The sequence below is a fragment of the Pseudomonas sp. FW305-70 genome, from assembly GCF_058783925.1.
The window spans coordinates 1-172,934 of the sequence record NZ_JBYSYZ010000010.1 but is presented as its reverse complement, the minus strand read 5'-3'; the positions used below and the strand labels follow the sequence as shown (position 1 = coordinate 172,934).

General features: G+C 57.2%; 137 protein-coding genes and 11 pseudogenes. 85 read left to right on the top strand and 63 right to left on the bottom strand.

The annotated features are described in order from the left end of the window. Positions 1-133: 133 nt before the first annotated feature. Positions 134-1,072 carry a citrulline utilization hydrolase CtlX gene (gene ctlX / locus AC3WN7_RS10710; protein ID WP_102675004.1) on the top strand — a complete coding sequence of 313 codons (939 nt, stop codon included), beginning with the start codon at positions 134-136 and terminating at the stop codon, positions 1,070-1,072. Positions 1,073-1,251: 179 nt separating this feature from the next. Here ctlX (AC3WN7_RS10710) and AC3WN7_RS10705 read toward each other — a convergent pair whose 3' ends face one another. Beyond that, positions 1,252-2,910 carry an arylsulfatase gene (locus tag AC3WN7_RS10705; protein ID WP_095966080.1) on the bottom strand — a complete coding sequence of 553 codons (1,659 nt, stop codon included), beginning with the start codon at positions 2,908-2,910 and terminating at the stop codon, positions 1,252-1,254. A 224-nt stretch (positions 2,911-3,134) separates the two neighbouring features. Then, entirely contained in the window at positions 3,135-4,214 is a 1,080-nt protein-coding gene (locus AC3WN7_RS10700; protein WP_095966081.1) for an HAD family hydrolase, read from the bottom strand. Positions 4,215-4,479: 265 nt separating this feature from the next. Here AC3WN7_RS10700 and AC3WN7_RS10695 point away from each other — a divergent pair, with 265 nt between their 5' ends. Then, positions 4,480-4,926 (top strand): hypothetical protein, encoded by a 447-nt coding sequence (locus AC3WN7_RS10695; RefSeq protein WP_095966082.1) that lies wholly within the window; start codon positions 4,480-4,482, stop codon positions 4,924-4,926. Positions 4,927-5,014: 88 nt separating this feature from the next. Here AC3WN7_RS10695 and menE read toward each other — a convergent pair whose 3' ends face one another. Both menE and AC3WN7_RS10685 read right to left on the bottom strand, forming a co-directional pair. Then, entirely contained in the window at positions 5,015-6,517 is a 1,503-nt protein-coding gene (gene menE, locus AC3WN7_RS10690; protein WP_102675003.1) for an o-succinylbenzoate--CoA ligase, read from the bottom strand. Between the two features lie 41 nt (positions 6,518-6,558). Further along, entirely contained in the window at positions 6,559-8,223 is a 1,665-nt protein-coding gene (locus tag AC3WN7_RS10685) for an isovaleryl-CoA dehydrogenase (protein ID WP_102675002.1), read from the bottom strand. Between the two features lie 128 nt (positions 8,224-8,351). On the opposite strand from AC3WN7_RS10685, the gene AC3WN7_RS10680 reads away from it, so the two are divergent. From AC3WN7_RS10680 to AC3WN7_RS10615, 14 genes and pseudogenes are all read left to right on the top strand, one after another. Next, the gene (locus tag AC3WN7_RS10680) at positions 8,352-9,167 is read left to right on the top strand and encodes a PaaX family transcriptional regulator C-terminal domain-containing protein (RefSeq protein ID WP_256358924.1); all 816 of its coding nucleotides are present in this window, start codon (positions 8,352-8,354) and stop codon (positions 9,165-9,167) included. A gap of 244 nt (positions 9,168-9,411) precedes the next feature. Next, positions 9,412-9,900 carry an Lrp/AsnC family transcriptional regulator gene (locus AC3WN7_RS10675; RefSeq protein ID WP_102675000.1) on the top strand — a complete coding sequence of 163 codons (489 nt, stop codon included), beginning with the start codon at positions 9,412-9,414 and terminating at the stop codon, positions 9,898-9,900. A 135-nt stretch (positions 9,901-10,035) separates the two neighbouring features. Continuing rightward, positions 10,036-10,575, top strand: a complete 540-nt coding sequence (locus tag AC3WN7_RS10670; RefSeq protein ID WP_102674999.1) for a peptidylprolyl isomerase — start codon at positions 10,036-10,038, stop codon at positions 10,573-10,575. Continuing rightward, entirely contained in the window at positions 10,575-12,347 is a 1,773-nt protein-coding gene (locus AC3WN7_RS10665; protein ID WP_102674998.1) for an aminopeptidase P family protein, read from the top strand. The genes AC3WN7_RS10670 and AC3WN7_RS10665 overlap by 1 nt, the downstream gene beginning before the upstream one ends. A gap of 160 nt (positions 12,348-12,507) precedes the next feature. Continuing rightward, the gene (locus AC3WN7_RS10660) at positions 12,508-13,797 is read left to right on the top strand and encodes a purine-cytosine permease family protein (protein WP_102674997.1); all 1,290 of its coding nucleotides are present in this window, start codon (positions 12,508-12,510) and stop codon (positions 13,795-13,797) included. A gap of 171 nt (positions 13,798-13,968) precedes the next feature. After that, a complete protein-coding gene (locus AC3WN7_RS10655; RefSeq protein WP_102674996.1) occupies positions 13,969-14,682 on the top strand; it encodes a TorF family putative porin in 714 nt (237 codons plus the stop codon). A gap of 56 nt (positions 14,683-14,738) precedes the next feature. Then, on the top strand, positions 14,739-16,790 hold the full coding sequence (locus AC3WN7_RS10650; RefSeq protein WP_173862124.1) for a hydantoinase/oxoprolinase family protein: 2,052 nt from the start codon (positions 14,739-14,741) through the stop codon (positions 16,788-16,790). Next, positions 16,787-18,469: a hydantoinase B/oxoprolinase family protein gene (locus tag AC3WN7_RS10645; RefSeq protein ID WP_102674995.1), complete on the top strand. Its 1,683-nt coding sequence runs from the start codon at positions 16,787-16,789 to the stop codon at positions 18,467-18,469. Before AC3WN7_RS10650 ends, AC3WN7_RS10645 begins: the two co-directional genes overlap by 4 nt. Positions 18,470-18,706: 237 nt before the next feature. Beyond that, on the top strand, positions 18,707-19,924 hold the full coding sequence (locus tag AC3WN7_RS10640) for a DUF3422 domain-containing protein (RefSeq protein ID WP_102674994.1): 1,218 nt from the start codon (positions 18,707-18,709) through the stop codon (positions 19,922-19,924). A gap of 655 nt (positions 19,925-20,579) precedes the next feature. After that, positions 20,580-21,020 (top strand): CBS domain-containing protein, encoded by a 441-nt coding sequence (locus AC3WN7_RS10635; protein WP_007971558.1) that lies wholly within the window; start codon positions 20,580-20,582, stop codon positions 21,018-21,020. Between the two features lie 94 nt (positions 21,021-21,114). Then, positions 21,115-21,642, top strand: a pseudogene (locus AC3WN7_RS10630) (MCP four helix bundle domain-containing protein); the annotation flags it as partial. Positions 21,643-21,861: 219 nt separating this feature from the next. Then, positions 21,862-22,734, top strand: a pseudogene (locus tag AC3WN7_RS10625) (methyl-accepting chemotaxis protein); the annotation flags it as partial. 324 nt (positions 22,735-23,058) lie between these two features. Next, positions 23,059-24,780, top strand: coding sequence for a type I secretion system permease/ATPase (locus tag AC3WN7_RS10620; RefSeq protein WP_102674992.1), 1,722 nt, complete (start codon positions 23,059-23,061; stop codon positions 24,778-24,780). Next, entirely contained in the window at positions 24,773-26,143 is a 1,371-nt protein-coding gene (locus AC3WN7_RS10615) for an HlyD family type I secretion periplasmic adaptor subunit (RefSeq protein WP_102674991.1), read from the top strand. Before AC3WN7_RS10620 ends, AC3WN7_RS10615 begins: the two co-directional genes overlap by 8 nt. Positions 26,144-26,390: 247 nt before the next feature. Here AC3WN7_RS10615 and AC3WN7_RS10610 read toward each other — a convergent pair whose 3' ends face one another. Beyond that, on the bottom strand, positions 26,391-32,006 hold the full coding sequence (locus AC3WN7_RS10610) for a putative Ig domain-containing protein (RefSeq protein ID WP_102674990.1): 5,616 nt from the start codon (positions 32,004-32,006) through the stop codon (positions 26,391-26,393). A gap of 183 nt (positions 32,007-32,189) precedes the next feature. On the opposite strand from AC3WN7_RS10610, the gene AC3WN7_RS10605 reads away from it, so the two are divergent. The 25 genes and pseudogenes from AC3WN7_RS10605 (at position 32,190) to AC3WN7_RS10485 (ending at position 58,495) form a co-directional block, all read left to right on the top strand. Further along, a complete protein-coding gene (locus AC3WN7_RS10605) occupies positions 32,190-32,798 on the top strand; it encodes a UvrD-helicase domain-containing protein (RefSeq protein ID WP_158247847.1) in 609 nt (202 codons plus the stop codon). Continuing rightward, positions 32,762-33,490 (top strand): 3'-5' exonuclease, encoded by a 729-nt coding sequence (locus tag AC3WN7_RS10600; protein ID WP_158247846.1) that lies wholly within the window; start codon positions 32,762-32,764, stop codon positions 33,488-33,490. Before AC3WN7_RS10605 ends, AC3WN7_RS10600 begins: the two co-directional genes overlap by 37 nt. A gap of 131 nt (positions 33,491-33,621) precedes the next feature. Continuing rightward, positions 33,622-37,470, top strand: a complete 3,849-nt coding sequence (locus AC3WN7_RS10595) for a YobI family P-loop NTPase (RefSeq protein ID WP_102674987.1) — start codon at positions 33,622-33,624, stop codon at positions 37,468-37,470. A 929-nt stretch (positions 37,471-38,399) separates the two neighbouring features. After that, the gene (locus AC3WN7_RS10590) at positions 38,400-39,317 is read left to right on the top strand and encodes an NAD(P)-dependent oxidoreductase (protein ID WP_102674986.1); all 918 of its coding nucleotides are present in this window, start codon (positions 38,400-38,402) and stop codon (positions 39,315-39,317) included. Next, positions 39,311-39,625, top strand: a complete 315-nt coding sequence (locus tag AC3WN7_RS10585) for an NIPSNAP family protein (protein ID WP_102674985.1) — start codon at positions 39,311-39,313, stop codon at positions 39,623-39,625. The genes AC3WN7_RS10590 and AC3WN7_RS10585 overlap by 7 nt, the downstream gene beginning before the upstream one ends. A gap of 15 nt (positions 39,626-39,640) precedes the next feature. Continuing rightward, positions 39,641-40,573, top strand: a complete 933-nt coding sequence (locus tag AC3WN7_RS10580; protein WP_007971576.1) for a VOC family protein — start codon at positions 39,641-39,643, stop codon at positions 40,571-40,573. Continuing rightward, positions 40,566-40,943 carry a YciI family protein gene (locus AC3WN7_RS10575; protein WP_007971577.1) on the top strand — a complete coding sequence of 126 codons (378 nt, stop codon included), beginning with the start codon at positions 40,566-40,568 and terminating at the stop codon, positions 40,941-40,943. The genes AC3WN7_RS10580 and AC3WN7_RS10575 overlap by 8 nt, the downstream gene beginning before the upstream one ends. Positions 40,944-40,953: 10 nt before the next feature. Next, entirely contained in the window at positions 40,954-41,907 is a 954-nt protein-coding gene (locus tag AC3WN7_RS10570) for a fumarylacetoacetate hydrolase family protein (RefSeq protein WP_102674984.1), read from the top strand. A 184-nt stretch (positions 41,908-42,091) separates the two neighbouring features. Beyond that, complete coding sequence (locus tag AC3WN7_RS10565) at positions 42,092-43,039, top strand: SphA family protein (RefSeq protein WP_095966096.1); 948 nt, start codon at positions 42,092-42,094, stop codon at positions 43,037-43,039. An 86-nt stretch (positions 43,040-43,125) separates the two neighbouring features. Then, the gene (locus AC3WN7_RS10560) at positions 43,126-44,361 is read left to right on the top strand and encodes an MFS transporter (protein ID WP_102674983.1); all 1,236 of its coding nucleotides are present in this window, start codon (positions 43,126-43,128) and stop codon (positions 44,359-44,361) included. A 189-nt stretch (positions 44,362-44,550) separates the two neighbouring features. After that, the gene (locus tag AC3WN7_RS10555; RefSeq protein ID WP_007971585.1) at positions 44,551-45,414 is read left to right on the top strand and encodes a VOC family protein; all 864 of its coding nucleotides are present in this window, start codon (positions 44,551-44,553) and stop codon (positions 45,412-45,414) included. Continuing rightward, on the top strand, positions 45,411-46,115 hold the full coding sequence (locus tag AC3WN7_RS10550; RefSeq protein ID WP_173862122.1) for a class II aldolase/adducin family protein: 705 nt from the start codon (positions 45,411-45,413) through the stop codon (positions 46,113-46,115). The genes AC3WN7_RS10555 and AC3WN7_RS10550 overlap by 4 nt, the downstream gene beginning before the upstream one ends. Positions 46,116-46,133: 18 nt before the next feature. Continuing rightward, positions 46,134-47,594 carry a 2-hydroxymuconic semialdehyde dehydrogenase gene (locus AC3WN7_RS10545; protein WP_102674982.1) on the top strand — a complete coding sequence of 487 codons (1,461 nt, stop codon included), beginning with the start codon at positions 46,134-46,136 and terminating at the stop codon, positions 47,592-47,594. A 10-nt stretch (positions 47,595-47,604) separates the two neighbouring features. Further along, entirely contained in the window at positions 47,605-48,387 is a 783-nt protein-coding gene (dmpE, locus tag AC3WN7_RS10540; protein WP_007971588.1) for a 2-oxopent-4-enoate hydratase, read from the top strand. A gap of 11 nt (positions 48,388-48,398) precedes the next feature. Beyond that, on the top strand, positions 48,399-49,202 hold the full coding sequence (dmpH, locus tag AC3WN7_RS10535) for a 2-oxo-3-hexenedioate decarboxylase (protein ID WP_008045458.1): 804 nt from the start codon (positions 48,399-48,401) through the stop codon (positions 49,200-49,202). A gap of 16 nt (positions 49,203-49,218) precedes the next feature. Next, positions 49,219-49,419, top strand: coding sequence for a 2-hydroxymuconate tautomerase family protein (locus AC3WN7_RS10530; protein ID WP_007971593.1), 201 nt, complete (start codon positions 49,219-49,221; stop codon positions 49,417-49,419). Between the two features lie 35 nt (positions 49,420-49,454). Continuing rightward, positions 49,455-50,393, top strand: coding sequence for an acetaldehyde dehydrogenase (acetylating) (locus tag AC3WN7_RS10525; protein WP_095966100.1), 939 nt, complete (start codon positions 49,455-49,457; stop codon positions 50,391-50,393). A 10-nt stretch (positions 50,394-50,403) separates the two neighbouring features. Next, the gene (dmpG, locus tag AC3WN7_RS10520) at positions 50,404-51,423 is read left to right on the top strand and encodes a 4-hydroxy-2-oxovalerate aldolase (RefSeq protein ID WP_095966101.1); all 1,020 of its coding nucleotides are present in this window, start codon (positions 50,404-50,406) and stop codon (positions 51,421-51,423) included. Between the two features lie 483 nt (positions 51,424-51,906). After that, positions 51,907-53,550, top strand: coding sequence for an acetolactate synthase large subunit (locus AC3WN7_RS10515; protein WP_008001982.1), 1,644 nt, complete (start codon positions 51,907-51,909; stop codon positions 53,548-53,550). 39 nt (positions 53,551-53,589) lie between these two features. After that, positions 53,590-55,032 (top strand): annotated as a pseudogene (gene gabD, locus AC3WN7_RS10510) (NADP-dependent succinate-semialdehyde dehydrogenase). Between the two features lie 159 nt (positions 55,033-55,191). Next, positions 55,192-55,633, top strand: a pseudogene (locus AC3WN7_RS10505) (hydroxymethylglutaryl-CoA lyase-like TIM-barrel protein); the annotation flags it as partial. A gap of 98 nt (positions 55,634-55,731) precedes the next feature. Continuing rightward, on the top strand, positions 55,732-56,496 hold the full coding sequence (locus AC3WN7_RS10500) for an SDR family NAD(P)-dependent oxidoreductase (protein ID WP_102674075.1): 765 nt from the start codon (positions 55,732-55,734) through the stop codon (positions 56,494-56,496). 75 nt (positions 56,497-56,571) lie between these two features. Next, complete coding sequence (locus tag AC3WN7_RS10495; RefSeq protein ID WP_102674076.1) at positions 56,572-57,036, top strand: SRPBCC family protein; 465 nt, start codon at positions 56,572-56,574, stop codon at positions 57,034-57,036. Positions 57,037-57,090: 54 nt separating this feature from the next. Beyond that, on the top strand, positions 57,091-57,483 hold the full coding sequence (locus AC3WN7_RS10490; RefSeq protein WP_102674077.1) for a nuclear transport factor 2 family protein: 393 nt from the start codon (positions 57,091-57,093) through the stop codon (positions 57,481-57,483). A 103-nt stretch (positions 57,484-57,586) separates the two neighbouring features. After that, positions 57,587-58,495: a LysR family transcriptional regulator gene (locus AC3WN7_RS10485; RefSeq protein WP_102674078.1), complete on the top strand. Its 909-nt coding sequence runs from the start codon at positions 57,587-57,589 to the stop codon at positions 58,493-58,495. Positions 58,496-58,566: 71 nt separating this feature from the next. Here the strand turns inward: AC3WN7_RS10485 and AC3WN7_RS10480 are convergent, their stop codons facing one another. Then, positions 58,567-59,505: a LysR family transcriptional regulator gene (locus AC3WN7_RS10480; protein ID WP_102674079.1), complete on the bottom strand. Its 939-nt coding sequence runs from the start codon at positions 59,503-59,505 to the stop codon at positions 58,567-58,569. A 135-nt stretch (positions 59,506-59,640) separates the two neighbouring features. On the opposite strand from AC3WN7_RS10480, the gene AC3WN7_RS10475 reads away from it, so the two are divergent. Further along, positions 59,641-60,516 (top strand): LysR family transcriptional regulator, encoded by an 876-nt coding sequence (locus AC3WN7_RS10475; RefSeq protein ID WP_102674080.1) that lies wholly within the window; start codon positions 59,641-59,643, stop codon positions 60,514-60,516. Here the strand turns inward: AC3WN7_RS10475 and AC3WN7_RS10470 are convergent. Beyond that, the gene (locus AC3WN7_RS10470) at positions 60,479-61,840 is read right to left on the bottom strand and encodes an MFS transporter (protein WP_102674081.1); all 1,362 of its coding nucleotides are present in this window, start codon (positions 61,838-61,840) and stop codon (positions 60,479-60,481) included. The genes AC3WN7_RS10475 and AC3WN7_RS10470 overlap by 38 nt on opposite strands. A gap of 103 nt (positions 61,841-61,943) precedes the next feature. Here AC3WN7_RS10470 and AC3WN7_RS10465 point away from each other — a divergent pair, with 103 nt between their 5' ends. Beyond that, positions 61,944-62,840, top strand: a complete 897-nt coding sequence (locus AC3WN7_RS10465; RefSeq protein WP_102674082.1) for a LysR family transcriptional regulator — start codon at positions 61,944-61,946, stop codon at positions 62,838-62,840. A 54-nt stretch (positions 62,841-62,894) separates the two neighbouring features. Here the strand turns inward: AC3WN7_RS10465 and salA are convergent, their stop codons facing one another. Beyond that, positions 62,895-64,157 carry a salicylate 1-monooxygenase gene (gene salA, locus AC3WN7_RS10460; RefSeq protein WP_102674083.1) on the bottom strand — a complete coding sequence of 421 codons (1,263 nt, stop codon included), beginning with the start codon at positions 64,155-64,157 and terminating at the stop codon, positions 62,895-62,897. A 131-nt stretch (positions 64,158-64,288) separates the two neighbouring features. Between salA and AC3WN7_RS10455 the strand changes: the two genes are divergently transcribed. From AC3WN7_RS10455 to AC3WN7_RS10430, 6 genes are all read left to right on the top strand, one after another. Then, the gene (locus AC3WN7_RS10455) at positions 64,289-65,218 is read left to right on the top strand and encodes a LysR family transcriptional regulator (protein ID WP_007970782.1); all 930 of its coding nucleotides are present in this window, start codon (positions 64,289-64,291) and stop codon (positions 65,216-65,218) included. A gap of 194 nt (positions 65,219-65,412) precedes the next feature. Next, positions 65,413-66,177 carry an SDR family NAD(P)-dependent oxidoreductase gene (locus AC3WN7_RS10450; RefSeq protein WP_102674084.1) on the top strand — a complete coding sequence of 255 codons (765 nt, stop codon included), beginning with the start codon at positions 65,413-65,415 and terminating at the stop codon, positions 66,175-66,177. A gap of 172 nt (positions 66,178-66,349) precedes the next feature. After that, positions 66,350-67,297 (top strand): SphA family protein, encoded by a 948-nt coding sequence (locus tag AC3WN7_RS10445; RefSeq protein ID WP_095966113.1) that lies wholly within the window; start codon positions 66,350-66,352, stop codon positions 67,295-67,297. A 162-nt stretch (positions 67,298-67,459) separates the two neighbouring features. Next, positions 67,460-68,404, top strand: a complete 945-nt coding sequence (locus AC3WN7_RS10440) for an alpha/beta fold hydrolase (protein ID WP_102674085.1) — start codon at positions 67,460-67,462, stop codon at positions 68,402-68,404. An 83-nt stretch (positions 68,405-68,487) separates the two neighbouring features. Then, the gene (locus tag AC3WN7_RS10435; RefSeq protein ID WP_102674086.1) at positions 68,488-69,222 is read left to right on the top strand and encodes a pirin family protein; all 735 of its coding nucleotides are present in this window, start codon (positions 68,488-68,490) and stop codon (positions 69,220-69,222) included. A gap of 25 nt (positions 69,223-69,247) precedes the next feature. Further along, positions 69,248-69,853, top strand: a complete 606-nt coding sequence (locus AC3WN7_RS10430) for an isochorismatase family protein (protein WP_007970788.1) — start codon at positions 69,248-69,250, stop codon at positions 69,851-69,853. Positions 69,854-69,916: 63 nt separating this feature from the next. On the opposite strand, the gene AC3WN7_RS10425 is transcribed toward AC3WN7_RS10430, so the two are convergent. The 6 genes from AC3WN7_RS10425 to AC3WN7_RS10400 are packed head-to-tail and all read right to left on the bottom strand — an operon-like array spanning position 69,917 to position 76,326. After that, a complete protein-coding gene (locus AC3WN7_RS10425; RefSeq protein WP_102674087.1) occupies positions 69,917-71,035 on the bottom strand; it encodes an FAD-dependent monooxygenase in 1,119 nt (372 codons plus the stop codon). Positions 71,036-71,081: 46 nt separating this feature from the next. Continuing rightward, entirely contained in the window at positions 71,082-72,602 is a 1,521-nt protein-coding gene (locus AC3WN7_RS10420) for an MFS transporter (RefSeq protein WP_095966219.1), read from the bottom strand. Between the two features lie 11 nt (positions 72,603-72,613). Further along, on the bottom strand, positions 72,614-73,804 hold the full coding sequence (locus AC3WN7_RS10415; RefSeq protein WP_095966118.1) for an HlyD family secretion protein: 1,191 nt from the start codon (positions 73,802-73,804) through the stop codon (positions 72,614-72,616). Positions 73,805-73,852: 48 nt separating this feature from the next. Further along, positions 73,853-74,689, bottom strand: coding sequence for a pirin family protein (locus AC3WN7_RS10410; RefSeq protein WP_095966119.1), 837 nt, complete (start codon positions 74,687-74,689; stop codon positions 73,853-73,855). An 11-nt stretch (positions 74,690-74,700) separates the two neighbouring features. Then, positions 74,701-75,771: an alkene reductase gene (locus AC3WN7_RS10405; RefSeq protein ID WP_095966120.1), complete on the bottom strand. Its 1,071-nt coding sequence runs from the start codon at positions 75,769-75,771 to the stop codon at positions 74,701-74,703. A 36-nt stretch (positions 75,772-75,807) separates the two neighbouring features. Then, complete coding sequence (locus AC3WN7_RS10400) at positions 75,808-76,326, bottom strand: antitoxin Xre-like helix-turn-helix domain-containing protein (RefSeq protein ID WP_146022376.1); 519 nt, start codon at positions 76,324-76,326, stop codon at positions 75,808-75,810. 461 nt (positions 76,327-76,787) lie between these two features. Between AC3WN7_RS10400 and AC3WN7_RS10395 the strand changes: the two are divergent. Then, positions 76,788-77,205: pseudogene (locus tag AC3WN7_RS10395) on the top strand (inositol monophosphatase family protein); the annotation flags it as partial. Between the two features lie 331 nt (positions 77,206-77,536). Here AC3WN7_RS10395 and AC3WN7_RS10390 read toward each other — a convergent pair. The 3 genes from AC3WN7_RS10390 to AC3WN7_RS10380 form a co-directional block, all read right to left on the bottom strand. Continuing rightward, complete coding sequence (locus AC3WN7_RS10390; protein ID WP_256589849.1) at positions 77,537-77,659, bottom strand: hypothetical protein; 123 nt, start codon at positions 77,657-77,659, stop codon at positions 77,537-77,539. Positions 77,660-77,765: 106 nt separating this feature from the next. Continuing rightward, the gene (locus tag AC3WN7_RS10385; protein ID WP_064680710.1) at positions 77,766-78,176 is read right to left on the bottom strand and encodes a phosphate-starvation-inducible PsiE family protein; all 411 of its coding nucleotides are present in this window, start codon (positions 78,174-78,176) and stop codon (positions 77,766-77,768) included. A 192-nt stretch (positions 78,177-78,368) separates the two neighbouring features. Continuing rightward, positions 78,369-81,134, bottom strand: a complete 2,766-nt coding sequence (locus AC3WN7_RS10380; protein ID WP_409077326.1) for an ATP-dependent Clp protease ATP-binding subunit — start codon at positions 81,132-81,134, stop codon at positions 78,369-78,371. 729 nt (positions 81,135-81,863) lie between these two features. Between AC3WN7_RS10380 and AC3WN7_RS10375 the strand changes: the two genes are divergently transcribed. From AC3WN7_RS10375 to AC3WN7_RS10365, 3 genes are all read left to right on the top strand, one after another. Then, on the top strand, positions 81,864-82,406 hold the full coding sequence (locus tag AC3WN7_RS10375) for a redoxin domain-containing protein (protein WP_095966124.1): 543 nt from the start codon (positions 81,864-81,866) through the stop codon (positions 82,404-82,406). A gap of 11 nt (positions 82,407-82,417) precedes the next feature. After that, entirely contained in the window at positions 82,418-82,945 is a 528-nt protein-coding gene (locus AC3WN7_RS10370) for a DsbA family protein (RefSeq protein WP_102674089.1), read from the top strand. A gap of 518 nt (positions 82,946-83,463) precedes the next feature. Beyond that, a complete protein-coding gene (locus AC3WN7_RS10365) occupies positions 83,464-84,564 on the top strand; it encodes a low temperature requirement protein A (protein WP_095966126.1) in 1,101 nt (366 codons plus the stop codon). Between the two features lie 229 nt (positions 84,565-84,793). Here the strand turns inward: AC3WN7_RS10365 and AC3WN7_RS10360 are convergent, their stop codons facing one another. Further along, positions 84,794-85,609, bottom strand: a complete 816-nt coding sequence (locus AC3WN7_RS10360; RefSeq protein ID WP_095966127.1) for a CmcJ/NvfI family oxidoreductase — start codon at positions 85,607-85,609, stop codon at positions 84,794-84,796. A 319-nt stretch (positions 85,610-85,928) separates the two neighbouring features. Next, on the bottom strand, positions 85,929-87,236 hold the full coding sequence (locus AC3WN7_RS10355; protein WP_095966128.1) for an OprD family porin: 1,308 nt from the start codon (positions 87,234-87,236) through the stop codon (positions 85,929-85,931). Between the two features lie 753 nt (positions 87,237-87,989). On the opposite strand from AC3WN7_RS10355, the gene AC3WN7_RS10350 reads away from it, so the two are divergent. Then, a complete protein-coding gene (locus AC3WN7_RS10350; protein ID WP_015095116.1) occupies positions 87,990-88,973 on the top strand; it encodes an LLM class oxidoreductase in 984 nt (327 codons plus the stop codon). Between the two features lie 51 nt (positions 88,974-89,024). Here the strand turns inward: AC3WN7_RS10350 and AC3WN7_RS10345 are convergent, their stop codons facing one another. After that, complete coding sequence (locus AC3WN7_RS10345; protein WP_015095117.1) at positions 89,025-89,336, bottom strand: putative quinol monooxygenase; 312 nt, start codon at positions 89,334-89,336, stop codon at positions 89,025-89,027. An 83-nt stretch (positions 89,337-89,419) separates the two neighbouring features. Next, positions 89,420-90,427 carry a zinc-binding alcohol dehydrogenase family protein gene (locus AC3WN7_RS10340; RefSeq protein WP_015095118.1) on the bottom strand — a complete coding sequence of 336 codons (1,008 nt, stop codon included), beginning with the start codon at positions 90,425-90,427 and terminating at the stop codon, positions 89,420-89,422. Positions 90,428-90,536: 109 nt separating this feature from the next. On the opposite strand from AC3WN7_RS10340, the gene AC3WN7_RS10335 reads away from it, so the two are divergent. The 3 genes from AC3WN7_RS10335 (at position 90,537) to AC3WN7_RS10325 (ending at position 93,085) form a co-directional block, all read left to right on the top strand. Beyond that, complete coding sequence (locus tag AC3WN7_RS10335; RefSeq protein WP_095966129.1) at positions 90,537-91,427, top strand: LysR family transcriptional regulator; 891 nt, start codon at positions 90,537-90,539, stop codon at positions 91,425-91,427. A 553-nt stretch (positions 91,428-91,980) separates the two neighbouring features. Then, positions 91,981-92,724, top strand: a complete 744-nt coding sequence (locus AC3WN7_RS10330; RefSeq protein ID WP_102674090.1) for an SPOR domain-containing protein — start codon at positions 91,981-91,983, stop codon at positions 92,722-92,724. A gap of 70 nt (positions 92,725-92,794) precedes the next feature. Beyond that, a complete protein-coding gene (locus tag AC3WN7_RS10325) occupies positions 92,795-93,085 on the top strand; it encodes a DUF6388 family protein (RefSeq protein ID WP_015095121.1) in 291 nt (96 codons plus the stop codon). A gap of 104 nt (positions 93,086-93,189) precedes the next feature. Here AC3WN7_RS10325 and AC3WN7_RS10320 read toward each other — a convergent pair whose 3' ends face one another. Together AC3WN7_RS10320 and AC3WN7_RS10315 are read right to left on the bottom strand one after the other, a co-directional pair. Continuing rightward, positions 93,190-94,044: a helix-turn-helix transcriptional regulator gene (locus tag AC3WN7_RS10320; RefSeq protein WP_015095122.1), complete on the bottom strand. Its 855-nt coding sequence runs from the start codon at positions 94,042-94,044 to the stop codon at positions 93,190-93,192. Positions 94,045-94,232: 188 nt separating this feature from the next. Continuing rightward, positions 94,233-95,204 (bottom strand): XdhC family protein, encoded by a 972-nt coding sequence (locus AC3WN7_RS10315; protein WP_015095123.1) that lies wholly within the window; start codon positions 95,202-95,204, stop codon positions 94,233-94,235. 90 nt (positions 95,205-95,294) lie between these two features. Between AC3WN7_RS10315 and AC3WN7_RS10310 the strand changes: the two genes are divergently transcribed. Further along, complete coding sequence (locus tag AC3WN7_RS10310; protein ID WP_015095124.1) at positions 95,295-96,080, top strand: alpha/beta fold hydrolase; 786 nt, start codon at positions 95,295-95,297, stop codon at positions 96,078-96,080. Here the strand turns inward: AC3WN7_RS10310 and AC3WN7_RS10305 are convergent. The 12 genes and pseudogenes from AC3WN7_RS10305 to AC3WN7_RS10250 form a co-directional block, all read right to left on the bottom strand. Then, positions 96,073-97,425: an MFS transporter gene (locus AC3WN7_RS10305; protein WP_102674091.1), complete on the bottom strand. Its 1,353-nt coding sequence runs from the start codon at positions 97,423-97,425 to the stop codon at positions 96,073-96,075. The genes AC3WN7_RS10310 and AC3WN7_RS10305 overlap by 8 nt on opposite strands. Before the next feature lie 101 nt (positions 97,426-97,526). Beyond that, complete coding sequence (locus tag AC3WN7_RS10300; protein ID WP_015095126.1) at positions 97,527-98,330, bottom strand: enoyl-CoA hydratase/isomerase family protein; 804 nt, start codon at positions 98,328-98,330, stop codon at positions 97,527-97,529. A 19-nt stretch (positions 98,331-98,349) separates the two neighbouring features. After that, positions 98,350-99,888 (bottom strand): AMP-binding protein, encoded by a 1,539-nt coding sequence (locus tag AC3WN7_RS10295; protein ID WP_015095127.1) that lies wholly within the window; start codon positions 99,886-99,888, stop codon positions 98,350-98,352. Positions 99,889-99,893: 5 nt separating this feature from the next. After that, positions 99,894-100,394, bottom strand: coding sequence for a (2Fe-2S)-binding protein (locus tag AC3WN7_RS10290; protein WP_015095128.1), 501 nt, complete (start codon positions 100,392-100,394; stop codon positions 99,894-99,896). A 2-nt stretch (positions 100,395-100,396) separates the two neighbouring features. Continuing rightward, on the bottom strand, positions 100,397-101,203 hold the full coding sequence (locus AC3WN7_RS10285; RefSeq protein ID WP_015095129.1) for an FAD binding domain-containing protein: 807 nt from the start codon (positions 101,201-101,203) through the stop codon (positions 100,397-100,399). Continuing rightward, positions 101,200-104,199, bottom strand: coding sequence for a xanthine dehydrogenase family protein molybdopterin-binding subunit (locus AC3WN7_RS10280; RefSeq protein ID WP_095966133.1), 3,000 nt, complete (start codon positions 104,197-104,199; stop codon positions 101,200-101,202). The genes AC3WN7_RS10285 and AC3WN7_RS10280 overlap by 4 nt, the downstream gene beginning before the upstream one ends. A gap of 132 nt (positions 104,200-104,331) precedes the next feature. Then, a complete protein-coding gene (locus tag AC3WN7_RS10275) occupies positions 104,332-106,572 on the bottom strand; it encodes a putative bifunctional diguanylate cyclase/phosphodiesterase (RefSeq protein ID WP_095966134.1) in 2,241 nt (746 codons plus the stop codon). A gap of 589 nt (positions 106,573-107,161) precedes the next feature. Next, on the bottom strand, positions 107,162-109,825 hold the full coding sequence (locus tag AC3WN7_RS10270; RefSeq protein WP_102674092.1) for an excinuclease ABC subunit UvrA: 2,664 nt from the start codon (positions 109,823-109,825) through the stop codon (positions 107,162-107,164). 390 nt (positions 109,826-110,215) lie between these two features. Continuing rightward, positions 110,216-110,575: an avidin-fold protein gene (locus AC3WN7_RS10265; protein ID WP_095966136.1), complete on the bottom strand. Its 360-nt coding sequence runs from the start codon at positions 110,573-110,575 to the stop codon at positions 110,216-110,218. 459 nt (positions 110,576-111,034) lie between these two features. Beyond that, complete coding sequence (locus AC3WN7_RS10260) at positions 111,035-111,337, bottom strand: putative quinol monooxygenase (RefSeq protein ID WP_095966138.1); 303 nt, start codon at positions 111,335-111,337, stop codon at positions 111,035-111,037. A 242-nt stretch (positions 111,338-111,579) separates the two neighbouring features. Beyond that, positions 111,580-112,166, bottom strand: a pseudogene (locus AC3WN7_RS10255) (transposase); the annotation flags it as partial. Between the two features lie 194 nt (positions 112,167-112,360). Then, positions 112,361-113,233: a DNA-binding protein gene (locus tag AC3WN7_RS10250; protein ID WP_095966139.1), complete on the bottom strand. Its 873-nt coding sequence runs from the start codon at positions 113,231-113,233 to the stop codon at positions 112,361-112,363. Between the two features lie 78 nt (positions 113,234-113,311). Between AC3WN7_RS10250 and AC3WN7_RS10245 the strand changes: the two genes are divergently transcribed. After that, on the top strand, positions 113,312-114,451 hold the full coding sequence (locus AC3WN7_RS10245) for a site-specific integrase (protein WP_102674093.1): 1,140 nt from the start codon (positions 113,312-113,314) through the stop codon (positions 114,449-114,451). A gap of 688 nt (positions 114,452-115,139) precedes the next feature. Beyond that, on the top strand, positions 115,140-115,406 hold the full coding sequence (locus AC3WN7_RS10240) for a helix-turn-helix domain-containing protein (protein ID WP_095966142.1): 267 nt from the start codon (positions 115,140-115,142) through the stop codon (positions 115,404-115,406). Between the two features lie 47 nt (positions 115,407-115,453). Here AC3WN7_RS10240 and AC3WN7_RS10235 read toward each other — a convergent pair whose 3' ends face one another. From AC3WN7_RS10235 to AC3WN7_RS10220, 4 genes are all read right to left on the bottom strand, one after another. Then, the gene (locus tag AC3WN7_RS10235; protein WP_102674095.1) at positions 115,454-116,491 is read right to left on the bottom strand and encodes a TniQ family protein; all 1,038 of its coding nucleotides are present in this window, start codon (positions 116,489-116,491) and stop codon (positions 115,454-115,456) included. 81 nt (positions 116,492-116,572) lie between these two features. Then, complete coding sequence (locus AC3WN7_RS10230; protein WP_146022378.1) at positions 116,573-117,655, bottom strand: hypothetical protein; 1,083 nt, start codon at positions 117,653-117,655, stop codon at positions 116,573-116,575. A gap of 20 nt (positions 117,656-117,675) precedes the next feature. Beyond that, positions 117,676-118,530 (bottom strand): TniB family NTP-binding protein, encoded by an 855-nt coding sequence (locus AC3WN7_RS10225; RefSeq protein ID WP_102674096.1) that lies wholly within the window; start codon positions 118,528-118,530, stop codon positions 117,676-117,678. Further along, positions 118,531-120,369 (bottom strand): TnsB C-terminal domain-containing protein, encoded by a 1,839-nt coding sequence (locus tag AC3WN7_RS10220; RefSeq protein ID WP_095966145.1) that lies wholly within the window; start codon positions 120,367-120,369, stop codon positions 118,531-118,533. Positions 120,370-121,623: 1,254 nt separating this feature from the next. Here AC3WN7_RS10220 and AC3WN7_RS10215 point away from each other — a divergent pair. Both AC3WN7_RS10215 and AC3WN7_RS10210 read left to right on the top strand, forming a co-directional pair. Further along, on the top strand, positions 121,624-122,229 hold the full coding sequence (locus AC3WN7_RS10215; protein ID WP_095966147.1) for a class I SAM-dependent DNA methyltransferase: 606 nt from the start codon (positions 121,624-121,626) through the stop codon (positions 122,227-122,229). A gap of 138 nt (positions 122,230-122,367) precedes the next feature. Next, positions 122,368-123,080: pseudogene (locus tag AC3WN7_RS10210) on the top strand (site-specific integrase); the annotation flags it as partial. A gap of 129 nt (positions 123,081-123,209) precedes the next feature. On the opposite strand, the gene AC3WN7_RS10205 reads toward AC3WN7_RS10210, so the two are convergent. The 8 genes from AC3WN7_RS10205 to AC3WN7_RS10170 form a co-directional block, all read right to left on the bottom strand. Next, on the bottom strand, positions 123,210-124,121 hold the full coding sequence (locus tag AC3WN7_RS10205) for a LysR family transcriptional regulator (RefSeq protein ID WP_095966148.1): 912 nt from the start codon (positions 124,119-124,121) through the stop codon (positions 123,210-123,212). Positions 124,122-124,157: 36 nt separating this feature from the next. Continuing rightward, the gene (locus tag AC3WN7_RS10200) at positions 124,158-124,883 is read right to left on the bottom strand and encodes an SDR family NAD(P)-dependent oxidoreductase (protein WP_102674097.1); all 726 of its coding nucleotides are present in this window, start codon (positions 124,881-124,883) and stop codon (positions 124,158-124,160) included. 23 nt (positions 124,884-124,906) lie between these two features. Continuing rightward, complete coding sequence (locus AC3WN7_RS10195) at positions 124,907-125,830, bottom strand: NAD-dependent epimerase/dehydratase family protein (RefSeq protein ID WP_102674098.1); 924 nt, start codon at positions 125,828-125,830, stop codon at positions 124,907-124,909. Positions 125,831-125,839: 9 nt separating this feature from the next. Continuing rightward, on the bottom strand, positions 125,840-126,670 hold the full coding sequence (locus AC3WN7_RS10190; RefSeq protein WP_095966151.1) for a polysaccharide deacetylase family protein: 831 nt from the start codon (positions 126,668-126,670) through the stop codon (positions 125,840-125,842). A 14-nt stretch (positions 126,671-126,684) separates the two neighbouring features. Beyond that, positions 126,685-127,641, bottom strand: coding sequence for an agmatinase (gene speB, locus AC3WN7_RS10185; RefSeq protein WP_095966152.1), 957 nt, complete (start codon positions 127,639-127,641; stop codon positions 126,685-126,687). Between the two features lie 61 nt (positions 127,642-127,702). Next, positions 127,703-129,127 carry an APC family permease gene (locus AC3WN7_RS10180; RefSeq protein ID WP_095966153.1) on the bottom strand — a complete coding sequence of 475 codons (1,425 nt, stop codon included), beginning with the start codon at positions 129,125-129,127 and terminating at the stop codon, positions 127,703-127,705. A 256-nt stretch (positions 129,128-129,383) separates the two neighbouring features. Further along, positions 129,384-130,751 (bottom strand): MFS transporter, encoded by a 1,368-nt coding sequence (locus tag AC3WN7_RS10175; protein WP_256585658.1) that lies wholly within the window; start codon positions 130,749-130,751, stop codon positions 129,384-129,386. Between the two features lie 67 nt (positions 130,752-130,818). Then, entirely contained in the window at positions 130,819-132,015 is a 1,197-nt protein-coding gene (locus AC3WN7_RS10170; RefSeq protein ID WP_102674099.1) for a fumarylacetoacetate hydrolase family protein, read from the bottom strand. Positions 132,016-132,135: 120 nt separating this feature from the next. Between AC3WN7_RS10170 and AC3WN7_RS10165 the strand changes: the two genes are divergently transcribed. The 3 genes from AC3WN7_RS10165 to AC3WN7_RS10155 all read left to right on the top strand — a co-directional run bounded on the left by AC3WN7_RS10165 (position 132,136) and on the right by AC3WN7_RS10155 (position 136,462). Further along, positions 132,136-133,095 carry a LysR family transcriptional regulator gene (locus AC3WN7_RS10165; RefSeq protein WP_095966155.1) on the top strand — a complete coding sequence of 320 codons (960 nt, stop codon included), beginning with the start codon at positions 132,136-132,138 and terminating at the stop codon, positions 133,093-133,095. A 165-nt stretch (positions 133,096-133,260) separates the two neighbouring features. After that, positions 133,261-134,808, top strand: a complete 1,548-nt coding sequence (locus AC3WN7_RS10160) for a UxaA family hydrolase (protein WP_095966156.1) — start codon at positions 133,261-133,263, stop codon at positions 134,806-134,808. 73 nt (positions 134,809-134,881) lie between these two features. Next, on the top strand, positions 134,882-136,462 hold the full coding sequence (locus AC3WN7_RS10155) for an aldehyde dehydrogenase (NADP(+)) (RefSeq protein WP_102674100.1): 1,581 nt from the start codon (positions 134,882-134,884) through the stop codon (positions 136,460-136,462). Positions 136,463-136,707: 245 nt separating this feature from the next. Here AC3WN7_RS10155 and AC3WN7_RS10150 read toward each other — a convergent pair whose 3' ends face one another. Beyond that, positions 136,708-137,055, bottom strand: coding sequence for a LysR substrate-binding domain-containing protein (locus AC3WN7_RS10150; RefSeq protein WP_256585659.1), 348 nt, complete (start codon positions 137,053-137,055; stop codon positions 136,708-136,710). 43 nt (positions 137,056-137,098) lie between these two features. Between AC3WN7_RS10150 and AC3WN7_RS10145 the strand changes: the two are divergent. After that, positions 137,099-137,405: pseudogene (locus AC3WN7_RS10145) on the top strand (LysR substrate-binding domain-containing protein); the annotation flags it as partial. A gap of 4 nt (positions 137,406-137,409) precedes the next feature. Here AC3WN7_RS10145 and AC3WN7_RS10140 read toward each other — a convergent pair. Both AC3WN7_RS10140 and AC3WN7_RS10135 read right to left on the bottom strand, forming a co-directional pair. Beyond that, complete coding sequence (locus AC3WN7_RS10140) at positions 137,410-139,299, bottom strand: methyl-accepting chemotaxis protein (protein WP_102674102.1); 1,890 nt, start codon at positions 139,297-139,299, stop codon at positions 137,410-137,412. Between the two features lie 14 nt (positions 139,300-139,313). Then, positions 139,314-139,595, bottom strand: a pseudogene (locus tag AC3WN7_RS10135) (arginine deiminase-related protein); the annotation flags it as partial. A 374-nt stretch (positions 139,596-139,969) separates the two neighbouring features. Here AC3WN7_RS10135 and alr point away from each other — a divergent pair. Next, positions 139,970-141,208 carry an alanine racemase gene (gene alr / locus AC3WN7_RS10130; RefSeq protein ID WP_102674103.1) on the top strand — a complete coding sequence of 413 codons (1,239 nt, stop codon included), beginning with the start codon at positions 139,970-139,972 and terminating at the stop codon, positions 141,206-141,208. A 162-nt stretch (positions 141,209-141,370) separates the two neighbouring features. Here the strand turns inward: alr and AC3WN7_RS10125 are convergent, their stop codons facing one another. After that, positions 141,371-142,060, bottom strand: a complete 690-nt coding sequence (locus AC3WN7_RS10125) for a GntR family transcriptional regulator (protein WP_095966161.1) — start codon at positions 142,058-142,060, stop codon at positions 141,371-141,373. A gap of 323 nt (positions 142,061-142,383) precedes the next feature. Here AC3WN7_RS10125 and AC3WN7_RS10120 point away from each other — a divergent pair, with 323 nt between their 5' ends. After that, entirely contained in the window at positions 142,384-143,118 is a 735-nt protein-coding gene (locus AC3WN7_RS10120; protein WP_007994108.1) for an amino acid ABC transporter ATP-binding protein, read from the top strand. A 24-nt stretch (positions 143,119-143,142) separates the two neighbouring features. Here AC3WN7_RS10120 and AC3WN7_RS10115 read toward each other — a convergent pair whose 3' ends face one another. From AC3WN7_RS10115 to AC3WN7_RS10085, 7 genes are all read right to left on the bottom strand, one after another. Further along, on the bottom strand, positions 143,143-144,255 hold the full coding sequence (locus AC3WN7_RS10115; protein WP_102674104.1) for a CapA family protein: 1,113 nt from the start codon (positions 144,253-144,255) through the stop codon (positions 143,143-143,145). Between the two features lie 89 nt (positions 144,256-144,344). Further along, positions 144,345-145,301 carry an ornithine cyclodeaminase family protein gene (locus AC3WN7_RS10110; RefSeq protein WP_095966163.1) on the bottom strand — a complete coding sequence of 319 codons (957 nt, stop codon included), beginning with the start codon at positions 145,299-145,301 and terminating at the stop codon, positions 144,345-144,347. Between the two features lie 160 nt (positions 145,302-145,461). Next, complete coding sequence (locus tag AC3WN7_RS10105; protein WP_007991048.1) at positions 145,462-145,851, bottom strand: RidA family protein; 390 nt, start codon at positions 145,849-145,851, stop codon at positions 145,462-145,464. 11 nt (positions 145,852-145,862) lie between these two features. Next, a complete protein-coding gene (locus AC3WN7_RS10100; protein WP_102674105.1) occupies positions 145,863-146,954 on the bottom strand; it encodes an amino acid ABC transporter permease in 1,092 nt (363 codons plus the stop codon). Next, positions 146,944-148,080, bottom strand: coding sequence for an ABC transporter permease subunit (locus tag AC3WN7_RS10095; RefSeq protein ID WP_102674116.1), 1,137 nt, complete (start codon positions 148,078-148,080; stop codon positions 146,944-146,946). Before AC3WN7_RS10095 ends, AC3WN7_RS10100 begins: the two co-directional genes overlap by 11 nt. Before the next feature lie 62 nt (positions 148,081-148,142). After that, the gene (locus AC3WN7_RS10090) at positions 148,143-149,165 is read right to left on the bottom strand and encodes an amino acid ABC transporter substrate-binding protein (protein ID WP_102674106.1); all 1,023 of its coding nucleotides are present in this window, start codon (positions 149,163-149,165) and stop codon (positions 148,143-148,145) included. Between the two features lie 209 nt (positions 149,166-149,374). After that, positions 149,375-150,379 carry a LysR family transcriptional regulator gene (locus AC3WN7_RS10085; RefSeq protein WP_102674117.1) on the bottom strand — a complete coding sequence of 335 codons (1,005 nt, stop codon included), beginning with the start codon at positions 150,377-150,379 and terminating at the stop codon, positions 149,375-149,377. Between the two features lie 159 nt (positions 150,380-150,538). Here AC3WN7_RS10085 and AC3WN7_RS10080 point away from each other — a divergent pair, with 159 nt between their 5' ends. The 8 genes from AC3WN7_RS10080 (at position 150,539) to AC3WN7_RS10045 (ending at position 158,774) form a co-directional block, all read left to right on the top strand. Further along, a complete protein-coding gene (locus tag AC3WN7_RS10080; RefSeq protein ID WP_102674107.1) occupies positions 150,539-151,837 on the top strand; it encodes an MFS transporter in 1,299 nt (432 codons plus the stop codon). A gap of 12 nt (positions 151,838-151,849) precedes the next feature. Continuing rightward, entirely contained in the window at positions 151,850-152,605 is a 756-nt protein-coding gene (locus tag AC3WN7_RS10075; RefSeq protein WP_095966166.1) for a class II aldolase/adducin family protein, read from the top strand. Further along, complete coding sequence (locus AC3WN7_RS10070) at positions 152,602-153,531, top strand: 2-hydroxyacid dehydrogenase (RefSeq protein ID WP_095966167.1); 930 nt, start codon at positions 152,602-152,604, stop codon at positions 153,529-153,531. The genes AC3WN7_RS10075 and AC3WN7_RS10070 overlap by 4 nt, the downstream gene beginning before the upstream one ends. Before the next feature lie 22 nt (positions 153,532-153,553). Then, complete coding sequence (locus AC3WN7_RS10065) at positions 153,554-154,792, top strand: Zn-dependent hydrolase (RefSeq protein ID WP_102674108.1); 1,239 nt, start codon at positions 153,554-153,556, stop codon at positions 154,790-154,792. 176 nt (positions 154,793-154,968) lie between these two features. Continuing rightward, a complete protein-coding gene (locus AC3WN7_RS10060; RefSeq protein WP_095966169.1) occupies positions 154,969-156,297 on the top strand; it encodes an MFS transporter in 1,329 nt (442 codons plus the stop codon). An 80-nt stretch (positions 156,298-156,377) separates the two neighbouring features. After that, positions 156,378-157,703, top strand: coding sequence for an OprD family porin (locus tag AC3WN7_RS10055; RefSeq protein ID WP_102674109.1), 1,326 nt, complete (start codon positions 156,378-156,380; stop codon positions 157,701-157,703). 60 nt (positions 157,704-157,763) lie between these two features. Further along, positions 157,764-158,153, top strand: coding sequence for a RidA family protein (locus AC3WN7_RS10050; protein WP_007991063.1), 390 nt, complete (start codon positions 157,764-157,766; stop codon positions 158,151-158,153). 3 nt (positions 158,154-158,156) lie between these two features. After that, positions 158,157-158,774 (top strand): RraA family protein, encoded by a 618-nt coding sequence (locus AC3WN7_RS10045; protein ID WP_095966172.1) that lies wholly within the window; start codon positions 158,157-158,159, stop codon positions 158,772-158,774. A 231-nt stretch (positions 158,775-159,005) separates the two neighbouring features. Here AC3WN7_RS10045 and AC3WN7_RS10040 read toward each other — a convergent pair. The 3 genes and pseudogenes from AC3WN7_RS10040 to ocd all read right to left on the bottom strand — a co-directional run. Then, positions 159,006-159,575 (bottom strand): annotated as a pseudogene (locus AC3WN7_RS10040) (DUF3422 family protein); the annotation flags it as partial. A gap of 340 nt (positions 159,576-159,915) precedes the next feature. Then, positions 159,916-160,854, bottom strand: a complete 939-nt coding sequence (ctlX, locus tag AC3WN7_RS10035; protein WP_173862072.1) for a citrulline utilization hydrolase CtlX — start codon at positions 160,852-160,854, stop codon at positions 159,916-159,918. Between the two features lie 34 nt (positions 160,855-160,888). Next, a complete protein-coding gene (gene ocd / locus AC3WN7_RS10030) occupies positions 160,889-161,941 on the bottom strand; it encodes an ornithine cyclodeaminase (protein WP_095966174.1) in 1,053 nt (350 codons plus the stop codon). A gap of 185 nt (positions 161,942-162,126) precedes the next feature. Here ocd and AC3WN7_RS10025 point away from each other — a divergent pair, with 185 nt between their 5' ends. The 3 genes from AC3WN7_RS10025 to AC3WN7_RS10015 all read left to right on the top strand — a co-directional run bounded on the left by AC3WN7_RS10025 (position 162,127) and on the right by AC3WN7_RS10015 (position 164,610). Next, positions 162,127-162,549, top strand: coding sequence for an Lrp/AsnC family transcriptional regulator (locus AC3WN7_RS10025; protein WP_095966223.1), 423 nt, complete (start codon positions 162,127-162,129; stop codon positions 162,547-162,549). 367 nt (positions 162,550-162,916) lie between these two features. Continuing rightward, positions 162,917-164,335: an amino acid permease gene (locus AC3WN7_RS10020; protein WP_095966175.1), complete on the top strand. Its 1,419-nt coding sequence runs from the start codon at positions 162,917-162,919 to the stop codon at positions 164,333-164,335. 23 nt (positions 164,336-164,358) lie between these two features. Continuing rightward, positions 164,359-164,610 carry a transcriptional regulator gene (locus AC3WN7_RS10015; protein WP_095966224.1) on the top strand — a complete coding sequence of 84 codons (252 nt, stop codon included), beginning with the start codon at positions 164,359-164,361 and terminating at the stop codon, positions 164,608-164,610. 543 nt (positions 164,611-165,153) lie between these two features. On the opposite strand, the pseudogene AC3WN7_RS10010 reads toward AC3WN7_RS10015, so the two are convergent. Further along, positions 165,154-165,837: pseudogene (locus tag AC3WN7_RS10010) on the bottom strand (DNA-binding protein); the annotation flags it as partial. Here AC3WN7_RS10010 and AC3WN7_RS10005 point away from each other — a divergent pair. Together AC3WN7_RS10005 and AC3WN7_RS10000 are read left to right on the top strand one after the other, a co-directional pair. After that, a complete protein-coding gene (locus tag AC3WN7_RS10005; protein ID WP_492575267.1) occupies positions 165,781-166,254 on the top strand; it encodes a WS/DGAT domain-containing protein in 474 nt (157 codons plus the stop codon). The pseudogene AC3WN7_RS10010 and the gene AC3WN7_RS10005 sit on opposite strands and share 57 nt — an antisense overlap. A gap of 106 nt (positions 166,255-166,360) precedes the next feature. Next, positions 166,361-166,531, top strand: a complete 171-nt coding sequence (locus AC3WN7_RS10000; protein WP_158247834.1) for a hypothetical protein — start codon at positions 166,361-166,363, stop codon at positions 166,529-166,531. Positions 166,532-166,538: 7 nt separating this feature from the next. Here AC3WN7_RS10000 and AC3WN7_RS09995 read toward each other — a convergent pair whose 3' ends face one another. Beyond that, a complete protein-coding gene (locus AC3WN7_RS09995; RefSeq protein WP_102674111.1) occupies positions 166,539-167,402 on the bottom strand; it encodes a helix-turn-helix domain-containing protein in 864 nt (287 codons plus the stop codon). Positions 167,403-167,550: 148 nt separating this feature from the next. On the opposite strand from AC3WN7_RS09995, the gene AC3WN7_RS09990 reads away from it, so the two are divergent. The 4 genes from AC3WN7_RS09990 to AC3WN7_RS09975 all read left to right on the top strand — a co-directional run. Beyond that, positions 167,551-168,834, top strand: coding sequence for an acyl-CoA dehydrogenase family protein (locus AC3WN7_RS09990; protein ID WP_102674112.1), 1,284 nt, complete (start codon positions 167,551-167,553; stop codon positions 168,832-168,834). Positions 168,835-168,891: 57 nt separating this feature from the next. Continuing rightward, positions 168,892-170,025 carry a saccharopine dehydrogenase family protein gene (locus AC3WN7_RS09985; protein ID WP_102674113.1) on the top strand — a complete coding sequence of 378 codons (1,134 nt, stop codon included), beginning with the start codon at positions 168,892-168,894 and terminating at the stop codon, positions 170,023-170,025. 21 nt (positions 170,026-170,046) lie between these two features. Then, complete coding sequence (locus AC3WN7_RS09980; protein WP_102674114.1) at positions 170,047-171,603, top strand: AMP-binding protein; 1,557 nt, start codon at positions 170,047-170,049, stop codon at positions 171,601-171,603. 94 nt (positions 171,604-171,697) lie between these two features. Beyond that, on the top strand, positions 171,698-172,934 hold a 1,237-nt coding region (locus AC3WN7_RS09975; protein WP_102674115.1), incomplete at its 3' end, for a thiolase family protein.

Sequence of the window (172,934 nt, the reverse complement as noted above, 5' to 3'; positions counted from 1 at the left end):
GGTCCTTGCCGAATCGGCTGAAGGGGTCAGGGTCTTCAGCCGTTTCCATCAGCGCAACAGCCGTTATCAACCGGTTTTTTCCCACCTCGAAACAGACAATGAGCCTCTCTCGTCCCTCATTGAGTCTGTGCCCATGCAAACCACCAATACGGTTTTAATGATTCGCCCGACACGTTTCTCCTTCAATCAGGACACGGCGGCGAACAACCGCTTCCAGCGTCCGGCAACCGTTGCTGAAGACGTGCAACTCAAGGCCCTTGCCGAGTTCGATGGCTATGTCGACGCGTTGCGTCGGCACGGCGTCGAGGTCCTGGTGCATAACGATCGTGAAGCGCCGCATACCCCGGACTCGATCTTCCCCAACAACTGGTGGAGCAGCCACCCGGATGGCACCCTGGTGCTGTACCCGATGCAGGGCCACAACCGGCGCCTGGAGCGGGACAAGGGGGTACTCGACGGCTTGCTGGGCGAATACCGGATCGAGCAGGTGCTGGACCTGTCCCGCCTTGAAGAGCAGGAGGTTTTCCTGGAGGGCACCGGCAGCATGGTCCTGGATCGGCAACAGCGGATCTGTTACGCCGGGTATTCCACGCGCACCCACGCCCGGGCACTGGATCAACTGGTCACCCAACTGGGCTATGAACTCTGTGCGTTCAACGCGGTGGACCGCCAGGGCGTGGCGATTTATCACACTAATGTGATGATGAGCGTGGGCACGCGTCTGGCGGTGGTTTGCCTGTCATCGGTTGCTGATCCCAACGAACGCCAGGCATTGCGTATGCGTCTGGAAGACAGCGGCAAGCAGGTGATCGACCTGGATTGGGCGCAATTGGAATCTTTCGCCGGCAACATGCTGCAAGTGCATAGCGCAGCGGGCGAGCCGCTGCTGGTGATGTCGCGCACCGCCTGGCAATCCCTGGACGCCGATCAGCGTCGCTTGATCGAAACTCACACCACGCCGTTGCCGGTGAACATCGACACCATCGAGCGTATCGGTGGTGGCAGCGCGCGCTGCATGCTGGCCGAGGTGTTCCTGCCCAGGCAAATGTCCACCCGGCAACAGGTGCGATGATGGTCCGCCCGGCAATGACCGTCGGGCGCGATGATATGGCGCGTTAGCCGGGGAACGGAGGGGGGCAGTCGGACTCGGTGTAGGCGAGGCCGCCGTGGTCCACGAAAGCTGGAACGTTGGCCGCTTTGTCTCGAACCGTGGCGACCTCTGCCGAGGTCGCCATTTTTCAGGTGAATTGATCAGTTACCGTTTGGCAACGACAAGTTGATGCCTTCCTTCTTCAGGGCATCACGCACATATTGGAATTTCTGGTACTGCGACAGCTCGATCGGTCCGTCATAGCCCATGCTTTGCAGTTTGCGTGGCGGGTAATCAATGTACGTTTTCATCAGTTTCATGATAGCTGCCGAGATCGGCACCATCGTCCAGGTACGCTCGGTAAAGTTGTTCATGAAGAGGTCATAGCGTTCCTGCGGGTCTTGCCACAAATCAAACACCTGCGGCACGGTGGCCACATATTTTTGTGCGCCTTTCCATCCCAGGTTCGAGTCCACGGCGAGACCGCCTGTTTGGGCGCCATCGTCGCCGCGCAGGTTGAATACCGCTTTGTAGTTCCCGACACGGGCCGCACCCGGGGACAATTCATTCTCGGTAAAGTAGAACCACTCCTTGCGCGGTGAAGGGGCGCTACCGGTGAGTACTGGCGTCATGTCGTAGCTGTCGAAGATGATCGGCTGACCTTCACGGTCTTTCTCGGGCAGCTTGACGCCAGCCACAGAGGCGAACGTCGCCATTAAATCCAGGCCACCGAGAATCTCGTGGTTTTTCGTGTCCGGCTTGATCTTGTCTGGCCAGACGGCAATGGCCGGTACCCGGTTGCCGCCCTCACGCACCGTGCCCTTGGTGCCGCGGAACGGGGTATAGCCGGCGTCCGGATAAACGTCCTGCCAGGCCCCGTTGTCTGTGGTGTAAACCACCAAGGTGTTCTTATCCAGGCCCAGCGCCTTGAGCTTGTCCATGATGCGGCCGATGTGGGTATCGAGTTCGACGACGGAGTCGGCGTATTTGGATTTGGACATGGACTTATGAATGAACTCCGGAGCCGGCATATTCGGCTGGTGGACTTTCATGAAGTTGACGTTGATGAAAAACGGCTTGTCGGATTTGGCCGCCGTGTCGAGAAACTCAAGGGCCGCTTTTTCGACATAGTTATCAAAGAACGGAATGCCAACCACGCCGGGTTTACCATCCACGACGGGCGTGTCCACGTACTGGCCGTTGACCTTGAACTCTTCAACCGGTTTTTCGCCGGCCTTGCCGGACAACGCGCCTTTGGTCACCTTCTGGAACATCTCGCGGGTTTCCGGATCCATGTCGGGGAACCACGTTGGGTCCGCGTAGGTATAGGCATTGAGGTGATACAGGCCGACGTACTTCATCACGTCATAACCCTGGGCATTGGGCAGCGCATAGTCGGCTTCGCCCAAATGCCATTTGCCGGTGAAGTAGGTGTCATAGCCGCCGGTCTTCAACACGGATGCCAGCGTCCATTCGGCAGCTGGCAAACCACCGCCCTGGCCTTGAAACGCCACGGTGGTCATGCCGCTGCGATTGGGGATACGCCCGGTTTGCATGGCCGCCCGGCCAGGCGTACAGCTCGGCTGTGCATAGAAGGAGTAGAAAGTGACACCTTCTGCCGCCAACTCATCGATCTTGGGCGTTGGCATGCCGCGCCCGATCCCGCCTCCGTACGGCCCCAGATCGCCGTAGCCAGTGTCATCGGACACGATGAACAGGATATTGGTTTTTTCCGTTTGAGCGGCGTGGGCAAGCCCGTTCAATGACAACAATGCAGCAAACACGACAGACAACTTGAAACGATCCGATAGCTTTTCCATGCCAGCAACCTCGTTGTTTCATAATGTTGGCCGGTGATGAGTGCACAACTGCATTGACCCACGTGCTTTGGACCACCGAGCAATTAGCCCAGGTACTGCATACAGATCACGACTACTGTTGTTGCATGACCCTGTAAGGAGTAAGGCGCACGAAGGAGTCTAGTGCGGCTTTTACGGCTCAGCGGGGTATTTGCTCATACGTTGAATTCACCTGCAGCGGTGTTTCACTCGAATGCAAATACCTTCTTCCAATCCTTTTTCATGCTGATGACCGTCCAGCCATCTCGCTTGGCCTGGTCATAAAGGGGTTGCGTGAAGGTGCCTACCTTGGTCTCGGGCAATGCTTGAGCCGGGCCATAGGCATATTCGCGCTCGGCGTCGTCGTGCAGCACCAGCATCACCAGTCGCGCGCCTTGGCCGGCCTTGGTGTATTCCAGCATTTGCTTGTCGCCGGTGGAGTTGCCAAAGGCCGCGTTTGGCTGACGGCCCGTCATCAGATAGATGTTCTCTGGCTTGCCGGCATCGTTGTCGTTGAGCACTACTTTGGGTTGTTTGATCAACTGCGGTTTGCCGTTCTTGTCGTAGACATACTCGGTTGCGCCAGCGCTACCGATGACTTGTTCCGCAGGCACGCCATAGATCTCCTCGGAATAGGTGCGAACGAAGTCCTGCCCACCCCCGGTGACAATGTAGGTCTTGTAGCCATTGTCACGCAGGTATTGCATGACTTCCTTCATTGGCTGATACGTCAGTTCGGTGAAAGGACGCTTCCAGCGAGGGTCGCGGGCTTCGGCCAGCCAGGCACGAACTTGCTGCTTGAACTCATCCGTAGGCATGCCACTGAGGGTCACCATGGCGATTTTCAGGTAGTCATCGAGGGTCAGTTTTGCCATGGCGGCGCGGTCGCCCGACAGGACCGTCTTGAAGGGTTCGGCGCTGGCCAACTCCGGCTTTGCCTTGACCACCGCAGGAACGCGGCTCAGGCAATAAAACAGTTGGCTATACGCAGGATGCTCGACCCACAGCGTGCCGTCCTGGTCGAAGGTTGCGATGCGTTCGGCTGGCGAAACGAACTGGCTACCCCCTTCCTGGGTGGTCGCCTTGACGAACTCCACGATGGCTTGTTTGGCCGGCCCGTCATTCCAGGATGCCAAAGGGTCAGCCGCGAACACCGCCGTCGAAGCGATCAGGCTCAGCCCGAGTACGGCGAGGGGCGCGCCATGGCGGCGTTCAACGTGCGAGCAAAGGCGCGTCGCAGTGACTGCGGAGTTCCAGGTACGCTGCACCAGTATCATGAGATTCATGAAGTTCACCTACGGTGGATGGGTTAATCATTGGCGGCTACATGGCTGCTCACTCTGGCAAGGACTACAGCAGTTAGTTGGAAATCCAGTGTAGTGGGTTTGGGAATAATTGCTGTTTCTGCACTCGGATCGAGACATTGCTCAATGCAGGAGCGGCACGGGGTGGGGCAGGTCTGAGAAGTACATTCCCGAAAATGTGCAACATGAGCTGATCAGCTATACACAATATTCCACACGGCACTTCTTCAACCGATCGAGGTTGTCAATGAATTACACCCTCCCACTGACAGCGCTACTGGTCACAGCCAGTCTCTCGGGCTGCACCCGTTCATCCACCCAGTCGGTGACGCTTCCCCTGAAAGCCACCGAGCAGAATGCCGGCCAGATCGCCAATACAACGCTGACCGCCGTGGACAACGAAAGCAACTTCAACTTCTACATCTCTGGCGTCCCGACAGGAACCACTTTGCCGTTGCGCATTTACACGTTCGTCAACAGAGGCAACTGCCAACAGCCAGGTCCGGTTGCTTACGAGATGAACGACAGGATAACCACTCAGCGTACTGCTCAGGCAGGTTGGACGTTTGAGCGTGTTGCCCCGGTCTCTGTGTCGGATCTGTTGTCCGGTCAATATTCCGTTGTCGTGCGCACGACACCTGAGGATGGCAGCGTCGATCTTTTTTGCGGGGATATCGCACAAGCGGCTCGGTGACCGTTTTAGTTGATCGTTGAGCCAAGCGTCGCCAACGTGATTGCCGCGTACGCAAGTGCCGCTGATGTTCAGCGGCACTTGCTCGGGCTTATGCAAGCAACTGTCGCTTCAGAACCTTACCCACCGAACTGCGGGGCAGGGTGTCAATCATCTGCACCGACTTCACGCACTTGAAACCAGCCAGACGCAGGCGGCAGGCCTCGATGATCGCGGCCTCACTGGTCGCGCCTGGCGACGCGGCAACGACGAAGGCGACTGGCACCTCGCCCCATCGCGCATCAGGCTGGCCGACGACGGCGACCTCGGCGACACCTGGCAACGAGGCAATCACCGCCTCCAGTTCTGCCGGGTAGATGTTCTCGCCACCGCTGATGATCATGTCCTTGAGGCGATCCACCACGTGGAGAAATCCATGCTCGTCGATACGACCGATGTCACCGGTTCTGTACCAACCTTTTTGAATAGCTACCTGGGTGGCTTGCGGATTACGCCAGTAGCCGGAAAACATCATCGGCCCACGACACCAGACTTCGCCGTCCAGGCCAGGGGCCAGTGGCTCCAGGCTGGACGGATCGACGATTCTGACCTCACCAAACATCAGCACCTTGCCGTGGGAGTGGGCATGGGCGAGACCCATTTCGTGGGTCCAAAAGGTCACCGCGCCACAAAATTCGGTAATGCCGTACACCTGCTGCACTTTCACGCCGATGGCCAGACAGTCTTCGATCAGCCTGAGGGGAACTGCCGAGGCGCCGCAGGTCACGGAAACCAGGCTGGTGCTATCGACTTCCTGTTTTTTTGCCAGGGCCAACAATGCCTGAAGCATCACCGGCACAGTCATCAAGCTGGTGATGCGCTCGCGGGCGATCACCTCCCAGACTTGTGTGGGGTCGAAGTCAGGCAGCAGCACCGTGGTGCAACCTTTGAACACGTTGGTCAGCATGGGTGAAAGACCGCCGATATGGAACATCGGCGCGATCAGTAGAAAGCGGTGGTCCTGATTCCATTCCAGCGTGGCGCTGTTGCTTTGCGCGGTCCAGATCAACGCTGCGTGGGAGAGCAAGGCACCCTTGGGTTTTCCGGTAGTGCCCGAGGTGTACATGATCACCGCAGGGGCATCACCGCCGCGGCCCAGCAACAGCGGCGCGTCCAGGCTGGTATCGGCAGTGATGCGCTCGTAGGCGCCTGGCGCTTGTTCGGTACCCTTGTTGATCAGGATCAGGCCTGGACGGTCAGCTACCAATTGCCGGACGGTGGACGCGAACGCGTCCTCGAACAGCAGCGCTGCCGGTTCGCTGTCGGCCAGGATGTAGCTCAGCTCGGGCGCCTGAAGGCGCCAGTTGAGTATCACTAACGTGGCGCCGGCCTTCGCTACGGCAAACAGCGCGCAGGCGAGAAACTCGCTGTTCTTTGAATAGACCGCCACGCGATCGCCTTCGGCCACGCCCTGTGCAACCAGGTCATTGGCCAGGCGATTACAGCGTGCATCGAACTGGGCGAAGGTCCATCTTCCCGTGGGTGAAACCAGCGCTTCTCGGTCTGGCGTCAAGTCGGCGCGCTGTGCCAGCAACCGTCCTAAATGTACGCTCATGGCGTTCTCCTTTTTTATTGTTATGACTAACAGGGGCCAACTCAGAGACGGGGCATGGCGCGCTCGATCAAGGTGCTCAGCGGTGCATTGGAATCAAGGCTGCCAAAGGCAAATCCACACTCGTTGCCCAGGCGTGCCCGGCAGAAGGTGTCGGCAATCTCGTTATTGCCTGACTTGAGCAGCAGCCCGGCCTGGATTGCCAGCGCGGTGCGCTCCACCACCAGACGGCTTCGGGCCTCGAGGTTGCCAATGTCCTGGAATGCGTTGTGCAGCCACTGCAGGTGGCTGTCGTACAGCGGGTGCAGGCCTGCGGCGCTTTGCAGTTCGGCAAACAAGGCCTCACTGACCGCCGGGTCTTTGTGCAACGAGCGCAGCACATCCAGGCATTGCACGTTACCGCTGCCTTCCCAGATGGAATTCAAAGGTGCCTGGCGGTACAGGCGCGGCAGGATGTTTTCTTCGACAAAGCCAATCCCGCCCAGACATTCCTGGGCCTCGTTGACGAACGCCGGGGTGCGCTTGCAAATCCAGTACTTGCCGATGGCCGTGGCGATACGAGCGAAGGCCGCTTCCTGCGGATCGTTCGGCGAAGCATCCACGGCGCGGGCGATGCGCATCGTGAAGGCCACGGCAGCTTCACTTTCCAGCGCCAGATCGGCCAGCACGTTGCGCATCAGCGGTTGTTCGATCAGCACATGGCCGAAGGCATGTCGTTGGCTGACGTGGTTCAGCGCCTGCACCAGGGCTTGGCGCATCAGTGCCGAAGAGGCGATCACGCAGTCCAGACGGGTCAGCGCGACCATCTCCAGAATGGTCGCCACCCCGCGACCTTCAGCACCGACCAGATAGGCCGTAGCGCCCTGGAACTCCACTTCGGAGGAGGCATTGCTCCAGTCGCCCAGCTTGTCTTTGAGGCGCTGGATGCGCACGGCATTGAGCGAGCCATCGGGCAGGATTCGCGGCATCAGAAAACAGCTCACGCGCCCATCGAGCTGGGCAAGTACCAGGTGCGCATCACACATGGGGGCAGAGAAGAAGAACTTGTGACCGATCAGTTTGAAGCTGCCATCGGCCTGAGGGTGCGCCTGGGTGGTATTGCTGCGTACATCCGAGCCACCCTGTTTTTCGGTCATGCCCATGCCTATGGTGCAGGCGCGTTTTTGCTCGACGGGCAGGGGACGTGGGTCGTAGTCCCGGGCGGTCAGTTTGGGTATCCAGATTTTTGCCAGCTCAGGGGTGTTCAACAGCGCCGGAATGGCGGCGTGGGTCATGGTCAGCGGGCAGCAGGTGCCTGCATCTGCCTGGCCATTGAGATACAACAAGGCCGCGCGCACCACATGGGCTCCGGGTTGCCCCAAGTGGTTCCACGAAAAACTGTGTACCTCGCCGCGCATCGCGTTGAGCATCAGCTGGTGATAGGCGGGATGGAACTGCACTTCGTCAATGCGCCGGCCATAGCGATCGAAAGCGTGGAGCACGGGCTTGTTGCGATTGGCCTGCTCGCCCAGCTCCATTTGCTCGCCGCCACTCATGGCGCCATAGGCCGATAACTGTGCCTGTGCCCATTCGCCGCCGTTCGCTCGCACCGCCTCGCGCAGTGGGACATCACTGTCCCAGGCGTTGTAAGCTGGCAACGGCTGCGGCTGATTGAAAACTTCGTGGGTTGCAAACGGGGTGTCGATCTTTGGCTGGGTTGCGGCAGACATGAGCGGGTTTCTCCGTGATAGGTTCGGTGAAAATTACACTCAATGTATTTTTTATGTCAATCACTGTAATTTACGATCATTCATCAGGTGCGTGCCGAATCGTGCCGGGAAGGGAGGACTGTTTCTTGTTGGAACCCGCTTCAGACGAGCTCGAAAATCCGACGCCAACGCCGCGTCAGTTGATCCTCAAATTGCTCCTGGTTGTCGAAGGTGGTGAGCTGGATGTCACCAGCGCCGTGCGCGCCTGCGCTTTGTTCGGTCTGTCTGCGAACAACACACGCGTTGCCCTTGCCCGGTTGCAGAGCGCCGAACTGATCGAAACTGTCGTGCGCGGCGCCTACCGTCTTGGCCAGGCCGGCAGAGCGCTGGGCGAAGAGATAGGCGCCTGGCGTCAGGCCGAAACGCGTCTACGTGAGTGGGATGGAAGCTGGGTGGTGGCGCTTACGGCGGCTCTGGGCCGCAGTGATCGCAAAGCATTGCGTGCCCGAGAGCGCGCATTCGGATTGGTGGGCTTGCGCGAACTGGATGACGGATTGTTTATCCGCCCTGATAACCTGGTTGGCGGAGTGGCGCACACACGCGAACGTCTGCTGTCACTGGGCGTGGAAAACTCCACGGCGGTGTTCCAGGCGCAGCAGTTCGATCCGCAGCGAGACGCCCGGGCCCGTTTGCTGTGGGACGCCAGTGAGTTGCAGAAAACCTACAGCGACGGCCAACGCACGCTGCAGGCGTCGATGGCGCGCTTGGCCGGCATGCCGATTGAGGACGCTGCCCGTGAGTCGTATGTGCTGGGGGACCAGGCCATGCGCCAGATCGTGTTCGACCCGATGCTTCCTGAGCCTTTGGTGGACTCCGCGCACCGTCGTTCATTCCGCGAGCTGGTCAAGCGATATGACGATGTCGGCCACCAGATCTGGCGCGACTTTCTCGCCCAGGGTAGATGAAACCCAGGCGATCGTTTCGTTTGCCGGCTGCAGTCAGGGCAGGTCGACAAACACGCTTCGGACGGTGTCCCGATCAAGGCAGGCCGTTGCAACACCTGAGGAGAAAAAGCTGTGCTCCACTTGATCGGTGATCAATACTCTTGAGCGATGGACTTGCGGAGGGTGCCAATGATGACGCGCCTGATGGCGGGGCACCTGCATTCCCTGGATCCTGGGGGTGATGGTTGATTGGTATAGAGGCGACATGAAAAAAGTAAAGTTGGATCGTATCAACCGGGCAATCCTCGAAAACCTGCAAAGCAATGCTCGTATCAGCAATCTGGAGTTGGCCGAGAAGATTAATCTCTCCCCCAGCGCCTGCCTGCAAAGAACCAAGGCACTGGAGGATGCCGGCTACATTCGCGCCTACATGGCCTCGATCGACATCGATGCGATCTGTATCAATGTCATGGCCTATGTCATGTTCAGCCTGCGCGATCATGCGGGGCATCTGCGTGTTCAGTTCGAGCGCTTCATTGCCAAGCGTCGCGAACTGGTCGACTGCCTGAAGGTCGATGGCGAGTTCGACTACATTGCCCTGGCCACCTGTTCCACCGTTACCGATTTCAACACGCTCTGTGAGCAGCTGCTGGATGAAAACCCCAACATCCTGAAAATCAGCAGCAACATCATTCTCGACAAAACCAAGTGGTTTGCCGGCTACCCACTAGAGAATCTGATTTGGCGGGAGTGACGGCGAGCGACCTGCACAATCTGCGGTAAATGCCCGCGCATCCCGCAGCAAGTGCAATGTACACGGGCTATCTCAATCTTTTGCATCGCCGTCTTTGCGGACAATGCTGGTTTTATCCTGAGGGAGAGAACAGCCATGTCTGCATCTGCGTACGTCACCCTGGAAACGGCACTGGGGGCCTTTACACTCGAGCTGTTTGGTCAACAGGCACCGCTGACCACCGCAAATTTCCTGGCCTACGTGGACAGTGGTCGCTATGACGGCAGCAGCATTTTCCGCATCGTCAATCCGTCCAATCAGCAACCGGAAGATCCTGTTCGCATCAGTGTCGTGCACGGGGGGACGCGCCCTCTGGCAGCCAATAACTTACCCATGATCGAACTCGAAAGCACTCTGCAGACAGGCTTGAGCCATCGTCATGGCAGTGTGTCGCTGGGGCGTGACGAGGCCAACACTGCCGAAGGTGATTTTTTTATCTGCATCGGCGATCAGCCGCACTTCGATCATGGCGGCGCTCGCCATCCGGATGGCCTGGGCTTTGCGGCGTTCGGGCAAGTCTGCGCGGGCATGGAGGTGGTTGAGGCAATCTGGAGCAGTGCCGGGGCGCAGGAATACTTGCCGCCCGAGGCCGAGATCGCCATCGTGCGAGCCTATCGTCAGCGGCGAGGTGTGTGATGGGGCGCTCTGAGTATGTAAGGGCGGTAATGGCCGCGCGTCGATACGATGCGTTTTTGCTTCCCCGTAGCGATGCTTACCTCAACGAAGACCTGGCCCCGGCTGACGAAGCCATGTACTGGCTGACGGGTTTCAGTGGCAGCGCAGGGCTGGCGGTACTGACACAAGAATGCGCCGCGCTGCTGGTCGATGGTCGCTATACCGAGCAGGCCTGCCAGGAATGCCCTCAGTTCGAGACCTTGATGCTGGACGACAGCAGCCTGTTCAGTTGGCTACGCGGACAGTTGCAAGCCGGCGCAACCATCGCCTGCGATTCCAGGCTGCATAGCGTCGATGAGTGCGCGCGCTGGCAGGTCATGGCGACGCAATCGGGATTCAACTGGCACGAGTCCCTGGACAATCCGGTGCTTGAATGCTGGCGTAATCGCCCGGCGGCGCCAAACAGCCCGGTGCTTGCCTGGGGGCTGCAACATGCCGGTATGGCTGCACAAGACAAGCTCGAACACCTCACTGCCAGCTTGCGCGCTTCGCAATGCGATGCCTTGTGGCTGCCGGCGCCGGATATGTTGGCGTGGCTGTTGAACGTGCGCGGTCAGGATATCGATATCGCACCATTGCCGTTCAGCAACGCCCTGTTGTACGTCGATGGCCGACTTGACTGGTTCATCGACGCCGACCGCCTGCAACTGCCCGAGGGCTGGCTGCCCACTGCGGTGTCCGTGCGTTCACCCCAATGCCTGGATCAAGCCATCGCCGAACTGCATGGCCAACGGGTCTGGGTTGATCGCCGTCTGTGCACCGCGGCTGTCTATCGTCAATTCGAGTCCGCCGATTGTGTCTTTTTTGAGGCACCTAATCCTCTGCTGTTACAACGGGCCTGCAAACAACCCGCCGAGTTGCGTGGCAGTCGTGAAGCACATCGTATCGATGGCCTGGCCCTGTGCCGGTTCCTGTATGAGTTCCACTGCCAATGCGAGCGGTTTCTCGGACAAAGCGAATTGTCGATCGTCGAATCTCTTGAGGGCTGGCGCTCTCGGCATCCCGATTATCAAGGCGCGAGTTTCGAGACCATCGCCGCCACCGGTGCCAATGGCGCTCAGCCCCATTACTTGCCCAAGCCTGGACGTGCGGCAAAGCTCAAGCACGGTGAGTTGCTGCTGATCGATTCCGGTGGCCAATATCCCCAGGGCACGACCGACGTGACCCGGGTGCTGGCCTGCAGCCCCCCGACCGCGCGCCAGCGTTACCTTTACACCACCGTGTTGCGTGCCCATATCGCACTGGCTGGTTGCATGTTCCCCAGTGGAACCAGTGGTCAGCAACTGGACAGCGTTGCGCGGCAGGTGATGTGGCGCGAAGGCCTGGACTACGCCCATGGCACCGGACACGGCGTTGGCAGCTATCTTCATGTGCACGAGGGGCCCCACAGAATTGCCCCCCACGCCAGCGCGGTGCCACTGCAGGCAGGGATGGTGACATCGATTGAGCCGGGTGTTTACCTGCCCAATGAACTTGGCATTCGTATCGAGAACCTCTATGAGGTGGTTGAGGTCGAGGCGCATCCGGGGTTCCTGGGGTTTCAAGTCCTCACCCTGGTGCCGTTTGCCATTGAACTGATCGAACATGGACTACTGAGCCAGGCCGAAGCGCAGTGGCTCGATGAGTATCATCGGACTGTTCGGGGGGCATTGGCGCCCTCGCTGGAACCGGACGTCGCAGCATGGTTGAAGCGGCAAACACTACCGAACAACATGCAGTTTCGTGCTGAATAACCGTTGAATGTTTTTCCTGGCCCCTGCAAAAGCGCAGTTAGATTTCAGCGGGGCTGGCAACATGTTTCCAGCGTTCGCGAGCGCCTCAAAACAATTCTAATAGTCGGTTTGCCTCCTGCTTCATAGTGGGAGAGCAGGCGTTGCCAGTATAGAGGCGAGCATGAACAGTACAGAAAACGTGATTCCCGACGGGTACGATCGCAGACCCGTGCCCCAGTCCGAAACGGTTTCCGGAACCGGGCTGGCGTTGATTACCTTTGGGATAGGGATGACTTTGCCTGTGTTCTGGCTGGGTGCCGACGTGACCCGGAAAACAGGATTCTCGACGGCCTCGCTGATTTTCATCGGGGTCTGTGCCGTGCTCGGTTTACTCTGCGCATTGACCGCGATGGTGGGTGTGCGGACTCGACTGAGTACCTACATGATTCTGCAGTTTTCCTTTGGCCGGCATGGCGCCAAGTTAATCAACCTGACCATGGCGGTGACTTTGCTGGGGTTCTATGCCGCCACGGCGGATATCTTCGGCAGCACCGTGGCCAGCGCGTTGCAAAGTTCCTGGGGCATTGTCACGCCAGCATGGGTGCACTGTGTGTGGGGCAGCATCCTGATGACATTGATGGCCATCTACGGGTTGCGTGGCCTGGATCGGCTGTCGATTTACTCGGTGCCGCTTATGGCGCTGTTCATGCTGTTTGCATTGTACCTGGGCTTGCAGCGCGCAGCGCCCGGCCAACTGGGCGGGTTCCCGGGCTCGGGTGACAGCCTGGCACTGGCCATCGCCAGTACCATTGGCATGGTGATTTTGACACCGGTATTGATGCCTGATTTCACCCGGTACGCACGCACTGAAAAGGATGCCTTGATTGCCATTCTTGGAATGGCCGCAGGTTTTCCGTTTGTGCTTATCGTCGGTGGCCTGTTGTCGATCATCACCGACCAAAGCGAAATCATGCTGATCATGGCAAGCCTGGGTGTACTGCTGCCGGCCTTGGCCGTACTGGTGTTCTCCACCTGGATCACCAACACCGCGAATTTGTATTCCGCGACGCTCACGCTGGCGACTGTCAGCCGTACCGCGAGCTGGAAGCTGACAGTGGGCGGGAGCGTGCTGGCAACCGGTCTGGCTGTAGGTGGGTTCATGGCGCATTTCCTGGATTTCGTCATGGCCTTGAGCATCGTGATCCCGCCATTGGCGAGTATCTATGTCACGGACTTCTTTGTGGTACGCCAACAACGCTATGACATCGATGCACTGAAACAGTCCTGCGCATTTGGCTGGCCGGCACTGATCAGTTGGGCGCTGGCCAGCGCAGTCGCCTGGATGACGTCCTTTGAAGGCTGGACGCTGACATCGCAACCTACATTGGACTCACTTCTGGTCGCCCTCGTCGCGTACCTGGTGCTCCACCGATTGACCCCTGTTTCGACGATAGTGCCGTCGCACTCGTAAAACCGATAACTCCCCATCCAGCGCGTTGACCCGGGATTTACCCGGAGGGCGAAGCCATGCCTGTTTTTAGTAAAGCGAACACGACAAACGTGTGTTCGACAGGCTGGCTCGTCTTTTTTTCTGCCAACCGCAACGCCCATAAAAAGCTTTAGAAGTTCAGGAGCAGTTTTAATGAATATCATCCGACTCATCATGCTGGCCGCACTCGGGTTCAGTTGCGCAGCCCATGCGCAGGTGTCCAGCACAGTGGCCTTGACCTCCGAGTATCAGGTTCGTGGTATCGGTTACTCCGGCAACGATCCGGCATTGAGCATGAGCCTGGACTGGGCCGGCGAGAGCGGCTTGTTTGTCGGCGCCTGGGCGACCAATACCGACAGCTACGAAAGTGGCAACGCCTATGACGATGGCGCGAACATCGAGATCGACTTTTACGGTGGCTATAACGGCCAACTGGAAAACGGATTGCGTTATGGCGTGATCGGTTACTACTACACGTTCCCTTCAACCAACTACAACATCAACTACCCGGAAATTGGATTCAGTCTCGGCTACGGCAACTTCAATACGTATTTCTACTATTCCAACGACATGATCAGTACGTCCCAGTCGTCCCAGTACGTGGCGGCCGATTACACCTTCAATCTGCCGTTGCAAGTCGATCTGACGTTCCTGGCCGGGCACTCCTTTGGTGAGTACTTTCGCCAGCCGGACCTGACAGGCGCCCATGAATACTCGAACTGGGAAGTCGCACTCAAGCGCAGCTTCGGCCCGGTCAATACAAAGCTGAGCTGGGTCGACACCGACTTGTCGGGTCGCTACTACAACAGTGGCGAGTATTTGCGTAATGACGGACGCCTGATCTTCACCGTTTCCCACACTTTTTGAATTATCAGCCGGCGGCCCTGCGGCTGGCCGGCTTTAGCGTGACTGCCGGAGGACTTATGACAATCCGTGTGGCTACCGATATCGGTGGCACTTTTACTGACCTGGTTTACCTGGAAAACGGTGTGATCAATGCGGTCAAGGCCGACACTACACCGCCGAACTTTGAACAGGGACTGCTCAATGCGGTCGCCAAAAGTGGCGTCAGTTACGCCGACATCGAGTTTTTCGCCCATGGCTCGACCGTGGTGATCAACACGCTGACCGAACGCAAGGGCGTCAAAACCGCCTTGCTGACCACCCGCGGATTTCGCGATGTGCTGGAGATCGCCCGGGGCAATACGCCGGATATTTTCAATACCTACTACCGCAAGCCGCCGCCTTTCGTTGCGCGTCATCTGCGTCTGGAAATCTGTGAGCGCCTGAATTATCGCGGTGAAGTCGTCACCCCACTGAACCTTGAGAACCTGCCAGCCATACTCGACACCTTGCGCGGGGAGGGCGTCGAAGCGATCGCGATCTGCCTGCTGCATGCTTATTGCAATCCTGTGCATGAACAGCAATTGATGGCTGCCGTGCAGGCGTTGTGGCCACAAGTGGCGGTCATCGCTTCGCATCAGGTCAGCCGTGCGCTGCGTGAATATGAGCGCACCAATACCACCGTGTTGTCGGCTTACGTGATGCCGGCTACCCGAGACTATCTGGATAATCTGTCGAAGCACCTGACAGATAAAGGGCTGCAATCGGCGCCCTTTATCATGAAGTCCAACGGCGGTATTTCCCCGGTCAATGCGGCCAAGCAGGATCCGATCAGCCTGGTGGAGTCCGGGCCGGTTGGCGGCATCCTCGGGGCGCAGGCCTATGGTCAGTTGATCGGGGAAAACCAGTTGCTGGCGCTGGATATCGGCGGCACAACGGCCAAGTGTTCTTTGATCCATGACGGCAAGGTGGTCATCAGCAACGACTACGTGATCGAAAAAACGGCGATCAGTGCCGGTTATCCGATCATGACAGCTGTCGTGGACATCGTTGAAATCGGCAATGGCGGTGGCAGCCTGGCCTGGGTCGATGCGGCGGGCAGCCTGCGTGTGGGGCCGCAAAGTGCAGGTTCCACGCCAGGCCCGGTCGCATATGGACGCGGTGGACTGGCACCCACAACCACCGATGCCAACCTCTACACTGGCCGGATCAATCCGGATGACTTCGCCGGCGGCGAAATCACACCCGATGTTGCGGGAGTGGAGAGGGCTTTTGCACAGTTGGGAGAACAGATTGGCGTGTCGTCCAAGCTATTGGCTCATGGTGTGTTGCAGATCGCCAACGCCAACATGGTCAACGCGCTCAAACTGATTTCGGTCAATCGTGGCCATGATCCTCGCGACTTCGCGCTCATGGCCTTCGGTGGCGGTGGCGCACTTCACGCCACTGCACTGGCCGCCGAGCTGGGGATTCCGAAAGTCATCATTCCACCATTCGCCGGGGTATTTTCGGCCTGGGGCATGCTGATGCTCGACTCTCGACGCGACTACATTCAGACGCACCTGCAAATGCTCGATGATGAAGGGCTACCTGGCCTGACCAGGGCTTTTGCCAGTCTTCAGGCCACTGCCGAAAAACAATTTGCCGACGACGGTATGTCGCGCGAAAAGCTCCGTTTCGAATGGCACATCGACGCGCGCTATATCGGCCAGGAACACACGGTAAAAGTCGCCCTCGACGAACTGCAACTGTCGTCGATACTCGAGCGCTTTCACACGCAGCACGAGCAGGCCTACACCTTCCGGCTGGAGTTACCGATCGAGGTCGTAAACCTTCATCTGGTGGCATTTGGCGAAGTACCCAAATCGCCCATGGCGCCCATCGGTGTGAGTACTTCGACGACCGCCGAAGTTGCGTTGAGTGGGCGCCGCTGGGTCGAGTTCGAGCCTGAACAACCTGTCAATACGCCCCTGTACCAACGCTCGGCACTGCTCAGCGGTATGCGGATCGATGGCCCGGCGATTATCGAAGAGGCGACTACCACGACCGTCGTTCGCCCGGCCGATCGGCTTGAAGTTGACCCGTACGGTGGCCTTCATATCCATATCAACGTGCAGGAGGTTTCGGCATGAGCAACGCCAACCCATTTACCCGCGAAATCATTAAAAACGCCCTGGTTGCTATTGGTGAAGAGATGTTCATTGCCCTCAAACGCACCAGCATGAGCCCGATCATCTATGAAGCACTGGATTACGGCATTGGCCTGACTGATGCGACAGGACAGTTGATCTCCCAAGGCAACGGCATTCCTGGTTTTATTGGCACACTCGATGGCGCCGTACGCAGCGTGATGGAGAAATTCCCGCTGACCGATATTTTGCCGGGCGACATGTTCATCACCAATGACCCTTACGGCGGAGGTGGCACGCATCTTTCGGATGTCTCGATGATCATGCCGGTTTTCCATAAGGAGCGCCTGATCGCCTGGACGGCCAACAAGGCGCACTGGACGGAGGTGGGTGGCAAGGATCCTGGCAGCTTCAGCTCCGATGCCTCGGAGATTTACCAGGAAGGCTTGCAGTTTCCTACCGTACGCATCTATGACCGTGGACGGATCAATCAAGCCGTGGTGGACATCATTGCTGCCAACGTCCGCCTGCCAGACATGACGCTGGGTGACCTGCATGCCTGCGCAGCTGCGTTGCGCGTGGGGGAGCGGCGGCTGTTGTCGATCGTGGCCAAGTATGGCGAGGAAACCACCCTCGATGCCATCGAGCGGTTGCTCGAACACGGCGAGGCGATGACGCTGGCCGCGTTTGCAAGCCTGCCCAGGGGTGTTTTTTATGCCGAGGACGTCATCGACGAGGACGGCCTGGGCAACGGGCCATTCACGGTGAAGGTCAAAGTCGAGATCGCTGAGGGTCGTTTCGTGGCCGATTTCACTGGGTCAAGCCTGCAAGCGCAAGGGCCGATCAACAATACCTTGTGCGGTCTGCAGTCAGCGGTACGCGAAGTGTTCATGGGCGTTGTGCGACCTGGTATTGCGGCCAATGCCGGGTGTTTCCGTCCAATCGAAGTGATCTGTCCGCCTGGCACCATCTGCACGGCTCAGCGTCCGGCGCCGGTGTCTGCTTACTTCGAGTCAATGGTAGCGGCGGCCGATGTGATACGTCGCGCATTGGCTCAAGTGCTGCCGGATCGCTTGATCGCAGGGCAACTCGGTTCCGTGTGCTCAATGGTATTGAATGGGCGCAACTCCATTACCAACGATGAGTACCTTATGGTTCAGCCGTTGGTTGGCGGCTGGGGCGCCGGGCATGACAAGGACGGAGAGAGCGGTCAGTTCTGTGTGGGCAATGGTGAAACCAGCAATATTCCCGTCGAATTGACCGAGCGTTGTTATGAAGTATTAGTCGAGCGCTATGGCTTTCATCACGAAGAGGGTGGTGCGGGGCGTTACTGCGGTGGAAGAGGGGTGATGCTCGATTACAGGATCCTGTCGCCCAAAGCCTGGGTGTCGACATTCTTCGGGCGCGGGATCACCCCGCCGTGGGGCATTGATGGAGGTCACGAAGGCTCGTGCAATTATGCCGAAGTCATTCGCGAACGGGGGCCAACCGAGCGCTTCAGTCGAGCCAATCGCGTGGCGCTTGAAAAAGGCGATTTGCTGCGTCTGGTCACTGCCAACGGCGGTGGTTGGGGGCCGGCAAAAGCGCGGAGCCTGGACGCTATCCAGGATGATATAAAAAACCAATACATCTCAGTCGAACAGGCCCGGCGCGACTATCCCGAGCAGATGTCCCTGGCATAGCTGAACTGAAGCATGCGAGTAACAGAACCGACACCGGAATCGGTGTGAGAAGTGCCTGCCAGGGACGGCAGGGCTTCGCTACTGTCGATCCAAGGTTTGTCACCTGGCCGTGACTCATGAGTTCGCCAAACTGTCCCACCAACAACAGCAATCGATAATGCCCCGAAAAATCCGGCACCTGGCTCGGCTGGGCATTCATCGCAAGCGGCAAAAACAACTCCAACATGGCCATACAACATGCACCCGTTACGACAAAGCCTGCACAACGAACTACACGCGCGCCCGTCACTGTATTTCGATGAGCCGGCCCATGTGTTTCATCTGGCCTTCCTCGGCAGCGATCAGGCGTGCAATGCATTCCTTGAACAATGCTGCCCAGGCACCCTCGACCTGAATGCCGCCCAAGGCATTACCCAACTCGATGGCCATGCACTGAAATGGGAGCGCCATGCCGAGTTTTTCACCCTGACACTGGTGGTCACTTCATCTTGTGATGACTTGTCCTGGACAACGCTGCCCGAGGTGCTGGCGTCAAAGGTCGAAGTGCATTTGCCGGCCCTGATCAACTCGGTGCAGATTGTCGTGCGTGGTGAAACCGGCCTGGATCTGTCCCGGTACGGCTTCAAGGATCCGAGCGGTTCGTGCGTGGGCGGTGGCGATGCCATGGTCTGGAGTGATTTTCGCTTGAGCGAGGAGGGCAACAACCACATGTTGTTCGTCAACCGGCGCCTGAATGCCTACCGCCAGGGCCGGATGATACGCCGCCTGCTGGAAATCGAGACCTACAGGATGATGGCCTCGTTATCCTTGACCATGGCCAAGGACTTGAGCGCGCAACTCGATGTTTTTGACAAGACCCTGGTCACCCTGTCCGAACGCAACGCCGACCCGCACGGCAGCAATGCGAAAGCCCTGCTGGCGGATATTTCCAACCTGTCTGCGCAAGTGGTGAGCAGCGCTGCGAAAACCCGGCATCGCTTCAGTGCCACGCAAGCCTATGCGCAATTGGTGTTCGAACGTCTGGGTGAGCTGCGGGAAAGTCACGTCGGTGATTGCCAACGCCTGGGCGTATTTATCGAGCGCCGCTTCAAACCGACCGTCAGGTACTGCACCGCCACCGAACAGCGCCTGGAGCACCTGGCCGAAAGCGTGGCCAACCTGGGCGATCTGTTACAGGCACGGGTTCAGGTCGAAATGGAGGAACAGAACTCGGAAATCCTCAAAAGCCTGAATGCCCGCGCCGATGCCCAGATCAAGATCCAGCGCGCAGTGGAGGGGCTGTCGATCATTGCCATTACCTACTACCTGCTCAGCTTGCTCAAGCTGGGTTACTCAGGGGTGCACCTGCTTGGCGTTGAGGTGTCCCCGCGAGAGGCCATGCTGGTCATGGCGCCGCTCGCGATTGGTATTCTTGTGTTGATTGTGCTGCGTATCAGGAAAGTCAAAGAGCATTGAGGTGATGGCCTGCGATGTCGTTGCAGTGCCTTTTCCACTTGCACATGGCGGCCGCCGGCAAAGGGGTGAAACTAATTGCAGGTGTAGCAGGCTGCCAGGCACCCACCGTGGGTACATCCAGTTGGCGATAAACCAGTCCTCTGCCTCCGTCCTGACTTTGAACTCATGAGCACTAGCATTGTGGAGTCAGCAGGACATGCACTGTTGTAAAGCGCTGCGCTTAACAAAGTGCACCAGTCGGAAGCGACGCGCTGGGCTTTCGCCTCCATTAGCCCACAGCTCATCGATTTGCTGACCTTGGCAATTCGCTTTCTCGGGATGCCTGCTCATGCCACAGAAACTCGCCTGGATCGCAGTTACCGTGAAAACCACCCAAAGCTCGGGAGCCTGGACTTGCGCATAGGATGAAGTGTCTGTGCTGCCGGCTGGCACAAAGACTGCAAGACCTACATCAGGGTTACCTACCACATATTCCTCTGGACTCCTCCTCGGTCAACGATGATCGATGTCCCGAACAGGTCATGAATAAGGTTGGTACCTCAGACAGGAATCTCAGGCTTTAACACTGCAAAAGAACAGGCAAAGGCGCCTGGAACCGAAGGGTTTCAGGCGTTTTTTTTGCGTTTTTTATCCGTAATTATCTTCGGAGCCGTTCATGAAAACAGCCGCACAATTGCTGAAACTGAAGGTCACGCAAAACCAGCAGGTACATAGCATCGCGCCAGATCAGATGGTGTATGAAGCGCTGAAGATGATGGCTGAAAAGAATGTAGGTGCTCTACCCGTGATAGAGGATGGGCAGGTGGTTGGCGTTATCAGCGAGCGTGATTATGCGCGCAAGGTCGTTCTACAGGGGCGATCTTCGGTCGGTACTCCAGTCCGGGTCATCATGAGCGCGCCCGTCGTTACGGCAGACAGTCAACAGAGTATCGAGCGTTGCATGATGGTTATGACCGACAGTCATCTACGTCATTTACCGGTGGTGGAAGGTGATCAACTGATTGGCCTCCTGTCGATTGGTGATCTGGTGAAAGAGGCCATCGTCGAGCAGGCCGACCTGATCCGGCAACTGGAGCACTATATCCGTGGACACTGAAACGACCAAGGCAAGGTGGATGCAGGGCGCATAGGCACATGCAGTATTCCAATGTGTTGCCCGTCGGGCGGGTATTAATCAGGGAGCATTTGATATGGCCAAGTTAAGCACGGCACGACGTATTGCTATTGGATTTGCAATTGCGCCGTTGGTATTGATCGGTCTGACGTTCTACGCGCTGCACGATCTGGCAACGCTCAAGGAACAGGCAATGGTAATCGTCAAACAGGACTGGCCGAAAATTGACCCGATCCTGGTCATTGCCACAGGAGTACGGGACAACGCCAGGAACACCAGGGATTTGCTGATCGACAAGGAGAATCAGCAAGCGCAACAGGCCATCGATGCCACTAAAAAACGCATCAGCCAGGCACTTGAAACCCTGGAGCCGTTGCTCGATTCAGCGGATGGCAAGGCCGCCTATGTTGCCTTGAAAAAGAATCGCGAGACTTACGTGTTCGCGTTCACCCAAGTGCAGGTATTGATCAGACAAGGCGCATTTGATGCCGCGATGGCGCAGTTGAAGCAGCACGTCGTCCCCGCAGAACAGCAGGTTTACAAAAGCCTGGATTCCTTGATGGTGCTGCAAGGGCAGATCTTTGCCGATCGCGAAAAGTCGGCACAGGCACTGTACAACGATGCGCGTCTGAACATGTTGGGATTGCTTGTGTTCTGTCTGGTCTCAGTAATCGTCGTTGCAGTCATCGTGACGCGTAGTGTCACTCGACCTTTGGGTGGAGAGCCCATGGTTGCTGCGCAGGTCTTGAGTCAAATCGCCCAGGGCGATCTGACGATTCAAGTGCCATTGAATGCGAGTGCTGACGATAGCGTAATGATGAACATGCACCAGATGCAGCAAAGCTTGAATGCGATGGTGAAGCACATCGCGGCGGCGGTCGAACGGGTGGCCAGTTCGTCCGAAGAGCTGAGCGCGGTCAGTAGCCAGACCAGCAGCAGCTTGCAGCTGCAGGGTCTGGAGATCGCGCAGGCTGCGGCAGCGGTCAATCAGATGACGGCGGCCGTCGACGAGGTCGCACGCAATGCAGTCAGCACAAGCGAGGCGTCGCGGGTGTCTGAGCAAACCGCGCAACGCGGCCGTGAGCAAGTTCAAGAAACAGTTTCCTCGATAGGAGCGCTGGCGGACGGCATGACCGATACCTCAGAGCGTATCCAGCAATTGGCCAAGGGCGTGCAAGAGATCAGCTCGGTGCTTGACGTGATTCGCAGCATCGCAGAGCAAACCAATTTGTTGGCTCTCAACGCGGCGATTGAAGCAGCTCGCGCCGGAGATGCTGGTCGTGGATTTGCGGTGGTCGCTGATGAGGTGCGAGCACTGGCCCATCGCACTCAGCTGTCGACTCAGGAAATCGAACAGATGATAGGCAATATTCAGCTCGATACCGTGCAGGCAGTTAACGCCATGCAAAGCAGCCGTCACCTGGTGCAGTCGACCCTCGAAGTCGCGCAACGCTCCGGCGACGCACTGGAAGAAATTGCCCGTTCGATCTCGCAGATCAATGAGCGCAACCTGCTGATCGCCAGTGCCACAGAGGAGCAGGCCCTGGTGGCGCGTGAGGTAGATCGAAATCTGGTAGGGATTCGTAACGTGTCCGACCAGGTCTCAGTGGGGGGGCAGCAAACCCAGGTAGCAAGTTTGGAGTTGGCGCAGATGGCAGGAGCACTGAACGAGACGGTAGCGCGCTTTAGAGTATGAGCTTGCACGTTTTGTCCGCTACCCGCGAAGAACTGTATTGCCCTGGCGCGGGAAGGCATTGCCTGGCAGCCCGGTTTCCCTTGCCATGGCGGCGCGCAATGCGAACTTGCCGTTGTGCAACATACCCGCCCGTCACCCACTTGAAAGCCCGATCTGCATAACCGGCACTAACCCGAGGCCGCGTTGTCAGTTATTGGCGCCTGTAACGACGAGGACCGTCTCTGATAGCGGCACGTCAGACTGCACTTGGTGTTTCGCCCCTTGGGCAAACGCTCGCGATGGATTGCGTCCTGGACCGACTCTTTCTTAAGCGAGCAACCTTCCATGGGTTTTTTTCTCGATCCGCTTCATGACATTGACGCCGCGTTATTAAGCTACCGCCGGCTGTTTTGGTCGTTGGCACTGTTCAGTGGCGTGATTAATCTGCTGGTGCTGGTGCCGTCGCTCTACATGATGCAAGTGTACGACCGGGTCCTTACCAGTCGTAACGAAACCACTTTGTTCATGCTGACTTTGATCGCGCTGGGGTTGTTCATGTTCAGCGCCTTGATCGAGTGGGTTCGTGGCGTGGTGATGATTCGCATGAGCGCGGGGCTCGACGAAGCCTTGGGCGAGCGGCTTTTCGACGCTGCTTTCGCCCGCAGCCTTCGCGAGCACGATGCCAACCCGGCCCAGGTGCTCACCGATCTGGCGACACTGCGGCAATTGATCACCGGTCAGGGCCTGATTGCCTTGCTCGATGCGCCATGGTTGCCGATTTTTTTGCTGATAGCGTTCATCTTTCACCCATGGTTCGGCGTGCTGACGCTGGTTCTGGCCCTGATACTGATCAGCCTGGCTCTGTGGGGGGAATGGGCGACTCGAACACGCCTGGACGAAGCCAATCGGCTGGGTGTGCAGTCGTCGGTTTATCTCAACAGCACGTTCCACAATGCCGAAGTCATCCAGGCCCTGGGCATGCTCGGGCCATTGCGTCAGCGCTGGAGCCTGCTGCAGCAGCGCATCGTTGCGGCCCAGGCCCATGCCAGTGACCGAAGCGCGCGCATCACGTCGATGACTCGTTTCGTACGCATTTGCGGGCAATCGCTGGCTCTGGGGCTCGGCGCGCTGTTGGTGCTCGAAGGCCAATTGTCGGCGGGCATGATGATCGCCATGTCGCTGCTATTGGGGCGCGCCCTGGCCCCCGTGGAAATCGCCATCGGCTCGTGGAAGCAATTCAACTCTGGCCGCCAGAGTTACCAGCGCCTCAGCCAACTCCTTGTCCGCCATCCAGGCGAGCGCCTGCGCATGCCGTTGCCGCCGCCCACCGGCGCGGTGCGTGTGGAGCAGTTGTATGTCGGCCCGCCCGGTGCCTCGCAACCGATCCTGCGGGGGATCAATTTCAACCTGGTCAAAGGTGACGTGCTCGGCGTTGTCGGGCCCAGCGCCAGTGGAAAGTCAACACTGGCCAGGGCGCTGGTCGGGGTCTGGCCAGCCATGGGCGGGTCGGTGCGCCTCGATGACGCCGAGATCAGCCAATGGTCTCACGACGCCTTGGGCCCGCACCTGGGCTACTTGCCGCAGGACATAGAGCTGTTCGACGGCACGGTAGCCGACAATATTGCCCGCTTCGGTGAGCAGGACGCCGACAAGATCATCGCGGCGGGGCGTCTTGCTGGCATACACGAGATGATCCTGAGGTTCCCCAAAGGTTACGACACGCCGTTGGGCCCCGGCGGGCTTGGATTGTCCGGGGGACAGAAACAGCGCCTCGGACTGGCTCGTGCACTCTATGGGCTCCCTTCGCTGATCGTGCTCGATGAGCCGAACTCCAATCTCGATGAAGCCGGAGAGCTGGCGCTGGTCCAGGCGATCGGTGCGCTCAAGACTGGCGGCAGCACCGTGGTGCTGATTACACATCGGCCTAGTGTACTGGCGGTGGTTGACCACATCCTCGTGCTCAAGGACGGCACTCAACAGGCATTCGGTCCACGGGATCGGGTGCTCAAAGCATTGCTTGCGGGGCCGAGACCGGCAGCGATCAAGGAGGCTGGCGAAGATGCATGATCTGACCCCAGGCACACAGATGTACAGCGAGCAACGACCGATCGTACGTGATAAACCCACGCTGCCAGGTGCCAATACCGACGCGGGCAGCGCGGCACGATATGGCGTGGGCTTCCTGGCCCTGACACTGGGTGGCTTCCTGCTCTGGGCCTGTCTGGCGCCGCTCGACCAGGGTGTCTTGGGCAGTGGCACCGTGGTAGTGGCGGGCGAACGCAAAGCGGTGCAGTCGTTGGTCGGTGGCGTGGTGGAAAAACTTCTGGTCAGTGATGGCGACCGCGTCACCCAAGGGCAGTTGCTGGTGCAACTCAACACGGTGCAAGCGCAGTCACAACTGGACGTGACCCGGGGCAAATTGCTTAATGATCGCAGTGTCGAGGCTCGATTGATTGCCGAGCGCCTGGGCACCGCCGAGATCCAATGGCCCCCTGACTTGCTGGAACATGCTGAAGAACCGCGGCTCAAGGCAGCCATGGCCTTGCAGAGTCAGTTGTTTGCGACCCGCCGTTCAGAATTGGCCAGTCGCTTGCAGATCATCGAACACGAGACCGCCGCATTGCAGCAGCAACTGGTCGGATATGAAGGCGTCAAGCGCAACTACGAAACGCAGATGCGCTTCCAGCAGCAGGAGCTGGAAGGCCTGCGTGTTTTGGCACATGAGGGCTACGTCCCGCGCAACAAACTCTTCGAGGCCGAGCGTAACGCCGCCCAATTGGCCGGGCAGATTGCTTCCGTGACAGGTGATGCCGGCAGGACTCGCCAGTCGATCAATGAAAGTCGGCTCAAGGCCTTGCAGGCGCAGCAGGAATTTCGCCGCGATGCCGAAACCCGGCTCAGTGAAGTCTCCGCCGAGGCATCAGCTTATGCCGACCAGATCAGTGCCTTTGAGTTTGAAGTCGAAAACGGTGCGATCCGCGCGCCGGTGTCCGGACAGGTCATGGACGTGAGCATTCATACGATTGGCGGCGTTGCCCAGGCGGGGCAAACCCTGATGCAGGTGGTGCCGTTGGATGCGCCGATGGCGATCACCGCGCGTTTCGAGCCGTTGATGGCCAACAAGTTGCGTCCGGGGTTGCCGGTGCACGTGCATTTCACGGCGCTGCAACGGGTGGATACCCCGACTGTCACCGGGACGGTGACTACGGTGTCGGCGGACCAGTTGATCGATGAACAGACTCACCAGCCGTACTTTTCCGCCAAGGTCGAAATTCCCGCAGATGCCGTTGTGTCGCTACAGGCCGCCGGCCTGTCGGTGCGGCCGGGCATGCAGGCCGATGTCACGGTGGTCACGGGCGAGCGTACCTTGATGAACTACCTGATGAAACCTTTGCGCGAACGCTTGCTCGCAGCCTTCAAAGAGGAATGAGCGGCTATCCTCGTCTTTTCGAACGCCACACATTGCGGCAGGAGCGTAATGCTGTTCAGTTAAGCGAGAATGCTCCACTGTAGGAGCGAGCTTGCTCCGGGCGGCGTTCCGACGATGGACTCAAGAGCGCCGCGTTTAGTCAGTAAACACGCGGCATCGTTAACGACCATCGCGAGCAAGCTCGCTCCTACAGAATCCTTAAACGTTAGGAGCGGGCAGGCTTGCTATTACCAATTATGGCCTGGACTCAGGCGGTGAAATCGCTGGCGTGCAACTCCTTGACGCCCAGCAGTGCGAATTCGAACTCGGGGGTGGCGTCGGCGTCGACACTGCCGTAGAGAATGCCATCGGCAAAGCGCACTTGGCCGGTGGCGTTGGCAGGGTCGAAAGCGTTGCTGGCGATGAAGGTGAAGGCATCGACAGTGCCGGTCAACGGGTTGGCGTCCAGGCCGGAGAAGTCCAGATGATCGCCTTCGATGCTCTTGAAACCGTTGAGCACATCACGCGAAGCACCGACGCCCATGTCCGACAGCGCACCAAATGCGTAGGTATCCGCGCCAGTACCACCGGTGAGATAGTCGGTGCCTGCACCGCCGATCAACCGATCATCGCCGGAACCGCCCACGAGCGTGTCATTGCCCGCACCACCGTTCAGGACGTTCGCGGCGCTGTTGCCCGACAGACTGTCTGCGTAGGCACTTCCCGTCAGGTTTTCGAAGAATTTCAAGGTGTCGAGCCCCGACCCCCCGGTGTTTTGTTGCACTGAGGTCGAGAGGTTGGCGGTGACACCGGACAGAGCGCGTTCAAAGGACACGGTGTCATTTCCCTCGCGCCCGTCCAGCACGTTGTTGCCGGCAGCGGCGAACAGCGTATTGTCCAACGCGTTGCCCGTGCCATTGGCGGCGCCCGCGTTCTCGATGTACAGATTCTCGACATGGGCGCCAAGGGTATAGGTCCCCAGACTGCTGCGCACACTGTCGACCCCTCCGGGCAACACATTGCCTTGGGTCTCGATCACGCTGTCGTCGGCGTTGTCGACATAGTAAGTGTCGTTGCCATCACCACCACTCATGCTGTCGGCCTCTGCGCCACCATTGAGCACGTTGGCGGCGGCATTGCCGGTGATGAAGTTGCGCAGCGCGTTACCGCTGCCGTCGATCTCCGAGACACCGGTGAGCACGAGGTTCTCGAGATTGGCGCCCAGGGTCCAGCTGACTGAGGCCTGCACCGTATCGAGCTGCGAGGCCGAGGGGTTGGTTTCCACCACGCTGTCGGACGCGTTGTCGACCAGATAGATGTCGTTGCCATCGCCACCGGTCATGGAGTCAGCGCCCAAGTCGCCATCCAGTGTGTCATTGCCCGAACTGCCCACCAGGGTATCGGCCTGGTCAGTGCCGGAGATCATGCCGCCCTGGTTCTGAGCGTTGTCGAAAATGTCCTGAACACTATTGTTGTCGTCCGGGTTGCCTTGAAAACCAAGGTCTGCGGCGATGTAGTCGGCCAGGCGCTGGCCGACGATTTCCGCCGATTCCTCGTGCAGGTGCCAGACGTCATCGGGATACACCAGCGGATCGACTTCGTAGCGCAAGGGCAGGTCGGTGTAGTCCACCGCCAGCTTGACATCGGCACGTTCGGTGGCGATGGCTTCCTGGACGGCGCGAACATAGCCTACGCCCTCGACGATGGAGGCTATCTTTTCTTCGGAATAGCCCCGGGCACGTGCCGCATCCTCCTGATAGTGGCCGGTTTCCATGATGTACACGTTGAAGTTGCCGAACTGGGCATGCAGGTAATCGAACACCTTCAGGGTGGCGTCCTTGTAGGCAGCGGCCGCCGCTGTTTTGTCCGTGGCACGCGCGATCTCCTGGGCAGCTTCCTCACCCTGGCCCCAAATGATGCCCATGGTGACGTTATCGATCGATTGCAGTTCGGCGAGCTGGTCGCCCAGCAACGCGACGGCACGCAACAGTGCAGGCCCTGGCTGGTTGGTGTCAGTCAACCACCAGCACAAACTGAGCTCCTCGGCGCCCAGGGTCGACAGGCCGTTGACCGTGCTACCGCCCACCGCGATGTCGATGCCGTTGCCGTCGGCATCGGTGAACTGGCTGCGTACGTCATAGGGGGTGTAGCGGTCCAGGTCTTTGACCAGCATCGAGGTGCCGGACTGATCGTCATCCTCTGTCATGCGCAGCAGGCGCGCATTGGATTGACCGAGCGTGGGCAGGTAGAGAATGTCCTGTTGGGCGCGCTCGCCAAACACGAAGTCGCTGGCGGTGAGGGTGTTGAGGTAGTTCCCGTTGAGGGCGATTTCAAAACGGTTGCCATTGGCATCCGCGTCGGCGGATTTGATGTAGGTCTTGTCGCCGGTCGCGTTGAGGGTCATGTACAGCGTGTGATTGCTGCCATCGCCGAGACCGAGAAAGCCCAGGCCCGACACATCGATCTTGTCGACGCCAGCAGTGAAGTCATAAATCGTGTCGGTGGCAGTGATGCCGCCGGCGTCGTAATCGCGGTAACTGTCGAGTGTGTTGGTGTAGCGGAAAGTGTCAGCCCCATCGCCGCCATACAGCGAGTCGCGTCCGGCACCACCGTCGATGATGTCTGCCCCGGTGCCAGCCTTGATCGTGTCATTGCCACCGTTGCCCAGGATCAGGTCAGCAGCTGTCGTGCCGTTGAGCGTATCGGCATTATCGGTGCCGACGAGGGTACTGGCTGGCGCATCAGCCACCGTCAGGGCGAAGCTGTCGCTGACCGAGGCACCTGAAGGGTCGGTGGCCTTGACCAGTATGCTGTAGTTTCCGGCCGCAGTGCTGATCGGCGTGCCGCTGAACGTCAGGCTGGTGGCATTGAAGCTCAGCCATGCGGGCAGGGCGCTTGCGTCGGCGAGGGTCGCGGTATAGACCAACGCATCCTGGTCGGCGTCGGTGAAACTGTCATGGGTCACGGTGTAATTGAACGGTGTGCTTTCGGTGGCGTTCTGGTCGAGCAGGGGAATGGCCACCACTGGCACCGCATTGCCTGGAGTGTTCTGGTCGGCGAAGACAAAATGACTCGCCGTCAGGCTGCTCACCAGATTGCCCGCCATCGACAACTCAAAGCGATTGCCGTTGGCGTCGACGGTTAGATCCTTGAGGTAAGTACGGTTGGTCGACGCACTGTAGGTCAGTTGCAGCGTACCGTTAAAACCATTGCCCAGCGCCGTGTAGCCGAGTGCCGAGACATCGATCTTGTCGGCGGTCACGTCGAAATCGAGGATTTGGTCGCTGACGCTCGTGGAACTGGTGCGGTAACTGTCGAGTTTCGAGGTATAGCGGAACACATCCGCACCCGCGCCGCCGGTGAGCTTGTCCACCCCGGTGCCACCGATCAGGATGTCGTTGCCCGCGCCGCCATCAAGCGTGTCGTTACCTGCACCACCTTGCAGTTGCTCGTTGGCTGCGGTGCCAGTGAGGGTGTCGTTGTTCGGGGTGCCATTGATCACCGTGGGGCCCGCGGGTACGTCCTGCACGGAGAGGGTGAAGCTGTCGCTGACGGTGGCGTTGCTGCCATCGCTCGCGGTGACCTGGATGGAGTAAGTGCCCGACGCGGTGTCGCTGGGTGTGCCACTGAACGTACGAGTGGCGGCATCGAATGTGAGCCAACCGGGCAGGGCGCTGCCATTGGCCAGCTTGGCGGTATAGCTGAGGCTGTCGTTATCCGGATCGGTGAAGCTGGTGGCCGGGACCACGTAACTGAACGGTGTACTTTCGGTCGCGCTCTGATCCAGCAGCGGCGTGGCCAGCACCGGCGCCTGGTTGGTTGGTGACGACGTGGCGAAGACGAAGTTGGCGCTGGTCAGTTTGTCGAGGTAGTTGCCGGCCAGCGTCACCTCAAAACGATTGCCATTGGCGTCGGCGGTCAAGGACTTGATGTAAGTCTTGGTGCCGGTGCTGTTGAGCACAAGGTACACGGTGTTGTTCTTGCCATCCCCCAGGCCGGTAAATCCGATGGCCGACAGGTCGATCTTGTCGTTGCTGACATCGAAATCGGTGATCAGGTCGCTAAGGTTGGCACCGCCGGTGTTGTAGTTGCGGTAACTGTCCAGGCGATTGGAGAACACAAAAGTGTCCGCCCCGGCGCCACCGGTGAGGCTGTCCATCCCGGCGCCGCCGTCGAGCTTGTCGTCGCCCGCGCCGCCACTGAGATTGTCGTTTCCTGCGAGGCCGAGCAGGGTATCGGCCGAATCGCTGCCCAGCAACGCGTCGCTGGCGCTGGTGCCGGTGACCACCCGATTGAAAATGAAGTTGCTGGCGGTGAGGGTGCTGGCGAGGTTGCCCGAGAGAATCAACTCGAAGCGATTGCCGCTGGCGTCGGCATCGTAGTCCTTGATGTAGGTGCGGTCGTTGCTGGCGCTGTAGCTGACCTGCAGGGTGCCACCACGGCCATTGCCCAGGCCGGTGAAGCCCAGGCCGGCCAGGTCGATCTTGTCCTGGGTGACGTCGAAGTCGGTCACAGTGTCATCGAAGCTTGCGGTTGCATTGCGGTAGCTGTCGGACTGAGCGGCGAAACGGAACGTATCGGCGCCGGTACCACCGGTAAGTTTGTCGATGCCCGCACCGCCCACCAGAATGTCGCCACCGGCCCCGCCATTGATCGTATCGTTGCCGGCCCCGCCGTAGAAAATCTCGCTTTCGGCGCTGCCCGACAGGGTGTCGTTGCCAGTCGTACCTTGCACAGTGGTCATCGGCACCGTGTCGCTGACGTAGCTGCCGTCACCATAGATCAACGTGGCACCCTTGCTGGTGTGACTGATGGCATTGCCGATGATGGCATTGCGATCCGTGCCGTCTTCATTGCGCTCTGCAACACCGTAGGTCGAGAGGTTGCTGCCGCTGATGATGTTGCCCTGGATGGTGTTGTCGCTGCCGTTGAAGTACTTGCCTGACACGCCCAGGGTGTCGTCGTAGGACTGAATGATGATTTCCGGAACGGGGCTGCCCAGTGAATTGTTGTGGAGCGTGTTGTCGATGATTTCAACGTGGTTACTGCCGTAGATGCGAACCCCGGCGCTGGCATTGTCGTGAATATCGACGCCGCTGACAGTCACCTCGCTGGACATCTTGATCAGCACCCCTTCGGCGCCGTTGCCGTACACCTCGCCACCGGTAATGGTTATGTTGCTGGGGGAGGGGATGTCCTCGCTGCCGCGCTGCACCACGATGCCATTAGCGCCGTTGTTGTAGGCAATGTTATTGGTCAGGGTGAAGTCGTGGGTACTGGTCACGACGTTGAAACCGTGCCGGTCGTTGTCGTAGGCGATGTTGTTTTCAAAGGTACTGTCGCTCAGGAAATCAGCGACGAAGCCGTCCAGGCCATTGCCGTGGGACACGCTGTTCTTGATGACCATGTTGACGGTCTGCTCGTGGGGGTCGAAACCGTACCCGGAGCAATCCTTGATTTCGACACTGTCGAGGGTGACGTTGGAGTCGTAGCCTTCTTCGCCGGGAATGAAGCCGTTGAACCAACCGTCGATCTTGCCCGTTGTGTTGTCACGATTGCCATCAATGGTGAGGTTGCTGACGCCAAAGTCGTGGGTTTCTTCGCCATAAGCGGAGCGAATAATCCCCGTGATCTTGGTATCCGAACCGTCAGCCACTTTGACGTTGGTGACGCCCATGCCGTCGCCGTACAGGTAGACGTTGCTCTTGAGCATCAGGCACCCGTCAGAGGGTTCCGCGCCTGCGGAAACGATATAGGTCCCGGTTGGCATATAGACCTGGCCACCGCCAGCGGCAGCTGCGGCATCAATCGCACTCTGTATTGCGGCCGTGTCGTCGGTAATCCCATCGCCTTTAGCGCCAAAACTTTGTACGTTGAAAATCATTAACTTATCTCCGTATCAGTCTAAATAGCGGCGCACGCCAATATTCCATCGACGAACAGCTTGTTAGGACTCGGAGGTGCGCAAAAGTTGTGACCGAATATCGGAAGCTCGTCAAAAAACAGATATTACTGATCAGTGGTCTGAGCGGTCTTTTATGAAAACAACTTTATTTTGACGCTCGCCGTGGACAGTGCCTCTCGGCGTTTTCCGACCCTGGACCGGAAAAGAGCACCGCACCTACCTCTGGATCACATTGATCTGGTGAAGGTGCTTCGATCATTCATCTCCCATTACAAGAGCAACAGCCTTACGGCGGAAAAGCTGTACGAGCGCTACGGCGCGCTTCCGCTAAGCGTCTTCAAGTATCGGTACAAAATGTTCCTGGAGCTTGCTATCCCGGTGATCAAGGGGTGGGATGCCGCTTTGAAGGAAGACAGTGGGATTGATTTCGAGGACATGATCAACCAGGCCGCAGATTGTCTGGAGCGGGGCTATCAATCGCCATACCGTTTGGTCATGGCCGATGAATACCAAGATGCATCACGTGCGCGGGTGCGGCTCTGCCGGGCGCTCGTGCGTGAGCCACACAATCACCTGTTCGCGGTCGGTGATGACTGGCAGTCCATCAACAGGTTCGCCGGCGCGGATATGAGTGTCATGACCGGCTTCGTCGAATGGTCGGCCACGGCGAGGTATTCCGACTTGAAAAGACCTACCGCTGCCCACAGGCAATCTGCGATGCCTCAAGCCAGTTCGTGGCTAAAAAACCGGCTCAATTGCAGAAGACCGTGATTTCTGTGACGGAGCCGATCGGCCCCGCATTCCAGGCATTACAACTGTCTAGTAGGGATCAGGTTCGCGATGGCATGCGGCAGTATCCGGATGACCTCTACCAGCAGCTGTCGACCGGTGTGATCCCAGGAGCCAATGGTAGGCTGATATCGGTCTTCGTCCTTGGACGCTACAAATCCGACGCGCAGTTCATCCCCCAGGGGTGGGAGCAGCGCTACGGCAACAAGCTTGAGATCAGATTTAAAACCATCCACACGTCAAAAGGTGATCAGGCCGACTACGTTCTGCTTCCAGGAATGATGGTTGGAGGATTCCCGAGCCTGAAAGGTGACGACCCAGTCTTTAGCCTCGTGATGCCAAAGGGTGACACCTACCTACATGGCGAGGAACGCCGGGTTTTCTACGTGGCGTTGACGCGGGCGCGCAGGTCGGTCGCGATGTTTACCGTGACTGCCAGAAACTCTCCTTTCCTGACCGAGATGGTAAAGGACGGGGTGGTCATGGTTACGGACATCAATGGTGAACCTATCCAGGAGGAACGATGCCCAGTTTGCCTACACGGGGTTGTGCTTCAGCGTACTGGGAAGTTCGGTGATTTCAAATCCTGTTCGGGCTTCCCGCGTTGCAAATACAAACCCGAAAAGCCGAGACGCCACGGTAGCCAGCAGACAAAACTGACGCGGCGTCGCTAGAAGGGTGGTGCCGATCACCACCGCTCCTGGATAGCGCAAAGCCTTGATATATGGCATATAGCCGCTATCGAGGTGACGCGTAGGCCCGCATTGCGACTACGTCGGCATGATTAGCAAAGGCACGTGCGCCCATGGCTGCACGGCAGGCCAAGAACCAGGATCAGGAAATGCTAGGGATAATTGTGCGCGGCGCCAGCCGCTGTTGGTGGGCGGTTGTCGCCGGTGGCCGGGCAACACGGCGATCGTTCGCAGCCTGGCGTAGTGAGGATGGACTCTATTTCGAGCCTTTGACTCCGGTACTGGTGGAGGACGACAGGGTTGCACGGTATGAGCGTGAACTCTTGCATGCGCTGCACAACGAGGAAGTGCTCAATATCGCAATCACCGGCGGCTATGGGGCAGGGAAGAGCAGTGTCCTGAAGACCTTCTTCGAACATCACCCCAGCTTCAAGCATACCTTTGTATCGTTGGCCACGTTCACCAAGGCAAACGCGCCCAGCGCTGTTTCGGTGAAGTCGCTTGATGAAGCGCCTGAACCTCCGCTGTCTGGAGTATCCTCTTCGGCACCGGCTGCAGTAAATTCAGATGCGCCAGCCAGTGACGACCTGATCAACCGAATCGAAGAGACGATCGTCCAGCAGCTCCTCTATGCAGTACAAGCGAAGCAGGTACCCAAGACACGGCTCAAGCGCATATCTCACGCTTCAACGCTACGTGTTTGCTGGCGTACCCTGTGTGTCGCCGCGATCGGAGTTTGCGCATTACGCCTGGGCGCGCCGAAGCTGCAGACGCTTTCCGAGGTTGCCAAGGATTGGGCGTTGAAAGGGTTAATGTGGGTGCCTGAGCTACTCGCACTTGGTGTGGCTGTGGCTGGCGGAGTGTGGGCTCTCTATGCAGCCTTGAAGCTGCTCTCACTTTTTAGCGCCGATGGCCTCACGCTCAAGGGCGGGATGCTTGAAGCGACTCACCATGGCTCGGTGCTGCACAAAAACATCGACGAGATCATCTACTGCTTCGAGCGCAGCGACATCGACGTCGTGGTGATCGAGGATCTGGACAGGTTCGACATCCAGGAGATCTTCTTCAGGTTGCGCGAGATTAACTTCATCATCCGCCAGTCTCCCCAGGTCAAGCGTCCCATTCATTTCATCTATGCGCTGCGTGATGAGATGTTTACCGTCACGGACAAGACCAAATTTTTCGACCTAATCATCCCTGTCATCCCAATAGTCAACTCGGAAAACTCGCGAGAAAAACTGATTGAGTTGCTGGGGCAGCGACGCGTAAGTGGTCAGCCGCTCAACGCGGGCCTCACGGTCAAGTTGACCGAAACGGTGGGGTACCACATCGACGAAATGCGGCTAATCAAGAACATCGTGAACGAGTTCGACATATACGCCAACATTCTCGCAAATGACGGCTTGCCCCTGGATCCGAACAAGCTCTTTGCGATGGTGGCCTTGAGAAATCTGCATCCGGAGGTCTATTCGGATCTGCTCAAGCGCAAGGGTGTTGTCTACCAGGTGATCGAGGGCTATCCCGCTTGGATCAAGTCTGAAACTCAGCGCCATCAGAGCGCCGTCGCAGAGTTAAGGCGACGTCGGGAGGAGCGTGAGGCCGAGGTTGCTGGTGATGTGGAGAGCCTCCGTGCATGTGTCTGGTTCGAGTTAATCCGTAAGGGCACTTTGCGCCACGCCCATTACCTGTGGTTGGAAGACTATTCAGAAATCTCGCTGATGGAGTTTGTCGAGGACGAAACGTTTGACCGCGTCATCAGCGAGAGAAACGTCTATCCATCTGTCAATTCCAGGTCGTACGGGAATCAGAGAGGGGAGCCGTTGAGTCCTAAGGCGGTGCTCCAGGAGCTGTCGTATCCTGAGCGCGTCGAGTCCCTTGAGGAATCACTCGATGAGATTGAAGACGAGATAAGCACTGTCCAAGCAAAGATCACCAGGCTCAAGACCATGCCTTTTCGGGAGGCTTGCTCCAATGATTATGGTGAGTCATTCGGCACCAGGCTCCAAGGCTATGAGCTGATCACCTTCCTGCTGCGCCGAGGCAACCTGGACACTGACTACACCGATTACCTGGGCTATTTCTACGAAGGCTCGCTGACCCAGTCGGACAAGATGCTCACGATGGCTCTTGCCCGTGGTGAAATGCTCGATGTTGGCACCCCGATACGAAACCCGGAGCGTGTTGCGAGCAAGCTGGATTTCGACTCGATCGACAAGGGGAAGGGACTGTTGGTGGATCTGATGGTCGAGCTCGTTCGCCCACGTCACGATGACGTTCAGGCTCGCGAAGAAAAGCTATCGGTGATCATCAAAAGCAGCTGTCAGCACTTGGGGCGCCTCGCGGAGGTGGTCGAATTGCTGCCAGACGAGGCGAGGACGGGGTTCATCCAAGCCGTGTTTAAAAACCATCCCGCTGCCATCAACCAGCTGGTTGCCTACGATCAGGCAAACTTTATCCGCGAAGATCTCGTAGTCATGGTGTTGGACAGCTTGACGGCCGACCAGCTGGAGCTCCTTCTGGGGCGCAGTGATACGTTGCTGACCGCCATTGACGAGCTTCGTGACGTTTCCAAGCTGATTCCCGGGCTCGCTACTAATGAAATGGGCTGGGCCTGGTTGAGGGAACGGCCCGCGCAATTCAGGAATGTCAGCGATGCGGCCACCGCTGGCGAACTCAGGGCGCTTGTAGAGTGGGGGTGTCTGAGTCCCGCATTGCCGATGTTGAAATTGCTATGCCGCACCCTGGAACCTGGCATCGAGTCCGGCACCATTTCCCACCATCGACTGGCTCAGCTGAGGCTTGCGGGCTTTGATCAACTGATTGAGCAATCCGCTTCGGAGTACGCTCATGGGTTGCTGAGTCAGGACGGCACTCTGCCTGAAACGGAAAGTTCATTGCTTGCCCTGTTCGCACTGTTTGACGGCGACGAAGACATGGACGCGCTTCGGCTAAGGCTCTTCTCACATACTACCTGCTCGATTACCGACATTGGAAAGCTTCCGCATGCGCTTTGGTTGGCGGCTATGGAGTCTAACCGCCTGTGCAACATCGGGGATACCGTGTGGGCATTCTTCGACAATGTCGTCATTGAGGGCAGCAACAAAGCCTCATCGTCCGAAGCCGAGGAGCGTGTAAACCTGGGGCTCACGGCGGCTCCTATCTTTATCGACTTCATCACTCGTCACGCAACCATCTTGGCTCGTGAGCTTTGGGAGGATGCAGATGTGGAGGAGTTGCCGCAGTTCCTCATTCAAAATGAGCAGGTCAGCAACGACACACTTAAGTCACTCTTTTCGTTGATCGTTCTCTCACCGTCTGTATTGCTCACAAGCTCCGTCCCGACGATGCGGTGGCTTGGCTTCTCCCACGCGTCATTCGTTCCATACAGTTCGCAAGTGAGAGAGCTTATCGTTCATAGCGATCCCTCACTGGAGGCACGCTATATCGCCCACCACTGGCAGCAAGCCCGAGAAACGCTGAACCTGTCCACCTTGTCGGTTGGTTTGGTTACCTCTCTCAGCCGCACTGGTGTGGCTTCTGTGACGGATACCATGGCGATGTGGCAGGGCATCAGCGCTGAAGCGTTCGCTACCTGGGACGGTTCCGTCGTCGAGCTGGCTAACGCCTGCGCGCGTGCTAATAGGGAGCCAGCCACATTCCCGGCGGACTACCTGCCCGTGATTAGGCATTGTTTGAGCGATGCATCCTTGAGCATCTCGCAACGGACAGACATGGTCATCCAGGCCCTGCAGATGAATTGTGGTTGGACAGATGTGGCCGAGGTACTTCCTTTGCTGGGAGAAGGTTATTCCGACCTAGGAGGCAAGAAGCGGGCACACCTCCCGCCATCCGCAGACGGTCGCCGCTTGGTAGAAGCCCTGAAGCGGAGAGGGTTTGTGGGTGTTATACGGTACGAAGACAAACGTACTGTGGTATTCAGTAAAAGAAGTCTGATGGCCTAACCTGGCTGTTGATCTGTAAGCGCGGTGGCGGCCTATCCATCGGCTCGGTGGCCAGCCAGATGGCATCGATGCGGATCATTGAGCGACAGCCCGAATAAACTGCGCGCAGCCCTCAGGATCCGGGGCTGGCCATTTTTGTAGTGACGCTCCTGAAATTCAGGGCGCCGGGATTGACTAATAAGGAAAGCAATGCCGGTTTGCCAAGTATTCAGGTGTACGGGAATGGCCTCCAGTCACCGGTAAACTTCCAAATTCATTGGACGATCAGCCAGAGCATGTTCGCAGAGCAAAGCCAGTGGTGGGAACAATGGGTGTTGGTACCGACGGGGGGTTCGAAAGCTTAGGAGGCGGGGCACCTAGGTCATTGATTCAGATGGATTCTGGCAATTCGGGGCAAAGTCCGATTTTAGGGTACAGGTGACAAGAGACTGAGTGGGGATTCCAGATACACGATTTAACAAGTGGGCCATGTCAGATGTTCACGATCAATTTAAATCATTGAAAGATAAAGTTTTTTCAAGATGCTAGGTTTTTGTAAGTTCACGATTAACTGTTCATGAGGAAGGCATTGACCTGGATGAATTTGCCCTGAATACCGCGGTTCGCGGCTGCTATAGGGGCGCCATAACCGATCTTGCGCTGGACGTAAAACCTGAACCAGCGTGAGCTGCACAGCAACCACGCTCGCCAACAAAACCACGCGTCCTAACCGGTCGCTCTTGGTCGATTGCTGCCTCCTCATGTGCGTCATTGCTTTCCAGTCTCCTGGCTGAGGCATCGAGTCCACTTCATCCCCCCCCCTTTGTATAACGCTTGCTTCTACTTATTCATAACCCGGGCTGTTTGCTCCCAAACCCGGCTGCGCCTAGGTTAGCGCCTAGCCGAGCTTCAAGCTTTGCGTAAAAGAACAACAACAAGAGAGGCGAAAAATGCCTGTGATAACCATCGGTATGGTGGGAATCGGCCAGCTTGGCCTTCCTATCGCAACCAACCTGCTTGCGGCCGGATTTCGCGTTGTCGGTTACCGACGTCGAGATCGCGAGGCCTTCATCCGTCAGGGTGGCATCGCGCTCGAAAGCCCAGCCGCCGTAGCGGCGCAATCAAACTTCATCCTCACTTGCCTGCCCAGCGAAGTGGCCCACATGGAAATCATGGAGGGGCCTGATGGCCTGCTTCAGTCCATAGGGCCGCAGCACACGCTCATCGAGATCGGCACCTATCACAAAGCCTTCAAGCAACGAATGGCTCAGCGTATCGAACAACGTGGTGCGCGGGTGTTGGAAGCGGAGGTCAGTGGTACTCCATCCATGGTTTGCCTACGCAAGGCTTCCTTGTTTCTGGGCGGTGACTCTGACCTGGTGGAGCACTGCAAGCCCGTGCTCGATGCAATCGCCGACATCCAGTTCCATATCGGTGGGTTTGGGTGCGCAGTCGCGATGAAATTGATTGCCAACTATCTGGTGACTATTCACACCTTGGCCGCAGCCGAGGCGTTAAACCTTGGCGTAAAAGCAGGGTTTAGCGCACAGCAGGTGGTTGAGGTGATACGCCAAAGCGCGGGTGGTTCAACGATGTTCAGCGCAAGAGCACCGATGATGGCTGATCGTCATTTTCTGCCGGCGCCAGGACCTTTCGCCACGCTGGAAAAATACATCGACATGGCCAGTGAGCTGTCCGAGGAACTCGGTAGCGCCGCGCCTTTGTTCAATGCCGCCAAGCCCTACTTTCTAAGGGCTATCGAAGAAGGCATTGGTGAAGAAGATATCTCGGCAGTGATCAAGTTGATCGAAGCCGACTCCCAGGCCGACTCCCAGGCACCTTCCAAAAAAGAGAAAACAACATGCTGATTGAACAACGTACCTATCAACTCAAGCCTGGCGCGCTGCACGAATTCCTGCGTGCTTATGAGGAGGAGGGGCTGCCACTTCAGGGCGAGGCACTGGGCAATTTGATCGGGTATTTCAAGCCGGAAACGGGGGACATCAATCGGGTCATTCAGTTGTGGGGATATTCCAGCTACGAGGACCGAGTCCAACGCCGCGCGGCGCTGTCCAGCGATCCAAGATGGCGTACGTTCCTTGGTAAGAACGGTCATCTGGTGGTTGCCCAGCAGGTTGAGCTGTTGAGCGCCGCACCCTTTTCCCCTATTCGTTAAGTAGGAGCATCCAAGATGATTCGTTCTCTACAACACGTAGGCGTGACTGTTCCGGATCTGGAAGTGGGTCGCTCCTTCTACGAAGCTGTCGGGCTCGAAGCCCGCATGGCCGGTGATCATTTGGTGTTGCGCTGTAAGGGGCGCGCCCAGGATCAAGTGCGACTGATGCCCGGCACCACTAAGCGCCTGAGTTATATCTCGTTTGGTACCGATGCAGAGGGCCTGCAGACTATTCGAGAAAACCTGAGCTACCACGGTGTGGTCATCCATCCAGCACCGTTTGATATCGGGCAAGACGGATTGTGGTTTCGTGATCCGTCCGGCGATTGGATTCACGTAACCGACGCCGACTCCATGCCGTTAGCTCCTTTGCCGACACCAGAGTCGAACACCCCGGGTCGTTACCGCCGCATCGGTCAGCGCGGATGCACACCGTCCTCGAAGTTGCGTCGAGTGACACCGTTGCGCTTGGGTCACTTAATCAAATTCACCCCCGATGTGGATCGTTCGATTGATTTCTATACCCAGGTGCTAGGGATGAAAGTCTCTGATCGCGCGGGGGACAAGATTGCCTTCCTACGGTGTGGCTGTGGCGGTGATCACCATGTATTGGGCCTGGCCAAGAGCAGCCATAGCGGTCTGCATCATCTCAGTTTTGAGGTGATGGGTATTGATGAGATCGAATTGGGCGCTCAACACCTGATGAGCCTGGGCTACGAAAGCGCTTTTGGCCTTGGACGACATGTGGCCGGCTCCAATTACTTTCATTACATCCGCGACCCTTGGGACAGCATGGTCGAATACTTCTGGGACATCGATGTCATTCCCGAAGATGACAGCGAATGGCTGGCTATCGACGGGGCACCACCAGACCTGATCGCCGTGTGGGCAACCAATCCGCCGCCTGAGGCTTTCATTCAAAACTTCGAGGCGGCACGTGATGAGTGATAGCTCTACGACCAAGGAACTGCTGGCAGGGATGTTGAACAAGCCGCTGTTCGTGGTCATGCGTACGCCACGGGATCTGACCCGCGTACCAGAGCTGCTGGACGCCCACTTGAAGTGGGCGATTCTGGCGCAACAACGCGGCGAGTTATTCGCTTCTGGGCCCTTTGTCTCGGATCAGACTTTCCCTGGTGAGCTAGGGGGCATGAGCATTCTGCGGGCGGCGGATCAGGCCGAAGCGCTGCGTATCGTCCAGTCAGATCCTTTTATTGCCCACGGTGTTTATGACGTAGACGTACGCAAGTGGCTGCTCATGGAAGGCGGCCTCACGCTTCACGTCAGTTTTTCCAACCAACGCTTTTCGCTCCTGTGATGGTGGTCCCATGAAGTATCAGCTTTTCACCTATCGGACGGATGTCCAGTCAAACACTACCGGCCTCCTGGTTGGCGAATACGCCTATGACCTTGGTCAGCTTGTGGCCAAGGCCGGCCTTGAGTTGCCGACAGCTTCCATCGATACATTGCTCGAGAGTTGGGAGACGACCAATCCGCAGCTTCAAAAGCTTGCAGTGGCAGTGTTTGAAGCGCCAGCGCTCTATGAGTCGCAGCGGCTTGATCTTGCCACTTTGCACTTTGCTCCGTTCCTGGAACGTCCAGGCACGATCTATTGCGCGGGAGCAAACTATCGTGACCATGTCGAAGCCATGGCCCGTGCGTTCAACATGAAACTGTCGCTGGATCCGCGCAGCGAGGGCATTGCTCCCTGGCATTTCATCAAGCCCGGCCGCGGCAGTCTGGTCGCCCACAAGCAAGCGGTGGACTTTCCGGAAGGTGTCCGCATGCTCGATTGGGAAGCCGAGTTGGCGGTGGTGATTGGCAAGCGAGCGTCGCGTGTCTCCATTGAAGAGGCGCTCGACTACGTGGCGGGTTACACCTGCGCCAATGACCTGTCGGCGCGTGATCGACTGCGTCGCGAGCAGGTCGATCCCAGCTCGCCGTTTCGCTTCGACTGGATTGGCCACAAATGCTTCACGGGTTCTTGCCCGCTGGGCCCGTACCTGACGCCGGCACAATTTGTCAAAGATCCCGAGAACCTGGATATCAAGCTGTCGAGGAACGGCGCGTGGGTACAGGATTCCAATACCCGCAACCATATGTACGGCGTTGCAGAGCAGATTTCCTATCTGAGCCAGACTATCGATCTGTTTCCCGGTGATGTTCTGTTGACGGGCACACCGGCGGGAGTGGGTATGGAAAGCGGTACATTCCTGGATCGCGGCGATGTGTTGAAAGTCTGCATCGAAGGGCTCGGCGAGCTGGAAACCACTATTCGCTAATACCGTGCTGACGGCCGGGCGATCAGTGCTCGGTCGTTGAATAGCTCAACTGTTTGCAGCGTCCTGACAAATGACGGTGTGCATCGCTGCACCTGAAATTTGCCAGCCGTTGTTAAGTAACGCTAACGCTGAAAGTTTCAAAAAAACTCTCTTCCGTCATACAAAAATAATAATGGTACATGAGATGAGCACACTAAGATCACATACCCGGTACGCGTCAAATGCCTGCATCGGTGCTCTGTGCATGGGTCTTCTTTGCGTTCCGCTTGCCCAGGCAACAGAGGGCGGCGGCAGTTCATACCCACTGGGTGTGAATACGGTCGGCGCGGGAAAGATGCCACCGCCAGGCTTTACCGAGTTCTTTTACTTGTCCGACTACAGTGCGAACAAGACACTGGACGGCGATGGCGACAAGAAACAAGGCATCCACAACTTCGACCTTAATGTTCAGGCACTGTCGATTCGAGTGGATTATGTCTATCAGGACTTCACGATATTGGGAGCCAAACTGGCCAGTCGCCTTGCCTTGCCCTTGATCAAGGGTGACATCAGTTTTGATGTCGATACGCCTCGTGGTCGCGTTCATCGCAGCGACCACCAAGAAGGTGTCGGCGATCTGACGGTGGTTCCATTTGTATTGGGTTGGAGTTCTCCACGGTACCACCAGTTACTCGGTCTGGATGTGTTTGCGCCCATCGGGTCCTATGACAAGGATCGCCTTTTCAACCCGGGTCGAAACACCTGGGCTTACGGGCCCTGGTATTCATTTACCGCTTATCCGCTGGAGAATCTGGAGGTCAGCGCCAAGCTCATCTACATGATCAATGGCGAGAACTCCGAAACCAACTATCGCTCCGGCCGTGAGTTCAACGCCGACTACAACATTGGCTACAACATCACCCGCGAATGGCAGGTAGGCGTGAACGGCTACTTGTACAAGCAGCTCAGCGACGATGAAAAGAATGGCCAGACCTACCTGGATGGTAACCGTGGTCAGGTCGCCGCTATAGGCCCCGCGATCAAATACCAGACCCCGGCAATCGGGTTTGTCATGAAATGGCAGCACGAGACGATGGTAGAGAACCGAGCTGAAGGTGATCGCATCTGGCTGCAGGCTGTTTACCGATTCTGAACGTTGCGTCCTTCATGGGGAGCCATAAACAACGTGGCGTCCCTGGAACGAACATCACTATCCAATAAATAGAAACAGGTGAAATCGTGACTGGAATATCCAAGTGGCACGTACTGATCGGTGGATTTATCGCCTACCTTTTTGATGCAATGGAGATCATTCTGTTAACGCTCGCGCTGCCCGTTATCCGCCAGGATCTGGGTTTCAGCCTCCATGAGGTGGGGGCGCTGGCTAGCGCTACATTGCTGGGGATTGGTGTGAGCGGTGTTGCCACAGGCTGGTACTCCGACAACTTTGGCCGGCGCAACGCACTGATTGCATCGCTGGCGATCTTCGGTGCGCTGACCTGTGTATTTGCATTCGCTCATGACCTCTACGTAATGGCGGGCCTGAGGTTTCTCTCTGGCCTTGGGCTTGGCGGGGTATGGACGATCCTATCGGCTTATATCGTTGAAACGTGGCCGCCCAAGCAGCGCGCCAGGGCCATATCCTTCGTGATCAGTGCCTTCCCGGTTGGCGCCATCGCCGCTGCCCTGGCGGCAAAGTTCATGCTGCCGGAATGGCGTTTGATGTTTTTCGTGTCCGGCGCCTCTGTGATACTGCCGATTATTTATGTGTATTTCCTGATTCCGGAATCTCCGGCCTGGAAGGCTCAACGCGATACTCAGGGCACCACTGCGCAGCGGATATCCGTCAGCGAGATTTTTTCGCCTGAGCTACTTCGTTACACCCTGCTGGGGTCTCTTGCAGCCAGCTTTGCGTTGCTTGGTTCCTGGGGCGTCAGCACGTGGCTGCCCACCTACCTGATACAGGACCGAGGCTTGAGTCTGGCGTCGATGACCAGCTTTATGGCGGTTCTCCATCTCGGGAATTTCTTTGGCCTGAACGTATTCGGCTTCATCGCCGATCGCATTGGCAAGCGGCTTACTATTGTCATATCGCTGTTACTCACATCAACGATGGCGCTGGTCTATGTCTATACCACCCAGACTCAATCGTTGATCTGGATAGGGGCGGGGTACGCATTTTTCATGGTGTTCGCAGGGTTGTTCGGTTCTTACTTCAGCGAAATGTATCCCATCCGGGTGCGAACGCTTGGGGCGGGTTTCTGTTTCAACGTGGGCCGAGGCCTGGCGGCTTTTGCCCCCGTGCTGCTCAGTGGCATTGCCAGCTTTTATAGCCTGGCGGCGGGACTGATGGTGTGCGCCGGGTTCTACGTCATCTCCGCATTGTTTGTGATCTCCATGCCTAGGAATAAAACAGTTTGCGAGGTGAGTACGCAGGCAGGCACTGCAGACATTGGAAAGCAGGCCGTCGGTTGATCTGATTCATTGGTTCCAATGCCTCGTATCCACGGATACGGGGCATTTTTTTTTCCAAAAGAACTGACTGCAGAGGGTTATACATCTATAAATTTTTCAGATAGTGAGAATAACCAATATTTGCTTCTTTTATTTATTGGGCGACGGGAAGATGAGTCCCAGACAACAATAAATAAGAGGACATCCCTCATGATCAACCTGCATGACATTCGGTATATACGGCTGGGCACCGCAAATCTGGACGAGGCACGTCGTTATGCCACTCAGATCCTTGGGTTGCAGATTGCCCGAGAAGCCAACGGCGCGGTGTACTTCCGATCGGACAGCCGAGACCATACGCTCTGCTATTACGAGGGCGATCCGCAAGAAACCACAACAGCGTTCGAAGTCAGAACAGCACAGGACCTGGAAGACGCAGCGGTCTTGCTGGAGCGTAATGAATTCAACGTACAGCATGGCTCACGTGCAGACGCTGAAGTGCGCTATGTCGACGACTTCATTCGCTTCAAAGATCCCAGCGGCAACAACATTGAGCTGGTCTTGCGTCCCCAGGCAAGCGGGCGACGCTATTTTCCGAGTCGTGATGCCGGTATCACCGGTTTCAGCCACATTGGCTTGCGCACCATGAATGCCCGGCGTGATGAACTGTTCTGGACTCAGCTGGCAAACGCCAGGGTCAGTGACCGAATTGGCGAGGCGCCGCTGCTGCGCATCGATGAGGTCCATCACAAGATCGCCTTGTTCCCTTCGTCCCACCCCGGTGTGCAACACATCAACCACCAGGTCGAGTCCGTCGATGACTTGATGCGTGCCTATTACTTCCTGGTTGAGCGGGGCATACGCATCCTCTTTGGTCCGGGCCGCCACCCCACCTCGGGCGCGATGTTCCTTTATTTCGAGGGGCCTGACGGCATGACATACGAATACTCGACAGGGGTCAGCCTGATCTCTCCAGAAAATGATGCAACCCACCAACCTCGGCAGTTTCCGGCGGAGGGTGCGGGATTCTGCGCGTGGGGTGCGAAGCCCGACATTCCGGAGTTCAAATCGTGAGTCAATTTCCAACTCCCAGCCGCGATCAGCAATCGCAAGTGCGCGTGGCCGCGCGGGCCTTGGCCCGCGCTGGTTTAGTGCATGCCTACGGGCACTGCAGCTTGCGACTTGATGAAGAGCACTTTTTGGTTTGCGCCGCGCGACCGATGGGTTTGATCCGTATTGGTGAGCCAGGAATTGTAGTGCCAATCAAAGGTGAATTGCCCGACGGTGTGCTGGGTGAAGTCCGTATTCACCAGCAGATATACCGTAGACGCCCGGACGTCCATGCAGTGATCCGAAGCATGCCTGCCCAGGTCATGACCCTGTCGTGCGCAAGGCTCACACCTCAACCGCGCCATGGCATGGGCAGCTACTTTCAGCAGCCAATCCCGCTGTGGGACGACCCGCAACTGCTGCGCAGCGACGAGCAAGCCAGCGCCTTGGCCAATCAATTAGGGCAGGGGAATGCGCTGGTCATGCGTGGCAACGGCGCCATCGTCGTTGGCGCGTCACTGATCGAAGCGTTGACGCTGACCTGGTACCTGGAAGACGCCGCACGGATTGAATTGCAACTGCACAGCGCGGGTCTTGCAATCCAAGGACCGGTACTCGACGCACAGGCCTGCGCGCAACGGGCTGTCACCAGCGGCCGAATTTACGAACGCATGTGGGAATACCTGACAGCGGGCGACCCTGAAGCCAGCGTTCAAACACTCTAAAACAAGAAGGAACACTGTATGCCTGCGAAAGAATTCCGCCATTTTATCAATGGTGAATGGGTGAGTAGCGCCCGTACGTTCGAGAACCGAAACCCAGCCGACAACAGCCTGATCGGCTTGGTGCATGAAGCCGGCAAGGCTGAGGTCGACGCCGCCGTGCGAGCTGCGCGCGATGCGTTGAAAGGCCCCTGGGGCAGCATGACCGTTGCCCAGAGAACGGCCCTGTTGCACAAGGTGGCGGATGGCATCGAACGTCGCCATGAAGAGTTTGTAGCCGCCGAAGTGGCCGATACAGGTAAACCACGCGCGCTCGCCGGACATCTGGACATTCCCCGTGGTGCGGCCAACTTCAAGGTGTTCGCCGACCTGATCAAGAATGTGCCGACTGAAAGCTTCGTGATGGACACCCCTGACGGTGGCAAGGCGGTGAACTACAGCGTGCGAGCACCGCGTGGAGTCATCGCCGTTGTTTGCCCATGGAATCTGCCGCTGTTGCTGATGACCTGGAAGGTCGGGCCAGCCTTGGCCTGTGGCAATACTGTCGTGGTCAAACCCTCCGAAGAGACCCCGGCCACCGCCACGCTGCTCGCCGAAGTCATGAATGAAGCCGGTGTGCCACCGGGTGTGTACAACGTGGTGCATGGTTTCGGCGGTGACTCGGCCGGTGCCTTCCTCACCGCTCACCCAGAGGTCAATGGTGTCACCTTCACCGGTGAAACCGGCACGGGCGAGATCATCATGAAGGCCGCAGCCAAGGGTATCCGCCCGGTATCGCTGGAACTGGGCGGCAAGAACGCAGGCATCGTTTTTGCCGATGCGGACCTGGAAAAAGCCGTCAAAGGGTTGGGGCGCGCCGTGTTCGAGAACAGTGGCCAGGTCTGCCTGGGGACCGAGCGCATCTACGTCCAACGTCCGCTGTTCGAGCGTTTTGTCGCTGCGTTCAAGGCCCACGCCGAAGGCATCAAAGTGGGTGACCCGAACCAGCACGACAGCACCATGGGACCGGTGATCTCGCTCGGTCACCGCGAAAAAATTCTGTCTTACTGCCGTCAGGCCGTCGCTGACGGTGCCACCGTGGTCCACGGCGGTGGCATCGCCCAGGTACCGGATCATCTGGCCGAAGGCGCTTGGTTCGAGCCGACGATCTGGACCGGCCTTGCGGAAACCTCGGCCGTGGTGCGCGAGGAAATCTTCGGTCCGGTTTGCCACATCGCACCTTTTGATACCGAAGAAGAAGTCGTCCGCCTGGCTAACGACACTCCCTACGGCTTGGCCGCCAGTGTGTGGACTAGCAACCTGCAGGTCGCCCATCGTCTGGGCAGTGCACTGGACGTGGGTGTTTGCTGGATCAACTCGTGGTTTCTGCGCGACCTGCGTACCGCTTTCGGCGGTGCCAAGCAGTCGGGTATCGGTCGTGAGGGAGGCGTGCATTCGCTTGAGTTCTACACCGAGCTGCGCAACGTCTGCGTGCGGCTGTAAGGAGCTATTCATGAATAAGCAAGAGATTAACGTTCTCGGCCACCAACTGCACCAGGCCCTCTGCAATTGCGAGGCTCTGGCACCGTTGACTGACACTTATCCGGATATGACCCTGGAGCAGGCCTATCAGGTGCAGCTGTCGATGATTCAGCGACGTCTTGACGATGGCCAAAGGATCATTGGAAAAAAGATCGGGGTCACCAGCAAAGTGGTGATGGACATGCTCGGCGTCGATCAACCGGACTTCGGTCATCTGCTCTCGGACATGCTTTACGCCGATGGCGCCGCAATCGCCATCGACGGCTTGATCGCACCCAAGGCCGAAGGCGAAATCGCGTTCGTGCTCAAGGAAGACCTGCGTGGCCCGGGCATTACCGTCGCCGATGTGCTGCGCGCCACCGCCTATGTGATGCCGTGCTTCGAGATCGTCGATTCGCGCATCCGTGACTGGAAGATCCGCATCCAGGACACCGTCGCCGACAACGCCTCCGCCGGGGCTTTCGTCTTGGGCGGGCAGGGCGTGGCCCCGCGTGACGTGGACCTGGCTTGTGTCGGCATGACACTGGAAAAGAACGGTGAAGTGGTTGCCACTGGCGCCGGCGCTGCGGCCCTCGGCCACCCGGCGAATGCCGTGGCTTGGCTGGCCAACAAACTCGGCCAGCTTGGCATTGGCCTGAATAAGGGCGAAGTCATCCTCTCCGGTTCACTGGCGGCCATGGTGCCGGTCAAGGCCGGTGATCAATTGCGCATCAACCTGGGTGGCATCGGCTCGGCCTCCGTTCGTTTCGTTTGAAGGAAATCCTTATGAATCTCTCTGCAGCAACTATCGCCCAACTGGCCGAACACCTGGAAAATGCCGAGCTCAACCGAGAGGCGGTGGCCAAGATTACCGACGCGCACCCCGACATGGACTGGGAAGACGCCTACGCCATCCAGGACACCATTCGCCAGCGCAAGGAGTCCCGCGGTGTACGTATCGCTGGCCTGAAAATGGGCCTGACCTCTTTCGCGAAAATGAAGCAAATGGGGGTCACTGACCCGATCCACGGCTTCCTTACGGACTACGGCTCTTGCCTGGACGGCGCGGCTATCGATGTTGACGGCTTGATCCATCCCAAGGTCGAGGCCGAGATCGCCTTTGTCCTCAAGCATCCGCTCAAGGGACCGGGCGTGCATATTGGCGACGTATTGGCGGCTACCGATTTTATTTTGCCGGCAGTTGAAGTGATCGACTCGCGCTACGAGAACTTCCGCTTCGATCTCAAGAGCGTCATTGCCGACAACACCTCTTCGGCACGCTTCGTCACCGGCGGACAAATGAGTGGCGTGCAGGGCATTGACCTTAAATGCCTGGGTGTGGTGCTGGAAAAGAACGGCGAAGTAGTCGCCACCGGTGCCGGCGCCGCGGTGCTCGGGCACCCGGCGCAGAGCGTCGCCATGCTGGCCAACATGCTCGGTGCCAAGGGGCGTGAACTGCCGGCGGGCTGCTTCATCATGACCGGCGGCATCACCGAGGCCATTGCCGTTGCTGCCGGGGACAACATCACCGTCCGCTACCAGCATTTGGGCAGCGTCTCCATGCGCTTCACTTCGTCCAGCCAGCGTTGATCCGGAGCTATCGACCATGCCTATCGCCATGATCCACCTCGCCGAAGGACGCAGTGAAGAGAAGAAGCATGCGCTGTTGCTCAATGTCACCCAGGCCATCGCGCAAAGCCTCGATGTGCCCGTAGATAGCGTACGCGTGCTGCTTCAAGAGATTCCCGAAACCCAGTGGGCTGCGGGTGGCAAGACCCTTGCCGAACGCCGGCGTGGTAACGCCTGATCCCAGGCTGTGTGCAACGACAGGACACAATAACAATGAGCAATCCAATCAGCGTCGCAATCATCGGCTCGGGCAACATCGGCACTGACCTGATGATCAAGATTTTGCGTCACGGCAAGCACCTGAAAATGGCCGCTATGGTCGGCATCGACCCGACCTCTGATGGTTTGGCCCGCGCCCAACGCATGGGCGTGGCGGTGACCCATGAAGGTGTTGAAGGCCTGACCCGCATGGACGAATTCAAGGACATCGATTTCGTCTTCGATGCCACCTCGGCTGGCGCCCACGTGAAGAATGACGCCTTCCTGCGCTCAATCAAACCCGGCATCCGTCTGATCGACCTGACACCTGCAGCCATCGGCCCGTATTGCGTGCCGGTGGTCAATCTGGAGCAGAATCTCGGCCAACTCAACGTCAACATGGTCACCTGCGGTGGCCAGGCGACCATCCCCATGGTTGCAGCGGTATCACGCGTAGCCAAGGTGCACTACGCCGAAATCGTCGCCTCGATCGCCAGCAAGTCCGCGGGTCCCGGCACTCGTGCCAACATCGACGAATTCACCGAAACCACCTCCAAGGCTATCGAAGCGATCGGCGGCGCAGCCAAGGGCAAGGCGATCATCGTGATGAACCCGGCCGAACCGCCGCTGATGATGCGTGACACGGTGTTTGTGCTGTCCGAAGCCGCTGATCAGACACTGGTCGAGGCCTCCATCGAAGAGATGGCGGCCGCCGTACAGGCCTATGTGCCGGGCTATCGCCTCAAGCAAAAAGTCCAGTTCGACGTCATCCCTGAAGACGCACCACTGAACATACCGGGTCTTGGCAAGTTCTCCGGTCTCAAGACCTCAGTGTTCCTCGAAGTCGAAGGTGCCGCCCACTACCTGCCAGCCTATGCCGGCAACCTCGACATCATGACTTCCGCTGCCTTGGCCACTGCCGAGCGCATGGCGCAGTCGATGCTCAACGCCTGAGGAGACCGACATGACTTTCAATCCCGGCAAAAAACTCTACATCTCCGACGTCACCCTGCGCGACGGCAGCCACGCGATTCGTCACCAGTATTCGCTGCAGAACGTGCAGGACATCGCCCGCGCCTTGGACAAAGCCAAGGTCGATTCGATTGAAGTGGCGCACGGTGATGGCCTGCAAGGGTCGAGCTTCAACTACGGCTTCGCCGCCCACACCGACCTGGAATGGATCGAAGCCGCCGCCGACGTGATCAGCCACGCCAAGATCACTACCTTGTTGTTGCCCGGCATCGGCACCGTGCATGACCTGAAAGCAGCCTACAACGCCGGTGCCCGGGTGGTGCGCATCGCCACTCATTGCACCGAGGCCGATGTGTCGAAACAGCACATCGAATATGCCCGCGAGCTGGGCATGGACACAGTCGGTTTCCTGATGATGAGCCACATGATTCCGGCCGAGCAGTTGGCTGCCCAAGCCAAGTTGATGGAGAGCTACGGTGCGACCTGCGTGTACATGGCCGACTCCGGTGGGGCGATGAACATGCAGGACATCCGCGAGCGTTTCCGTGCGTTCAAGGCGGTGCTCAAGCCGGAAACCGAAACCGGCATGCACGCCCACCACAACTTAAGCCTGGGCGTGGCCAACTCCATCGTCGCGGTGGAAGAGGGCTGTGACCGCATTGACGCCAGCCTGGCTGGCATGGGGGCGGGGGCGGGCAACGCGCCATTGGAGGTGTTCATCGCTGCCGCCGAGCGACTGGGCTGGAATCATGGCACCGACCTCTACACCTTGATGGATGCCGCCGATGACATCATCCGTCCGCTGCAGGACCGTCCGGTGCGGGTAGATCGCGAGACGCTGGCGCTGGGTTATGCAGGCGTTTACTCCAGCTTCCTGCGTCATGCCGAAGCGGCGGCCCAGCGCTATGGGTTGCGTACCGTCGACATCCTGGTCGAATTGGGACGGCGAAAAATGGTCGGTGGGCAAGAGGACATGATCGTCGATGTGGCGCTGGACCTGACACGACGTTGAGTTATCCACGCGTCCGCATAACACTCAAGAACTCCAGCTTTACTGCACTTGCCGGTCGAAGCCCACGACGCTTTGCTGGCAAGTGCAGTGTTTTGGTTTCTGAATGTCAGTCAGGGCGCTGTGATGAAAGATCTAAATCTGCTCTATACCTTTGAAGCGTTGTGGCGAGACCACTCCGCTTCAATAGCGGCGCAGAATCTGGGTTGTTACGCAGGCAGCCGTCAGCGGGGCGCCCAAGCGGTTACGAAACGACTAAGGTGACAGGTTGTTTACTCTGGTAGGTCGCCGAATGGAAACCACACCGTTTTGTGTCCACATCGCGCCGCGACTGTTGGCCTCCCTTGCGATGGTCAGGGAGGCTGGAAGCCAAATGCCGGTGTTTGGTCCGAAACGTTGGCGAAGTCGTTAGGTTCCCCGCCATCGTAAGCGAATTGTCCAAGGTTGCACCTCAAGCGCGGATACATGATTTTAGAGGAGAGTGAAATGCTCAAGGCTTCAGACGTCGTAGTGCAGTGCCTCGAAAATGAGGGCGTAGAGTTCGTGTTCGGGATTCCTGGTGAAGAGAACCTGGATTTACTTGAATCACTCAGGCGCTCCAACATCCGGCTCGTTCTCACTCGACATGAGCAATCGGCTGGTTTCATGGCGGCAACCTATGGCCGGTTAACCGGCAAAACGGGAGTCAGCTTATCGACCCTTGGCCCTGGCGCTACGAACCTGGTCACTGCTGGCGCCTATGCCTACTTGGGTGGAATGCCAATGCTCATGATTACAGGGCAGAAGCCAATCAAAAAGTCCAAGCAGGGCCGTTTCCAGATTCTTGATGTTGTTGGGATGATGCAACCGCTGACCAAGTACACCCACCAGTTGGCGTCCGCTGACAACATTCCCTCGCGTGTGCGTGAAGCCTTCCGCCTTGCTGAGGAAGAAAAGCCCGGAGCGGTTCATCTTGAACTTCCCGAGGACATCGCCGCGGAGCAGACCGAAAGCCGGCCAATTCCTCCGAGCCTGCATCGTCGCCCACTGGCCGAACACAAGGCCATCGAGGCCGCAGTCGAGAAATTGCAGACCGCCCGTAGCCCGATCCTGGTGATTGGTGCCGGCGCCAATCGCAAGATGACCGCCAAGGTACTCAAGCAACTGATCGACAAGACCGGCATCCCTTTTGTCACCACTCAGATGGGCAAAGGCGTGGTAGATGAGCGTCATCCACGCTTCCTTGGCAATGCCGCACTGTCTTCCGGCGACTTCGTGCACCGTGCTGTCGAGGCGGCTGATCTGATCGTAAACATTGGCCACGACGTAATTGAGAAACCGCCATTTTTCATGGTCCGTGGCGGCACCGAAGTCATCCACATCAACTTCCGCTCCGCCGAGGTCGATCCGGTGTACTTCCCCCAGGTCGAAGTGATCGGCGATATCGCCAATGCTGTTTGGCAGATCGGCGAATCCTTGAATGACACTTCACACTGGGACTTCACCCGCCTTATGACGATCCGTGAATCCAACGAAGCCCAAGTGATCGAGGGCGCGGACGACAACCGTTTCCCGATCTACCCGCAGCGCTTTGTCGCCGACGTGCGTCGTGCCTTGCCCTCCGAAGGTATCGTGGCTCTGGATAACGGCATCTACAAAATCTGGTTCGCGCGCAACTACAAGGCACATAAACCCAACACCGTACTGTTAGACAATGCCTTGGCAACGATGGGTGCGGGCCTGCCTTCGGCGATGGCTTCACATTTGGTCTATCCGGATCGTCCTGTGGTAGCTGTGTGCGGTGACGGCGGCTTCATGATGAACAGCCAGGAGCTGGAAACCGCCGTTCGTTTGAAGATGAACCTGACGGTCATCATCCTACGCGATGATGGCTACGGCATGATCCGTTGGAAGCAGTCCAACATGGGGTTCACTGATTTTGGTCTGGACTACGGCAACCCGGATTTCGTCATGTATGCGCAAAGCTATGGCGCCAAGGGCCACCGGGTGGAAAGCGCCGAAGGATTCTTGCCGCTACTGCAGCGCTGCATCAGTGAGCCGGGTGTGCACGTTATCGATTGCCCGGTGGATTATTCCGAGAACGATTTCATTCTGAACCATGAACTTAAAAGACGTAGCGCTTTGGTTTAAGCCAACGCTCGCCAACCCCCATTCAGAAAAGGAAACGTCATGCAGCTTAAAGACACCCAGTTGTTCCGCCAGCAAGCCTTCATCGATGGCGCGTGGGTTGATGCGGACAATGGTCAGACGATCAAGGTCAACAACCCGGCAACGGGCGAAATTCTGGGCACTGTGCCGAAAATGGGCGCTGCCGAAACCCGCCGTGCCATCGAAGCTGCTGACAAAGCGCTGCCGGCCTGGCGTGGCCTGACCGCCAAGGATCGCGCGAACAAGCTGCGTCGCTGGTTCGAGCTGATCATCGAGAACCAGGACGACCTGGCTCGCCTGATGACCCTGGAACAAGGCAAGCCATTGGCCGAAGCCAAGGGCGAAATCGTCTACGCCGCGTCCTTCATCGAGTGGTTCGCCGAAGAAGCCAAGCGCATTTACGGTGACGTGATTCCGGGCCACCAGCCAGACAAGCGCCTGATCGTGATCAAGCAGCCAATCGGCGTGACCGCTGCCATCACCCCGTGGAACTTCCCGGCTGCCATGATCACCCGTAAAGCCGGCCCGGCCCTGGCCGCCGGTTGCACCATGGTGCTCAAGCCTGCTTCGCAAACCCCGTTCTCCGCTTTCGCCCTGGCCGAACTGGCCCAGCGTGCCGGCATCCCGGCTGGCGTGTTCAGCGTTGTTTCCGGCAGCGCCGGCGACATCGGCAGCGAACTGACCAGCAACCCGATCGTACGCAAGCTGTCCTTCACCGGTTCGACCGAAATCGGTCGTCAACTGATGTCGGAATGCGCCAAGGACATCAAGAAAGTGTCCCTGGAACTGGGCGGCAACGCGCCGTTCATCGTGTTCGACGACGCGGACCTGGATAAGGCCGTCGAAGGCGCGATTATTTCCAAATACCGCAACAACGGTCAGACCTGCGTCTGCGCCAACCGCCTGTACATTCAGGATTCGGTCTACGACGCCTTCGCCGAGAAGCTGAAAGTGGCTGTGGCCAAGCTCAAGATCGGTAACGGTCTGGAAGACGGCACCACCACTGGCCCGCTGATCGACGAAAAAGCCGTGGCCAAGGTGTAAGAGCACATTGCTGACGCCGTTTCCAAAGGCGCCACCGTGCTGTCTGGCGGCAAGTCGATGGAAGGCAACTTCTTCGAGCCGACCATCCTGACCAACGTGCCGAACAACGCTGCCGTGGCCAAGGAAGAAACCTTCGGTCCATTGGCTCCACTGTTCCGTTTCAAAGACGAAGCCGATGTGATCGCGATGTCCAACGACACCGAGTTCGGTCTGGCCTCGTACTTCTATGCTCGCGACCTGGGTCGCGTGTTCCGTGTGGCTGAAGCCCTGGAATACGGCATGGTCGGCGTCAACACCGGGTTGATCTCCAACGAAGTCGCGCCGTTCGGTGGCATCAAGGCTTCGGGCCTGGGCCGTGAAGGCTCCAAGTACGGCATCGAAGATTACCTGGAAATCAAATACCTCTGCCTGGGCATCTAAGCTCGGTGAAGGCATTGCTTTAAGCGCAAAGGGCACGAGAGCGCTGTCCCTTTGCGCCGCTTCAAACGGACCTATTCTTTGTGGCCGGGAACGCTGTGGCAGTCGATCATCGCATGCTGCCGCCGTTGCTTCCCCGCCACTTAATCCTTGAACCACGCCCCCCATGCGAAGACGGGTATCCATGCCCACCACAACCTGAGCTTGGGCGTTGCCAACTCCATCGTCGCGGTGGTCAGGGTTGTGATCGCGTTGACGCCAGTCTGGCTGGGATGGGGGCCGGTGCAGGCAACACACCATTGGAGGTGTTCATCACCGCAGCCGAGCGCCTGGGCTGGAACCATGGCACCGGTCTGTAAACCCTGATGGATACCGCCGATGACATCATCCGTCCCTGCAGGACCGTCCAGTGCGCGTTGATCGCGAAACGCTGGCACTGGGTTGTGCCGGCGTTTACTCAAGCTTCCTTCGCCATGCCGAAGCGGCTGCCCAGCGCTACGGGTTGCGTACCGTCGACATCCTGGTCGAATTGGGTCGGCGAAAAATGGTCGGTGGGCAAGAGGACATGATCGTCGATGCGACGCTGGATTTGACCCGCCGCTGATTGGTGCAACAGCGCAACAGTCTTTGGTGGTTTTACGGGATTCTCGATCGTTGTCCCGGTAAATACAGTAAGTGGCATTACAAAACGAGAGTGTGGATATGAGCAACCTTGACGACCGGAACATCATTATCACTGGCGCCTCGGGCGGAATTGGCCGTGCTTCGGCACTGGCTTTTGCCAAAGCGGGCGCGAGGGTTGTGCTGCTTGATCGCGATACCGCAGGCATCGAAGAAACCGCCAGTGCTGTCACGGCTGCCGGCGGCAAGGTTTATTCAATCCCCTGCGACGTTACCGACGAAGATGCTGTGGCCGCAGCAGTCGATGATGTCGTCACTCGATTTGGCCGTCTGCATGGTGCGTTCAACAATGCAGGGGTCGAGCAAAGCAATTTGCCTCTGCATGAAATCTCATCTTCGGCGTGGGATCGCATTATCCGCATCGACCTGACCGGTGTTTTCTACTGCATGAAGCATCAGATCCGCGCCATGTTAAACAGTGGCGGTGGCGCCATCGTGAATACCGCTTCGTCCCTGGGCTCGGTAGCGATTGCCGCTGCGTCGGACTATATCGCTGCCAAGCATGGGGTGGTCGGTTTGACCAAGGCCGCCGCCGTCGACTACGGCACCCTCAATATCCGGGTCAACGCAATCATGCCGGGCATCATCGAAACGCCGATGATCGTGCGTGCGAGTGAAGAGCCGAATTTTGCCAAACAGTTCGCTGCATTGCGCGAACGACACCCTATCGGTCGTTTCGGAAAACCGGAAGAAATCGCAAAGGCTGCGCTATGGCTGCTGTCCGATGAAGCCAGTTTTGTGACCGGTACGGCAATGGCCGTAGACGGTGGTTATCTCACCGTTTGAGCCCCCCTGACAGACTGTCCCTGACACTCGACAGGGAGTCGGTCACTTTTGAACCTGAAACCCCGGAGTACCCCCATGATCAATGTAAGTCGTCGCTTGAAAGTCAATGCCCCTGAGGAGTCGGGCGGTGTGAACCTGAACCGCAGCCAGGTATGGGAAGGGTTGGTGAGCAAGGCTCGCAATGCGGTGCCGTTCGTTGATGCCATTACCGAATGTAATGTCGTTGAGGACCAGGGCAATACCTTTATCCGCGAAGTGGTGCTTTACGGTGAGCGCCTTCAGGAAATGGTCCTTCTTACTGAAGAGCAGCAAGTCGAGTTCGTGCGCCTCTCCGGTAATGCCCGTGGTCTGATCAAGAACGTCATCGAGGAAGAGAATGGCGAACTGTTCCTGCGCTTCTCCTTCGATTTCTCCCTGCCGGGCGTACCGGCGGGCAGCGAGAAGGAAGTCGAGTTCTCAACCGGCATGCAGACGTCCTACCTGAGCGCCGTACGATCCACCCTGCAAGCCATCCGTAACAAGGTCAGCAAAGCGGCATAAGATTCACCGCAGCGACCAGAAATGAAAAAACAAAAACAAGAAATGAGGCGTGCAATGAACCATGAATTGACAGGTATGTTTGAAAGTGTCGATCGGATGTCGGTCGAAGGTTTTTTGAGTTATCTGACCGATGACGTCGTGTTTCGGTTTGGCAATTCCCCGGAAGTAGCGGGGAAGGAGGGTGTCAGGGCGGCGATTGAGTCATTTTTTACCCAAATAGCCTCGCTGGAACACATTCTTCAAGGCGTGTGGAGCGAGGGCAACACGACAATCATGCGTTTTGATACCTATTACACCCAGCATGACGGCACGATTATCAATGTTCCTTGTTGTGTCGTTGTTCACTTCAATGCTTCCCGATTGATCAATGATTATCGAATTCACATTGATATTTCGCCCCTGTTCAGCAGCGCATCTGCTGGTAATGTTATCCAAGCGTCTGCATAACCACACATGAGTGCCAGTTGAGCTGCACTCGCCGGTCGAAGCCCACGCCGCTTTGCTGGCGAGTGCAGTGTTTTGGTTTGCGAATTTCAGTAAAGGCATTTCGATGAAGGATTTGAACCTGCTCTATACCTTTGAGGCGTTGTGGCGAGACCACTCAGCCTCCATTGCGGCGCAGAATCTGGGTGTTACGCAGGCTGCCGTCAGCGGTTCGCTCAAGCGGTTGCGAAACGATTATGGAGACAGGTTGTTTACGCTGGTCGGTCGCCGAATGGAGCCGACGCCGTTTTGTGTCCATATCGCGCCGCGACTGTTGGCCTCCCTTGCGATGGTCAGGGAGGCAGGAAGCCAAATGCCGGTGTTCGATCCGAAAAATTGTGAAAAATCATTCGTCTTTAGAATGCGCGACATTGGCGAGGTCGTCTGTTTGCCGCCCATCTTGAGCGAATTGTCCAGGGTTGCACCTCAAGCTCGAATACACACCGTCGTGGGTGGGATGGATGAGACGCTCAATGGCCTGTCCACTGGCAGAATCGACCTGGCGCTCGGCTTTTTGCCGACCCTTCAGACTGACATTCACCGTACGCCTGTTATTTCTCAGTATTACGTCTGCGCCATGCGCAAAGACCACCCCTTGGCACATCGCGGCTTGAGCCTCGAAGCCTTTGTCGCCAGTGAGCATTTGTTGGTGGAGTCAGGTGGTGGCGGTCACCAGGCACTGGAGCGTGCTTTGGTCGATGCGGGCGGCAGAGACTGCATTAAAATGCGCACCCCTCAGTTCTTGTCCGCTCCGCACTTGCTGTTGGATACCGACATGATATGGACGCTGCCCATTTCCCTGGGTAAAACCCTGGCGCGCTTTTATCCTCTCGTCATACACCCTCTGCCCCTGCAAATACCCTCGTTCGAGATTGATCTGTACTGGCACGACCGATTTCACCGAGACCCTCAGAACAAGTGGTTGAGAGAAATGGTTGGCCAGGTACTGCGCAGCCAGAAATCAACCTGGCAATAGTCGCTATCAAAGGGAACCGTGGCCATCAAGGCGTTGTGTTCCCCTCGCTCAAAACATCAACCGGCGCGGTATCAAGCGACACTCTCAACGGTGATGCTTCGTTCCTGGATGCTCTGGGGTAAATGGAGGCTCAGGTAGTCGATCAGGCTGCGAACGGAGGGCAACATACCCTTCGGTTTTGGGTAAAGCAGATGGATGATATGCGTTGCACCGCTCCAGGAGGGGATAACGACTTCCAGGGCCTTCGCGCGAACAGAGGCTGCAGCTATGGGTTCCGGCAACAACGCGACGCCCAATCCATTGACGGCGGCCTCCAGTTGCATGCGTAGATCATCGAAGATCAGACGTGGCTGATGGCTGACCAGCAGCTCCTCACCTGACGAACTGCTGAGGAACCATCGGCCGACGCCGTCATGGATGTCACCAGGACGAGAAAGCGTCTCGATGTCCGACAGGGCCTGGATCGTGGCAGGTCGCCCGACACGATCGAGAAAGCGCGGGCTTGCGACCAGAATCTGCCTGGTTGCCCCTAATTTCTTTGCGACCAACCCGGCCGTTTCTTCAATCCGGGCACGCGATCGCAAGGCCACGTCAAAACGCTCTTCAAAGAGGTCGACCTCTCGATCTACAGCATTCAACTCAAGCCGCACCTTCGGATACTTTTCCATGTACCCAGGCAGCAGGGGAGCTAAATAACTCTGCGCCATCACCTGAGGACAGCTCAACCGTACCAACCCGACGGGTTCCCGTCGAAGATGCTCCACGCTTTCATAGGCGGTATGCGCACCCTCGACAACGGGTTGGCTGAGCGTAAAGAAATGATGGCCGGCTTCGGTCAGCGAAACCTGGCGCGTTGTGCGATGTAACAGCCTGGCCCCCATTCGCAATTCAAGATCCGCGATATGACGACTGAGCAACGTTTTTTCAATGCCCGTTGCCCGTGCCGCTGCCGAGAACCCTCCATGTTTGACCACCAGTACGAAGTAATAAAGGTCATTAAGGTCTTTCATGCAGTTGACGCTCTCCTGCGGGGGCCGTTGAGCAACCGTTAACGGCAAAGGCTGATGTAACCATCATTGATCAAACTGGATGCGGGATAAACTAGTTATAATTGAAATGACTGATCCACTGATGGAGCAATCAACATGGAACTTCTGAACGATATGGCGTTGTTCGTCGAGGTCGTCAAAGCCCACAGTTTTCGCAAAGCCGCAGAAGCGATGGCGATGCCCAATTCGACCTTGTCGCGACGCATCAGCGGGCTTGAAAAGGCCATTGGCTTGAGACTGTTAAATCGCACCACGCGCAAGATCGAATTGACCGAGGCGGGGCAGTTGTACTTTGACCGGTGCAAGCGAATCGTTGACGAGGCGCGGCTGGCGCACGAGCAGCTGGGTGAAATGCTCGCGCATCCAAGCGGCCTTTTGCGCGCGTCACTGCCGGTGGATTTCGCCAACATTTACCTGGCACCGCTCATTGCTGAATTCGCTCGACGTTACCCTGGCATCAGCTTTGAATTCGACCTCACGCCACGCCAGGTTGACCTGGTCAGCGAACCCGTCGATGTGGTTATTCGCATGGGCGAACCGGCAGATTCGAATCTGATTGCACGCAAGCTGGCGAGCCTCTCTCGTCGTTTGTACGCCTCGCCTCGTTATCTGGAACTCAATGGAGAACCCAGCGATCCGTCCGAGCTGGTAAACCACGAATGCTTGCGCCAGCGAAAGGCTGGCAAGTGGCAGCTTTCCCATTCAGGCGAAGTGGTTGAGGTCGAGGTGGGAGGACGGTTTCAACTGAATAGCGTCGGGATGCTTCGGCGATTGGCGACACTGGATCTGGGGATAGCGCTGCTACCTGAAGGCATTGCAGCGGACGATCTGCGCACTGGCTTGCTGCAACCGGTACTGCCCCAATGGCAGGCCAATCCGATCCCGGTGTATGCCCTCACTGAAACCCGTCTTTTGCCTGCAAAAACTCAACGTTTCATTGAGTTTCTGCGTGAGCACCTTGAGCACGCTTGACTGTCGGGTTCCGTCGAGTGCTGAGCCAATAAAGACCACCAATGGCTGTTGCGCCGATCAGCACAGGAAGCGCCAACCAATGGAAGAAGACCTGTGCTGTACCCGCGGTGGAAATAAACCAGGCGCCCAGCGTCGAGCCGACAATTGAACCGCAACGGCCGACGGCCATTGCCCAACTCACCCCGGTCACGCGGGCGGCGGTGGGGTACAGGGTGGCTGACACCAGGTTGAGGCCGTTTTGCGCACCGGCTACACCGAAGCCGATGAGAAATACCATGGCAGCCAATTGATAGGGATCACCCATCAGATAGCCCGTGACGGCAATGACCACAGCCGTTACCGAGTACGAGAACGTCAGTACAGGGTAGGGGCCGACGCGATCCATCAGCAGGGCCATGAGAATGGCGCCGACGGTACCGCCCAGCGGCACCATGGCGCCAATACGCGAAGCGTAAGCGATATCGTAGCCGGCCTCTTTGAGCAGGGTAGGCAGCCAACTGGTCAGCAGATAAAACACAAAGAGCGAGCAGAAGAAGGTCATCCACAGCAGCAGTGTTCGAACCAACCGACCGTCGATGAACAGGTGCGAGATCGGCGACCTGACCTGGGCCGGGCGCTCGTCATCGAGGATAGTTACGCCGCACCAGTTCCTTCTGGTGATGCGTTCGACCACACGCCGCAAGGCGTCGGCGTGCCTGGTCGAGGACGCCATGAACCGAACCGACTCGGGCATTAGCCAGGCCAACACTGGCAGTAACGCTAGCGGCATGACGCCACCCAGCACCAGCACAGAACGCCAGCCGAATGCCGGAATCATCTGTGCGGCGATCATGCCGCCCAAGGCAAGGCCAGCCGTGAAGCCACTCCAGCTCAAGGTCACCATGATCATGCGTCGGCGTGCAGGTGAATATTCGGCGCTCAAGGCAATGCACGCCGGCATCGCTCCACCCAGGCCGATGCCAGTGATGAAACGCAAAACCGTAAGTGACTCGATCGAATGGGTAAAGGCGCTGGCCAGGGTGGCGAGACCAAACACCAGCACTGAAATCAGTAAAACGCGTTTACGCCCGAAGGCATCGGCAACCGGTCCCAGTATCAGGCTGCCGACCATCAGGCCGAACAATCCAGTCCCGAAAACAGGTGACAACTGGGCAGGCAACAGACCCCATTCTTCGCGCAGTGACGGAGCGATATAGCCAATGGCTGCGGTATCGAAACCATCCACCAGGACGATGAGGAAGCACAAGGCAAGGATGACGATCTGGTACGGCGAGATCTTCGCGTTATCGATGATCTCGCCAATTCGGGCGTTGTCAGGATTCATGCGGCTACCTTTTATTTTTTTTATCTGGACGGGATCGTCGCCAAGCGCATTAAATAAAGGAAGCCAATTCTAATTATTCAAACTATCTGGTTTTGTTATATCTATGCGCACCGACCTCAACTTGCTCCGCGTCCTGCTGGCCGTTTATGAAACCGGCAATGTCACCGCGGCGGCGAAGCGGCTAGGCATGAGCCAACCCGCAACCAGTGCTGCACTGGCCCGCCTGCGTCACTCACTGGGCGACCCGCTGTTCATTCGCTCGGGCAACCTGATGGAGGCGACGCCACGTGCGCAAGGCATCATTGAACGCACCCGCGAGGTGATCGAAATCATTGACCGGGATATCCTCAGCGGCCCGACTTTCGACCCTGCCACCAGCGAGCAGGAGTTCGTCTTTTGTCTGAGCGAAGTGGGTGAAGTGGTCTTTCTACCTGCGCTATTCCAAAGCCTGCGCAGCGCGGCACCGAATTCCCGCATTCGAACCGTCAGCCTGGCACCTGATGAGCTTGTGGAGAACCTGCATGAAGGCCGGGTCGATGCGGTGCTCGGCTATTTCCCCGACCTCACAACCCCCAACATTTACCAGCAGCGATTGTTCTCTCATGACCTGGTCTGTCTGATCCGTCTCGATCACCCTCTGGCAGGGGAGCGACTGTCCCTGGAGGATTTCCGCAGCCTCGAGCATCTGCAGGTACGTGATGGCAGCCGTCGCCAGGAAATGTTCGAAGCCCACCTGACCAAAGCAGGTATCCACCGCAACATCGTGCTGCAGACTTCTCACTACATGAGTGTGCCATCGATCATCGAACGCTCCGATTTGATCGTGGTGTTGCCACGCACCGTCGCCAACATGTACACGCACAATCTGAACGTGCGAATGGTCGAGCCTCCCGTGGACATTCCACGCTACGACCTCAAGCAGTACTGGCATGCACGTTTTCATGAAGCGCCGAGAAGTGTCTGGCTGCGGCGCTTGATCATGTCGGTATTCAATGGGTGACTATCAGGTCAATCTGGAACGATTGACCTGGCAGAAGGGGCGAGAGAAACGCGTTTAGCAGAGTGCCAGGGCTTTTTTCACTTCATCGTCCAGACTATGTTGCCAAACCCAATCCAGGCGCTGTTCCAACGCGTCCTTCAATTTCCGGGAATCGCGACCAACGGTTGGGTTCTTGTATTCGTACAACTCACCGGCTTCCCAGGACGTGCGCTGAACGCGCGAGGCACGCTCGCGTCGGACCTCATCGTAGGCCGCCAGCAGTGCGGGTACATCCGCCGCTGAAGCCGCCTCGTTCGAAAGCAACTCTGCCAGGAAGTAAGCATCTTCGAGGCCCTGGCCTGCGCCAGCACCCTGGTGTGGCAGCATCGCGTGCGCCGCGTCGCCAATGAGTGCTACTCGCCCGTGGACATAAGTGGGTAACGGCTCCACATCGTGAAGGGCCCAAAGCGTCGGGTTTTCAATGCATTGAAGTAGCGTTTTTACGGCAAGCCCTGAGCTTTCAAAACTGTTCAGCATTTGCTCTTTCGAAGCCGCTTTCACCCATGGCATGTCGGCCGGCCAGGAGGGATGTTCGACATGGCGGTCGGACACAAAGGCAACGATGTTGATCAGACGCCCCTTTTTAACGGGAAACGTCAGGACGTGGGCGTCTTCGCTCAGGTACATCTGAGGCACGTTGAGTAAGTGATCATCCAGTGTTGCCGCACGATAAGCATCACGGAGTACCGCCGTTTCCACCAATCCCCTGAACGCTGACGTGCCGGTGAAGCGCGGCTTTACGGCTGAATGGCCAGCAGCAGCGAGCAGGGGATTACGCAGGGCTGATTTGATTCCGTCTGCGGCAATGACAACGTCGGCTGGGTAGGAGCTGCCGTCGGAAAACTTCAGTGATACTTCGTTATTGTTTTCTTCATAGCCGACGACTTGCCTGCCCAACGACGCAATGCCTTGCGGTAGGCGCTTGGTCAACAGATCGATGAAGTCGGCGCGATGGACAGATGATTGCCCTACGCCCGGCGCAACGCTGGTACCTATCAGTGAGGCATCGTGCGCATGACGCCACTCGAACCAGACGTCCTGCCAGGGGGCAGAAGTGCTGTCGGCAATTTCATGGTAGTCCTCGCCGATACCGAGCTGCTTGATAGCCTGTACAGCATTGGCGCCAAAAGAAACGCCGGCGCCGATTTCACCGAAAGCGGGGGCGACTTCAAACAGCTTGACGTGTGTCATTCCCTTTTTTATCAGGCCTAGTGCCAGGGCCGTCCCGGCAATTCCTCCACCCACGATGGCTACACGTAGCGCATGCTTGCGGTTCATTGAGTCACCTTTCTATTGTGATTATTGGTGGGCCATTTTTCGCAACTTTGATGCGCAGCGTCCAAGACTTTGTCCCTATGCACCATAGCCTCGCGGCTATACTAGGGAACCTCCCTGGTAGAAAGGCCGTCATGGATATCCGTCAAATCAAGCGTTTTATCGCGGTGGCAAGAACACGGAATTTCACCAAGGCAGCGCAGTCGCTGCACGTCGCGCAGCCGTCACTTAGCAAGCAGATCCATCTGCTCGAGGAAGAGTTGGGTTTTCAACTATTCCTTCGTGAGACACGCCCCATTCAGCTGACCCCGGCCGGTCAGCGATTCTATGAAGATGCCATAGCACTCGTTGGCAAATTCGAACAGATGACGGCAAATGCTCGTCAGACGGCCTTGGGCACACGTCAGACGTTCACGATCGGTTTCGTTGCCTCGGCCTTGTATGGTGCCCTCCCGACGATTATTCGCCGTTTGCGAAGAGTTCGGCCGGACCTGGACGTGAAATGGGAGGAAATGACATCTGGTGAACAGATGGTTGCGCTACGGGAAAGGAAGATCGATGTAGGGTTTGGACGCATCCACACGGAGGCAGCCGAGGTCGATCGAATAGTGCTCAGAGAGGAGCGCCTTATGGCTGCCATAGCACCGGCCTTTGAGCTTGCTTCCATATCTACCCCTGTTTCACTAGCTGAACTGGGTGGCTGGCCGATCATTGTTTATCCCTCCCGATTCCATCCAAGCTTCGCTGATCAGGTGTTGAACATGATCAGAGCGAAGGGTGGCGAACCCTCGGAGGTACACGCAGTAGGCGATCTTCAGACAGCGTTAGGATTGGCGTCCGCGGAGTCGGGTTATTGCATCATTCCCGCCTCGGCTCGCCACCTCAGACGTGAGCTGGTTTATCGACTTGTAAGCGACAAAGAAGCGGTCTCACCGTTGATCATGAGTTACCGCCTTGATGATAACGATAGCGTCGTAGAACTCATCAAAGAGTTAACACGTACGTTGTACGCCGAAAAACCGGAGTGGTTAGAGCCGGAATATAACCGCATTTTGAATTTCTGACCCTGCCTGTTATTTCCCTTTAGACCCTTTCACCGTGATTGGAGCGGGAGCGCAACAGTCCTTGGTGATTTTCATGCCTAGTCAATAGGTAGTGGTCTACCTACAGTTCGGCAACTCATTAACCACCACGACTGATCGGGTGTGTTACTGCAAGATCTGTTCTTATAAAAACAAGCAAGAATAACGGAGTGCTTATGGGTCATCGTCTGCAGGGTAAAGTTTGCATTATTACAGGCACTGGCGGGTCAATGGGGCGAGCGGCTGCATTAATGTTCGCGCAACAAGGCGCCAAAGTAGTGGGGTGTGACATCTATCATGAGGCGGCTCAAGAGACGGTTGATGCCGTGAAATCCATGGGTGGGGAGATGGTCTCATTAAACCATTGTGACTTGACGGACCCTGCCAACTGCACCCGTCTAGTTGAATTGGCGGTGTCGGAATACGGGCGCGTCGATGTGTTATTCAATAATGCGGCGATGGCCTATTTTGGATGGATCGATCAGATATCAGACGATGATTGGCATCGAACAATCGATCAGGAACTGAATCTGGTTTTCCACCTCGTGCGTGCAGCCTGGCCGGAGTTAATCAAGTCTGCGGGCGCTTCCATTATTAACACGGCATCTGTTTCGGCATGGTCGACCTACCGCATGCTCCCTGGAATCGCGCATAGCGCGGCCAAAGGCGCTGTGCTTTCCATGACTCGCCAACTGGCACTGGAAGGCCGGGTCCATGGTTTGCGCGCCAACAGCATTTCCCCAGGTTTGATTGAGTCCAAGCAAACAATCCCGTTGCTGCAGGATCCCGAGTGGGCAGAAACGATGGTGGGCAAGGTGATGCTGGGACGTTTGGGCAAGCCCGAAGAAGTTGCGGCCACCGCTGTGTTCCTGGCCTCTGATGAAAGTTCTTTCATCACGGGTACGGATATTCGGGTCGATGGTGGAACCACTGCCTGGTAACTTTGCCTGACATTAAACTTGATTAATCAACTGGGCCTGCCTGAAACAAGGAGGGACTCTATTGCCTTGCAAATAATAAACACCCATTAGAGGCAGGCCCGTTGCTCTGTTTGTTCTGTTTGTTCGCATGAATCTTCGTAATCAAAATAATAATCCATACGAGATCATCCTTATGTTGCGCGTAAAAACGTTGCGGCTCAGCAAACGCTCTCCCTTGCTCTGCACGGCAGCCATACTGCTGACTTGTACCCAAACTCACGCCACCGAAAATAACGGAACCGCTTACCCACTCGGTCTTGACACCGTATTGGCTGGGCGAATGCCGCCGCCAGGGTTAACCACCTTTTTTTACAGCTCCGCTTACGAGTCGACTGAACTAAAAGGTGCCTATGGGCGCAGCATGGCCGGGATTGAAGACTTCAATCTCAGTTACCAGTCACTCGCGGTATGCCTGGACTACGTTTATTCCGACTACACGTTATGGGGCGCAACACTGGCCAGTCGTGCCGCCTTACCCTACATAAAAGGGCAGGTGAGTTTTTATACCGAAACGCCCCAAGGGCGTGTCCGCAACAGTGGCAAGGATGAAGGCTTCGCCGATCTGGCGTTTACGCCACTGTTTCTGGGCTGGAGCTCTCCACGTTTCCATCAGATGCTGGGTGTGGATTTTTATGCGCCCACCGCTTCGTATGACAAGGATCGGCTGTTCAATGTGGGAACCAATGTGTGGTCCTACTCGCCGTGGTACTCCTTCACGGCAAACCCGATAGATGAGGTGGAGATAAGCGCCAAGATTCTCTACATGATAAACGACAAGAATCGTGCGACTGATTACCGGTCGGGGCGCGAGATTAATGCTGACTATCATCTTGGCTACAGCTTGAACAAAAATTGGCAGGTTGGGGTCAGTGGGTATTTGTACAAGCAGGTGAGCGATGATGAGCGTCACGGTGAGTCGGTGTGGGAGGATGGCAATCGAGGTCAAGTCGTTGCTTATGGCCCTGTTGTGAAATATCAAACCCCCGAATTTGGCGTACTGATGAAGTGGCAGCATGAAACGCTTGTCGAAAACCGGGCCCGTGGCGAGCGACTCTGGCTCCAGGCGGTCGTGCGTTTTTAACGCCTGGTCTATTGGCCACATCTGCGAAGCAGGGGCGCCAGTCGTGGCCCTTGCGTCGTGATTGGTGCATCAGCACAACAGTCCTTGGTGATTTTCCTGTCTAGTCAGTCTCTGGTGCCTCATTTATGGTCTGGTGATTAGATCAATCAGGCGGGCTTTGGGATGCAGCAAAAGGAACACTTCAAAACGCTGAGCGGCTTCGGCTCCGTGCACGACGTACCCAAGCTGCCAACCGGTTTTACTGACGTCTTCGAAAGCTACGAGATCGCGGCCAACGGCGTGAAACTGCACGCCGTCATTGGCGGGCAGGGCAATCCGTTGCTACTGCTTGGGGGCTGGCCGCAAAACTGGTTTGCGTGGCGTTACCTGATGCTGCCGCTGGCTCGCACGTTCACCGTGATCGCTGTCGATCCGCGGGGTGTCGGGCTCTCGGAAAAAGCGCAGGAGGGTTATGACTCAAGGACCTTGGCCCAAGACATGTTTGCGCTAATGGACGCCTTGGGGCATGAGTCTTTCGCCATGGCCGGCCATGACATCGGCATGTGGACCGGTTATGCCATGGCACACGATCAACCCGCCCGAATCGAGCGCATTGCGCTGGGCGAGGCGCTTATTCCAGGCTTATCGGACTCTCCGCCATTGCTGCCTGAGCAGCGCTGGCTCAGTGATTTTCTCTGGCATTTCAACTTCAATCGGGCGCTGGGCATCAACGAGCAACTGGTCAGTGGTCGCGAAGAACTCTACTTCGGTCACCAGTTCGCGACGAAAGCAGGGTCGCCAGAGGCGGTACCTCGTTACGCGATCGACTTCTACATCGAACAACTCAAGCGCGATCCACAAGCCCTGCGGGCCAGCTTCGACTATTACCGCGCAATCGATCAGTCGATTCCACAGAGCCAACAGCGCAAAGCAACGCGCCTGACCTTACCGGTGTTGGCATTTTCGGGCGCGCTTGCCTGTGGCGACAGCGTTGAAGCCGAGTTGCGCACGGTCGCATCGAATGTCGAATCCGTGGTCATTCCGGATTGCGGTCACTATCCGGCGGAGGAACGCCCGGAGGCATTGCTGGCTGCGTTTGAGGCTTTTTTCGCGCCCTATGCACGATGACCAATTGCCGTTCGGTGAGAGATGGTGGGGCTACACTCATTATTGCGCATTGAACGACACCACCAGTACCAGAGGCTGCTGTCATGTCTGTCGTTATCGCCCCGCTTAGTCGCGCCAACCTCGGCGGCCATTTCCACGGTTTTGGTCTGCGCACCGAGGCAGAATTGATCTCCCCCTTCATCGGGGTCGACCACTACTGGATGGACGCGCCGACCTTTGGGCCACACCAGCATGCCGGCATTTCGGCGGTGTCCTACCTGCTTCCCGATTCCGAGACGGGCATGGCCAACCGTGACTCGATCGGTACCCAGAACGTGATTCAACCGGGCGGCCTGCACTGGACTACCGCCGGCCGTGGCGTGGTGCACGAAGAGGTTCCGGTCGAAACCGGCAAAAAGGTTCACGGACTGCAGATCTTCGTCGCTCTCGCTCCGTCGAACAGGGACATCGCTCCGTTCCCGCTGATACTCGAAGCGCAGGATGTGCCAGTCATGCAGGAGCCAGGTGCCAAAGTGCGGGTGCCGTTGGGGAGCTATCGTGAGATGCGCTCCCCGCTGAGTCCACCGACCGAGGTAACGATGCTCGACATCTCTCTGGAGGAGGGTGCCGAGCTGAGTGTGTCTATTGCCGCAGGCCAGTGCATGTTTGCCATGCCAATCGACGGCACGGTGGAGGTGGAGGCCCAGCGCTTCAATCGCGAGGACCTCAAGCTTCCGGTGTTCCCGGCGCAAAATACTCCACGCGAGGTCAAGTTGAGAGCCCCGCAGGGCAGTGCCAACGTCGTGCTGTTCAGCGGACCTCCGCTACCCTTTTTTTGAACCCAACGAAACGAGGATTTGTACTATGGCTGCCGTACGATTCACTGCAGAGAACGCCGCGTTGTTACTGATCGACCATCAGGTCGGCACGATGCAACTGATCAAAAACATCGACCGTGAGTTTGCCGCCAAGCAGTCGATTGCGCTGGCCAAGATGGCGAAGATCCTCAACATGCCGGTCGTGATTACGTCCAGCCAGGAAGATCAAGCCCAGGGCCCGATTCTTCCGGAAATCGCCGCGATACTCCCAGAAGCGCACGCGGCACGGATCAAGCGTCCCGGTGTGGTCAACGCCTGGGAATACGCCGACTTCCGCGATGCGGTGCTCGCCACTGGGCGCAAGCATCTGATCATGGCCGGTGTGACCACCGACGTTTGTCTTATCTTTCCGGCAATCGATGCTGCGCTCGAAGGCTTTGCCGTGCAGGCCGTGCTGGATGCTTCGGGCTCGCCCAGCGATCTTTCCGAAGAGTTCGCCCGTCAACGAATGCACGATGCTGGCGTCGTGCTCACCGCCACCAATACACTCATGGCGGAGATCGGACAGGATTGGTCCACACCTAACGGACAGCAACTGATTGGCTTGTTGTTCACCGATGTATTCCCGGCCTTGGGTGCCGGCATCCAGTAAAACTGCAATCCTGTCGCGTTGCTCGAAGTGCATGGCTCGTCGAGCAACGCGACAGTTCCCAGATCAGTTCACTTGCGCATAGCGAACATATTCGGCGCTGATCCGGTTTGAATGGCTGACCAGCCCGCGGACGAAGGGTAATCGTGCTGCTTCATAACGGGCCAGCACAGCGGCAACGGGTTCGTCTGCGCTTTGGTCTGCGAGCATTTGAGCCAGCACCGCCGCATCTTCCACTCCGGTCAAAAAGCCGCGCCCGGTCATCGGAGAAACGACGTGGGCAGCGTCGCCGATGATGGCCAGTGCGCCACGTGCCAACCGCTGCGGCTTGTATTCGGCAATCGGAGCGCCGCTCAATACATTCGCTGAGCGCACGCCGACAGTCACTGCCTCTGCCCACATCTCAGGCCAGACCTGAGGGACCTGGGCGACCAAGCCAGACCTCACGTCTTCATCGATCGTCCCGCGTCCGAGTGTGCCCACGATGTGGCCATCGGCGGTCAGGCAGCCGGTGCTACGGAGCAATGCCTCCTGATGTACATCGAACCATGCGAATGTGACTTGACGCTGACCTGGCTCCATCGAGCCGTCGCGACCTGGAAGCACCGCGGCAACCAGACGATATCCGCCCACGAACTCAATCCATAGGCCGCCGTCCGATGGCCAGGGGACGGGACGCGTCAGCGCTCGCTCCTCGACCAGCCCACGCCACACCAGATAACCGGCGTAGCGGGCAAGCGGTGCGTCGGGCGTGATTGCCTGGCGAACTATGCTGCGATATCCGTCCGCCCCGATCACTGCGGCGGCAACCCTCTGCGTTCCGTCGGCAAAGGAGAGTAGTGCCAGATCCCCACGGTCTGCGACCGAGGTGACAGCTTTGCCTTCTTCGAGGACGATGCCCGGTGTTGCGAGAGCCCGGTCTCGTAGCCAGTTGTAAAGCGCCGGCCAGGTCGTCAGTTCACGATAGGCCGGTACCACGGGCAAGATGGGCGCAACACGTGGATCATGGCCAACCGTCGTCGCGACCAGTTCAAGATCAATACTCAGGCTGTCCCCACCGTGCACGCGCCCGACAGAGCGCTCAACGACACGAACGGGGACGCCCCTGGTCGCGCAAGCGAGCGCCAGCGTGAGGCCAGCAAGGGATCCGCCGACAATAATGATTTCCGGGTGCGTGGTGTTCATCACGTGTAAGCACTCATAACGTCAACATTCCTGAAAATATTCCAGTTCATCTGAAGGTCTTTTGCGTGACTGAAATGATCAGCGCGATCACCGCCACGCCGATCACGACCCAAAAGTATTCCATGCTGGCGACCAGGGTCGATTGCTGCTGCAGCATTTGTGCGTGCATCGCCACCGAGATTTGGTTCGCTGTCGTGGCGCCCACTTCGGATGACAGTGCTTGCGCCAGCTGTTGAGTCTGCTCCACATAGAGAGGGTCGCTGGCGCTGAAATGCACGTTGAGGTTGTTGTATTGCAGGGTCGTGCGCCATTGCAGAAACAGTGTGGCGGCCGTGGTGCCAATCGCCATGGCGATCTGTCCCATCATGTTTTTGATCTGATAGGCATGCGCGAACAGCTTCTCCTCTTGCATCACATCCCTAAAGGTCTGCATGGCCGCGGTCGACATCACCAACATCACAAAGCAGCCATTGAGAATCAATGCCGGCAGAATGTTCGACCACATGTTGGCGCTGGGCGTCAGCGAGGACAGCAGCCAGCCAAAGCCACCCAGCGCGATGAATCCCAGAATGAAGAACTTCTTCGGGGCAGGGTGCTTTGGAAGGAGAGTGGCCATGATGACCCAGGTGGCCAGGGTGCCGGTCAGTCCGATGGCCTGGAATGTACCGATGGTGTCCCAGGAGTAGCCCAGTCCCGTTTGCAGGAAGTACGGCAAGATGTAGTTATTGGCGCCCAGTACAACGTAGGCGTAGCAAAACAGCGCCACGCCCTGGAGGTAACGAGGCTGCATCAAGTCCCGGACCTTCAGGAAGGGATTGGCCTTGTTGTGTTCGGCGTGGAAGAAGGTGTACATCCCCAGTGCTGCCAAGAGTGCGCAACCGACGATGATGAAGGTGTCGTTATAAAAGTCGTAGTAGGAGCGCTGCAAAATGTAGAGCAGAAAGAAACTGCTGACCGACAACAAGAGAATGCTTGCCAGGCTTGAGGGGGTTCGGTCCTCTTCGGGGATAGGGCTCGTCGGCAGAAAACGCACGCAAAGCGCTGCTGCAACCAGGGCGCCGACGATCAATATCCAGAAGATGGCGTGCCAGGTATTTTCAGCCACCACCCACGACGAGATAAAAGGCGCCGCAGCCGTCCCGCCAGCGAGCCCGGTGGCAAATACTTTGATTCCCGTGAACCGGCCCGGGCCAGGGGGAATCAGGTTGATCATGAGGCGTGCCGACGTCATGAACGAGGCCCCACCCAGGGCCATGATGACTCGGCCTACGGTGAAACTGGTCAAATCAGCACTCACACCACACACCAAAGCGCCCAGCACGAAAACGCTGATTGAGCCGAGCATGAAATTGCGCCAGCCCAGGCGCTCCGTCAGCCAATGCTGTTTCGAAATCACCACCACTGCGATACAGGCATACAGGGCGGCCACCAAGCTGAATTCTTCAGGGCTGGCCTCGATTTCGCCGCGAATCGGTGCATTGGCAAAAGCGATCATGCCCGCCTGTAAATATTCCAGCGCACATAGCAGGCCCACAGTGAACAACAAGGCAGCATGTTTTCTGTACATGATCCGCCCCATCAAAGCTTCACGTTTTTGGGGGCATGGTCACTGCCCTCATTGGCACTGATCACGCGTTCCACAACGTCATTGGCGTCCTTAAGTTCGTTCTTGAAAATCTCGGTGCTGTAGACCGGTTGCTGTGCACCGGTCTTGTTCAGGACAGGGCCATTGCGATCGGAGGTATCGACTGAAACCCGCATGGACAAACCCAGTCGCAAGGGGTTTTGTGCGATTTCCTGCGGCCGCAAGGCAATCCTTACCGGCACCCGTTGGGTCACTTTGATCCAGTTGCCTGTAGCGTTTTGGGCCGGCATCAAGGAGAAAGCACTGCCGGTACCGGCATCCAGGCCGATGATGGTCCCGTGGAAGATGACGCTGCGGCTGTAGGCATCCGCACGCAGTTCAACGGGTTGGCCAATACGCAGATCTTCAATCTGCGATTCCTTGAAATTGGCATTGACCCAGACTTGATCAACCGGCACCACCGACATCAGTGCGACGCCCGGACTGATTTTTTGTCCGACCTGCACACTGCGTTTGGTGATGACGCCAGCAACCGGCGAATAGATTTGGGTGCGATGCAAGGCGATGTAGGCATCACGCAGGTTGCTTGCCGCGACCAGCACATCCGGGTGAGTGCGAAGCGTGGTGTCGTCGACCATCGCGCGCCGAATGGAGAGCGCGTGTTGGGTGCCATCAAGCCCTGCTATTGCGTTTTTGAGTACGTCGGCGGTGTGGCTGATCTCTTCACGAGAAACGGCACCACTGTCGGCGAGTTGGTTGCGCCGACGCAAATCATCTCGAGCCTTGCGCACGTCGTTTCGACGCTGCTCGACTTCGGCCAGGAGTTGCTGGACCTGGTAGTACTCAGTGCGTGCCAGGCGTACTGCGCGAGCGAGGTTCGACTGGGCGCGCTCATACTGAATTTCGGCGTCCACGGCGTTCAATGTGACCAACGGCGCGTTGCTATCGACATGATCGGTGTTGTCGCCGTTGATTGCCGTTACGGTACCGCTGACTTGGGAGGTCACCTGAACCACATTGCCGTCGACATAGGCATCGTCGGTGGATTCGCTATCCAGTTTCAGCAGGTAGGCAACGCACAAGGCAACGACCATAAGGACGATGGCCAGGATCAGCAGCAATGTGGGGCGGTGCGATGTTCGCTGTTGAGTGGTAGCGGCTGGGGAGGGCGTAGTTGTCGTCATAGCGTCATTTACCTGCCAGGGAGGGCACGTTGTTCGGTCAACATTGAGTTAACGAGGTTGCAGCGTTCCGAACGCGCCGCGCTGGTAGCCATCAATGGCTTCGGCCAGCGCGAGCTGAGAGGCAAGCGCCAGCGGACCTTGCCAATACACGGGTTGATTCAACGGGACACCTGAAAACAGCACAGCCTTGGCGTTGCCCTTGGGGGCGCTCAACCTGACTGCGCGATCGTCATGCAGCGGCAGATTCACCGGCAGCGTGAGCTCGATGAGATTGAAGGGGAGGTCGTCGACCCACACTTCGCCGTCAATCGGCATCACGAACGCCACATGACCCTCGGGAATCGGGACGCTGACTTCAGCGCCGTCCTCGAGCGAGATGTCCAGCACGGTCACTTCGGTGGGCACCGATAATGGCGACGACATTTGGGCGAAGCTGCCCAGCGGCACGCGCACCTTGACCCCTGGCAACCGCACCACGGGCACATCCTGCGCTTCGAGACTGAGCGCAAACGGAGCGTCCGCTTGGCGCTCCTGCGGCAGGTTGATGAAAATCTGCAGCATGTGCACCGTCTTGCCCGGCTCGGCCGGCACCTCCTCGTGCACCACCCCTTTACCCGCCGCCGTCCAGTGCAGCCCACCGGGTCGAATCAGGTTGCGGTTGCCCAGCGCGTCGCGGTTATCAATCCCGGTTTCGGAATCAAGAAACAGATAGGACACAGCCGAGAACCCGGCATGTGGGTGTGGTGGAAAAGTTGGCCCACTGATCCAGGCATGATCGACAGCAAGGAACGGGTCGATAGGCTTGGCGAACTGATTTCCACGCAGACTGAAAGCCCGAAACTGACTGCCGTGATTCATGCGCTGCAGGCGTGCAAAGGGTGACATGGCCGTGTTCCTCAGACGGGTTGCGCTGCGGGCAAAGCAGGGTAGTCGATATACCCTTGCGCACCCGGTGTGTAGAACGAATTCTTGTCCGGAACGTTGAGCTGGGCACGTGTGCGAAAGCGCTCGGGCAGATCCGGGTTGGCGAGGAATGCACTGCCAAACACGGCAGCATCAGCGCGGCCATCAGCGATCAGGGATTCGGCGGAGTGTTGATCGAGCCCGCCACCGATCAGGTAGCTGCCGTCAAACAGTGGACGTAACAAGCCGTGGTAGTCGACATTGGCGCCGAACAGGGCGACATGCAGATAGGCAAGATTCAGCCCATGCAGGTGTTCGACCAGATAGGTGTAGGTTTCTTGCGGGTTGGCATCGACGATGTCGTTGAAATTCATTTCAGGGGAGATTTTGAGACCCACCCGGTCACCACCGATTTCCGTCGCTATTGCGGACAGCACGTCCAATACAAAACGCACACGGTTTTCAACCGATCCACCGTATTCATCCGTGCGCTGATTGCTGCCAGTCGAGAGGAACTGTTCAGGCAGGTAGCCCGACGCGGCATGCAACTCGACACCGTCGAAGCCGGCCTCCATGGCCAGGCGCGCTGCTTGGCGATAGCCCTCAATGATTGCGGCAATCTCAACCACGCTCAATGCATGGGGGGTAACGAAATCCTGAAGGCCCGTTGCGGTCCAGGTCTGGCCAGCGGGTTTGATCGCGGATGGTGCCTGTGGCAGCGCGCCATTCGGCAGCAACGAAGGGTGCGAAATGCGACCGCTGTGCATCAACTGCATGAAAATCCGTCCGCCACGTGCATGCACGGCCTCAGTCACGTGCTTCCACGCAGCGACCTGCTCGGCGGTTTCGATACCAGGGGTACGAACATAACCCTTGCCCATAGCGATGGGGAACACGCCTTCACTGATGATCAGTCCGGCACTGGCACGCTGAGCGTAGTAAGTCGCAACCAGTTCGCTTGGCACACCGTCATCGTCGGCGCGTGAGCGCGTCATCGGGGCCATGATCATGCGGTTGGAGAGGGTGTAGCGACTGAGCTGGACTTGGGAAAAGAGAGAATTCATTGCGGGGCTCCTCAGTAGTGATGGAGCCATCATTGATCAATCCTGATCCGGGATAAACTGGGTGAAATTGAATTGACTGATCCACCATTGGAGCAATTTCTCTAGTGGATTCCGCGATGCGGCCGTAATTCTGTTTTCGAACACCTTTTCAGCTAAAAGACAGACAACGGCAACTCGATCTAGCCGTTCTGATGCGATGGCGTTGAGAGGCTTTTGTTCACAGCCACATCGCTTGAGCGTGGAGATTGACGAGTAGAGGAGCTGCTCCAAGCTACGCTCCTGAAGGTCAAAGGCTATACGAACCACTTGGAAAAGCTCAGCGGAGAAGCCAGCCTTAATTTGGAGCAACCGCTCTGATTCATTGAGCAATACGCGATTGGCGCTGAAATCCCAAAATGCGGCGATCGCAGCGTCGCGCGATTCTCCGTTCTTGTTTATCTGACGCCGATCAGTCGTCGGGTTACTCATATTGTAATGGTAGAGCTGAATACGGGGCCTAAGCTGAGCGGGATTCCACATACACGATTTAACATAATATACATTATGCGCACTCATGGATATTCCACACAGGGCGTCTCCAAGGTACATTTCAACCTCCAGCTGTGAGGATCATCTAAAAATTATAAAAACGCATTTAAAAACTATAATCCTCAGCAAATCAACAAGATGGGCTACACCATATTCAGGGTTCGTTAATTTTCCCGGCGGTAGCTTAGCGCCCACTGATTCAGAGCTTCCATCGATTTCATTTGTTGTTTACCACTGGACGCGTCTAAATCAACTGTCTTCGATCCAACGGCAGACAATTGAGCGCCAACATTTAAAAATTAGACAGAGTCGCTAATCGACATTTAAAAATTATAGTGGACTACAGGTCGCATAACGGCTCTAGCACGGCAGTTTCAGCGGTCACCCATCCACGCGGCGGCCTACGTAAATCCTGGACTTTCACCAAGGCTAGGAAGGCGCAGATTTTTACGTAGCACTAGACCTTAGTAGAAGAAAAATTTCAGCGGATAGCCGAGGTTTCACTTGCTGGTGAACTACTAATCGCCGAATGGTAAAGGCCTTCTGGAGTACGTGGTCAGGGCAATAAGGCAGATGTGGATATCGAGATTGAGGAGCGTCTGCGCGATCCCCTACTGCAATTGCTCAAATGTGATTTTTGGGGGGGAGGAAACGGGGCATGTATTAACCGGGCACCCGTGGTGCTGGGTAATCGATCCAAACGACGGCACAAGCGATTTTTTAAAAGGCGTCAAAGGCTCATCAATTTCTGTCGGCCTACTACGACATTCGATCCCAGTTCTAGGTGTGGTTTACGCGCCGATAACAGAAGACCGTGGTAAGGACTGCCTCGCTTGGGCTGAGGGTATGCCTTACCTATTGCGTAATGGCCAGCCGGTGGACGTAGATCTTAGCCAAAGAGATTTAGAGGTTGGAGCTTTGGAGGGGCACCAATCGCCTGTATGAAGTTACTTCATCGAAATTGGTCAGAGCTATCAAATTGTTGGCAAGCACTTTGAGTGTGGTTCTTGGGGGCGATGGTCAGCTAAATGCGGTCTGTTTGTAGAGTTTAGTTAAGATCATGACCATAACTCAACTAAACATCTATTTAGTTGAGCTAAGTTTGGATAGATTTTAATCGCATTGAAGCATTGTGCAACAGCGAAAACCGCCCTCGCCCTTCTTATTCATTACTGAAATACCAAACGCCCGATGCGGTGCATCAGGCGTTTGGTTGTATCGGTGTAACTCTAAACAATTAGCGCAGTGGCAGGTCCTTGGTTTCTGGCATGCGCAAATAGACCACGGCACTGATGGCGCTGATCACCGTCAGGTAGATCCAGAACAAGTGCCCATAGCCCCATCCGGCCATCGCGGCCATAAGATACGGTGCGGTTCCGCCACACAGTGTCACTGATAATGCGTACGGCACGGCTATACCGGGGTGCTCTCGCTAAAAAATTGTCGGCATTGCGTAACCCTTGTAGCTATTCATCCTTATCACGCTCTCGTAAGAGCCAGCAGACGATGCCGAGCACCAGGGTGGCAAATCCTAGTGCGGCAATGGTGAGCGCAGGAGTAGCGGCAGAATCGAGAATAACGAACTTCCGGCTGAGCGCCAGCAAGGCGATCAACAGCACTGTGCGAACCTGAACGATGCTGTTGCGTCGTAGGGCCGGGCGTACAATCGAATGCTTAAACTCCAGGGCTATCAGCACGGTGAAGATTGAACCAAAGAGGGCCTGGAAAACATCGTGATCTAGAGGGTCAATCGCACCACCGATCACCAACGGCACAACCCTGCGACAGAGCTGCAGTAGCGCCATCAAAATCACAGACGCGATGATGAGACTGAGCGCAAGAACAACCAATTGTTCGAAACGTTCGTAAGCATTCATCAGCGCCCACTGAAGTCTGAAATTTTTCAGCGTCGAGTTGCGCTCACGCCCTTCAGAATCAGGCTTTGGCACGATAATCCTCCACACTTGCGTCTTCAGCCTGCCGGGCTCATCCAGGCATTTGAGGATCCAGTTCATCATTGCACGTCGTGATCAACAGGCCCGCTCCCAGGTTACGTGAGTGTGTTGAGGCTAAGTCCCAGTCTCCGCAACAGGTGCCAGATCATCTGGCTGGTCTGGAGGACTACCCTTTTCGGCGGTCTTTGGCGCATCCACCTCCACCTTATTGAAGACCACTTCGCTACGCTCCTTGTCGTAACCCAACTCAACGCTGTCGCCGGCTTGCAGCTTGTCAGCGAGCATTTCCTTCGCAAGCCGCGTTTCGACGGCCTGGCGAATCTGACGTTTCAACTCACGCGCGCCAAACTCAGGCTGATAACCAACATCCGCCAGGTGATCAATGAGTGAGTCATCAATTTTCACTGTGATGTTCTGTGCAGATGCGGTTCGAATGACCCGATCAAGCTGAATGCTCACAATCGATCGGATGTTGTCACGGGTAAGGGCATGGAACACGATGATGTCATCAATACGGTTCAGGAATTCGGGACGAAAATGCCCTTTCAAGACTCCCATTAATTCATCACGTAACGCTTTATCCGTAAGGCGTTCATCTTCAGGGCGCTCAAGATTCTCCATGATAATGGGAGAGCCCAGGTTGCTGGTGGCGATAATGATCGTATTGCTGAAGTCCACAACACGCCCCTTGCCGTCCGTGAGACGCCCATCGTCGAATACCTGCAGCAATACGTTGTTCACGTCGGGATGCGCCTTCTCGATCTCGTCGAGCAGAATCACACTGTAGGGCTTGCGGCGGACACGCTCTGTCAACTGCCCGCCTTCGTCGTATCCCACGTAACCGGGTGGCGCACCGATCAACCGGGCAACCGCATGACGCTCCATGTACTCCGACATATCAATACGAATGATCGATTGCTCGTCACCAAACACCGTTTCCGCCAACGCTTTGGCTAGTTCGGTTTTGCCGACGCCCGTAGGGCCAAGAAAGAGAAACGTGGCAATCGGTCTGTTGGCTTGGCCAAGGCCGGCTCGAGACAAACGAACGGCATCGCTGACCGCGCGAACAGCATCTTCCTGCCCGACCAGCCGATCACGCAATGTGTCTTCCATATTCAACAGCTTTTGACGCTCCTCCTGCGTAAGCTCGGTCACAGGAATCCCGGTGAGACGGGACAGTACCTCGGCAATCGACTCCAGGGTCACCTCAAGGGTTTCGGAGCCTGTCTTGCGCTCCCAGGCTTCTGTTTCCTCTCCCAGTTGCGCTTGTTTTTGACCAATGCGTTCTTCGAAGCCTTTGGATTCATCAAATCGTTTACGGGAGGATGCATAGTCCTGTTCACGTTTAAGTTGGGTGATTTCGGCTTCCAACTCCTGAATGCCAGCCGGCCTCGAGGAGGAACTGATTCGAACCCGGGCCGCTGCCTGATCGATCAGGTCAATGGCTTTATCCGGTAGATAGCGCGAGGTGATGTAACGATCCGACAGCTCTGCTGCCGCCACAAATGCTTCATCGGCGAATGTGACCTGATGGTGAGCCTCAAGCTTGTCGCGCAGCCCACGCAGGATAATGATGGTCTGTTCTACGGTGGGCTCGGATATCAACACAGGCTGAAAGCGTCGTTCAAGCGCTGCGTCTTTTTCGATGTGCTTTTGATATTCATTGAGTGTCGTCGCACCGATCAAACTAAGCTCCCCGCGCGCCAATGCGGGTTTCAATACGTTGGCAATATCCAGGCCGCCCTCCTCACCACCCTGCCCCGCGCCAACGATCGTGTGTAACTCATCGATGAACAGAATAAGCTCCGAGCTTTTTGCGGCGACTTCATCAAGCAGTTGCTTGGCTCGCTCCTCAAATTCACCACGATATTTAGAGCCCGCAACCATTGAGTTCAGATTGACTTCAACAAGCCGTCTGCCACGCAAGATCTCAGGGACATCGCCCTTCACTATTCGTTGTGCAAGCCCTTCGACGATGGCGGTTTTACCGACGCCAGGTTCGCCGATAAGAACTGGATTGTTCTTTCTGCGCCGCGCCAGCACCTCAATGGTATTTTCGATTTCCTGCGCGCGCCCCAGTACGGGATCGAGTTTGCCCTCACGAGCCAGTGACGTCAGGTCGCGACCGAACTTGTCGAGTGTCGGTGTTCCCGTCGGGGTATCGACTCGCCCATCCTCAGCGCCCTTACCCACTACCTTGACCACCTTCTGCCGCAAGGCTTCAGGCGTTACGCCGTATTTTTTAAGCAATGTCCCGGCAATACTGTCTGGTACAGAGGCAAGTCCGATCAACAGATGCTCCGGGCCAACGTACGAATGTCCTAAATCACGAGAGGCCTGGAACGCAGAATTGAACACTTTCTTCAACCGGGGCGAAATGCTCATCCGGTCCACCGGGGACTGGTCCTGCGCCGTGCCTTTCTGAGCATGTTGATCGATGTAGCCTTTGATCTCGTCCGCAGAAAGCTTCAGCTCCTTGAGCAACGCCGTACCCACATCGGTATCCGCCAGCACATACAACAAGTGCTCGGTATCGAGCTCGCTACGGTTGAGCTCATGGGCTTTTTCACCCGCGCGTTGCAGGATTTCCAGCGTCTGGGAACTGAATGCATCGGTTGCATCGACAGATTCTCGAGGCACTTGCGCAGAGAGCCTGAAGTCATCGCCCCCCTGATCCTTTGCTCCGCCCATGCTGTCGAAAAAGCGAGACACTCCCCCGCCCAGCAGAGAATCGAATGGATTCAACATGCTTTGATGGCGTAAGAGTTGACGGTAATCGTGGTCGCAAATGGACATTGTCCTGGCTTGGCCATTTTGCGATACGGTCACTCGCGCGACCGCTGGTCTCGCATTACATATTTCACAGAGAGTAGCCATGATGAGTTGTCTCCAAAGGTGGATAACACGAACTCATTCAGATGGATCTACTTCCCTGTAAACGATGCACAAGAAGCTGGGACATGAGATCCGCATTACGCTGAGCTTGATCAGGAAGACGATTATGTTGCGGGGAATGGCAGTCACGACAGACGATGCCATCCAATCAAGATAGTCGGATCTCATCAAAACACGCTATGGGCGACCCAGGATACCGACGAACGACGTCTGATAAATTCGTGCTCAAAAATACCGCCAGTCGTAAACCACCAACTCATCAGCAATTGAGGCTACGGAATCACCAGTGATCGAGCAACGCTTTGATGTCGGGATTCGCGGGGGCGAATCGATCAGCAATGAGAGGATCGGGCGATTACGGTGAAGGCGGATGGGCAACAGAATTAGCGCGAGGCCTTGCTGTGGAAACCGAAAATGCGTTCAGCGACTACGGCAAGCGACAACAGCGACTATAGTCATTGGTGAGCCAGAGCGAATCCTGCCGTTGCGCTACCCACATGGCCCTCAATCCAAATACCGCGAAAGCACGGCGAACGTCGTCGTGCTTCTTGACGCGGATCGTGAACGTTTCGCTGCCGAAAACACTCAGGCTCAGGCTGAGATCGAGGCATCGTTGCCTTTATAAATCCCTTGATGGTGGATGGAGTTATCCCGCCGGGAAAGTCGTATCCCCCCTGAGTAGATCCCACCCACCTATCTATCAGGGCTCAAGCAATGAACACTTCAGAATTGGATGTTGCAAAAGAAACGAATGACGACCTGGTTCAGGGGCCGCTGTCAGCCGGCACTGTCGCGCCCGGCTTCTCGCTGTACGCGACCCCTGATCAGCAGTTGTCGCTACGCGAGCTAAAGGGAAATCCCGTGATACTGGCGTTTTATCCCGCAGACTGGACTTCTGTTTGTGGCGACCAACTGACCTTATACAACCAGTTGCTACCCACATTCAGAGAATACGGTGCGACGCTACTGGGTATCTCGGTTGACAGCGCTTGGTGTCATCAGGCCTTTTCCAAAGATCGGAATTTTCACTTCAGCCTGCTCGCCGATTTTGAGCCCAAAGGGGCTGTGGCTCGACAGTATGGAGCGTACGACTCCCACCTGGGAGTTTGTAAGCGGGCGCTGTTCGTGATTGACAAGGAGGGAGTGATCGCCTGGAGCTACATCTCACCGATGGCAATCAACCCTGGGGCGGACGGCATTCTGGATGCGCTGGATGCTCTGGCGAGTTCGCCCCAAAGCGCGCCAACCAAAAATTAGCAGGTGATCACATGGCCACTCTCAAAGTCCCGGTAAGTGCCAACGACCATCGCCAAGGAAGTGGGCATGCCAAAGTCACCTTGGTGGAATTTGGCGACTATGAATGTCCCTACTGCGGTTTAGCGTATTGGGTCGTCAAAAAGCTACAGCAGCATTTTCGCGATGATCTGCAGTTTGTGTTCCGTAACTTTCCACTGACCACCGCACACCCGCATGCGATGGGTGCAGCCGTCACCGCTGAGTATGCCGGGAGTCGAGGATTCTTCTGGGAGGCTCACGACGAATTGTATGAAAATCAAGATCGATTGGGCCTGCCGCTGTTTGGGGCCATCGTTCTAAAACACGGCCTCTCCAGCGAAGAACTCTATGTTGCTATGCAGGACGGCACTTACATACCCAAAATAAAATCCGATTTTAATGGCGGCGTACGGAGCGGCGTGAATGGCACCCCAGCGTTTTACATTGACGGGCTTCGCTATGACGGGGCTCCAGAGTTCACCGAGATGAGTCAGATGATTGAGCTTTCGTTAGTGAGTTGACGAAATCGCTAGATAGAGAATCGCTTGGCATCACCCACACCGTAGCCGAGGGCGAACGTGCCCCATTGCGCAGCGCACCAGGTGTGCATTCGATAATATTTCAATACGGGAGATTGAAGAATCCGCGGTGCTGCCAACGATAAGCATCGCTCATAAAGCAGCGGCACGAAAATATCAGCCCAGCGAACCGAGGACATAAAAAATGGCGATGTTAATTTTTGACAGCTCGGAAGATTCCATAGTCGAGGCGCGTGTCCTGGTCGAGGCGCTGAATGAATGGTTGGCGGAACAGCAGCCCAGTTGCCCGTTAAGGTCCGCCCGTGCGCAATGTTGCTATCGGCCCGATGGCACGCTGGATTCTGTATTGACCGTACTAACAGACGTGGTGGTGGACTAGGTCAGGTGTTGCACTCAGTTTTTGCGACCGCCCCCAAGGTTGACGCCTATACCCGTCCACCCGTTCGCTTATCCGTTAGTTTCCTTCTACATTAAAGAGGTGCACACGGAGCCAGCAGCGAATGAAATCTTTGAAGTATTATGAAAAAAATCGACACGCCACATGGTTAGAGTTGTTTTTTGACCTGATTTTTGTTGTAGCAATTGGCAAGGTTACGCATACTCTCGGACATCTTCATCACGGCCACTTTGAACAGGAGCAATTATGGACATTTTTACTGCTTTTTGTTCCATTATGGTGGATCTGGTCCAGCCACACGATTTACTCAAATAGGTTTGATACAGACAGTAGCCTTCACCGCTTGGCAACATTATTTTTAATGTTGCTGCTCATTGTGCTGTCTGCACGGATTGGGGAAGAATTGGAAGTAAACTTTGCGCTTGTTATTGCCTGCTATTTTGGTATACGTGCCATCATCAGCATTATGTACATTTCGTCCATAAATAAATTTGATCACCGTAGCGAATTCTCCTCCAGGCTTGGCTTCGCCCTGTTAGTTAGCGCAGTGATTAGTCTTTCATCCATTCTTTTTGACCCACCTATGCGTTACCTTGTCGCTTACATTGGGATTTTTCTTGACATTCTGCTCCCTTTATTTTCTTGGGGTAAGCTAAAGCCATTGCCCGCACATACAGAACACTTGGTTGAACGACTAGGTTTACTCACCCTTATCTTATTGGGCGAGTCGGTAATTAGCCTTTCTGTAGGGTTATCTGACATCCAATGGGATCGTTATAATGTGATGGCGGCAATCACCGGATTTATCATGATTTGCAGTATCTGGTGGATCTATTTTGATAGCTTTTACCTACTGAGCAAAAATGAAAGTAGTATGAGTGGACACTCCTTAATCTACTCGCACCTTTTTCTGTTTGTGGGGCTAGCACTTCTCGCAAATTTGATCAGGCATGCGATCCTGAATGACATTGCGATGCGCGATTTCCAGATTACGTCAATCATCGGCATGGCCTTATTTTTCTTAGGCAAGCAATATGGCTACTTCATAGCGGTACCTAAAATAAGGAAATACATACTACAAAACACCTTGATCGTGTTTTCTCTAGGTGGTTTGGTTATATTCCTACCCCGCGTCGAGTACATATTGGTCGGCCTGACAGCAACCATGATCTGTTATGTTTTATTAAACTTCAGGTATCGTTGAATCTTTAAAGTTGGGCCATATCACGGGTGGATCAGCTATCCGCGCGCACCAAAGACTCAGCAGCTGATTGTCGAGGACTGGCGCACTGCGGATCGTGCTGAATGTGGTTAGCTGTTCAAACCCTTCACCCAGTCGCTATACATCCCTACCAACGAGAAGCGGGTGGTCGCATGGTAAAGCACGGGGGGGAACACCGCGCGGCGGGAGGCCCGCGCCAAGCGGCAAAAACCTAATCAAAGAAGGCCAGGGTGCGAACTTCGATACTCTCGCGCGGCGGGGCTCCCGGCGGCGTATTGGGGTCTTTGAAGGCGGTATGGGGCGTGAAGCGGGCACGGCCGTCGTAACGTGAGTCATACCCCTTGATCAGCAAGACTTCGTCACGGCGCATGTCCGGAAAATAGTACCAGCGCTGTTGCGGATTGTAGGCCAGGTGGTAGATCTCACCGATACGATCCGGATAGACCAAGTCGGTGGCCAGCAGGTCATTGGAGTTGAGCGTCGAGGCGTCCAACACGGCCAGCGGTGAGCGCTTGACGGGCCCGCTCATCGGGCGCCAGAGGTTAATCTGGGCCACCGACACCAGTGCGGCGGCTTGATCCTGACCCAGCACGTCGCGAATACGCTCAGGCCCCGAGCGGTCGGTGTAGTCATTATGCACACGGCTGGCTGGACCGCGAATATCCCGCCGCTCGGCGTCGCTGCGCCTGGTGTGGTCGAAGATGACGACCCGGCTCGCGCCCGTCAACTCCTTGATCAAGGCCTTGACCTCGTCATAGTAGATGCTTTCCACTGAGGTATCGTCGTAGAGATCCTCGACCACCGTATCCCGCCGATGGAGTTCAAACCCCTGCTTGTCCAGAGACAGGCTGTCTGCCAACGGACGACCGTTGCGTATCGTGACCTCGCGCTCCTCCTGCTCAGCAAAATAGTGCGGTTCACTGTTACCGGTCAGAGCCTCGGTATGCACATAGGGCTTCGCATCGTGCTTGACCAGGTAGGTAAGTGTCGTGATGACGCTAGCGGGCGTATCAGTTGTGTGCTTCAAGTAACACCTCCCAGTCTGCTGACCGCTTCAGGCGTGGTGTCACCGTGGCGGAGCTGTAACTTGTACGTAGGCACCTTCCCGCTCAATCGTATGCCTTCGAATGGACACTATCAAATTTAGCCCGAGGTGCATGGCTCCCGACTGGTAAAAAAGGACCACTGTTACCTCGGCATCGACGACCAGCTTGACCATGACTGGCGCGTCGCACTCCGGGTCTGCGCCGATCATGAGCATCCGATATCCCGGCCCGCCCTTTACATTCGTTTGTCTGCCATGACGGGTTCGGACGTTGGTTGAATCAAACTTCCCGCACCACTATCTAGAAAAGCGGAATGCTATAACTCACAAAAACACGATTCTGATCTACGTTACGAGATGCTTCGCTGTTGGACTTGCCGTTACGCCAGCCGAACCCTACGCCTTTGAGCGCTCCGGATTGAAGGACGTAGTCCAGACTAATGTCTCTTTCCCATTCCTTTTGGTTGTTGCCTGACGTAGTTTTAATATTATCACCGGAGAGGTACATGACAGAGCCTTTCAGGCCAGGGACACCCAGAGCGGTGAAGTCGTAAGCATACTGACCGAAAGCTGTGCGCTCGCCTGCGCGGGTGAAAGTTTGGATAAGGCGGTCTGTATACAAGTACAGGCTTGCTCCACCGGCGCCCTTGTCAGTCAGGCTACCCTGATTGAGTTGAGTGAAGTTGCTGCCATCTGACACACTTTGGTACCCCGCAGTAATCGCGTGACCACCCAGTGTGTAAATCAACGCGGCACTCCAGGTACGGTTGTCGATCTCTCCACTACCGTTTTTGGTGTAGCCACTCATTCTGTAGCCTGACGTCCCGGAGCTATTTGCCCCTGACGAGTCAGTTTTGAAATAGCGCAGGTCGGTTTTAAGGGACTGATTGTCCGAGAGGGCAAGGGTGTGAATTAATCCCATAAAATGCTGCGTATAGTAGTTGTCGAGGCTGGCGTAGTAGTACTGAGCTGTCAGATTCTTGGTAACGTTCCAATCGCCCCCGGCGAAGTCAAACTGATTGCTTTCCCGCGTACCACCGGCAACGGCCAACCCCGTCTGATCGCTCGAACCACGTCCTGTTGCATGTTCGATACGACCTCCAGTCAAGGTCAACCCTTTGAGCTCGCTCGAGGTGATTTGACCGCCCTCGAAGGTTTGTGGAAGCACGCGCCCGTCGTTGGCGACCAGAATTGGGAGTTTCGGAATCAAAGTGCCGTAGCGAAGTTCAGTTTTCGACATTTTGACTTTTACGGTCAGCCCCAGCCGGCTCCACTCGTCGACGGCACGGTTGTCACTGTCAGAAGGCATCATGCTGCTACCGACATGCCGTCCTTTGCCACTGTCCAAGGTAACTCCCAGCAACCCCAGGCCATCGACACCAAAGCCAACCATTCCATCGGTATAGCCCGATTTGAAGTCCAGCGTGAAACCCTGCGCCCATTCTTCGGTTTTGGAAGGTGCGGCAACGCCATCGCGGTTGTCGTTATTGAAGTAGAAGTTTCTCATTCCCAAGGTGGCTTTGCTGTCACTCAGGAAGTCCGCATGCACCTGGGCACTCAGGGTAATACTAAGAAACACCGAACTTGCAGTTATTGTTTTTCCACTCATTTATATAGCGCTCCATTTGTTATTTTAAAGTAATAGAAGCAACGCAAGATTTTCAGGTGCGCGTTTTTTATTATTCTTAATATCCTGCTGAAAACGAGAAATCGACGATGCCTCGCCCCTCCTGCATCAAGTTAATATTGTTAATGCAAGTTCCAAAGTCGCTCATCGCACCTGTTTCTGTTATGCAACGCGATAGCGATAGAGCGGATTGTGTGAGAAAGGCGCAGGGAGTGCCTTGCCTGGGGAAATGGAGTTCTGCGTTGCGGACTGAAAATTTATCTTATCGTCTGAATTTCAGGATTGGGGCCGGACCCAATTGTCGGTCGAGTACCCAAAGGCTCAGCGGGCTGACCTGACGACTGTCCTCTATAGCAACCCGCGGCGCGGCGATCACGACGTCCAAGGCCCAGACTGCGGTGTAATCATCTGCAACAGGTACCGAGACGGACGACGAACATGGCGGTTCCCCGCAATGCCGCCTACGCTTGTTGGATGGTTCCCATGCATTTGCTCAGACGATGTATCGGGTTGGTACGATCTGATTTATTTTGACCGTCCGCTCAATGCTAATCTGGACCTGCCCGCGCGTATCGCCAGCAACTGGCCCCTCACTCCGGTCGACCCGACCAGCATGTACGGCGCAACGGGCAAAGATTGCACCCACTACCCCACCTGTCGTTCCCAAGCGACCGATGCCGCAGCACCTCTGGAAACAGGGGCGCTGTTCACGCTCTCCCATTGAGGAAGATGAGTATGTATCGGCCGAGCACGATTCCTTATCAGGAGCATCGAGGGTTCAGCCGAACCTTCACTCCGGGTCATTTGAGCCTGGGATTGTTCTTTCCTTTGGAGGCCTTCGATGGGGACACGCCGAACATGCTCAACCAGGTCGCATTGGCCAAACGAGCAGAGGCGCTGGGCTTCTGCGCGCTCTGGTTTCGCGATGTGCCTCTTCGGGACCCTAATTTCGGTGATGTCGGCCAAGTCTTCGACCCCTGGGTTTACCTGGGCTATATGGCCGCTCATACGTCGGAGATAGCGCTTGGCACCGCATCCATTGCCATCCCGTTACACCATCCTCTGCACACGGCCAAGGCATCAGCCAGCGTCGATCAGTTGAGCGCAGGTCGCTTGATTCTGGGTGTGGCTTCCGGCGATCGCCCAGTGGAGTTTTCGGCTTTTGGCATCGATCCCGAAAGGCGCGGAGACATCTTTCGAGAGCACTACGAGGTGATTCGCCAAGCCCACAGCACCAGCTTTGAGCCCATTCGCTGGAGCGGTGGTGAGATGCAGGGTGCAGACCTCATTCCGAAACCCACAACCCAAGTCATTCCAATGTTCGTGACAGGCAATAGCCGCCAGTCACTGGATTGGATCGCGCGCGAAAGCGTCGGATGGATCAACTATCCACGCCCACCGAACATGCAGCGACTGATCGTGGAAGATTGGCGGCTGGAGGTCATGAAGCAATGTGGTTCCGTCTATAAGCCCTTCACTCAGTCGCTTTACATCGACCTCGATGAGAACCCGTCCACGCCGCCCACTCGCATTCATTTGGGGTTCAAACTTGGACACTACCATCTCCGGTTTTTGCTGGAGTCGCTTGAGGAAATCGGAGTGGACCACGTTATCCTGAATCTCAAATACGGAAAGCGCCCTGCTGCGCAAGTCATTGAGGAGCTGGGGACTCACATCGTTCCGCAATTCGGAGTACAGCCACGTCCTGAAGCGAATTGATCCGCCGGCCGCCTCCACGCCGGCTGAGGTGGTGCGATTCAACTGGTTGAATCATAAGGCCAATACCTGCTCAAGGAATATCAGTTGCAACGGCTCTTCGAGCAGGTGATCTGCCGTGGCGGCAAAGCGCTGAAAGTAAGGCATCGAAAAATGCGCATCCAGCGCCGTCTGATCCCTGAAAGCCTCGCGCATGTAGAACGTGTCCTGCTTGTCGCGCAGCTTGAACAACACATAATCGAGATTGCCCGGCTCTGCTCGGGTCGGCTCTACCAGCGCCAGCAGTTCTTGTTTCAATGCCAGTTCTTTGCCTGCCTTGGCCTTGAGCACGGCAATCGATACCAACACGTTACTGGACGAATTCATCGTCAACGCTCCAACATTAAAAAAATGGCAAGTGATGCCGCAGGCGGTTCAGCGGGCCCGCAAGCGACCCGCCTGAAGTGAAATCAGAAACCTTCGAGAACGATCTTGCCCCGGGCCTTGCCGCTCTCGACTAGCGCATGGGCACGACGGATGTTTGCCGCATTGATCGCACCGAAGTGCTCGCCCACAGTGGTTTGCAGAACTCCTTGGTCAATCAGAGCGCTGACCCGATTGAGCAGGTGATGCTGGTTGATCATGTCCGGGGTTTCATACAGCGAGCGGGTGAACATCAGCTCCCAATGCAACGACAGCGACTTGCGCTTGAGCGGCATCACGTCAAGGCTGTCGGGATCGTCAATCACACCCAGACGCCCTTGCGGTTTGAGCACGTCGATCAGTTGTGCAAAGTGCTGTTCGGTGTGAGTCAGGCTGGCGACATAGTCGATTTCCGGCACGCCGAGCGCTTGCAACTGTGCGAGCAGTGGCTGGCTGTGATCGATCACGTGATGCGCGCCCAGCTGCCGCACCCAATCAGCGGTTTCCTGGCGTGAGGCAGTTCCGATGACGGTAAGGCGGGTCAACTGTCGGGCCAGTTGCACCAGCATCGAACCGACGCCGCCAGCCGCTCCGGTGATCAACAGGTACTTGCCCTCCCCTGACCCCTCGACGACACCAAGCCGGTCAAACAACAATTCCCAGGCAGTGATCGAGGTCAACGGCAACGCTGCCGCATCGGCGGCACTCAATGACCCAGGCTTGTGCCCGACGATCCGCTCATCGACCAGATGGAATTCGCTGTAACTGCCGGTGCGGGCAATCGAGCCGGCATAGAACACTTCATCGCCCGGCTGAAACAGCGTCACGTCAGCGCCGACCTCGCGGACAATGCCTGTGGCATCCCAGCCGAGGATTTTCGGTTCTTTTGTGAAAGTTCCGGCGCGCACCTTGGTATCGACGGGATTCACTGATACCGCGCGAACTTCAACCACCAGATCCCGTGGACCAGGCGTGGGCACCGGGAGGCTGATGTCGATCAATGCGTGTGGATTGTCGATGGGCAAAGCATGTTCGGTAAAGGTGATGGCTTTCATGGACACTCGCTGTCTGAAGGGTGATGCACTCGTTCGCAGCCATCTTCGACTTCCCATGCACAAAGAAAAACAAGCAGAATGCGCCAACACTTTCACTACAGGAGTGAAAATGATCCGCATCGATGATCTTGGTTTATTCATCCGCAGCGCCACGCTGGGCAGTTTCACCGCAGCGGCGCTGGAGGCTGATCTTCTGCCTGGTCAGGTCGCCGCCGCCATCAAACGTCTGGAACGCGAGCTGGACGTACGCCTGTTCGCCCGCACCACTCGCAGCCTGCGATTGACTGCCGAAGGCGAGCAATATCTGCCCACCGCCCACTCAGTGCTTGAGACCCTGCAGCAAGGCAAGGAAAATTTGCGTGGTAAGAACGCCACGCTACGGGGCGTCCTGCAGGTGACAGCACCCTCCGATCTGGGGCGCAACATACTGCTGCCGTGGCTGACGCTGTTCCGCCGTCAGCATCCAGAATTGACTTTGCGTTTTTTCCTATCGGACCAGATGGCCAATCTTTTTCGCGACCCGGTGGACGTGGCGATTCGATACGGCCCGAATGAAGACGCCAACTACGTGGCACTGCCGCTTGCACCGTGGAACCAGCGAGTGCTGGTTGCCTCGCCAGAGTATGTGCAACGCTGCGGTTCTCCCCAAACGCCGGATGACTTGAGCAAGCATCACTGCCTGCTCTATCTGCAAAATGGCCGGGTCTACGACAAGTGGAACCTGGGCGGGCAAACCGTGCAGGTTTCGGGGCCACTGTTCAGCGATGACGCCGATGTCGTGCGACGCTGGTCGTTGGACGGTGAAGGTATCGCCTACAAATCCTGGCTGGATGTCAGTGCCGATATCGCCGATGGGCGCCTGCTTGTGCTGCTGCCGGATTTTCCTGGCGAAGCTTCGCCTTTGAGTCTGGTGTGCCCGCATCGCAAGCAGATCAGCCCTGCGGTTTCCCAGCTTTATACGTGGTTGAGTGGTCAGTTTTCTGCGCTGAAGCGCAGTTGAACCGAATGACGACAATTGATGCTTGTTGAGCATCCCTCGCTTCGTGGTTCGGCGGATCAATGCGCTCACCAAGCACAATATCCGGAGCGTTCACCAAGAACGCTCCAAGGTAGGAATGACACCTGAAATGTAGCGCAGGACACCGGCATCGTTTGAAAGGGTGACAAAAAATTCAATAGCTTCTCCCTGTCCGTACCGTAAAGGGCCGGCTAACAGTCCTTTCCTTTATAGCAAGCGCATAGGTATGACCTAAATCTTTGGCCAGTTACTTCGGCCACAACATTAACCTTAAATACAAGTGCTTTAATAGGCCAGCATACAACCCATCTGATACTATTTTTTTTCGTTCACCTGAGCCTTTTTCGTCAACCAGCATTCTATAAAGTGCAAGCCCGATGTTCTTTAAAACAACAAAAAAGAAGCCAACTTATTTTGGCGCTTGGGCACACTGACGCGCTCAAGAATCCAGACCATCCCAGGATAAACAATAGGACCATGCTTTATCAGAAAGAAATGGGACAAATAACTATTCATTTGATTTGGAGATGGTGCCGTGCGAAAGCTTGGCTTGGGTTTCCTGGTAACGGGCGTTGTAGGGCAACTATCAGCATTATTATGGACGTACACAGCCACAGGACCACTTTGTGAAAACAATGTCGACAACTCCTACATCCAGAAAAACGTGACAAAGCTAAAACAACTCATCGATGACACCGCTAATGAAGTTGTAACAAACCTCACTACAAAATATTCCGACGGGCTCACGCCCCTTGCGGAAAACGAATCCCCCATACCCGACTCAACGGAGGCTCACGCCGTACAGTTTTTGATCGAAAAGCCAGACGAATCGCCAGTATTTTCGCTGCCTTCACTGCCCACACAAGCACGCAATTGGACAACTATCCTTAGCGGCCTGATTACTTCTACCGGCCTGCTCCTGGTGCTCTTCGCCCGCAAAAAAACCTCTGATCCGCAATGGCACGTCTTTCGCTCCGTACCTGGGTCGCTAATCACGCTGGAAAGCCCGTGCTTAACGTGTGGTAGCTATATTTTCCACGCTAAAAAAGAAGCTTCAACCACGCCTTCATCAGGCTTGTGGGTGATCGAAATAGCGTTGAACACACCCAGCCGCCATCGCGCCACAAATGCCATTAAGCAACTGGAATTACCGGTAGCGCGTAAAGAAAACAACTTTGTCGTCATCGGCCCGTATAAACAAAAACAAGACGCAGCTCGAGTCGTGAAAGAGTTGAGTGAAAGTCATGGCGTTCGAGGATGGATGATGGCAGGAAATTGACACAGCCCTATTGAGCACCGAGCCAACTTCGGACAACCAGCAACTTATTGTATGCCAGAAGAGAGCATTCATGATCGCAAAAGAACTTAGAGCAGAACTTGCCCTGAAGAAGTTTCTGGATTGCAACTTATGGATCCAACTTGAACTCAGCGAGCTGAACTACAGCCTCGCTGATAATTGTGGATTGTCGCCGGAAGAATATCGCCTTAAATTTCTAAAAGAAGCATTTGAAGCAGAAGCAGACGCTCACGACTGCGATTGCTGGGATTTCATTCTGCAGTGGGTAGCCGAAACCATGGAAGAGCTTGAGTTGATGCGTGAAGAACGCATGAAAGAGATTTATGATTTTTTGGACGATTAGTGCATCCTACAAGTTTCGTAATCTATACACACCACTAATTCTAAAGATCAAAGACTAACTTCATCGGCGGGAGTATTGGCAAATACCCCCGCCCTTCTCTCGGTTCAAACCGCCGCGTAACAATCCACTACACGCCGATACTGGCTGGGAGAAGCTCCGATGTGTTGGCGGAAAAACCGTGTGAAATGACCTTGCTCGGAGAACCCGAGATTCTCCGACAACAGGCCCAACGTTCCACTGCGCTCACGCTCCAGCCAGGCAAAAGCCCGGCGCATGCGCGCGTCGTTCAGCAAAAGGGTCGGCGTCATGCCGGTGTCTTTCTTGAACAGCGCAAAGAAGTGTGCCCGAGACAGACCACAAGCCCGCGCGGCGTTGTCGATCGGGTTCGGATCATCGAGGTGCTCAAGCAACCAGGCGGTGCCACGGCGCACGCGCGCGTCCCGAAACTCATTTGAGTTCGGCGCACCCAGCAGCGACAAATGCCGCCAGCTGGAAAAGTCCTCGATCAGTTCGATCAGGAAGTCGAACAGCATGAACTCCAAGCGCTCTTTCGGCACGATCCCACAACCATGCGCTTCGGCGACCAGGATGTCGGCCAGGGTGCGATTTCGACTCGACAGCTCGATGCATGATTGGGAAAAAAAGTCCGGCCGACCGCTGAGCGCCAGCGACTGCTGGGCAGTGGCCAGCCAGGCGGGCTCGATGTAGAGCGCCAGGATGACGGTGGCACCCGCACCCGGCTGCGGATCGTAGAAATGCGGCTCCCAGGCGTTGACCAGCACCGCCGTGCGATCACTGAGCGGAACCCGCCGACCGTTAACGTTGAAGTAAGTGTCCTCGCCGGACACTTTGACCAGCACATGGCATTCGGAATGGGTATGGGTGACCAGCGAATGATCCATATTCAGCAAGGCGACCCGGCCAAACCTGCCGTGGAAAACCCGTTGGGCAATCGACATCAGATTCCTCCGCTCGCTTGAAGCGATATCGTTATCGGCCTCAATGCATATCATCGGGGCGTCTATCTATTTCTCAAGTCCGGCGATCGCTCTATGGTTCAGCAACACTTGGCTGGCCACTATCGCGCGCGAATGACCGAGCGTCTATATCGACTTTCGCAGGCCCCACGCTCGTCGGGAAAACCGCCTTACAAGGCATGGCGCTCTTTCCCGTGATAAACGCGCAGGATATCGGCCACCACCGCCAAGGCGATTTCCGCCGGGGCCTTGCTGCCCAGATCGAGGCCGATGGGCATGTGCAAACGGGCGATCTGTTCATCCGTCAGACCACCGATGCGTTTGAGCCGCTCGGCGCGTTTGGCCGAGGTTGCCTGAGAACCCATGGCGCCAATGTAAAACGCCGGGGTGTGGACTGCTTCCATCAGCGCCAGATCATCGATTCGCGGATCGTGAGTCAGCGCCACCACCGCGGTCGCCGCGTGGCAGCCTCCGGCGGCTATGAACATCGAAGGCAGCACACGTTGCATCTCCACGCCTTCGAGCTGGACATGCAGCATCTCCTCCCGGGGGTCGCAGGCGATGACTTCGCAGCCGATGGCGCGGGCGAAACTGGCGCAAGCTTCAGCGACCGGCGAGAGCCCCGCCAGAATCAATCGCAAGGCAGGGCCAACGCTGATGCGCACCCTTTCGTCGACGACTTGCACTCGCTCGCTGCCGTGTCCGGTGTCCGGGTCCAGGCGCAAGGCACCGCTGCTTAGCTCGACGTGACGCAGCAGACGACGCTGGCCGAGTAACGCCGCTTGCAGGCTCTCCAGGTGCGCGATCCATTCGAGACTGGCAGCGCGGTGCTCGACCAGCACGATCAGCACACCGCCACAGGGCAATCGTAAACGGTGGCGTTGCTCGACACTGTCGCCATAACTGACGATCTGCGACGGTTCGCGTAATTCACCGCGCGTCAGGCTCTCGAGAAACTCCTCTTCGACGCAGCCCCCCGACAGCGAGCCGACGTGTTCGCCCGCGCCATTGGTCACCAGCATCGCCCCCGGCGCACGCGGCGCCGAGCCATAGGTGGAGAGCACCGTGCACAGCCACTGGGCCTGCCCGTCGCGAGCCCATTGCAGTGCCTGGTCGATCACCTGAACATCGAGATGACGCATATTGTCTGTACCTCAAGCAAAGCGTGGTACTGCATGCCGGGTTACGTTTACGGTAACCTGCGAGCAACCTTGTTCAATCGTTGATTCAACATGTCTCCACAACAATTTCTGCAACTTGGGCCGCTACGCCTGGAATATCGCCAACTGCCTGCGGCTGATCCTTCGCGACCGACGCTGGTGCTGTTGCACGAAGGCCTCGGCAGCGCCGAACAATGGAAAGATTTCCCTCTGCAACTGGCCCAGGCCAGCGGTTACGGTGTGATCACTTACAGCCGTCAGGGTTATGGGCAATCGAGCCCGGTAAACCTGCCGCGTCCGCTGAACTACCTGAGCAGCGACGGCCCTCGGGAACTGCGGCAATTGCTCGATGCCTTGCAACTGTCGCAAGTGGTCTTGCTCGGTCACAGTGACGGCGCATCCATCGTCCTTGCCTATGCCGCCACCAACGATCCACGCGTGTTGGGCAGCATCGCACTGGCGCCTCACGTAATTGTCGAGGCCGAGAGCCTCGATGGCATTCGCCACACCACCGAGGCCTGGCATCAGGGCGAGTTGCGCGACCGCCTGGCACGCCACCATGGCACCAATGTCGACGGCGCTTTCTACGGCTGGAGCGACAGCTGGTTGCATCCGGACTTTTCCCTGGACGATCTCGAAGCGCAGTTGGCTTGTATCGAAAAGCCGCTGCTGGTCATTCAGGGTCGCGACGACCACTACGCCACGCCCGAGCAACTGGTGGTCATCCAGCGACAGGTCGCTGGACCGTGCCGCTGTGTGTTGCTGGATGACTGTCGGCACTCTCCTCAAACCGAAGCGCCAGAGCGGACTTTGCAGCTGATCGGCGAATTCCTGGAGCACCTCCCCACCGTTATTTGAAGTTGCCTTGGGTTTCTGGAATCACCACGCTGCCGATCAAGTAGATCACCGACAGACCGACGGCGAACATCGCCAGCACCATGGGAATCTGCGCCGGGCTGCTGCTGACCAGGGAGACAAAGGTCGGCATGGTTCCGCCGAGGGCGAAACCGATGTTCCAGGACAATCCGGTGCCGCTGGCTCGCAGCTCGGTGGCAAAGCGTTCGTTGAGGAAGATCAGAATCGGCGAGATGATCGCCCCGCCCATGAAGCCTATGCCCACGCAATACAGCGCAGTACGGGTCAGCGAACCCGATTCGGCGACACCCAGAAACATCATCGGCAGGCTCACCAGGTTGATCACACCCAGCAGCATGAAGGTCTTCTTTCGACCGATCAGGTCGCTCAGGTAACCGAAGGCCAGTGCTCCGACAATGGTTGCCACCGACCCGTACATGAGCATTTGCGAAGTCTGCGTATGAGGCACTTTGGCGACCACGTTGAGCAATGTCGGCAGATAACCGCAGGCCAGGTAATACGTGGCACCGCCGCCAAATGTAATCAGCAAGTTGACCAGCATCACGGCGCGGTACTCGCGACCGAACAGACGTTTGAGCGGCGACACGACAACTACCGCCGGCCCTTTGGTTTTGCGGGCTTGCTGCAGTTGCTGCCAGACTGGGGTTTCTTCCAGGTAACGGAACATCACCAGACCGAAAACCGTGCTGAGCAGGCCGCAGAAGAACATGAAGCGCCAGCCCCAGACGTCAAATTCCTCCCCGGGAAAGATCTGCGACAACACCAGATAAGTAGCTGACGCCAACAGCGCGCCCATGCCGGCGCCAGCGCCACCGATCAACCCGGACATCAAGCCGCGATAGCGCGGCGAGATGGATTCGGTGCCGATGGTGTGAGTGGAGGCAACGATGCCGCCAACGAAGATGCCCTGAATCACCCGTAATATCAGGAACAGTATCGGGGCCAATATGCCGACCTGATGAATGGTTGGCAACGCGCCAAACAGTGCCGTGGAAATACCGACGCCGACCATCGACACCATCAACGCACGCTTGCGGCCGTGTTTATCGGCATACGCGCCGAAGATCGCCGAGCCCAGTGGACGCACGAGCAAGGCCACGGCGAACGAGGCATAGACCGCGGCCAGCGACAGGGTCGGGGTGTCCGAGGGGAAGAACATGCGGCCGATGATCGGCGCCACATAGAGCAGAATGAACAGGTCAAACAAATCCAACGCCCAGCCGAATGTCGAGGCAAATGCCGCGAGCAAAGCCTTGCCCGGTGGAATCTGCGGTGTATCGATAGCGGCGCTGTTGGGTGATGCAGTTATTGTTGTTGTCGTAGTCATGGTTGCCTCACACAAGCGGTGAATCAAAAGGGGCGGCAGGCCCTGCTCCGTAAGGTGTACGCCGTTACCAACATACTCCCGGGCCTGCTCGCCGGTACGATTTACTCGCCGATAAACACGGCCGCGCGCTTGCTGTGAAACGCTTCAACGCCTTCCTTGAAGTCCTTGGAGCTGCGCAGACGGCTGTAGCAGTGACCTTCCATTTCAATCGCGACGGTCAGCGGCGCATCTTCGTTGTCGTTGATCAGTTTTTTTGCCGTGCGCTGAGCCAGCGGCGAGAAGCGCCGCAGTTCTTCAACCAACGCATCGACAGTGCTTTCCAGTTCGGTATCCGGCACGACCTCGGTAGCGATACCCCAGGCATAGGCCTGGTCGCCGGTGATGCGTTTGGCACGCATCACCATGTGCTTGGTGCGGGTGATGCCGATGATTTTCTGCAGGCGTGCGGAGCCACCCGAGCCCGGGATCTGCCCTAGGTTCTGCTCGGGCAAGGCGTAGCGAGTGGTTTGCGAAGCAATGCGGAAATCGCAGGCCAGGGACAGCTCGAAACCGACGCCAAAGGTATAACCACGGTTGGCAACGATCACCGGTTTTTCGCAACGTGCCGGTGCCGCGACGTTCCAGGCCAGCTTCGAAACGTGCTCCGGCGACGCTTCGAGGAAGCCTTTTATGTCGCCGCCGCTGGAGAAGTGTTCACCCACCGACCGCAGCACGATGACGCGCACATCTTTGTGTGCATCAAGGGCTTCGAAGACCAGGCGCAGTTGATCGCGCTGCCCCATGGAAATGACGTTCAACGGCGCCCGGTTCAGGATGATGTCAGCGCGCTCGCGGGACACATCGACTTCAACCTGGAAGCCATCGAACTGAGTGTCGAGAAATTGCTGGATCGCTTGTTGTTGCATGGGAGTGTCCTCTGGATGATTAGCTGATGGCCTTCAAGGCCTGTTCCTGGAATTGCGCCAGCAGCACGCGCCGCAGCACCTTGCCCACTGGAGATTTGGGAATCTGCTCGATGAACTGGTAACGCCGTGGCCGCTTGAATTTGGCCAGGCCCGAAGCGATGCAATGGGCATCGAGGTCGCCTTCCGAGACTTCGGCGCGCAGCTTGATAAACGCGGCAATGATCTTGCCCCACTGCTCGTCGGGCAGACCGACCACCACCACTTCTTCCACTGCCGGGTGCAGAGAAAGCATGTTTTCGATTTCTGCCGGGCTGACGTTTTCGCCGCCGGTGATGATCAAGTCATCGACACGACCCGTGACGAACAGATCGCCCTCCAGATCGAAGTAGCCGATGTCGCCGGTGAAATACCATCCATCACGCAACGCCTTGGCGGTCGCTTCGGGGCGGTTCAGATAGCCCTCGAACGCCTCGTCACTTGCCAGGTCGGCGATGATCTGGCCCTCCTCCAATGGGTTGACCTGCACGTCCGGCGTTTGAGCATCGATCGGCACCACGCGCACGCGCTGGTTCATAGCACTGCGCCCTGACGAACCGGGTTTGCGGTTGGCTTGCTGGTCGATGGTGAAGGTGTAGATTTCCGAGCTGCCGTAATGATTGACGAACAATTGCGGCTGGAACGCCTGCTCGACGCGACGCATCAAACCGTCGCTCATCGGCGCACCGGCAAAGCCGATTTTCTCCACACTGGCGACTCGTTCACGGGCAAAGGCCGGGTGCTCAATGAGCATGTGGTAGAGCGTCGGCACCAGGTACAGGTTGCTGACCTTTTCCCGTTCGATGGCCTGCAGCGTGGCTTCCACGTCGAACTTCGGCACACAGACGAAATGTCCGTCGATCAGCGCCATGGACAGCAACGAACGCACGCCCATGGTGTGGTAAAGCGGCATGACACCCAGCGTGCACTCGCTCTGGCGGTAGAGGTTTTGCGCTACGTGGGCAACCGCCGCGGCGCGTTCGCAACGGTGCCGCCGGGGCACGCCCTTGGGCTTGCTGGTGGTTCCGGAGGTGTACAGCAGCAGTGAAAAATCCTCGGCGTCGGCCTGCAAAATGATGCCTGAGGGGGTCTGCGAACACAGTTCCTCGAAACTCAGGTCGGTGTTGGCGGCACGCAGACCGGCGGTGATCCGTGGCAGCCTTGTGGCGGCGCTGCAACCGGCCACGGCGGTCACGGTAGCGTCGTCGTAAGCCACTGCACGGATTTGCGCATCTTCGATGCAGTAGCCCAGTTCATCGGCGGTCGAACGCCAGTTCAACGGGGTCATGACGATGCCCGTAAACTGGCAGGCCCAATGCAGGGTTGCCATCTGCCAGCGGTTTTGCATTGCTACCAGCAGTCGATCACCGCGTCGCAGCCCAAGGCATTGCAAGCCCCAAGCGGCGCTCTGGATATCGACGAACCAGTCCTCATAGGTTTTCTTCAGTGCACCGTCACTGACCGCCACGGCGTGCGGCCGGCGTTCAACGGCAGCGAGGAAACTGCGTCCGAGATCGAACATTTTTGTTATACCCCTTTGTTCGTTTGGCGCTGGGCAGCGACTTCGAGCACGGCCTGGACGATGCCTGTGTAGCCGGTGCAGCGACATAGATGCCCCGAAAGCATGTCGCGTACCTGGATCTCGTCCGGGCTGGGTACCCGTTCGAGGAAATCCACGCAGGACATGAGAATGCCCGCAGTGCAAAAGCCACACTGCAAGGCGTGATGTCGGCGAAAGGCTTGTTGCAGATCGCTCAGCGTGTCGTCGTCGGCCAGGGACTCGACGGTCTCGATACGGCGCTCGTGCCCCTGTACCGCGAGCATCAGGCAGGAACGCATGGCGACTCCGTCCACCAACACCGTGCAGGCGCCGCAGACGCCGTGTTCGCATCCGACATGGACACCGGTGGCACCGAGGTCGTGGCGCAGGAAGTCGCAGAGTTGGGTCCGCGGTTCAGCCAGTGCTTCGCGGGAGCGGCCATTGAGTTCCAGGCGAATCGGAAAGGTTTGGTCGGCAGTTACACGCATGTTCAGACTCCTTCGATCAGCTGATGACCCAGCTCGCGAATCAGTTGGCGGCGATAGGCAGCGCTGGCCTGCACGTCGTCTTGAGCGTCGAGCGACCAGGCGGTTTGATTGAGCGCGTCCGGCAGCCCCGCACCACGAGGCAGACTGCGACGTTGCGGACGGTCAGCGACCCCGCCGATGCCGAGTTCGACCTGCTCCGCGCCGATGGCCGCGGCCAGGGAGACAATTGCAAAGTCGCCGTGGCGCATGGCGATTTCGCGGAAGCGATAAGTGATGCCTTCGCGCTTGAGCGGAAAACGCACCTCGACGACCAGTTCATCTGCACGCTTATCGGTGGTGAGAATGCCTTGGAAGAAGTCGGCAGCCTTGACGATGCGTTTGCCTTTTTTCGACTCGAGAACGATCTCGCCGCCCAGCGTCACCAGGCACAGCGGCAGCTCGGCGCTGGGGTCGGCGTGAGCCACCGAACCGCAGACGGTGCCGCGATTACGCGTCTGGAAGTGACCGATCCAGGGCATCGCCAGTGCCAGTAAAGGCACCTCGTCCATCAGGGTCGAACGCGCCAACAGCTGCGCCTGTCGTACCCCGGCACCTACCGCCAGGCAATCCTTGCGCAGTTCGATGTAGGCCAGCTCAGCCACATGATTGATATCGATCAGCAACTTGGGTTGAGCCAGCCGCATGTTCAACACCGCCATCAGCGATTGGCCACCGGCAATGATGCGAGCTTCCTGGCCGTACTCGGCGAGCAACTCCATCACCTGACGACGGGTGTCAGCCCGAACGTAATCGAAAGCAGCCGGTTTCATTGCGCACCTCCCTTGCCAAACAGCGCGCCAAGCGAGGCCTGCAATCGTGCCCACCAGCTGGTGGAAATGGCTTGGCCGCTGACCCGTTGCGACAGGCGAGTAAAGATTTGTCCGATGATCACTTTCGAGGCCCCTTGCAACATTCGGCCGCCGACCGCGGCGACTTTGCCGCTGACCGCCACCTGGTACTGGTATTCCAGGCGTGTGTGCCCATTTTCCAGTTCGACGAAACGCACCTTGGCCTGGCCCTGGGCCGAACCCATCAAGCTGCTTCCGGAACCGGACAGTCGCAATGAATGCGGAGGGTCCAGATCACTCAGGGCAACCTTGGCCTCGAAGCGCGCACGGATCATGCCGACGCCGACGGTGACATCCGCGCGGTAACGGTTTTCGCCTTCTAGCACCAGGTCGTGACAACCGGGAATGATCGCCGCCAGCGTCTGCGGGTCGAGCAAGGTATCGAAGACCTGTTGCGGCGAAGCAGGAATCACCACCGAGTCGTTGGCCCGCAGTGCCGGTCCACCGGCAGGTGCTGTGTCCAGGTTTTCATCAGGCTCCATACCGGCGGGCCGTGGTGGTTCGTCGATCCCGATGAGCGTGCGTACTTTGGAGGGAGTCAGTGGCAGACGAATGTCCGAGCGACCGAGGGCGTCGGCCACCGCGTTGGCGATACACACCGGCGTGCTCATATTGTTGCCCTCGCCCACGCCCTTGGCGCCCAGCGGGGTGAATGGCGATGGCGTTTCCATGTGCAGGATCATCGGTTCGATCACTTCCGGTGCGGTCGGCACCAGATAATCGGCGAAGGTCCCGCTCAGGAAGCTGCCGTCCTCGCCGTAGGCGAACTCTTCCATCAGCGCCGCGCCGAGGCCTTGGGTGAAGCCACCACGAATCTGGCCATCGACCAGCGCCGGGTTGAGCAGGCGGCCGGCGTCATGACAGGTGACGTAGCGATCAATGTGGATCTCGCCGGTCATGCGGTCGATTTCCAGACCACAGATGTCGAAGACAAAGCCGTAGCACAGCGAGCTATTGACCTGATCCTGGTCGTCCGGGGCCACCAGTTGCGGCGGGCTCCAGAAGGCGGTTTCGCGCAGACCGCCGCTTTCACCTTCCGGCAGCAGGCCCGGCGACCAGTGGGTCGCACCAGCAATCCGATGGAATGGCGCCACCGCCCCACCATTGACGACAAAAATTTTGCCGCCCGCGAAGCGAATATCTTCGGGACTGGCCTGCAGCTGCTCGGCGGCAATCGCGGCGAGGCGATCGCGGATCTTCAGCGCGGCCTTATAGACGGCACCGGCTACAGCACCGGCGAAGCGGCTCGAATAGTTGCCCGAGGCAATCGACCAGGCGTCCTTCTGGGTATCGAGCTCGACGTTGACCACGATGGATTCCAGCGCAACCCCAAGCACTTCGGCGACGACCTGGGCCACGGTGGTTTGGTGGCCCTGCCCTTGCGGGGCCGAGGACACGTGCACACTGACGTCCCCCAACGGGCCGACGTTAATGGTTGCCGTTGCGACAGCGCCGTTTTTTGGACCGGCCTTACGCCGCTCTTCGGGTGTCATCGCGGTGGTGATGTAACCCATGTTGGAAATCGAGGGTTCGATGACGGCGGCATACCCAATGCCATAGATTCGGCCTTCGGCACGCGCCCGATCACGACGTTTGAGCAACTCGTCGAGACCGCCATCAGCCACCGCCAAGGCAATGCCTGCCTGGTAATTGCCGGAATCGAGCAACGCACCCGCGGCCGCTTGGTAAGGAAAGGCATCGGCGGGCACCAGGTTGCGGCGGATCACGTCCAACGGATCAAGCTTCAACTGCACGGCGATGTGTTGCAGCAGCCGCTCCAGGGCGAAATACACTTGCGGGCCACCGAAACCACGGTTCAGGCCGGAGGGGGTCTTGTTGGTCAGCACCACCCGGTTGCGCACTTGTACATTGCGGATTGCGTAGGCACCCGTCAGATTCCCGTGCATGCGGTAGAAAGTTGCCGGCTCGGGCGCTCTCAGGTAGGCACCACAATCATCGATCTGGTCATAACGCAACGCGGTGATGCGGCCATCGGCTTCTACCGCCGCTTCAATTTCGGTCACCCGATTGGTCGCCGAAGAAGCCCCCTGAAGATGTTCCAGACGGTCCTCGACCCACTTCACCGGTGCACCGACCTTGCGTGACGCCAGGCCCATCATCACCACGTAAGGGAACACGCCTTGCTTGATGCCAAAGCTGCCGCCGGAATCTTTCGGTGTGCGCAAACGCAATCGGTTGCCGGGCACATTCAGTGCACGGGCCATGACCGTGTGTAACGCATAGGGGCCCTGGAAATTGGCAAGCACGTCATAAATGCCAGTGGCGCGCTCGTACTGAGCCAGCACCACATAGCATTCGATGGGTGTGCAGGAACTGCGCGGAAACTTCACTTTGAGCGAGACCTTGTGCGGCGCCTGCTCGAACGCCTGCTCCGGTTTGCCATAACGAAAGTGCCGTTCGTTGACCACGTTGCTGCCGACTGCTTCGTGCAGGATCGGCGCCTGTTCGGCGGTGGCCAGTTCAGGATCGATGATCGGTGGCAGCGGCTCGTATTCAACGCGCACACCTTCGATGGCGTCTTCGGCCAGATAGCGGCTCTCAGCGATCACCACGGCCACCGGCTCTCCGACGTAACGCACCTTGTCGACGGCAACGCACCAGTGCTCCATCGGCTGACGCACACCCACCGGGAACGGTAGCGCCCAGCGTTTGACGTCTTCGCCGACCAGTACGCCGTGCACGCCTTTCATCAGCAGCGCTTTGGAAAAGTCCACCGAGGTGATCCGCGCATGAGCGTGGGGTGAACGGATGATCGCCGCGTGTAGCGTACCCGGCGGGATCGCAGCGTCATCGGCATAGCAGCCAAGGCCGCGCAACAATGCGGCGTCCTCGACACGGGTCTGACGGGCGCCGATGTGGCCGGTCTGGCTTTCGGTAGCAGGTTGGAAACTAGTCATTTTTCGCGGCTCTTGTTGTTTTGCAGCGCGATAGCGTTAGAGCCGAGTGTGTGAGAAAGGCGCAGGGAGCGCCTTGCCTGGGGAGAGGGAGTTCTGCGCTGGGGTCTGAAAATTTGCCTTAGCGTCTGAATTTCAGGTCTGGGACCCGACACAATTGCCGGTCAGGGAGAGGGAAACGGGATGGCTCAGGAACGCTTCGATTTCTGCAAAGGGCATCGGTTTGGCAAAGTAATACCCCTGAAAAATATCGCAGCGACTGACCTCCAGAAAATCCACCTGGGCAGCCGTTTCCACACCTTCGGCGACCACCGTCAGGCTGAGGTGATGGGCCATGGAAATGATGCCTTGGGTGATCGCTGCATCGTGATGGTCGGTGGCGATTTCCTGGATGAACGAGCGGTCAATCTTGATCTTGTCGATGGGCAAACGCTTGAGATAGCTGAGGCTGGAAAAACCGGTGCCGAAATCATCGAGAGCAATGCGCACCCCCAACGCCTTGAGCCGGTGCAACGTGTCGATCGCCTGTTCAGCGTTATGCAGCAGAAGCGACTCGGTGATCTCCAGCTCCAGCTGCTCACCCAGCAGACCATGTTTGTCCAGGGTAGCCTGAATACACTGGACGAAATGGCCACGCTGAAAATGCATCGGCGAAATATTCACGGCCATTGAGATGCCGGTGATGCCCTGCTCGCCTAGCTGGCGCAACTGCGCGCAAGCCGTATCAAGAACCCAAAGGCTTAGCGGGATGATCTGACCACTGTCCTCTGCCACTGGCACAAACACCGCCGGAGAGATGAATCCTTTTTCCGGATGCTCCCAGCGCAGCAACGCTTCGATCCCGACCACCCGCCCCGTGCGCGCGTCTATCTGCGGTTGATAATGCAGCTGTAACGATTGAGTTTCGATAGCCTTTTGCAGGTCATTGCGCAGGCTCGCGTGCTCACAAACGCGCTGATTAAGATCGCTGGTGTACCACTGAAAGTTGTTGCGCCCTTGCTGCTTGGCTTTGTACATGGCCATGTCAGCCTGCTGGATCAGCTGCATCGGCTGCTCGATGTGACCATCGCTCAGGGTGATGCCGATACTGGCACTCACGTGCAAGTCAATGCCCTGGACACAGTAGGGTCTGGCAATGCTGGCCATCAAGCGCTCGGCCACCGGTACAACGTCCTCATCACGAAGCAGGTCAGGCAACAGCACGATAAATTCGTCACCGCCCATGCGCACGATGGTATCCCCGGGACGAACCTGCTGGGTCATACGCTGCGCCACCTCGATCAGCACCTGATCGCCGAAGTAGTGCCCGGTCGAATCGTTGATGGATTTGAATCCATCCAGATCTATGCACATCACCGCCAGACGACGCTTACGCCGACGACTGATGTGACAATCCAGAACAAGTCGGTCTTCAAGCGTGACACGGTTGAGCAAACCGGTCAGACGGTCATGGCTGGCGTTGAAGCTCAATTGGCGCTCGAAATGCTTTTGCTCGCTGATGTCCCGGGCAATGCCAAATACCCCGACGATCTCTCCGTTGACCATGATCGGCAGGTTAGAGATGTCCATGGTCAACAGCTTTTCACTCTCGTCGCGAACCCGCGCCTCGAAGCGCTGAGGCTCTCCGGCGCGGGCTGCGGAAAAATGCTGACTGACCCGTTGCAGGTCTTCTTCAAGCACCAGATGGGAAAAGTGATGACCAATGAAATCGGTTGCGGTGTGCGGTTTCAGCTTCAGGCCTGCTGGGTTCACACTCTGGATGTTGCCAGCCAGATCAAGGGCGAACACCGGGTTGGGGTTGTAGGTGAACAACGACCGAAAACGTTGCTCGCTTTCCTCCAGTCGTTGGCCGTCACGCTCATGGCGGATCGCGATGACTGCCAGTTGGGCTGCGCAGGCCAGTCGTTGAATCTGCGCCTCGTCCGGTGCATGGACGCGGTTCTGGTATAGGGCAAATGTACCCAACACGTTTCCTTGATGGGAGAGCAAAGGCACCGACCAGCAGGAACGCAGGTTATGCCCCAGCGCCAGGTCGCGAAAACGCTCCCAGTTGGGGTCCCGGGCGATGTCTTCGGTGACCACCAGTTCGCGCCGGAACGCTGCGGTGCCACAGGTTCCTTCCTCTGGTCCAATGGTCATACCATGAACCGCCTTGCTGTATTCGATCGGCAGGCCGGGCGCCGCGCCGCTCAGCAAGCGTTTACCCTCGGCATCGGTAAGCAGAATCGAGCAGAAGGTTTCGGGGGACTGTGCGTCGAGCATCTCGCAGATGGCGCAGAGTATTTCGCCCAGATGATGGTCGGTCGCGATCATGCCGAGGATGTCACGTTGCGACTCGGGCAATGCCTTGCTGTGGAAGCCAGGACGAGTATTCATGGTGGTTCCTGAAGACTCTCGAGGTCATCCGGTCATCAGAGAGCCCGAAATAGTGGGCGGCCGATCACTGTCCACTAGTGCGTCGGACGCGCACTCTATAGAGCACCGACCAACAAAAAAAAGGTTCAGATCCAACATAAAAAACCGTATCAGATTGCCGCCGTTTAGCTGACTTCGATTTCTCGACTCGCTCGACCTAGGAGCACCCTCTGGTCAAATCGATTATGTCTTTTCCAGCGTACGTCGCCACAGTCCCCCTACTGCCGTCCTCGGTCAGATTCTTCAATACTGAATCACTTAAAGTTTTGTAGCGCTCGCAGAGCGCTTGTTTCAGGTCAACTCCGGCTCGGATTGATCGGCAGCAATCGGCCCAGAGTGTGTAAAAACGCTTCGCCAAAATTGAAGTGCGTGCGTCTACATGAAATTTGAAATTTATCGGCACGTCAGCAGATGTGAGATTGAAATCTTTAACCGACTTTTTCAACAAAATCGGTCGGTAGCGGCCGGCTGTGAAGTGCCATTTTCGACTCAGGCGGAGCACGCGTACCAACCTTGCGATCGTGACCAGAACAAGGTCGCCCTTGTGCGATCAGTCGACTGACTGTGGCGCGCGCCTGAGCGCCTCAGCCATGAAAGGAGCTGTCTGGCTTGTTGGCGCGACCGCTACCTGCCGGGGCGTGCCGACCGCTACTATCCGGCCGCCCGCCTCTCCCGCGCCAGGCCCAACGTCGATCACCCAGTCGGCCTGGGCCACCGCGCGCATGTCGTGCTCGATCATCACCACGGTATTGCCAGCATCGATCAGGCGCTGCAGTTGTACCAGCAAGCGGTCGACATCCGACGCGTGCAGGCCGGTAGTCGGCTCGTCGAGCACATACAGGCTGCGACCTCGCTGGCTTCGCTGAAGCTCCGTGGCTAGCTTGATGCGTTGCGCTTCGCCCCCCGACAACTCCGTGGCGGGCTGCCCAAGGCGCAGATAACCCAGCCCGATGTCCCGCAGTAGCTGCAACGGCCGCGCGATGGCGTCCTGGCTCGCAAAGAAGTCCTGGGCTTCTTCCACCGTCATGTTCAGCACATCGGCGATGTTGCTTCCATTCCAGCGCACGGCGAGCGTGGCCTCGTTATAGCGCGCGCCATGGCACGTGGGACAGGGTGCGTAGACGCTGGGCATGAACAGCAGCTCAACGCTGACGAAACCCTCACCTTCGCAAGTCTCGCAGCGCCCCTTCGACACGTTGAAGGAAAATCGCCCGGCGTCGAAGCGACGACGGCGCGCGTCCGGCGTAGCGGCAAACAGTTTTCGCACGTGATCGAACAGACCGGTGTAGGTGGCCAGGTTGGAACGTGGCGTACGGCCAATCGGCTTCTGGTCGACCTGGACCAGGCGCTGGACCACCTCCACATCGCCTGCGAGGTGGCCACCGGTGACTTCGATCATCGCCGGCCCTTCGCTGCTGGCGTTTTCAGCCGCATCGTCCTCGGGCTCGTGCCCCAGGTGCAACAGCAACAGTTCCGGCAAGGCCTGAGCGGCCAGGCTGGACTTTCCCGAACCCGAGATGCCGGTCACCGCCGTCAGCACGCCGAGCGGGATGTTGGCATCCACGCCGTGCAGGTTGTGCCGCCGAATACCTCGCAACTCCAGCCAGCCGGCGGGTTCGCGCCCACGGCTAGCCGGCGCAGGGATTTCATCGAACAGATAACGTGCGGTGCGCGACTCGGCAATCTTACGCAGCCCTTGCGGCACACCGCTGTAAAGCACATGGCCGCCCCGCTCTCCCGCATCCGGCCCCACATCCACCAGCCATTGCGCGCGGCGCATCAAGTCGAGGTCGTGTTCCACCACGAACACCGAATTGCCGGCATCGCGCAGCTTGTCCAGCGCGTCGTACAGCGACTGGCTGTCTGAGGGGTGCAGGCCTGCTGAGGGTTCGTCGAGCACATACACCACGCCAAACAGCATGGAGCTCAGTTGCGTGGCCAAGCGCAAGCGTTGCAGCTCGCCAGCCGATAGCGTCGGGGTGGCCCGATCCAGGGTGAGGTAACCCAGGCCCAATCCGCGCAGCTGGCGCAGTCGCGCCATCACACCCCCGACCAGGCGCTGTGCGGCAAGGCGCTTCTCCTCCGAGAGCGCCGAGGTCCGGCGCACGTCAGGCGATGCGGCATGCACCGCACGACCGTGCGCGGCACGTTCGGATCGATCACGACGGGTCGCGGACAGGTCGGAGCCCTCCCCGGCGGCGTGCGCGCGAAAATCGCCCTGGGCTATGGGCTCAAGCAGTGCAGCCAGGTGGTCCAGCGGCATTTGCATGAACTCGCCAATGTCCAACCCGGCAAAGGTGACCGACAGCGCCTCGGCCTTGAGCCGCTTGCCGTGGCAGGTCGGACATGGCTTGCCTTCCATGTAGCGCGACACGCGCTTTCTCATCAATGCGCTCTGGGTATTGGCAAAGGTGTGCAGCACATAGCGTCGCGCGCCGGTGAAGGTCCCCATGTAGCTGGGATCAAGCTTGCGCTTGAGTGCGTCACGGGTTTGGCCAGGTGTGAAGCCCGCATAGACCGGTACCGTGGGCGTCTCCTCGGTGAACAGGATCCAGTCACGGTCTTTTCTGGACAGATCCTTCCAGGGGCGGTCGACGTCGTAGCCCATGGTGACCAGGATGTCGCGCAGGTTCTGACCATGCCAGGCCGGTGGCCAGGCGGCGATGGCCCGATCACGTATGCTCAGCGACGGATCGGGTACCATGCTCGCCTCCGTCACCTCGTACACGTGGCCCAGGCCATGACACGCCGGACAGGCCCCTTGCGGCGTGTTTGGCGAAAAGTCCTCCGCATACAACATCGGTTGATGGGCGGGATACGCGCCGGCACGCGAGTACATCATGCGTATGAAACTGGACAGCGTGGTCACACTGCCTACGGAAGAGCGCGCATTGCTCGCCCCGCGCTGTTGCTGCAATGCGACCGCTGGCGGCAGGCCGTCGATCGCATCGACATCCGGAACGCCCGCCTGGTCGATCAATCGCCGCGCATAGGGGGCAACCGACTCGAAGTAGCGCCGCTGCGCCTCGGCATAGATCGTGCCGAAGGCAAGCGAGGACTTGCCGGAACCCGACACACCGGAAAACACCACGAGCGCATTGCGTGGAATGGCGACATCGACGTCTTTGAGATTGTTTTCCCGCGCGCCGCGCACTTCCACCAGGCCGCTGGCCGCAGTGGTGCAGGAGGATTCACCGAATGAAGGGTTTGGCATGGGTTCCCGTCCTGCTGTGCGTGATGGCAACGTGCTGATGATCCGGGTGGGTCGAACGCTCATGTTGCCGGAGTTCAGTGTTTAAAGTTCGCCGCCCGCGTTGAATCCCCTGCTCTGCCCCGGGAACCTTTCGCCTGTCGCTGTCAATCCAGCGACCGAACATTTGCTGCAGATCTGCCAGGCGCTGGTGAATTCGTTGCTGGAAGATGTTGAAAGCCGAAGTCAGGCTCGGAGCCCGATAGAGCCGGAACGGTTCCAGTAAAGCGTTTAATGGAGTTTGCGGCCGCAGTTGCGGCCTTTCGAGCTTGTATGGACCTGCCTCAATTGACGACATATCTGCTTTCAACTCTTCGCGGACGTTCGCGAATCGCTGCTTCTGCAATAGGCTAGCTAGTCGACAAGCTCGACGTAACTAGACTCGCCCCCTCCCGTCGCACCGGATAGCCATCCCCAAACAAAGTGAAGCGTCGTGCGCCCATGATGGTCTTGGCCAATCTCGCCGCGCGACCAGCCAGCAAGGATCTCGTCCTCAGTGGTAAGGCAGTGATAAAGAAGCTCGATAGTGTTGCTGCCCGTCACCCGCCCCACTTGACTGCCCATGCGGATCCGGCCGCCGTGGTAAGTGCCGGTGATGGCCCCGCCGTCGACGAGATAATGAAATACCGTTCCGTTACCCGATAGCCCTTGGGTGTTGTTGGCGACGATGAATCGACGGTTGTTCAACCGTTCGTGAATTTCGGAACTTTCCATAAGCCACTTGCCCTCACCTGGAAATCCATTTCAGAAGCGCACAGCCTATACGTAGATGGTTGGGGCTTCCATCTGAACGGCCGCTAGCCAAAAGCAGTCGTTCAAGACTGTGTACAAAAAAATGTGACGGCTCACTTCATATATATAAAACGCAACTGTTTAACATTTAGGCTGCCGGTGCCCTGCCACAGCCAACTGCTGAACATCTGGCTGTGATCGCCCGGCGATATCGGGGTCAGCGCTTTGATGGGTTTCGGTGCAGCGTTCGGCTCCATATCCAACCAAAGGGCATCGGGCAATTCGGCTTGCACACTGGTGTGGATACAGGCGTCAGCAGGATCGCCAGCCCCCTCCACGGCTTTATCCCAGTTGGCATCGCTAAACGTCCAAACTCAGCCGCGCCCCTGATGCTGCAAAGTGGCGGCAGGGAAATTGGTTGGAGCGCCTTGTTGGACTTGCTTAGCCGGGTAGCTTGGCCGCAAGGACGTCAACCTTCTCAATTGATGGCGGTGTGGCAAACAGCTCGGCAGCCTTGGCCATAAGCGCCGCTGCGACCTTGCCCGAAAGATGAGCCTGCCGGCCTGCTTCATCCGGGAAAGCGTCAAAGATGCCAAAGGTGGACGGCCCCAAGCGGATGGCGAACCAAGCCGTAGTGGCCGGCTCATCCTCCACTATTGGAAGGCCACCCAAGAGAAAGCTCTCTACCTCTTTCTCTTTCCCGGATTTGGCTTCCAGACGAACGAACAACGCTACCTTGACCATTACGTGCCTCCTGTTGTTACGCCTACGCCATCATGCGCCATTCTTTCCAGTAAGCCCAACGCGATATTCACCGATTTGCCGCCCAGCTCCAGCGTGGCGGGATGAGGGGTAGCGTCGAGTCATTTTCGCAGTCGTGAGAAAAAGGCGAAAAGCGGTCAGTGACAATATTTGTAAAGGCTACCGTGACAACCGTTCAGCTTCCCGAAGACCGATCTCGACTATTCGTTAAGTGCAGCACCATCTCTGGGCTGCGTTTCGGCCAAAGCCTCCTGATCAAGTGCTTCGAGATACTCACGCGCGGCTCGGGTACTCAGGGCCGGATCGCTCCAGTTGACCGGTTCATCACCTGGTACGCCGCGCTGCCGACTCGCATCCGCTTCGATAATGCTGGCGTCCACGGTAAAGCCTTCGCCCTTGACCAAGCCGGCGTCAATGCAGCGACGCAGCACTTCATTGAACAACCAGCGAAACAGATCACTGTCCCGAAAACGGCCGTGTCGGTTCTTGGAAAAGGTCGAGTGGTTGGGGACTTCATCTTCAAGGCTCAACCGGCAAAAACAACGATACGCCAGGTTCAAATAAGCCTCTTCGCAAAGCCGCCGATCGGAGCGAATGCCGGAGCAATAACCCACGATCAGCATACGAATCATCAGTTCGGGATCAATCGAAGGACGCCAATCGGGCTGTAGAAATCGGCGAGGTAATGGCGCAAATCGCTCAGATCGAGACACCGATCAATGTTGCGTAGAAGGTGATTGGCTGGGATGTGATCTTCAAGGTTGAACGAGTAAAACAGCCGTTCCCGCCCACTCGATAACTGTCCCATCATTCTTCGTGCTTCCCTGCTGGCCAATGCAGATATTTTGCCGCAGGCCAGACAGAGGAACTACTTTTTCAACAGAATCGACCGTTTCTGCCTGTAGTGGCCGGCTGAATCCACAGCCGATTTCGGCCTTTGATCTGGCATCTGCAACTTACTGCATCAACTTGCTCCTTATCGGCCCGAAGATGCTGACTTTGCCCTCAGGAATCGGACATTGTCGCCGCGGGTTTCCGGGATTTTGGCTTGCGCTTGGCCGCCGGCGCCTGGCGTAGCTGCATCAGTTGCTGCTCCAGTGTGTCGGCACGCGCCTGCTGCGCGGCGGCACGTTGCTGGGTTTGGCTGAGCTCAGTCTGGATCGACTCGAGCCGACGTTGTAGCTGCTCGACTTGCCGTCCCACTGTCTTAAATTGGGCCATAATTGCCTTGCCCTCCTCCCGCGCGCGGTCAACCTCACGGTGCGCACGATCTTCGATCCCACGTACGTAGCCCTCCTGCGTCACACGCTCCTGCTCGGCCTTGAGCCGTAACGCCTGCAGATCCTGCTGTAGCGTGTGGTTGTGGCGCTGCGCTTCACGGCGTTCGTGCGACAAACCCTCGCGCTGAAGCTGCAAATCCTCGATCTGCGTCTGGCGCTGTGCCAACAGCAGTTCCAGGTCGGTCAGGCGCGACTCAGCCGCTTGGCGCCCCGCTACGGCGTCCATCGACTGTTGGCGAAACTGTGCCGCGTCCTGACGCGCCTGATCCTCGACCTCTGCCACCCGCTCGCGCTCGGCAGCCAAGACCTGACGTTGCTCGGACAACGTCTGCTCAGCAACACCCTGGGCCAGATGAATCGCCTGCTGCCACACCGCGACAAACGCTTGCGAAACCTCGCCGGGCAGTTCCGGGAGGCGGGTCTCGCCGCTCAGCCGCTCGGCCAGGCGCGCCCACCATTGATCGAGCAGACCGCCGACCCGCGCCGGGCTACCGCGACCAAGTTCCACGCGCACGCGCTCGACGGTCGGGCGTTCGCCGCGGGCCAACACCGCATCCGCGGCGGCAAATACCTCGTGTTCCGGTACCCCTACTGCCATGGCCCACCTCCAAGTATATTAGGTCTGATAATAAAAGATTATCCGACGTTATTTGCTGATTAATGGAATTATCATACGTTGAACGTATTAAATATTACAGACCAATTGCCTCTGGTCGACAAAACCCCATTGGATCCGCATTTTCTGGCGCTTAACGCCCAGGCAGCCGCCGCGGCCTTTATCGCCGCCGGCACCGCGGCCAACACCGTGCGCAGCTACCGCAGCGCCCTCGCCTACTGGTCGGCCTGGCTGCATCTGCGTTACGGCCAGAATTTGGGCGATGCGCCACTGCCAGCCACCGTGGCCGTGCAGTTCGTGCTGGATCACCTGGCCCGACCGTTGGCCGACGGCGGCTGGGCGCACCTGCTACCGCCATGGATCGACGCCGCGCTGGTCGCCGCCCGGGTCAAGGCCAAACTGGGGCCGCTGGCGTACAACACGGTCAACCACCGTCTTTCGGTAATCGGTAAATGGCACCGGATCAACGAGTGGGACAGCCCGACCGAAGCGTCAGCGTTGAAGACCCTGCTGCGTGACGCGCGCAAGGCGCAGACGCGTCAGGGCGTGGCGGTTCGTAAGAAAACCGCTGTCGTGCTCGAGCCGTTGCAGGCGTTGCTCGCCACCTGTACGGATGGTGCACGCGGAGCGCGTGACCGCGCTCTACTCCTGCTGGCCTGGAGTGGCGGTGGCCGACGGCGTTCGGAAGTGGTCGGCCTGCAAGTCGGCGACGTGCGTAAGCTAGATGACGACACTTGGCTATATACCCTAGGCGTCACCAAAACCGATACCGGCGGCGTACGTCGGGAGAAGCCGCTGCGCGGCCCCGCGGCGCAAGCCCTCGCCGCTTGGCTGGAGGTGGCACCGACTGACAGCGGGCCGCTGTTCCGCCGACTGTATAAAGGTGGCAAGGTCGGTACATCAGGCTTATCTACCGATCAGGTCGCCCGTATCGTCCAGCGCCGAGCGAAGGTTGCAGGGCTGGTCGGTGATTGGGCGGCCCACAGTTTACGCTCAGGCTTCGTTACCGAGGCGGGCCGTCAAGGCGTGCCACTGGGCGAGGTCATGGCCATGACCGAACATCGCAGCGTCGCCACGGTGATGGGCTACTTCCAATCCGGCTCACTGCTGACGAGCCGCGCAACAACCCTCCTGACCTCAACCGGGATATCTCCGATCGACAGTGACGAGAGTGTAAATTCCGATTCCGACCCGGAATAAATTTCCAAGAAAGTACCGGCGTTTGACAAGCTCAAGATGAACCTTAGGCACCTGTCCACATTCCATGAATCGTGGACAGCGGATGGTTGGGCTAAACTGAAAAATCAACGAGTTGGTTCTTTTATTTTTTGACGCACTGCGCTGCACAATACGTCTGAGTGTACGCCTTGCATCGCTAAGCAACCGTGAAGAGCACTTCATCGCAGCCGCCTATCGATGGACTATCGTCGACTTCACAGTATTCGCCACCTTCGGACAACGTATACACCACACAGGGCCTACCGTTCCGCGAGCGCCGAACAATTTGCTGTAGGCTCTCCATTCGCCACCCTTCAGAGTCATTCAGCCAGCTCGGACTCGCCAACCAAACGCCCTTGATGGCGAACGTAGGGCCGACCAAGGCGCTAAGAGCCTGGAGCTCCTCCACTTCCCACACCAAGGTTAGTCCGCTCCGTAGCCCTGCTTCGACAGTATGCCGCTCCTCGATGGCGACGCAAAACCAAGGCTCGTCAGATAAGTACTCAACACTCCTCCAGAGACGTCCCGCCTTCAGCATCCGGCCTGCTGGGTGTTCAGAATGATCGAGGGTTAAAAACATAGCGCACCAGGCAGTTTAAAATGAACACTATAGATTGTAGCCCTATAGGGCTCTAAAAGGCTTCATCGTTCCTTTTGCAGGAACGAAAAAATGGAACTGAAGCAGGCATTTGGCGTGGCACTGAGGCTGTTAAGGCAAAAAAACGGCCTTTCACAAGAAGACTTTTCTGACGTGAGTAGCCGAACCTATCTCAGCACACTGGAGCGAGGGCTTAAGAGCCCAACACTGGAGAAAGTCCAGGACCTAGCCGGCGTATTGGACGTCCACCCGCTTACAGTCTTGACCAAGTGTTACCTTACACAGGACCCAACCATTTCATTGGATGATCTCTTCAGCCAGATCAAGAAAGAACTGTAGGTTCCGCATGAACGGATTCGCATCCTTGAGATGGCAAGGAGATAGCTTTATTCCAAGTTGTGCTTGACGTGACTCAAAAACAATCGGAGTCCAGGAAACATCCCTAGCACTTCATCATCAAACACGCGACACATGGCCTCGTACGCTATATGGGAATAGGGGCCACCTATATACGTCAGATATTCGATGGATGAAAACCAGGGATATTCTGAAAAGAGGCACGCGCTCTGGATCCGCCTTAAATCGCTGTCAGAAAAAACATCGAAAAGATAGCCGAGCAGAAACATCGCCATCATGCGCTGATATGGAGTACTTTCGCGCGCACCCTTGCTCAGACGCGCACCAAAGGTCTTATCACCATGAGCCACACGATCCCGCCCGCTGCTGAAATATGTACGCGCCAGCCCCCCGCGCCCTCCAGGAAGGGCGAGACGCAAAAAATATTGCAGCAGAAACTCAGTCCCTCCCACCAATAACGGACTTAAAGGTAATGCGTCTGTGGCGCGAAGGTAACTTGCCGGGGTTCGTAAGCGGCAAAGCCATGACTGTACCTTGATGCCGAGATCTGTACCGAGAAGCGCGATTGGGACGCCACCCCATTGCCGTGCCCGGGGGTAGTAGGGGTGATGCGGATCGAGTATTTGCTTTCGATTGGCAAATGCGCACCATGATTTTATAGATGGGACGGGATCCGATAAGTGCACCAACAGCAATCGATGCCTCATGCAAAATGGGGCGCTCACATAACACCACGTCTTTCGCCAGACAGGCAGCCCATAATTGCGTATATCTTCTCGTATACAGAGAGGGCAGTAACTGAGCCGAAAAACAGTATTAAGCAGCAAAGTGGTATCTGGCTTGAAGTAAGCGCTGATCAGATTTGGCGCACCCTGCAAGTGATGGCAAAGCGCGAAAAAATCCCCGCTGGAAAAATCAAAATCGTAGTCGATATCTTTATCAAGCGAACAATAGGTTTCGGCCATTTCTTGTGTCATGCCGCGACAACCTCTATTTAAGCTGCAACGAAACAGCCACGAAGTTAACGTTTCGTCCGGAGTGGCACGCGGATACCCTTTCAGTTTCATGGCCTTGTATAATCTCCTAAACGTTCAAACTATTGCTAGAAGTCTTACGCACAAAAGCGCCAACGATGCAGACTGGAATGACTATCCAGGAATATTCGGCGGTCTCGGTATCACCCCATGCACATACGCGGAGTGCTGAATGCCCTTTAAAAGCGGTTCAATACGCAAGTAAATAGGGCGCGGTAGAAGTAAAAATAACTTCCCAATATTGTCATATTCACTTTTTGTCGCACAGGGCGGGCAGTAATATCCAAGCTCTTCTATATTTCTGTACCACTGATAACCAGATACATTGGCAGCTTGAGCTAAACAACCAATCTCCTCTCGCTGAAATAGTTCAAAAACCCATCCGACCCATATGAGTGCGATCATTCGCTGGTAAGGCGAGGCTGTGGCCGCACCCACCTCCATCGCCGTGGAATAGTCAATTCCCCCATGAACTATATTTTGTCTTGAATTGGAGAAACAGAAACGTGCAGGTCCAGAGGGGCGAAAAGTACTTTTGGCGGTCAAAAATATCCTCATCAGATTGTGCACTGTTCGGATGAGCCATTGAGTCTCGACAACTTCATCGCAACCCGGCAACTTACAGGTATTGCAAGAGTCTAGCATATTGACCCAAAGCTGAACCTGTGAACCGAGCTTTACCAATAACTTGAGGTTTGACATCCCCCGCCACGAACTAAGATCTGCCTCAGGACGCAAACGACTTTCCTGGTGATGGAAAGCAAACGCCTGCCAAGGCTTATCGAACCCTAAATAGCGATCATTTAGAAGCAATAACTGCTCGTGCCGACAACAAAACGGGGCGCACACATAACACCAAGATTTCCTCCAGACTGGATAACCGTGCATCGCCACATCAGACCTCAAACAATGCAAACAAAAAGCGAATCGCTGCTGCGGGGAAAGCAGAAGGCTTGTAGCTGGATTGAAGTGGCTGGACTCAATGCCGATAGGCCAGTGTAGAGAACTCTCCAATTCAAAAAATGCGGAACTTCTAAAGTCAAAATCCGCATCGCCAGTTATACCGCACATCTGATAGTAACGTTCGCCCTTGCTTTCACTGAGTGGGCGACATTGCGGGTTCAGCGCACACCGAAAAACCCAAGACATAAATGTCTCATCTTCAATAGGAGGTGGCCACGTAGTCGACTCGAGCATGCGCATTTTCCCGAACTAACTTAACATTTATACGCCCAAGGATTTAGAATTGCTTCCTGCATCGATTTAATCGAAACCTCTTCCTCACCCCTTGATACAGCCAATATGGCGCCGTATTTTATCATCTTGACGATATTATCTGTTACTCCACCCGAATTGCTAAGTATGAATTTCACCTTGTCCGCACCATAAAGCATTGATGGCTTTAACAATGGGATGTTTTCTTCCAAAGCAGCCAAAAACTCACGGAAAGTCTCTGACTTGGTCCATTTTTGGATTTCATGGACATGATAGCGCCTGGACAATTGGGTATCATGCAACAGTGCATTTCTGGCCAGCGACGTTCCAAAACCGATCACTGACAATGAATAGGGTTCACCGGAAAGCCCTTTCAAGATAGACAATGTTTTTAGTTGTTCGCTGCGATTGGATATCAGTGCATCGTGAAATTCATCGATCACAATGGCGCGAACTTTCCTTAACTTCACAAATTCCGCTAGCTCCTCCGGCACATTTGGCTTTAACCGGCTACGAGCTGAACGTGGTATACCCATGGCCTCCAACAAATGGTCTCTGAAGCTAAGGCTGCCGGGATTTTCATTGAGCGCCATAAAAATGATCTGCTCATCCCAGCCCTTAGAGATCAGTTTAAGTTGGCGAATGATACTGGACTTACCACTCCCCCCCTCCCCGCACACCAACATACAAGGCGCAAGCGACTGACTAGGAGCTTGAACGATGTTTTTGATCATATTTAATACCTGTATGGATTGAGGGCAATCTATCCATACATCCTGTTGTATCGCCCTTATTCGCTCGGGAGCGCTCAGTTGCAAAAGATGACGCTTGGATGCTTTCACGTGTTCATCATTCACTTAAACGTCCTCGCTGGCGTAGGGTCTTGGCTTTTTCGAATAATCTAAATTTTCGTCGTACAGCTCTTCCGCAACAAACTCCCTGCCCGTTTTCTGCCCGACATCAGTCAAATACTTCTGGTACTCCTTTATCGCAGCGGCTTGCTTTTTGATTTTTTTGGTCGTCCGGGCACTTCCTTGAATGAGCGTCTCATTTTGTTGGTAGGTTTTTGCGACCGCCTCTTCCGATATCCATGCCAATTTTTTAGAATTACCAACTCTTAGCAGGTGCTCCTCTAAACTCAAATGGGATCCGGTTAGATCACTGTAGTTAGCCACTACATACTCGCCATTCAACTCAACCCATATGGTCAAAAGCGACAGCGGATCAAATTTTATCAAAACATTTTTAGTGCCTACGAAAGGATTGAATCCAGGCGACCAGTAATACCGTCCTTTAAAGGCGATACCTTTCGGTGATATACTTCGCCGAACGCTTGGCATAAAGTTCAATCTGAATCTCAGTGGTTCGTGAATCAGAGGGGGCATGTTGATACTGCCGTCTGCATTTGCGAAGGCTTTATTCCAACAATCCCCAGGAGTCTGTTTGATTCCTCGATGCATGGTGGCGTGATAGATTACAACCTGTCCGGCAAACCATTTTGCGAACTCGCGGAGTGACAGGACAGATTTCCTTTCGCTGTCATAACCCTTACGCTGCTGGACATTTGAAAAGGTTGTGCCGGACAAGAAATGAACATTACTGGTCATCAGTGTACCGATAAGTCGTTCTACCGCCCCTCCGTAGTGCTTCTTCCCCGGAGGTCTAAATTCAGTTTTAATCCCATAAATTGAGCAGGCACGTTCTAGCGTAAGCGACCTGAATTCAACGGCATTGTCCATTTGGAGTACCTTCGGTACACCATAAAAGGGATAAAGTACATCTGAATTCTCGAGGCCTATTTGTTTCAGGTAGTGCTGTTTTGGAAAAGCTGCGTGGGTGATTGCACAGGCAACGGAGACGGCCGAGGGGGCATTAAATCCAATGTAGTAGCCCAGCAAAACTCTAGTATGCACATCAATCACGACAGTGAGCCAGGGCCGACCAATTGGGATTCGGGACTCCTCGTCACATAGTATTATATCAACTAATGTATGATCTATTTGGGCCACGGCCAGTGGACCTGTTGTTGTTTGAGCGCCCGGTTTGGCGCCGTAGACTTGAGCTGCAGCTTCCGAGCCAAATCGCTTTGCATGAAGTGTCTTGCCGTCCAGCTTTTTTATCCGTGCGGTGACGGTTCCTATGCTGGGGATTGGCTGATGGTTTTCCACGCATGAAAAACGAACTTCAGACCAAACTTTGGCGTATGTGAGTCCTTTCCCAACTCGCTTTTTGTCTATCGCCCGCTGTATGAGCGCTTCCACCTCAGCAGAAATTTTTGACTCGCCTTTCTTTCTACCTTTCCGTTTGGGCAACAGTGAGGCTATTCCGATATTTTCGTCATACGTCCTCAAAATTTGATAGAACCTTGCCTTTCCCACATTACAAACGCTTACTGCCATTTCGATCGTAATTTCTTTTGACAGATACTGCGATATTGCCAGAAATCGTTCTTCGGCAGTTTTGATTTCCTTGCTAGACGCACTTTCAAGTAAATCCATGAAATTATCTATAGGCACTATAGAGTCGTTACACTGTGCGGGCGGTAACAACACGATGTTATCAACGGGTACCGAAAACCTCCTCTTGTCTTTCAAACGCAAAACCTCGACCTCTGAAGGCGGCGTGCATTTGATAACCCTCGCCGGCTCTCCGGCGACGAGTACCATCAAGCCTACTTCTAATGTAGAAAATTGCATTTGATAAATCCTTTGTGCAACACACAGGAAAGCCTCACCAAAAAAGATATTTGATAATTCGAATTTGGCAACCTCGAATCTCAATTTTTCCTAACGTTAGAATAGTGAATTTGATTTTATTCATGTTTATCATAAGGTTAATTCTACACTGCTCACTCCATTATACGAGTAATTGCCTCCTGGAGCTGAAGCCCCATAAAACAAAAGAACACTCACAGTGTCATTTTTCAATGGTAAATAGTGTCACATTTCAATGAATCCATTAGAAAAAATACACCACCTCATTACTTTTAAATGGCCACCCCAACCTCATCCCTATCGTCCACCTCTATACATTGGCACTGATTAGCAGTTGCACTGGCGCTGTGCACGATGAATATCGTGTTAACCCGACTTAAACAACGAGCAAGCCCACACGCCCGCCAAAAAAAAGCATGTCTTATCGCTATATCCGACTTGGCAATTATGTAGTTGATGAATTCCACAGAGAAATTGTCAGCTAGGATGCTAGCCTGACCAGCCATTTGCATCAGGTTCGACCAACGCGCCTCACAGACACGGCCGCCAGAAAGCGGATAAGAAGGCCTATTAAGAGGCAGTTGTATCCCCGCGCTCGCTGTGGCGCCCTGCACGCCTGGTTTTTCCCACTTCGAGAAATTATGAATTTTTGCATAATTGTGCATAATTCTTGTTTTTTGGAATTTTTTACCACGAACCAACCAGCACAGACATGCAAATTCTAATTTTTTTCATAACTACGTCATTTGGCGTTCGCCTTCTACTCACCCCCAGGCATCCCAACCACCGCTCTGGCTACTGCACCTCGTTTGCCTTGTTACTGCCTCCTTCATCAATAAAGCTAACGAGATGCTTCAAGTGCCAAATATGCGCGATTTGACCCCGCGTGCATTTGACTCGACCACTGCTTAGCGATGCTTCTGTCCACCGAGTCTATCGGATGCATTCCCTCCAAATAGAGATCCCAGAAATTTGCTCTGTGATGCTTGGGGCTACTAGCGTCGGCTCGACTGGCCAGTGTTGGTAATTCAAATCCGAGCCACCGTAAGACGCGTGACAGATCACAAAAAAACATTTAAAAAGTAGAGTTTGGAAAAATCACGCGGTTTTTATTCTAGCTTTTAATTGATAAAATAAATTTTACCTAAGCTCATCAGTAGGTTAAGAAGTTATAATTTTTAGCTGGCGCTCACACCAGCCACACCCTTCGACCACATCCCCCAAGGATTGTCCCTCATGCATGAAGCAGCCCATCAGATCATCGATCTCTACGAACGTCACGCTCAAACATGGGATCGTGTTCGCTCGCGGCGTCTGGTCGAACAATCCTGGCTGGATCATTTTCGCCTGGCCATGCCGGTTGCGGCTGGTCATGTCCTCGACATCGGCTGTGGCTGTGCCGAACCCATGGCGGGTTACTTGATCGGCGCGGGACACGCTGTGACTGGCATCGATTCGTCCATGGCGATGATCGCCTTGTGTCGGCAACGTTTTGCGCAGCACGATTGGCATGTGGCCGACATGCGCCAATTGGCGCTTGAACAGCGTTTCGCTGGCATTCTGGCGTGGGACAGTTTCTTTCATCTGACGCCTGAGGATCAGCGTCGAATGTTCCCGATTTTCCAGGCCCATGCCCAACCTGGTGCTGCGCTGATGTTTACCAGTGGGACGGCCCATGGCATTGCGTTGGGCAGCTTCGAAGGTGAAACGCTTTATCATGCCAGCCTGGACCACGATGAATATGTTGCACTGCTCAATGCCCATGGTTTTAGCGTTGTGGAGCAAATAACGGAAGATCCGGCTTGTGGTGGGCATACGATCTGGTTGGCTGTTTGCAGTTAGAAACATCCCTTTGCCCTGCTCATTTATATAAGTAATTATTATAAATAAACTAAACATCTATTTAGTTGAGTTAGAATTTATTGGCATCTGACCTTTGAGTTAGAGGTTACGAAGGTCCCACTTCGGCCGCTTTCCTTTCCAATTCGAGCCGTCAAACAAAAATCCAACTTTAAGCAGCGCAACACGGTGATGAACTCTGGAAAAACGCTCACTCCGCTCCATAGAATTATGTAATTGAAACCGCAGAAATCATGGCTCAGGAGGAACCTCGACATGAGCGGGCCCTATTTATTGTGGCCACCCTCTTCTCTCTCTACCTCAGAATCTCTGATCTTGTCGGTCGGGACAACTGGACACCTACAATGTGTTCGTTCGAGTACGACGGTGAAAACTGGTGGTTCAACGATGTCGGTAAGGGCAACAAGGCCGCGAAAATTAGCGTGCGAGACGAATACATTGAAGCCTACTTGAAGCGATATCGGATCACCCTCTCCCTTCCGCAGCTGCCGTCTCACAAGGAGAGTACTCCACTAGTCACAACGGTCAGAGGTCGTGCTGGTCTGTCAGATCGTTACATTCGTGCCCTTATTCAGATAGTGTTCGATAAATCACTTCAGCGCATGAAGGACGAGGGACACACCGACTTAGTGATGGACAAGCTTCGGTCTGCATCCTTACATTGGTTGCGTCACACGGCGGCTACATTTGACGCACCATTTCGCGATATCAAAGATTTCCAAGCTGACCTACGCCACGAAAGTATGTCGACAACTCAGAACACCTATTACAACTTGCTGGTTCAGAATCGTGCAAAGTCAGTTAAGAGGCTCGGGATCAAGGACAGGGGTTAGGATTTAGCTAGAACCGACAAGCCAGGCTCTGCTGTTCACTGCGTTAGGGCGGGCAGGAGGAGTGTTGCAGATGTAGCAGAGAACTCGGATCTAGTACGCCGACTTCCAACCTGCTTTGCCCCTTAGGATCTAAGGCAGATGAAGCCTTGCGTGAGCGGTGAGCTGATCTAGAAACCGGCTTACCGTACTCTTTTGCTCTACCCCTTGACGGGTTATGCAATGAAAGGCGGAACGATAAGCCAACCGTTGCGGCATGATCGATCGAAGTCTGCCTCGCTCGACCCAGCTTGCGGCGTAGTGGGTGGGCAGGTAACCGATGTAGGTGTCGGAAAAAACCAGCAGCGCAATGGCCTCCATCGAAAACGCGCTGACCGCGCTGGCGAACCTGAGCTCGCACGGTCGTTTGTTTTCGGCGACATAGCCTCTGTCGACATAGTCCGCTGCGCCTAACTCTTCATACGTCAGGTCCTGATCAAGGCGCTGGAAAAACGGATGTCCGCTGCCGCAATACAGGTGCTGTTCCTCTTCGAACAGCGCCTGATAATGAAGCCCCGACAATCGGTGATGGAAGGCGCCGACGGCGACCTGGATGCGCTCTTCAAGGACCGCCTGTTCAAGTTCGTCAGGACGCATGACTTGCAAATCGATATGGACACCGGGTTGCGCAGCACGTAACTGGGCAATGGCCGCCGGTACAGGGCTGTGCTCAAGGGTGATCAGGCTGTCGACCGTGCCGATGCGCAACAACTCCCGATGGCGCCCGCTGAGTACCGCCGTGCGCTGGCGGAAATGTCCGATGTTGGCGAACAGCTCCTGGGCTGCCGCGTAGGTTTCTTCGCCTTCTTCGGTCAACTGGAAACCGCTTTTCCCGCGTTTACACAACGAGTAGCCGAGCCTGACTTCAAGGTCCCGAACGAGCACGCTGAGGCGCGACAGACTGGTGTTCAGCGGGACTTGTGCAGCCGTAAAACCACCGGCGTCCACGATCGCACAGAAGATCCGCAGCATGCGCAGATCCACATCCGTCAAATTCACCAGCATGCCGCCTTCTCCTCGTGTGTTTGCTTGCGACCGCAATCAGCTGTTCATTACACCGCCGCCATTGACGCCCAGAATCTGCCCGGTCATGAAACTGGCCTGCTCCGAGGCCAGGAAGATCACCGCGGCGGCAATTTCTTGCGCCGTTCCCAGGCGCAGCATCGGGTAACGCAGCGCTTCTTCGCGAATATAAGCCTCGCCCAGGCGTTCGACCATCGGCGTCAACGTACCCCCGGGAGCAACCCCGTTTACCCGTATACCATGGGCCGCCAACTCTCGCGCCAACGACTTGGTCAACGCAATGATTCCACCTTTTGCAGCCGAGTAATGGCAGAGATTGGCACACCCGAGCTGCCCAAGGTCAGAGGCAATATTGACGATGGCGCCGCTGCCCTGGCGGGTCATCAGGGCCGCCGCCGGCTTGCAGAAAAGGAACGCCCCATAGAGATGAACACGGATCATCCGATCCCAGGCCTCGACACTGAGTTCGCTCAGCGGCGCCTCCTGCAGGAACCCCGCGTTGTTGACCAGCACATCCAGGCGTTGCAGCCCGGCAAATGCACGTTCAGCTGTTGCGGGGGCCGAGACATCACCCAGCGCAAGACGCACCTCCACGCCCCGCGCCTGCAGCTCATCGGCCAAGGTCAGCAGCGCCGGGCTTTCCTGCAAATCATTGAGAACGGCAAGACTGCCTTGCTCGCCAAGAGCTAGCGCGACCGCACGGCCGATGCCTTGGGCAGCACCGGTTACCAGATAGGTTTTCATGAATCACCCCGGCCTTCAGGCCATTAGTAAGGATGCTGTTCCAGCCACTGCGCATACATGGCAATGCCTTCATGCAGGTCGAACCGGGGGCGGTAGCCCAGTTGGTCGCCCGCCGCCGAAATGTCGAAGCGCGCATTTTCATCCAGCACGTTCAACGTACCGGGGCCGATGCTGAGTTGGGCATTGGGGTAGAACTTGCGAACCTGGGCCGCGACTGCCCGGTAGCTGTCCTGCTCGCCGGCCGTCACATTGAACACCCGTTGTTGCAACCGCTCTTCCTGAACAGTGGCCGCCAGTACACAAGCGTGGGCGACATCCACGACATGCACGTACTGAAAGCGGTAATCGCCGCCCTCCTCCTCATGCCACGGCTCGTTATCGATCGCGCTTCTGAGCATGCTCTTGAGGTAGCACTGCATGAACTGGCCAGGACCATAGATCCAACCCGGCCGCAAAGACACCACGCTGACCTGGTACAGGTCGCTGTAAACCTGACCGAGCTTTTCGGTGAACACTTTGGTACAGCCATACGGCGTGGTCGGTTCAAGGGGCGCGCGCTCATCGACCACATCCATTTCCCGGTTGGGACCGTAGGCGCATTCGGAACTGAGGTTGACCACCCGAGAAATACCGCTGAGCCGGGCGCACTCAAACACATGGGTGGTGCCCAGTGCATTGGTCAACACCGTTTGCAGGGGAATACGCCGAGAGTCCACCGGATGCGAGATCGCCGCGGTATGAACGATCGCGTTGACCGGACGGCTGCGGCAGCTCTCCAGCAAACTCGCCAGGTCAGCCAGGTCACCTTGTACGTAACGATACGCAGCGTGTTCGATGGCGCACACCAGACTGCGGTCGTAGCCCACCACTTCGTTACCCTGAGCCAGTAACTGACGCACCACTTCCTGGCCAAGAAATCCGTTGGCCCCGGTTACCAGTATGTTCATGATCCGTCCTCAGTAAGGATGCAACGGCAGTGTCAAATCGCCTGCCTGCCAGCGTGAGTACACATCGTCAGGCGTGCAGATCCAGACATCGTCATAGTGTTGAATCTGTTGGATCAGCCGCTCCAGCATCGCAATGCGTGACGCGCGGCCGATCAATTGCGGGTGCATGGTCAGGATGAAATGGCTGCCGTAGTGACGCATTCCTTCCAGTTCCGCCGACCAGAGTCGAAAGACCTTTTCCGGGTCTTCGATCACACTGCCCACCGCAGGTTCTGCCGAATAGGCGAACTGCTCCCAGTCGTCCAGCAACCAACTGACGGGCAGCTCCAGCAGGCTCTTTTCGGTGCTACCGACGCGGTACGGCCGGTCATCGCCCATCAAGCTGCTATCGCTGTGAAAGCCCAGGGCAATGAGTGAGTCAACGACGTCCGGTGTCAGCTCCCACAACGGTGCGCGGTAATGGTTGACCGGCCGATCGATGGTGGCTTCGAGCAGCGCCTTGGAGTCTTTGAGAATCTGCAGATTCTGCTCGGGCGTCTGTTCATCGGTACGCTCATGGAAGTAACCGTGGCAACCAATCCCGTGGCCGGCAGCGGCAATGCTGCGGACCACCTCGGGGTCGATCTCGACTACCCGAGCGGGAATATAGAACTGCGCCCGTACACCGTAGCGGGCCAGCAACTCCAACAGCCGCGGCACCCCGACACGACGTCCGTAGGCGCCCATCGACAGCAGCGAGAGCCGGCGCCCGTCGAGGCTGGAAGGTTCCCAGGCGCTTTCTGCATCCAGGTCAAAACTCAAGGTCACGGCAAAGCGTTTGTTTTCAGGCCAGGCAGTCATCCATTCGATTCCTTCTACGAGCGACGCTTGATTGAGTCGGCGAGAATGCACAGCAACTCAAACATCATGGTCGCGCCCACCAGCGCCGTGGCCCCGCCCACATCAAAGGGCGGCGACACTTCCACCACATCGGCACCGACCAGGTTCAGGCCCTGCAGGCCCCGTATAAGTTGCTGCGCCTGCAGCGTGGTGATGCCACCGATCTCGGGGGTGCCGGTGCCCGGGGCAAACGCCGGGTCCAGGACATCGACATCGAAGGTCACGTAGGTCGGTTCGTCGCCCACGATGCGTCGCGCCTCGGCAATCGTCGCGGCAACGCCGATGTCGGCGAACTCCTCCATATGGATCACCCGGATACCGCAGTCCTTGGCGAAGTCTTCGTCTTCTGCCGAATAGATCGAACCGCGAATACCAATCTGTACTGTGCGCTTGGGGTCCAGCAGCCCCTCCTCGATCGCACGGCGAAAAGGTGTGCCATGGGTGTAGAGGTTGTCGCCGAAGTAACGGTCATTGGTGTCGGAGTGGGCATCGAAATGGACCATGCCGATAGGCCGGTCCCGGGCAATGGCGCGAAAGATCGGCAACGTCACCAGATGATCGCCACCGACGGACAACGGCACCGTGCCGACCTCATGGACCTGCCGATAGAACGCTTCAATTCGCTTGAGGGAATCGAGCAGATCAATTGGGTTGACCGGCGCGTCACCCAGGTCGCCGACCCGCACCAGATCATAGGGTGCGATATGACTGACATGGTGAACCTTGCGCATCATGCTCGACTGGTTGCGCACCTCCCGCGGACCATGCCGGGCGCCCGCGCGGTTGGTGGTGCCGCCATCCCAGGGGATACCCAGCAAGGCGATCTGGACGTCTGCAGGATCGTCGAATATCGGCAGGCGCATAAAGCTAGGCATGCCTGCAAAACGGGGGATGACGGCGGCGTCCAGAGGTTGCGGAAAGTCATTGGCCATCAAGATTACTCCTGGGTATCAGTAGATGAATTGACGATAAAAAAGGGATGTTCAGGACGTATCACGCCTTCGCCGGCATCACACCGGCACCTCTACGGCGGCGTTTACCCGAGAGCACGATCAGCGCACCACTCACCAGGGACAGCGCGCCCAAATACCAGGCGGTATAGAGGTCGTCCGGGGAGACCGGGTTGGCGCCCGCGGTGTAACCGATGTAGGCGAGTACAAAGAGCGCCAGCAATGCGGGGATCGACAGCAGTGTTGCGGTGCGTGCCTTGTGTTGTTTCCAGGTCATGACCATGAAGGCTGCCAACGCTGAGATGTAGGACATCACCAGGGTGATAGTGACCACGTCGTAATACCAAACGATCTTGTCCAGCGGTTTCCACCAGAGCAAGGCAATGCCGGCGAGCGACACCAGCCCCAGGGTGAACCACGGTGCCTTGAAACGGTTGACAGCGCTAAACGCACCCGGCAGATGCCCCTCCTCGCTCATCCGATACAGCGTGCGCGCCGATGAATTGGAAGAAATCTGCAAGCCGGCGCACGCCGAAGTAATCACTACGAACAGCGCCAGCCAGGCCATGGCCGGTGGCAGGTAGACATTGGCGACAGCGGCGATCGGCCCGCCGTTGCCGTTTTCAACAATGGCAGCCAACTGCTCCACCGGAACCGCGTATTGCCAGCCGATGGCCGCCAGGCTGTAAATCACGAAGGCCGAGGTCAGCACGATCAACAGTGAACGCTGCACGGTGCGAACCGGTACGCGTGCCTCTTCGATGTAGTTAATGGCCGAATCGAAGTTCGCCAGCATCCACACACCAAACAGCACGCCCGGGCCAATCGCCGCCAGACCACCGGCGCCTTGCAGCGAATACATCGAGGCAAACGACAGGTTCTCGACCTGGGGATGGATCAACCCCATGAAACCGAGCCCGGCGACCACGGCGATTTCGAAAACCAGAAAGGTACTGGCGAGCTTCGCTGTCACACCGACACCACGTACCGACACCGCAAAGAAGGTCACGATCAACAACGTACCGATGATCTTCGCGTTGAGTTCGCCAGCGAGAGAAGGAATCAGCGCCTGAATGTACTCGGAGCCAATCAACGCACACATCGGCGTGACGGCGATGCAGGCAACGGCATAGGTCCAGCCCAGGATGCAGCCAATATCCGGATGTAGGAAACGCGAACAAAAGGTAAAAATGCCCCCTGCCGATGGTGCCTGACGTGTCAGCGAAACCATGCACACGGCCAGCACCAACATGGGAAAGAAAAACGCAATCAGGATCGCCAGCGGTGCCTGGTGACCAGAGATCGAATAGAGGATCGACATCGAAGAAGCGGCCACCCAGGCCGGCGCGTTGAACCCCAACGCGGAAAAACTGACGTCCTTGGTGTTGAGCTTTCCTTTGTTGAGCGCAGTGTCGAGCTCGCTGATTGCACCGTGACGGTCGTAACCGAAAAGTTCGTAGAGTTTCATGATTGTTCCCAGGCTCGTTTTTTATTGGCAGGTAGCGAAAACGCTTCTTGTAGGACAGAGCTCTTGAGCAACACCCGATCATTGCCGGGTGTTATCGCCCACTCAAGATAGGGGGATGGCTGCGAGGCACCAATTACCAAAGACGAAAGCTGACTTGCACAAAACCGCACGGATGCCGGACGCCGGCAGGATTTATGGACAAAAAAAAGCCGAAGACCTTAAAGGCTTCGGCTATTTTTATCGGTCTATTGTGATTTCAAGGGTTCGAAGGTACTCGGGCACTACTCGCCACCCCGTCCAGCGGACCTTGATTGACCTGCAGTTGCCCCTTTGGCGCGCGCAATGTCCACAGCAGGCAAACACCCACCAACCCCGCTGCCGACAGCGACAACATTCCAGCCCGGGGATCGGTGAACCAGACCTCCATATTGGCCTTGAGCATTGGTGCGACAAAGCCGCCGATGTTGCCCATGGAGCCAATCAGGGCAATACCACCGGCCGCGGCAACCCCGCCGAGGTAGCCGGTCGGCAGTGTCCAGAACAACGGTTGAACGGTCACGAAACCGGCGGCTGCGAAACAGAAAGCCAGCAGTACCGGTGCAAAACTGTTGAGCAAGGCTGAGGCCGCAATGCCCAGCGCAGCCATGCCCAGCATGCACATGGCCATCTTGAGATGAGCCCCATGCCGGTCGGCATAACGCGTCACAAAGTACATGGCGATGGCAGCGCACAGCCATGGTAATGAAATGAACATGCCCACCTCCAAGCCGACCTTGGTCCCCAGCAGCTCCGCGATGCGCGTCGGCAAGTAGAAGATGACCCCGTACACACTGACCTGAACGCTGAAGTAGATCAGGATGAACTTCAACACCCGCTTGTTGCGCATCAGACCCAGCAGGTTGGTCGGGCCATGGGCCAGCTTGAGCTTGTCTTCAACCTCGATCTCCTGGCTCAGGGCCGCTTTCTCTTCGCGGGTGAGCCAAGGGGCGTCCTGTGGTTTGCTCTTGAGGTAGAACAGCGCAATGATCCCCACGACGACCGCCGCCAGGCCTTCCACCAGGAACATCCACTGCCAGTTGGTCAGGTTGAATATCCCATGCATTTCCAACAACCAGCCCGACAACGGGCTGCCTAACATCAAGGCCATTGGCAGGCCAAAATAGTAGATACCGATGGCCTGGCCGCGACGCTGGGCCGGGAACCAGTAGGTCAGGTACAGGATGACACCCGGTGAAAAGCCCGCTTCGGCCACGCCGAGCAAAAAGCGAAGCACGTAAAACGTTGTTTCATCCCGGGTGAACATCATGGCGGCGGACACCAGCCCCCAGGTGATCATGATCCGGCTGAGCCAGACTCTCGCACCGACGCGGTGCAACATCAGATTACTCGGCACTTCGAAGATGGCATAACCGATAAAGAAAATACCCGCACCCAGGGCGAAGGCCGCATTGCTTAAGCCGATATCGGTCTGCAGTGCCGCCTTGGCGAAACCGACGTTGGAGCGATCGATCATTGCCAGGGCAAACATTAAAGCGAGGAACGGCAACAGCTTCCATCGACACTTGGCAATGGCGCTCTCGATGGCTGCCGCATGATCCGGTCTTGTCGTGTTTTTGGTCATCATTTGTGTGCCTTATTATTATTGTCCAGCGACCACTGTTTTTATCCGCCAGGAACCTCTGGCAGGCAAATCAGTGGAGTGATTTACCTGCCACCAGACCGCGAGCGGCCAGGTTGCCCATCAATGCACGCAGGCCAAACGTCCAGGGTGTGGCTTCATTGCTGTAGGTGACGCGATTGTGAAGCGTGCCCAACAACGGGCTCCCGATGCTAACGCTATCGCCCGGCTTGTGAGTGAAGCCACTGCCCGGCTCTTCACGGTCTTGTGTCGGGGCGAACAGCGTGCCGAGGAACAGCATGAAGCCGTCCGGGTACTGGTGATCGCTGCCCACAGTCTGCGCGACCAACTCAAGCGGGTCGCGACTGATCTGCTTCATCGAACTGCTGCCGCGCATGATAAAACCGTCTTCACCCTCAACGACCAGGTCGACCACGCAGCGGCGCACATCATCCAGAGAAAAGCCTTCGTCGAACAGGCGAATAAACGGGCCGATCGCACATGACGCATTGTTGTCCTTGGCTTTGCTCAACAGCAAAGCGCTGCGGCCTTCGAAGTCGCGCAGATTGACGTCGTTGCCCAAGGTTACGCCTTGTATCCGGCCACGGCTGTTTACCGCCAGGACTATTTCCGGCTCAGGGTTGTTCCATTTCGATTTGGGATGAATACCCACCTCATTACCACTGCCGACGGAAGCGAGAACGGGGGCCTTGGTGAATATCTCGGCATCAGGGCCGATACCGACTTCCAGGTATTGTGACCAAAGCCCCTGCTCGATCAACAAGGCCTTTAGCCGGGCGGCTTCGGTTGAACCCGGTTTGATCGAACTCAGGTTGTCGCCAATAGCCGCTTTGACGAGGCTGCGTACACTTTCGGCCTTGACTGCATCACCACCCGCCTGCTCTTCAATCACGCGTTCAATCATGCTGGCAGCGAATGTCACACCGGCAGCCTTGATCACTTGCAGGTCAGCCGGCGGCAACAGAAAAGCCTTGGCAGGATCGGACCCTGGCCCCGTATTGGCCAACAATGCCTCAAGACTCCCGATGTATTCACCGCGAGTGCTACGAACAGCCTCAAGCGGGGAAGCGCTTTCCAGTAGATCACTCAATGTCGGGAACACCTGCGACAAATCAAACACCCCGTCGGCGCGCAGCACTACCGGCGAGGGGCCAGCGGCCTCCCCAGGCACCCAGGCACGACCGATCAGAGTGCCTTCCAGCCCATCGATCGGCAGGGTGTTTTTACAGGTCAATTTCAGATGCGGCATATATAGGTCCAGGTCAATTCGATGACGACACGGCAAAACTAGTGGACTTGCTTGATAAATCCCAATGACATATTTTCAGTGATTGATATCGTTTCGTTATCAAGCAGATCGAGCCCCTTTATGGAAAACGACGAGATTTCATTCTCCAGCGTGAGCAAATGGCTGAAGATCAAGCATTTGATATTGGTCGACACTTTGGCCAAGACCCGCAACATGCACACCACTGCCGAACTGATGAATCTGACACAGCCAGCCATCAGCAAGATGTTGCGCGACGTCGAGCTGTTACTCGGTTTTGCGTTGTTCGAACGGCAAACCCGCAGCATGGCCCTGACCGAACTTGGCGAGTTCGTGGTCCGTTATGCCCGGATGACGCTCGACGACACGCAGTCATTTGTCGATCAACTCAATAAATTGCGCAAAGGTGGACATGGTCATTTGAAGGTCGGCGCGATTTTCGCCGCGACCTCGGTCGTGCTGCCCGAGGCGATCACCCGGATCAAATTGGACCGCCCCATGCTGTCCATCGAAGTGATCGAGCAAACCAGCAATCAACTGCTGGAAATGCTTGAACACAAGAAGCTCGATTTGATCATTGCCCGCTTCACGGATGAGCGGTATCAGCAACCGTTCGACTTCCGTGCACTCGGACCTGAACCCTTTTGTCTGGTGGTCAACAGTCGCCATCCCCTCGCGCAGTTCGACGAAGTGGCTACCGAGCAGCTGAGCGACTGGCCCTGGGTGATGTACCCCTTCAATGCCCCCATACGGCGCCGGATGGAAAGCGCCTTCACTGAATTCAACATGCGCACGCCCACTAACACCGTCGAAACCATCTCGATGCCCACCTTCCTGCAACTCCTGCAATCGGGGCCGATGCTCGCGATGTTGCCCGAATCCATGGTGCAGTCGCAGGTTCAGAGTGGCTTGCTTAAAGTGCTCAACACGCCGTTCAAGGTCGAGCCTCAGGACTACGGCATCATCACGCGCAAGGACGAACCACTGACCGAAGCGGCCCGCGAATTCGCCGACACCTTGCTGGAATTCGCCAGGCTGCGACGGGAAACTGCCGATCACTGAGGAGTTTTTTTGTCATTAACGGTAAATAAGATGAGAAAAAGTTATCGATCAATCCAAAGGTCTCATTAGGCAGCAGCATCCGGGGGCTCTTATAGTGCAGCAACAAAGGTATGGCGCGGCCTGTTGGCCAGCGACCTCCCACGCTTGATAGCCAGAGAGTTTCCGATGGAATTGATCATGAAAACCGGTGCAGCCGCCGTCCTGCGCCTCAATCCTCTGGACGATGTATTGATCGCCCGTCGGCCGTTGATACCGGGTGAAGTCCTTGAACAGGAAGGCGTGACCGTACGCCAGCCAGTACCCGCCGGTCACAAGATCGCCGTACGTCGCATTGATGCAGGCCAGGCCCTTCGTCGCTATGGGCAGATCATCGGTTTTTCCACCGAGGTTATCGAGGCTGGTGACCACGTGCATGTGCACAACCTGACCATGGGCGATTTTGCCCGTGATTATGCGTTCAGCCTCGATGTGAAACCCGACAAGCCGTTGAACAGCGAGCCTGTGTTCATGGGGATCGTACGCCCGGACGGTCGCGTGGCTACCCGAAACTACATCGGCATCCTGACCTCTGTGAATTGCTCGGCCACTGTCGCCCGCGCCATAGCCGACCACTTCCGACGGGACATTAACCCTGGCGCATTGCTGGCATACCCCAACGTCGATGGCGTGGTCGCCCTAACCCACTCCGCCGGTTGCGCCGTAGACCCCACCGGCGAAGGCCTGGCGTTGCTGCGCCGTACATTGGCGGGCTACGCGACCCATGCCAACTTCGCCGCTGTGCTGATGATCGGGCTGGGCTGCGAAACCAACCAGATCGAAGGGCTGCTCAGCACCCAGGGTCTGAGCCGCAGCGATACGCTGCGCACTTTCAGCATCCAGGACAGCGGCGGTACATCCAAAGCAGTCGCCAGCGGCATCGCTCAGGTCAAGGCGTTGCTTGAGGAAGCTAACCAGGTCAAACGTGAACCCGTCAGTGCCAGGCACCTGATCATTGGCCTGCAATGCGGTGGCTCGGATGGTTATTCCGGCATCACCGCCAACCCCGCGCTGGGTAATGCAGTGGACCGACTGGTCGCCTGTGGCGGTACGGCAATCCTTTCTGAAACGCCGGAAATTTATGGCGCCGAACACTTGCTGACCCGCCGGGCAGTCAACCGCGCAGTGGGCGAAAAACTCATTGCACGGATTCAATGGTGGGAGGCGTATTGCGAGCGCATGGGTGCAGAACTGAACAACAACCCTTCGGCCGGCAACAAGGTTGGAGGCTTGACCACCATCCTGGAGAAGTCACTGGGTGCGGTTGCTAAAGCAGGGTCCAGCAACCTGGTCGATGTTTATGAATATGCCCAGACAGTCAGCGCCAAAGGCCTGGTGTTCATGGACACCCCCGGCTATGACCCGGTATCGGCCACAGGCCAGGTCGCCGGTGGCGCCAATTTGATTGCCTTCACCACCGGACGTGGCTCGGCCTACGGTTGCGCCCCCTCCCCATCGATCAAACTGGCAACCAATACCGCGTTGTGGAACCGCCAACGCGAAGACATGGATATCAACTGCGGCGAGATCGCCGAAAACACCATGACCATCGAAGAATGCGGTGAAACCATCTTCAAACTCATGCTGCGCATCGCTTCGGGTGAACGCAGCATGAGCGAGCAGCACGGTTACGGGCAGAGCGAATTCGTGCCCTGGCAGATCGGCGCCGTCACCTGAATCCCTGCCCTCCTCCCCACTAGCCTTGAAATCCCCGCAAGGGGGATTCGAACATCCTTTTCTGGAGCCAGAAATGTCCACGATTATCGGCCACAACTACATCGGCGGTCAGCGCAGCGCTGCTGGCACTGTCATCGTCAACAGCGTTGATGCCAACACCGGCGATAACCTGCCATACAGTTTCCACCAGGCCACCCTCGAAGAAGTCGACGCCGCTGCCAATTTCGCGGCTGCCGCTTACCCGGCGTATCGCAGCCTGAGCGCCGAACGTCGCGCACAGTTTCTCGATGCCATTGCCGATGAGCTGGATGCATTGGGCGATGATTTTGTGGCACTGGTCAGCCGCGAAACCGCGCTGCCTGCCGCACGTATTCAAGGCGAGCGCGGTCGCACCAGCGGCCAGATGCGCCTATTCGCCAAGGTCCTTCGTCGCGGGGATTTCTACGGTGCGCGGATCGATCGGGCGTTACCGGACCGTTTACCGTTGCCGCGTCCGGACCTGCGCCAGTACCGCATCGGCCTTGGCCCGGTTGCGGTGTTTGGTGCAAGCAACTTTCCGTTAGCATTTTCCACGGCGGGGGGCGACACCGCATCGGCATTGGCCGCCGGTTGCCCAGTGGTGTTCAAAGCCCACAGTGGTCACATGGCCACTGCCGAGCTGGTCGCGGACGCGATCATCCGCGCCGCGGAAAAAACGGCGATGCCAGCCGGTGTATTCAACATGATCTACGGCGGCGGGGTCGGCGAAGCGCTGGTCAAGCATCCGGCGATTCAGGCGGTGGGATTCACCGGCTCGCTCAAGGGCGGTCGTGCGCTATGCGACATGGCTGCTGCGCGTCCACAACCCATCCCGGTGTTCGCCGAGATGTCGAGCATCAACCCGGTGATCGTGCTGCCCCAGGTGTTGCAAGCGCGGTCAGAGTCGGTCGCCCGTGACCTGACCGCTTCAGTGGTTCAGGGCTGCGGCCAGTTCTGCACCAACCCAGGTTTGGTGATCGGCATTCGCTCGCGGCAGTTCAGTGCGTTCATGCAGCAGGTCGCGGTTTTCATCGACGATCAGCCGGCGCAAACCATGCTCAATGCCGGGACCTTGAGCAGCTATGGTAACGGCTTGCAGAAGCTCCTCGCGCATCCCGGCATCGCGCACTTGGCTGGCACTGCGCAACAGGGCAGTCAGGCCCAGCCGCAACTGTTCAAGGCCGATGTCAGCTTGTTGATCAATGGCGATGAAGTGCTGCAGGAAGAAGTGTTCGGACCGACTACAGTGTTCGTCGAGGTCGCAAATCAGGCGCAACTCCGTGCTGCGTTGAACGGCCTGCACGGGCAACTGACGGCGACCATCATTGGCGAGCCGGAGGACTTCGAACAGTTCGGCGAACTCACGCCGCTGCTGGAGCAAAAGGTCGGACGGATCCTGCTCAATGGCTATCCGACCGGCGTCGAGGTCTGTGATTCGATGGTCCACGGCGGACCGTATCCGGCGACGTCCGATGCGCGCGGTACGTCGGTGGGCACCTTGGCGATTGATCGCTTCCTGAGGCCGGTTTGCTTTCAGAACTACCCCGACAGCCTGTTGCCCGACGCCTTGAAAGCTGCCAATCCCCTCGGCATCTGTCGCCTGGTAAATGGCGTGGCCACCCGCGAAGCTCAGTAACACTCGCGGTTTTTTCCACGAGGAGCCGGTCGATGGCTCCTCGTTTCAAGGGTGTAGTTGAACCCTAGCGCTAAACATCCCACATCATCAAACTTTCCTTCCCAAACACCACTGTTACCTTCACAAAATAACGCTTTATCCAGGACTGAACTCCTGCCAGGTCAGCACTGCTGACTGCCTTGATGCGCAAGTGATGGCGTGTTGAAATAGTGTCATGCCTGCAATAACAATAGAGTGAATCCGTCTCAGACGTTCCCGGCTTGTTTGACAATCCAATCAACGAACAACTGCACTTCGGGAGCAGCGCCGCGCTCTTCATTACAAATGCAAAAGTAATCCATCTCCGCTGGAACCTTGAGTGGGAAAGGTTGCACAAGTGTTCCCTCACGCAGATCCCGCGATGAGTTGATTTCGTCACTCAGTGCCACCCCAAATCCGTCTCTGGCAGCTTGTAGTGCCATTCCGAAATCCTCCATGTGCACATCCGCATCTCCAGGATAGGGTGTACGTGCGTCAACCAACCAACGACGCCATTGCGAGCCATCATCCTCGTGAAGTAGCCGGTGATGAATAAGGTCTGCAGGTTGCTTCAGTGCATTCGTACCGCAACCTGCGGGAACGCTATTTTTAACGTCCTTGCCCAGCCATCATCCACTGTGTGAGCGCGCCAGGCTCATCCTGGTCGACCTGGCAAACGTACCCCACATCCTTGCTCACCGTCGACGAAGCCGAACAAAATACCCGACGCTATTGGAAACAGGCCAGGCAATCGCCCAATGTGCGTGCGCACCGGCTCGGTGGAAGCCGTGCGTAGTATGGTGGTCAACGGCAGTGGAGTGGCAATCCTTTCCGACATGGTCCACCGCCTTTAATCCCTACTACAGTTCGTGATTATTTCCACTATGCCTTTCTTGCACCACAACAGTTTTCGTTACAGCGCTGATAGTTCAGATCCGAAAACTGCCCACCAACTGTTTCAAGCGAGCCGCCTGCTGTTCCAGATCGGAACAGGCTCGCAGGGTTGCATGAAGGTTCTCCACGCCATCCTGATTCAGGGAGTTGATTTCTCTAATGTCCCTATTGATCGACTCAACCACGGCGGTTTGTTCTTCCGTGGCGGTGGCAACCGATTGGTTCATGCCATCGATCTCCCCGATCCGCAGGGTCACACTGTTCAAGCGCTCGCCGGCCAGGTTGGCGATCTCCACGCTTTCCAGGCTGTGACGCTGACTCTGACTCATTGTGCTGACCGACTCGCGGGCGCCGACTTGCAGTTCTTCGATCATCGTCTGTACCTGTTGCGCCGATTCTTGGGTGCGATGGGCCAGGTTGCGCACTTCATCGGCAACTACCGCAAAACCGCGCCCTGCCTCACCGGCACGGGCGGCTTCAATGGCAGCGTTGAGCGCCAGCAGGTTGGTTTGCTGGGAGATGCTGGTGATCACCTCCAGGATCTGCCCGATGTTCACTGTTTTACTGTTGAGGCTCTCGATATTACCGCTCGAGGTGCCGAGCATCCCGGATAACGTGTTCATTGCCTGGATGGTTCTTTCAACGACCTGTTGACCCTCTTCGGCCAGGCCACGGGCATCGCTGGCCTGGTGCGAGGCCTGGGCGGCGTTGTAGGCAATTTCCTCGGCGGCGGCACCGAGCTGGTTGATAGCGGCCGCCACGCTGTTACTCCGACTGGACTGCTCGTCAGAGTTGAGCATCGACGAATTGGAAGCGCTGACCACCCGCTGGGCCACTTCGTTGACCTGTTCTGTGGCCGAGGACACCTCACGGATCGAACCATGAATCCGTTCGACAAAGCGGTTGAACGCCGTGCCGAGCATGCCGAATTCGTCTTGGGAGTAGATGCTCAGTCGTTTGGTCAGATCGCCCTCTCCTTCGGCAATGTCCTGCATCGCCCGGGTCATCACTTGCAATGGTTGCATCAGGAGCCGGATCAGCAGACTGAGTAACGCGACAATAATCAGCACGGCGATAACCGTAGCGATCAGGGCTGAAGCTCGAAACTCGCTGAGCATCGAATACGCCTTGTCCTTGTCAATGGACAAACCGATGTACCAGTTCAGTGACGGCAAGCCCTTGATCGGTGCAAACGTGACGATGCGGGTTTTTCCATCAACGAGAACTTCACTGATATCTCCACTGATGCGCAGGGTATTTTGCGGATAGACATCTGTGAGCGTTTTCATCACCAGCGTTTTGTCCGGGTGGACCAGAATCTTGCCGTCGGCGCTGACAAGAAAGGCATAACCCATACCGTTGAAATCCAGGGCATTGATACTGTCGGCAATGGCCTGCAGGCCCAGATCACCGCCAGCGACGCCCTGGGTCTGCCCGGCCTTGCTGATTGCGTTGACGACGGTGATCACCAGGTTGCCGGTCGTGGCATCGATATAAGGTTCGGTGACGGTCGGGCCGCTGCTGTTGACCGCATCCTTGTACCAGGGGCGGGCACGAGGGTCGTAGCCTTCCGGCATCCTGGCGTCTGGATAGGTGATGAACTTACCGTCCTTATCTCCCACGTAGGTGGCGATAAAGGTCGACGCCAAGGCTTGTTGCTTCAGCAGCAGCGTAATGTTTTCCGCAGACGGATTGATCGCCACCGACTGTGAAAGGTTCTCCATCAATAACACCCTGCCGTAAAGCCAGTTGGCAATATTGCTCGCAGTGATCCCCCCCATTTCGTGCAGATAACTGTCCAGGTCCTTACGAATGGCGCTGCGCTGCAGATAGTCGTTGTAGACCGTGAATAACCCAAATGCGGCAATGACAATCAGAGAGACGGCCAGCAGGATCTTGTGGCTGAACTTCAGGCTATTACTCATGCTTAATCTGCAGCCTGCATCGGATACAGCACCAGCGAGCCATCGGCATGACTGCTCCACCAGTTGTCAGGGAAAATCGAGTCGGGTGTATGGGGGAATGCACTGTCCTGGGCAACCAGCGCTTCTACCCCTTGCTCGCGTAATACCGCTACATAGCCATCAAACTCTTCGAGGGCCCGAGCTTGCGCCTGATCCTGAGGCAATGAGCACTTCTGAAAACGATTGTTCGCGGCGGTATCAACGTTAAAGGAGAAGCGCGAAGGTCGAATCATCAACACGGTAGTAGTTGTTTGCATGGGAGCCTTTCAAGAAAAGGAAGTGAGTGCGGTTATTCTCCTTCCTCCCCTGCCGCCGACTCGGCTGTTATCCCACTGGCACTCGACTCAGAATGTTGAAAGCTTTAACTCGGCAGCCGATTCCGCTTTTGCTGAAATGGGCGCTCAACACCGAGACTCATCAAATGAAAATCACTGGTGAGATGAAACAGCCCCTCGGTCGTTTAATCCCGTTTTACAGCGTCATCCGCTGCGCGAGCGGCAGAACACCACATAAACAAACGACGCCTTTGCATAAAAATTCCATGGCTGTTCGCTCAATGCCTGATGGACCTGGCTGATGCCAAATCCACGCCAGCATGGGGCCATTCCTCATCCACTATGGAAGACTCGATATGCCACGTTTCATGCTCAGTACGCTGACGCTCGCCCTGGCCTTGACGGCAATGATGCCGGTGGTCAATGCCGCCCCTTTACTCGATCCAACCCCTGAACATCCTCGCGTCGACAATCTATCAGGCCAGGCCAATACCTGGCTGGAGATTGATCAGGCCGCCTTCGAAGGAAACATCACCAAGCTTCAGCAACGGCTGGCGGGTAAAAGCCAGATGTGTGCCGTGATGAAAGCCGACGCTTATGGAAATGGCATTGGTTTGCTGATCCCTTCCGCCATCCGGATGGGGATCACCTGTATCGGCGTGGCGAGCAACGAGGAGGCGCGTGTTGCACGGGAAAAAGGCTTCAAGGGGCGCCTGATGCGTTTGCGCAGCGCTACCGTTGAAGAAGTCGAGAATGCACTGCGTTACAACATCGAAGAACTGGTCGGCAACCTGGAGGTTGCACGTCAGCTCAATGAACTGACCACCCGAAAAGGCGTGAAGCTGCCTGTTCACCTGGCGCTGAACTCGGCGGGCATGGGCCGCAACGGTCTGGAAATGAGCACGACTGCAGGTCGACAACAGGCGGTTGATCTGACCCGACTGGATCATTTGAACATCGTCGGAATCATGACCCACTTCCCGGTCGAAGAACGAGAAGATGTCCTTCAGGGACTCGCCAAATTCAAGGAGCAGTCCGGATGGCTGATTGAACACGCCAAACTGGACCGCAGCCGGATCACCCTGCACTGCGCCAATACCTTCACCACCCTTGAGGTGCCGGAAGGTTGGTTGGACATGGTTCGCCCGGGGGCTGCGCTCTATGGCTACCCAGTGGGTGGGCATAACGAATTCCAGCGGGTGATGCAGTTCAAATCGCGGGTCGCGGCGGTCAACGCCTACCCGGCAGGCAGTACGATCAGCTACGACCGCACCTTTACCCTGAGCAAAGACTCATTGATCGCCAACATCCCGGCCGGCTACTCCGATGGGTATCGACGAGCATTCTCCAACAAGGCTTCAGTGCTGATCCGCGGCCAACGCGCGCCGGTGATCGGCAAGGTCACCATGAACACCCTGATGGTCGACGTCAGTGGTATCAAGGGCGTGCAGGCGGGAGATGAGGTGGTTTTGTATGGCAAACAAGGCGATGAAGAGATTACCCAGACAGAACTTGAGACCATCAACGGCGCGTTGTTGGCGGACCTGTATACGATCTGGGGCAACTCCAATCCGAAAGTCTTGAAGTCTAAATAAGGAGAAAAAAAGAAGGTGCGCAGACTAAACGCTGCGCCCCTGTGGGACCGAGCCTGCTCGCGATGGACGTTAACGATAACGCGTGTTTTCTGAATAAACGCGCAGTCCTCGAGTCCATCGTCGGAACGCCGCCCGAAGCTAACGAGTGTCGACCGGCTGCTCCTACACCTCAAAGTGGTCCTTCAGGTACTCAGCCGCTTCATCCGATGCTTGCTTGAGATGCGTTGTCATCAACGCAACGGCCGCCTCCACGTCTTTTGCCCGGTACGCCGCGAGGATCGCACGGTGCTCGTCCTGGCTATCAATCCCTGCGGATCGCAACTGCATATAGATGTGCGTATAGCGCTGCGCAATGGTGTGCGCACGGGTGATCATATTTTCCAGGTGTTTCATTTGCGCAGGTGCATAAAGCGCCGTATGCAGTGAAAGGTTCCATTGACTGCTCAGGAGAGGATCCTGAACCTTCTCGAACTCATCGATGATGCGCTCGACAGCATCAAGTTGCTCGGGTGTCGAGAGCGGTACCGAATGGCGGACGGCCAACGGCTCTAGAACCGCCCGTAATTCAAAGCACTCGTTCATTTCATGCAGGGAGGGCTGCGTCACCATGAAGCCACGGTTTGGCAGGAACTGGACCAGTCCCTGACCTTCAAGCTCACGTAACGCTTCGCGAACCGGCACCTTGCTGGTGTTGAGTTCTGTTGCGATCAGGTCCTGACGCAAAGGTTCGCTACCGGAAAGCGCGCCGGTGACGATGGCTTCCCTGATGACGGCCGCAACAAATTGCGGTGCCGACACACGTGCCAGCGGAATCAGACCTGCAATGTATTTCAGTGGTGATTGGTTAGACATATGACACTAAGTGGCCAGGAGCGATTTAAAGGCGTGTCTGGGTTTGGCAGATACGAGTAACAACATCGTTGTGCACGACGGTATACGATTATACGAAAACGAACAAGGACGGCATCCGCAGCCTAGTCCCCTCGAACTGCAGTCCTGCCCCTCTTCCCACTCATCTGAAATATGAGCCTGATTCATCGCTTTGTTGTTGTCGTTGGCGAACCAATAATCGTATACTTTCTACAGTAGGAAGAGACTGATGCGTCCTGGTCAGCCGTTTGCGATCAGGTCCTCGTCCCTCTTGCGCCATCTGCAACCACATCAGGACAACCACCGTGATCAACATAAAAAATGTTTCCAAGTGGTACGGTAACTTTCAGGTACTGAGCGACTGCTCTACCGCAATACAAAAGAGTGAAGTCGTCGTGGTGTGCGGCCCTTCCGGTTCTGGCAAATCAACGCTGATCAAAACGGTAAATGCACTGGAGCCTTTCCAGAAAGGCGAAATTGTCGTCGACGGTATCAGCCTCTCGGACCCGAAAACCAACCTGCCCAAGCTGCGCAGCCGGGTCGGCATGGTGTTTCAGCACTTCGAGTTGTTTCCACACCTGTCCGTGACGCAAAACCTGACGCTCGCCCAGATGAAGGTGCTTGGCCGTGGCCAGGACGAGGCGCTCAAACGGGGTCTGAAAATGCTCGATCGTGTTGGCCTGAGCGCCCACAAGGACAAGTTCCCAGGGCAGCTCTCAGGTGGTCAGCAGCAGCGTGTGGCAATTGCTCGTGCCTTATCGATGGACCCGATTGTGATGCTGTTTGACGAACCTACCTCCGCCCTGGACCCGGAAATGGTCGGAGAGGTTCTAGACGTCATGATCAAGCTCGCAAACGAGGGCATGACCATGATGTGTGTCACCCACGAAATGGGCTTTGCCAGGAAGGTCAGTGACCGCGTGATTTTCATGGACGCGGGGAAAATCATTGAAGACTGCAAAAAAGAAGAGTTCTTTGGCAGCCCCGAAGCACGCTCCCCGCGTGCCAAGGACTTCCTCTCGAAGATCCTGCAACATTGATCACGCGAAGTCGCCAAGGGGGCCTCACCAACGCAACTCAAAGGTGTTTTGCGCGCCTGGCTGGATGCTGGTGCCCAAGCGTGCGCACTCGCGGGAAAGGGTGTCGTGCAGCCATTGACGGTCATCCCCTTCAGCGCGACAGAGGCGAAAGCGACACAGCCGGGTGGGTATCAAGTCCAGCGACTGCAGGTGCCCGCCCGCGTCCAGCGAGGCAAAGTATAGAAACCCCAGGTCGCCGCGAAAGGCTGTGTAGCCCTCGATGCCTTCGTAATCGTTCAGAAGATCACCGCAGCCATAGAGAATCAGGTGTTCGCGGTATACCTCGATGCCTTTGACGTGGTGCGAGGAATGCCCGTGCACCACGTCAACTCCGGCCTCGTCGATCAAGGCATGGGCGAACCGGACTTGCTCGCGTGGGATATCGAACCCCCAGTTGCCGCCCCAGTGAATGGAGGCGACCACCAGATCCCGCGTTTTTTTGCCCTCGAGAGTCCGTTTGGCCACATTGCGCAGGCTTTGCCTCGACAGATCCTCCAGCCGCGCGACGCCCGCGCCCTGATCCGTGGCGGCCCAGTCCGACGCAATGCCGCTGTCGGGTGCGCCGAGACCAAACACCAGCACGCGCCGCCCGCCAGGCTGCAGCAACACGGCGGGCGCTTCGGCAGATTGCCGGTTGTGCCCGGCGCCGGCGCTGCACATACCATTGCTGGCCAGGGTCTCCAGCGTATCGGCCAGGCCGGCTGCCCCCCAGTCCAGCACATGGTTGTTGGCCAGCACGCAGCAGTCGATGCCGGCTGCGCTGATGGCAGGGAAGTTCTCCGGGCTCATGCGGTAATTGATGCCCTTTGGCTCCGGTCGTCCGCGGCGGGACACCGCAGTTTCAAGATTAATGATGCGTGCGTGTGGCTGGCGAAGTTCTAACTCATCCAGCGCAGTGCCCCAGACATAGGTGAAATCGACCGGGCGGGGAATCGGGCCATTGACTCGTTCTGCCAGCCGGACGTAATCGCCAGCATTCTTGACGTAAGCTTCGTAAAGCCGCGGGTCGCCAGGATGCGGCAGTACTGCGTCAATGCCGCGGGCAGTCATGACGTCGCCGCAGAGAAACAGCTTAAGCGTATCGGTAACAGCTGCCATGGCACCCTCCCGAATATAAGCCGGGGGATGTTTCCATCCCCCGGCTTATTATTACGCTGAAATAGGCAGAACGACTTCTGAACCTCTACTCAGTTGTTCATCATATGCAACTGATAAAGCTCATTGGCAATGGCGATATCCTCCAACCCCAGTCCGATTGAGCGAAAAAAGGTATGGCGCTCGGGATCGGGAAGTCGGGCGACCCCCGTCATCAGCTCGGGCAAATCCCCGCAAATACTCTCGGGTAGCCAGCCATGCTGGTCTTTTGCCAAGCGCATTTCCCCTGCGCTGTCGGGCGTTGTAGCCCGGTAATCGCAATAGACGCTCATGTTCAGCAGGGATTCAGGAGGTACTTCGTGTGCCAGTGGGGCATTGGTACAAATGGAAGTGATCAGCGCAGGCTTTTTCAGCACTGCAGGGTCAAGCACCGTATGACCGGCCGAGGTGCACAGCAGGATGACATCCGCATCATCAACGGCACTGGCCAGTTCGGTATGAATGCTGACGCGCGGATCGAGGTCCCGGAGTGCCTGCTGCTCGGACACTGGTAGAGCGTCAATGTTGGGTGCGTACAATCTGATATCCCCCCACTCGCGCAATGCTGAAACATGCCGGACATGCGCTTGACCCAGCCGCCCTACTCCCACTACGGCCAGTTTGCTGACCTGCGCGGGCGCAAGTAAGTCGACGGCGAGCGCTGTCGTGCCTGCTGTTCGCTCAGCCGTCAATTGCCCCGAATCACAGAGCAAGCGAGGTTGACCGTCATCCATCGACATCATCAACGTCCAGGCCGTCACCAGGGCCCCTTCCGGACGCGGGATATAGGGTGAGAGCTTTGCACCAAAGACCCGCTCCTCGGCAAGCGTTCCAAGGTAGCTGATAAAGTTGCCTTGCCCGTCGGGAAACGGATTGCGCAGTTGCGGAGGTTGCACAGCCTTTTCCTGTCCCAACGCCAGGAACATACGACGCATTGCGGACAACACATCAATCCGACCGATCAGTTTGGCCACTTGAGTTGAATCAAGTACGGCAATGTCATTATTCATCGAATACATTCCTTCATCGAGCATCTGACAGAAAACCTTAAACGTCGAAACAACTCAATTCGAGTTCATGGGAAAGATTATTAAAACAACTAGTTAATTAGCTTGCAGCGACCAAGAGAACTGTTAGTTCTTACAAAATACACCCCGCCACATCCGTTTTCTAATGATGGGCGACGACATCGATTTCAATATCAAACGGAAACGGCCATGGCTTGACTGCAACGAATGACCGGACAGGTGGGTTTTCAGGGAAGTACTCGCGATACACGGCGTTCACCTCATCCATCATCGATGGATCGGTCACGAAGATCGTGGTTTTCACGACGTTATCAAGGCAGGACCCTGCCGATTCAAGAACAACTTTCATCACCTGCAATACAGCGTGAGTCTGTTCAGCAATCGTGCCTCGAACAATATTCCCGGTCAGCGGATCGAGTGGCGGCAGGCCACAGGTATAAAGCATCGAACCCGAGCGAATCAGCAAAGAGGTCGGTGTATTCAAACGCCTGAGCGCGTCAGATAAAAACGGTACTTCGATTATTTCTTTCATGGAGGCATCCATTATTGATACAGGCGGGCCCTACGCTCACGTTCAATCGACGCGACGTAGTGTTGGATATACATGCAGATAACGAAGTAGATGACACCGACAAACAGATAGAGCTCCTTGTAGAACCCTTGCCAGTTTTCGTCATAAAGGCTTGATCTTGCCGATCCAAGCAAATCGAAAAGACCGATGATCATCAACAGCGAACTGTTCTTGACGAACGCGATGGCGATGTTGGCAATCGGTTGCAGCGAGTGGGCGATGACTTGCGGCAAGATCACGTAGGCATGACTGCCCCAATAGCCGAACCCCAAACTTGCCGACGCTTGGCGCTGACCGACTGGAAGTGCTTGCAGGGCACCGCGCAAGGCTTCGGAAAAGTAAGCGGCGGTAAACAGCGAGAGACCGATACCTGCCCGAAAAAGCTTGTCGAAAATAAGCTCGTCCGGAAGTATCAACGGAATGATGGCAAAGGTCATGAAGACAATGGTGATCGCCGGAACACTGCGAATCAGATCCACATAAAGCCGGCATGGAACAGAGACAAGCGGCATCTGCGACCGACAACCCAACGCCAGCAGTACACCCAGAGGGAACGCGCAAACAAGGCCGGCAATGCTGATCAGCAGGGTGATCGGCAGTCCACCCCAACGCGCACGATCCACTGACTCAAGACCGAACAGTCCGCCACTCATCAATAGATAGCCAATCAACGCGGCCAGTACCCACAGCACAATGGCTGTTGTGTGATGACGGACCCGAAACAAACACCAGAGCGCAACCGCCGCGATCAGTGCAACGAAGGTGATCGGACGCCAAAGCGACTCGGGAGGATAGGCCCCGAACAGGATGAGATTGAGCTTGGTGCCGATGAACGCCCAGCAAGCGCCTCCGTTCTGGTGGCATTGCGCGGCATCGCCGCTGAAGGTTGCATCAAGCAACAACCATTTGAAGATACCAGGGCCAACCAAAACGACGCCCCAAAGAAAAAGTGCGCCGAGCACAATCCGGGTTGGCATGCCCGAACCCAGGCCTTTCAGGCGCTGGATTAGCGTCAAGGGTGCGGGAATCGACACTTGGGCACCATTATTCAGATCACCAGACATAATGTTTCTCCCAAAGACCGATTACCCGCGTCGTAATAATGTTTACCGTGACGTAAACCAGCATGAAAATGCTGATCAATTCGATGGCCTGCCCCGTTTGATTCATGGCGGTATTTCCCGCCGAGACCAGTTCCGGGTATCCCACGGCAACACCGAGCGAACTGTTTTTCATCAGGTTCAGCAGTTCACTGACCACCGCTGGCATCGCGATCCGGAACGCTTGTGGCATCACGATGTAACGCAGCACGCCAAAGTGCGTCAGGCCCAGCGCATAACCGGCTGCAATCTGTCCCTGGGCAATGGACTGCACGGCCCCACGGATCGCTTCGGCTATGTAAGTGCCCGTGTACACCGAGAGCCCGATGAACATACTCATGAACTCGGGAGAAAAGTGCCCGCCGCCGCCGATTGAAAACTTGCTTGCCTTGGGCCACTCAAAAGTCATTTGCCCGGACCACAGGGCATAGGCCGTGGACACAAAAGCAATCAGGCTCAGGAGTATCAGTAAGGCACCCGGATTTTTCAGTGCGCTGCCACCAGTCCTCACGCTTCTCAAGATCAACGCCACGGCGGTGCAAAAGATCGCGACGATCGCCATCAATGCGAAGGGGGTCGGCCACGGAAAATTGATCCCGCGATTACTGATGAACACACCCGGTACCGGTTCCAAAGCCTCCCGGACTACCGGTAAACCGTAAGTAAAAACAGCGAACCAGAAGAACAACTGCAGCAGCAGCGGCGTATTGCGGATCGTCGAGACATACACTTTGGCAATTCGTCTGGCCAGGCCAAATTTGGACAACTGAGCCAGCGCCGCCAATACCCCGATCAACACGGAGAACACAATGGCGCAGAGCGCCACTTTCAACGTGTTCGAAAACCCCGCGAGCAAGGCGTACGCATATGACTTGTCACCGCTGAAAGCAATCATGCTTTCACTGAGGTCGAAGCCGGCGCGAGTCCACAGAAAGCTGAACCCGGTATTGATCCCTTTCTGTGTCAGGCGCTCGTTGATCACGTGCCCGAAATACCAAACCGCAATCACGACAGCCGTGAGTACTACAAGCTGGACCAACACCGTGACAGCCCGGTGTTGGTGTTTAACTGCGCCATCTCTTGCCGACATGACCTTCACCTCTCGTTTCTGATTCGCCATCTATGCGGCGTTTGAGCCATTCACATCACGGATCAGAAAAGCGGGGCGTACAGCAGACCACCGTCCGACCACAGCGAATTCTGGCCACGCTTCATCTGCAAAGGTGTGTTTGCACCCACGTTGCGCTCGAAGATTTCTTTGTAGTTGCCTACCGCGGAGATGACATTGATCACCCAGTCATCCTTGAGACCCAGCCCTGCCCCCACGCCAGGCGTTACACCCAAGAGGCGCCGGATGTCTTCGTTGTTACTGGTGAGCATTTGTTTAACGTTTTCTTTGGTGATGCCCAGTTCTTCTGCAGTAAAGGTTGCGAAGACTGTCCACTTGACGAGGTCCGCAAAGTGCTTGTCATCGCCTCGGACGACGGGCCCCATTGGCGATTTCGAGATCACATCAGGAAGGATGGCGTAGTTTTCAGGGTTGCCCGAGTTGAGCCGGATAACCGCCAACTGCGACACATCGCTGGTGATTACATCGCAGCGGCTTGCGAAAAAGGCCGAGAAAAACTCAGTCCCGCTTTCGATCACCACAGGTTTGAATGTGATCTTCAACTTGTCGAAGAAGTTGCGAACCACATATTCGCTGGTTGTGCCCTGCTGAATGCAGACCGTAGCGCCATCGAGTTCTGCCGCTTTGGTGACGCCCAGTTTTTTGTTGATCAGAAAGCCTTGGCCGTCGAAGAAATTCACCACCGGAAATTGCAGCCCCATCGTGGTATCGCGCGTCAGGGTCCAGGTGCTGTTCCGGGAGAGGACATCCACTTCGCCATTCTGCAGCGCCGTGAAACGTGCCTGATCGGACAGCGGGACAAACTTGACTTTCGGTTTCTCGAAAATCGCCGCGGCAAATGCTTTGCAGAAATCCGCATCGAACCCCTGCCAATCACCCGCGCTGTTGGGCGCACCAAAGCCGACCAGGCCAGGGTGCACACCACAGACAAGCACTCCCCGCTCTCGAATTTTCGACAAGGTATCGGCCTGTACCGGTGCAGAAACTGCCAATGAAAGCCCTAGGGCTGCTGCGGTAGATGCGAAAAGAACTCTTAGACGTGTCATCAGCTTCTCCACTCGGTAGAAAGTATACGATTTCAAGCTATATGACTTTAAGAGCGGCTGTCAAGCCACAAGAATGGCCACACCGGTAATTTGTTTTGAGTTTAGATCTGGTGCGTTGCGAGGTGACTGATCATCGGCGCATGTCGCAATGGCTCAAGCAGCCTATCGGCATTGCGCCGACACCAAACACCGATGATGCCAATCAAAAGTCAGTCTTCCTGGTCGGCTTTCTGATCAACGGATTGTTCTGCAACTGCGATGGCATGCTGGAAACTTTCAAGAAATACAGTTTCTGCATGAGTCATTTTTTGCTCACGGTTCCACAACAAGTGAATGTCTACGTCGGAGACACCGTCCCTGGGTGGCAGGCGCCAGAGCATGCCGTTGTAGAGGTCAACATCGAGCAAGTGTTCCGGTAAACAGCCGATACCAAATCCTGCAATCACCAATCTGCGAATTTCTTCAAAGTTTGATGACGAAGCAACGATCCTGCCGGTGAAGCCCTGCTGGTCTCGAAACACGGTAAGTGGCGAAAGATTGCCGCCAATCTGGTCGCTCGTGAAGCTGACAAAATTTTCTCCCTGCAGCTCAGACAGATCGAGGCCCCGCTTTCCGAAAAAACGGTGCCGCTTTCCGCAGAAGAAGGCGTATCGCTGGCGTATCAGGCAACGCTGTTCCAGCTTGGGTTGAGCAATGCGGCATAAACCGACACCGGCAGTGGCGGTCTTCTGCATTAGCGAACTGAGAATGTCGGAGCTGCGTAGAACCTCAATTTCCAACTCCACGCGCGGATGGTTGAGATGAAAAGTCGCGAGAAAATCATCATAGACCGTTGACTGCACCCGGCTGATCGAGAGCAGACGAACCTTTCCCACCACATCATCCTGCGGGCCTTCGATGGCCGAGCCGATGCGCGATACATTGCCATACATCTCTTCGGCAATTCGCAGCACTTCTTCTCCCGCCTCGGTGAGATCGAAGCGTGGTCCCTTACGCGAAATCAAGGCGCACTCCAACTGCTCTTCCAGGCGCTTGAGCGATTGACTGACGGCCGACTGGGTGATGAACAGCCGCGCCGCGGCTCGGCTGATGCTTCCTTCCTGACCAATAGCCAGATAGGTGCGCAACAAGTTCCAGTCCAGACGATCGTTGAGGAAGCGCCGCCCCCCCCATCTCGCTTGCACCAGCTCTTCATTTGAATTTTTGCTGCTCATCTTGATGTCCATTATTAGCACTGCTTAATCAGTGATTAAGAATTAGCAAATTGCTTAATTATTGAGGCTACGAGATAAAGCACACAAGCGCCAGAGGGACAGAGCGTTACTGTGATCCGATGGATCCTTGTCGGAATAATAATTACAGAAGGGCCTTGCATGCGTACTCACTCGAACCAGCCGCGTCGCGCAGCGGCTGCAGCCTTCATCGGCACGACCATCGAATTCTACGACTTCTACATCTATGCCACCGCGGCGGCCCTGATCCTGGGGCAAGTGTTTTTTCCCAGTTCGGACTCCATGCTGAGTACGCTGGCCGCATTCGGTACTTTTGCGGTGGGCTTTATTGCCAGACCCATGGCCGGCATGGTCTTCGGCCATCTGGGCGACCGTCTTGGACGCAAAAAGATGCTGCTGTTCACCATGCTGCTGATGGGGCTGGCAACCACCGCTATCGGTTTGCTGCCCGGCTACGCCAGTATCGGCCTCTGGGCGCCTGTCGGCTTGATCGCGCTACGCATCATCCAAGGCATTTCGGTGGGTGGTGAATGGGGCGGTGCCGTACTGATGGCCAGCGAACACGCCCCGGCCAAGCGCAAGACCTTCTATGCATCCTTCGCCCAATTGGGCAGCCCGGCAGGTTTGCTGATGGCGTTGATCGCCTTCCGTCTGGTGACCTCGCTTTCACCCGAGCAATTTGCCGAGTGGGGCTGGCGTCTGCCCTTCCTGTTCAGTGGCGTGCTGATGATGATTGGCCTGGCGATTCGTTTTGGTGTGCAAGAGTCTCCAGAGTTCAAGGCAATCGCCGACAAGGGCGAAACTGTCCAGTATCCGGTGCTTGAGGTGATTCGTACCTGTTGGCGGCAGATTCTGTTCGCGGCGGCTGCAGTGACCATAGGCTCGGCCGGATTCTTTTTCACCAACACGTTCATGATCACGTATGTCACGCAGTATCAGGGTATTGCGCGTTCGACGATTCTCGACTGCCTGTTCCTGGTCACGGTGATCCAGTTCATCTCCCAACCCTTCAGCGCACTGCTGGCCGAGCGCATCGGTGAGGGTCGCTTCCTGAAGTTGGCCGCCCTGCTGTCAATGCTGGTCCCCTACCCCATGTTCCTGCTGGTCGGCACTCAAAACATCGTGTTGATGACCCTCGGTATTGCCATGGCGGTGGTTGTTCTGTCTGGACTCTATGCGGTGATCGCCGGTTACATGGCCCAGGCGTTTCCAGCGCATTTGCGCTACTCGGGAATTTCCATCGCGTATCAACTGATCTGCGCCATTGCCGGCGGATCCACGCCCATTATCGGCACCCTGTTGGCCAGTCACTATGCCGGCCAGTGGATGCCACTGGCGATCTTCTTCAGTTTGCTGGCTGCCCTGTCGTTGATCGGCGTCTGTGGCCTGGCACGTCTGCGCGGAGAATCCACCGCCACCGCCCCCCAATTTTCGCTTTAACAAGGAGCCCACATGTACACACCTGACAACATTACCCCCACCGAGTGGAAGGCACGTTGCGAGCTGGCGGCACTGTATCGGCTGGTTGCGTATTTTCGCATGACTGACCTGATCGACACGCATATCACCCTACGCATCCCGGGCCCTGAGCACCACTTTCTGATCAACCGCTACGGCGTGATTTTCGATCGCATGAAAGCCAGCGACCTGGTGCGCATCGACCAGCATGGCCAGGTAGTGGGCGGTGCGAACGAGCGTACCCGGGTCAATGCCGCAGGCTTCGTGATCCATTCGGCGATCCACATGGCGCGCCCGGATCTCAATTGCGTGGTGCATACCCACACTGCGGCCGGTATGGCCGTCGCCGCCCAGGAACAAGGTCTGCTGCCGATCAGTCAGCATGCATTGAAGTTCTACGGCAAGTTGGCGTACCACACCTATGAAGGCATCGCGCTGTCGCTGGCCGAGCGCGAACGACTGATCGCCGACCTGGGGCCACACAAGGCCATGATCCTGCGTAACCATGGCCTGCTGGCAGCCGGAGGCAACGTGGCTGAAGCCTTCCACGAAATTCACTTCCTGGAGCGCGCCTGCCAGGCGCAGGTCGCGGCACTGGCCGGTGGCAGCCAGTTGGTCTACCCCAGCGAAGAGGTCTGCCAACATACCGCAGAACAGTTCGGCCGCGACGAAGCCGAGGAAATCATGGGCCTGAGCTGGAACGCTGCCTTGACCCTGATTGAAGATCAGCGCGAGTCCTATTGCTCATGAACACTATCGTATTGCTGTCACGCGACAGCATCTTGCTCGGCCAGCTGCAGGCGGCCTTTGCCCGCCAGGCACCGGATATCCGGGTGGTGCTGGCCGACGACCCGGCCGCCAGCCAGGCGCAAGTCGCGGCGTGCTGGTTTCCGCCGGCCAACAGCTTGGGCGCGCTGCCCAATTTGCAACTGGTGCATTCGGTCGCCGCGGGCGTCGACCACTTGCACACCGATCCAAGCTGCCCGAACTTGCCCGTGTGCCGAGTGGTCGATCCCGCGCACCGCCAAGGCATGACCGAGTATGTACGCTGGGCAGTGATTCACTATCACCGACGATTCGATCAGGTCTTGCAGCAACAGCCTGACCAGCTCTGGCGGCGCCCGGTACAGATTCAGGCCAAGGACTTCAAGGTCGGTGTGATGGGCCTGGGCTCGCTGGGCGCAGCCATTGCCGAAGACCTGGCCAGTGCCGGCTACAGCGTTCGCGGCTGGGCGCGCAGTGTCAAACACATACCCAACGTGGTGTGCCACAGTGGCGATTTGGCGTTCAGCAGCTTTCTAGAAGGTCTCGATCTGCTGATCAACCTACTGCCGTTGACCTCGGCGACCCGAGGCATTCTCTGCACTGAAACCTTCCAGGCACTGGCGCCGGGGGCAGTGATCGTCAACTGCGGTCGCGGCCAGCACGTGCGCATCGACGATCTACAACAGGCCTTGGGTAGCGGTCAGCTACGCGGCGCTGTGCTGGACGTCTTCGAGCATGAACCCCTGCCGGTCGATGATCGCCTGTGGTGCATGCCCGGGGTGATCGTTACCCCGCACATGGCCTCGGCGGCGTCCCACGACTGCATTGCCAGCCAGATCGCCGAAAACACGCGGCGGCTGGCGCGAGGCGCCCCCCTGAACAACCCGGTCGATACGTCCCTGGGCTATTAAGACACGCGACAAGAGGTGAATGATGAAAGTATCCAAGGTCAACGGTGAGCGCCTGTGGGGCAGCCTGATGGACATGGCCAAAGTTGGCGCCACCGAGCGCGGTGGCAACTGTCGCCTGGCCCTTTCCAGGGAAGACCTGGCCGGTCGCGAGTTGTTCATGGGCTGGTGCCGTGAGGCTGGCCTGAGTATCGGGTTCGACGCCATTGGCAACCTTTTCGCCCGCCGTGAAGGCCAGGACAACAGCCTGCCGCCGATCGTCATGGGCAGCCATTTGGACACCCAGCCAAAAGGTGGCCGCTTCGATGGTATCTACGGCGTGCTGAGCGGACTGGAAGTGGTGCGTTGCCTGAATGAACAAGGCATCGAAACCCGCCAGCCCATCGAAATCGCCGTGTGGACCAACGAGGAAGGTGCGCGCTTTACTCCGGCCATGTTCGGCTCGGCGGTGTTCACTGGTATTCTGCCGTTGCAAACGGCATTGGATGCCCGTGATGCCAATGGTATCAGCGTCGCTGAGGCCCTGACCGATATAGGCCAGAGTGGTGAACTTCCTCTGCAGCGTGCCTTCGATTCTTACTTCGAAGCCCATATCGAACAAGGCCCAATCCTGGAAGACAACGGCCTGCCGGTGGGTGTCGTCACTGGCGGCCAGGCAATCTGCTGGCTGGATGTGCAGGTTGGCGGTATCAGTGCCCACGCCGGCACCACACCCATGCCGTTGCGCAAGGATGCCCTGTTCGGCGTCGCGGAAATGGCCAGCGTGCTGGAATCCATCGCTAGAGACTTCGCGCCCAAGGGGCTGGTCACAGTGGGTCAGCTGGAGATAGCCAAGTCATCGCGCAATACCATCCCTGGCCGGATCAACTTTACTGTGGACCTGCGTCACCACGAAGACCAGCAGATTGCCGCAATGGAGCAAGCCGTATACGAGCGCTTGCAAATTGTTGCCGACAAGCGCGGTTTGAGTCTGGCGATCAGTCGTCACTGGCTCAGCCCGGCAACACCTTTCGATGCCGATTGCGTTGCCGCTGTGCGTTCGGCGGTCCAGCTGCTGGGTTACCCCCATCAAGACATCGTCAGCGGTGCCGGGCATGACGCCATCCACCTCGCCGGACATTGCCCGACCACGATGGTCTTCATTCCCTGTGTCGGTGGCCTGAGCCACAACGAAGCCGAAGACGCCTTGCCTGACGATGTCCGCATGGGCTGCGACGTGCTGCTCAATGCGGTACTGCAGCGAGCTCAGCACCTGAGCGACTGATGATGCAAGTAACACCGAACCTCTGAGGTCGCGTCATCCACACGACCTCGGAGGCAGGGCCCGCTTGCGCCTGAAAAACAATAAAACCGATCTCGAGCTACAGCACCACCGTTACTCACACTGCCAACCAATAAATCAATCCACTGAGCCCGACGCTCAACTTGGAGAAAAAAGGCATGAACAGCTCCGCGTGCATCCAGACCGCTACCCCGACGGTCGAACCCAGCGTCAACATGAAAAAAGTCGCCGTCGCCAGTGTCATTGGCACCACGGTGGAATGGTACGACCTGTTTGTTTTCGCCACCGCTTCGGCCCTGGTGTTCAACAAGATTTTCTTCCCGGCGTTCGATGCCTTGATCGGCACCCTCCTGGCGTTCGGCACCTTTGCTTCGGCTTATGGTGCACGCATCGTCGGGGCTGCCTTGTTCGGCCACTATGGCGACAAGCTTGGGCGCAAATCGATGCTGCTGATTTCGCTATTGACCATGGGCGCGGCAACCTTTGCCATCGGTCTGTTACCGGATTACGCCAGCATTGGCATCTGGGCACCGATCCTGCTGTTGACCCTGCGGATCATTCAAGGCCTGGCCCTGGGCGGTGAATGGGGTGGTGCGGTGTTGATGGCCGTCGAGCATGCCCCCGCCAATCAGCGTGGCTTGTATGGCTCATGGGTACAGATCGGCGTGCCGGCCGGTACCATGATTGCCAACCTGGCCTTCCTCGCGATCGCCTGGCTGCTGCCCGCTGAAGACATGCTTGCCTGGGGCTGGCGCATCCCGTTCCTGGCCAGCGCACTGCTGATTGCCGTGGGCCTGTACATCCGCCTCAACATCACCGAGACACCTGCGTTCCACAAGGCTCAAACCAGCGAGCCGCAAATCAAGCTGCCGCTGGCCGAAGTCTTCAGCAAATACTGGAAGCAAGTCCTGCTCGGCGGCGTGGCAACCATGTCGACCGGCGCATCGTTCAACATCATTGTCGCCTTCGGCCTGACCTATGGAACCCAGACCCTGGGCTTCAGCCGCACCATCATGCTCAGCGTGGTACTGGCCTCCTGTGCGCTGTGCATCGTGCTCTTGCCTGCCTTCGGCGCATTGTCTGACCGTTTCGGTCGCAAGCCAGTGATCATCGCCGGCATCGTCGGTGAAGCGCTGGTCGCCTTCCCGATGTTCTGGCTGATGGATACTCGCGAGCTGCCGCTGGTGTTTCTCGGCTATGGCCTGTTGATGACCGCGTTCGCCGCCAACTACGGGCCCATCGCAACCTTCCTCGCCGAACTGTTCGGCACCCGTGTGCGTTACTCCGGCCTATCGGTGGCTTACATGCTTTCCGGGCTGCTGGGCAGCGCGGCCACGCCTATCGTGACCACAGCCCTGCTGGCGATGACCGGCAAAGGCTCGTCAGTGGCCTGGTACCTGATCGGCTCTGCGGTCATCTCCCTGATTGCCCTGTTGCTGCTGACCGAAACCTTCAAGCGCGACTTGAGCGCTGGGCGGGCTGAATAGCACCAAGTGACCCACAACAAAAATAAATCCACCTGCACTTGATCCTGCTGCCATTCACGCACCCTCTGGATTCGTACACCATGGAAAAAACCCTGCACCTTTTTGGCATGAGCGCCGGCGCTTGCCTTTTGACCCTGAGCCAGGTCGCTTCAGCTGATTTCATTAGCGACAGCAAGGCCACACTGGGCCTGCGTAACTTCTACTTCAACAACGACTACCGCGACCGGCCCGGCAGTGCCGGTCAGAGCAAGACCGAGGAATGGGCGCAGGGGCTCATGCTCAATTACACCTCCGGTTTCACCGACGGCACCCTCGGGTTCGGCGTCGATGCGCTGGGGCTGGTGGGGCTGACACTGGACAGCGGCCAAGGCCGCCATCGCGGCAGCTCGATGATCCCGACTGATGGTGATGGCGCTGCCGATGAATGGAGCCGCCTGGGCTTGACCGCAAAAGCCCGTTTGAACAAGGCCGAAATACGTTATGGCACGCTGACACCCAAGCTGCCGATCCTGATAGCGAACGACGGTCGCCTGTTGCCACAGACCTTTGAAGGCGGCCAGATCACCAGCAACGATCTCGACAAGCTGACCTTGACCGCCGGCCGTCTGGAGCACGCTACCGGGCGTGGCTCCAGTGATAGCACCGGGTTGGCGGTCAGCGGTGGGAGTCAGGAGAGCAACGAGTTTCTCTTCGCCGGTGCCGATTACAAAGTCACCAAAGATCTGACCGCCCAGTATTACCTGGCCAATCTCGAGGATTACTACATCCAGCATTTTTTCGGCCTGCAGCATGTATTGGCAGTGGGCGAAGGCCAGTCGTTGAAGACCGACCTACGCTACTTCGATACATCTTCCGACGGTGCCAACAGCTCAGCCAGCGGACGGGCTGAAGGTTACCGGGTCGGCGGCTATAGCCGAAACGGTGCCGGTGAAATCGACAACCGCACCTGGAGCGCCCTCTTCACCTACAGCCTTGGTGGCCACGCGTTGACCGGCGGTTACCAGAGCGTTTCCGACGGCAGCAACTTCGTCCAGCTCAACCAGGGCTCCCTGGTGGACAAAGGGGCCGGTGGCGCAAGCCTGTATCTGTTCACCGACCGCATGCTCACCAGCTTCAACCGGGCCGGCGAACGTACCTGGTTCGGCCAATACGCCTATGACTTCGTCGCCTCGAGCGTACCGGGTCTTCGCGCGTCGATGGTTTATCTCAAAGGCAGCCAGATCAAGACCACTTCTGGTAGCGATCAGCAGGAATGGGAGCGTGACCTGGCCCTGGATTACGTTATCCAGGACGGCACGTTCGCAGGTCTGGGTTTCGGTTGGCGCTATGGCGTTCTGCACTCCGAAGCCGACGCCAATCAGGACCAGAACCGCTTGTTCGTGAGCTACACCCTGGCATTGTTCTGATGCCACCGGCTCGCCGCCCATGCCGGGTCGGCGGGCCCCTATTCTCAGCGAGGTTCATTCATGAAGCGTATCCAGGCAGCACCCGGCACAATCGGCCCGGTCGGTCCTTACTCCCAGGCAGTGGTCAGCGGCCATCTGGTGTTCACTGCCGGTCAAATACCCGCCACAGGCGGACTGGACCAGCAACCCGAAGGCTTCGAAGAGCAAGTGCGCCAGACCTTGCGCAACCTTGAAGCCATTTTGATCGCGGCAGGCTCGGACTTCGATCACGTGATCAAGGTTAACGGCTATCTCACCGATCCTGCTCAACTGGAACCCTTCAACCGGGTCTATACCGAGGTGCTCGGCCATGCGCCGCCGGCACGCACCACCGTCTGCGTGGCACTCTGGGGGGTGGCACTGGAAATAGATTGCGTGGCCGAACTCATTGATTGCGCGCCGCAGAGGTAAGCCATGAACGCCACTACTCAATTGCTTGAAAAACTCCATCAGGTCAGCTTCGCCACCCTCGGGCATTTGCTCGAAGACGGCTTTGTCAGCACCGAGATTCGCTCCATGCTGAGCGCCGTCAAAGTGGTAGGTCGTGCCGTGACGCTGAGCGTGATCGATGCCGATGCCATTGCCGTCAACCGAGCCTTGGCAAGCCTTCAAGACGGCGACGTGCTGGTGATTGACATGAACGGTGATCGACGTCACGCCTGCGTCGGTACAGTCACCGCCTGTGCGGCTCGAGCGCGAGGCGCCAGAGCCATCGTGGTCGATGGCCTGGTGACCGATATTCTTGAACTGCGCGAAGCCGGACTGCCCGTTTTTGCCCGTGGCACCAACCTGCTGACCACCAAGCTGCACGGCAACGCGGAGAGCCAGTTGAATGTGCCGGTGCAGTGCGGCGGGGTTCAGGTGCACCCGGGTGATCTGGTACTCGGCGACGATAACGGTTTACTGATTCTTGGTAGTCAGGCACTCGCCGCAGTCATCGACCAGGCACTGGCCAGTGATCGTGCAGAACCCGGTCTGCTGGATCGCCTTGAAGCCGGAGAGTCAATAGCATCCGTACTGCGTGTTCAGTGATTGGTTGCTTGTAATGTAGCCGACGATTCTGGTGCCGCGAGTCAACATGGAGTGGGCACCTGGATCGGTCAGTGAGACCTGTTTATCCAGCGATTTGGTTCTCCGGCCCGGCTGCTAGTTCTGTGTAACGTAGAAGCAGCGTACGACGGCAAAGGAGCGACGCGTATCTTCACGAACAAATTGACACCCCCCCCCCTGAACGATTTAGCCAATCTGTTGCGTCGACCGGTTCAACGATAACGAGGCCATCATCCTATAGGTCTCGATTTCAAGCAGGCGGCGTATCATCCGCCCCTGACGGTAGGCGTTCAGGCGCCGGTTGACGAACAACATGTGGTTGTTGCTATCCTCGCTCAGGCGACAATCACTCCAGACCATTGCATCGCCACCACCTACGCAAGAACCGCTCGGATCCTTGAAGCCATAACGGGACAGATCCAGGCCGGCTTCACCACGCACTACGATCTGCACAGAGTTGATCCGCGCCGGCAAATTCACTTCAACCTTTGACGCCAGCACCTCGGGCAGCGTTGTCCAGGACAAGTCATCACAAGATGAAGTGACCACCAGCGTCAGGGTGAAAAACTCGGCATGGCGCTCCCACTTCAGTGCATGGCCATCGAGTTGGATAATGCCTTGGGCGGCATTCAGGTCCAGGGCGCCAGGGCAGCATTGTTCAAGGAATGCATTGCACGCCTGATCGCTGCCGAGGAAGGCCAGATGAAACACATGGGCCGGCTCATCGAAATACAGTGACGGGCGCGCGTGTACCGATGCCGTTGCCGTTGCCGGCGCTGTCACTCACAAGCTCCGGTTCAGCTATGCAGATGAAATCTGCTCGGGATAGTAGCGCCGTGCTTGTTCGACCGAGATGTATTGTTTTTTACATCATCCTGGATAGCCTCCAGGCTCCGCGCTTTTGCCGGCTCCCAACCACCGCCGCTGGCAGTGACCAGACGCAGTAAATCGCCTTTTTCAAGCCCCACACGATTGGCTCGACTGATGCGCTCGGTTGGCCACTGTGCGCGAATGACCTTAAGCATCAACGTCGCGAACACGCTCCAAGGCCTCGACAGCTGCGCAAGCTAAAGACCATCATCACCACCTGACAAGGGTGGGGATGATGGTCGCCTCGTTGAGGTTACTTTCGAGGAGACAGGTGGATACCAGCGATCATGCAGCGAACAGAGCCTCCGGCCATTTCAATGGTCGGAACGTCCAACGGCACCAATCTGGCCGACCGCTCGATACGTTGACGCTGCTCTGCCGAGAGGCTGTTGAGGGCTCTGCGCGAGAGGGCCAGGATTCGACCGTCTCGACCAGAGAGCTCGATTGCGTTGCCGGCAAACTCGTTGATCTGCTGGTTGGTCAGATCGATGACATCTCGACCTGACTCCATCAAACGCATTCGAACCTCTTCAGCACGAGCCTTTTTCGTGAAGGTGCCGAAACCCACCAGGGCGAATTCAGTCGCGACACACATCAAGACGTTGGTGTGATAGATCGGCGCCCCTTTCTCGTCCGCCGTGTCGAACACCATGGGCTCGAAGTTGAAGTGGGTGCTGAACCGCTCCAGGGCAATCGGATCGGCTCGGTTCGAGCGAGCCGTGTACGCCACCCTGGACATATGATCGAACACCATGGCTCCGGTGCCCTCAAGGAACAGCTCATCCTGTTCCAGGCCTGAGTAGTCGATCACGTCCTGAACCCGGTACTCCTGCTTGAGCATCTCGATGACATCGGCACGCCTCTCCCGACGGCGGTTCGGGGAGTACATCGAGTAGATCGCGATGTGACCACCTGGGTGGGTCGAGAACCAGTTGTTCGGGAAGACGGAGTCCGGGGTGTTTTTCTCGCCCAAGTCATCAAAGAGATGAACCCGCACACCCTCAGCTTCCAGCCGCTCTGCGGCCTGAGTGACCTCATCACGCGCAACCTCGGAAAGGGTTTGAGCGGCGATGTCAGGATTTGAGCTTTGGAACGAGTTATCTGCAGCCGTTTCCGGATTAGGAGTAAAGGCGTGCGGCCTGACCATCACCACAGCCGCAGGCGCTTGAATCGAACGCGTTGGAAATGCCATCAAGAAATACCGATATAGGAGACTGATCGTAGAGTTATGCAACGCGTCGGATGCGTTTTTTGGCGGCGCGGCCACGGGTGTGGCTGAACAGGTCTTTCGGGTCGTCCTCTACCCATGGAACGAGATCAATCTTCGTACCCATCCCACGTTTTTCAGCCTGTTGAAGCACGTAACGCAGAACCGAATAGTCTTCGAGAGCGAAGCCCACGGAGTCGAACACCGTGACCTGTTCTGCGCTCTGACGGCCTTCCTGATCCCCCGTGAGCACACGCCACAGGTCGACGACGGGCGAGTCAGCTTCAAGCTGCTGGATATCGCCTTCAATGCGGGTCTGCGGCTCGTACTCCACAAAGACCCTGGACTGGCGAAGGACGTCGGCATGGAGCTCGGTTTTACCCGGGCAGTCACCGCCAACGGCGTTCAGGTGCATCCCCGGCTCGAGCATCTCAGGCGTGATGATGGTCGCGTAGGCCTTATCTGCGGTGACGGTGGTGATGATGTCCGCACCCCGTACCGCCTCGGCAACACTCTGCGCACGGGTGATTTTAAGCTCGGGGTACTCCTGGAGATTCCTGATCAGCTTCGCAGTCGCGAGCGGATCGGTGTCGTATGCAACGATCTCCTGGATACCCAGGTGCTTGTGGAAGGCCAGTGCCTGGAACTCACTTTGAGCACCGTTGCCGATCAGCGCCATCTTTCGAGCGTCTGGACGGGCAAGTGCTTTGGCGGCCATCAGCGAGGTAGCGGCGGTACGCAAAGCCGTCGCAATCGTCAGCTCAGAAAGCAGCACGGGGTAGCCCGTGTTGACATCAGCCAGCACCCCGAATGCCATCACGGTATGAAGGTCTTTGAAGGTGTTGGAGGGATGGCCGTTTACATACTTGAACGCATATTGGCTGTGATCCGCCACGGGCATTAACTCAATCACCCCGACATCTGAATGGCTTGCCACGCGGGCAGACTTGTCGAACTCCGGCCAGCGCTTGAAGTCTTCGCGAATAACCTCGGAAAGCTCACCCAAGAACTGAACTACGCCAATGTCATGAACCAGGTCAGACATCGTGGGGACGTCGATGAAATGCGTCATTGCTAAGCACCTAAATAAGTGCGCCCGCCTTGAAGTAGTGCTTAGCGGGCGCCAAGTAAGAGTTCTTGCCACCTCCAAGATTCTGATGAAAGGCTGATACAAAATGAAGCGTACAGGTTGCCATATTTTGCAGTTTTCTAGACACTTTGCTCACTAAAAATAGCAATCTGGATAGCGTGCGTATGATGGACAACATTGATCGGGAGCTCATCGCTCTACTGCGGGACAATGCCCGCACCCCTGTTATGACGTTGGCCAAGAAGCTGAGGGTCGCTCGGGCCACTGTGCAGAATCGCCTCACCAAGCTCGAAGAGAGCGGCGTCATCATGGGCTACACGATCCGCCTTCAGTCCGATGCGATAGAGCGAGGGGTCAGGGCAATCACCAGTATTGCTATCAGTGGCCATCATGCCGCCGAGGTCAAACACGCACTACGTGGGCATCCCGCCGTAGTCGCCATCCATACCACCAACGGCCGATGGGACCTGATGGCAGAGCTTCGGGCCGAAACACTTGAGGCCTTTGACAAGGCGCTCAACACCATTCGCTCCATTCAGTACATCGACAACACTGAAACCAGCATCCTGCTGTCGACCTTCAAGATGTAGTCCGAATTGGGCCACTCGTACCTTGATTTGCGCGACTTATCAAAATGCAACAAAGGTTATGCAAAGTGATAAGTCAGACCTTCGCGCATAACATTTTGTAGCGTTCCGGTTGACAACTATGGCTGGCAAAATGGGCACTTCTAGGCGACCGGGGCAGGATCCAACAACGGCAACAAGCACACCGCGTCTCTAGAGTTCAATCACCTGACAGTTTGGTCAGGCCCTTGCGCTGGAATTTGCTTTTCTCGTCTGCGTATTAACCAAACCCTCCGTTTTATGAGGTGCAACATTACTTATGCCCACATAAATCACCTTCCATAAGGAAGGAGGTAGAGGTTTTCTCAGAAAAAAAAATAAGAGGTCAGTTATGCATCAAACCTGCAACTCGCAAGACGCGACTCACGGCGACGGACGAACACTTAAAAGGCGGCTGGAAAATCGTCATATTCAGCTGATTGCCATCAGCGGCGCCATCGGCACGGGTCTCTTCATGGGATCAGGGAAGATGATTGCGCTCTCCGGATCCTCAATCATCCTGGTCTACGCGATCATTGGGTTCTTCGTCTTTTGCATCATGCGGGCGATGGGAGAAATGCTTCTCGCCAACCTTGAAATGGGCTCTTTTGCAGAGCTTGTCCACCATTACCTCGGGCCACGCGCAGGATTCATACTGGCCTGGTCGTACTGGCTCAGTTGGGTGGTAGTCGCCGTCGGTGACGTGGTGGTAGTCGCAGGGTTCCTTCAATACTGGTATCCGAACCTACCCACATGGATTCCAGCGTTCAGCACCATGTTCCTGCTCCTGGTACTCAACATGCTGGCCGTGAAGGCTTTCGGTGAGGTGGAGTTCTGGTTCGGCCTGATCAAAATCATCGCCATCGTCGCCCTGGTCGTCACCGGGCTGGTGATGGTGGCCACGTCCTACACGTCCCCTGCCGGGGTAACCGCGTCCTTTAGCCACCTGGTAGCGCCCGGCGTCGTGATGCCGCATGGCATCTTGGGTTTCCTTGCTGGTTTCCAGATCGCCATCTTCTCGTTCGTTGGCACAGAGCTTCTCGGCACCGCCGCAGCTGAAGCCCACAATCCGGAGAAAACGCTGCCCAAGGCCATCAACACCATCCCTCTGCGCATCCTGCTGTTCTACGTCACTGCGCTTGCATGCATCATCAGCGTGATCTCCTGGGCCAACGTGCCCGCAAACCGCAGCCCCTTCGTCGAGCTGTTCCTGCTGGGCGGCCTGCCGGCTGCCGCTGGGATGATCAACTTCGTAGTGATGACGTCGGCGGCCTCCTCGGCCAACAGCGGCGTGTACTCGGGCTCCCGCATGCTCTACGGCCTGTCTCACAACAAGCAGGCACCGCAGGCCTTCGGACGCCTATCGGGCTCCGGCACACCGGCCCGCGCACTGGTGTTCTCGGGCCTTTGCATGGCGATCGCGCTGACGCTGCTATTCGCCATCCCGGACATCATGGTGATCTTCACCCTGGTTTCGACGATTTCGGCTGTCATGGTTATCGTCACCTGGTCGTTGATTCTGCTGTCGTACTTCGCCTACCGCCGCAGCAACCCCGAAGCCCACGTGCGCTCAACCTTCAAGCTCCCTGGTGGCAAGTTCACGGCAGGGATTTCCCTGGCGTTCCTGATGTTCGTCCTGTGCCTTCTTGCACTGGAACCGGATACCCGCACCGCCCTGTACGTGATGCCCATCTGGTACATCGGCTTGCTGCTTGCCTATCGCTACAACGCGAAAGCAACTGTGTACCCGATAGCCACCATAGCCTCTTGAGATATTGAGAAAGGAAGATGCGAGTGAGCTCATCGACGTCAGGCATCAAGCTCGACCCTGCAACCAGAAAGAGGATCAAGCAGGCCGCTGCAGTTCTGGATCGAACACCGCATTGGTTCATGAAGAAGGCAGTGCTGTATTGGCTACACCGGATCGAGGACGGCTCAAGCGCATCAGACCTGCTGAACGAGGTGGACATCGACGCTGATAACAGCCACCTCAGTCAACAGAAACTGTTGAACGTTGACCAGCCAATGAAAAAGACCGTGGAATAGGCACCTCGTAAATGACCAGCGACGACCAGGATCAGCAAGCCCCAAATCAATCTTGCGGACCGACCATCAAGGATTAAGACAATTTGCTCAATGGAGATGGGGGTTAGGTTTCTTGAACGAGTCATTTAACCCTCCAATCTCTATGCGAGTCACATTTAGCTCCCCAGAGCCTTGGACTCCCTCAGTGACCACACATTCGTTTAGATGCCGGAACTGAACGGCCGGATTGGGTTAGCTGCCGTTCACAGCGCACAGCTGAGTGAAGCGGCGATTGGCCTTCTCGCATATGAGTCGTTCCTACGCGGTAGCATATGAACGGTAAGCGTTCGGCCAAGTCACCCTCTTGATATCAGCGTTGGGGCTCCAATCGACCATCAGTGATATCCACGGCCTCGTCGGAGAACTCTCAGGTCAGCTTCTCAATCAATTTTTCAACAATCTCTCGGTCGGCTTTCTCGCGCCAATCGGGGTCTTCCATATCGAATTTAAAACGGACGCCAATGATGTCCGCGGGGATTCCCACAAACTTGGTGTCGCCTACCTTCAGGGATTGGACATTGACGCCGCAGGTTTTCGGGATCTTGGCTTACGCTTGGGCGCGGGAGCCTGACGTAGTTGCGTCAGTTGCTGCTCCAGCGTTTCGGAGCGAGCCTGCTGTGCTGCAGCACGTTGCTGGGTCTGACTGAGCTCGTTTTGAGTCGACTCCAACCGTCGTTGCATCTGCTCGACATGCCGCCCGGACTCCTTGAATTAGGCCGTCACGGCTTTGCCCTCCTCCCGGGCGCGGTCGACCTCGCGGTGCGCACGATCCTCCACGCCGCGGACGTAGCTCTCCTGCACCACGCGTTCCTGCTCGGCCTTGAGCCGCAGCGCCTGCAGCTCCTGCTGTAACGTCTGATGCTGCCGCTGGACTTCACGGCGCTCGAGCAGCAAATCTTCACGCTGCTGCAGCAGGTCCTCGATCTGCGTCTGGCGCTGAGTCAGCAATAGTTCCAGGTCGGCCAGGCGCAACTCGACCGCCTGGCGCCCGGTCACCGCCTCCGCCGCCTGCTGGCGAAACTGCGCCGCATCCTGACGCGCCTGGTCTTCGACGGCCGCCACCCGCTCGCGTTCGGCATCCAGCACCAGACGTTGCTCATCCATAGCCTGTTCGACTACGCCTTGCGCCAGATGGATGGCTTGCTGCCACACCGCGACAAAGGCCTGCGACACCTCGGGCGGCAAGGCCTTGCCGGCCGACTGGCGACACTGACCGGCGGGGGTGGCAAGGGCCCGGTCTTGCTGCACAACTGCATGGTGACCAACGTCCCCGGCCCCAACACTGAACTCTACCTGCTCGGGGCGAAGCTTGTGCACTGGGGCGGCATGGGCCCGCTGGCCGATGGCATGTCACTGATCTGGAACCCGACCAGCTACTGCGGGAAGATGTTCATCTCGTTGACCAGCTCGCCGAACATCGTTTCCGATCCGGACTTTCTCGCGCGCTGCCTGCTGGACTCCTACGAAGAAATGAGTGAGGCGGCCAGGCAGATGCCCCCACCGATCCCGGCGAGCAAAGTGGTGAGCAAGCGTCGCAAACAGGGGGCAGGCAAGCCAGGGCAAGTCCGGACTGCAGCCTCCAGGGAGACAAACAACGAGCACTGAGCCCCTCCCCCCCCCCTGCGTTGGGGGGGGCCGCAAAACCCCGGCTGCATTATTTTCAACACATGACAATCCGTTGCGCCCTTCACGTTCGCGAACAGGTGAGCCTATGAAAATAATAATAATGCTGTGTGTCATTGCATCGCTGACCGCGATGCTGGTAACCATCACCCCGATCAAGGAAGTCTGGTTGCAATCGCATTATCTGCCCGACGATCCGTGCAAATCCCATCCATACACCTGCTTCCGGCCTGCGGTGAGTTTCGCCTCGCTGCACTGACCCGCTCTCAGCCGCGACCGACGCCGGACCGGGCGCGAAACTGGGCCGGCGTGGTTCCGTGGGCCGTCTTGAAGGCGGCTGTCAGGTGGCTTTGTGAACTGAACCCGCACGCCAGCGCTACATGCAGGATGGGCAGGTCGGTTTGCATGAGCAGTTCTCGCGCGTGCTCGAGCCGCAGGTTCATCACATACCGGTGAGGTGCGATGCCCATGGCATTGTCGAACAGCCGGCGAAAATGCGCCGGGCTGACCCCGGCCCGGGTCGCCAGCTGGTTGATCGACAAGTCTTCGGCCAGGTGTTCGCGCATGTAAGCCACCACCGATTGCAGACGCGCCAGTTGAATATGCGGCGGGTTGATCGAACCCGGGGTCTGCAGGCGCAGCGCACGGCACACCTGTTCGAGCATCACCGCCGCCAGCCGCGCCATGAACCCCTGGTCGGCCTGTTTTCCCATATTCAGCTCATCGAGCAGCTGCCGGGCCGCCGCACTGACCAGTGCGTCGCTGAAGGCCAGCGGTGCCTGGGTCCTGGCACAGCACTCCAGCAACTGGCCAAACACACCGTCACTGCGCTCGGGAATGTAGAACACCGCGAAGTCCACGCTGCCCGAGTAGCGCCAATGGGTTGCGCAGTGGGCCGGCATCAGCATCGACATGCTGGGCAAGGTGCTCAGACGCGACGTCTCGTCCGTGCCCTCTTCCACCCGCGAACCACCGAATTGAGTGAGCAGGGTCATGATCCCCACCGGGGGCATGTCGAGGTCTGTCTCGTGCAGAAAATAGCGCTCGGCATACAGCGGCATCTGGTTGCACACCAGGCCACCGACCATGGGCAGTCCCAACACTTCATGGACTTTCTGTTGCGGCGTCACCGGCGCTCCCTGATGAGCAGATTTTGACAAATATGCCCCCTTTTCCAGTGAGTTGTCGATCCCGGGAAGAACCATCATGGCGTCCATGTTCCAGCCCCCACGCGGTCGATTGCGTGGGTTCGTTCCTTCCCCGGATGAGCAAGCGCCAATGATCACATTACATGACACCTTGCAGTTACCCGCCGTTGGCCTGACGGGTTTTGAAACGCCATTGAGCGAAGAAGAAGCGGCCATCCAGCAATCGGTGCATCAGTTCGCCAGGAACGTGCTGCGCCCGGTCGGCCAGGCCCTCGACAAGATGCAAGCGGCCGATGTCTGCGCACCCGGCTCGCCTTTCTGGTCGGTGTTCGCCCAAGCGGCACAGCTGGGTCTGGACCCGGAACTGCTGACGCAGTTTCCCGCCGAAACCGCCGTGCGCCTGGAGTCGCTGATTGGCGAGGAAATGGGCTGGGGCGATGCCGGCCTGGCCGTTTCCCTGGCGGTCGCCGGTTTCCCGCTGCGCATGGCAAAGGCCGTGGGCAATCAGGAGCTGGTGGAACTGTGCCAGGGCAAGATCGGCTGCTGGATGATCACTCATCCGGACAAGGGCAGCGACATCATGGTCTATGACATGAAGCGCGAATGGCCCCAGGGTCAGTCCGGCAACAAGGGCACCCTCACGGCCAGAGTCGGCAAGGACGAGATCGTCCTCAACGGCCAGTGCTCGGCCTGGGTCTCCAACGGGGCCGTGGCGCAGGTGGCGCTCGCCTACATCACCGCCGACTATGGCGACGGCTTTTTCGACGCCGACGGCCGCCCCAACGGCGTCGCCGTGATCGTGCCCCTGGACCTGCCCGGCGTATCGCGCGGCAAGCCGCTGGACAAGATCGGCCAACGCTCGCTGCCCCAGGGTGAAGTCTATTTCGACAACGTGAAAATACCGGCGCGCTTCGCCATCGCCGGCAAGGATCAATACTACGGCAACCAATCCTCGGCCTGGTCCTACGCCGGCACGCACATGTCCCAGGTGTTCACCGGGGTAGCGCGCGGGGCGTTCGAAATGGCCTTGCAGTACTGCCATGAACGCAAACAAGGCGGTCAGTTGCTGATCGACCATCAGCTCACGCGCTATCGACTGGGCGACATGCTGCGTCAGGTCGAACTGGCACGCGCGGTGGCCCGACGTTCCCTGGCGTTCGCCCGCCTGTCGCCGCAGAGCCATCCCTACGCCACGGCGTCGGCCAAGGTGACCGTCACCGAAGCCTGCATGAAGGTCGCCCATGAAGCGCTGCAGCTGTTCGGCGGTGCCGGTACTTCCCGTGAATACCCGATCGAGAAGATCTTCCGCGATGCCCGCGCCGCCCTGATCGAAGACGGCGAGAACGCCATCATCACCCTGCGTGTTGGCCTGTTGTGCCAGCAGCTCTATGCCGAAGGTTGGTCGCAGTACTGACCCCGGCCCTGCTCCTCCCCCCAAAAACAAGCTTCTAAAAACAAGAGAGATACGAAAATGGCTAAATATCCCGTCGTCGTTTATGGCGCCAGCGGCTACACCGGCATGCTCACCATGGACTGGCTGATCGACCAGAACATCCCCTTCACCGCCGTGGCACGCAATGCCGGACGCGTGCACGAGATGATGGCCCAGCGCGTGGTGCGCCTGGAATCAGCCACCTATGAAGTGATCGAAGCCGAACACACGGTCGAGGCGCTGACCGAGGCGTTCCGTGGCGCCAAGGTGGTCTGCAACACCGTCGGCCCGTTCGTCAAATTCGGCCTGACCACGGTCGAGGCCGCGCTCAAAGCCGGCTGCCATCATCTGGATACCACCGGTGAGCAGAGCTACATGCGCGAAGTGCGGGAGAAGTTCGGCCATCTCTATGCCCAGGCCGGCCTGCTGGTCTCGCCATCGTTGTCCTACATGTTCACCTACGCGGAAATCGCCGCCGAACTGGCCCTGGAAACGCCGGGCATCGACGCCCTGGAAACCTCGACCCTGTGCCGTGGCCCGCGCGGCGTCGGTGCCGGTGTGACCGTGGGCTCGACCGCCTCGATCTTCGAGATGTACCGCGCCGAACAATGCTACCTGTGGGAGAAGAAACTGGTCCCGCATGCCGTCGGCACCTCCTTCAGCATTCCTTCGCCTGACTTCCTGCAGCCGGTCTTTGCCCTGCCATGGGGCGGCACCTCATTGCCGGTGTATTTCGAGAACGACCCGCGCGTGCGCTCCTGTGTCTCCTGCGTCGGCTTCTACGACAACGACGTGATGAAAATGGTGCATGGCCTGGGCCAGAAGTGGGACGCCGAATACAAACACCTGCCGACAGAGCATCAGGATGAAGTGCTCAAGCAGATCGTGCAGTCGACCACGCCGAGCATGCCGCCGCGCGAGCGCACCACCACCGTGCGCATGGTCGACACCGCCATCGGCCGCGGCCAGCTGTCGGCCGTGCGTGCCACCGTGCATGGCACCACCGCCTACATCGCCACCGGGGCCTTGCAGGTTGCCGCCGCGATCAAGCTGATCGATGGCGAAACCTCCAGGGTCGGCTTTGCTTCCGGCTCCAAGGCATTCGGGCATCGCTACCTGCTGGGCTTCCTGCAAGAGCGTGGCCTGGCACGGGCCACGGTCACCCAGCTCTGATCGACGGCACGGGAGTCCTTCATGGCCATCATTGATTTCTACGACCGCGGTTGGGGTTTGAACCCGGACGGTATCGCCTATATCCAGGGCGCGCGGTCCTACACCTTCGAGGAAGTCGGTGCGTTGTCCTGTCGCATCGCCAACACCCTGCTGGCCCTGGGCTTGCCCAAGGAAACCAAGGGCGCGGTGTGGTCGGCCAACGACGTCACCGCCTGGGCCTGCACCCTGGGCCTGTGGCGCGCCAACATGACCTGGATACCGGTCAATGCGCGCAACTCGGCGCAAGAGAACCACTACATCCTCGATGCCTTCGATTGCGAGGTGATGTTCTACCAGGACGAGTTCGCCGCGATCATCGACGACCTGCGTCCGTCGCTGCCGAAGATCCGGCACTGGGTCTGCATCGATGCCGAAGGTCGCGATGCGCCGTCGCTGCAACGCTGGAGCGCGCAGCAGCCCTCGACCCGTCCTGAAGTCGGCTACGACATGGACGACGTGATCATGCTCTCGCCCACGGGCGGTACCACCGGCATGCCCAAGGGGGTGATGAATACGCACCGCAGTACGCAGACCTTCATCGCCCACTTCATGCTGGCCTGCGCCTACCGCAATGGCGAGACGCCGGTGAACCTGGCCGCCGCGCCCATGACCCACACGGCAGGTCTGCTGGCCGTGCCGTGCACCGCCCAGGGCGGCACGGTAGTCGTGGTGACCAGGCCCGACCCGGCGGTGATGCTCGGCGCGATCATGCAGCACAAGGTCACCGAGTTCTTCCTGCCGCCGACGGTGATCTACAAGCTGCTGGAAATGCCCGGCATCGAGACGCTCGACCTGTCCTCGGTCAAGTACCTGATGTACGGCGCGGCCCCGATGTCGGTGCAGAAACTGAAAAAGGCCATCGAGGTGTTCGGCCCGATCATGGCCGGCGGTTACGGCCAGACCGAAGCCCCAGCCAGCATCGCCTTCCTGCGCCCCGACGAGCACCTGGTCGACGGCCAGCTGGCCAGCGACGAGCGCCTGTCATCGGTTGGCCGTCCCTACCCGCTGATCCGCGTGGAGGTCATGGACGATGACCAGCGGATCCTGCCACGCGGTGCCACCGGCGAGATCTGCGTGCGCGGCGACCTGGTCATGAAGGGCTACTACAAGCAGCCGGACAAGACCGCCGAAACCCTCATCGACGGCTGGCTGCACACCGGCGACATCGGCCACATCGACGCCGAAGGCTACCTGCACCTGACCGACCGCAAGAAGGACATGATCATTTCCGGCGGCTTCAACGTGTACCCCAGCGAAGTCGAGCAAGTGCTGTGGAGCCATCCGGCGGTACAGGACTGCGCGGTGATCGGTGTACCGGACGAGAAATGGGGCGAAGCGGTCAAGGCCGTGGTCGAGCTCAACCCCGGCCTGAGCGTCAGCGCCCAGGCACTGATCGATTTGTGCAAGGAACGGCTGGGGCACGTCATGGCGCCCAAGTCGGTCGATTTCGTCGACAGCCTGCCGCGCAGCCCGGTGGGCAAGGTGTTGAAGAAAGACCTGCGCCAGCCCTATTGGCAAAACCTGGATCGAAACATCTGACGCCTGTAACCGGCCCTGGCCTGCATCGGCGACTGCGTTCGGTGCAGGGCCCGGGCCTCCAGCTTGCTTCCCTGACTCATCACAAGGAATTTTCATGAGCACCGTCTATATCGCCGGCATCGCCATGACCGTCTTCGGCCGACACCTCGAACGCAGCCTCGATGACCTGGCGCGCGAAGCGCTCAATGGCGCATTGCAGGATGCCGGGTGCCGCACCGAAGACCTGGGCATCGCCTTTTATGCCGGCATGACCAATGGCCCGCTGCAAGGCCAGATCGCCATCCCCGGCCAGGTGGTACTGAGCAAGGTCGGCATCGAAGGCATTCCCATCTACAACATCGAAAACGCCTGCGCCTCGGGCAGTGCCGCCTTCAACCTGGCCGTGCAGAGCCTCAAGGCCGGCACCACCGACGTGGCGCTGGCGATCGGTGCCGAGAAGATGAACATCGCCGACAAGCTCAAGGCCCTCTCGATTTTCGAGGCCGGCTGGGATATTTCCCGCGCCGAACAGAACTACCAGACCCTGGTGCAAATGGGCGAAGGGGTCGAAGTGCCCGAAGGCAGCGAGTCGGACAAACCCTACAGCAAGTTCATGGCCATCTACGCTGCGATGTGCCGGCACCACATGAGTACCTATGGCACCACGCAACGGCAGATTGCCGCGGTGTCGGCGAAGAACCATACCCACTCGGTGCACAACCCTTACTCGCAGTTCCGTCGGCCTTTCAGCATCGAAGAGATCCTGGCGGCGCCGCCCATCACCTATCCGATCACCCTGCCGATGTGCGCCCCTCTGTCCGACGGCGCTGCCGCCGCCATTCTGTGCACCGAGGAAGGCCTCAAGCGCATTGGCGCCGACAAGACCCGTTGCATCAAGGTCGCGGCCAGCGTGATCCGCAGTTTCAGCAACCGCCGCCTCGATCAGCCCGAGCTCCACGTCGGGCGCCTGGCCGCCAAAATGGCCTATGAACAGGCCGGCCTCGGCCCCCGCGACATGCACGTGGCCGAAGTGCACGACGCCTCGGCCATGGGCGAAATCATCCAGGTGGAGAACCTTGGCTTCGTCGCCCCCGGTGAAGGCGGCCCGGCCGCCGAACGTGGCGAGTTCACTCTGGGCGGTCGCGTTCCGGTCAACACCTCCGGCGGTCTCGAATCCAAGGGACATCCGCTGGGCGCCACCGGTATCGGCCAGCTCTATGAACTGGTGACCCAGTTACGCGGCGAAGCCGGCAAGCGCCAGGTCGAAGGCGCGCGGCATGCCATACAGGAAAACGGCGGCGGCCTGCAGGGCGTCGAAGAAGCGGCGGTGGCGATTCACATCCTGAGCAAGT

Excerpts from the sequence above, each read along its gene's own strand:
- ctlX (WP_102675004.1), top strand. The coding sequence starts at position 134 with ATGCAAACCACCAATACGGTTTTAATGATTCGCCCGACACGTTTCTCC.
- AC3WN7_RS10705 (WP_095966080.1), bottom strand. The coding sequence starts at position 2,910 with ATGGAAAAGCTATCGGATCGTTTCAAGTTGTCTGTCGTGTTTGCTGCA.
- AC3WN7_RS10700 (WP_095966081.1), bottom strand. The coding sequence starts at position 4,214 with ATGAATCTCATGATACTGGTGCAGCGTACCTGGAACTCCGCAGTCACT.
- AC3WN7_RS10695 (WP_095966082.1), top strand. The coding sequence starts at position 4,480 with ATGAATTACACCCTCCCACTGACAGCGCTACTGGTCACAGCCAGTCTC.
- menE (WP_102675003.1), bottom strand. The coding sequence starts at position 6,517 with ATGAGCGTACATTTAGGACGGTTGCTGGCACAGCGCGCCGACTTGACG.
- AC3WN7_RS10685 (WP_102675002.1), bottom strand. The coding sequence starts at position 8,223 with ATGTCTGCCGCAACCCAGCCAAAGATCGACACCCCGTTTGCAACCCAC.
- AC3WN7_RS10675 (WP_102675000.1), top strand. The coding sequence starts at position 9,412 with ATGAAAAAAGTAAAGTTGGATCGTATCAACCGGGCAATCCTCGAAAAC.
- AC3WN7_RS10670 (WP_102674999.1), top strand. The coding sequence starts at position 10,036 with ATGTCTGCATCTGCGTACGTCACCCTGGAAACGGCACTGGGGGCCTTT.
- AC3WN7_RS10665 (WP_102674998.1), top strand. The coding sequence starts at position 10,575 with ATGGGGCGCTCTGAGTATGTAAGGGCGGTAATGGCCGCGCGTCGATAC.
- AC3WN7_RS10660 (WP_102674997.1), top strand. The coding sequence starts at position 12,508 with ATGAACAGTACAGAAAACGTGATTCCCGACGGGTACGATCGCAGACCC.
- AC3WN7_RS10655 (WP_102674996.1), top strand. The coding sequence starts at position 13,969 with ATGAATATCATCCGACTCATCATGCTGGCCGCACTCGGGTTCAGTTGC.
- AC3WN7_RS10650 (WP_173862124.1), top strand. The coding sequence starts at position 14,739 with ATGACAATCCGTGTGGCTACCGATATCGGTGGCACTTTTACTGACCTG.
- AC3WN7_RS10645 (WP_102674995.1), top strand. The coding sequence starts at position 16,787 with ATGAGCAACGCCAACCCATTTACCCGCGAAATCATTAAAAACGCCCTG.
- AC3WN7_RS10640 (WP_102674994.1), top strand. The coding sequence starts at position 18,707 with ATGCACCCGTTACGACAAAGCCTGCACAACGAACTACACGCGCGCCCG.
- AC3WN7_RS10635 (WP_007971558.1), top strand. The coding sequence starts at position 20,580 with ATGAAAACAGCCGCACAATTGCTGAAACTGAAGGTCACGCAAAACCAG.
- AC3WN7_RS10620 (WP_102674992.1), top strand. The coding sequence starts at position 23,059 with ATGGGTTTTTTTCTCGATCCGCTTCATGACATTGACGCCGCGTTATTA.
- AC3WN7_RS10615 (WP_102674991.1), top strand. The coding sequence starts at position 24,773 with ATGCATGATCTGACCCCAGGCACACAGATGTACAGCGAGCAACGACCG.
- AC3WN7_RS10610 (WP_102674990.1), bottom strand. The coding sequence starts at position 32,006 with ATGATTTTCAACGTACAAAGTTTTGGCGCTAAAGGCGATGGGATTACC.
- AC3WN7_RS10595 (WP_102674987.1), top strand. The coding sequence starts at position 33,622 with ATGGCTGCACGGCAGGCCAAGAACCAGGATCAGGAAATGCTAGGGATA.
- AC3WN7_RS10590 (WP_102674986.1), top strand. The coding sequence starts at position 38,400 with ATGCCTGTGATAACCATCGGTATGGTGGGAATCGGCCAGCTTGGCCTT.
- AC3WN7_RS10585 (WP_102674985.1), top strand. The coding sequence starts at position 39,311 with ATGCTGATTGAACAACGTACCTATCAACTCAAGCCTGGCGCGCTGCAC.
- AC3WN7_RS10580 (WP_007971576.1), top strand. The coding sequence starts at position 39,641 with ATGATTCGTTCTCTACAACACGTAGGCGTGACTGTTCCGGATCTGGAA.
- AC3WN7_RS10575 (WP_007971577.1), top strand. The coding sequence starts at position 40,566 with ATGAGTGATAGCTCTACGACCAAGGAACTGCTGGCAGGGATGTTGAAC.
- AC3WN7_RS10570 (WP_102674984.1), top strand. The coding sequence starts at position 40,954 with ATGAAGTATCAGCTTTTCACCTATCGGACGGATGTCCAGTCAAACACT.
- AC3WN7_RS10565 (WP_095966096.1), top strand. The coding sequence starts at position 42,092 with ATGAGCACACTAAGATCACATACCCGGTACGCGTCAAATGCCTGCATC.
- AC3WN7_RS10555 (WP_007971585.1), top strand. The coding sequence starts at position 44,551 with ATGATCAACCTGCATGACATTCGGTATATACGGCTGGGCACCGCAAAT.
- AC3WN7_RS10545 (WP_102674982.1), top strand. The coding sequence starts at position 46,134 with ATGCCTGCGAAAGAATTCCGCCATTTTATCAATGGTGAATGGGTGAGT.
- dmpE (WP_007971588.1), top strand. The coding sequence starts at position 47,605 with ATGAATAAGCAAGAGATTAACGTTCTCGGCCACCAACTGCACCAGGCC.
- dmpH (WP_008045458.1), top strand. The coding sequence starts at position 48,399 with ATGAATCTCTCTGCAGCAACTATCGCCCAACTGGCCGAACACCTGGAA.
- AC3WN7_RS10530 (WP_007971593.1), top strand. The coding sequence starts at position 49,219 with ATGCCTATCGCCATGATCCACCTCGCCGAAGGACGCAGTGAAGAGAAG.
- AC3WN7_RS10525 (WP_095966100.1), top strand. The coding sequence starts at position 49,455 with ATGAGCAATCCAATCAGCGTCGCAATCATCGGCTCGGGCAACATCGGC.
- dmpG (WP_095966101.1), top strand. The coding sequence starts at position 50,404 with ATGACTTTCAATCCCGGCAAAAAACTCTACATCTCCGACGTCACCCTG.
- AC3WN7_RS10515 (WP_008001982.1), top strand. The coding sequence starts at position 51,907 with ATGCTCAAGGCTTCAGACGTCGTAGTGCAGTGCCTCGAAAATGAGGGC.
- AC3WN7_RS10500 (WP_102674075.1), top strand. The coding sequence starts at position 55,732 with ATGAGCAACCTTGACGACCGGAACATCATTATCACTGGCGCCTCGGGC.
- AC3WN7_RS10495 (WP_102674076.1), top strand. The coding sequence starts at position 56,572 with ATGATCAATGTAAGTCGTCGCTTGAAAGTCAATGCCCCTGAGGAGTCG.
- AC3WN7_RS10490 (WP_102674077.1), top strand. The coding sequence starts at position 57,091 with ATGAACCATGAATTGACAGGTATGTTTGAAAGTGTCGATCGGATGTCG.
- AC3WN7_RS10485 (WP_102674078.1), top strand. The coding sequence starts at position 57,587 with ATGAAGGATTTGAACCTGCTCTATACCTTTGAGGCGTTGTGGCGAGAC.
- AC3WN7_RS10480 (WP_102674079.1), bottom strand. The coding sequence starts at position 59,505 with ATGAAAGACCTTAATGACCTTTATTACTTCGTACTGGTGGTCAAACAT.
- AC3WN7_RS10475 (WP_102674080.1), top strand. The coding sequence starts at position 59,641 with ATGGAACTTCTGAACGATATGGCGTTGTTCGTCGAGGTCGTCAAAGCC.
- AC3WN7_RS10470 (WP_102674081.1), bottom strand. The coding sequence starts at position 61,840 with ATGAATCCTGACAACGCCCGAATTGGCGAGATCATCGATAACGCGAAG.
- AC3WN7_RS10465 (WP_102674082.1), top strand. The coding sequence starts at position 61,944 with ATGCGCACCGACCTCAACTTGCTCCGCGTCCTGCTGGCCGTTTATGAA.
- salA (WP_102674083.1), bottom strand. The coding sequence starts at position 64,157 with ATGAACCGCAAGCATGCGCTACGTGTAGCCATCGTGGGTGGAGGAATT.
- AC3WN7_RS10455 (WP_007970782.1), top strand. The coding sequence starts at position 64,289 with ATGGATATCCGTCAAATCAAGCGTTTTATCGCGGTGGCAAGAACACGG.
- AC3WN7_RS10450 (WP_102674084.1), top strand. The coding sequence starts at position 65,413 with ATGGGTCATCGTCTGCAGGGTAAAGTTTGCATTATTACAGGCACTGGC.
- AC3WN7_RS10445 (WP_095966113.1), top strand. The coding sequence starts at position 66,350 with ATGTTGCGCGTAAAAACGTTGCGGCTCAGCAAACGCTCTCCCTTGCTC.
- AC3WN7_RS10440 (WP_102674085.1), top strand. The coding sequence starts at position 67,460 with ATGCAGCAAAAGGAACACTTCAAAACGCTGAGCGGCTTCGGCTCCGTG.
- AC3WN7_RS10435 (WP_102674086.1), top strand. The coding sequence starts at position 68,488 with ATGTCTGTCGTTATCGCCCCGCTTAGTCGCGCCAACCTCGGCGGCCAT.
- AC3WN7_RS10430 (WP_007970788.1), top strand. The coding sequence starts at position 69,248 with ATGGCTGCCGTACGATTCACTGCAGAGAACGCCGCGTTGTTACTGATC.
- AC3WN7_RS10425 (WP_102674087.1), bottom strand. The coding sequence starts at position 71,035 with ATGAACACCACGCACCCGGAAATCATTATTGTCGGCGGATCCCTTGCT.
- AC3WN7_RS10420 (WP_095966219.1), bottom strand. The coding sequence starts at position 72,602 with ATGTACAGAAAACATGCTGCCTTGTTGTTCACTGTGGGCCTGCTATGT.
- AC3WN7_RS10415 (WP_095966118.1), bottom strand. The coding sequence starts at position 73,804 with ATGACGACAACTACGCCCTCCCCAGCCGCTACCACTCAACAGCGAACA.
- AC3WN7_RS10410 (WP_095966119.1), bottom strand. The coding sequence starts at position 74,689 with ATGTCACCCTTTGCACGCCTGCAGCGCATGAATCACGGCAGTCAGTTT.
- AC3WN7_RS10405 (WP_095966120.1), bottom strand. The coding sequence starts at position 75,771 with ATGAATTCTCTCTTTTCCCAAGTCCAGCTCAGTCGCTACACCCTCTCC.
- AC3WN7_RS10400 (WP_146022376.1), bottom strand. The coding sequence starts at position 76,326 with ATGAGTGCGCATAATGTATATTATGTTAAATCGTGTATGTGGAATCCC.
- AC3WN7_RS10390 (WP_256589849.1), bottom strand. The coding sequence starts at position 77,659 with ATGGCCGCGATGGCCGGATGGGGCTATGGGCACTTGTTCTGGATCTAC.
- AC3WN7_RS10385 (WP_064680710.1), bottom strand. The coding sequence starts at position 78,176 with ATGAATGCTTACGAACGTTTCGAACAATTGGTTGTTCTTGCGCTCAGT.
- AC3WN7_RS10375 (WP_095966124.1), top strand. The coding sequence starts at position 81,864 with ATGAACACTTCAGAATTGGATGTTGCAAAAGAAACGAATGACGACCTG.
- AC3WN7_RS10370 (WP_102674089.1), top strand. The coding sequence starts at position 82,418 with ATGGCCACTCTCAAAGTCCCGGTAAGTGCCAACGACCATCGCCAAGGA.
- AC3WN7_RS10365 (WP_095966126.1), top strand. The coding sequence starts at position 83,464 with ATGAAATCTTTGAAGTATTATGAAAAAAATCGACACGCCACATGGTTA.
- AC3WN7_RS10355 (WP_095966128.1), bottom strand. The coding sequence starts at position 87,236 with ATGAGTGGAAAAACAATAACTGCAAGTTCGGTGTTTCTTAGTATTACC.
- AC3WN7_RS10350 (WP_015095116.1), top strand. The coding sequence starts at position 87,990 with ATGTATCGGCCGAGCACGATTCCTTATCAGGAGCATCGAGGGTTCAGC.
- AC3WN7_RS10345 (WP_015095117.1), bottom strand. The coding sequence starts at position 89,336 with ATGAATTCGTCCAGTAACGTGTTGGTATCGATTGCCGTGCTCAAGGCC.
- AC3WN7_RS10340 (WP_015095118.1), bottom strand. The coding sequence starts at position 90,427 with ATGAAAGCCATCACCTTTACCGAACATGCTTTGCCCATCGACAATCCA.
- AC3WN7_RS10335 (WP_095966129.1), top strand. The coding sequence starts at position 90,537 with ATGATCCGCATCGATGATCTTGGTTTATTCATCCGCAGCGCCACGCTG.
- AC3WN7_RS10325 (WP_015095121.1), top strand. The coding sequence starts at position 92,795 with ATGATCGCAAAAGAACTTAGAGCAGAACTTGCCCTGAAGAAGTTTCTG.
- AC3WN7_RS10320 (WP_015095122.1), bottom strand. The coding sequence starts at position 94,044 with ATGTCGATTGCCCAACGGGTTTTCCACGGCAGGTTTGGCCGGGTCGCC.
- AC3WN7_RS10315 (WP_015095123.1), bottom strand. The coding sequence starts at position 95,204 with ATGCGTCATCTCGATGTTCAGGTGATCGACCAGGCACTGCAATGGGCT.
- AC3WN7_RS10310 (WP_015095124.1), top strand. The coding sequence starts at position 95,295 with ATGTCTCCACAACAATTTCTGCAACTTGGGCCGCTACGCCTGGAATAT.
- AC3WN7_RS10305 (WP_102674091.1), bottom strand. The coding sequence starts at position 97,425 with ATGACTACGACAACAACAATAACTGCATCACCCAACAGCGCCGCTATC.
- AC3WN7_RS10300 (WP_015095126.1), bottom strand. The coding sequence starts at position 98,330 with ATGCAACAACAAGCGATCCAGCAATTTCTCGACACTCAGTTCGATGGC.
- AC3WN7_RS10295 (WP_015095127.1), bottom strand. The coding sequence starts at position 99,888 with ATGTTCGATCTCGGACGCAGTTTCCTCGCTGCCGTTGAACGCCGGCCG.
- AC3WN7_RS10290 (WP_015095128.1), bottom strand. The coding sequence starts at position 100,394 with ATGCGTGTAACTGCCGACCAAACCTTTCCGATTCGCCTGGAACTCAAT.
- AC3WN7_RS10285 (WP_015095129.1), bottom strand. The coding sequence starts at position 101,203 with ATGAAACCGGCTGCTTTCGATTACGTTCGGGCTGACACCCGTCGTCAG.
- AC3WN7_RS10280 (WP_095966133.1), bottom strand. The coding sequence starts at position 104,199 with ATGACTAGTTTCCAACCTGCTACCGAAAGCCAGACCGGCCACATCGGC.
- AC3WN7_RS10275 (WP_095966134.1), bottom strand. The coding sequence starts at position 106,572 with ATGAATACTCGTCCTGGCTTCCACAGCAAGGCATTGCCCGAGTCGCAA.
- AC3WN7_RS10270 (WP_102674092.1), bottom strand. The coding sequence starts at position 109,825 with ATGCCAAACCCTTCATTCGGTGAATCCTCCTGCACCACTGCGGCCAGC.
- AC3WN7_RS10265 (WP_095966136.1), bottom strand. The coding sequence starts at position 110,575 with ATGGAAAGTTCCGAAATTCACGAACGGTTGAACAACCGTCGATTCATC.
- AC3WN7_RS10260 (WP_095966138.1), bottom strand. The coding sequence starts at position 111,337 with ATGGTCAAGGTAGCGTTGTTCGTTCGTCTGGAAGCCAAATCCGGGAAA.
- AC3WN7_RS10250 (WP_095966139.1), bottom strand. The coding sequence starts at position 113,233 with ATGGCAGTAGGGGTACCGGAACACGAGGTATTTGCCGCCGCGGATGCG.
- AC3WN7_RS10240 (WP_095966142.1), top strand. The coding sequence starts at position 115,140 with ATGGAACTGAAGCAGGCATTTGGCGTGGCACTGAGGCTGTTAAGGCAA.
- AC3WN7_RS10235 (WP_102674095.1), bottom strand. The coding sequence starts at position 116,491 with ATGAAACTGAAAGGGTATCCGCGTGCCACTCCGGACGAAACGTTAACT.
- AC3WN7_RS10230 (WP_146022378.1), bottom strand. The coding sequence starts at position 117,655 with ATGCTCGAGTCGACTACGTGGCCACCTCCTATTGAAGATGAGACATTT.
- AC3WN7_RS10220 (WP_095966145.1), bottom strand. The coding sequence starts at position 120,369 with ATGCAATTTTCTACATTAGAAGTAGGCTTGATGGTACTCGTCGCCGGA.
- AC3WN7_RS10215 (WP_095966147.1), top strand. The coding sequence starts at position 121,624 with ATGCATGAAGCAGCCCATCAGATCATCGATCTCTACGAACGTCACGCT.
- AC3WN7_RS10205 (WP_095966148.1), bottom strand. The coding sequence starts at position 124,121 with ATGCTGGTGAATTTGACGGATGTGGATCTGCGCATGCTGCGGATCTTC.
- AC3WN7_RS10200 (WP_102674097.1), bottom strand. The coding sequence starts at position 124,883 with ATGAAAACCTATCTGGTAACCGGTGCTGCCCAAGGCATCGGCCGTGCG.
- AC3WN7_RS10195 (WP_102674098.1), bottom strand. The coding sequence starts at position 125,830 with ATGAACATACTGGTAACCGGGGCCAACGGATTTCTTGGCCAGGAAGTG.
- AC3WN7_RS10190 (WP_095966151.1), bottom strand. The coding sequence starts at position 126,670 with ATGACTGCCTGGCCTGAAAACAAACGCTTTGCCGTGACCTTGAGTTTT.
- speB (WP_095966152.1), bottom strand. The coding sequence starts at position 127,641 with ATGGCCAATGACTTTCCGCAACCTCTGGACGCCGCCGTCATCCCCCGT.
- AC3WN7_RS10180 (WP_095966153.1), bottom strand. The coding sequence starts at position 129,127 with ATGAAACTCTACGAACTTTTCGGTTACGACCGTCACGGTGCAATCAGC.
- AC3WN7_RS10175 (WP_256585658.1), bottom strand. The coding sequence starts at position 130,751 with ATGATGACCAAAAACACGACAAGACCGGATCATGCGGCAGCCATCGAG.
- AC3WN7_RS10170 (WP_102674099.1), bottom strand. The coding sequence starts at position 132,015 with ATGCCGCATCTGAAATTGACCTGTAAAAACACCCTGCCGATCGATGGG.
- AC3WN7_RS10165 (WP_095966155.1), top strand. The coding sequence starts at position 132,136 with ATGGAAAACGACGAGATTTCATTCTCCAGCGTGAGCAAATGGCTGAAG.
- AC3WN7_RS10160 (WP_095966156.1), top strand. The coding sequence starts at position 133,261 with ATGGAATTGATCATGAAAACCGGTGCAGCCGCCGTCCTGCGCCTCAAT.
- AC3WN7_RS10155 (WP_102674100.1), top strand. The coding sequence starts at position 134,882 with ATGTCCACGATTATCGGCCACAACTACATCGGCGGTCAGCGCAGCGCT.
- AC3WN7_RS10140 (WP_102674102.1), bottom strand. The coding sequence starts at position 139,299 with ATGAGTAATAGCCTGAAGTTCAGCCACAAGATCCTGCTGGCCGTCTCT.
- alr (WP_102674103.1), top strand. The coding sequence starts at position 139,970 with ATGCCACGTTTCATGCTCAGTACGCTGACGCTCGCCCTGGCCTTGACG.
- AC3WN7_RS10125 (WP_095966161.1), bottom strand. The coding sequence starts at position 142,060 with ATGTCTAACCAATCACCACTGAAATACATTGCAGGTCTGATTCCGCTG.
- AC3WN7_RS10115 (WP_102674104.1), bottom strand. The coding sequence starts at position 144,255 with ATGGCAGCTGTTACCGATACGCTTAAGCTGTTTCTCTGCGGCGACGTC.
- AC3WN7_RS10110 (WP_095966163.1), bottom strand. The coding sequence starts at position 145,301 with ATGAATAATGACATTGCCGTACTTGATTCAACTCAAGTGGCCAAACTG.
- AC3WN7_RS10105 (WP_007991048.1), bottom strand. The coding sequence starts at position 145,851 with ATGAAAGAAATAATCGAAGTACCGTTTTTATCTGACGCGCTCAGGCGT.
- AC3WN7_RS10100 (WP_102674105.1), bottom strand. The coding sequence starts at position 146,954 with ATGTCTGGTGATCTGAATAATGGTGCCCAAGTGTCGATTCCCGCACCC.
- AC3WN7_RS10095 (WP_102674116.1), bottom strand. The coding sequence starts at position 148,080 with ATGTCGGCAAGAGATGGCGCAGTTAAACACCAACACCGGGCTGTCACG.
- AC3WN7_RS10090 (WP_102674106.1), bottom strand. The coding sequence starts at position 149,165 with ATGACACGTCTAAGAGTTCTTTTCGCATCTACCGCAGCAGCCCTAGGG.
- AC3WN7_RS10085 (WP_102674117.1), bottom strand. The coding sequence starts at position 150,379 with ATGAGCAGCAAAAATTCAAATGAAGAGCTGGTGCAAGCGAGATGGGGG.
- AC3WN7_RS10080 (WP_102674107.1), top strand. The coding sequence starts at position 150,539 with ATGCGTACTCACTCGAACCAGCCGCGTCGCGCAGCGGCTGCAGCCTTC.
- AC3WN7_RS10075 (WP_095966166.1), top strand. The coding sequence starts at position 151,850 with ATGTACACACCTGACAACATTACCCCCACCGAGTGGAAGGCACGTTGC.
- AC3WN7_RS10070 (WP_095966167.1), top strand. The coding sequence starts at position 152,602 with ATGAACACTATCGTATTGCTGTCACGCGACAGCATCTTGCTCGGCCAG.
- AC3WN7_RS10065 (WP_102674108.1), top strand. The coding sequence starts at position 153,554 with ATGAAAGTATCCAAGGTCAACGGTGAGCGCCTGTGGGGCAGCCTGATG.
- AC3WN7_RS10060 (WP_095966169.1), top strand. The coding sequence starts at position 154,969 with ATGAACAGCTCCGCGTGCATCCAGACCGCTACCCCGACGGTCGAACCC.
- AC3WN7_RS10055 (WP_102674109.1), top strand. The coding sequence starts at position 156,378 with ATGGAAAAAACCCTGCACCTTTTTGGCATGAGCGCCGGCGCTTGCCTT.
- AC3WN7_RS10050 (WP_007991063.1), top strand. The coding sequence starts at position 157,764 with ATGAAGCGTATCCAGGCAGCACCCGGCACAATCGGCCCGGTCGGTCCT.
- AC3WN7_RS10045 (WP_095966172.1), top strand. The coding sequence starts at position 158,157 with ATGAACGCCACTACTCAATTGCTTGAAAAACTCCATCAGGTCAGCTTC.
- ctlX (WP_173862072.1), bottom strand. The coding sequence starts at position 160,854 with ATGGCATTTCCAACGCGTTCGATTCAAGCGCCTGCGGCTGTGGTGATG.
- ocd (WP_095966174.1), bottom strand. The coding sequence starts at position 161,941 with ATGACGCATTTCATCGACGTCCCCACGATGTCTGACCTGGTTCATGAC.
- AC3WN7_RS10025 (WP_095966223.1), top strand. The coding sequence starts at position 162,127 with ATGGACAACATTGATCGGGAGCTCATCGCTCTACTGCGGGACAATGCC.
- AC3WN7_RS10020 (WP_095966175.1), top strand. The coding sequence starts at position 162,917 with ATGCATCAAACCTGCAACTCGCAAGACGCGACTCACGGCGACGGACGA.
- AC3WN7_RS10005 (WP_492575267.1), top strand. The coding sequence starts at position 165,781 with ATGGATGGCTTGCTGCCACACCGCGACAAAGGCCTGCGACACCTCGGG.
- AC3WN7_RS10000 (WP_158247834.1), top strand. The coding sequence starts at position 166,361 with ATGAAAATAATAATAATGCTGTGTGTCATTGCATCGCTGACCGCGATG.
- AC3WN7_RS09990 (WP_102674112.1), top strand. The coding sequence starts at position 167,551 with ATGATCACATTACATGACACCTTGCAGTTACCCGCCGTTGGCCTGACG.
- AC3WN7_RS09985 (WP_102674113.1), top strand. The coding sequence starts at position 168,892 with ATGGCTAAATATCCCGTCGTCGTTTATGGCGCCAGCGGCTACACCGGC.
- AC3WN7_RS09980 (WP_102674114.1), top strand. The coding sequence starts at position 170,047 with ATGGCCATCATTGATTTCTACGACCGCGGTTGGGGTTTGAACCCGGAC.